The organism is Metabacillus litoralis (assembly GCF_003667825.1).
GTDB classification, from domain to species: Bacteria; Bacillota; Bacilli; order Bacillales; family Bacillaceae; genus Metabacillus; species Metabacillus litoralis_B.
The window spans coordinates 2,337,501-2,568,186 of sequence record NZ_CP033043.1 but is presented as its reverse complement, the minus strand read 5'-3'; the positions used below and the strand labels follow the sequence as shown (position 1 = coordinate 2,568,186).

Here is a 230,686-nt window from a genome sequence, read left to right as displayed (position 1 = left end):
GAATGAGAATGGTAAAGTTAAGTTGACTGTTCTTTATCAAGCAATAGAAAATATTGTAAAAACCACACCAATTGTTCAGGGAGATTAAAGAATGCCAGAAGAATTAGTGACAATGAATCAACAAGTAGAAAATCCAAACGAAGCAATTGCTCTATTTGGTAACCATGATCTTCATTTAAAACGAATTGAAGAGGGTTTAAATGTTTCGATTGTAACAAGAGGAGAAGGAGTACATGTTTCAGGAAGTGCCGAGAATGTTAAACTTGTCGATGAACTTCTTAAATCACTTCTTCTCATTATTAGAAAAGGTATTAACATTAGTGAAAGAGACATTATTTATGCCATTAATATGGCGAAAGAACAAAAGCTAGATCAGCTGGAAAACCTTTATATGCAGGAAATTGCAAAAACGGCTAAAGGAAAGTCTATACGCGTAAAAACCTTAGGTCAGCGCCAATATATTTCTGCTATTCAAAAAAAGGATTTAGTGTTTGGAATTGGCCCTGCAGGAACGGGAAAAACGTATTTGGCTGTAGTAATGGCCGTAAATGCATTAAAACTTGGATCGGTTAAACGCATTATTTTAACACGACCAGCTGTGGAAGCCGGAGAAAGCTTAGGATTCCTACCGGGTGACTTAAAGGAAAAAGTTGATCCCTATTTAAGACCATTATATGATGCTCTTCATGATGTTTTGGGAATGGAGCACACCCAAAGGCTGATTGAACGTGGGACAATTGAAATTGCCCCCTTGGCATATATGAGGGGAAGAACATTGGATGATGCATTCGTTATTTTAGACGAAGCGCAGAACACTACGCCGGAGCAAATGAAAATGTTCCTAACAAGACTGGGATTTGGCTCCAAAATGGTCATAACTGGTGATATTACACAGGTTGACCTTCCAAAAGGAGTTAAATCAGGCTTGGCTACCGCGAAAGATATCCTCACAAATGTTAGCGGATTATCTTTTGTGATTCTTGAGCAATCAGACGTTGTTCGACATCCACTTGTAGCTAAAATTATTTCGGCATATGATGAAAATTCAAAATAAGAAAAATGACCCGAGCACCCTTAATCGGGTCATTTTTCTTTGAAAAAAAGTATGTAGAATGGTGCATTCAGTCTAATTGAGTGAGTTATGAATAAACAGTCATTCTTTAGGCACTTTCAACAAAATCCTTTTTAAGGTATTGTTTATGAAAGTGCTTGCACTTTTGTTCTTTTTTTGTCATATTTTGTCTTAACAGTTGAACATTTTTCGATAAAAATGAATAATGGTAGTATAGAATTGTTTATAGGGGCTTTTCTTTGGAAGGTTGTTAGAGGGTGGTGCCAATCATGAAGAAAAAAAATGCCAATTCAAAGGAAAATAAAAGAACGAACAAAGTAATAGATAAGTTAAATAGCTACAAGTTTTTACATATTTTTTTATACAGCATTTTAGCCGTAATCTTATTTGTAGCTTTGTACAGTAATGTAAAGCCTGAAACGCTGGATATTGAGCTTTTTACTGTTTCTGACCAGACAATTTATGCTCCTACAACGGTGGAAGATAAAGTTGAGACTGAAAGAAAGCAACAGGAAGCATATGACTCAGTAGAGGATCAGTATGTTTTAAAAAAGGAAATCTCAGAAAAGCAAGTAGACCTTGTTTCGTCTATCTTTGACACTGTAATAGAGGTTAGAAAAGAAGAAGAAAAAGAAAAAGAAAAAGGCAATGAAGAGGGTGCTTCAACTACCACGTCAAATGAGAAAGTTGAGAAGATCAGAGGGAAATTAACGGATTCAATCAACAAAAAAATACCTGCTGATACATTTGTATCATTAGTTGAAACATCTGAAGACGAACTTGAGTTAGCGAAAGATGCTGTTGTAACAGCTGTGAATAATATAATGAGCAAAGAAATACCTATTGTTCAATTAACAGAAGCAAAAAAGCAGGTTGAGGATGAGCTCCAATATACATCGTTACGACCAGAAGTTTCTGAATCAGCTACAACTCTTGCTAGATTTGCGATCACGCCAAACTATGTGTTTGATCTTGAAGCAACAGAAGAGCAAAGACAGCTAGCTGTAGATAGTGTAAAAGAAGCACAAATAAAACAAGGGCAAATTTTAGTTGAGGAAGATGAACTCATTAACCGTGAAGTTTATCGAAAACTTGGCCTTGTTGGGTTATTAGATGACCATCAATCTTTTAAACCATTTTTGGGGCTCGGTTTATTTATCCTCCTTATCTTGGCAGCAGTTGTTTATTTTTTCGAGAAGAAAGACAGTCCAATTTCAAGAAAAAATAATTCTTTGTTATTATATTGTTTAATCTTTGCAATTACGATTTTATTAATGAAAATTGTCAGCTTATTTCAAAAGATCGATTATACACACATTGGTTATATCGTTCCGGTTGCAATGGGAGTTATGCTGGTTAAATTATTATTAAATGAACGATTAGCTATTTTAACTAGTATGATCTTTGCTGTTTGTGGAAGTGTTATATTTAATGAAGGAATAACAGGCAATTTTAACTTTTCTATCGGAATTTATTATCTTTTTGGCTGTCTTGCAGGGGTGTTGTTTTTAGGTGAACATAACCTGCGTTCCAAAATCTTGCAGGCAGGTTTATTTGTTGCTGGAGTCAATGTGCTAGCACTTACAGCCATTATGCTTATTAGAAATGGTGGATATTCTAATATGGAAATATCCTCGTATTTTGTGATGGCATGTGCGTCAGGTCTTGTGTCTTCGGTATTGACAATAGGTTTTATGCCATTTTTTGAAACAGGTTTTGGCATACTATCAACGATGAAACTAATTGAGTTAGCCAATCCTAATCACCCATTACTAAGGAAAATTTTAACGGAGACCCCTGGGACATACCATCATAGTGTTATGGTTGCTAATTTATCAGAATCCGCCTGTGAAGCTATTGGTGCTAATGGACTTCTTGCAAGGGTGGCTGCTTATTATCATGATATTGGAAAAACAAAACGTCCACAGTACTTCATTGAAAATCAAATGAATATTGAAAATCCACATAATAAGCTTTCTGCACAACTTAGTAAAAATATCATTATTTCCCATGTTACAGATGGCGTGGAAATGTTAAGAAAGCATAAAATGCCAAAAGAATTTGTTGACATAGCTGAACAGCACCATGGGACAACACTTTTAAAATATTTTTATCATCAGGCTAAGCAAACGAATGATTCCATCTATGAGGAGGAGTTCCGTTACCCGGGTCCAAAGCCACAAACAAAAGAAATTGCGATTATCTCAATTGCAGATAGTGTAGAAGCTGCAGTACGCTCAATGTCAAACCCTACTCCTGAAAAGATTGAAAAACTGGTCAGGTCAATCATTTCTGATCGATTACAAGATAATCAGTTAGATGAATGTGATATAACATTAAAGGAATTGGATATTATCGCCAAGTCTTTTTGTGAATCATTAAAAGGAATTTTCCATTCTAGAATTGAGTACCCTGAACTAACAAAAAAACAGAAGGTGAAGAAAGAATGAGATTATCTATCGATAGTCATGATGAAACAAATGAATTAACTGAAAAGGAAATACATACAGTTGAAGAACTTTTGCAGTTTGCTGCTGAACAAGAAGGGATAACAGAAGGTGCTGAGATCTCAGTCACATTCGTTACAAATGAACGTATACAAGAAGTAAACCGGGATTATCGAGACAAAGATCAACCAACTGATGTTATTTCATTTGCTTTAGAAGAGATGGGAGAAGGCGAGGTTGAAATTGTTGGTATAGATCAACCTCGAATGCTTGGAGATATCATTATATCGATTCCTCGGACCAAAGAACAGGCTCAGGATTATGGTCATTCATTTATGAGGGAGCTGGGGTTTTTAGCTGTACATGGTTTTCTCCATCTTTTAGGTTATGATCATATGACAGAAGCTGATGAAAAAGAGATGTTTACTAAACAAAAGGAAATTTTAAATCAATATGGACTTAAAAGATCCGAAACTATCTGAATGGAAGCGTTTTTTTAGAAGCTTTATATTTGCTTGGTCCGGTATTATTCAAACCTTTAAAACGGAGAGGAATTTTCAGATCCATGTTTCTATTTCCTTCATCATGCTAATAGTGGGAATGCTTCTAGGGTTTACAACATTTGAATGGGTTCTTCTCCTGTTTTTACTCGGTGGTATGCTTTCGTTAGAATTGATCAATACCGCTTTAGAGCATGTTGTTGATTTAATTACACCAGATTACCACCCGCTTGCAAAAGCAGCAAAAGACGCTGCGGCTGGAGCGGTTTTGGTATATGCGTTTCTTTCGGTTATAATTGGTGTAATTATTATATGGAGTCATCTTAAATTATTTGTATAGCTATGAGCTGTCAAAGCAAATGGTGAGGCTCCGGAATAATGCAGATAGCTTATCATTGTTAAATTAGGACTTCTTTTACTGAAAAAAGGTTTGTTAACTTTAAAGACAAACCTTTTAATGTATTAAATATACTGTCCGAAGATTCTTACAATTAAATGACAAAGTTTGAATTAGGCGTGAAATCTATCCGAAAATTAGGTAAAATAAAAGAGAGAATTAGTCATTCTCTTAGAGAAAGGAAGAAAGATTTAGTGAACATTGAACAACTCATCGAAGAAGCGAAAGCAGCAAGGGAAATGGCTTATACTCCCTACTCTAAGTTTAAAGTAGGTGCAGCTTTATTAACGAAGGATGGAAAAGTTTATAAAGGCTGCAATATTGAAAATGCTGCTTACAGCATGTGTAATTGTGCTGAGAGAACAGCAATATTCAAAGCATATTCAGAAGGTGACAAAGAATATACAACCATAGCCGTTGTAGCAGATACAGTCAGACCTGTTCCACCTTGTGGTGCTTGTCGTCAAGTAATTGCAGAGCTTTGTCCAAAAGACATGAAAATTGTTTTAACAAACCTCCAAGGTGATGTTTCAGAACTTACAGTTAGCGAATTACTACCAGGAGCTTTTTCAGCGGAGGATTTACATGAATCATAATCAATCTTTCAAATCAGGATTTGTATCAATTATAGGAAGACCAAACGTAGGAAAATCTACTTTTATTAATAGGGTGATCGGTCAAAAAATTGCAATTATGAGCGATAAGCCACAAACAACTCGTAACAAGATTCAAGGGGTTTATACAACAAATCAATCTCAAACAGTTTTTATTGACACCCCAGGAATTCATAAGCCAAAACATAAGCTTGGCGATTTTATGATGAAAGTAGCACAAAACACGTTAAAAGAGGTTGATTTAATTTTATTCATGATTAATGCAGAAGAAGGGTATGGTCGTGGTGATGAATTCATCATTGAGAAGTTAAAACAAACGAACACACCTGTTTTTCTAATTATTAACAAAATAGATCAAATACACCCTGATCAACTGCTGCCTCTCATTGAACAATATAAAGAGTTATATCCTTTTAAAGAAATTGTTCCCATTTCAGCACTGCAGGGAAACAATGTTGACACGTTACTACAACAAATCGAAGCTGTCCTACCGGAAGGGCCTCAGTACTACCCGGAAGATCAAGTGACAGATCACCCGGAACGATTTATTATAACAGAGCTAATTCGAGAAAAGGTTTTACATTTAACAAGAGAAGAAATTCCACATTCCATTGCAGTGGTAATGGATACGCTTGAGCGCCGTGAAAACAATGCTGCAATATATGTTGGCGCAACGATAATTGTCGAGCGTGATTCGCAAAAAGGTATTGTAATCGGTAAGCGTGGGAGTATGCTAAAAGAAGTTGGGCAAAGAGCCCGAGTCGATATTGAAGCATTGTTAGGATCTAAAGTGTTTTTAGAGCTTTGGGTAAAAGTGCAAAAAGATTGGCGAAATAAAGCTTCACAGCTTCGTGATTATGGATTTAGAGAAGATGAATACTAAAGCGTTTAGGATGAAACAATAAACAAAATAATCCTATTCATGAAAAGCATTAGTAAAAATTGTTTAACATGAAATGAAGAAAATAAGGTCAAGATAACTGTAAAGAAATTGGATTTATTGCTTGCTAGTCTTAACAACTGAAAGGTGGGGTTTATATGTTGGATTTTACCTGGAAGGTTTTTTCGCAAACAGGTAGTATTGATACGTATCTTCTTTTTAAAGAGTTAGAAAAGGAGAATGATGAAGGACCCGATTCTCAAGATGATGAACTAGCTGAACTAGATTTTCCAATTTCCTGATCTTGCCTGAACCTTTGAAAGGTGAGGGGAAATTTGCTTCAAAAATGTGAAGGAATTGTTATACGATCTACCGATTACGGTGAAACAAACAAAATAATAACATTATATACGAGAGAACTTGGGAAAGTTGGGGTTATGGCTAGGGGCGCTAAGAAACCTAATAGTCGCCTTACGTCAATCACCCAACTTTTTACGTATGGGACGTTCCTATTTCAAAAATCTAGTGGTTTAGGTGGTCTACAGCAGGGAGAAACAATTTTGTCATTTAGAAGTATTCGAGAAGATATTTTTTTAACAGCATATGCTTCATACCTAGCTGAGTTACTAGACAAAAGTACTGATAACCTAGACAGAAACCCTTTTTTATTTGAATTATTAAAACAAACCCTTCAATATCTAGATGAAGATGTAGATCCGGATATTCTGATTCATATTTTTGAAATGAAAATGTTACCAGTATTAGGGCTGCAGCCTCAGCTTAATGCTTGTTCCATTTGTGGTCAAAAAGATGGAACATTTCATTTTTCGATACGAGAGGGAGGCTTTTTATGTCATCGATGTTTTGAAAATGATCCTTATCGATTACAGATATCTCCGATGACAGTAAAGCTCCTTCGTCTTTTTTATTATTTTGATTTAAACCGATTAGGAAATATTTCTGTCAAACAGGAGACGAAGAATGAATTAAAAATGGTCATCAACTCCTATTATCAGGAATATACAGGTCTAACAATTAAATCAAAGCGTTTTTTAGATCAAATGGATTCTTTAAAGGGAAAGTTATAGAAGGACATTGTTGACATTAGAACAATTTTCAATTAAGATGCAAATATAATTTAACAATTGTTGCGTTGAAGGAAAGAAGTAATTACGATTACTCAATGATAGCGACCTTAGGATGGTGAAAGCTAAGGATTGACCCGTAATGAAAGGCGTTCTGGAGCATATTCATTTAAAGTGGCTTATACATATATAAGCAATTAGGGTGGAACCGCGGGCTAGCTCCCGTCCCTATGTCATTAGTCTGACATAGGGACGGGAGCTTTTTTCATTTAAAAGACTGTTATCAAGGCAGTGTCCTTCGAGTCAGTTTTAAATAAGACCACAAAAGTCATGCTGTTTAAACCCAAAAGCAAAAACTTGTTTTATAAATTAATGGAGGTGTATAAAGATGAATATTCAAAATATGATTCTAACGTTGCAAAAGCATTGGTCTGATCAAGGCTGTGTGCTTATGCAAGCATACGATACTGAGAAAGGTGCAGGAACTATGAGTCCTTATACGTTCTTAAGAAGTATAGGACCAGAGCCATGGAAGGTGGCTTATGTTGAACCATCTAGAAGACCTGCTGATGGACGTTATGGGGAAAACCCTAACAGACTTTATCAACACCATCAATTTCAAGTGATAATGAAGCCTTCACCAGACAATATTCAAGAGCTTTACCTTGATTCATTACGTGCTTTAGGAATTAATCCATTAGAGCATGATATTCGCTTTGTTGAGGATAACTGGGAAAACCCTTCGTTAGGCTGTGCTGGTTTAGGTTGGGAAGTATGGTTAGATGGAATGGAAATCACTCAATTTACTTATTTCCAACAAGTTGGTGGGTTAGAGTGTAAGCCGGTTTCAGCTGAAATCACGTATGGTATTGAAAGGCTGGCATCTTATATTCAAGATAAAGAAAATGTATTTGACTTAGAGTGGACTGATGGATACACGGTGCGTGATATCTTTTTAATGCCTGAGTATGAGCATTCAAAATATACCTTTGAAACGTCTGATACGGATATGCTTTTTCATTTGTTCTCAACCTATGAAAAAGAAGCTATGAGACAGATGGATGAAGGTCTTGTCCATCCTGCATATGATTATGTTTTAAAATGCTCTCATACATTTAATCTTTTAGATGCAAAAGGGGCGATCTCTGTTACTGAGCGAACAGGCTATATTGGTCGTGTAAGAAACTTAGCTAGAAAAGTCGCAAAAACATTTTATGAAGAACGAGAAAAATTAGGCTTCCCTATGTTACAGCAGGAAGGAGGAGCAAATCATGAGTAAGAAAGATTTATTAGTAGAGATTGGTTTAGAAGAAGTGCCTGCACATTATGTGACAGATGCAATGAATCAATTTGCAGACAAATTAACAAAATGGCTTGATGAAAAACAGTTATCACATGGTGAAGTGAGAACTTATTCCTCTCCCCGCCGTATAGCCGTATTAGTAAAAGATGTGCTAGAAAAACAGCCTGATATTGAAGAAGAAGCAAAAGGGCCTGCTAAAAAGATTGCTCTTGATGAGAATGGCAATTGGTCAAAAGCTGCAATAGGCTTTACAAAAGGACAAGGCGCTTCTGTTGAAGATATCTACTTTAAGGAAATTAATGGCGTTGAGTATGTCCACGTTCAAAAATTCACAAAAGGGATAGAAGCAAAAACATTATTAACAGAGGCTAAACAATTAATAACGGGATTAACATTCCCAAAAAACATGCGTTGGGGAAGCCAAGAATTACGATATATCCGACCAATTAAGTGGCTTGTAGCCTTATTTGGACAAGAAGTCATTCCTTTTGAAATTGCTGGGGTAAAAACAGATTCATATACATATGGTCATCGTTTTCTAGGAGAGAAAGTTGAAATTGCGATGCCTTCATTGTATGAAACGGTATTACTAGAACAATTCGTTATTGCAAATCCTGTAAAAAGAAAAGAAGCAATAAGTCAGCAGTTGTCAGATCTAGAACAGGAACATAGCTGGGTCATCCCGGTTGACGAGGATCTCTTAGAGGAAGTAAACAATCTTGTTGAATATCCAACTGCTTTGTTTGGGAAGTTTGAACAAGAATATTTATCGTTACCAGATGAAGTGTTGGTTACAACGATGAAGGAACATCAGCGTTATTTCCCAGTAAGAAGCCAAGCTGGAGAATTACAGCCATATTTTATTACGGTAAGAAACGGTGATCAAAACCATCTTGAAAATGTTGCAAGAGGTAATGAAAAAGTGTTACGTGCACGCCTTTCTGATGCAAATTTCTTCTATAAAGAAGATCAGAAGCTCAATATTGAGGATGCCGTAAAAAAACTTGATAAAATTGTTTTCCATGAAGAGTTAGGAACTTTAGGAGAAAAGGTGAAACGAGTTGTTAGCCTTTCTGGCAAATTAGCAGACCTACTTCAAGTACCTTCAAATGAAAAGCAAGACGTGGAAAGAGCTGCGTCTATTTGTAAGTTTGACTTGGTTACACATATGGTATATGAATTTCCTGAGCTTCAAGGGAAAATTGGTGAAAAGTATGCGAGACTAAGCGGTGAAACAGAAGAAGTTTCTCGAGCTATTAATGAGCACTATATGCCAAGACATGCAGAGGATGCAGCACCTACTTCAAATGTTGGGGCAATTGTTGCATTAGCTGACAAGTTAGACACAATTGTTGGGTTTTTCTCCATTGGGAAAATTCCAACTGGGTCACAGGATCCGTATGCTTTAAGAAGGCAGGCAAGCGGAATTATTCAAATTCTTTTATCGAAGCAATGGACAATTGCTTTGCCAGAGTTATTTGAGCTTGCACTACCTTTTTATGGTGATAAAGGTTCTACTGAAGCGAAAGAAGAATTAAAGTCATTCTTTAGACTAAGATTAAAATATCGTTTAGCCGAAGAAAACATTCGTTATGACTTAAACGATGCGGTTTTAGAATCATCTATACTTGAGGTGAATTCACTTGTTGCACGTGCTAAAGTTCTTCAAGAGGCTTCGGTTGAACCTGAATTTAAGGAAACTGTTGAGGCACTGGCTCGTGTGATGAATATTGCTAAAAAAGGAAATAACTTAGATATTAATGAAGATTTATTTGAAAGTGAGCATGAAAGATCACTTTATAAGGCATATCTTCAAGCAGTTAATCAGTTAAACAATTTTAAATCTGTAGAAAAGATCCGAGAAAATTATGTTATTTTAGCAGAATTGAAACCGGTAATTATTGATTATTTTGATCATACAATGGTTATGTCAGATGATGAAAATGTAAAGGCGAATCGTCTGGCCCAAATGGTCAAACTATCTCAATTAATAGAATCCTTTGCAAAAATGAATGTCATTTTAGTAAAGTAATGATTAAATAGGAAGGGACTGACTTAATCTTTGTCAGCCCTTTTTCTTTAGCTACAAGGTATTAAAGCTGAACAATATGCTTTTCATAATAGGTAGATAGTATATAATCGACATATGGATAAAAACCATTTGATGCCTTATCTAAGTATTAATGTGTTATACACAAGAGATTTAATGTTATTATATTAATTAAGGATCTTTTATAGATTGTTATTAAGAGGCTCTTTGATCCGCTGTTTAAGGTTGATTTAGCGGAAAATGAGCAACCTTGCAAAGTGTTTGGAAAAGCCATAATGAAATAATACATATCTAATAGTAAGGCGGTGAGTCTTATAGAACTAAATAAAAGGCAAGAACAAATTGTCGAAATCGTTAAAGCTAATGGTCCAATTACAGGCGAACAAATTGCTGATCAATTAAATTTAACGAGAGCTACCCTTCGTCCGGATTTAGCTATTTTGACAATGGCTGGATATCTAGAGGCACGACCACGTGTAGGATATTATTTCACAGGTAAAACAAATACCCATTTGATTATGGAAGAGCTAAAGAGTCTTCAAGTTAAAGACTATCAATCCATTCCAATTGTTGTAAATGTTAATGTTTCTGTTTATGATGCCATATGTATGATGTTCCTAGAAGATGTTGGAACACTATTTGTAGTTGATGAACAATCGCACTTAATAGGAGTTCTTTCTCGTAAGGATTTACTTCGAACAAGTATTGGAAAGCAGGAACTTACGACGATCCCGGTAAATATTATCATGACACGAATGCCAAATATAACTGTTTGTAGACCTGAAGATTATATTATAGACGTAGCTCAAGTTCTCATAGAAAAACAAATCGATGGTTTACCGGTTGTAAAAGATACAGATCAGGGTCTTGAAGTTATTGGGAGAATTACGAAAACAAATATGACGAAAATACTTGTTAGCTTTCTTAATGAATAATATGGCTAACTGTTGAAATGGGGAATAGAATATGAGTTATCAATTGATTTATGTAGTTTCGGACTCTGTAGGTGAAACTGCTGAACTAGTAGTTAAGGCAGCGGCAAGTCAATTTAATGGAGCATCAGCTAATACGAAAATCAAAAGAATTCCCTACGTTGAGGATAGAGGAACAATTATTGAGGTTCTTTCGTTGGCAAAGCAGGAAAAAGCTATTGTGTGCTTCACATTAGTTGTACCAGAATTAAGAGAATTTCTAATTGAAGAAGCAACTAGACAAGGTGTTGTTTATTATGACATCATTGGTCCTCTTATTGATAAGATGGAAACTTCATATGGGATAACTGCAAAATATGAGCCAGGAAGAGTACGAAAGTTAGACGATGATTATTTTAAAAAGGTTGAAGCTATTGAATTTGCTGTTAAATACGATGATGGCCGTGACCCAAGAGGAATATTAAAGGCTGATATTGTTTTAATAGGCGTGTCCAGAACTTCTAAAACTCCACTTTCTCAGTATTTAGCTCATAAGCGGTTCAAAGTGGCAAATGTACCGATTGTTCCAGAGGTTGAGCCACCTGAAGAGCTTTATAAGGTCTCAGCACAAAAGTGTATCGGATTACGTATCATGCCGGAGAAATTAAACAATATCCGTAAAGAAAGGCTAAAATCATTAGGTTTAAATGATGAGGCCTTTTATGCGAATATTGATCGCATTAAAGAGGAATTGAATTATTTTGATAAAGTGGTTGAAAAAATAGGCTGTAAGGTTGTGGATGTTTCAAATAAGGCGGTTGAGGAAACGGCAAATATTATTGCTAACTTTATGAATAACCAAAATTAAAGACTGGTAAAGGGAATAAATTCCAAGGGGTGGCTGTAATAGTCATCCTTTTCCTTCGTGTTCTTTGTTTCATTTGTCAAATGGTGATATTTTACGATTGATTACGACAAAAAAACAATAGAAATTTATGAACCTTTGTATTATAATAAAAAATTGTGATAAAAAATACTTTTTTTAGGTTTAGAACTTGACATATGGGAATAAACTATTAATTGTAAACTGTCAAGATATTATATAAAAAAATTTTCGACAAAAGGAATTTTAGAACGTTCTCTCGAATAGTAACGATCAAAGGTGTGAAATAAGAAGGAATTTTCGGAGTGATGTAGAATAGAGAAATATGACGAAAAAAATAAAAAAATTTATGTAGATGCTGATGCTTGTCCAGTTAAAACGGAGATTATGGATCTTGCGGGAAAGTATAACATTCATGTCATATTTGTTGCTTCTTATAACCATACAACAGGTAGAACTTATGGAGGAGAATGGGTTTTTGTTGACACGGGTAAAGAAGAAGCTGATTTATACATAGTAAACCACGTCAATAAAAACGACATTGTTATTTCGCAAGACATTGGTTTAGCGGGCTTATTAATAAGAAAAGATGTTATTTTCATTACCCCAAGGGGAAAACAATATACAGAAGCTAATCTTGATACAGCTCTTCAATTTCGCTACTTGTCTGCCATGGAAAGAAAAGGAGGCAAATATACGAAAGGACCAAAAAAGTTTACAGATGATGATACTTTAAATTTTATCACAAATTTAGAAAAAATTTTGTCGAAACATGCAGGAGAACTTGAATAAATATCGAATATCTGTAATACGGAGTTGTTAGCATGGGAAATCGAATTCCCGAGGAATTACTCGAAAAAATACAAAGAACTTCTGACATTGTTGATGTAATAAGTGAATATGTTCAATTGAAGAAACAAGGACGGAATTATTTTGGGTTATGTCCATTTCATGGTGAAAAGTCACCTTCGTTCTCTGTTTCAGCTGATAAGCAAATATTCCATTGCTTTGGATGTGGTGCTGGAGGGAATGTCTTTTCTTTTCTTATGCAACATGAAGGATATACTTTCATAGAAGCAGCACAGCACTTAGCAGACAAGGCTGGAATCGATTTGCCTTCCATTTCGCCAGTTGATCAAAATCAAGGGAAAGTTGCTTCGAAAAGTACTGATAAAATGGTTGAAGCACATGAGCTGTTAAAGAAATTTTACCACCATTTGTTAGTAAACACAAAAGAAGGTCAACCTGCATTAGATTACTTATTGAACAGAGGATTTACAAAAGAAACAATCGATGCGTTTGAAATAGGCTATTCTTTAGATTCTTGGGACTTTATTTCTAAGTTTTTGGAAAAAAGAGGGTTTGATCTTTCATTAATGGAGGAAGCAGGATTACTTGTTAAAAAAAACAACTCTGACAATGAATTTTTTGACCGTTTTAGGAATCGAATCATGTTCCCAATTATGGATCATCATGGTAATACAATTGCTTTTTCAGGAAGAGTGCTTGGTGACGAAAAACCTAAATACTTAAATAGCCCAGAGACGAAAATATTTAATAAAAGCAAGCTGCTTTATAATTTTCACCGTGCAAGATTACATATTCGAAAAAATCAACAAGTTGTCCTATTCGAAGGATTTGCGGATGTTATTTCTTCAACACGTGCTGGAGTAGAACAGGCCATTGCGACAATGGGAACCTCTTTAACAGAAGAACAGGCAAAGATCATACGAAGAAATGTGTCTGAAGTCATAATATGTTATGATTCTGATTCTGCCGGAATTGAAGCAACCATGAGGGCCTCTAAGATATTAAAGGCAGCAGGATGTAAAATAAAAGTTGCGATGGTCCCAGATGGTATGGACCCTGATGACTACATCAAAAAGTTCGGAGAAGAGAAATTCAAACATGATGTAATAGGGGCAAGCGTACCGATCATGACATTTAAGATGACTTATTATCGAAGAGGAAAAAATCTTCATAATGAGGGGGAAAGACTTCAATATATAGATTCTGTTCTTTCCGAACTATCTAGAATTGAGAATGCTGTTGAAAAAGAAATTTACTTAAAACAATTATCCTCGGAATTTGACCTGTCAATGGATGTATTGAAGGAGCAAATTTTTCAGAAGGAAAAACAAATAAGTAAACAGCAACCTCCGCAGCAACAAAATAAAATGTCTCAGCAGCAGCCAAAAAGAGTCCCTATTCAATCAAAACGGTTATTACCAGCATTTCATACGGCTGAAAGAATGTTGATAGCACATATGCTAAGAAGTAAAGATATTGCTGAAAAGGTTCTTGATCGGCTTGGTCTTCAATTTAATATTGAAGAGCATAGGGCTATTGTCACTTATTTATATGGTTTTTATGAGGAAGGAAATGAAGAAAATGTAAGTTCTTTTCTTTCTAGATTACCAAACCCTGAATTACAACATACCGTATCCAACATTGCGATGATTACCTTAAACTCTGAAGTAAGTGAACAGGAGTTATCTGATTATATAAAACAGGTGTTGAATCATCAAAAAATGTTAATGATAAAAGAAAAAGAAACTGAAAAAAATGAAGCTGAACGAAATAAGCAATTTAAAGAAGCGGCTCAGATTGCAATGGAAATTATTCAATTAAAACAAGCTCTAAAATCATAATAAGTAAGCAATTGATGATGCGGTTAATGATAGACCAAGTCATCTTAAATAAAGGAATACTACCTAAAAAACAGTAATCCAAATGCTTATCTTAAGATGGTAAGTCTGGAAGGAGGGGATCCTATGGCTGATAAACAAACCCATGAAACAGAAGTAACCTTTGAACAGGTGAAAGATCAGTTAACTGAAATTGGGAAAAAACGTGGAGTTTTGACATATGAAGAAATTGCGGAACGTATGTCTAACTTCGAAATCGAATCAGACCAAATGGATGAGTATTATGAATTTCTTGGTGAACAAGGTGTTGAACTAATTGGTGAAGCGGGTGAAGATGTTGAAGATGCTGATCCAAATATCCAAGATCTTGCTAAGGAAGAAGAATTTGATCTAAATGACTTAAGTGTTCCACCTGGAGTTAAAATAAATGACCCTGTAAGAATGTATTTGAAAGAAATCGGCCGTGTTGATTTATTATCAGCTAATGAAGAAATTAATTTAGCTAAGCGTATTGAGGAAGGCGATGAAGAAGCAAAGCGTAGACTTGCTGAGGCTAACCTTCGTTTAGTTGTAAGTATTGCTAAGCGCTATGTTGGTCGTGGGATGTTATTCTTAGATCTAATCCAAGAAGGTAATATGGGGTTAATGAAGGCTGTCGAAAAATTCGACTATGAAAAAGGTTATAAATTTAGTACGTATGCTACTTGGTGGATTCGCCAAGCAATTACACGTGCAATTGCAGACCAAGCCCGTACAATCCGTATTCCAGTTCACATGGTTGAAACAATTAATAAATTAATTCGTGTTCAACGTCAATTATTACAGGATTTAGGAAGAGAACCGACTCCGGAAGAAATTGGAGAAGATATGGAACTAACTCCTGATAAGGTAAGAGAGATTCTAAAGATTGCTCAAGAGCCTGTGTCGTTAGAAACTCCAATTGGTGAAGAAGATGATTCACATTTAGGAGATTTCATCGAGGATCAGGATGCTACCTCACCTTCTGAACATGCTGCTTATGAATTATTAAAAGAGCAACTTGAAGATGTGCTAGATACCTTAACAGACCGTGAAGAAAACGTATTGCGCCTGCGCTTTGGACTTGATGATGGAAGAACACGTACTCTTGAAGAAGTAGGAAAAGTATTTGGTGTAACACGCGAGCGTATTCGACAAATAGAAGCAAAAGCGCTTCGTAAGTTACGTCATCCTAGCCGCAGTAAACGTCTAAAGGATTTCTTAGAATAGGATAAGGGCGGACAGAATTGTCCGTCTTTTTTCTTGTGCAAAAGGATCCCTTTAAAATTTTCATTTACAAGCCCTGTTTTCCTTTTTAAAATAAAGGAAACAACTTATTAAGGATGACTACATGAATAGAGAAAAGAAAGATATTATTATTAGCGAGATTAAATATTGGAAAGAAAATAAGTTGCTTCCTGACACTTACTGTAATTTTTTACTTGCCCTTTATACAGAAGGCACCCATGATGAAAAGGGACAACGAGTAGATAAAACAAAGAGACCTAATGTGGCGATTATTGGAATTGGTATTCTTAGTTTTCTTCTTCTTTGTTCTCTTCTTGTCACCTATTTTACTGAATTGTCTTTTGTTTTGCAAACAGTTACAACAGGAATATTTGTTTTAGCTTCGGGACTTGTTACCGCTTACGTAATTAGAAAAAAAGCTGCATTTCAAATTCCGTTAGTAATCACTTTTGTGCAACTATTAGTTAGTTCCATAACAATTGTAGATTTTGTTGTGAAAGGGACTGACCTTTGGGTTGTTTTGACAGTTGTTTGTAATTGTTTGCTCTGGGTTATAACTGGGAAGTTATTTCGTATCTATTATTTGCTTGTAAGTGGTATAATAGCCCTCTTTATCGTTATCTTAAGTATTATATTTTGAGTGTATTTACTGGATATAATGTCAACAAAGAATTACGCTTACATTTAACTATTGTCTGTTTTTTGTCTAAAGTGTGAAAAACATGGAGATGTTAAAAGATAGGTCTTTTCCTATTTCAAAAATTACAGTAAAATAGAGGTTGTTTATAAAAATTGTACTTATGTTGATTATCCAGCAGTACCGGGCAGTAGAACCCTATGAGAAATGTAGCTATATTGTTCATTTTGACTATATGTTGATTATCGAAAGTATTCTAAGGGGCAGCGACCACCCATGGATAAGAAATCAGCCATCAAAATAACAAAGCTAAAAATGAAAGTAGATAAAAGAATTATCGGAGGGGACTGCTCGTAAGACAGACGATAATTCTACTCATCATTAGAGGCAATGATATGTTGCCAATGATGAAAAGGCTCACTATTTACATAAGGGAGGTTACATGATGAATCGCAATCCACTTATTCCATTTTTATTAATTGCTGTGCTAGGAATCGGCCTTATGTTCCTTTTATCTTTTAAAGGTATTGGCGATCATGAAGAACTAGCTAGTGGCGGAGAAGAAGAACCAAAAACGGAAGATGTTGCAAACGCTACACCGGAAGAAATTTACCAACAAAACTGTATTTCATGTCATGGACAAAACTATGAGGGTGGAGCTGGTCCTGCACTTGTAGGCGTTGGTGAGAAAATAAGTGTAGATGATATTAAAACAACACTTAAAGAAGGTAGAGGAATTATGCCTGCTGGTCTTGTTCCAGATGAAAAGCTGGACGAAATGGCTGAATGGGTATCTCAAATTAAATAACCTACAAATAAAGAAGTCCTTTGCATCTGTGAAGGACTTTTTTTATACTTTTAAATAGGAGCTTTTGGACAAGATAATGATGTCCAAGAAAATGTAGAATAACGAATTGTGGTGACTAACTTTATGAATGAATTAAAACTATCAAAAAGACTTGAAACTGTTGCATCTTATGTCCCAAAAGATGCGATCTTTGCTGATATAGGCTCGGATCATGCTTATTTACCTTGCTACTCTATCTTACAAGGGAAGGCTAAGGCTGCGATTGCCGGGGAAATTACAGATGGTCCTTATTTATCTGCTAAAAATCAAGTAATGAGATGTGATCTGACTAATGTAATATCTGTAAGACAAGGTGATGGACTTTCAGTAATAGAGGACGGTGAGTCTGTTGACTGTATTACGATTGCAGGTATGGGTGGTGCACTAATTAAAAAGATTTTAGAAGAAGGAAAAGCAAAATTAACAGGTGTTACTCGTTTAATCCTTCAGCCTAACATTCATGCTATTTATATACGTGAGTGGTTAGTAGAAAACGGATGGGAGCTTATTGAAGAAGAAATTTTAGAGGAAGATGAAAAGCTTTATGAAGTACTAGTAGCGGAAAAAGGTGAAGCAAAGCGTCCATATAAACATTATTCTTATGAAGCTGGATTGTTATTAGGACCAATTTTAGCTAAGGAGAAATCAGAAACATTTCAAAAAAAATGGTCTGGGGAATATCAACATTGGAAATCCATCATTGCGAAACTTGAAGAAGCTGGACATACATACGAAAAGAATGAGAAATATCAAGAAATAATAAAGCAAATGAAGCTGGTAGAGGAGGTTCTTAGCTAATGACTAAAATACCAAATGGCTATGAAGTCATTCAATTGTTTGAGTCATTCTCACCAAAAGCATATGCTGTTGAAGGAGATAAAATTGGGCTTCAAATTGGTAGTTTAAACAAAAAAGTTAAAAATGTGATGATTACATTAGATGTAGTTGAATCTGTTATTGATGAAGCGATCGTTCAAAATGTTGATCTAATAATTGCTCATCATCCTCCGATATTTAGACCAATTAAAACTCTATCAACTGAAACCACTTATGGAAAAATGCTTGAAAAGTGTATCAAACACAACATTGCGATTTATGCAGCGCATACTAATTTGGATGTAGCAATTGGAGGGGTTAATGATTTATTAGCGGAAGCATTGCAATTAACCAATTTAGAGGTGCTTGTTCCCACGTATGAGGATCAATTAAAGAAGCTGGTGGTGTTTGTACCTGATACTCATGAAAAAGTGGTGAGAGATGCGTTAGGAAGTGCAGGAGCTGGTCATATCGGTGCCTATAGTCACTGTTCTTTTTCAGCTAAAGGAGAGGGAAGCTTCTTGCCTCTAGATCAGTCAAATCCTTTCATAGGTGAAAAGGGAAAACTTGAGTATGTAGACGAACACAGAATTGAAACAATTTTCCCGCAATCAATTCAAAAAAAGGTCATTCAAGCTATGTTGAAATCACATCCTTATGAGGAGGTAGCTTATGATATATATCCAGTAGAACAAAAGGGTGAAGTTCTGGGCCTAGGGCGAATTGGGAAATTAAACAAAGAACTAACTCTTCAGGAGTTTGCTGAACATGTTAAAACCTCTTTGCATGTTGAATGTGTAAAAATGGTTGGAAAACCAGATGCGAAAATTAAAAAGGTAGCCGTTTTGGGTGGCGATGGCAATAAATATATCCAACAGGCAAAATTTAAAGGTGCAGATGTTTATGTTACTGGAGATCTTTACTTCCATGTTGCACATGATGCTATGATGATGGATTTAAATGTTATAGATCCTGGTCATCATGTGGAAAAAGTGATGATTAATGGAGTTTCTAAAAAATTAGGAGAATTATGCTTGAACGAAAAGTTTGATGTGAAGGTCTTTGGATCACAGGTCGATACAAATCCATTTAAATTTGTATAGAATAAGAAAAATCCCATTCATTTTTGAATGGGATTTTGTTTCTTAAATTAAGAATTTTTCACCTTTACTTTTGGAAGGATCTTAGATAATGGAACTTTATGATCCAAACTCCATGTTGATTCGTCCTCTGGATTATATTGTTCTAGAAACTGAATAACCTTCTTCGTAATAGGTGTTGGAGTGGATGCTCCTGCAGTTATTGCAACAGTTTTCACATCTTTTAACCACTCTAGTTTAAGCTCACTTATATCTGAGATTCGATATGCTCTTGTGCCGGCAATTTGCTCAGATACTTGTGCTAATCGATTTGAATTATTACTTTTCGGGTCACCTACAACAATTGTTAAATCTGCTTCTTTTGCTTGTTCAGCAACAGCTTCTTGACGGACTTGAGTAGCTAAGCAAATTTCGCGATGAATTTCAACATGCGGAAATTTTTCTTTTACTTTTTCCATAATGTCGGCAACATCCCATTGACTCATTGTTGTTTGATTCGTAACAACTAATTTTTCATTTTCAAGTGAGAGTTGTTCCACATCTTCAACTGATTCGACAAGATGCACAATTTCAGGTGCCACCCCAACAGCACCTTCTGGCTCAGGGTGCCCTTTTTTGCCGATATAAATTACGTTGTACCCTTCTGCTTCTTTTTCACGAATAAGGTCATGTGTTCTAGAAACATCCGGACATGTGGCATCAATTGTAACAAGTCCTTTTTCCTTAGCAAGCTTTCTTACTTCAGGTGATACTCCATGGGCAGTAAATACAACCGTTCCTTTATCAACCTTTTCTAAGATTTCTAAGCGGTTTTCCCCATCTAAAGTAATAATGCCATCCTCTTCAAAGGCATCTGTTACATGTTTATTATGGACAATCATCCCTAAAATGTAGATAGGTCTAGGTAAAGATTTATCTAATGCTGCGTTTTTTGCAATAACCATTGCATCAACAACACCATAACAATAACCGCGTGGAGCGATTTTAATTATATCCATTATATTGCCTCCTTAAGAGATCAAATAGAGAGCTGACAAATGATCGACCCTTTGTCCCTGCTTCTACTGAAAAAAAAGCCGCTAAACGGCTCTTATTTCTCACAATCTCTTAATATTATAACGAAATTCAGGAAAGAATACAAAGAGGAATATTAGATATACATTTTTGGCTGAGAGCTTCTTGGCGTTGGTTTACGCTTTTTGGTTTCAGTAGATTGCATAACTTCTTCAGATTTACTTGGAGACTCTTTTTTAGTTGTTTTTTTACCAACGTTTTGCTTTGTTGACTGATTAGACTGTTCTGTAACAGTGGCTGCTTGCGTTGTTTCATTTGTGGAATCGTTTGACCCATTATCATTACTGCTGTTTAGCTCACGATAAATCTTTACCATGGCCGGAAGATTCTTTACTAATGGACCGTATTGTTGGACCATTGGTGTTACTTGCTGTGCCATTCCTAACACACGTTGCACATTTCCAAGCATTCCTGAAATGTTTGAAGGATTCATCAGTCCTTGAAGAGACCCGGTGGCTCTGGTTGCGTTTGAAGCGGCATTTGCACCACCAATAAAGCTTTGGGGGTTTATCCCTCCTCCAGCTGCACCTTGTGAGCCTGGCAATATTTTCGAAAGTATACCTTTTAATCCACCGCCACCACCAGCACCTCTAGCAGCCATTTGCAATCCTAATTGTCCTCTGCCCATGAATGAGCCTGGATTTGCTTGTCGTCCCATCGGAATTTGCCCTTGTTGCGGGAAGTAACCTCTGGAATTCATAGGAGGCATCGGTCTTTGCTGAAACATAAAAATTCCTCCTTTCAAAGTTCGTTACCCTGTTTTAGACTATGCATTTAAAGGTCAATTGGTTTCTGTTACATAAAAAAATGAAAAAATGTTTTACATGAGTTATTTTCATAATTATGACTCTTAAATCAAAAAACGAACATTTTTCTTCACCTTGAACATGTTAATAATCAATACACGGATAAAAACATTAATAAATGTGAAATTCATACGTTTTTTGGTAACAAATGATACATTATAAAATTGATTCACATAATTTGAGTTTTTTATTCAATAAGGTATAATCTAATGATGGACTGATAAAGTGTCGATTTATGTATAAAATAAGAACTTTATCAAAAAGGAGAGATACGGATGGAACAAACAAAATTTGAGCGTTTTTCATTAAAGCCTTTTATTATAGAAGCGATCACAAAAGAATTAAAATTCTTTGAGCCAACTGAGATACAGGAGCGATTAATTCCCTCTATTTTAAGAGGTGAAAGTGCAATTGGACAATCACAAACAGGTACAGGTAAAACGCATGCCTACTTATTACCTTTAATCAATCAAGTTGAACCAGATCGACCAGAGGTACAAGTTGTGATAACAGCTCCGACGCGAGAACTAGCTTCACAAATTTACAATGAAGTTGGAAAACTTATTTCTTTTTCACCAGATGATATATCTGCCAAGCTTTTTATTGGTGGTACAGATAAACAAAGAACGATTGAAAAACTAAAAAGCCAACCACAAATTGTTGTAGGTACACCAGGTCGTATAAATGATCTTGTAAAAGAAAATGCACTAATCATTAATCGGGTTCGCTCATTTGTCGTTGATGAAGCAGATATGATCCTGGATATGGGGTTTATAAAAGATGTGGATATGATAGCAGGGCAAATGCCTGATAAATTACAAATCTTAGTTTTTTCCGCGACAATCCCAGAAAAGCTGAAACCATTTTTGAAAAAGTATTTGGCAAATCCTAAATTTACACATGTAGCTCCTAAACAAGCGACTGCAGCAAAGATCGAACATATTCTTGTTCCAGTTAGGCATCGCGATAAGATAAAGCTTGTTCATGACATGCTTAAGGATTTTAATCCTTTTTTAGCCATTGTTTTTACAAACACAAAAAGAAATGCGGATGAGTTGGCAGATGCACTCATTGAAAAAGGTTTAAAGGTCGGAAGAATTCATGGTGATTTATCTCCGCGAGACCGGAAGAAAATGATGAAGCAGATTAATGATCTTGAATTTCAATATGTTGTTGCAACTGACTTAGCAGCACGTGGAATTGATATTAAAGGAATAAGTCATGTTTTAAACTATGAAATTCCTACTAATGATTTAGAATTCTATATTCATCGTGTTGGAAGAACAGCTCGTGCAGGTAGTTCGGGAGTTGCTGTCACTTTATACGAGACTTCTGATGAAGATGCCTTAAATAAGCTTGAGAAGCAAGGAATTGAATTTATTAATAAAGATTTTGTTGGTGGAGAATGGCGCGAAATTGATGACAGAAAACGCCGTCAAAATCGAAAAAGAGTAACAGACGAGGTAGATGCTTTAGCCAAAAGCATTGTTCAAAAACCTAAAAAGGTAAAACCAGGCTATAAAAAGAAGATGGGCCGAGAAATGGAACAAATTAAAAAGAGAAAAAGAAGGTTAAACAAAAAACAAAAATAGGGAGAGAGAGTAAATGCTGAAAATTGGTTCACATGTGTCAATGAGCGGGAAAAAAATGCTTCTTACATCTAGTGAAGAAGCTGTATCATACGGTGCCAATACATTTATGGTATACACTGGTGCCCCTCAGAATACAAGACGTAAAAAAATAGAAGATTTGAATATAGAAGCCGGTAAAGAACATATGAAGGAGCATGGAATCGATGAAATTATTGTACATGCCCCTTACATTATTAATATTGGTAACTCAACAAATCCGGCAACCTTTCAATTAGGTGTTGATTTCTTACGCTCTGAAATTGAAAGAACTCAAGCAATTGGCGCAAAGCAAATTGTTCTTCACCCTGGTGCACATGTAGGTGCTGGAGCAGATGAAGGGATCAGAAAAATTATCGAAGGCTTGAATGAAGTTCTTGAACAAAACCAAGAAGTTCAAATTGCACTTGAAACAATGGCAGGTAAAGGTTCTGAATGTGGACGTTCATTTGATGAGTTAGCGAAAATTATTGATGGTGTTACACATAATCAACATTTATCTGTTTGCTTTGACACATGTCATACGCATGACGCTGGTTACGATATTGTTCATGATTTCGATGGTGTGTTAAAAGAGTTTGACTCCATTATTGGACTTGATCGGATCAAGGTTCTTCATATTAATGATAGTAAAAATCCAATGGGAGCTAGGAAGGACCGTCACGAAAACATTGGGTTTGGACATATTGGCTTTGAAGCACTTAGTCATATTGTTCATCATCCATCTTTAATGGATGTTCCAAAAATATTAGAAACTCCTTTCGTTGGGGAAGATAAAAAGTACAAGAAGCCTCCTTATCAATTTGAAATCAATATGTTAAAAGAAAAAACATTTGATGAGGGACTACTAGATAAAATAGCAAATCAGTAACAATTAGGGAGGGAGCTGCAATCAGCTGCTCTCTTTTTTATGGTAAATAAAAAGGAACAGTAACAAATATGTACTGTTCCTTGAAATAACTTGATTGCTTTCTATGTTTCTAAGTATATGGTCAATTAGTGAATTTCTGAAATAGTTGATTAACCTGCTGTGCTGTTTGTGGAGAGGTAATGGATGCAATTTGCGATAACAGCTTTTTTCTTTCATTCACATTAAAGATGTTGATATTTTTTCCATTCATTGCTTTTACGACTTCGGCTGCTTGGGCTCGACCTATTGAAATATTAAATTGTTTGGCATATTGCATAAGTTCCTCAACAGAAATGTTGTTTAACTTTTGATTAATAATTTTTTGAAATAAGATCATTTTCAAACCTCCTCTCAAACAATGTATGGAGATTTGATCTAAAATGTGCTGTTTTTTTACAAGTGATTATCCTTTACTTTTAAGTAAGATTCCTGTACAATTTTTATGTTATAAATAAGAATACCTTTTATATGTATTTTTATTAAATCGGAACGATTCTTAAATCGTAAAGGATGAAGAAAGATGAATCAACCTATAGTAGAAATAAAACATGTAGATTATACGTATGAACGACAAAAAGTTCTTGAAAATATAAATTTAACGATTGAACAAGGAAGCTTTCTTGGTCTTGTTGGTCCAAATGGATCTGGTAAAACAACATTATTAAAATGTCTATTGGGCTTATTGAAACCCCAACAAGGTGAGATTAAGCTCTTTGGTCAAACTATCCAAAAGTTTAAAAATTGGCATGAAATCGGGTTTGTTTCGCAAAAAGCAAATAGCTTTAACACAGGATTTCCTGCTTCAGTTTTTGAGGTCGTTTCTAGTGGATTAACTTCAAGACTCGGATTGTTTAAATTTATGAATCAACAAGATCGAAAGCGTGTGTGTGAAGCGATTGATGCTGTTGGATTAAGTGAATTTACAAAAAGGAACATCGGAGAGCTGTCAGGAGGGCAACAACAAAGAGCTTTTATTGCAAGAGCAATTGTTAGTGATCCTAAATTATTAATTTTAGATGAGCCAACTGTAGGGGTTGATGCGAAGACAGTTCAAAATTTCTATGATATGCTTCTTACCTTAAATAAGGATTTAGGCATTACCCTAATATTAGTAACTCATGATATTGGAACAATATCAGATAAAGTGTCCCATGTTGCTTGTATTAATAAGCATCTGCATTTTCATGGAAACTCAAAGGAATTTGAATTATTAAAGGACGATGAGATGTCTGACTTTTATGGACACTCTCTACATGTGTTATCACATGATCACTCCCATTAATGGAGGATATACAAGATGTTAAGTAGTCTTTTTGAATATGAATTTTTACAAAATGCATTTATATCAGGAATGCTTATTGGCTTAATTGCGCCTTTATTAGGTGTTTTCGTTGTTGTAAGAAGAATGTCTCTTATAGCGGATGCATTAAGTCATGTTACTTTGGCAGGAATTGCAGCAAGCTTACTGCTTGAAAAGAAAGTTTCAGCTTTTGCCGGTCTGAATCCTATTTATCTTGGCATGAGCTTTTCTGTTATAGGCTCACTTTTTATTGAGAAGCTAAGAACAGTCTATAAACATTATCAAGAGTTGGCTATTCCAATTATATTATCAGCAGGTGTTGGAATCAGTGTGATCTTTATTTCATTAGCAGATGGCTTTAATACGGATTTATTTAGTTATTTATTTGGAAGCATAAGTGCTGTTAGTAGAACCGATATGCTTGTTATCCTAGGAATTACTATTTTAGTCATTAGCATTGTTTTTATACTCTATAAAGAGCTTTTTTTATTATCGTTTGACGAGGAGCATGCTAATGCATCTGGTATTCAAGCAAAGTCCATTCATTTTATTTTTATTTTCATGCTTGCTCTTGTAATTGGTGGGTCCATGAGGATTGTAGGGATCTTATTAGTATCCTCACTTATGACACTTCCGGTTGCAGCAAGTATTCGAATTGCAAAAGGATTTAAGCAAACAATCTTCTTTTCTGTACTATTTGGCGAATTATCTGTTATTATTGGATTATTCCTAGCCTATTATTTAGACTTAGCACCAGGTGGGACTATTGTTATTTTGTCAGTGCTTATTTTAATATTGACAATCTTATGGACTAAATTGACAAAGGGGAAAGTAGTTTCATGAACGTTCAAGAAGCTCTCGACTTATTGAAAGACAAAGGATACAAATATACAAGTAAGCGTGAGGAAATGCTTCAACTTTTTGCAGATTATGATAAGTATTTAACGGCAAAAGATGTTTTGGAATCTTTGAAAGACAATTATCCTGGATTAAGCTTCGATACAATCTATAGAAATTTATCTTTATTTGCTGAACTTGGTATTTTTGAAATGACTGAATTGTCCGGGGAAAAACATTTCCGTTTTACATGTGATAGTAAACATCATCACCATCATTTTATTTGCTTAAAGTGTGGAAAAACAAAGGAACTGCCAGGTTGTCCGATGGGAAATTTGGACGATTTAAATGATTATGAAATAAGTGGACATAAATTTGAAGTGTATGGTAAATGTCCTCAATGTCATTAAAAAAGCTCTGACATGTGTCAGAGCTTTTGTCTTTGTTTAGGAAATGAAAAGCAGCTTTAATTGTGGATAACGCTTCGACATCCAGCTCCAGCAGTCTGACTTTTTGGCTAAAAAGTCAGATACCTAGCCCCTCGAGGTCATAAGCCAATTTAGAATAAAGGGCCAAAAAACGACTTCTATTCTAAATCGTCTTATGCTGGTCGGGGCTGAACGAGTCTCTTGCGCTTTTGTCTTTATAAAACCTTTACATCATACCATTGATTTACCCAATTCTTTGCTTCAAGCCAATCATTCACCCGAATGACTCCACTAGGAATCGGCTCTTGATTGTAAGGCGTATTAAACAAAATAACAGGAATTTGATGTTCCTCACTAATCATACAGGCATTATCATGCTTGTCCTCAAAAAAGATGGAGATCTTATTATTCTTTACAGCTTCAAGCTTATCATGACTTCCTACCAGTTCAATATGGTGGTAAGAAATGTCTTGATCTTTAAACCAGTTGTGCGTGATATCCAACAAATGCTTTCTCCTTGCACTGATAAATAATAATTGATGCTGATGCTTCCATTCATTTAAGACATTTTTAGCATGAAGGGCTAGTGGAGCTTCTTTGTAAATGATGGGTTCAAATTTATCCATCCAAACCCAAAATTCTTCCTCCGTAATATTGAGGACTTTTGTTAAGTCATATTGATTTAAATCTTCGTACGTTAAAGATTTATTAAATGATTTATTTAAATACGGGACAAATGTTCTTGGATCTGTAACTGTTCCATCAATGTCTATTCCTAGTCGTAACATCATGTTCTCTCCTTCGTTGATTCCTACTAATAAGTGTAACATAATGAATTTTTAAACGAACAGAAAAGTTTTACAGTTATAGTTTTTCACTCTTTGCTCATAATATTAATGCTCCTTTAATTCAGAAAGGATGGGATCTAAATGGCAGACGAAAATAAGTTCAATGAACGAGATCGTTTTGACAATCCTGATTATAAGGGGATTACGCCGCTAGATCGAGAACTTGAGAATTATGAAACCGAATCAGCTGCTGAGATTGCAGCCCCAATCAATATGGGTCGTACAAACGCTACTGTTAACACAGAAGCAGACCGAGGGGAAGCTGTAGGAGAAGGAAGAGGAATGGGCTTTCTTGCCCTTGCCCTATCCATTATCTCATTGTTCATTTTACCTGTCATATTAGGAGCAGCAGGTATTATTGTCGGCTTTATTGCACGTAGACGAGGTGCTACTGGAACCGGTGCATGGGCAATTGGTATCGGTGCCTTATCGATTATTTTAGGCATCTTTGTTATGCCGTTCTTCTAGGAAAAGAAAACTAACTGAAAGAGGGATTGACCTATAGGTCAATCCCTCGTTATGTAAATCGGATCAGGAGGGATTTAATTTGGGAGAGAAAGAAGCAATTCATACGGTTAAGGCATCTATTCATAATGGAGTAAAATCAACTGAGTTAGAAAGTGATGCGTATAATGCCAATATGGCTATTCAAGAGCGTTTTTATGGTGATAAACCGTTTGAAGACGATATCGATACTTCTTTATCAAACAATGCCAATATTGGAGCGGTTATTCTTCCTGAGGATGAGTAATAAAAAAGGAATCGGTGGGTTACCGATTCCTTTAAAATGTTATGCTTTCGATTTCTCAGCCTCTTGTTTTGCATAGTGCTCTTCAGCAATTTTATCAATTTCCTTTTTTAATTCCTCTACCATAGTTTCTTCAGGTACTTTGCGCACAATTTTCCCTTTACGGAAGAGTAGACCTTCACCACGGGCCCCAGCGATCCCAATATCCGCTTCACGAGCTTCTCCGGGTCCGTTAACAGCACATCCTAATACAGCAACTTTGATTGGGGCCTTAATTTTTGCGATATATTCTTCCACTTCATTTGCAATGCTAATGAGGTCAATTTCGATACGACCACATGTTGGACAAGAAATTAAAGTAGCAGCATTCGCTGCTAATCCAAAGGATTTTAACAACTCTCGAGCAACTTTTACTTCTTCTACAGGATCAGCACTTAGCGATACGCGTACTGTGTTCCCAATTCCTTTACTTAAGATGGCACCTAAGCCAGCAGCACTTTTTACCGTCCCGGCAAATAATGTCCCCGATTCTGTAATTCCTAAGTGCAATGGATAATCGAATGCTCTTGCAGCTTTATCGTAAGCCTCAATAGCAAGATTTACATCTGAAGCCTTCATCGATACAATGATGTCATGAAAATCTAAATCCTCTAAAATTTTAATATGATGAAGAGCGCTTTCTACCATACCATCTGCAGTAGGGTATCCATATTTCTCTAAAATACGTTTTTCAAGAGAACCAGCATTTACACCAATTCTTATAGGTATGTTACGTTCTTTTGCAGCTTTTACGACAGCTTCAACTTTTTCTTTTCTACCGATATTTCCTGGGTTAATTCTTATTTTATCCGCTCCGCCTTCAATAGCTTTTAGAGCAAGTTTATAATCAAAATGAATATCAACTACTAGTGGTATATTAATTCTCTTTTTTATTTCAGCAATTGCATTTGCCGCACGCTCATCAGGACATGCAACACGTACAACTTGGCAACCAGCTTCCTCTAGGCGGTTAATCTCAGCAACGGTTGCTTCGACATCATGTGTTTTCGTTGTTGTCATACTTTGAATAACAACCTCATTATTTCCACCGATTGTTAAATTACCAACTTTAACGGGTCTGGTTTTCGTACGATGTATGATTTCACTCACGTGTAAATCGCTCCTTAACAATAAGTTTAAACCTTCGACAATCTTATCCAATATTTATGATACTTGACTACGTTTTATTTTACTAGTAATTATACTTACCAACCCTCATTTTACAGTGATGGGTGAGAAATGACAAGAATGATCTATGGATTATAATTTGGAAAAGTATATTTTTTCCCAATCATAATTTCTTCTGCATCCATTTTAGGATTTAAGGTTTCGAAATCCTCAATTACTTGTTCAATTGATACAGGGAGGGTTCCATGATGCTTTTCAATAATGGATAATACTGTGTCTCCCTGTTTTACTGTCATTTCAAAGCTCGGGATTTTCGTTTGCTGTTTATCTATACTAGTAGAGGCTACTACTTGTGCTGTTGATGTTTTATTTGTAACTGGAAGTGTGCCAATTTGGAAGTCGTAATAGATAATGTACAAAAGAAATAATCCGATTAGAATAGTTGAGAATCGCTTCATGATTGCCTCCCAGGTTTTTTTATATATTCTATATTACACTCTATGTTTTGCACCGAAATATTATGTTAAAAATAATAGAGTTAATAGAATAGACCTGATAACAAAAATCGCGGAATAAAGAAACTAAAAAAACGCGGGGAATCCGCGTTTTTTATGCTTCATTTATTTTTTTCTTAATAGAAGGCACTTCCTTTAAGACTAAATAGATAACAATTAAATGAACAAACCAGTTAATCAAGAATCCACTTGGTACAATAACCTGTAGACTATCCATTATAAAGAAAAAAACGGTTGCAAGTGTTGTTGAGTAGGCGGCCATAACCCAAACCTGCTTGAAGTTAAGTTTCCTTTGTAAGCTGTTTTTAATGGCTAAACCCAGCAATGCTAAAAAAGTTACTTCTATAAACTTAACAAAAGCTCCGAATAAGTACATCACAACAAATAATATAGTTAAAACAATAGGTAGAAGTTGATTAAACTGTGAAGTGATTTCCGTTAAATCTTGCTTTGTTATTGACATGTTCAATAGGCTATATTCGTATGATTGTGCTTGCCCGTTTGCAGAGAACACAAATCGATCGCTCAAAATACCAATAGCATTTTGCTTTGCCTCGATTTCTTCTACACCGAAAGCGCCTGATTCATCTAATATAATGATAAAATCATCTACTTTTATTTCTATGGGCTTTTCAGTGTCAGCTGATAGAAGGCCATCTTCAATAATAAAGTCGGGAAGTTCATTTTGTAATGTTTGATCAAACCCTTTGATACCCTCACTCAATCCAGTGGAAAAGTGATAACCAGTCGGAATTGTACTAAGTAACGATAAGATAAAGACATATAAAATAGTTTTTCCTATTCCCTGAAATCGAAAAGTGGATATGGTTTTGGGTGAGTATATGCTAGTATATAACTGTTTAAAAACGTTCATGTTATGAAACACATCCTTATAATTTATACGTCTTATATTTTATAGATGAAAAAGAAATATGACAAGGAATGAAGTTATAAGTTAAGGTTTATTTTTAAATTTAGAATCTTTTGTAAAGTTTTTATAAATTTTTTGTAAATATTTTAGAAAAACATCTTTACAATAAAATAGAATATCGTTAATAATTGTAAGGGTTGTAGATGTTTGTCGACAAAAGACGAAATGAGGAGTTGGAAATTTTGGAACTGGATATCCAGAAGATGATATTTGAATTCATTGGTGGATTTGGGATATTTCTATTTGGAATTAAATATATGGGAGATGGTCTGCAACGCTCCGCTGGTGACAAATTAAGAGATATTTTGGATAAGTTTACGACAAACCCCTTAATGGGTGTTTTAGCTGGAATTATAGTAACAGTATTAATTCAATCAAGTAGTGGAACAACAGTTATTACTGTTGGTTTAGTTAGTGCTGGGTTTATGTCACTTAGACAAGCTATTGGTGTTATTATGGGGGCTAATATAGGAACCACTGTTACAGCATTTATTATTGGAATTAAGATTTCTGATTATGCCTTACCTATTATTGCTGTAGGAGCAATCCTTTTATTCTTCTTTAAAAATAAAAGAATACATAACATCGGTCAAATTGTGTTCGGCTTTGGAGCACTATTCTTTGGTTTAGAATTAATGGGTGACGGAATGAAGCCGTTGAGATCTTTAGAGGCCTTTCATGATTTAACTGTAAGTATGAGCTCTAATCCTCTGCTAGGTGTGTTAGTAGGTACTATCTTTACAGTTATTGTCCAAAGTTCAAGCGCGACAATTGGAATTTTGCAGGAGCTATTTGGTCAAGGTCTATTAGATATTAAGGCAGCTTTACCGGTTCTTTTTGGTGATAATATTGGTACAACAATTACGGCTGTATTAGCTTCTATTGGAGCTTCTGTTGCTGCAAGAAGAGCTGCTTTAACACATGTTATTTTTAATTTGATTGGGACGACGATTTTTTTAATTTTCTTACCACTATTTACGGTTTTTATGCAATTTTTACAAGCGAAATTAAATCTCAACCCTGAAATGACCATTGCATTTGCACATGGAACATTTAACTTTTCTAACACGATTATTCAATTACCTCTAATTGGTGTCTTAGCCTGGATTGTTACAAAATTAATTCCTGGTGAAGATTCAGTTATAGAATATAAAGCAAAACATCTTGACCCAATTTTTATTGAACAATCATCTTCTATTGCCTTAGGACAAGCTAAAGAAGAAGTACTTCGAATGGGGAAATTTGCAACTGTTGGCTTAGAAGCAGCTAGGGATTATCAAATGTCCTTCTCTCAAAAAAATGCGGATACTGCTTTGCAACTAGAGGATGCTATAAACAATTTAGATCGAAAAATAACTGACTATTTAATTCTGATTTCAAGAAGTGAGATGTCGACAGCTGAATCAGAAGAGCACAGTATGCTAATGGATACAGTCAGAGATATTGAACGTATCGGAGATCACTTTGAAAATGTAGTGGAATTGGTAGGCTATCAAATAACAAATAAAGTGAAACTTACGGATTCAGCAAAGCAGGATCTTCAAGAAATGTTTGACTTAACAATTCAAACATTAATAGATGCAATAGCAGCTTTAGACGATAAAGACACATCTTTAGCATCTAAGGTTCTAAGGTCAGAAGAGCAAATTGATAAAATGGAAAGAACTCTTCGTAAAAAACATATATTACGTATTAATGAAGGAAGCTGTACAGGTTCTGCTGGTATTGTATTTGTTGACATTATTAGCAACTTAGAACGAATTGGTGATCATTCAGTTAACATCGCAGAAGCTGTTTTAGGTTACAGAGATTAATCTATTCACATAAAAATAAAATCTGTACACCACTGCTAAAAGTAGCAGTGGTGTTTTTTATATATTTATTTCCATTAATCTAGCAAAATTGGTGGATCTTTCTTGAAAAATAAGAAGAAGGTCTTATTGACGTGAATTTCAATCTTAACACTAGCTTAATATTTCGATGGTATAATTAGTCGAAATTACACGAGATATGGGGGGCTCGACTTGGGATTGAAATGGGCGAACTACATAAAAAAGACACCAATATATAAGCTGAAGCTTAACTCGAAAAAGCTTACAAAGAGCAAGAAAACAGAAAAGGATAAGCTACCAGAAGACAATTCAGTTATAAATAAAGTTTTTTCAAAATTCAGCTTAAAAAATCGTTTATTGTTTTTATTTAGTTTCTTATTGATTGTTTCTATTAATATAGTAGGAATTAGTTCTTACCTAAAGGCAAAGGATACAACCATTGAGACGATTGAAAACCGGATAAGTCGTGAATCAGAGGTTATGGCGTATGTTGCTAAAAACTTAAAGTTCTTATATGTAAGTGATAACCTATATTTTATGCAACAATTAGAAATAAGTATACGTGATCAGCAACGACAGTTAGAATCAGACGGAATCCAATCGGATATATTTTATTATTCAGAGGATGAAATTAAACCTTTTAAAATAAGTAATAAAGCGAGCATCTCTTTTACTGAGTCTTTTAAAGAAAAAATAGCAAATGGAAAAAACGCTGTTTTTCATCAAACAATTGATGAAAAAGACTATACAATTTCTGTTATAAAAGTGCCAGAGATTAATGGAAAGACGTTTCTTGTGGTCCCTACTGAATCTTATTTAGGTCCAGTAAACGAGATGGCACAATTTATGATTATTGTAATGGCTGTTAGCATAATTATTTCAACTATCCTTTTAATTATGTTTGTAAGAACTCTAACAAAGCCATTAAATGAGCTTCAAAATGTTATGACAGAGGTGCGTGAGGGAGATCTAAATAAAAAAGCCTTAATTAATACAACCATTCCTGAGCTTCAATCTCTCAAAATGAGTTTTAATATGATGATTGAACAGATGAGAGTCGTGATAAATGAAATTAATGAAACAACAACGGAGCTAGAAAATACCGGGGAAAATCTGAGCCATTCCTCAGAATATGCCCTCTCTTATAGCCGTCAGCTAATTGAAGCCATTAATGTCGTAAAACAAGGTGCAGAACAAACTGCAAGTAGCTCTGAAAGTAGTGTAAATGGCTTTCAATCAATGAAACATAGAATTGAACTTTTAATTTCTGGGATGGACACAGTTTTTCAGAGCTCCGAAGATATGAATTTATCCGCAAAGCGAGGAGAAAAGAACAACACATATTTAATCAACACCATCCATAGCTTTGAACAGGATTTTGAGCACATGACGTCAACGATTCAGCAAGTAAAGAATCATTCCTCTTCAATTACTAATCTTGTAGGTTTAATCAAAGGTGTCGCCGACCAAACAAAATTATTAGCTCTCAATGCTACGATAGAGGCGGCAAGGGCAGGAGAAGCAGGAAAAGGTTTTGCTGTTGTTGCCAATGAGGTACGTAAGCTAGCAGAACAATCCTCATTGGCAACTGTAGACATCTCAAAATCGATTGCTGAAATGGAAGATGTAACGATTCGAGCTACAAAAGAATTCGATGATATGCTTATGAAAATTAAACGAAACTTGGAAACAGCAAATTCTTCAAAAGCATCTTTTGATGAATTAATGGTTGAAATTGAGACGGTGAGTAAGCGACTTCAAGGAATGCAAGGAGAACTTCAAGGCTTAAAATCAGTTCTCCCAGACCTAGAAGAAGGCACGTTAAGCTTTGCGTCAATTTCACAAGAAACCCTTGCAAGTTCAGAACAGATGCTTTCAACTAGTGGTGATCAAATACAGCAGATGGAGAGCACACATGAAATTGGTTTACAATTAAAAGGCTTATCCAATTCGTTGTCCAGTATTTCGAAACAATTTAACGTGAACTAAAAAAGACAGATTGTCTAAACACTCATATTTAGACAATCTGTCTTTTAATTTTAATAGTGCTGTTCTGTCGGAGGTTGTTTATCTAACTTAATCATATATTATTAGAAAGAGTACATGAATACTTTAATAAAAGAAGTCCGTATTAGCCACCATTTACTTTAAGGAGGGTTCTTTTATGCAAATAATCTATTGGTCCGTTATTAGTTTATTGTTTGTCGTTTCCTTTATTGGACTTATCTATCCAATTATCCCTAGTGTTCTTTTTATTGTTGCGGGATTTTTACTATATGGATGGTTCTTTGAATTTACTGAATTAACATGGTTATTTTGGATGATACAGGGATTCTTTATTGCTTTACTATTTGGAGCGGATTATTTAGCAAATCTGTTAGGGGTAAAAAAATTTGGTGGTAGTAAAGCAGCTATTTGGGGAAGTACGATTGGTCTTTTAGTTGGACCTTTTATTGTTCCGTTTATAGGTGTAATAATAGGGCCTTTTATAGGTGCTGTATTTGCAGAGCTATTATTTCATAAAAAGGAATTTAAATTAGCTATAAAGTCAGGTGTAGGATCTTTATTAGGATTTATTTCAGGTGTGTTTGCAAAAGGATTCATTCAATTAATGATGATCGCGTATTTTCTATTTCAGGTTTTAAGATAGACTCTTCTATTGTATATAATTTACTACTTGTGAGAAAACTGTTAAGTGTTTGAATGCTTTTCAATTGAAAGTACAGGGCAATTTTGGTAACCTTAAACTTGAAGAGCTTACACAGGCTTTTAACACGTACATATATTAAGGAGGAACAAAAAATGGCTTACGAATTACCACAATTACCTTATGCGTATGATGCACTAGAACCACATATTGACAAAGAAACAATGAACATTCATCACACAAAACACCACAACACTTACATTACAAATGTAAATGCTGCTTTAGAAGGAAATGCGGATTTAGCAGGAAAAAGTGTTGAAGAATTAGTTTCTAATCTTGACGCTGTACCTGAAGCTATTCGCCCAGCAGTATGTAATAATGGTGGTGGACATGCAAACCACAGTCTATTCTGGACAATCTTATCTCCAAATGGTGGCGGTGAGCCGGCTGGTGAGCTTGGTGAAGCAATTAATGCTAAATTTAGTAGCTACGACAGCTTTAAAGAAGAGTTTGCTAAAGCGGCAACAACTCGTTTCGGTTCAGGTTGGGCTTGGTTAGTTGTAAACAATGGTGAATTAGAAGTAACAAGCACTCCAAACCAAGACTCTCCTTTAATGGAAGGAAAAACACCAATCCTTGGTTTAGATGTTTGGGAGCATGCTTATTACCTAAACTACCAAAACCGCCGTCCAGATTACATCGCTTCTTTCTGGAACGTAGTAAACTGGGATGAAGTTTCTAAGCGTTTCAGCGCTGCGAAATAATAAGAAAAAGAATAAAGATAACGTGAAGGGCTAACATACTTGTTAGTCCTTTTTTGTATGGTTTATACCTCACAACGTACTAATTACAAGATATATACATAACTACAAACCGATAAGACAAACTATGTACTAGAAGTTGAAGGGGAGTAGTTTTTATGTCAAAAATGAAGAAAATTATTGGTGATGTAGATGTAAGTAAAGATTTAATTTTATTATTAGTGATAGGCGGATTATATTCCCTAAGTATTGCACTTTCTAATACGTTTGTGAACGTTTACTTATGGAAACAGTCCGGAAAATTTATTGATTTAGCCATTTACAATTTATCAATTGTAGTGATGCAGCCTTTAACCTTTATCTTTGCAGGAAGGCTTGCTAAAAAGGTAGATCGAGTAATTGTATTAAGGCTAGGTGTTATTTTTTTAGCTGTATTCTTCTTAAGCGTCCTTATGATCGGAGGATCTGCTGCGAAATTTCTTATCCTATTAGGCGGTACATTAGGGATAGGGTATGGTTTCTACTGGCTTGCGTTTAACGTTTTAACATTTGAGATTACTGAACCTGAAACAAGAGATTTCTTTAATGGATTTTTAGGTGTGATGAACTCTACAGCTGGAATGGTTGGTCCTATAGTTGCTGGTTTTGTCATCTCTAGGCTTAAAAACTTTACTGGATATACGACAATCTTTACAATTTCTCTCTTATTATTCTCAGGCGCTGTAGTACTGAGCTTTTTTTTAAAGAGAAGAAAAGCCGAAGGAGATTTTATTTTAAAACGAATTTTTCATGAAAGAAAGAATAATAAAAATTGGCGACATGTTACAAGAGCACATTTTTTTCAAGGCTTAAGGGAAGGAACCTTCGCTTTTGTAATTGGTGTTTTCGTCTTTATTACAACAGGTAGTGAATTAGCGTTAGGGACTTTCGGTTTAGTCAATTCAGGTGTAGCTTTTATTGGTTATTATCTTGCATCAAGAGTGATAAAGAAAAATAAGCGTAAACGTTTCATTTTAATAGGTGGGACTTTACTTTATCTCTCAATTTATTTAATTTTGTTTGATTTGACTTATCAAAAGCTACTTATATATGCTGCCCTCATTGCTATTGGGTATCCGATGTTACTCGTTCCGTATATGTCATTAACATTTGATGTGATTGGAAAGGCGTGGAGCGCTGCAAAAGCGAGAATAGAGTACATTGTGGTAAAAGAGATTTTTCTAAACGCAGGAAGAATTGTGTCAATACTAGGGTTTATCATTGCTATTTCTTTCTTTGATGAAAAACAAAGTATTCCGGTTTTACTTGCCATTATTGGAGCGGGCCATTTCGTTATATACTTTTTTGTAAAAAATGTTCAACTAGAAGAAAGCGAAGAAAGTATAGAGCAAACAAGTCGAAAACCAGTTTTAAAGAACAATCTTGTTGATGGTGATAGTAGTGGGTAAATTTGGCTCGTAATACTATGTATGTAACAATTTCCTTTGTATAAAAATAAAAATTGAATAATGTTCTAATACACCTTATACCCATCTTTACGCAAAATATGACAAACTCCATCACAAATTTACAAAACCTTTACATTAAGTTAAAACGTTATTAATACTAGAGCGTTATTCTATTACTCGTAGGACAAAACAAAAAACACTCTTTAGGGGGAATTTGGCAATGAAAAGCTTTAAAAACCTAGCATTACTTATCGTAATGGGAATCTTAGTTGTATTCGCAGCTGCTTGTGGTGGCGGAGAAACTGCAGAAGAAACTAACACTGGTAACGGAGAAGCTACTGAAGAAGAAGCAACTTTAGAAGGTAGCGTTGTAATTGATGGTTCTGGTACTGTATATCCTTTCATGGCAAGAATGGCTGAAAACTATATGGGTGAAAATGAAGAAGTTTCTGTTGAAGTAAGTCGTGCGGGTACTTCTGCTGGTTTTGAAAAGTTTCTTGTAGCTGAAAACGGAACTGATTTTAATGATGCATCTCGTCATATTAAAGAAGAAGAAACAGCTAAAGCTGAAGAGCTTGGTATTGAAGTTAAAGAATTTCAAGTTGCTCTTGATGGTTTAACATTTGTTATCAATAAAGAAAATGATTGGGCAAAAGAAATGACTCAAGAAGATGTTGTTAAAATCTTCCTTGCTGAAGGTGGAGTAACTAAATGGTCTGATATTAATCCAGAATGGCCAGCTGAAGAAATCAAGCCTATGGGTCCTAACGAAAACCATGGTACTAACGAGTTCATGTTTGAAACGATCATGGAAGAAAAAGATTTCGTTGATAGTGTTAACTTACAACAAGAATATTCTACTCTTGTAGATCTTGTTTCAAAAGATAAAAATGCAATTGCATTCTTTGGATACGGATACTACGAGAGCAATAAAGATAAATTAAACGCAGTTTCTGTTGACTTTGGTAAAGGTCCAATTGCTCCAAGTTTAGATACAATTGGTTTAGATGATGAAGCTGGGTATAAGGCATTTACTCGTCCAGTATTCACATACTTAAATGTTGATATGGCAAAAGAAAAGCCACAAGTTCTTGATTATGCAATCTACACTATGGAAAATGCTCAAGATGTAGCTGCAGAAACTGGATTTGCTCCATTGAAAGATGAAGTAATTCAAGAATCAATTAGCTACTTAGAAGGATTAAAATAATCATCCTCGAAAGTTTTCCTAACTGTATGAAGATGAGAAGTTTAGCTTCTCATCTTCTTATGTATTTTCTTCTATTAAAACTATCTACAATAAAATTTCACCTTACATAATATGTGGAGGATGGAAGGGGTTTTCGATCTTGGATAATAAAGAAAGCATCCGTGACATGATTGAAAAAAAGAGAAGCACGACAAATTTAACTTCAGTCACAGAAAAGTTCATGCCTAAATTTTTATTAGCAATTGCAACAATATCAATACTAACAACTATTGGTATAGTTGTTACTCTACTAACTGAAACAATTAACTTTTTTAGAGATGTTTCATTTTTAGACTTTTATACAGGAACAATTTTAAAACCATTAGGTGATGAGGCAGTATTTGGAGTACTTCCATTATTAATGGGTACACTCTATTCAACAATTATCGCCATGATAGTGGCTATTCCAGTTGGTTTAATGGCAGCTGTATTCTTGAGTGAATATGCTTCAGATAAAGTGCGCAGAATTCTAAAGCCTATATTAGAAATTCTTGCAGGTATTCCTACGATCGTATATGGTTTTTTTGCTTACACCTTTGTAACACCCTTATTAAGGTCTTTTATACCAGCCTTAGAACCAACAAATATTTTAAGCCCTGGTATAGTAATGGGTATTATGATCATTCCAATGGTAGCATCACTTTCTGAAGATGCAATGAGTTCTGTGCCAAACTCAATGAGAGAAGGTGCTCTTGCCCTTGGTTCAACCAAACTTGAGGTAACTTGGAAAGTCGTCATTCCAGCTGCTATATCTGGTATTATTGCCTCGTTTGTATTAGGAATTTCTCGTGCGATTGGTGAAACGATGATCGTCGCAATTGCAAGTGGAAGTAACAAGAACTTTACCTTTGATCTTACACAATCCATGCAGACAATGACTGCTTACATCGTTGAAGTAACTGGTGGGGAAGCTCCTGCAGGTTCAACTATTTATTACAGTTTATACGCTGTTGCTATGACATTATTTGTTTTTACTCTTATAATGAACCTAGTTGCTCAGTATATTTCTCGTAAATATAGGGAGGAATATTAAGATGAAATATGTAGATGTTGAACAGGTACAGAAAAAAATGGGATCGCGATTGTTTGCGAATAACCTTGCGAACGTTGTTTTTCTATTAGCGACTCTATTTGGATTAGTCGTATTATTAACATTAATCTATCGAGTATATTCAGATAGTATTGGATGGATTGACTTTCAATTTATTACGAATAAACTTTCAACAGATGCAGAACGTGCAGGTATTATGGGTGCGATCATGGGTACTTTATGGTTAATGGTCGTTGTTGCACCTGTTACAATGTTTTTAGGAGTAGGTACTGCAATCTACCTAGAGGAATATGCAAAAAACGGGAAATTAAAATCTATTATTCAAACTAATATTTCTAACTTAGCTGGTGTTCCATCCGTCGTATTCGGTATATTAGGTTTGACTGTATTTGTACGTAGCTTTGGATTAGGGAATATTGTTCTTGCTGGTGGTTTGACAATGTCTTTATTAGTACTTCCAATTGTTGTTGTTGCAAGTCAAGAAGCTATTCGGGCTGTTCCACAATACCTTAGAGAAGCTTCTTATGGAATGGGAGCTACTAAATGGCAAACAATAAAAAATATTGTTTTACCGGCAGCCATTCCAGGGGTGTTAACTGGTCTAATACTTTCTCTCTCTAGAGCAATAGGTGAAACAGCACCTCTAGTTGTTATAGGTATTCCGGCATTGTTAATTCCACTTCCAGATGGAATTTTTGATAAATTTACAATTTTACCTATGCAAATATATTATTGGACTGTTGACTCTGCACTTGTTGCTGAGTATGCAAACCTTGCTGCAGCTACAATCGTTATACTCTTAATCGTATTATTCTTAATGAATTCAATTGCAATCATTATTAGAAATAAGTTTCAAAATAGATTTTAATTTCTTGGGGGGTTTTTAAACTATGGCAGTTTTATCTGATAGTGAAAAGAAAAATGTAACGACTATTGAAAGATCAGAGAAGTCAGTGGATAAAAAGAGCGTTGTATATGATACAAAAGATTTAAATTTATGGTACGGTGGAGATCATGCATTAAAGAACATTAACCTTTCTATTCATGAAAATGAAGTAACGGCAATCATTGGACCTTCTGGTTGTGGAAAATCGACATTTATTAAAACATTAAACAGAATGGTTGAATTAATACCTGTTGTTCGTATATCAGGAGATATCAGATATAGAGAAAAAAGTATCCTTGATAAGAGTTATAAGGTTGAAGATTTAAGAACAAGAGTTGGTATGGTTTTCCAAAAGCCTAATCCATTTCCTAAATCAATTTATGATAACATCGCTTACGGACCTAGAATTCATGGTATAAAAGATAAACGTATTTTAGATGAAATTGTTGAGAGAAGTTTACGTGGAGCTGCAATTTGGTCTGAAGTTAAGGATCGATTAAAAGAAAATGCATATGGTCTTTCTGGGGGACAGCAACAGCGTTTATGTATTGCTCGTTGCTTAGCAATTGAGCCTGATGTTATCTTAATGGATGAACCAACTTCAGCGCTTGATCCGATATCAACTCTTAAGGTAGAGGAATTAATTCAAGATTTAAAGAAAGATTATAGCATTATCATTGTAACTCACAACATGCAACAAGCTGCTCGTATTTCAGATAAAACAGCGTTCTTCTTAAACGGAGAAGTTGTAGAATTTGATGCAACGGATAAAATCTTTTCAAATCCTGTTGATAAGAGAACTGAGGATTATATTACAGGTCGATTCGGTTAATAAAAAAGTCGTGCATTTCCAAAAGTGCACGACTTTTTTTCCATAAACTTATCTTAGTTTTATAAAGCATTATTTTGGGGAATATATAACTGTATTTACATAGGAGGTAAACATTATGAGTATCAGAGAAAGATTCGAGATCGATTTAAAAAACTTAAGAGATAAATTAATTGAAATAGGAAGTGTTACTGAAATTGCACTTAACAAGTCAATTGATGCGTTAGAAAAACAAAATATTGATGAAGCTCTTCAAATTATTGAGGATGATTATAGAGTGGACGACCTTGATGAAGAAATTAACGATTTAGCGATCCTTTTAATTGCTAAACAACAGCCTGTTGCAACAGATTTAAGAAGAGTTATTGTTGCAATTAAAATTTCAAGTGATATTGAAAGAATGGCTGATTTTGCAGTAAACATAGCTAAGTCAACAATTAGAATCGGTGATGAACCTCTTGTTAAACCAATTAAACATATTAGAAAGATGCACGAAATTGCTACAAAAATGCTTTCGTTATCGATAAAGGCTTTTAATGAAGAAGACCTTGTTTTAGCAAAAGAAGTGGCTGATATGGACGATCAGGTGGATGAATTATATGGAGAAACAATTCGAGATATATTGGATCTCATGTCATCTAAAAAAGACAGCTATCAGCAACTTACTCAGCTTATGTTCATTTGTCGATATATTGAAAGAACAGCAGATCATGCAACAAATATTTCTGAGAGTATTATGTACTTGATTAAAGGACAGAGATACGATTTGAATTCATAAGTAAAAAAAACAGCTAAGAATAAGAAATCTTAGCTGTTTTACTTTACCTAGTAATCGCTTCTGCAAGTTGCTGGAACGTCATTCCTTTTTGGACTTCAAACGTACCAAGCTGGACTCTTGTATGAAAGTTGTTTTTGATTAAAAATTGATCAAATTCAAAAGATGAGGCGATTATGGCATTTTGTTCAAGAAGATCAGAAACTTCACTAGTTGTCATGCCTTCTTTAATCGTAATATTATACTTTATTACTTCTTCTTTCTTTTCTTCAGCTTCCTTAGGTTGTTCAGTTTCTTTAGCCGTTTCAGTTTGTTGTTGATTTTGAGAGTCCTCTTGTACTACTTCAACTTTTTTAAGTGCTAAAAGCTCTTCATACTCTTCAGATGTGATGGAAACTTGTCCATTACTTTTAAGAAACTGGTTGACTTGTTTTTCTGTTACTTCTTTTTGCTCACTATCAGCAGTTGCAGATTGATGATCTGAAAGAAGATAGGTTCCGCCAAGAACAGAAGTTGCAACAATCATGCCTGCTGCAAAAGCTTGAAAGCCTAATTTACTCATGTTAATGCCCTCTCATTCTGTTCCACAATTGTGCGAATTTCTTCTACAGAAGAAGCTTCTGATAAAGCGATAGCTTCAAGTGACATACCTTGGCGATACTTTGCTAATATACGTTTAGGGTTTGCGCCCTCATCCTCTTGATATTGTTTTGCTTGTTCCTTTAAAGGAACATCATTTTGTAATAATTCTTCTTCTACAATGCGCATTTTCTTTTTCAATTTATAAATCTCTTGCATGGCAGATAATTGTAAATGGTCTAATTCTTGTTCTAGTTCTTTAACATTGTCACGTTGGAAAAAAGATAATCCAATTAAAGCAATGCTTATAATAAATAAAATAATAATCACAATTGTCATCATTTTCACCTTCTTTGATTATTTCCCTTTACCTTTATATCATAATTTGCCATTGTAAAGAAGTGATATTTTGAGGAAAATGTAGTTTTTTGCCGATATTTCTTTAAATAAGCTAAGTTTGAATACTTTTCGCACATGGTATGATAAATAGAGTATGAAATAAGAGAGGAATCTTTATGGAAACATATCATCTTCTTAATCACCAACATATCATTCGAAATCAATCGCCGGTTTGTGTCGATACTATAGAAATTTTTACTTATCCAGACGTTGTACTAGTTTCCTGGAAAATAGTTTCTTCTACTAAGATAGCGGTTTCCTCATTACTTGGAGAAAACTTTAATGATTTATTAGTAAGAGTTATTCTTTGTCGGCAGAATCAATTCAATGAAGAATTTTCATTTAATGTAAGTAAATGTAGTGGTGTTTTAGAAATTCGAAACCTTGAGACAGCTACATACTCTTGTGAGCTCGTCGTAAGCAACTCTAAAAACCAATCTATAGTCATTAAATGCTCTACTAAAAAAGAGTACCATAATCATAAGAGAATAAAGAATCAACTAAACTGGAGAAGGGTAGTTGAAATGGAGGAGAGCGAGACGTGGGTACCAATGTTCTCAGCATATACAGACTATGATGAAGAGTGATCGTACAATTTTAGTGTTAACACCTGAATTTGATGAACATCTAGTTGGGGGACTTGGTAGACATGTAAATGATTTCGTGGAGGAAGGGATTAAACATAATCTTACATTTATTATTTTAACGCCTTCTAAAAGTAATAAAGAAAGTTATATGAAGAAGGAGAATGTCCACATCTTTCACTTGCTGCCATGGAAACAAAACTCGTCAGATTTGTTCGATTTTATACGGAACATTAATTTTCGGTTCAGTCAATTTGTTCTTCAGGAGCTACACATTCCATTTGACCTCATTCACGTACATGATTGGATGTTTACGGCATCAGCTTGTCAAATTAAGGAAGAATTACATAAACCATTAATTACGACGATTCATTCTACAGAACATGAACGAAAACAATTTAAGAATGGAAAAGAGCTTTCCACCATAACAAACTATGAGAAACAGCTTATTGAAGCTTCAGATCAGCTAATCGTTTGTAGTCTTTATATGAGAAAAATTATAGAAAATAGAGCAGTAAAACGAGAAATTCAAATAGAGGTAATACCAAATGGTGTTATCGTCGAAAACTATCAAAAAATGCTAGAGCCTTCACAAGCACTACAAAAGTTTTCTTTTATCAATTCTCCTTTTTTATTATCCATGGGAAGATTAGTTAAAGAAAAGGGATATCACCTTCTCCTTGAGGCCTTCTCGATCTTACATAAAGAGTATTCTGAATTAAACCTTGTTATAGCTGGTGAAGGACCTTATGAAGAACAATTAAAACAAATGACAACAACTCTTCAAATCAAGGCGAACGTTTTTTTTACTGGTTTTGTGAAAGATAAGGAACGTAATACACTACTTAGCAATTGCCAAGCACTTATTGTACCAAGCTTATATGAGCCATTTGGGATCGTTGCTTTAGAAGGAATGGTTTTACATAGACCAATTATCTCATCTCAGGTTGGAGGCTTAGGAGAAGTGTTGTTGCATAACCGTGGCTTGTTAACAGAGCAAATTAACAGCAAAAGTTTAGCTGAAACTCTACATTTTGTTCTGTCACACCCAAAGCAGGCCGATGAGATAGCTCATACTGGATATCTTGCTATTATAAAGGAGTATCAGTGGTCAATTCTTATAAAAAAGTTAATCTCTATCTATAAAAAGCCTGAATTTCTACAATATCTTTAAAATATAATGAAATAGATGTGGAATTTGTCAAATAAAAATGCTATTATATTAAAGTCTGATTTGTTTTATAGTTTTTTATGTTTGGAGGGAAAGAAACATGCGTGTGAATATTACATTAGCTTGCACTGATTGTGGCGAACGTAACTATATTTCTAAAAAGAATAAACGTAATAATCCAGATCGTCTTGAACTTAAGAAATATTGTTCAAGAGAGAAAAAAATGACAGTACACCGTGAAACAAAGTAAGCAGTAGGATTTTATATCCTACTGTTTTTTTTTATAAGTTATTACAGTATAAATTAGTAGCACAGGAGACTACACGACGTAGTAGCTAATTTTATTTATTAACTATAAGTTCAACTAACGCTTCGGTCTTCACTTTTTATTTTCACCAGTCAGCGAGTTTTCAAATATGCTACTATAAACAAAAGGAGGGATATTCTTGAAGAAAAAGGAAATGAGAAGCATTATGCTAAAACAACTTACCGAAATCAGTGATGAAGAATATCAACAGCTTTCAAAAGAAATACATAAGCATTTATTTTCTTTCTCAACATGGAATAAGGCAAATACAGTAGCTGTTACAGTTTCTCGAGGCAGAGAAGTTGATACTTTTCCGATCATAAAACAAGCGTGGACTGATAAGAAAACAGTTGTTGTTCCAAAATGCGAACCAGCTACCAATACGATGGAATTTAGAAGCATTACCTCTTTTGATCAGCTTGAGAATGTCTTTTACGGTTTAAAAGAACCGATCTTATCAGAAACATCTGCTGTAAAAAAATCTCTAATTGATCTTATCCTTGTCCCAGGTATTTGTTTTGATAAAAATGGTTATCGAATAGGCTATGGTGGGGGATATTATGATCGATATCTTATGGATTATAAAAATGATACTGTTTCATTAGCTTTTTCAAGTCAACTTATTAACGGAGTACCTATAGAAGCTCATGATGTTCCTGTATCCACCCTTATTACTGAGCATGGAGTAATGAAATAAAATGTTACTTGGATTACTTTTAGTCATGTTCCTTTCCTATAGGGCGTGGAAAATGAGGTCGTTGTCGATAAGTGGAATGATAGGTGCTTTTGTGGTAGGTTCAGCTATTTTTTTAGGTTTTTCCTGGAAAGGCTTATTTTTATTGGGATGCTTCTTTGTAAGTTCGAGCCTTCTAAGTAAGGTTAAAGCAAAACAAAAGTCATTTTTACAGGAAATCCTTCCTAAAGGTGATCAACGAGATATGATGCAGGTAGCGGCAAATGGAGGAATACCAGCGCTTATTGCAGTTGTTTATTATTTCCAAGGGTCAAACGATACACTCTACCTCTTGTTGTTTTCAATTTCTTTAGCTGCAGCAAATTCAGATACATGGGCTTCCGAAATAGGCACATTGAGTAAAGGACGTCCTAGAATGTTGCTTACACTAAAGGAAGTGGACAGAGGTACCTCTGGTGCTGTTTCTTTGCTTGGTTCTTTTGCTGGTTTGGTTGGAGCGTTCTTTATCGGTATTATGTCAGGTTTCGTATTTTCACTGTCTATACTAGATGTCTTATTCATTGCTCTTTTTGGTTTCCTTGGAAATATTTTTGATACTGTTCTAGGGCAAACTGTTCAAATAAAATACAAATGTAAAACTTGTCAAAAGGTTACTGAAAAAAGAATTCATTGTTCGAAAATTGGATGGAAATCAAATCGGTTTGCTTTTATGAATAATGATGCAGTTAATTTTATAGCAATTGTATTGACGACATTCCTAGCGTTTCTATCCTTTATATAAAAACTTATGAAAAAGCAAATATCATTCAAACACTCAGTTAGTGTAGTAAAGGAAACAATGTTACCTTTTTTTAAAAAGGATAAAATCACCCGTTCCTACTAATGATAAAATGTAGGAGGGATGATCATGAGACGATTAATTATGCTTGCGGCAGGTTCATTTGCTGTTTATCGTTATCGATATCGCATTGTAAATTTTGTATTAGGTCAACCGCAATTGCGTAGATATTTTATTAATTTATCGATGAGAATACCATTTATTAGAGATCGTTTTGTTAATCGTGCTTTCCATTGATTTGAACAATTTTAGAAATCAAAACATAATGAAAATTCATCATTAAAGCTGACTTTCTACTGTCAGCTTTTTTTTATCTGTAAAAGCAGAATCTTTCTTTTCTTGTTTATGTGAGTTAATTTCATAATTATGACTCTTAAATCAAAAAACGAACATTTTTCGTCATCCTGAACATGTTAATATACAATAATGGGATCAAAACTTGATTATATGTGAAATTCATACGTTTTTTGGTAACAAATGATACATTATGAAATTGATTCATGTATTGATATAATAAAGAAAAATAAAGCGGAGCGGATAAAAATGGTCTTAGAACAGGATTATGTCTACTGGTCGTTTATTGAACAACTAGTTATTGAACAGAAGTATACAATCTTAGCTATTTCCCAAGATGGAAATGAGGTTATGCTCGAACCTTTTAGGAAGAAACAGTTTTCAATTATTAGGGTAAAGAGAACTGATGTTGATTGGGGAAACACACTTGCTATTGATATTGAACAAGCCGGTCGGAAATTTGAACAGCTGTTAAAAACCGGGGTTAGAGGTCCTTTGACGGTTTTAAATATCTATTTTTCTAGCTTGCCGCCTGTAGATGACTATCCTGAAGTGTTTTTAAAGGGCTATAGTGGTGGAAGAAAGGGCAGCATTGATATTACCTCAATGATTCTTGTGAAAGATGAACTGAAACAAGGATTAGATAAGCTGTCAGACACTCTACATCTTCCTTTAGACACAATTAAAGATTTAAATTCTTCCGATGTGTCTGAATCTCAGCTTCATGAAGTTAGGACACGAGTTATTTCTCATCAAAATAAACTAAGAGAGGAAGAAAAAAGGCTCTTTCAAAATGGCAAGCCTTTCTTTACTAATATATTCCTAGGCATTCAAATCCTTATGTTCCTTGTTCTTGAACTTTTTGGGGGAAGTACTGATACAAATACACTTATTCAGTTCGGCGCTAAATTTAATCCACTTATTTATGATGGAGAATGGTGGAGATTTATAACACCTATTTTTCTACATATTGGGTTTCTTCATCTCCTTATGAATAGCTTTGCTCTCTTTTATATTGGGCCAGCGGTTGAAAGGGCTTATGGAAGAGGAAAATTTTTATTTATTTATCTTTTAGCAGGGGTTTTTGGATCAATTGTCAGTTTTGCCTTTAGTCCATTTCTGTCTGCTGGAGCTTCGGGAGCTATTTTTGGCTGCTTTGGTGCTTTACTATTTATTGGTGTCTATAATTTAAAAGTGTTTTTCCGAACAATGGGCTCAAATATTTTAGTGGTTGTTGGTATTAACCTGGCGATGGGATTTGTAATCCCTAATATTGACAATGCAGGGCATATAGGAGGGTTAATAGGTGGATTTCTCGCTGCAAGCATCGTTCAGCTACCCAACCAAAAAAAATGGTTTCTTAGAGTTGGCGGACTTATCATAACAGTCGCATTGTTAATAGGATTAATCCTATACGGGATGGACCAATCAAAAGCACAATATAGTGAGTATAGAGCGATGAAGGGGCAGGAGCTTATTCAAAATGAAGAGTTTGAAGAAGCATACACATATTTACATGAAGCCATTTCTAGTGATCAGTCTTCAAATGATATCTTGTTTTTATTATCTGTAGCTGCCATTCAATTGAAAAAATACGATGAAGCGACGGAACACCTGCAACAAGTCATCTCAAATGATGACAGCTACCACCAGGCACATTTTAATTTAGCTGTATTATACGCTAATCAAAATAAATTGGAATTAGCGCAAGAACAAGTATCAAAAGCTCTAGAATTTGATCCGGACAATGAAAACTACAAAGCTTTTCAGGATGAACTTACTCCTTAACTTTTAATGTTTTGTATAAATTTAAAAGGAGTACCATCTTCTGCTTGAATTAGTACTAATACATGTGAATAATCTTTTGCAAATAGAAGGAGAGGCATTGTACTACCAATTGGTTCAATGGCTTTCCCTTCTTTTGTTTTTAAACCTAAGAAATAATTCTTATATAGCCCCTCCCAAAGACTCCCGATGACTTCTTGTGTTTTTGCCTTAGAAAGTCCTAAAAGGGGCTCATTATTATATCTAGCAAGCTCAATTAATGGAATAGCCTCGTACTCATTTTTATTTATCTGATAATGATTGATTAAATGATTCCAGCTATATTCAAGGTGTTGTGCTTTTACTTTGTCTAAAATATCTTTCCACTCATGTTCTTCCTCTGTTTGTGCTTCTTTAAATGAAAAAGCATTTGTAAATTCTGAATCAATGACATATAAATGATCACTTGTCATCTGCTGTGTACTTCGGATTTGATCATCTTCCAAATGGATCTCACCATAATGAAGACTAATGGCTTCATAATGGCTACTGTCTTCACCATTTACCTTTTTAAACTGTGCCAGCTTTTGGCTTTGGTCTTCCCACTCTGATAATGTGTCAATTAATTTACCATCAGAGAAAAGAAGAGATAAATCTTGTCTAAGAAAAATTACCTTGTTCGTAAACGAGGTAGCATCCCATTCAATCACATATTCATCATCATCCTTATTTTCAACAAATTCAAGTGAAGTTGAAGCTGTTGTAAAAGCTACAGAATCGGTAATGGGAAAAAAGATAATGCTTTCACGAACACTTTGACCATGCGAAAAATAAAGAATACCAGACGTTATAAGGGCAAGAATGATGACAATCATCCATTTTACTTTCATTTTATCAACTCCGAGAAGGACAGGTTGCTAAATTGTATGAGTCATTTTCGAATTTTATGAGTACAAGCTAAAAATAACAAATTAATAGAATATAGGTATGTTTTACCAATAATTCGTCAAAGATTGTAACAAATCGTGATACGGAATGGAGAAATCTTATGGCGTATGAGGTAGAAAAAAAGATTGTAACAAAAGATTTTCAGGAAAATACATCGTACTTAAATGAACGGCTGGGTGTAAAAAAAAGCTTTGATGTTATTCAGCTCGATGTTGAGTATGCTGGACGTAAAATGGCGTTATTTATGGTGGATGGATTTGTAAAAGATGATATTCTACATTATTTAATGAAATATTTATCTGAGCTTACACCAGAGCAGCTCGAGGAAAATACACTTGAAAAGCTACTCAAAACGTATATCCCGTACGTAGAAATTGAAAAAACAGATGATTTAAATACAGTTGTTCAAACTGTTTTGGCAGGGCCAACAGCTCTTGTTATAGAGGGTATTGATCAAGTCATTTTAATTGATGCCCGTACATACCCTGTTCGTGGGCCTCAGGAACCAGATATGGAAAAAGTTGTTAGGGGCTCAAGGGATGGGTATGTCGAAACAATCGTATTTAATACGGCGTTAACAAGACGAAGAATTAGAGATCGATCTCTCAGAATGGAGTATCTACAAGTAGGTAGACGTTCCAAAACAGATGTGGTTGTGTGCTATTTAGAGGATATAGCAGACTTGAAACATGTAGAGGATTTAAAAAAGTCACTAAAGGCTATTGATACAGACGGTCTTCCAATGGGTGAAAAAACAGTAGAGGAATTTATATCAGGTCGACATCTTAACCCATACCCGGTGGTAAGATACACCGAACGTCCTGACACAGCAGCAGCTCATTTATATGAGGGACATGTAATTGTTTTTGTTGATGGGTCTCCTAGCGCACTTATCACGCCAACGACATTTTGGCATCATTTGCAGCATGCTGAGGAATATCGAAATAAGCCGATAGTAGGAGCTTATTTACGAATGGTTCGATTTATTGCAGTTTGGGCTTCAATCTTTCTTTTACCGCTTTGGTATTTATTCGCTAATAATCCTGATTTGTTGCCACCTGGTATGAAGTTTGTTGGTATTGAAGACCCAGGTCAAGTACCTTTGCTTCTACAGTTCCTTCTAATTGAACTCGGTATTGATATATTAAGGATGGCCGCCATACATACTCCTTCATCGTTGGCAACCGCCCTTGGGCTTGTTGCCGCATTAATGGTCGGCCAGGTAGCGGTGGAAGTTGGCCTTTTGACAAACGAAGTGATTTTATACTTAGCTATAGCGGCAATTGGAACCTTTGCAACACCTAGTTACGAATTAAGCCTAGCTAATCGAATTTACCGTATCGTGCTACTTCTATTCACCGCATGGCTAGGAGTAATAGGTTTTGTAGCTGGAATTACTGGCTGGATTATAATGCTTGCGCGTATGAAGTCCTTTAATGTTCCATACCTATATCCGTTTATCCCATTTAATGGTCGCGCCCTAAGGGATGTTTTATTCCGTTCACCAATGCCGTTAAAAAATCGGCGACCAACATTTTTACATCCACAAGATCCTGATCGTTAAAAAAGGGCTGACAATTTGTCAGCCCTTTTGGGATTTAAGCAACCTTTTCATATGGAAGAGGATTGCTTTTATATTTCTTCATTTGAGTTAAGAACCAAATAAGTACGGCTAAAAAGATGATGGAGCCGATGATCATAGAAGTTTGATAGGATAATTGGAATCCTTCTGGTGCATAGAAAATATAAGATCCAGTTACAGCTGTCATGAACAATGCTGGAAGACTACAAATCCAGTGAAATTTGTTGTTCTGTAGTAAATACATTGCAGCTGTCCATAGCATCACTGTTGCTACTACTTGGTTTGTCCAACCAACGTAACGCCATAAGAATGAATAATCCATTTGTGTTAAAAGATAAGTTGGAACGATAACTGGAATTGTCATTAATACAGTTTTCATTTTAGAATCAAAATTTCCAAATTTGCTTAATAATTCTACTAGCATCATTCTTGAAGATCTTAATGCTGTATCTCCTGTTGTGATAGGAAGAATAATGACACCTAAAATGGCAAGAATTCCACCAAATTGACCTAATGTTGTTTTACTAATTTCGTTTACAACACCTGCTGTACCTCCTTCAGCAAGAGCTCCTTGAAGTCCATCTGGACCACCAAAGAATGTCATACCAGCTGCTGCCCAAATTAAAGCAATAATACCTTCAGCAACCATTGCACCAAAAAATACTTTGCGTCCATCGCTTTCTTTCTTTAATGTTCTAGCTAAAATTGGACTTTGTGTACTGTGGAAACCAGAGATCGCTCCACATGAGATCGTAACCATTAGCAATGGCCAAATAGGTAATTCACCAGGATGTAAATTTTCTACTGTTAGATTTGGAATGGAATGATCCATAAAGAATAAAGCAAATCCAATAGAAACAGCCATGATGATTAAGATTAGTCCGAAAATTGGGTAAATTTTTCCGATTAGTTTGTTAATAGGTAAAACAGCTGCTAGTACGAAATAAACGAAAATAAGTAATAAAGAAGCTGAATAGCTTAAAGGTGTTAACTGCTCAACTAATTGAGCTGGTCCTGCTGTAAAAGCTGCTGCAACTAAAATCATTAACACTAGTGATACTAAGTTTATAATTGTTTTTACTGATTTTCCTAAATAACGTCCAACAAGGGTTGGATATTGTTCACCGCCATGTTTAATGGAAAGCATCCCAGAAAAATAATCATGAACAGCGCCGGCGAATAAACATCCAACAACAATCCAGATAAATGCAACTGGTCCATAAAGAGCTCCCATAATCGCCCCGAATATAGGACCTAAGCCTGCGATATTTAGTAGCTGAATAAGTGAAGCCTTCCACCAGCTCATAGGCATATAGTCTAGCCCATCTGTTTTTGCATAAGCAGGAGTTACACGTTGGTCATCAATACCAAATACGCGCTCAACTACCTTCGAATACACGAAATATCCTACGATTAAAATAAGTACACATAGAATAAAAGTTACCATTACTTGTTCCCCCTAATAAACTTCCAATTAATAAGTAACCCTATTTTAAACTTGTCTTTTAGAAATGACAATATATTTTTTAGAAAAAATAAATAATTCTGATAAATAAAACAAAATATAGTATTGAATCCAATCAACATAAGGGAAAATTAATGGTTTCTGATCATTTTTAATATATTGAAATATAATGTAGGGAATGCTAGAAAAATAATCTTGTTAAATACCCTTACAAATTTTTAACGTTTTCTTGACGCTTTTTTCAATTCCTTTATACTTGAAAGTAGTGCTCAGTTATAATGAAGTAGGTGATACCTTGAAAACAATATATGACGTTCAGCAGCTTTTAAAAAAATTCGGAACGATCATTTACATAGGCGATCGAGTTTCTGACTTAGAATTAATGGAAGAAGAAATGAAACAGCTGTATCAATCAAATTTAGTAGAGCCAAAGGATTACCAAATGGCAATTCTCCTCTTAAGACAAGAAATGCAAAAACTTAAAAAGCAAGGATAATATAAGTTTAGTGTTTGGTATAAGTAAAAAGTAACAGGGTTGAAAACGTTTACTAATGAACACATATATAATAGTAGAAAAAGGTGATTTTAAATGAATGAGAAAATATTAGTGGGTGTAGATTTAGGTGGTACAACAATAAAAATGGCATTTATTAATTACTACGGAGAGATTGTAGAGAAATGGGAAATTCCTACTGATAAATCAGGGAAGGCGATTACAACTGATATCGCTAAAGCAATTGATACAAAGCTAGAAGAACTAGAAATGGATAAATCAAGACTTGGTGGCGTAGGGATGGGAGCGCCTGGTCCAGTTAATTTAGAAAGCGGACTTATTTATGAAACACCAAACCTAGGCTGGGTAAACTACCCACTAAGAGATCATTTAGAGCTAGAAACCGGTTTACCTGCTGTTATTGATAATGATGCAAACATTGCAGCACTAGGAGAAATGTGGAAAGGTGCTGGAGACGGAGCTAAGGACTTAATTTGTGTAACATTAGGTACTGGTGTTGGTGGCGGTCTTATTTCTAATGGAGAGGTAATTCATGGTGTAAATGGAGCAGGTGGAGAAATTGGACATGTTACGGTTGTCCCTGAAGGTGGAGCTCAATGTGGGTGTGGTAAAACAGGGTGTATTGAAACAATAGCATCAGCTACTGGAATCGTAAGAATAGCAAAGGAAAAGCTTCAATCATCTAATCAGGATAGCATTCTTAAAACGATCTCTGATTTAACATCAAAAGATGTATTTGATGCAGCTGAAAAAGGTGATTCTTTAGCTTTAGAAGTAATTGATTATGTTACATTTCAACTAGGACTTGTACTTGCAAATTTATCCAATGGATTAAATCCTGAAAAGATTGTAATCGGCGGTGGAGTATCTAAAGCTGGAGACCTTCTTATCTCTAGAGTTGAGCAATATTTTAAACGCTTTGCCTTTCCACGAGTTGCTAAAGCAGCGTCCATCTCGGTTGCGACATTAGGGAATGATGCAGGTGTAATCGGTGGAGCATGGTTAGTTAAGACAAAGTTACTAAATAATTAAATTCAACACGTAAAAAGACCTACGAATTACTACTAATAGGTGATAGTAAAAAGGAGCCTCCATGAGAGAGCTCCTTTTATGTTTTAAATGGTGAAATTGCTGAGTTTAATGGATCTTTTGTATCTAATCAAAAGTAGACCTAGATCCCTTGGTTTATTTTCAGAATTATTTTACTTTTAAAGAAAACGAAACTTTTTATGTTTTAGGACGTCTAATACTAGGGTATAGAGAATAAGCTTAACATTATTATTCTAGCAGGCTATTGTAATGGGCGTATGAAAAAACATTGATTTTTTGTAAAGAAAGTATTAAGATATGTTTTAGTTGTTTAATACTTACCTAATAAATGGAAAAAATTAGAGATAAAAGGAAGCGTAATTGTCCCAAGGGATGAGGAGGTAGTTAGATGCGCAAAAAGACATTTTCAAAAATCTCATTTTTACTATTAGCAACGTTATTTCTATGGATAAAAACATACATTGTCTATAAAACTAGCTTTGATATTAAAATTGAAAACTTCACACAAGAGTTTATATTATTCATTAATCCATTGAGCTTTCTATTACTAATATTTGGTTTTGGTCTTTTCATGAAGGAGAAGAACAGAAACCGCTATATATTTGGTGCTAGTATCTTTGTAACAGCCTTGCTCTTGGCAAACATGGTATTTTACCGATTTTTCAATGATTTTCTAACAATACCAGTATTGTTTCAGACAAGCAATATGGGAGATTTAGGAAGTAGTATTACGAATCTTTTCTTACCTAGTGATTTATTAATGTTTGTTGATTTAGCTATTTTATACTGGTTGTTAAAAAAGCCAACTTTCAGATCCGCTTCATTACTGACTAGAAAAGAAAAGTCAGCTTATTTTCTACTAGTAGCCGCTGTATTCTTTTTTAATTTAGGCTTAGCTGAAACAGAAAGACCACAATTATTAACACGTTCATTTGATAGAGAAATGCTGGTGAAAAACATCAGTGTATACAACTTTCATATTTATGATGCGGTATTACAATCAAAAACATCTGCCCAACGTGCTTTAGCTGACAGTGATAGCTTGACTGAGATAGAAAACTATGTAAATGCTAACCGTAAAGCTTCAAATGAAGACTTACAAGGAATAGCACAGGGTCGTAATGTGATTTTACTTTCACTTGAATCATTACAGAGCTTCGTACTAAATGAAGAATTAAATGGACAAGAAATTACTCCATTTTTAAATGATCTTATCGGTGAGAGTTACTACTTTGAAAACTTTTATCATCAAACAGGTCAGGGAAAAACATCTGACTCTGAATTTATTGTAGATAACTCATTATATCCATTAGGTCGTGGTGCCGTATTCTTTACAAACAGCAATAATGAATACAATGCAACACCAGAAATTTTAAAAGAGTCTGGATACTATTCAACAGTGTTTCATGCGAATAATAAGAGTTTCTGGAATCGTGACTTGATGTATCAAGCATTTGGCTATGACCGCTTCTTTGATGTTAATGATTACAATGTAACGGAAGAAAATTCAATTGGTTGGGGCTTAAAGGATATCGACTTTTTCCAACAGTCAGTTCAACATATCGATAATCTTCCACAGCCATTCTATACAAGATTAATTACATTAACAAACCACTTTCCATTTGAACTTGGGGAAGAGGATCGTATGATTGACGAGTTTGATTCTAATAGTAAAACGTTAAATCAATATATTCCTACTGTTCGTTACATGGATGAGGCAGTAAAAGTATTCTTTGAGGACTTAAAGAAAACAGATGTTTATCAAAACTCAATCATCATCCTTTATGGTGATCACTATGGAATTTCAGAAAACCATAACGTAGCAATGGAGAAGTTTATTGGCAGAGAGATTACGCCGTTTGAAACAGTGCAATTACAACGTGTTCCTTTCATTGTTCACATACCGGGTGTAACGGATAAAGATCCTAAGAAAATCACGAAGGTAGCAGGACAAATTGATATCCGCCCAACAATCATGAGCTTATTAGGTATTGATACTAGTGAGCAAATTCAGTTTGGTACAGATGCGTTATCAGATGATAAATTATCGTTCACAGTTTTAAGAGATGGAAGCTTTATCACTGAAAACAATGTTTATACACGTGGTATTTGCTATGATAAAGAAACAGGCCAGCCTACAGATCAGGCTGTATGTGATCCGTATATGGAAAAAGCAAAGCAGGAACTGAATTACTCTGATGAAATCATTTACGGTGACTTATTACGTTTTTATGGTGAAAACGGAGAAGAAACAGAAGTAAAAGCAGAAACAGAGGTAGAAAAAAATTAATAACAGGGCTGACTCAAACTAAGGTGTAAGTCTTAGAGGGTCAGCCCTTTTTGTTATTGAAAAACAGTAATGAACTTAACAACAATTGAACTAACCTAACATAAGCTATAACTAAATAGGCAAATTGGAGGTTCAATGATGATTATCCGCTTAAATAAAAGCATTTCACTTACTGATCTTTCAACTCATTTGCAACTCGACAGTCAGCTTTTATATGAGAGCAATGATGTTGAGCTGAGAGGTGAAATAGAAGCAAATACTCAGTTAAATATTCCTGTTAACTGCCTATCTATTGTTGAAAATAGTGATATTGTGGAGTTAGTTGGTGACGATAAAATAAAACCCGAACCAATGATGAAGAAACCTTATGATTCAAATGAGTTAGAAAAGGAAATAGAGAAATTGATTTTTATGTATCCTTTTATAAAAAAGGACATAGTTGGCTATAGTGTGTTAGGAAAACCTATTTATCAATTAACAATCGGGAATGGCCCTAAAAAGATTCATATGAACGGTTCTTTTCATGCTAATGAATGGATAACCACGAGTGTGATGATGTATTGGTTACATGAATATGTTGATGCCTTAGGGAATGGTTCAATACGAATAAATGGGCACGATGTCCAATCTATATATAAAGAAACAACTCTTTCATTCGTCCCGATGGTCAATCCTGATGGAGTAGATCTTGTTTTAAATGGATTGCCACATGATAACACTTATGAAGCAGGTCTTTTGCAAATGAATGATTTAAGCATCGATTTTTCACAGTGGAAGGCAAATATTAGAGGTATTGATTTGAATAATCAATATCCTGTTAACTGGGATATTGAAAAAGCCCGTAAAATTCCAAAAACACCAGCACCACGCGATTACCCTGGAGATGCTCCTTTAACTGAACCTGAAGCCATTGCTTTATCAAATCTTGTTAAAAAACAACATTTTGATCGTGTATTAGCATTTCATACACAAGGAGAAGAGATTTACTGGGGATATCTAAGGAAAGAACCTGAAGAAGCAGAGGCGATTGTAAGAGAATTTGAACGTCTTAGTGGCTATAAAGCAGTAAGAGACATAGACAGTCATGCGGGGTTCAGAGATTGGTTCGTTCATGACTATAGAAAACCAGGCTATACAATTGAGCTAGGAAATGGTGTGAACCCCTTACCGTTTGACCAATTTGATGATATTTATAAAAAGAGTAAGGGTATTTTCTACGCAGCATTATATATGTAGTAAGTTTTTTAAACGAGTGATTGAACACCATTTAGTCACTCGTTTTTTTACATAGTGTTAAAGTTAAGAAATTCAAAAAAAGTTCATCAGCTTTGATTTTTTTTTACACCTCAGTATGTTATTTTTTAATGAGGAATAATCTAATAATAAAATGAAACATTTTAACAAGATAATACGTATGAAGTAATAGAGAAAAATTTAGGAGAGACAGGTGACAGAAAAGTTGATGAGATTAACTAAATTATGTTTATGTTTCTTGTTAATCGTGCTTTTTGGATCGGGCTGTAATCCATCTCATCAACAAGAGAATGATAAAGAGTTACTATCTCTGAGGGAAGAAGAAACCCCTGTTAAGGGCTCAGGGAATCAACCTCAGGGAAAACAACTCACTTTACCATTAGAAGCAGAGGAGGCGAAATTCCACTCAGTTGCTGACTGGAAGGATGACAAGACCATTTTTTATATCCTCAATGATGCAGATGGATCTAAAGTATATACGTATAATATATACTCTGGAGACTCAACATTGTTTTTCACATCAGAAGCACCAATTGTTCAATTGGAAGCAAATGAAGATAAAAGTCTTTTTTTAATTCATACTAGTCCTTCAAGTTATGAAGCAGAATTATTAATTGTGGACGACGAGGCAAAGATACAATATCAGACGACAATTGAATCGTATGAGCTTCAGTACACTTGGAATCAGCAAAACCAAAATCAGCTGTTTGTATCTAGTTTTAATGAAGATTGGACCTATAATACGTACATAATTGATACAAAAGAGCAAACACTTGTTGAAAATCCAGTTGATATCCCGTTCATTCAATGGATAAATGATCATGAAGTGAGCTATTTAAAGTGGGATCAAGAAGCTCCGGCTTTAACTGCTCCATTATATATTTATAACCTTGATAGCAAAGAGGAAACTTCTGTCTCTGATGGGGTTGTTGCTAATACCAATTACACAAGCATCATGTCTACGATTGAAATAGTGGATGAGGATGGTACAGCAAAGGTGCGTTTTTATGATTCAATAAGTCAACAACAACTGTCGGAGATGCCGACACGTCTAGTTGCCCTTTATTCTGATTGGTCCATTCCATATCATGATATGGATCATAATAACCATTTTTACATGCTTGAAGTGAATAAAGAAAAAACAGGGTTTTCTCTCATTTCTTTTTCATTGGACTCTGGTGAAAAACAAACAGTTATAGAAAAAATGGAAAATCTCCCAATAAAATTATCGCCAAATGGGGACTATGCACTATATGGTGCTAGATATGAGCATCTAATTAATTTGGACTCACAAAAGATGGTAGAGCTAGTTTCTCTAAAGTAGGAAGGATGACAAATATGGCAATAGTAGATGTAACAGTAATTCCAATTGGAACAAATACACCAAGTGTTAGCGAATATGTAGCAGATATTCAACAAATCCTTAAAAAGTACGAATCTGAGGAGAAAATTAAGTATCAGCTAACTCCGATGAATACCATTATTGAAGGGGAGTTACATACATTGCTTCAAGTGATTGAAGACATTCATGAAGCCCCTTTTAATAAAGGCATCCAAAGGGTAGCAACCAATATTCGAATTGATGATCGACGAGATAAAAAGTCTACAATGGAAAGTAAACTAGAAAGTGTACAGAAGCATTTTTGAAAATAATCAGTAAAAAACCCCTTAGCAAAGTGCCAAGGGGTTTGTTCTGTTTTTATTATTAGTGTGCAGTTGGGTAACCGTGGTGAATAAAGGTCATTACGGCAAACCATCCAAATACAGCTAAAGTACCAAACGCAAATGCTGCACCAAGAAGGTTTTTATCTTTCAGTGAACGAATAAGTCCGAAAATCCCTAGAATGGTTACAAGTGCAAAAATAATCACTAAGCCCATTAATAAAGCCCCCTTACTCTATGTAGATCATTTTTTCGTTGAATCTTTGTTTTTAAAAACAAAATACAATAACAAGTCCTTCTAATATTTTAATCGGTTTCATGACGTTTGTCGAGTTTATTTTCGATTCTATTTATTCTATAGGATACTATTATATTTACCATCTTGTTCTATAATTAACCATCATGTGGTTATCATCATACTGATCTATAGTGTAAAATGAACGTAAGTACATAATTTGGAGGATGAGAAAATGAAATGGAGACAACTTCCTTTAGGACCACTGCAAACGAATTGCTATCTTTTTTTCAATGAAAAGAAGGAATGTTTAATTATTGATCCGGGTGGTGACGGGAAAAAGCTGATTAGCTTACTTGAGCAGCAGCATATAAAACCGCTAGCCATCTTACTCACACACGCTCACTTTGATCATATTGGGGCAGTAGACGATGTGAGAAAGAAATGGAACATTCCTGTTTATGTACATAAAAATGAGAAAGATTGGTTGGCAGATTCGTCTCTAAATGGTTCTCAATTTTTTATGGCTGGTGCTGTTAGTGTGGCAGAGCCTGATAAATTAATTAAAGGTGAAGGAAAACTAGAGATAGGTGAATTTTCTTTACAAGTATATGAAACACCTGGTCATTCACCAGGAAGCGTTTCTTTCTATGCAGAAGAAGCAGGGGTTGTTTTTTCTGGAGACGCATTATTTGCAGGTAGCATTGGCAGAACTGACCTGCCAGGTGGCAATCATGAGCAACTAATAAAAAGCATACATAACAAGCTATTGAACCTACCAGAAGAAACAATTGTTTTGTCAGGACATGGTCCGGAAACCAGTATTGAACAAGAGATGGAAAGCAATCCTTTTTTAAATGGCTTTTAATAGGAAAAACAGGCAGCTATACAAAATAGCTGCCTGTTTTTTCATTTACATTGGTGTTTTCATTAATGTCCCATGTTATGTCCTGGAATCATCATAAATGTTGTCCAGTACGTAAATCCGACAAAGAAAATAGTTAGGTAAGCACCAAAAATATAAATGTACATGCGTTCGGATAATTTTAAATAAGATAAGAAAACAAAAAATCCAGTTTGTCCGAAAAAGAGTAAGGAAGTCGTCTTCATATCTCCAAGATAGAACATTACTGCGAAGATTCCCGTCCAGAAACCTAATACTCGGAACATACGATCCATATGTATCCCTCCTTTGTTGACTTTGCCATTAGCTGAATGGTAGATAAACCTGATGTTAGAAGTACATAAAAATAACATCAATATGATAGCTTTTGACAAATTATAATCTGACATACAAGTCCATCACTTTAATTATTATAATGTACCATTAATATACTTGTAAATAGCGTTTACAATCATGCTGCAACAATCTAAAAAAGAAAATATTGTTGTAATAAAAAATTCAAAATATTATTAAACAAATAACTATACATTCGTTGTACAAATAATGTACAATTAAACCAACAAGTTATCAGGGGCCAATGATAGATCTAAACACTTATTACCTGAGGAGGAAGTATCGTGAATAATCTAACGTTCTACAGTTACCCAAGTTGTACATCATGTAGAAAAACAAAGCATTGGCTAAAAGCGCACAATGTAACCTTTCACGAAAGGCATCTTTTTCGTGACACACCATCTATAGATGAACTTAAACAAATCTTATCTTTAACAACAGAAGGCATAGATGAAATTCTTGCAACAAGAAGCCAAACCTATAAAGACTTAAACATTGACGTAAATGAACTCTCTCTTTCTGAGGTACTTACGCTTATGCACCAAGAGCCAAAACTCCTACGCCGTCCAATCATCACAGACGGAAACAAACTTATCGTAGGCTACAACCCACAGGAACTAAGCAAAGTAGCAAGAAAACAAGAACTAAAAAAATCAGTATCATAAAAGAAAAAGACGTCTGCCACATGGCAAACGTCTTTTTCAGATAGCTGGGCTAGCTGGATTCGAACCAACGCATGTCGCAGTCAAAGTGCGATGCCTTACCGCTTGGCTATAGCCCACTGAAGAGGCTTCATGTGCAGCTTCTTCGAATCTGCTCCATGAATGCGCGCCGCAAGAGGATATTCTGGGATATTTCTGAAGGAAATATCACGGAATATCGTCGACGACTAAGTAAAACCTGTGATGAAGTAAGTGCTAAGCAAAAAGTAGACGGTTTAAGTATTACACTAAGCCCCATCACAAAGCACTACCCCAGCAAGAGGATATTTTGTGTTATTTCTGCAAGGAAATAACGCGAAATATCGTCGACAACTAAGTATCACTTGGGATTAAGTATGAGCTGAGCAAGTAGCCCAGTAAAGCTTTACTCTAAACCAACTTACAACCTCTATTATGTTCGATTTTCCATTTTATATAACAAAAAATCACAATAAATTTAATTTCTTTCTATAAAAACTTAAAAATGACCTAAAAAACCTCCCTTAAAATTCACTTTTATCAATGTGCAAAAAATCCTCTCATTCTGTACAATGGTTGTACAAAGTAGAAAGGAGAAGCACAAGTGAAACCAATTGAACAAATAAGTGAACGCATTATTGAAGAAGCCTGTGCATTAAGAGCCTCAGACATTCACATTATTCCTAGAGAACAAGACACGCTCATTCAATTTCGAGTTGATGATGATTTAATTGAAAAGCATACTATGAAAAAAGAAATCTGTGGTCGTATTATCTCTCATCTAAAATTCTTAGCCTCCATGGACATTGGTGAAAGACGAAGACCACAAAATGGGTCACTGTCACTTTATACTACTAATCTGAACGTTCATCTTAGATTATCCACCTTACCTACCATTCACGAAGAAAGTCTTGTGATTAGAATTCTGCCACAAGAGAAAATTCCACCAATTACACATTTATCGTTATTCCCTGCCACAACTAACAAGCTGCTCTCTATTTTGAATCACTCACATGGTTTGATGATTTTTACAGGCCCTACTGGTTCGGGTAAGACAACGACACTTTATTCTCTCATTCATTATGCAAAGCGTCATTTTAACAGAAATATTATTACCTTAGAGGACCCGGTTGAAACGAAAAGTGAGGAAGTATTGCAAGTTCAAGTTAATGAAAAAGCGGGGATTACCTATGCTGCTGGTTTAAAGGCAATTCTGCGTCATGATCCCGATATTATTATGGTTGGAGAAATTCGTGATCGAGAAACAGCTCAAATTGCCATTCGCGCCAGTCTAACTGGTCACCTTGTTTTGTCAACCATGCACACAAGAGATGCAAAGGGGGCGATTTATCGATTAATGGAATTTGATGTGAGTTTATCAGAAATTGAACAAACCCTCATTGCTGTCTCAGCTCAGAGACTAGTTCAACTAAAATGTCCATTCTGTGAAGACCAATGCTCTCCTTTTTGTAAGAAACTAAGACAAAAAAGAAGGTTAAGTATTTATGAGCTTTTATATGGGAAAAACTTAACAGCTGTCGTAAAGGAGGCGAAAGGGGAATTAGCTTCCTATCAATACCCAACATTAAAAGATGTTATTAAAAAAGGAATAGCACTAGGATATCTGTATCCAAATTCTTATGACCGTTGGGTGTTTCGTTATGAAGATTAAAAAAAAGTGGAACTTGAAAGACCAACTATCTTTACTAAAAAGATTAAGTAGTTTGTTAGATAAAGGGTACACATTAAATGAAGCTTTACAGTTTCTTCATGTTAATGAGCAAGGCTATAAAAAAGCTGATTTACAGCAATGTATATCATATTTATCTTCAGGTAATTCATTTCGAACAGCTCTTTCAAGCTTACATTTTCATCGGGATGTGTTAAGCTATCTCTATTTTGCTGAACAACATGGGGACCTAGAATTTTCACTAAAAGAATGTAGTGGAATTCTGGATAAAAAACTTACACAGTTTGATAAGCTTACAAAACTACTGCGATATCCTATCTTTTTATTATCAACGGTGGCCATTATTTTACTAATGATCCAATTTGTTATTACCCCACAATTTGAGCAGCTATATGCTTCTATGAATATTGAAACCTCCTTTTTTTCATTATTTTTACTAATTGTTTTTAATGGAATAAAGCTTTTAGGAATTTTATTAATAGTGGCAGTATCCGCAATTGTTTATTACTTCTTTTCCATATTTAAAAAACAGCCCGCAGATGCTCAAATGAACACAATCATAAAAATTCCTATTTTAAAAAGAATATTTGTTATTTCACACAGTTATTTCTTTGCCCTGCAACTGAGTAATTTATTAAAAGGGGGGATGTCTACTTTTGAGAGTTTAAAGGTGTTTGAAAGTCAGAATTTATTGCCATTTTTTAAGGTAGAGGCAGGCTACCTTATTCAACAATTACGAGCTGGTGAACAGCTTCACCACATTATTGGTGAACGATGTTTTTATGAAAAGGAGCTGTCTCTTGTTATTTTGCATGGACAAGCAAATGGGCAGCTGTCAAGGGAACTTTACACGTATAGCCAGCTTATTATCGATAAGCTTGAGCAAAAAATGGTGAAAATAATGGAAGTCGTTCAACCTGCTATTTATGGATTCGTAGGTATAATCGTATTATTTGTCTACTTATCTATGCTTTTACCGATGTACAAGATGATGGAAAGCTTATAGGAGGTAATCGATGAAGAAAGAAAAAGGTTTTACGTTAATAGAAATGCTAATTGTATTACTGGTTATAACGGTATTACTGCTTATTACAATTCCAAATGTAACAAAGCATAATAGCAGTATTCAAGAAAAAGGCTGTGATGGGCTTATTAATATGGTACAGGCTCAAGTAACATCTTATCAAATTGATCATAAAAAAATTCCTACAGTAGGAGAACTACAAACCGGTGGCTATCTACGAAGTAAACCTGTATGTCCAAATGGTAATACGGTTGCAATTGCTGCAGATGGAGTTGTTTCTGATGGAGGAGCACCAGCAGTCGATTAATAAAAATGGTTTTACTTTATTAGAAACAGTTCTTGTGTTAGCTATTGTAAGCAGTATGAGCTTGCTTTTTATTGCGAATATTGTTCCTATTTATAATCAAAAAGTTTTAGATACTTTTCTAGATACATTTGAAAAAGATGTCATGTATGCACAGCAATACGCACTGGTAAATGAAGAAAAGGCTTATATAGTATTTGTGCCGAGTCAGAACAAATACACAATTGAAGGGACAATGCTGGGATCAAAACTTATTGAAAGAAAGTATGACAGTCGAATCAAAATTGAGGCTGAAGTATTTTCGAACCGCATCACTTATAATCCTAATGGTTCGATTCGAGCAAGCGGGACTATGCACATTAGCTATTACAATCAGTCATATAAGGTGGTTTTTTATCTTGGAAAGGGTCGTTTTGCTCTTCAAGAACGTTAAAGGCTATTCATTAGCAGAAACAATCACAGCATTTAGTATGTGGATATTAATTGTTTCCATCCTCATCCCTCAGCTTGTTCTTTTAACTCAAGAACGAGTTACAACAAAACAATCTTCCGATGCGTTAAAATTATTACACAAGAAGGTTCAACATGTTGCTTTTTCTGGTGTTGACAAAGAAAACGAAGATATTGAAAAAGACTCAGTAGTTTATCACTTAACATGGAGGGAGGAAGGTGGGGATCAAAAGGCATGTATGGAATGGTCAAGTTTGTTTAAAAAAACAAAATCGGTTTGCCTTCTTGTATCTTAACGAACGGGGGTATACGTTTTTGAATATGCTTCTAACCTTTTTCATTTACTCCTTCATTATTTCAACTCTCACCATTATTTTTCACTTTCTAATTTCTCATTCCCAACATCCAGAAGACTTAAGGCCATTTGAATGGGAACTTTTTATCATACAACTTCATAGGGAATTTAAAGAATCCAGTAATATAACCATTCAGGATACAGAATTAACGTTTACAAATCATAGTGGACAACATGTTAGTATTAATCACTATAAAAACCTAATTCGTAGACAAATATCCGACAGAGGCCACGAAATCCTCCTTTTAAAAGTAAAAACAATGACCTTTCACCAAGTTGACAGAGGAATTCAACTTTCTGTCATAAGTGAAGCTGGTAAGGTTTATACCTATACCTTTAGATCTTATAAGGAATTAGTCAAAGTATGAAGGACGAAAAAGGCTTCATTATGCCAAGTATGATGGTGATCGTGTTTTTCTGTTTGCTAATAACAGCACATATCTCAATGTCCTTAGTAAATGAAAAAAAATTCTATGAGGAAACAAAACAATATTATACTCTTGATTCAATCATGCAAGTTGCAGTTGAAAAATCACTAAAGGAAGTAAAAAGAGGAACTGCTTTACTTAATGAACAGATTTCAGTGAATACGTTTAATGGGCAATTCACTTACCTGGTTCAAGAAGTCTCACCACTGATTTTTAATGTTTCGATCACGTGCCAAACAAATGAAGGAAAAGAATATACAGCTTCTTATCAATATGATTCTGCAAAAAATGAAATGAATGTATGGTCTGAATATTAAAAATTATGGTATTGTAGAAAGAAAACGTGGAGGAACTGGTTTTGGAAGCAATCTATTTAACTGGATTTATGGGAGCAGGAAAAACAACAGTTGGTCAACAACTTGCACAAAACATGAAACTTCCTGTTATTGATACAGATCAAGAAATTGTAAAAAAATTAAATAAGAGCATTAAAGAAATATTTGAAGAATATGGTGAAGCCTTTTTTCGAGACCAAGAAACAAAAATCTTAAAAGAACTTCCAACAAATGACGTTATTATTACAACAGGCGGTGGAATTGTTATTAAGGAAGAAAATAGAGCTTGGATGAAAGAACATGGCAGTATCGTGATGCTTCATGCAGATATTGATACAATCTACGAACGTGTTCATTCAGATAAAAGTCGGCCTTTAGCAAGTAAAAAATCAAAACAAGAGCTTAATGATTTATATCAATCACGAGTAAATTTTTATGATGATTGTTCAGTGTTAATTGAAACCGCACAAAAAAATATTGAAGATATTGTGAATGAAATAAGTATACGATTAAATGCTAAGAACTTTGGAAATAAATAGAGGTAGATACCATTATTAATTGAGGTGTTTTACCTTGTCTACAAATGACTATGTTAAGTATGTTACACAGCAAATAGTGAAATTTATGGACACGCCTAAAGAAACAAGAAAGCAGCAACGGCAGGAACGTAAAGATCTTGATGCATCTTCTTCATATTACAGTAATCGTTGGTTAGGTGTTTTACCTTTTGCAGTTAGATTGTTAATGAATAAGAAAAAAGATCAATAAAAGATGGGAAAACAGTACAGTCATTAACTGTGCTGTTTTTTTATATAACAATAAAAATGCTCTGTCATAAAGCGAATTTATATGACAGAGCTAATCTGGTCGACATTATTTTACAAATATCGGGGAGGCACCACCTATGCCTCCGGTACAACCTGAATTTTTTTGATTTCACCAGTTTTTGAATCATATGTTATGGTTGTATAGACAGCAAAGTCGTCCATACCTTCACGTAATGTTAAGCGGTATTGCTTAACTGTAAAATCCTTTTTCTTTTTGTCCCAAATTTTTTGAGAAAACAATACTTGTGATAATGGGTAACGTTTTTTTGTTTCTTTTACTGCAACATCTTCCCATGTTTTCTGAGAAACAGCATGAACTTCAGGTGAAAATGAAACCTGTGTTGCTGTTAATCCGTACAGTATTGTAAGAAAAAATATCCATTTCTTCACCTATGAACACCATCCTTGCTACATATTTTTACCAATACATTGAAAATCATACATAGTTTGTAAGGTGTAATCATATGGAGGGAGTAGGAGTTGAGAAGAAAACAATAAAGGTGGTAACAGTGATGGCAGGTTTCATAGTGGTGTTGATTTTTATTACGCTTCTTTTCATTGGTCTAGCAGCCGGTATCAGAACAAAGTCGAGGAAAAATAGAAAGAATAGAAATGAGAATTCGTCCTTTATCCCACCATTTTTTATTGGTGATTCCCATGACAAACAGAATCATCATGATTCAAATGATTCCTCTGGCGGATTTGGAGATTTTGGAGGTGGCGATGGTGGTGGAGGAGATTGAAAAGGATTATTTTCATTCTTTCTATTATCTTCCTCATTGGGTGCACTACAGAACCGACTCAATCCGAAATGTCAATCAGTCCAACAGAACTGACAAGCAGAGAGAAATCAATATTGGAAGGAGTAATTGGGCAGGAAATACTTAGTTATGATGTAAGCTCGCTTCCTAATGACCATCAACTTCGTTTAACTGTTGAACATTATCACAACGGTGAAAAGCAAAATCATGTAGCGAATATGTCCAGTTCCATTACAGCAAAAGACAAACCCCATACGCTCTTCTTTTCAAGAGAGAAGACAGATGAAGGCTATACGATCCATGCATTAGTATTGTCGGAAAATGGTGTGAGTGCAATGGAAGCTTATAAAGAGTACAACACAAAAAATTCATCCTCATTGTTTAAGAAATTAGAGGAAGAAATAACCTTCAACACGAACGAAGAAATCATTGTAGGTGTTACAATTGAAGATAGTGGAAATGAAATCATAACTGGATCCCTTCAAGAAGATGATCCACGTTTTAAAGAGGTGATCGCTAAGTATCAGGATGTTTTCGTTTATAAAGTTTCTGTAAGTAAAGATCAAAAGGTCATTGATTGATGGCCTTTTTTTTCCTATTATAACTATCTAATTGTACGAGACATTCTATCAAATAGTTATATGCTATTTTAATTCAATTGGAATCCCGAATAAAATTTAGCATATATAAGCCATAGCATGTTTAAATGTACTTTTTCTGAAAAATAAATAAGTAAATAAAAGGCCGGAAAATGGCCTTTTATTCATGAGAAGCTACCTGTTGGTGAAGGAACTCTTGGACCTCATTAAAAGATAAGCCAAGCTGCTTTGCTTCTTTCATTAATTCTATCCATTCTACATCTAATTGCTCGTTATTTAGCTTTTCCTTCACAACATTCATTCAGCTGTCCTCCTGGATAAGGTTTTCCTTTTTCATCTTTGTTTCTTTCCATTTTCGAAATTTCAAATAATCCCTAAACTCTTTAAAATCTTTTTTACTCATGCCTTCCTCAATCGCCTTATTCAATAATTTACTCCATTCCTTATCAAGAACAATCTCTCTTGACAGCTCCTCGGAAGGCGAAGAACCTAGTAGCACTTCAACCTCTATCTCGAGAGTTGAAGCAATCTTTTTTAAAAATTGAAGTGAGGGATTTTTCTGCACATCGCGTTCAATATAGCTTAGGTAAGACTTGGACACCCCTGCTAACTCAGCTAATTCAGTTATTGAATATCCCTTTTCCTGCCTCAACTCCCTTAAACGTTTTCCAACCATATGGTTCTCCTTATCATAAAAAGAAAATTGTTAACAAGTTCATTATAAGGAACAATTTGTTCTTAATAAAATAACAAAAACATATGAATGGAAGAGATTTCATGAGAAAATAAGACTATGCTGTTCGTTTTAACGAAAAAACAACAAAATTTAAGAGTTTTTTTAAATCAATTAAATCGGATATAGTTATATATATAATGAACAAGAACATATAGGCAAATGTTTATGGAACGTTTCTAAGAAAGGTAATAAAGAATTTGAAAATTCGCTAAAAAGGATTGACTTGTTCTCTATAGTGAACTATCCTATGAATAGGTTCAAATAAAATAAACGGGGGGAAAGTTAAATGTCAGGCCTTCAAGACCTTGATGATAAACAATTACTTGAACAAAAATCAAAAGAAATTAACATAAGAGAGTTGTTACTAGTAATTAAAAGATATTTATGGATCATTCTATTGGTAACTGTAATCTCAACCTCCGCGGGAACATATTATTCTATTTCTTCATACACTCCTATGTATCAATCGGCTTCAAGAATGATATTAAATGCCGATAGTGGCCTAATGTCAACACTTAAAGTGATCATTCAAGACACAACTGTATTGGAAAAAGTAGTTGAAAAACTAGATCTTCCCTACCCTCCAGAAGTACTTAGCAGTAAGATTATGGTTGCCAGTATCGGTGACTCAAAGGTTGTCACTGTTACGGTAACAGATTCAGATCCAAAGCAGGCTGCAATTTTAGCAAATTCTATAGCGGAAACTTATAAAGAAGAAATTCCGGGAATTATTGGGTTTAATGATGTTAAACTTCTATCACAAGCAAAGGAAGTACCGTTTCCGATTAATGAAGATAAAAATAAACCAATAATATACGGTTTTGCTGGTGGAATAGTAGTCAGTATTGGTCTAGCCTTTTTACTTAACACTTTAAATAATAGCATAAGAAAAGAGCACGAAGTTGAAGAATTATTAGGTTTACCAGTTCTAGGAACTGTGCCAAAAATGAAGAAAGCAAATATGCAAGGTAAACAAAAACGTTCAGTGAGATTTGATTACGGGAGTGAGACAATTGGTTCTTAGTTTAATTAACAAAAATAAAGCAATGAAAGAAATCACAAGACGTCATTTTGTTTCCCATACATACCCCAACTCTGAAATTGCTGAACGTTTCCGTACTATAAGAACCAATATTCAATTTAGTTCGATTGATAAAAAGCATCAATTGTTAATGATAACTTCCCCCTCTAATGGAGAAGGGAAAACAACAGCAGCTGTGAATTTAGCCATTTCGATTTCACAGCAAGGTGAAAAAGTATTGTTAATAGATGCTAATTTAAGAAGACCAAAACTTCAACAAGCATTTAATATAAAAGAAACAAAAGGACTTACAGATGTTCTAATCGAAGGTATTCCTTTAGAAGAAGCAGTCTTTCAAACGCAGATTGGACAATTAGATGTGCTTTCAAGTGGAACCATTCCCCCAAATCCTGCAGAAATTATTGGATCAGGAGCTATGAGTCGTTTTCTAATAGAAGCAAGAAAAGAGTATAATGTTGTGATATTTGATTGTCCCCCAGTTCTTGAAACGACAGAAACCAAATTATTAGCAGGGCAATGTGATGGTGTAGTGTTAACACTAAATAGTGGAAGAACAGATCAGGAAAAAGCTTTAGAAGCCAATAGATTATTAAAACTTGTACGAGCGAATGTTTTAGGTGTTATATTGAATGCTGGGGAATAAGCTTTATTTGCTCGATTGTTCTTTATTGAGAATATTTTGTGAGTAATAATGAAAAGGTGATGTCTCCTTGCCTTTATCAATGGAGGCACTCGACCATGCTGTGGGTCTAAAAAACCTTAGATGCGAGTCGTCAAGAGTGTGGTGTGAGGGAGGGTTAAATGCCCACATATATTAAAATGATTACCTATATTTCTCGAGTTAGAGGTTTATAGGTAATCATTTTAGTTAAAGGAGCTGAAACCATGAAGGAGTTTGATCGCTTTCCAAAGGTCATGAAAAAGCTCTTGCGTTACATAAAACAGGATGCATCAATAGAACAGCTTGAGCAGTTTAAGAAAGAATTAGATTATGCCATACAAAGAAGAACAATAGTAATAAAGAAATCATCACAAAATTAAATAGAAAGGAGTGAGAGACAATGACTTATCATAGCCGAATTTGGTTGCTTATTATATTAGACTCTATCATTGTTCTATCTACAATTTATTTTAGCAAAGCTTTGATAAATCCAAGTATGGAAATAGTATCATTTCAAGTTTTTATCAGTTCTATTTCTTTATTATTTTGTCACCACTTATTTTCATTTATTTATAAGCTTTATAAAAAAGCTTGGGAATATGCAAGTATAGGAGAACTTATAAGTATTTTTAAGGTAATTAGTTTTACGATAATCGTAACAGCTATTGTACAACAAATGGTACAAAATGATATCTATTTTAGAATTCTAGCGATTACTTGGATGATTCACTTATTGCTTATCGGAGGATCTAGGTTTGTTTGGAGAGTTTATCGAGATACATACTTACGACATTCTTTCAATAAGAAAAGAACATTAATAATAGGAGCAGGAGCAGCTGGAACGATGGTTGCTAGACAATTGCTTCATAATCACGATGGTGAGCTTCAGCCGATTGCATTTATTGATGATAATGTAAAAAAACAGAAATTAGATATATTAGGGATTCCAGTTGTTGGTGGTGTGAAAGAAATTGAACGCATTACCAAAGAACTAAATATATCAAACATAGTCATTGCCATTCCTTCTCTTAATAAAAAACAGCTTAACCATATCTTTAAAGAGTGTGCAAAAACCACTGCTAAGACTCAGATGATTCCAATGCTTGAAGATTTGTTAACTGGAAAAGTTTCTGTTAATCAATTTAGAGATGTACAAGTTGAAGATCTGCTAGGTCGTGAGGCGATTGAGTTAGACATAACTAGTATTAGTGATTCTGTCACTAATAAGGTAGTTCTTGTTACAGGAGCAGGAGGATCAATTGGCTCTGAAATTTGCCGACAAATTTCTTCTTTTAATCCTAAAACAATCATTTTATTAGGACATGGAGAGAACAGTATTTACACGATTGAATTGGAATTAAAAGAGCGATGTAAAGATACTGAGATCAATATCATTACTGAAATTGCAGATCTACAAGATAATGACAAATTAATGAGAGTTATGAAACAGTATCAGCCTAACGTTGTTTATCATGCGGCTGCTCATAAGCATGTTCCTTTAATGGAAAGAAGCCCAGAGGAAGCTGTAAAAAACAATATAATAGGAACCAAGAACATTGCAGAAGCATCTAGTCTTCATGGTGTGGACACCTTTGTAATGATTTCAACTGATAAAGCTGTAAATCCTACGAGTGTTATGGGGTCTACAAAACGACTTGCAGAAATGATTATTCAACATTTTGATCAAATAAGCAAAACTAGATTTGTTGCTGTACGTTTTGGAAATGTTTTAGGAAGTAGAGGAAGTGTTATTCCGTTATTTAAAAAACAAATTCAAAAGGGTGGACCAGTAACCGTGACTCATCCGGAAATGGTTCGTTATTTTATGACTATACCTGAAGCTTCTAGGCTAGTCATTCAAGCTGGAGCTTTAGCAAAGGGTGGAGAAATCTTTGTTTTAGATATGGGGGAACCAGTGAAAATTGTTGATCTTGCCAAAAATTTGATTAAACTGTCAGGAAATAATCTTGACGAGATTGGCATTGAATTTACTGGAATGAGACCTGGTGAGAAATTATTTGAAGAACTATTAAGTAGTGATGAGGTTCATGAAGAACAAATTTACCCCAAAATTTACATTGGGAAAACATCGGAATTATATATAGAAGAAATAGAATATATGATAAAGAATTTTAGATCATTAGACCGTGAGCACCTGAGAGATTCTCTTCTGGAATTGGCAAATGCTCGAACACGGATTGCTTATAAAAAGAAACTAATCTCAGTTTAATAGGAGTGTGTCCATTGAAAGTAAGAAAAGCTATCATACCAGCAGCAGGATTAGGAACGAGATTTTTACCAGCAACAAAAGCAATGCCGAAGGAAATGTTACCAATTGTAGATAAGCCAACAATTCAATATATTATTGAGGAAGCTGTAGAGTCAGGGATTGAAGATATTATTATTGTTACAGGAAAAGGCAAGCGAGCAATAGAGGATCATTTTGATCATTCCTTCGAACTTGAACAAAACCTACTTGATAAAGGAAAGTTTGATTTGTTAGATGAAGTACAAAAGGCATCAAAGCTTGTTGATATCCACTATATCCGTCAAAAAGAACCAAGAGGATTAGGCCACGCAATATGGTGTGCGCGTAAATTTATTGGTAACGAGCCATTTGCTGTATTATTAGGTGACGATATTGTTTCAGCTGAGAAGCCATGCTTAAAGCAAATGATAGATCAATACGAACGATACAACGCTTCAATATTAGGTGTTCAAACTGTAGCTAATAGCGAAGTATCTCGTTATGGGATTGTTGATGCTAATCCAATTGGGGAGCGATTCTTTAGTGTTAATAACCTTGTTGAGAAGCCAAAACAAGAGGAAGCACCTTCTAATCTAGCAATAATGGGGCGGTATATATTAAATCCGAGGATTTTTGAAATCTTAGAAAAACAACAGCCAGGTGCTGGTGGGGAAATACAATTAACGGACGCAATTGCTAGGCTAAATCAGCATGAAGCAGTATATGCCTATGATTTTGAAGGAACTCGATATGATGTTGGAGAAAAAATGGGGTTTATTACAACGACAATAGAATTTGCTCTTAATAGGAAAGACTTAAGAGAAGAATTATTGCACTATCTTTCCTCAAGGATAGAAAAAGAACTAGTTTAATAGCTAGAAATTCTAAACTTTGAAAGGATTTATTGTATGACAGTTTTATGGGTTAACCTTGTTCTTGTGTTTCTATTAGCATTTCTTTCCCGGTTTTTTTCAACTAATGTCGTGTTAAATGGCTCAGGTTCATTGGTTAAAATGCAACCGAATAAATTGATGGCCCTACTTTCTATAATACCTTTTATCTTAGTTTCTGGACTGCGTAATAATATAGGGGATACCCCTTTATATATGCGCACTTATATTCTCAATGATTTTTCATGGGAATATGTTAAAACACAAGATGATATAGGATTTGCTATCCTACAAATGATTTTAAAAAGCTATACAAATGATCCACAGTTATTAATCTTCATCACAGCTTTTGTAACAAATCTACTGATCATTCTTGTTTTTTACAAATACTCAAGGGTAGTTGAATTGAGTATCTTTGTTTATATTACTGGTGGCTTGTTCTTAGTCACTATGAATGGAATTAGACAATGTCTAGCGGCTGCAATTATCTTCTCAGCAACAAAATTCTTAATCGAAGGTAATAAAGTTAAATATTTTTTAGTGGTAATATTTGCTTCTTTCTTTCATCAAAGTGCCCTCATATTGATTCCAGTTTATTTCTTAGTTAGGTTTAAACCATGGACAAAAGCAACTTTAGTTCTCTTATTTTTCTCAATCCTAATCGTTTTAGGTTTTAACCAGTTTTCAACGGTATTATTTTCTGCAATAGAAGATAGTCAGTATGGTGGGTATAGTAATTTCGATGAAGGTGGAGCAAACATTATTAGAGTTTTCGTATCTGCCGCGCCTTTAGCTATTGCTTTTTTTGGAAGAGAAAAGTTAAGAGAAATATTTCCTCAAAGTGATGTTTTTGTAAATATGGCTCTAATTGGTCTATGCTTTATGATTATTTCAACAGCAAATTGGATTTTTGCCAGGTTTAATATTTATTTTGAACTTTACCAATTAGTTTTAGTGTCTTGGATCTTACATGTATTTAAAGAAAGAGACAGGAAACTTGTTTACTATTCATTACTAATTTGTTACTTGCTCTATTATTTTTATGAGACTGTTATTAATCTTAATCTTAAATACTCAAGTCAATATTTTGGCTAAAGATATCTCAAGCGTAATGAATAAAATTAATTAAATAAAGTATAGCCAAGATGTGAGTCCTTGCTTTGTAGTAAGGACTTTTTGTTAAAAACAAATAATTATTAGTATGAAAGGAAAGGATAATGGTTATTTCAGAACGATTGAACGAGCATAGATTGAAAGAAATATTAATGAAAATGTATGTTAAGGGTATGGAAACAGAAAATATGCATGTGAATGAACTTATCGAAGAAATAATAGAGCAAATTTTAGATGATTCCATAAGTTTGAGGAGTGAAGAATGAAGCGGATTTTTGATTTTACGATTTCATTTATTATATTTGTATGTCTATGTCCAGTTTTCTTTATAATTGCTTTGTTAATCAAAGTTAGACTTGGCTCACCTATTATTTTTAAACAGAAAAGACCAGGGTTAAATGGAAAAATCTTTTGGCTATATAAATTTAGAACAATGACAGACGAACGAGATAATGCCGGTGAAATTCTTCCAGATGTTATGAGACTTACACGATTCGGTAAATTCCTACGCAAATATAGTTTAGATGAATATCCTCAATTATGGAACGTCATTAAAGGAGATTTAAGTTTGGTAGGTCCAAGGCCTTTACTTGTTGAATATTTGCCCCTTTATACAAAGGAACAAGCACTAAGACATAAGGTTAGGCCAGGAATTACGGGCTGGGCACAAGTGAATGGGAGAAATAATCTATCCTGGGAGGAAAAATTCAAGCTAGATGTTTGGTACGTTAGAAATCAATCATTCTTCTTAGATATAAAAATCCTATTTTTAACGGTGTATAAAGTAATCATTTCAGACGGAATTAATCAACCAGGGAATGCAACAGTAGAAAACTTTAAGGGATCAAAGTCAGTTGGAGGAGGTCATTAATGAAAATAATGATTATTGGTCATGGCGGACATAGTAAAGTGGTTACTGATATCGTCCATGCTACAAAGGGACTTCATATCATTGGTTACCTTGATAACAAATATGAAAAAGTTCAAGTCATGAATCATGTCATTTATGCTCCTTTACATGCTGTTCATGATCTGAAGAAGAAAATCGGAGAAATCCAGTTTGTTATAGCTATTGGAGATAACAAAATTAGAAAAATGATAGTAGAAAAGCTAAAGATAACTGAAAAAGAGTTTATTACAGTCATACATCCAACTTCAGTTGTAAGTCCAAGTGCAAAGGTCGGCAGCGGTACAGTTGTAATGCCTAATACAATTATCAATGCAGATACAATTATAGGAGATCATTGTATCTTAAATTCAGGATCAATTGTGGAACATGATGGTACTATAGAAGATTTTGTTCACATATGTCCTAACAGTACAATTGCTGGAACGGTTACGATTGGTGAAGGGTGTATGGTAGGAAGTGGAGCAACCATTATTCCAAATAAGAAGATAGGTGAATGGACAACGATTGGTGCAGGAGCTACTGTTACGAAAGATCTCCCTTCCAACTGTCTAGCAGTTGGAACTCCTGCCAAAGCAAAAATGAAAGATAAAATAATTGTGGGGTGAATTTTTTGAATGGCGAAACCTATAAAAAAAGGATTTATTTATCTTCCCCACATATGAGTGGGCAAGAACTAAAATACATTGAGGAAGCATTTAAAACCAATTGGATTGCTCCAATCGGGCCAAATGTAGATGCATTTGAAAAGGAAATAGCTCAGTATGTAGGAGCCAATGAAGCATTAGCCGTAAGTTCGGGAACGGCAGCTATTCATTTGGCTCTTTCTTTATTAGGAGTAACACGAGATGACAAAGTATTTTGCTCTAGTCTTACTTTTATAGCAAGTGCAAATCCAATAATTTATCAAGGTGCTGAACCTATATTTATTGATTCTGAACCTGAAACTTGGAATATGTCTCCCAATGCTTTACAAAGAGCTTTTCAAGATGCGGTTAAAGAGGGGATTCTTCCAAAAGCTGTTATTGTGGTAAATCTTTATGGACAGAGTGCTAAAATGGATGAAATTATAGGGATCTGTAATCAATACGATGTTCCAATAATAGAAGACGCGGCAGAGTCATTAGGAGCTTCGTATAAGGGGAGAGCGAGTGGAACTTTCGGAAAGTTTGGCATCTACTCCTTTAATGGAAATAAGATTATAACAACATCTAGTGGAGGCATGTTGATATCCGACGACTGTGATGCACTAAAGAAAGCAAGATTTCTTGCAACACAGGCAAGAGATGATGCCCCTCATTATCAGCATAGTCAAATTGGATTCAATTATCGTTTAAGTAATATTTTAGCTGGTGTGGGAAGAGCCCAACTTGAGGTATTAGAGGATCGAATCGAATCTAGAAGGGCCATTTTCGAACGTTATTTAGAGGAGCTTTCAACTCTTCCCGGTTTTTCATTTATGCCTGAACTAGAGGATACTTTTTCTAATCGTTGGCTAACTGCATTAACAATTAATGAGGAGGAAGCTGGAGTATCTGTATTAGATATTTTAACAGCTTTAAGTGAGGAGCAGATTGAAGCAAGGCCTGTTTGGAAGCCGCTTCACCTTCAGCCTGTTTTTTATGGCAAGAAGTATTATCCTCATCATGAACTAGAAAGTATATCAGACAAACTTTTTCAAAACGGGTTATGTTTGCCCTCAGGGTCAAATATGACTGATGAAGATTTCGAGAGAATTATTAATTGTATAAAACAAACAGTTATTAAAAGTAAACAAAAAGTAGAGATAAATAGTATTTAGTTTCTATTTGAAAATGAACGGAGAATGAAACTTGTTAGGAGATTTGATCTGTAATAGACGTAAACAGAAGGGGTTAACGTTATCAGAAGTGGCTAAACGGGCAAAAGTGTCTAAATCATACTTAAGTAATATTGAACGGAATTTAAATCTCAATCCTTCCTTACAAGTTGTGGGAAGAATAGCGACAGTTTTGGATGTAGATATAAACGTGCTCTTAAACCCAGGGAAAAAGATAAGACTGCAACAACAAGATATAGATCCTGTTTTGATTGAATTAGCTACAACGCTCAAAGAATCAGGAATAGATAAGGAAGAAATCAAAGAATATAAAACACTTATAGAATTTATTCAATGGAGGAAACAAAAAAAGTAGAAAGGTCAGAGGGAGACAAATGAACTCTACAAAGGATATTCCCAAAACTATTCATTACTGTTGGTTTGGTGGGAAAGAAAAGCCTGAAATTGTTAAAAGATGTATTGCGAGCTGGCAGAAGCATTTATCAGATTATGAGATTGTGGAATGGAACGAAACGAATTTTGATATAAGCATAAATTCATATGTAAAAGAAGCATACGCTTCAGGAAAATTCGCATTTGTCAGCGATTATGTAAGAGTGCATGCATTATATCACTACGGAGGTATATATTTAGATACAGATGTAGAAGTGTATAAGTCATTTAATGATTTATTACACCATCCTTCCTTCTGGGGGTTTGAGCAAGAAAACTATGTTGCAACAAGTACAATTGGAGCACAAAAAGGAAATATATTAATTGAGCAATTTCTTGATTCGTATAAGGATAAGAAGTTTCTTAATGAAGACGGTACAGTAAACAGTTTAACAAATGTAGTCTTTATTACGAGGTTGCTTGAGAGCTTGGGACTTAAAACTAATGGTAAGCATCAGGAGATTGAAGGGATGGGTGTTTTTTACCCTCAAACCTATTTTTCTCCGTATGATTATATTAATTGTCAAAGCTTTTTAACAGAACATACATATGCCATGCATCATTTTTATAAGAGTTGGTTGCCGCTCAGGGTGAGAATAAAGGGGAAAATAAAAACATACCTTTCAAGATTAATAGGCGGTCACAATATTGCAAAATTACGAAAAATTGTGAGTGAAAAGTAATAAGGGGCATGGTGAATGTGATAATAAAGATAGTTAAGACTCTAGTTGCTGAGAGTAAAAAACGTGGTATTATGATTACGTTTTTTATGAATATCTCCCATTTGTTTGGAATTTTTAGAGGAATGCTATTCAAGCTCCTCTATTTTAAAAACATAAAATCAACTATATTTTCTTTACAGTCTAATAGTAAAATAGAAATTTTCAATAAAAATGCTAGAATTCAAGTTGGCAAGTTTGTCTTCATCCGTAAAAACGCAAGCCTCAGAATAGATTATAATGGAGTACTTACGTTAGATAACAATGTTTTTATTAATGATAATTGCACGATTAATTGTGTTAATCGAATTTCGATAGGACAAAATACAAAAATTGCTCCAAATGTTTGTATTAATGATCATGATCATAATTATAAAAAAAATACTTCTGACCATTTAATAAGAGGTGAAGTGACGATTGGTGAGAATGTTTGGATAGGTTCGAATGTAGTAATTTTAAGGGATACACATATTGGAGATAATGTAGTCATCGCAGCTGGTAGTGTGGTGAAAGGAAATGTTCCATCAAACACAATCTATTTGAATAAAAGAGAAATAGATACACGACCTATTCAGCATGATTATAATAGGCTAGTAAAAGTCCAAGGATAATACTTCAATTAGGTGAGGGAAAGAATGAAAAAAAATGTATTAATTGCCGTATATAATTTGGAGATAGGTGGAATTGAAAGAAGCTTAATCAATATGTTAGAAAGCTTTGACTACTATAACTATAATGTTGATCTTTTAATTTATCACCATGTTGGAGAGTTTATGAGCCTTATACCGAGTTCTGTAAATGTGTTGCCTGAAATAGGAAAATACAGTGTGTTTCGGAAACCTGTTGCTCTCTGTATTAAGGAAAAACAGTATTCATTAGCTTTTACTCGAGTGTTAGCAAAATATATGGCAGAGATTAAATCTAAGTCTAGGAATCTAGTGGAAGGATCAGGTTATATTCAAATGCAGCTAGCACAAAAATATTCCTCAATTCTTTTACCTAGGCTGGAAAAAAATTATGATGTAGCGATAAGCTATGCATGGCCACATGATATTGTCGCATATAAGGTGAGAGCTAAAAAGAAAATCGCATGGATACATACAGACTATAGTAAGTTAGAAATTGATAATGAGTTAGATTTAAAGGTATGGAATCAATTTGATTATATTGCTTCAGTATCAGATGCATGCAAAGATTCCTTCCTAGAAACCTATCCAACTTTAAAAAAGAAGTTGATGGTTGTAGAAAATATAACTTCACCTAACTTCATTAAGAAAATGGCAGCGGAAACACCAAGGGTTATTGAAAATGAAGCAAATACCTTTAAAATCGTCTCTGTTGGTAGACTATCTTATGTTAAAGGATTTGATATGGCAATAGAAGCGCTTGGACGCTTACATGAAAAAGGACTCACGAATATAAAGTGGTACATTATTGGTTATGGCGGATATGAGAAAGAACTGAAAAATTTAATCATTAGACATAATTTAAAAGACAGTTTTATTCTATTAGGAAAAAAAACAAACCCTTATCCATATATAAAGGAATGTGACCTTTACGTACAACCATCCAGATATGAAGGAAAGGCTGTAACTGTTTCGGAGGCTAAGATTTTAGGAAAACCAATACTGATTACAAATTATCCAACAGCTTCTAGCCAATTAGAGAATGGCATTGAAGGAGTTATTTGTGATCTTAGTGTTCAAGGTTTATCAAAAGGAATAGAGGATTTGTATCAAAATCATAATTTGAAAGAAACATTGGTAAACAATATTAAAAGGATAGATTATAGCAATAACTTTGAGCTAGAAAAGATATATAAGATTATTAGCTAATTTCTTAAAAACGAAAAAAATGTCGAATATTTATTCTTTAATAAGAATTTATTTTGAGTTATTGTATTATATATAGAACAGATTTCTCGCAGGTATATTTTTTTGAGTATTAAGTTCTTTATAATGAACAAAAAGTGAAATATTTGCAAAAAAGTTGGTGTTTTTACATTTGCCCAATGTAAATAAACATTATTGAGGTGTGACTAATGTGAAAGATACAATACGAAAGCTAAGATTTCTTTTTAATAAGAAAGAAAAGAAAAAGTTTTTATTACTCTTTATGATGATGATCATCGCTGCAATATTTGAAACAGCAGGTATTGGACTAATCATACCCTTTGTTGGAATTGTGACAAATCCTGATTTGGTTCAAGAACAATCATTCTTATCTTCTACATATGATCTTTTAAACTTTCAAACAATGAATGCCTTTATTTTATTCGCTGTTGGTGTTTTATTATCATTCTATGTTTTGAAAAATATTTATTTATTACTCTTTTACTATGTACAGTATAGAGTGATCTTTAATCAAAGAGTAAAACTGTCTCGAACAATGTTTAAGGAGTATTTGACGAAACCATATACATTTCACTTGCAGAGGAACTCCGCTGAGTTGCTTAGGAATATAAATGGCGAAGTGTCAAAGGTTTTCGGAGGAATTGTATTAGCAGGTTTTCAATTATTAACTGAAACATTAGTTATTATATCGATCCTAATTTTACTAGTATATACAGCACCTTTAGCAACCCTTATAGCTGGTTTATTGTTACTTGGAAGTGTCATGATATTTTTCAAAACCTTCCGCAAGAAAATTTCCTTTTTAGGAAAAGAGGAGCAAAGAGTAAATCGTGAGGTAATCAAATCTGTAAATCAAGGCTTAGGGGCAAGTAAAGAGGTAAAGGTATCAGGAAAGGAAAACTACTTTGTTCAAGCATATGATAAACATAGTCAAATTCTAGCCAGAAATACTGTTTATAAAAATATTTTAGATCAGGTACCAAGGTTTTTTATCGAGACATTGTTAGTAGCGGTAGTCTTGATTACAATGGTTACACTTGTTTTCCAAGGGTCTGATACTAGTAAGTTAGTTTCAACGATGTCATTATTTGCAATGGCGGCTTTTCGACTGATGCCATCTATTAATAGAATTGTTTCTTTGCTAACGTCTATTCGATTTAATCAGCCGGCTTTGTCAGTCGTCTATCATGACTTAGTTCAAGATACTGCTAATATAACATTTTCACATATAGACTCACAAAATAGGGTGAAATCAGAAATTCAAGGGAAAACATTTCGTCATTCGATTAACTTAGAAAACGTGTATTTTAGATACCCAAATCAAAAGGAATATTCAATAGAGGATGTATCTTTATCAATTCCTATCGGGAGTTCAGTTGCTTTTGTTGGATCATCAGGAGCGGGAAAAACAACGATTGTAGATATTATACTCGGACTTTTAGAACCAGATAAAGGGAAAGTTTCTGTTGATGGGAAAGAGCTAAAGGAACTCTTACCAATTTGGAAAAGTAAAATTGGATATATCCCGCAATCTATTTATTTATCAGATGAAACGATTAAGAAAAACATTGCATTTGGAATTGATGACAGTGACATTGACGAAACTGCAGTTCAAAAGGCAATAGAAGATGCGCAGCTAAAAGAGTTTACTGAAACACTTCCAGAAGGCTTAGATACCATTGTTGGAGAACGAGGTGTTAGGCTTTCAGGAGGTCAACGACAGCGTATTGGTATTGCCAGAGCACTGTATCATAATCCAGAAATTATCTTCTTGGATGAAGCGACTTCAGCATTAGATAATGAGACAGAAATGGAAATCATGAAGGCTATTGATGGGCTTAAGGGTGAAAAAACTCTAATAATAATTGCTCACCGATTAAGTACCATTCAAAATTGTGATATTGTCTATAAAATCGACCGAGGAAGCTTACTTTCAACACAACATAAATTAAAACAAACAATGTGAAAGATATAACATACTAAATGGGAGGAGGAGAGGATACTGCCAACTATTAGTGTAATAATTCCAGTTTATAATGTTGAAAAATACCTAAACCGCTGTGTTGATAGTGTTTTGAACCAAAGGTTCCAGGATTTTGAAATAATTCTAATTAATGATGGTTCTACTGATAAATCGGGAATTATTTGTGATGAGTATGCTCGACAAGATCATCGAATAAAAGTAATTCACAAAAAAAATGCAAGAGTTGCAGCAGCTAGAAATGATGGTATTAAAATGGCCAGAGGAACCTATGTAAGTTTCATCGACTCAGATGATTGGATTGAACCCGAGATGTTTCAAGTGATGGTAAGTAAAGCAGAAGAATTTAAATTGGATTTTATAATGTGCGATTATAAAAAAAAATCGGATTATTTCGAAGACAAGCGAACACAACCTATACGGGGTGGGTATTACTCACGGGAAGATATAAAGAACGAACTTTTCCAATGTTTAATTATGTTTGAACATATAGAATTTCCACCTACTATTTCAAATTGGGTTTGTTTATTTAATTTACATTTCCTCTTGGAAAACAATTTGCTCTACGATGAGGATATTCACTATTGTGAGGATTCATTATTCGGATCGAAAGTAATGTACCATGCAAAAGACTTTTATTATTTGAAAAATCAGCATTACTATAATTATTTTTACAATCCTAACTCGACTACTAACACTTATAATGAAAATAAATGGAATTCTTACCTGAAAATTAATCAGAGGTTAACGGAGTATTTTGGAGATGCAAGTGAATTTGACTTTTCAAGGTAAATAAAAGTTAACTTGTTGTATTTTACATTAAATACCATAGGGCAGAACTCACCGGAAAATTTAGAAGACAGAATAATAAGTATTAAAAATATAATGAACCACCCAAAAGTTATTGAACTATTTATAGGATTTAATATGCCTAAAGTATCTTGGAAGACTAAAGTTGCAATTCTGCTTATTAAATTTAAAATGGCTAGACTTTACAATTATATGATTATTCCAAAATCTAAAATGTGATATATTAAAGTTTTTTGGATAAGAATTGGAAAAAGATAAACTATTCGATTAGAGAGGTTATAAATTGAAAAAGAAAGTACTATTCGTAAATGGTCATTTAAATGTAGGTGGGGTTGAGAACTCTCTTCTTAATGTCTTAAAAAACATAGATTTTGACACTTATGATGTGGATCTAATCCTCTTTGAAGATCTTGGTGACTATGCTAGTGAGGTGCCAAAAGAAGTTAATATTAAATATTATGACTTATCAAAAGCATTTGGTCCAATTAAGAAGTGTTTTCTGGATAATATTAAAGAACGAAATTGGTTCGCTATATGCCTCAGAGTGATTTTTTTACTAGAAAAAAATTTAGGACCATGGGTATTGTCGATAGCAAAACCACTTTTTAAATTACAAAAAACTTACGATTGTGCTATTGCATATCGAGTAGGCATATGTACTGACTTTGTCGGATACTTAGTTGACAGCACTAAGAAGATAACCTGGTGGCATCATGGAACATACGATATACCTCAAAATCAACAAAAGCGATGGATCAAAGTTTTAAGTAGATTTGATAGGCTAATAGCTGTATCTGATAGCAGTAAAAAGATGCTTAATGATAATATCCCTGGAATTAATAAAAAACTGCTTACCATCCCTAATATAATAAATGTGGAGGAAATACAGAAAAAAGCAAATGAACCAATTAATGATATTAATTTTACTGAGGACGTTACTTTACTAAGTGTAGGAAGGTTATCACCAGAAAAGGGTATGATAAATTGTGTTCATTCCTGTAAAAAATTAGTAGAAAAAGGGTTTGATGTGAAATGGTATCTCATAGGTGAAGGTATAGAACGAGATAGAATTACCAGGTGTATTAAAGAATATAACTTAGAAAATAATATTTTTCTTTTAGGCTCAATTTCAAATCCTTATCCTTATATTAAAAATGCGAACATATACGTCCATCCATCACTTGTAGAATCTTTATCTATAACAGTATTAGAGGCATTAGCATTAAACACACCTGTAATAGTTGCGGAATCTATGGGTCCAAAGGAATTTATACGTCACAAAGAAAATGGTCTGCTTGTCGATTCAACGCCAGAAGGACTAGCTGATGGGATTGTTTACTTATTAGAGGACAATCATATTTATAAGCAATTAAATGAAGATAAAAGTGAACTTTTAAGAAATTACAGTCCTGCTGTGATAATGAAAAAAATATTTAGACTGATTGAGGTTGGTTAGAAAATGAAAATTGTAAAAAGATCTCTATCAAAAGCTATTTATAAAACTAATAAATATATTAGTGAAGTTATCTTTCCATTTACTAAAACTGGGAATAATCTTAAAGCTTTACAAGATATACATATGAGTGAACGTTGTTTTATTATCGGTAATGGTCCTAGTCTAACAACCGAAGATCTCAAGAGACTAAAAAATGAAGTAACTTTTGCCTTCAATAGAATTTATTATATATTTGATCAAACAGACTGGCGACCTACATATTACTGCTCTGAAGATGATAAAACGATTTTAAATAGTAGAGATGAGATTGATAGCCTTAAAATAGAAAATAAATTTTTCCCTTTAAACTTTCCAAGAGATTATAAGATACAATTCAGAAATGCAAAGTACTATATATTCAAATTTAGTGATAAAAATGTTGAGCCCAAATTCTCTAATGACATTGTTAAAGGAATTTACTGGGGAAACACGGTAACATACACCGCTATTCAAATGGCTGTATATATGGGCATAAAAGAAATTTACTTATTAGGTGTTGATCATAATTTTAGTAAAATGATTAATGATAAAGGTGAAATAATTATTGATAAGACAGCAAAAGACTATTTTACAAAAGAATACAATACAGACAAAGAAGATCTATATATCCCTAATGTTGAAGTATCAACAAGATCATTCAAAGCTGCAAAAAAATACGCAGATAAAAACGATATAAAGATTTACAACGCAACACGCGGTGGTAAATTAGAAGTTTTTGAAAGAGTAGATTTTGATAAAATATTTTTTGAGAATGAGAGGGTAACAATATGAGAATAGTTGGAGTGATACCAGCAAGAGGTGGTTCTGCAAGATTTTATAATAAACCATTAGCCAATATACTTGGAAAACCAATGGTATGGTGGGTTTACACACATTCAAAGCAAGTAGATTGTTTCGATGAGGTATATATCGCAACGGATAGTGAAGAAATTAAATCAGTATGTGAAAGCTTTGGGGCAAAAGTCATAATGACATCCAGTGAGCATGATACAGCAACTGAAAGACTTTTTGAAGTATCACAATCCATAGATGCTGACCTATATGTCATGGTAAATGGTGATGAGCCAGTTATAGAAGCAAAAGATATCGTAAAATGTATTCCTGCCAATTTAAATAAAGAAGGTTTTTATGTGTCAAATCTCATGACGAATTTTTCTGATCCTGTTGAAGTAGTTGATACCTCTAACCTAAAAATAGTTACAAACAAAGATGGAATTTGTTTATTCATATCACGAAGTCCAATACCTTTCCCTAAGGGTGGGATGAACTATACCTACCAGAAATTTGTTGGTGTAGGAGCATTTACGAAAAAAGCTCTACAATACTACCATGAAACACCGAGGGGACCTATTGAGAAAATTGAGGAAAACGATTCTTTTAGATTTATTGAAAACAGAAAGGACATCTATTACATAAATGCCCTTTGTGAAACGATATCTGTTGATACACCTAAAGATATTGAAAAGGTTGAAGAATATATGATGAAAAATAGGAAAATAGCAGTAATTCAATAATAGGTGAAAATTCTAAATATCTGAAGGGAGAATGAAAAATGAAGGCAATTAATGTTGGTAATATTAAAGTAGATCATAACATGTTAACTCTGATAGCAGGACCATGTGTAATTGAGTCAGAAGAACAAGTCATGAATTTGGCTAAAAGGATGAAAGACATTACAGGGAAGCTAGGGGTTCCTTTTATTTTTAAATCATCGTTCGATAAAGCGAACAGAACGTCTGTTAATTCGTTCAGAGGACCTGGATTACAGGAAGGATTACGTATTTTGAAAAAAGTTAAGGATGAGTTAGATGTACCAGTAGTAACCGATATTCACGAAGCCTATCAAGCAGAAATCGTTGCAGAGGTTGTGGATATGCTACAAATCCCTGCATTTTTATGTAGACAAACAGATCTATTAATCGCAGCTGCACAAACTGGATTACCAGTTAACATAAAGAAAGCACAGTTTTTATCTGCAATGGATATGAAAAATGTTGTCACAAAGGTTTTGGAATCAGGCAATGAAAAAATTCTATTAACAGAAAGAGGAAACACATTTGGTTACAACAATTTAGTCGTTGATATGACAAATCTAATTGAAATGAAAAAGTACGGGTATCCAGTAGTTTTTGATGCGACTCACAGTGTTCAAAAACCAGGAGGGAATCTTACGTCTACTGGTGGTAATAGAGAATACGTAGAACCATTAGCTAAAGCAGCTTTAGCTGTAGGTGCAGATGTACTATTTATGGAAGTACATGAAGATCCAGACAATGCAATGTCAGATGGTCCGAATATGGTAAGACTTGATGATGTTGAGGTAATGTTACAAAAATTAATAAAAGTATATAAGGCGGTGCGCGATGTTGAACAACATAGCTACTCTATCTGAAGTGAAAATTGGAAACAAAATAGATATTCTTTCAGAAGCTAGATATGTTTTTGAGACTGAAGTAAATGCGATCAATCTAGTAAAGGATGCACTAGATGGAAGGTTTGTCCAAATAGTTGAATTGATTTCTAACTGTAAAGGGAAAGTAGTTGTTACAGGGATGGGAAAGCCAGGACATGTTTCAAGAAAGATAGCAGCAACATTATCTAGTCTTGGGACGTCGTCATTCTTCCTTCACCCTGCAGAGGCCCAGCACGGAGATTTAGGGATGATCTCGTCAAATGATATTGTAATAGCAATTAGCTATAGCGGAGAAAGTGAAGAAATAACTAGAATTCTACCAAACATAAAACTTATAGGAGCAACCATCATTGGGATCTCTGGTAATCAATATTCAACACTTGTAAGATACAGTGATTATTCTTTCGTATTTCCGAGGTTTATGGAAGCTTGTTCTATGAACCTTGCACCAACATCTAGTACAACAGTTGAAATGGTCTTGGGAGATGCGTTAGCCGTTTGTTTAGCCAAAATTTATGGTTTTCAAAAAAATAACTATGCCTTGTATCATCCAGCAGGTTCCCTTGGGAAGAAACTACTAATAAAAGTAAGTGATATCGCACATACAGGTGAAAGAAATGCAGTTGTTATGGTTGGTACTAAGCTAAAAGATGCAATCATTGAGATGAGTACCAAAGCAATAGGGATTTTAAACGTAGTTAATGAAGAAAATGAATTAATGGGTGTATTTACAGACGGTGATTTAAAAAGAACGCTTACTAGAGAAGTAAATGTCTATGAATTATCAATAGATGATGTTCTTATAAAAACACCAATCTCCATTAATTTTGATATGCTCGCAGTGGATGCACTAAAGTTAATGAAAGAAAACAACATTTCTGCATTGCCGATCGTAAAAAATGGTAATAAATTAGGCGGTACTATAAGAGTGAACGATATTATTGGAGTGGGTATATTCTTATGATAAAAGAAAAGGATTTATCAAAAATAAAAATGCTTGTAATGGATGTAGATGGTACGCTGACGGATGGGAAAATTTATGTTGGTGACAATGGTGAGGTATTTAAGGCATTTAATGTTAAGGACGGCTATCGTTTAATTACCATCAATAAACACAATATTATTCCAGTTATTATTACAGGAAAGACCTCTGGGATTTTATTGAAACGAGCTGCTGAACTAAAGATTGAAGAGGTGTATCAGGGAATTGACGATAAGTTAAATATATTGGATAAGGTAACTAAAAGATACAACTTATCATACGAAAATGTTGCTTATATAGGTGATGATATTAATGATATTGATTGTATTAGAGCTTGTTCATTTACAGCTAGCCCAGTAGATGCAGTAGATGAAGTTATTGGAATGGTAGATTATGTATGTAAGGTTAAAGGTGGAGACGGAGCTGTACGAGAGTTCATTGACTTAATCTTAGATGCAAAAACAAGTCAAACAAAAATACAAAAACCTTATTATTTGGAGAATAAAGGTGTATAAGTTAAAGAAAAGATTAATTAAAATCTATAATATTTTTAATTTTATAATATCAAAGGTTGTTAACTTTTGTTCAAAAATGAGTATTCCATTAACCAAGAATAACTTTAAAATTTTCCTTTTTAAAAACAGATATAAGGGTAAACGCTGCTTTATTATAGGAAATGGCCCGAGTCTAATTCCAGAGGACTTAGAGAGATTAACAGGTGAATATACTTTTGCATCAAACAAAATATACAAGATATTCAATAAAACTACATGGAGACCAACATTTTATATGGTGGTAGATCCTATAGTATTGAAAGAGAATGTAGAGGATATAAATCTTGTTGAGTCTGATAATAAGTTCACTCTTAAAATTTATAAACACCTATTTAAATCAGATATATATTTTAATAATAATCTCATAAAGGATAAAAGGGGTACTTTCTCAAAAAATATCATGGAATCTTTATACTCCTCAGGGACTGTATCGTATCATATGTTGCAAATAGCTTTTTATATGGGATTTTCAGAAGTTTACTTAATAGGACATGATTACAATTTTAAAGGTGCAGTATCTAAGACGAGAGATTTATCATTTCTTAGTAATGTAGAGAGTTCACCTATCTATTTTACCGAAAACTACATAAGAAAAGATGAAAAGAGAGCAGGGCAGGCACCAGATGAAATGTATAAAGGAATGGAGAAATCTAAACTTGTATTTGAAGAAGCAGGTAGAAAAGTTTTTAATGCGAGCCGAGTATCTTATCTAGATGTTTTTAAGATGAAGGATTTCGATGAACTATTAGGAGTGCAATATGACAAATCTAATAAAAAGATTAATTAATAATACAATTTCATTTTGGGCATGGACTTTCAGGAAAAGGGTAAGACCATTGTTGATTAACTTCAGGATGAGATTTTTGTCAACAAGAGCAAAGCAATATCAGGGGAAACATAATGGAGAAAGTTGCTTCATTATAGGAAATGGTCCAAGTTTGACGCCAGAAGATTTAAATAAAATTAAGAATCAGGTGTCTTTTTCTTCTAATAGAATTAATTTAATTTTAGATAAGACAGCATGGAGACCTTACTATTACACTTTTACAGATTCATTAATAGCTAGCAAATTCTTTGATCAAGTATATCAAATGTCAAAGAAGAAAATGTTTGTTGCTGCTTCTAATACAAGCTATGGATCATTAAAAAAGCATTTTGGAAAGGACTGTGTATTTTTAAGATCCTATTATGAAAAAGATGAAAAAGGTATGCCCAACTTTAGTCATGATGTATCAAAAAAATTGATCCAACACGGAACTGTTACTTTTGCAAATATTCAACTTGCATCTTATATGGGATTTAAAAATATTTATCTGCTTGGAGTTGATCACAATTTTGGAATCAGCAAGCAGAAAGACGGAAAAATTGAGTTGAACGAATATCTATTAGGAAATGATCACTTTGATGAAAAATATTACAATACTGTTGAACATAAGAAAAATACACCAGTAAATATTTATGAAATGACTGAAGCATACTTATCTGCTAAAAAGTATTGCGATGAAATTGGAGTGAAAATCTATAATGCTACCAGAGGTGGGAAGCTAGAGGTGTTTCCTAGAGTAAACTTTGATGAGTTATTTAATGAAAATGGAGAATTTGTTGGAGTTCAAGTAGATTTTGAGAAAGAAAATAACCTGCATAAGGCATTATAGGACTCGTATCAACCAAAATGTCTAGGAAATATTAATTTAAGCTGCACCTAAAAGGTACTGTTGTCAAAATAATTAGATTCTATATATTAATAAGGAGGATATAAAGTGCCTAAGCCATTTATTCAAATTGGTAGTAGAAAAATAGGAGAAGAATTCAAGCCCTTTGTAATTGCAGAAATTGGAATTAATCACGAAGGTAGTTTAGAAGTTGCTAAACAAATGGTAGATGCTGCCCATAGTGCTGGAGCAGAGGTAATAAAGCATCAAACTCATATTGTTGAAGATGAGATGAGTAAAGAAGCTAAAAATGTTATACCAGGAAATACGGATGTATCTATTTATGAGGTAATGGAGAGATGTGCGCTTAACGAGGAGGATGAGACAGAATTAAAGGAGTATGTTGAGTCGTTAGGTATGCTTTTTCTAAGTACTCCATTTTCTAGAGCAGCTGCTGAAAGACTTGAGAGAATGGGGGTTTTAGCATACAAAATTGGATCAGGTGAATGTAATAATTACCCTCTGATAGAACATATTGCATCATACGGTAAACCTATAATTGTTTCTACAGGTATGAACGATATTGAAAGTATTAAGAAAACAGTTGAAATTCTTGAAGGAAAAGGAGTTCAATATGCACTTTTGCACTGTACAAACCTATATCCAACCCCACCACATCTAGTAAGACTTGGAGGTATGGGAGAACTTCAAAAGGTTTTTCCTAATGCAATTATTGGATTATCTGACCACACAGCAAACAATAATGCTGCTTTAGCAGCGACAGCTCTTGGAGCATCAATATTAGAGAGACATTTTACTGATTCCAAGGATAGGCCAGGGCCAGATATCTTATGTTCAATGGATTCAAAAGACCTAGAAGAATTAATAACTGCTAGCTCAGAAATAGCTAAAATGAGAGGTGGAAAGAAGGAGGCGGCAGTAGAAGAAAAGGTCACATCTGATTTTGCATTTGCAACAATAGTAACAATAAAAGAGCTAAAACAAGGCGATATCCTTACAGAGGATAATATATGGGTTAAAAGGCCTGGTTTAGGTGAAATAAAAGCGGAAAGCTATAAATCGCTATTAGGTAAACAAGTTAATAAGGATATGCAAGTTGATCATCACCTTTCTTGGGCAGATATTGTATAACTAGTCAAATTAATGATGTTAAATTCAGAAAAATTAGAATAGGAGTTTTTGGATGAAAAAAATTCTTTTTTTAACAGGTACTAGGGCTGATTACGGAAAGATAAAGTCCTTAATGAGAAAAGTAGATAATAGTTCGAATCTAGAACTTTATATTTTTGTTACTGGTATGCATATGCTTTCAAAATATGGTTCTACATGGAGGGAATTGGATAAGGACGGCTTTCGAAACAAGTATCATTTTGTTAACCAACAACAAAACTCTAAAATGGATATGACTTTAAGTAACACAATTTTAGGACTAAGCAATTATGTACATGAATTACAGCCCGATTTGATTGTTGTACACGGTGATAGACTTGAGGCCCTAGCTGGAGCAATTGTTGGTGCATTTAATAATATAAAAGTTGCTCATATAGAGGGAGGAGAGGTCTCAGGTACAATAGATGAATCAATTAGACATTCCATTACAAAGCTGTCACATATTCACTTTGTAAGCAATATAGAAGCCAAGAAGAGAATAATTCAGTTGGGAGAACCAGAGGAAAGTATCTTTGTTATTGGTTCACCAGATATAGATGTTATGCTTTCAAATGATTTACCATCAATTGAAAGAGTAAAAGAACATTATAATATTAATTATGATCAATTTTCTGTTTTAATGTATCATCCTGTGACCACTCAGATAGAGAAACTACATATGAATGTACAACAACTAGTAGATGCTCTACTAGAGAGCAACAGAAACTATATAGTTATTTATCCAAATAATGATGAAGGCAGCGATATAATCTTAAGTGAATATAGAAGACTAGAAAATAATACTAGATTCAAACTGTATCCTTCTATGCGTTTTGAGTATTTCTTAACTTTATTAAAACATTGTGATTTTTTAATCGGAAATTCAAGTGCTGGCATACGAGAAGCAGGTGTTTATGGAGTCCCTTCTATTGATATTGGAACTAGACAATTAGGTAGGTATGACTCTATTAAAAATAAAACCATATTACATGTAGAAGACGATAAAGATAGTATTTTACAGGCTACCTATAGTCAGGATGGGATCAGAGTATTTAGCCAAGAATTTGGAGATGGTATAAGTGATGAAAAATTTTTAGCTATACTTGAGGATGGAGATATTTGGAGTTTCGATGTTCAAAAGAGATTTATAGATTATAACTTTACTGGTGAAAAAGCTCATGTATAAAAATATGTCATTTTTGGCTGTTATTCCTGCAAGAGGTGGAAGCAAAGGAATTCCGGGTAAAAATATTATAAATGTGAATGGAAAACCATTAATTCAGTATACAGTTGATGCAGCAAAAAAATCAAAGTATATCGATAGAATAGTCGTATCTACAGATGATTCAAAAATAGCTGATGTATCAATTCAATGTGGAGCAGAAGTTCCATTTCTTAGGCCGGAAAATTTAGCTAACGATACTGCCAAAACGATAGATGTCTTAATTCATACTCTAGAGGAGCTTAATAAATTAGGAAGTCATTTTGACTATATTGTCCTCTTACAACCTACACAACCGTTAAGAACGAATGAGCAGATAGATCTTGCAATTGAAAATATAGTGCTGCAGAATGCGGAGAGTTTAGTAAGTATAACTGAAGTATCAGAGCATCCCGTATTATTTAGAACATTGGATCCCAACGGTGTGGTGCATAATTTGTTAAACACTAATAGTACGATTAGGAGACAAGATTTCCCAAAAATTTATAGGGTAAATGGTTCAATTTATATAAATAAAATAAACGAAAATTTTAATTCAAATACGAGCTTAAATGATAATAAATTGGCATTTTTAATGGGAAGGGAATTTGATATCGATATAGATGAACCTTTTGATTTAGAAGTGTTAAAACTTATTCTAGACCAAAAAAAGCAAATGCCTTCTTTGAGTTAAAGACTTTTAAATACCTTAGTTACTATCAATAAAAAATTAGGGAGAGCTAATATGACAACCACTAAAAAAAAGGGTTTTATAACAATAGCTACTGGCAAAGAGAAATACTTTCTTCTTGCCAGGAATTTATTGTATTCTTATCGCAAATTCACAAAAAATCCTCTTCCCTTTGCATTGATTACCGACAGGGAGAATGAATACACTACTGAATTTGATGATGTAATTATTATAAATGATTCATCTTTCAATTTTATGGATAAGCTTAAGCTCTACAAATATACTCCTTATGATGAAACTATATTTATTGATGCTGATAGCCTAGCTTATGGTGATCTAAATACATATTGGGAATACTTTTGTGATGCAGGAGATTTCTCTTGCTTCGGACATTTCTATGAAGATATCAACACTAATAGAGGTTGGTTTTTTAATGATGGACTTGGAGAATACAAAGATAAAATTTCCTTCATTCCTTCTTTTAATGGCGGTATTTATTTTTTTAGAAAAACACCTACTTGTCAATCTATATTTGAATTGGCAAATTATTTTGCAGACAGTTACAGTAAATATTCGTTTGCGATGTTTGATAAACCAGCAGATGAACCTGTACTAGCTTTGAGTATGGCATTGCACAATTGTAAACCGGTAGATAATTATCCTCAATCAAAGGTTTTTTTACCGGCAATTAAAAAACTCTCTGCTGACATTTTTAATCAGGAAGTAACCTATAGATCTCACAAAGAGAATAAGAAAGGGACTGCAATATTGATTCACTGGGCTAATTTTAATACAACGAAAGCTTTATATAAGTTTGAAGTCGAGAAACTATTAATAATGTATAAAGGAGATAAATTAACAGCAATTGAGAATATCTTATACACCATAAAGTTAAGATATTTTTATTACAAAATATTGGATTGCTGTAAATCTTCTAATATTGGATTAAGAAAGTTTTTTTATTATACAAAAAAAACGATATCTCGAAATTGATAAATTCAATATTAACCTTAAGTTTTATTTTAAAAAAGATGATGATGGAGAATTATTATGTTATTTAACTCATTTGAATTTATCTTTGCATTTTTACCAATAGTGTTTATCATCTATTTCCTTCTAAATAAAAGTAGACTAATTCTTGCTTCTAAGGCATGGCTAGTAGCTAGTTCATTATTCTTTTATAGTTGGTGGAATGTAGCGTACTTACCTTTAATTCTAATATCAATGTTTATTAACTATGCTATTGGAACTAAATTAGGTAGAGAAAATTTAAGAATTAATAGAAAAATAGTTTTAACATTAGGAATTCTATTCAATGTTATATTACTTGGTATTTATAAGTACTCTGATTTTTTTATTTCTAATGTTAATGGTTTATTTTCTACAAATATGCCACTGTTGAAGCTTGCTCTGCCTTTAGCCATTAGTTTCTTCACATTTCAACAAATAGCTTATCTGGTAGATGCATATAGAAATGAAACAAAGGAATATGATTTTTTAAATTATGCATTATTCGTAACATTCTTTCCGCAATTAATTGCAGGCCCAATTGTTCATCATAAAGAAATGATGCCTCAATTTGAAAAATTGAAAAATAAAGTTATTGATTATCAGAATATCGCTTTAGGTATATTTGTTTTTTCTATAGGATTATTTAAGAAAGTAGTAATAGCTGATTCTTTTGCAGTTTGGGCAACTAAGGGTTTTGATGAAACTGAAACACTTACATTTGTGGAAGGTTGGATTACCTCTTTATCTTATACTATACAATTATACTTTGATTTCAGTGGATATACAGACATGGCTATTGGAGCTGCACTTCTTTTTAACATTAAACTGCCTATAAATTTTAATTCTCCATATAAGGCTTTGGATATACAAGACTTTTGGAGAAGATGGCATATTACACTTAGCCGTTTTTTAACCCAATACATTTATATACCTCTTGGTGGAAATAGAAAAGGAAAAAATAGAACCTATATTAATATATTAATTATTTTTTTAATTAGTGGCTTCTGGCATGGTGCTGGTTGGACATTTGTTTTTTGGGGCCTTTTACATGGAATAGCAACTGTCATAAATCGATTTTGGAAAGCACAAGGAATTAAGTTGAATAAAATTGTAGCCTGGTTTATTACATTTAATTTTGTAAATATAGCATGGGTATTTTTTAGAGCCACAACTTGGGGGGATGCAATTAAAGTTCTAAAAGGAATGTTTGGGTTTAACGGAATTGTGTTACCGAGCTTTGAGATTCTTTCCTTTGTTGAAAGCTATGGATTTACATTAGGCTCTTATTTTATCGATTTAAGCGAATTATTAAGAATTGCTCCATATTTGCTTATTGCATTAATCATTATTATTTTTTGTAAAAATTCAAATACAATGACAAATACTTTTAGGCCTAATATATTAACTTCAGTATTTATAACTGTTGCTATTGTATACTGCATTTTAAATTTTAACAAAATAAGTGAGTTTTTATATTTTAACTTTTAAAAAGGGAGTCTATTAAAATTGAATAAAAGATGGATTAGAATGACAGCTGCGTTGATACTTATATTCTCTGTCATCTTGGTATCGATTAACTTTGTAGTTGACCCGTTACAATTTTATCGAGTGAAAGAAAGAGATGCAGTTTACTGGGGAGAACAAAGGTGGCAATTAGCAGGTCTCGCAAAAAATTATGACTATAACACAGTAATATTAGGAACCTCAATGACAGAAAACTTTATTCCAAGTGAAGTTGATCGACAATTCCAAGGAGCAAAAACGTTAAAGTTATCAATGTCAGGTTCTTCAACTCATGAACAAAGTCTGATAGCAAATTTGGCATTTAGTAACAAAGAAATAAAAAATGTTATTTGGGGAATTGATTATACATCTCTAAGTAAAGATGAAAAATTAACTGAGGAATTTCCTATATTTCTTTATGATAACAATATTTTTAATGATTTGAATTATTTGTTTAATATTACCACCATAAAATATAGCCTAGCTTCAGCATTCTATAAATTTGCACCTGAACGTGCTGAATTATCTTTATACTTTCTCAATTTAAAGGATCAGCCTAATCAAGACTTAAATCGTTTAAGTTACTGGGGAGATCTTTTTCAATATGGAGAAGAAATAGTAAGAGCTGATTATTTTCAAGAGATAAAAGAGATAAAAGAAACTAAAAATGACTTACAAAAACAATTTAATTTTAGTAAGTTTAAGGAAAATATTGACAATAATATTCTACCCTATGTTATAAGTAACCCTGAGACAAATTTTTATTTCTATTATCCTCCATATTCAATCCTAATGAATAAACGTTTTTACTATGTCGATAATCAAATAATGGAGGATATTATTAAAAGTAGGGAGTATTTCTTCACTCAATTACAGACTTACCCAAACGTAAAGATTTACGATTTTACAACAGAAAAGGATATTACACATAACCTGAGCCTATACAAAGATACAATGCACCACCACCCAGACGTGAATAAATTTATTCTAGAGTCTTTCGGGAGAAATAAATATTTAGTAACTGAAGAAAATTTAAAAGTCTACCTTAAGGAGTTTAAAACCCAGATAGAGGGTTACTCAGTTGCACATATAGACTAATTAAATAGTATAAATATATTCTTGACATTAAGGTGGGTCCAATATATCATGTTCATTATAGAGAACATTAAGTTAAAATGTTTATTTTTTTATGTTTGATTGTTCTTATTAAAGAACCACCTAGACGAGTTTGAAGCCGTTATACATGTTTTGTATAGGGAGAGTTTAATAATGAAAATCCTAATATTAGCAAACTTCGGTATGGGACTATACAACTTTAGAAAAGAGTTATTAGCGGAGCTAATTAAACAAGGTAACGAAGTTTACATTTCCTTGCCTCATGATGAATATGTAATAAAACTTAAAAGTTTAGGCTGTCAATATTTAGAGACTGAACTCGAGAGGAGAGGAACTAATCCTCTTAAAGACACAAAGCTATTCCTTCATTATATTAAGCTTATTAAGGAAATAAAACCGAACCTTGTCCTAACCTATACGATTAAGCCAAATGTCTACGGTGGTCTTGCATGTAGAGTGACCAATACCCCGTATATTACCAATATAACAGGGTTAGGTACTGCACTTGAGAGTAAGAGTAAGATCCTAAAGTTTACGATGTCCCTCTATAAAATAGGTCTTAAAGATTCCTCTTGCTTATTTTTTCAAAATGATAACAATTTAAAGTTCTTTATAAAGAATAAGATCGTAAAAAACAAAACTAGGCTAGTTCCTGGTTCTGGTGTAAACATACACCTCCATTCACTTGAAAAATATCCTGAGGAAGATCACACCATTAGGTTCCTTTTTATCGGAAGGATGATGAAAGCAAAAGGCATCGATGAACTCCTCCAAGCAGCTAGCATCATTAAAAGGAAATTTCCCAATACACAATTCGACTTAGTTGGTGGTTGTGAAGAAGATTACCAACACCAATTAAAAGATCTCCAAAGTTTGAATGTAATTACCTACCATGGCCAACAACAAGAAGTCCATTCTTTTATTAAGAAATCACATGCTACCATCCTACCTTCCTATCATGAAGGAACAGCGAATGTACTCCTTGAATCAGCATCAGCTGGTCGTCCCGTTCTCGCCACGAGAGTTCCGGGTTGTAAAGAAACCTTTGATGAGGAAATCACAGGTTTAGGGTTTGAAGTAAAAAATGTAAATAGCTTAGTTGATACCATCGAAAAGTTTATAAGCATGCCTTATGAACAAAAGCAAGCAATGGGAATTGCTGGGCGGACAAAAATGGAACGGGAATATGACCGAAGGATTGTGATAAATGCTTATTTAGATGAAATTAATGAGGTTGCAAGTAAAATTTGGAAAAAGAATACTACTAAATAGTAAAGTTACTTTTAAATACCATTGGAGGTTATAAGTATGGGATATCAAAATATTAGCTTTCCAGAGAAAACAAAGTTTTTAGTAACAGGGTCAGCTGGATTTATTGGGTCTAATTTAGTTGAAGCCATTATCAACTTAGGCTACCAAGTTAGAGGACTTGATAACCTCTCTACTGGTAAAAAAGAAAATGTAGATTTATTTCTTCATCATCCTAACTATGAATTTGTTGAAGGAGATATTCGTGACCTTGATACATGCATGAAGGCATGTGATGGTGTAGATTTTGTGCTTCATCAAGCTGCATGGGGAAGTGTTCCAAGAAGCATTGAATTACCACTATTATATGAAGAAATAAATCTAAAAGGTACTTTGAATATGCTGGAGGCGGCTAGACAAAATGGTGTGAAAAAGTTTGTCTATGCATCAAGTTCCTCTGTATACGGAGATGAACCCACTTTGCCTAAACAGGAGGGAAGAGAGGGAAAAGTATTGTCGCCATATGCGCTTACTAAAAAATCAGATGAGGAATATGCCCGTCTGTACACAAGTCTTTATGACCTTGATACCTATGGCTTAAGATATTTTAATGTATTCGGAAAGAGACAAGACCCTGATGGAGCATATGCAGCGGTTATTCCAAAGTTTATTAAGCAGCTGCTGAATGATAAGCAACCAGTCATTAACGGAGATGGAAAACAAAGTAGGGATTTTACCTATATTGAAAATGTTATTGAAGCTAATTTAAAGGCTTGTAAGGCAAATAGTGAGGCAGCTGGAAAGGTTTTTAATATTGCTTATGGAGGTAGAGAGTTTTTAATTGATATCTACTACCATTTAACACAAGCATTAGGAAAAGATATACAACCTATATTTGGTCCCGAAAGAAGGGGAGATATTAAGCATAGTAATGCTGATATATCCAAAGCTAAAGAGCTATTAGGCTATGATCCAGAATGGAGTTTTGAAAAAGGAATTGAAGCTGCGATAGATTGGTATAAAGCGGATTTAAAAGCTTTAAAAGTCGTTTAAGATTTTGATAGTTGACCGGGAGGATTGTAAATGACAAAACCTATTAGAATTCTACATGTAGTAGTCAATATGAACAGAGGTGGGGCAGAGACACTCATCATGAATTTATATAGAAATATCGACCGGTCAAAAGTGCAATTTGATTTTTTAACTTGTAAAGAAGGGGTTTTTGATTCAGAAATTAAACAACTCGGTGGAATTGTTCATAGAATCCCATATGTTAGTGAAGCAGGTCATTTTGGTTATATTAAGGCCTTGAACAATTTCTTCTCAAAATATAGTAATTATAAGATCGTACATACACATTTAAATAAAATGAGTGGATTAGTGGTACGGTCAGCCAAAAAATTTGGAGTGAAATACTGTATAACCCATAGTCATAACACAGGTGGAGAAGGAAGTTTTCTGGCTCAGTCGTATAAATGGTATTCCGGTTTATATATTCGGTCGAACTCAGACTTTAATTTTGCTTGTTCAGAAGCTGCTGCTAAATGGCTATTTAGAAGTAAATCAAATGATGTAAAGCTACTTAACAATGGAATAGAAGTGGAGACTTTTCATTATTCTCCAGATGTAAGAAAGATGAAAAGGAATGAGCTAGGAATTCATGATTCACAATTAGTCATTGGTCATATAGGACGATTTACGAAGCAGAAAAATCATCAGTTTTTAATTGAGGTTTTTGCTGATGTTTTAAAAAGAAGACCTAATGCTATCTTGTTGTTATGTGGTGACGGTTTCCTAAGAGATGAAATTGAAAATAAAGCAAAAATATTAAATATACATGAAAATATTAAATTTTTAGGTGTTAGAAGTGATATAAACCAATTACTTCAAGCATTTGATGTATTTTTATTTCCTTCTTTGCACGAAGGTTTACCTGTGACACTTATTGAGGCACAGGCAGCAGGTGTACCTTGTGTAATTTCAAATAAAATTACAGCTGAAGTGGACCTAGGATTAGGATTAATTAAATATTTAAACATTGAAAATATTGATTTGTGGGTCTCTGAGCTGAGGGATCTAAATCCTAAACAAAGAGAGCTAAATAAAATTAAAATAAACCAGATTAGAGAACGGGGCTATGATATTAAAAGCACAACAAGCTGGCTGCAAGACTTTTATCTGTCAAAAACGAGGTGATTTTCTTGCCAATTTTAACAGTTTTTACACCTACATTTAATCGTGGATATATTCTTCATCAGTGTTATGAAAGCCTTAAAAGGCAAACAAATAAGGAGTTTATATGGTTAATTATTGATGATGGATCGTCTGATAACACTGAAGAACTAGTTAACAGTTGGATCAAGGATAATGATATTTCAATCAGTTATTTTAAGCAGGAAAACCAAGGGATGCATGGTGCTCATAATACTGCGTATAGCTTAATAGATACAGAATTAAATGTTTGTATTGATAGCGATGATTATATGCCAGATGATGCTATTGAAAAGATTATCTCATTTTGGAGAAAACATGGTAGTAATGAAGTAGGAGGTATGATAGGGCTCGATTGCAAAAGTAATGGTGACATTATCGGGACAAAATTACCAGCAGAGCTGAAGAAATCAACCTTATTTAACCTATATCAAAAAAAAGGGGTTAAAGGTGATAAAAAGATTGTATATCGAACAGAGCTATCAAAGAAGTTTCCTTATCCAGTGTTTCCTAATGAAAAATTAGTCCCCTTGTCATATAAATATTTTATGCTAGATCTTGAATGTGAATTGCTACTGCTAAATGAACCACTATGTGTAGTTGAGTATCTACCTGATGGATCATCTATGAATATCTTCCGACAATATAGAAATAGTGCAAACGGTTTTAGATTTTATCGTATGGAAATGATGAAGTTGCCTAATACTTCTTTAACTTTTAAGTTTAAGCAGGCAGTGCATTATGTGTCTTGTAGTTTATTTACAGAGAGTAGGAGTCTAACAATGCAATCTCCTCAAAAATTGTTAACTATTTTTGCACTGCCATTAGGGGTAATATTAAATAAATATATTAATTTTAAAATACAAAGAAGTGATTAAGGTTTATTAAATAAATATGAAACGAATAGGTATTGACACTTAATTTAAGCAGTGTTACTTTTGTGTTATGACGTTCTTTTTAAAGAACGAATATGTTTTGATTTACGAGATTATTAGTTGATTTTTCTATAGTAAACACCTTTTTTGTCATTAGTAGTTCTTAAATAAGAATAAGCTGGAGGGCTTTATGAGTGCAATAGCTGGTATTTATCAAATGAATAAAGAACCAATAAACACAGATCACTACAAAAGGATAATGGATTCGTTATTACATTTTCCAGCTGATGACACTCAGGTGTGGATAAAAGATGAAGTATTTCTTGGTTGCCATGCACAGTGGATTACTCCAGAATCAGTAGATGAAATGCTACCATTTTATGATGTAGAACAGGGAATGGTCATAACCTCAGATGCGATTATCGATAATAGGGTAGAACTTTTTGAGAAACTTCAAATAAGTGAAAATAAAAGAAAAACGATCCCAGATAGTTATTTAATTCTCCAAGCATATAAAAAATGGGGAGACGATTGTCCTGAATATTTAGTTGGTGACTTTGCTTTTGTGATTTGGGATGAAAAAAGGCAAAAGTTATTCGGTGCTAGAGACTTCTCTGGAGGCAGGACACTCTACTACAATAGCGACCTCACACAGTTTACCTTTTGCACAACTATTAAACCTTTATTAAGTCTTCCATATATTAGTAGTGTATTGAACCAAGAATGGATAGCTGAATTCCTAGTCATTGCTGGAATGGTAGATGTGGCTGATACATCCATTACTCCCTATAAGGAAATCAAACAATTACCTCCTGCGCATAGTATAACAGTACAAAATGGGAAAGTTTCATTAAAGCAATATAAGTATTTAAAATGGGAAAGTTCTCTTCAGAACCTTTCTAATAATGAATATATCGAAGCTTTTCAAGAAGTGTTTCAACAGGCTGTTTCTTCTCGAATAAGAACTTATAAGACAGTTGGAGCACAGTTAAGTGGTGGGCTTGATTCAGGTTCTATCGTTAGCTTCGCTGCAAGAGAATTAAAAAAACAAAATAAACAATTACATACTTTTAGTTACATACCGCCTAGTGATTTTACTGATTATACTCCTAAACACTTAGTAGCAAATGAAAAACCATATATTAAATCGACTGTAAATTATATAGGGGGATTAAAAGATCACTATTTTGACTTTGAGGGAAGGGATTCATATTCAGAAATTGATAGTGTGATGAGTCATATGGAAACACCCTATAAGTTTTATGTTAATTCTTTTTGGTTAAAAGGAATGTTTGAACAAGCTAACAAAATGGATATTGGAATACTACTTAATGGTGGTCGAGGCAATCTTTCAATCTCTTGGGGAGATGCCTTTCCATTCTATGCTCAGCTACTAAAACGATTTAAGTGGGTTCGACTTTTATCGGAGGTAAAGTCATTTAGTAATAATGTTGGCTCTGGACGGAAAACCATATTGTCGTCAGTTCTAAATCAAGCTTTTCCAATATTACAAAGAAATTCTAATTTATCAACTACTCATACGCCACTTATTAATCAGGAATTTGCAAATCGGACTCGTGTATATGATAAGCTGAGGAACCTATATGAAATTGACAAAACAGGGCAATCTTTAATAAAAGACTCAGTTGCTCTTCGTAAACAACATTTTGAACAGTTATTCCAGTGGAATGCTAGTAATTCACTTGCAGCAAAATTGTCTTTACATTACTCAGTTTGGAAACGAGATCCGACCAATGATTTAAGAGTAATAAGGTTTTGTATGTCAATACCACACGAGCAATATGTTCAAAATGGGCTGAATCGTGCCTTGATTAGAAGAGCAACTGAAAACTATTTACCTGATAATGTTCGTCTAAATATGAGAGTTAGAGGGGTTCAAGGTGTGGATTGGGTGCACCGTATTATCCCGAGATGGAATGATTTTACATATGAGGTTTCAACCATGTGTAACGATAAGGCATTTATGGAGATTGTTAATGAAGAGAAATTACTAGATGCTCAAGAATGCTTACATGAGCCTGTCAAACCTCAACATGCGTATTCAAGGCATCTAAAGATATTAATGGATAGCCTTGTCCTTTACCGTTTCATTAATAATGAAGGGAGGTGAATAATTTGACGAAAAAAGCATGGGCACAGCCTAAGTTCGAGTTTCTTAACATAAATATGACTGAAGCTGCTACTTACGATGAGCCAGAACACGATGAAGCTTATAATGGTGACCAAACAAGAAGAAAGCCTGATGGCAAATTAGTACCACATCATGAAAGCTAAGGTTGAAATTAACATGGTTAAAGGCTCTTATACACCTGTGTAAGGGCTTCTCCCTTATATAATTGAATTTTATTTGGAGTGAGAATTTTGGAAACTACTAAATATAACATGTATAAAGCATTTGGTCTAACTATTAAGAGTGAGATTATTTTGCAAGAGCTAATACAACGGAGATATTCTGAAGCTGCTGATATTGAAATTAAGATAAACACAAGCCTTAAAAATTGTTTTAAAAGTAGACCCTTTGAGTTTTTGGTAGAAAATCAAACTGTTACATTTATGGTACCTGAGATTGCGATTTTCCAAGTTAAAGATGGTAAGGAGATAACAGTTTCTCCTTTTGAAGGAGCTAACCAGGATATTATTCGATTATATTTATTAGGCTCTAGCTTCGGGGCTTTGCTGCTTCAGAGAGGTATTTATCCTTTACATGGTAGTGCTATTGTAATAGATGGTAAAGCTTTTGCCATTATAGGTGACTCAGGAGCCGGAAAATCCACACTTGCTTCAGCTTTTATGGAAAGGGGATATCAATTGTTAAGTGATGATGTTATAGCAGTCAAGTTTTCAAAGGAAAATCTTCCAATCGTAATCCCTTCTTATCCACAGCAAAAGCTTTGGCAGCAAAGCCTCGACGCTTTTGGTATTAGTAACGAAAAACTGAGACCGATTTATGGAAGGGAAAGTAAATTTTGTAAGCCGGTAATAAAAAATTTCCATACAACACAGCTTCCTCTAGGTGGAATTTTTGAACTAGTTAAAACGAATGGTGATTCAATTTCTATCCATCCTATACATGGACTTGATTTACTGCAGAAACTCTTTACACATACATATCGCCAATTTCTTATTCCTAAACTAAATTTAACTAAATGGCATTTTATTAAATCCACTTTATTAGCAGAGCGTCTTCCTTTTTATCAAATTAAAAGGCCAGAAACAGGATTCTCTGCTTTCCAGATTGTTGAGAAGATACTAACAGAAATTAATAGTTCAGGAAACAATACTAATACTCAAAATGAAATAATAGTAAATAGGTGAAATATATGATAGGAAAATTTAAGGTTCTTATGAGTTTGGACTTAACGACAATAGGTTTATTAATAGAAGCCTTCCTTTATCTAGGGTGGGCTCGGTTTCAACTAATGTATCTCCCATTTTCAAAATTAGCGCTCTCTCTCGGTGTATATATGAAGGAAACAAAAGTAGAGGATACAGAAAGTCATAATAGTAAATTGAAACATATTCGACATTCAATTCAAGTTATGAGTAAGTATACCTTTTGGGAAAGTAAATGCTTAGTTAGGGCTATTGCAGCACTAAAGATGCTAGAAAGACGTAACATAGATAGTACCCTTTATTTAGGAACAGGTACAGATGAGAATGGTAAAATGATTGCTCATGCTTGGTTAAGGAGTGGTTCAATGTATGTGACCGGTTATGAGGAGATGTATAGATTCACGGTCACTGGTAAATTTGCGAAAATGACAAATCTTGTGGGTGGAAAATAAGATGAAACTATCACCATTATTAGTTTTCTTAAGAAAACTTCATAACTATTCAGGGAAAATACTATATATCAATCTATTTGGAAGTATGTTAATGGGGCTTTTAGAAAGTGCTGGAATCTTATTGCTTATACCATTATTAAGTGCAATTGGGATTGTCGAGATAAGTATAAATGATATACCAGGTATTCAAGTATTTAATTTTCTAGAAAATATCCCGACAGAACAAGCCTTACTTATCATTTTATTTTTCTATGTAATCTTGGTATCAAGTCAGGCCCTCCTTTCTAGAAATATAGGATTAAGAGAAATAAGAATTCATACTGGTTTTATAAATCATATTCGATTAGATCTTTATTGCTCTTTGTTGAAGGCGGATTGGGAATTTTTCACCAAAAGAAGAAAGTCAGATTTAGTCAATTCTCTTACTTCTGAACTTGGAAGAGTAACGAACAGCACATTTTTATTATTACAATTTTTAGCCTCCCTTGTTTTCACAGTAATTCAAATTGTAATTGCATTGTTTGTCTCTGTTAAGATGACACTTTTTGTTTTATGTTGTGGATTGATTATAACCTTCTTATCTAAAAGTTTTTTTAGAAGGTCCAGGGAATTAGGGAAGGTAATGAATGAATTATCTCAAAGATATTTAGCAGGAATTTCAGATCATTTTAATGGTGTTAAAGATATTAAAAGTAACTTATTAGAGGCTTCACAATATAGATGGTTATCCACTTGGTCTGATCTTGTTGCAAATGAAAGATATGAAAGCGCAAAAGTTCGCAGTAATTCAAAACTGACTTATAAGCTATTTTCCACTATGATGATTGCTTTATTTATTTATATATCTTTTAATTTTTTTCAGAGTGATGGAGCATTAATGTTATTGATTATTATGATTTTTACTCGTTTATGGCCTCGTTTCACAGGTATACAATCAAATTTAGAAAACATATCATCTGCCATGCCTGCTGTTGAGAAAATTATGGAGCTTCAAGAATCTAGCAATAAATCTCAGGACTTAGGTGGTCTTGTAAGCATCAAGGAGAAAAGAATTGATAAAATTAATATTAATGATTCATTGGAGTGTTCAAACGTTTTTTTTCGCTATAACGATGAATCTACTAAGTATATACTCGAGGAAATTAATTTGAAAATCAGAGTAAACCAAATGACAGCTATTGTTGGCAAATCAGGTGCAGGGAAAAGTACACTTATTGATATATTAATGGGTTTTCTAAAACCTGAATCTGGCACCATATTAATTGATAATAAAAAACTCTCAAATAGTGACTTGTTATCACTGAGAAACTCGATAAGTTACGTGCCTCAAGATCCTTTTCTATTCCATGGAACTATACGTGATAATTTATTAATGATAAAACCAGATTCTAGCGAAGAAGAATTATGGGAAGCAATGGATTTTTCTTCAGCTGCTGAATTTGTGAGGAACTTACCTAACGGACTCGATACATTAATTGGGGACCGAGGAATTAAGTTATCTGGTGGAGAAAGACAACGAATTGTTTTAGCACGTGCAATCTTAAAGAAACCTTCTATATTAATACTAGATGAAGCAACAAGTGCTTTAGATTCAGTAAATGAAATGAAAATCAAACATGCAATCGAACAGTTAAAAGGTAGTATGACGGTTATTGTTATTGCCCATAGACTATCAACCATTAGAAATGCAGACCAAATTCTTGTAATAGAGAATGGTAAGATTGTTCAATCTGGGGGATATGATGATCTCGCTAATGATGAAAAGGGATTATTCAGTGAGTTATTAGGAAATCAACTAAAAATTGCAAATTAAATTAACATGTTATAACTACTGAATGTATTACTTTTATAACTATTTCATGTACTTTTAATTTCGACAAAAAATGAGAGCCATGTTGAACAGATAGACAAAATAGTCAAATTATTTTAAAAAGAACAAAAATTACAACATCTAAAAGGGAGGAAGTTATTTATGATTAAAACTCAGAAAATTTTAATAAGTCATATTGCTCAACAGAGAGAAGGAAATATTGAAAGTGATATGGATGGAGAAAAGGTAATGTTAAATTTAGAAAATGGTAAATATTATAATCTAGGTGGGACTGGTGGAGTTATATGGGATTTAATGAAAGAACCAATTTCCATTTCAAAAATAATAGATAGATTACTTCTAGAATATGATGTTGAACGGTCAGAATGTGAGGAGCAGGTAATGGAATTTATCAATCTATTAAATGATGATGGTTTGTTAATATTAGAGTCATAATTTTAGGATATAAAACACTTATGAAATGAGAAATAATAGGGGGATTTGCTAAAAGAAGGAGGGGAAATAATATGAATGACAATCAAAAATTGGATTTAGCAAATGTCCCACAAGAATTAAAAGTTATTCTTAAGTTGCTGAGAACAAGTAATGTTAATGATGAGCTGTATTCTGATATAGATTGGGATCTTTTTATTCAACAAGTTATTCACCACAGAGTATTTCCTCTAGTATATCCACTCTTTAAAAAATACGATGGAGGAGTAATTCCAAAACAAATCATTGAGCAACTATCATATCTATACAAACAAAACACATTTAAAATGCTGTTTTTAACAGCAGAAATGGAGAACATAAGCCGTTTTTTTACCGAGGCTAAAATGCCACTTATCTTCCTTAAAGGTCCAATAATTGCTCATGAGTTATATGGTGATGTTTCATTTAGAACATCGAGTGACCTTGATTTCATAATACCAATTGAGCATCTTACTAGAGCAGAAGAAATCCTAGTTAATATTGGCTATGTAAAAGATGATTACTTTAAGTCAGTTTTAAATGACTGGAAATGGAGACATCATCATGTTACTTTTTTTCATCCACAGAAAAAGTTAAAGATAGAAATTCATTGGAGGTTACATCCAGGTCCTGGGGTAGAACCAAAGTTTCAAGAATTGTGGAGTAGGAGAGTAAAGAGTAAGTTAACAAGCTATCCAGTTTATATGCTGGGAAAAGAAGACTTATTTGTATTTCTAGTTGTACATGGGGCAAGACATGGCTGGTCACGAATTCGTTGGTTATTTGACATTCATAGATTGGCGGAACAATCGGTTGATTGGATTGAGGTGAACAAGTTACTCCGTAAATATCAATCTTATAATGCTGGTGCACAGGCTCTTATATTATCAAGTAAGCTTTTCAATACAAAAATCAAAGAACCAATGAAAGCATTAATAAAAAACAAACGTGCCAAAGCACTTGCACAAGATGCGATATTTTACTTGGAGAGGATGGTTAATCTTCATACAGATCCAGTTCCTAAAGAAGTGTTTAGCTATCACTCTCATCACTTATTTTCTCTCATGACGAAAAGACAAAAGCTCATGTATATTTTAAGTATTGTTCATCCTTTTGCAGAAGATGCAGAAGTATTTCCTTTACCAAAACTATTTCACTTTTTATATTTTCCTCTAAGGCCTTTTATTGTGTTTTGGAGGAAAAAAAGAAAGCATGTAATATCCTAGGAAGTATGGAACTGAACTTATTTGACAGTCGATGTTGAATGAGACATTGTTCGTTCTACTCTTCTTGGGAGTTTAGGCAACTACAAGTATATAGGAAGAAAACTTGGTTACATAAAAATCAAGTGATATCAGTATAAAATCACTCACAAACCATGATAGCTTACCTATATTTTATCTCGATATAAAAATTGGAGAGGTAGCAATGATTAAGTTTAAAAAACTCTTCATCCTTATTTTAACTTTTCTAATCATCATGGTCATCTATACAATATGGGATAACAATAGAGTGGCTATTTTAGAAGAAGATATCCTAGTTGAAGACTTACCAAATGAACTTGAAGGTTTCAAGATCTTACAAATCTCAGATTTACATGAAAAAGAATTTGGTCAAAATCAAGAAAACTTAATTAAAAAGATAAACTCAATTAATTACGATATTTTGGCATTAACAGGTGATTATCTTAAAGATCAGGAAAGTACCAACTACTCAGCTACATATAAAATTTTAGATGGCATTTATAATAAAGAACATGTCTTATTTGTTCCAGGTAACACAGACCCATATGTCAATGTAAATGGATCTATGTCAAAAAATCCTTTTATATTAGGACTTGAGCAAAGAGGAGTAAAGCTATTAAATTCAATTTACATGATTAATAAAGATGGAGCTTCTGTTGAATTTGTAAACTTTGAGTTTTCAATTTTAACCCCAACCTCTAAGTCAGAAATTCCTAATTATGGTGAGCCTACAACAAGTGTTAAAGATATTAAGCATTTATTAACTGAAATGGATTCACTAAAAAATGAAAATAACTCAAACGTGCTAATTGCATTAAGTCACTATCCAGTAGTAGATGCTAGAATTGATCAAATAATGGAAAATCCAGCACAAATTTTTAGAAATTACGATCTTATCATGGCAGGTCATTATCATGGAGGTCAAATACGACTCCCGTTTGTAGGAGCCTTATTTGTTCCGGAAGCATGGTATGAAAGAAATGGTTTATTTCCCCCACAGAACCGAGTGAAAGGGTTATGGGAATATAGAGATACAAAACAATATGTAAGTGCAGGGTTAGGAAGTAGTAATACGATTCCGTTATTAAGCTTTCGATTTTTGAATACACCAGAAATAAATGTTTTGACACTAAAAAGAGAATGAGTCAAAAAGGCAAGGATTACCAAAAAAAATAAGGATGAAAGAAGGGCACATTTCTTAGTTGTGTGTTACGGTAGTCCGAAATAGAAGTCATTTAAAAAATAGAGGAGATAAGTTTGTGAAACGTATTTGCTACTTTTTAGCATTGCTCAATTTAGTAGACGGATTACTCACGTATATTGGACTCAAACTAAATCTTATTGAAGAGGCTAATGCTTTAATGAGAATACTTTATGAAGCAGAACCGATTTATTTTCTGATTGTTAAGTCGCTTTTATCAATAATGTTGTGTACACTTTGCTATTATCAGAAAATACCTAACCATAAAGTAATGAAGTCAATCTCTATTGTAGGAGTTACTCTATATACCTTCGTGATGTTTATACATGTTTATTGGATAATTAATTCCATTTATTAAGTGTAAATATGTGTTTTCTAATAAGAATTGTATGAGTTGGAATTGAGGATTTATATTTATTGTTCTGTTGAGTTGTTCTTTATTGAGAACTAAAATTAATTTAAATAGGAGACCTCGATATGTATAAAAAACATTGTAATCGATGTTATCGCTCGTCTTACAGCAGTTGTAAAATAGGGGAATGGTTGTGTCCAACTTGTAATTCTGACTTAACCAAAATGAAAGCAATTATTGCAAGTAATAAACCAGAATTATCCTTTTTTAATAACAATCAAATGCACTATGATTTTAAAGAAATGTCAAGGTCCAAGGTTTCTTATAAAATTTAGAAAATCGAATTATTTTAGGATATTATATGTAGGTCAGACAAAATTACATAAAAAGGAAAGGTCAACATGACTATCATGTTTAATCCTTTCCTTTAAATTTTACTTTTTATTGATATAGACGAAAGTATTCCTTTCCCTCTTTGTTTAAATAATCTCAAATAACTCATTTTATTACCCTTCAGTTCTCCTTCCAATCCAAATTTAGAAGGAAAAAGCCACTCAAGCAACGCAATGAGTCGATGTGAAAAGGTATCATAACTTCTAAACTGATAGTCTATAAAATCTAAATATATCTTCTTTTTATCTATTTTCCCTTCCCGAATCCATTCGTATTGCCATAATGATCCATATTGTTTTGTAATTGGCAGCTTCAATATATTATTTAGAAAGGGGAACTGCTGATATACGATTGATAGTGTTCGTATAACTCGTTTGAGTGTTTTATGTTTTTTGGCTATTTTAAAAAGTGATTCGTAATTTAAATCATTACCATGAATTTTAATCATTTGAATGATGTCTAGAAAATGCTTTAGTGAGTCTAAGTTATGACGCCAAGCATGTAAAATGATGAAGTAAAATGCATGAATTGTAGATAGTTCTAATACAAATTGATAATTTTCTATTGGTATAGACTGGTTCCATAACTCATCAATAGATAGGGCCGAGGTGTTTTCTCTTACTATATTCCAATGAATTTCTATTAACAGTGGAATAGTTGATCCTGGAAGTGTTTTACTGAATGTACGATGGAAATGCTCTTCATCATTATTTTCCTCAACAATGAATCCCAGTTTTTTTATACACGCTATCGTTTCATCAATTTGATCTTCCTTAATAAGGATATCAATATCTGATGATGATCTTGCAGCAAAGTCATTAAAGTATTTTTCAGAGAAGAAAGGACCTTTAAGTGGGATCACAAAAATATTGTTTTCTTCAAATGCGGACAGTATCATTTGGGTTTGGTTCTTAATGAGTAAATTTTGGATGAACTGTTGATTGTACTTTTTAAGCAGCATGTCTTTGAGATTTATTGGTATCGTATCTATTATATTATTATGTTTTAACATTGAAAGAAATGTGGGTTCTAGATTGAAATGGATTATATCTGCTTTTAGTTCTTTATATTCCTTATTACTATAATTGAGTGGGAGAGAAGATTCATAATAAAGATCTTCAATAAATTTTTTAATCACATTTATGCACCTCCTTCTGTCATATAGATATAGCGCTGTTCTCTTTATATATTTCCTGTGCTAAAGATTGAGTCTCTGTTAGTCTTCTGTATAAGCCAGGTTGCAGCATTAACTCTTCATGTGTACCAAGTTGAACGATTTCACCGTTATCAAGAACAACAATTACATCAGCATGTTGTATTGTTGATAAACGATGGGCAATGACTAAAGTCGTTTTTTTCTTCATCAATCTTTCCAATGCTTCTTTCACCTTAAACTCTGACTCGCTATCCAAAGCAGATGTAGCTTCATCAAGTAATAGAATTGGAGCATCCTTTAATATTGCCCTGGCAATAGAAATTCTTTGTTTTTGTCCTCCGGAAAGTCTTACTCCACGTTCACCAATTTCAGTGTTGTATTGTTCGGGTAGTGACATAATGAAGTCATGGATATTAGCAGCTATCGCAGCATTGATCATTTCTAATTCGCTAATGTTTGGTCGAGCGAGTAATAGGTTATCTTTAATAGTGCCGCTAAATAAAAAAGTATCTTGTGCGACATGAGCAAAAGTACTTCTGAGGTGAGAGGAAGATAGTTGATCTATGGGAGTGTTATCCATTAAAATTTGCCCGGATTGTGGCTGATAAAATCCTTGAAGTAAGTGAAATAATGTTGTTTTTCCTGCACCACTAGGACCTACAAATGCAATAACCTTTCCAGTTTGGATCGTTAAGTTTAGTGAATTAAAAATCTGCATTTCTTGTTCATATGAGAAAGAAATATGACTAAACTGTATAGTTTTAGGTATTTTAACTGAATCAACATAGGTAGGGAGCTCTTTATTTATTGGTTGAATATCGAGTACATTTGAGATCCGTTCAACAGCAGATGCTGAGCTTTGAAAGCTTCCCCATAAGCCTGCAAGCCCTGTAAGAGGACTAATTAGATGTTGCATTAGGGTTACGAAAGTTAGAAGAGAACCAACTGTGATTTGTCCATTAGATACAAAAAAAGCTCCTAAACAAAGGCTTATAATGTAAGTAATAGACGAAATCAGACCACCAACAACATAAAAGGTCCCACGTAGTTTAGCGTTTTTCATCTCTAAGTCAAACAAAGAGTGGTTTTGATCATAAAATTTCCTTAAAAACAATCGTTCAATAAGAAATGAGCGGATAATTGGTATTCCTTGAAATGTTTCATTGAGCTGACTATTTATATCACCTATTTTATTGTAAATTGTTCGACTATTATTTCTAATAAGAATACCAAAAATCCCACCAGCGACTATTGCGATGGGGATGATAAAAAGGCTAAGCACTGATAATTGCCAATTAATTTGGAGCATATAAATAAACACAGCTATTGATATTAGTGGAAGTTGAATAAGGTATATAAGGTTACTACCAATTACACCATCAATACAATTAATGTCATTTGTAAAATGAGTCATTAGTTCACCAGTACGGATTTTTGACAGTTTACTAGTGGGTAACAACATAATTTGTTTTAGGACATATTCCTTTAGATCTCTTTTTATTTTACTTGTTACATAGGATTCTAAATAGGTATTAAAAAAGGTAACTATTTGGCTGCTAACAATTAGGATTGATACAACAAGCAGTAAGGATTTAATTTTATCGAATTCCCCAGATACTGCTGCATCTGTAATTGTTCCAAAGAACCAAGCAAAACCGATAGTTAAAAAAATATCTGCGAATAAAATAACGATAAGTCCAGTATACGATTTCCAGCTAGAAAGGATATATGGACCTAATAACTGAAAGGTTCTCTTGATTCCTTTTAAATTTATTTCCTTTAAGATAGATGATAGTTTATCAGTTATCATGTAGAGACTCCCGAACGATTTTTGTATTGATATTCTACTGACAGATAGTATCTTAGTAGCCTTGAAACAATTGGAAAAGATAATATGAACTTGCTCCAGGCAATGGAGGGGAACTTATTTGTGTATTTCTTACTTTTTGTAGTTTGGATTGTGATGAGCTTACCTATTATTTGATTTTGATTAATAGGCTCATCTGTACATAGATTTGTATCACCTTTTAAAACAAATTGTTTCTGATTATTATCTTGTTTTAGAACAGAAAGTAATCGATGGGCTATTAATTGACCAGAGTTTGTATGATAAAGTAAAATGTCTCCTTTTTTAACGTTCATTTCATCAAAATGAACAAATCGACATATGTTTCCTTTTTTTATGTAAGGGTACATGCTAGTACCATACGAGGGTAGATCTATCCAACCGTATTTTTTTATAGTTATTAGTAATAACTCGACAGTATCTTGATTAAACTGCATGTTGGACCAATCCATATTCTATTAACTCTTGTAGAAATTCTTGTATACTAGAAGAAAGGGAGTTATTATCTAAAATATATTTTTCCTCAATCAATTGCGTCATCCTTTCAACAGTTTGAGGTGAGTCAAGTAAAGACCAGCAATATCCACCCAAATCATTTAATTTTGTTACTGTAAATTGGTCTGTATTTAATATAATCCACTGATCATCAAGCTGAACAGCTTCATAATCACTTTTTTTGATATACTGTGTCATTATGAGATCATCTCCCAAAAGGTATTGTTTTTTTGAAAATGGAGGTCATAGATTGGTACTTGGTGTACTAGGTAATGGAGCAAATGAAAGATTTTAGTAGTCTCCTTGGGAGAATCATCCCAATAAAAGACTTTGTCCATTAAATGTAGCATGCTGTTTGATTTTTGTATTTGTTCTCTTTTATTCTTTAGAGATTGATGTAGTAGTTGAATACTCCCTAACTCAAATGATGTATTTATGCATTTACTATTTAATTCACTTCTAAAAGGGGAATCGAAGACAGTTACACTGTCAGGGGAAATTTTAATAATAGATGCCTCATCAGATAATAATTCCCTTGGTGAAGAAAGTCTTGCAGCTGTAGATTTCCCCGCACCAGAATGTCCGGAAAAAATATGTGCATTGTCGTTATCAATAACACAAGAAGAATGAAGTAGGATTCCCCAATTATGATAGACGATAAAAGAGCTATACAAATTCATTAAAGCATGTTTTAAAGCAAGTTCATCATGTACCCAGATCATTGCGTTTCTGTATAAATTATCTATGCGGATAATGTAGTCAGAACGCTTAAAAGAAATGTATTCTTTGGTTTTGGTAATGGATACTTCATACCCATTGAATGGAATCCCGTATCCATCATCTATATGGACTGAGAGATTTGGTTTAATATCTTCATTAATTTCATCCATAAAATTTTCCTTAACTAAGTTTACTATTTTAGTTGAATAACTAGAAACTACCAGTTTGTGTTCTGCTATTTTTATATGTGAGTAATACATTTTAACTTTTCCTCATTTCCCAAATAGGAGGTCAAAGAAGAAGACCTCCTGAAAAGATTGATATTACTTACGTCTATTCTCAGCACCTTTACCAGGTGCTCCAGCCCCTCCTGGAGTAGGATTTGGATTATTTCCTGGCCAGTTTACTCCATCATTTCCTGTTCCGGGATGGTTCGTATTACCTTTTCCAGGATTCCAACTCTGAGCAGTCTCAAACCGAATCGCCTGATGGTCCAAAACCAACGGACGATTATCACTTGTTTTTAGGGTCATTTATTTCTCACCTCCTGTTTATTCTTTATAAAGAACAAACAGAGTGATGAAATCTGCTTGTTATAGTTCGTTATACACTTTGTTGTTCTCAATAACATTATATATATCTAATTACTAAAAGAAAAGTCCTAATTTTCGACAAGTATATTCTGTAGAAAGGATGGAATTATAGAAAAGAAGGATATATTTTTCGTTCACTATAACAAACAACATAAAAACAAAAAAGCACAATCAGCAGCCTAAGCCACCAACCATGCCCTCATTTATCAGGATCATTCTGAAGTCTCCACTTGTTAAACTCCAAAAATTCCTTAAACTGTTCTTTAGACACACCGGATTTCATCGCATCTTGAACAAGTTTTGTCCATTCTAAGTCAAGTTCTTCGGGATCCGTTTCATTTTGTTCATTTAGGAGGGTATTTACCGATACACCGAGTACAGATGACACCTTTTCCAGAAACTGAACAGAAGGATTTGACTGGAGATTGCGCTCAATCGAACTTAAATATGATTTTGCAACTCCTGCTCGTTCTGCTAGTTCGGATAATGATAGGTTTTTTTGGGTTCTATATTTTTTAATTCGTGGGCCAATCACGTCAAGTCACCTTCCTTTAATAATGCTATTATAACATATAAAGAAGGGATTTGTTTGATATGGAGAACGGTTTTCTAAAAAAATTTTATGTAAGAATGAGTTAAACAGCAGGACTTCCCATCTTAATAAAGAATTCTTTAATTTCTTCTACACTAATACCAATTTCCAATGCTTCTAAAATTAATTCAACCCATTCGTGGTCAAGCTGTCTGTCTTTAATAAGATTGTGTATCGTTTCATTATTCAACTATCTCATCCTCCTAAAATACTCCTGTATTCCAGGCAGCCCAGCCATCTTAGTTTTTAATACTGAAGATCTGTGACTTTGCGTCCCTATTTTTCAATAGGTTTGCCTTTGAACTGATTATATTGTCACTGAATGACTAACCTAACGTTGCAAAAGTCCTTGAAAAATGTCTGTCTTATTAACTATTCTTATTATAAAAGGGAATTTTTAGAAAGTGTGCAGAATGGTGTCGATAAGGAAAAATTTCTTTAATTGATGGTTTTTTTAATTTTACTGTAATATTAAACGGGTAATTAGTCCTGATTTGTTGTCTGTTTAGGGGGGGTTATAATATGTTAAGGGGTTTTTGTTTACATATTATTAATATAAGAAGTCGTGTCTAAAATTGAATTTTTGTCGAACAAAATTTACTTTTTTACAAAAAATGACAATCGGTACCGATTGTCATTTCGTAATACTATTTAAATATCCCCTGCGGAGTCAAATAAAAAACCCCTCCATTTTGGACCGAAATATTGATCTGCGGTTCATAAAGCTCCCTCAACGCTTCCTTTTCCACCTCATAACAATCGGGCTTCTCATCCATATCTTCATAAAAATGATCCAAAAGCTTCAAATCCTCATTCCATCTTTCGCGTGCTTTATCCGCCCAGGAATGATCTTGTTCATGAATAGATTGCATAATAAACTGCTCAATCCGTTTAAGTCCACTTTGGGGTTTGATTAACGGTGTCATGGTAAAACAAAGGTCTGGGATCTTCGGTGTTAGCTCCAATTTCTCAAGTTTTTCTTGAAAGTTTTCTACTAAAGTCCCACTTACCAAATGTAATCCAATCGAATAGAGCTGATCTTTTTTCATGTCACACTGATAGGAAACTATAATGTTAACACCAATCCAAGGGTGTAGTGGGATGTTTCCACCTGGTTCTTTGACCTGCTCAAAAAGTCGGATATAGCTACCTAAATTTGTTGTCGAACGAAAAATTTGGTGAAGGCGGGGGGCACCGAAGTGCATGACCTCGCCTTTAAGATCACTTGGAGCACGATTTTGGTCTGTGATCAGTGTGAGCTTCATCGGGTTTGGAACACCGTTAGTTTTTTCAAGGTAATGCCAGTAGAAAGGGCGGTTCATTAATTCCTTGTCCATTTCAATGGTTAGCTGAACGGTCATGTAGCCTTGGCCTTTTTCAATGATGTCACAGGAATTGGCTGTGAAGAAGCTTTCTAAATAGCTGTGAATTTGCTCTTGTTGCATGCTTTTCGCCACCTTTCAGAAAAATTTATTTGTCACCACTAGCCGCTTTTCGTTGTTCTTGTGAGTGTTGGGCATAATCAAGAATGGATGTTAAATTTTCCATCTTAATCTTCATTTCCCGATCACTTTTTGAATTGATCATAATGTCTTGAATATGCTCGTCAAAGTTTTTGATTTCTAGTCGAGTTAAAATTTCATCAAGATCTCCGATGACTTTTTCAAATAAGTTAATTTTGTCATATAAAAGAGTCAGGATATGTTCTTCAACAGTGTTTCTTGTTGCCATATTGTAGATGTTTACGTCATGTTCTTGTCCTAAGCGGTGGATACGTCCGATCCGTTGTTCCAGCCTCATTGGATTCCATGGTAAATCATAGTTAATAATATTATGACAGAATTGTAGGTTAATCCCTTCACCACCGGCTTCGGTTGCGATTAGTACTTGAACACGGTTTTTGAATAGTTCTTTCATCCAGTCTTTTTTGCCTCGCTTAAAACCTCCGCGGAAGGGAACAGAGCTGATACCGTTTTGTTGTAGAAACCATTGTAAATAAAACTGAGTAGCACGGTATTCAGTAAAGATAATAACTTTATCGTCAATTTCTTTGATTAACTCTACAACTTTCAGAGCTTTTGAGTTTTGTGTTACACCGTCTATCGCCATCATAATATCTTTAATAACCTCATTTGGTAGAGCAGCTTCCTCTTCTTCCGGCAAATCCAACATTTTTTTCAAAGTCATATAAACGGCTTCACGACTGCTGCACGCTTCACGTTGGAGTGTCATGATCGAAAATGCATTTGCTGCATATTGTGAAGACGATTTTATAGCTGTTATCGTGTCATAAAGGTTTTGCTCGGTTTCGGAAAACTCAATCGGAACTGTTTCAACATTCCGTTTTGGCCAGTCAATGCCGGTGTCTCCACGACGGTTTCGAATCATTACTTTGTTAATTAATTCACGTAAATGTTCATGATCCTCCAGAGAACGCTCCTTAGCGGAGAACACCTCTGTAAAGTATGCTTCGTTACCAAGGTGACCTGGTTTTAACAGTGAAACAAGATTGAAAATCTCTTCAACCCTGTTTTGAACGGGAGTAGCGGTTAAAAGTAAGCAATACTTTTTCTTTAGATTCTGAACAAATTCATAGTTTTTCGTTTTATTATTTTTTAGCTTGTGAGCTTCATCAATAATGACTAAGTCGTAGTTTTGTTCATAAACAATGTCTCGATGGGGACTACGTTTTGCTGTGTCAATTGATGAAACAACAACATCACATGCTTCCCAAACATAGCTTTTCTTTTGCTCGACTGCCGGAATAAAAAACTTTTCATTTAATTCCCGGGCCCATTGTGAAACAAGGGAGGCAGGGACTAAAATTAGCACTTTTTTAACTAGTCCACGAATCATATATTCTTTTAAAATTAATCCTGCTTCAATTGTTTTTCCTAAACCAACTTCATCAGCTAGAATAGCTTTTCCGTTCATTTTTTCAACGACTCTTTGAGCCACCTCTAGTTGGTGGGGAAGAGGAGTGAAGTGTGGTAGGTGATTAGGTGCTTGCAGCCCTTCAAAGGTTGGTACAGCTGTATTTTTTTGAACCTCATAAGCAAGCTTATACAGCTCCCAGTTCGACCAAGGTCCGTCGCTATCTAGTTTTTCAAAAAAGCCTTTCTGCCAGGTTGTATCGAAGTTCGTCTTTATATTCATCGTAAAGACAGTCCTTTCGTGTTGTGTGCTTATTGTAATGTTCACTATTTCATTAACATAAAGGGATATATGCAAGATTATGACTTTGATATAATGAAAACACGAACATTGTGATGGAAAATAATTTTAATGTTAAGCTAAAAAGTGATTGTCGAAACTCTTCCCTCATGGTAGGATGTTAGTAAGAAAGTTCATCATTTTCATATCTTTCAGTTAGATTAACGCTTTCATTCTTTATTGAAATGTGAAATGTTAAATGTCATGAATACAGGTTTTAGTAGTATAACCAACTTTACAACAAAATATGAGCGGATGAGAATAAGGGGAGAGACTATAACTTAGTATAGCGCCGAAGGAGCAAACAAACTGTGAATCTCTCAGGCAAAAGAACTCTTATTTGACGCAACTCTGGAGAGTGTTTGTCATGTAGACAAACTACCAAAGGGGAAAGCCATATGTAGGTGCGAGTTTGTACTGCTTTACATAAGGTAAACTTTCAGGTTAAAAGGACAGAGACTTCTATTTTTATAAATGGGAGTACTATGTCCTTTTTTTGATGCCAAATTTTAAGGATTTGAAGGGAGCAATCCATATGACAGAGCTATATCGTACACCTTTATATGATGTGTATAAAAATTACGGTGCAAAAACGATTGATTTTGGGGGCTGGGACTTGCCAGTTCAATTTTCTTCTATTAAAGAAGAACATGAAGCTGTTCGTACAAAAGCAGGGCTTTTCGATGTGTCTCACATGGGTGAGGTGGAAGTTCGTGGTGAAGATAGCTTAGCTTTTCTACAAAAAATCGCTACAAATGATGTGTCTTTGCTCAAAAATGGTGGTGCACAATACACGGCGATGTGCTATGAAGATGGCGGAACAGTCGATGATCTTCTTATTTATAAAAAAGCTGATCATGACTATCTGCTAGTTATCAACGCCTCAAACATTGAAAAAGATGTGGATTGGCTAACTACGAATCTCTTCGGTGATGTTTCAATTAAAAATGTTTCCGATGATTTAGCCCTTTTAGCTCTTCAAGGACCATTTGCTGAAAAAGTCCTTCAAACTCTTACAGATACAGATTTAACAGATATTAAGTTTTTTAAATTTAAAGATGATGTAAATGTTGCTGGTGTAAAAGCATTAGTTTCTAGAACAGGCTATACAGGTGAAAATGGCTTCGAACTTTACTGTGCGGCAAATGATGCTATAACGCTTTGGGAGAATATTTTAGAAGCTGGAAAAGAAGACGGTGTGTTACCTTGTGGCCTTGGTGCCCGTGATACCCTTCGTTTTGAAGCAACTCTTCCTTTATACGGTCAGGAGCTTTCAAAAGATATCACACCAATTGAAGCAGGCATTGGGTTTGCGGTTAAAACGAATAAAGAAGCTGATTTTAACGGAAAAGCTGTTTTAAAAGATCAAAAAGAAAACGGAGCAGCTCGTAAGCTTGTTGGAATTGAATTAATTGAAAAAGGAATTCCACGTCATGGCTATGAGGTGTTTGTGAATGGCGAAGAGGTTGGTGTGGTAACAACAGGAACTCAATCACCAACATTAGGTAAAAACATTGGATTGGCTCTATTAAAAACAGAATTTACTGAACTAGGAACAGAAGTTGAAGTTCAGGTTCGTAAAAAGCGATTAAAAGCCGTTGTCGTTGCGACACCTTTTTATAAACGTCCTAAAAACTAATAAGTAATGACCTAAAAAAGAGAGGGGTTCACACGTAATGAATCATCGTTATTTACCAATGACGGAACAAGATAAGCAGGAAATGCTTGGAGCAATTGGTGTTACTTCTGTTGAAGAGCTTTTTCAAGATATTCCTGAGAGTGTACGTTTTCAAGGAGAATACAATATTAAAAAAGCAAAATCTGAAACAGAGCTTCTAAAAGAACTTACAAAGCTTGCAGCAAAAAATAAGGATCTGCGCAGTCATGCATCATTTTTAGGTGCAGGTGTTTATGATCATTACATGCCAATTATCGTTGATCATGTGATTTCTCGTTCAGAATTTTATACTGCTTACACACCTTATCAACCGGAAATTTCACAAGGGGAGCTACAAGCTATTTTCGAATTTCAAACGATGATTTGTGAGCTAACAGGAATGGATGTTGCCAATTCTTCTATGTATGATGGAGGAACTTCATTAGCTGAGGCAGCAATGCTTGCAGCAGGTCAAACAAAGAAAAAGAAAGTACTAGTTTCAAAAGCAGTTAACCCTGAATCACGTGATGTTATCAAAACGTATGCTGCAGGACAGTATATTGAAATTGTTGAAGTACCCGTGAAAAACGGTGTAACAGACTTAGAAGCATTACAACAAGAGATGAATGACGATGTAGCAGCTGTTATTGTTCAGTATCCAAACTTTTTCGGTCATATTGAGTCATTAAAAGACATAGAGCCAATTGCACATACAGGAAAAAGCATGTTTATCGTTTCTTCCAACCCACTTGCATTAGGAGCATTAACACCTCCAGGAGCATTTGGTGCGGATATTGTTGCCGGTGATGCACAGCCGTTCGGTATACCAACTGCATTTGGTGGCCCACACTGTGGTTATTTTGCGGTAACAAATAAGCTGTTAAGAAAAGTACCAGGTCGTCTTGTTGGTCAAACAACGGATGAAAACGGAAAACGTGGATTTGTGTTAACGCTTCAGGCACGTGAACAACATATTCGTCGTGATAAAGCAACTTCTAATATTTGCTCAAACCAAGCTTTAAATGCACTTGCAGCTTCAGTAGCCATGACAGCTCTAGGTAAGCAAGGTGTGAAAGAAATGGCCATTCAAAATATCCAAAAAGCCAATTATGCGAAAAGAGCATGTATCCAAGCTGGTATTGAGGTTCCTTTCGATCAACCAATTTTTAATGAATTTGTTGTGAAATTATCAAAACCTGTATCAGAAGTAAACAAACAGCTTTTAGAAAAAGACATTATTGGTGGCTTTGATTTAGGTAAGGTTGATTCTGAGCTTGAAAATCATATGCTTATTGCAGTAACTGAGCTGCGCACAAAAGAAGAAATCGACACACTTGTGAAGGAATTGGGGGATGCTTAATGAGTAATCAAGATCAAGCATTAATTTTTGAACTAAGCAGAGAAGGTCGTGTTGGATATAGCTTACCAGAGCTTGAAGTTGACGAAGTGTCGTTAGACGAACTCATTCCTTCTGATTATATTCGCACAGAACAAGCTGAGTTACCGGAAGTCTCTGAGCTTGATATTATGAGACATTATACAGCGTTATCGAAACGTAATCATGGTGTAGATTCAGGATTTTACCCACTAGGATCTTGTACAATGAAGTACAATCCAAAAATTAATGAAAATGTAGCACGTATTGCCGGACTGGCTCATATCCACCCATTACAAGAAGAATCAACGGTTCAGGGGGCAATGGAATTATTATTTGACCTTCAAGAGCATTTAAAAGAAATTACAGGAATGGATGAAGTAACACTTCAGCCTGCAGCTGGAGCTCACGGTGAGTGGACGGGGTTAATGATGATTCGTGCGTATCATGAAGCGAACAATGATACAAAAAGAACGAAGGTTATCGTTCCTGACTCAGCTCATGGTACAAATCCGGCATCTGCAACAGTTGCAGGATTTGAAACAATCACAGTTAAATCTGATGAAAATGGCCTTGTTGATTTAGAGGATTTACGACGTGTTGTTGATGATCAAACGGCGGCATTGATGTTAACAAACCCTAATACACTGGGACTTTTTGAAGCGCATATTTTAGAAATGGCGCAAATTGTCCATGATGCAGGCGGAAAGCTTTATTATGACGGGGCAAATCTGAACGCGGTATTAAGTAAAGCTCGTCCAGGTGATATGGGCTTTGATGTTGTTCACTTAAATCTTCATAAAACATTTACAGGTCCACATGGTGGTGGGGGTCCAGGATCTGGTCCTGTTGGGGTAAAAGCGGATTTAATTCCTTATCTTCCAAAACCAGTTTTAGTAAAAACAGAAGATGGCTACCATTTTAATTACAATCGTCCACAATCAATCGGACGAGTAAAACCATTCTACGGAAACTTTGGCATTAATGTTCGTGCGTACACCTACATTCGAACAATGGGTCCTGATGGCTTAAAAGCTGTTACAGAATATGCGGTGTTAAATGCAAACTATATGATGCGTCGCTTGGCGCCATATTATGATCTACCATTTAACCAGCACTGTAAGCATGAATTTGTTCTTTCTGGAAAACGTCAGAAGAAGCTTGGTGTTCGTACTCTTGATATTGCGAAGCGATTATTAGATTTCGGTTACCACCCACCAACAATCTACTTCCCGTTAAACGTGGAAGAGTGTATCATGATTGAGCCAACTGAAACTGAATCAAAAGAAACACTTGATTCCTTTATTGATGCGATGATTCAAATTGCAAAAGAAGCAGAAGAAACACCTGAAATTGTTCAGGAAGCACCACATACAACGGTTGTTAAACGTTTAGACGAAACAACAGCTGCGAGAAAACCGATTTTAAAATATCAACGTGCATAATAAAAAACTGACTTGCCTAAGATGGTAAGTCAGTTTTTGTTTAGAGTTTATGCTTGAAATCGAGCAATGATTTTACAGAAAATATTTATTGCTGCTCCGTAAATGACAATAATTATGGATGTACTAATACCATGCCCTACTGCTTCTATATCACTAAGATCTCTTAAATAGTAAATAGGCATAACAAACGCAACCAGTAAAGTAAGACTTTGTGTCATACTTCCAATAGACATAGTTTTTTCTTTTCGTGATTTTAATTTAGAGTAGAAAAGAAAACTTGCAATAACACTAGCTAAAGCAATCAAAAAAGCAAACATAATAACCTCCAACAAAATTTCTAGATAGCCTTATTATCGGTTGAATCATAAATTTGTTGATCATTTTCTTGAAGAATTATAATAGTATTTAGATTTTGTTTGCAAATTCTGATAGCTTTTTTGAAAGTTGCTCAATCTCTTTTATTAAAGAAGAAACTTCCTGCATTGATGTTGCTTGATCATTTCCAATGGAGGCAATTGTTTGTATGGACTCCCCCATCTTAGTTGTAACACCCTGAATTTGCGCAGTTATTTGATTTACTTTTTGAGTGGAGGAGACTGTTTCTTTTGAGAACTTTCTAATTTCGTTAGCAACAACTTCAAAACCTTTGCCTTTTTCCCCAGCGCGTGCTGCTTCTATTGCTGCATTCAAACCAAGCAAGTTTGTTTGATCAGCTACCTTTTTAATCATAGATAATACAACATCTGTTTCTTTTACATCACTTGATGCTTGTTGTGATTGTAAAAGAAGTTCCTGAGATAAAGACGCTAAAGAGTTTGATCCATCCACAACTGTATTTACACTTTCCTTGGCTTGTGATAAAGAGTCGGCTATTTGCTTGATAATGGCTCTTAACTCGCTTTCTCTGCGTAATTGAATAGCGATTCCGCCGATTACTTGATTAGTTTGATCATGTAAAGGTAGAGCTGTCCCTGTAAATTCAAATCCATAAAATTCAGCAGGTACCTCTGCCTGTAGTTTTTTATTTTGACGAATGGCAATTGAAAGAGGCTCGTCAGGATTGATTTTTTGACCAACCTTTATTTGGAGGTTGATATTTTCACCTGGGAAATAAGCAACAAATTCATGCAAATTACAAATAGCAATTGATAGGTCAGCTGGAACTGCTGCTTTTAAAATTGGTACTAAACGAATGACCGTTTCTAAGGAATCAATTTTATTAAACATAAATTTTTTCTCCCATTTCTTTTTGTGAGTATATCTTTCATGGTGGCTTTAGGGGGGATTACCCCAATGCTACAGTGAAAATTCATATGAATCTTGTATAAAAAGGGTAAATAACTAAATAAATTTACCAAAAAACTTGAAAAAAGACAAACTAAATTTCCATTTTTCGACTTTTTATTTAAATTTTCATCGTGCATCTTCCACGATTTTTTATGTTACCGTGTACATATTCATAAAGATTCATCATTTCATGTTGAAATCAACCAAAACACAAAACATTATGACTAGTTTTTGGAACCTTTGTCGAGAGGGAGGAATTTACTAGGGCTTTAGTAGAACTAGTTAGATAAGAAAAAATAGACAAAGGTTGGTGTTTAGGTTGGCAGCAAAGTATATTACTATATCGAAGGCGGCTTCGCTTGTAGGGGAAAAGGTGTTTATTTTAAAGCAATGGGAAGAAGAGTATTCAGCTTTTATTACAATCAAGAGAGATGAAAAAAACGCTAGGCTGTTTACAGCAGAAAATATTGAATTCTTCCAAAAGGTAAAGGCGTTTAAGGAAAGCAATATGGATACACAAACCATTAAACAGCTTTTGCAAAATCAAAAAACGACTGTTCCATCTTCAGCGCAAGAAGCAAGTGACGTTACTGAATTACAAGAAACATTATTGAAAATTACGTCATTTATTGAATCACAAGAAATCCAAAGCATGCTAAAGCTTGACGAACGTCTTGATAAGCTAGAAAAAAATGTGGTTTCATCTGTTAGCGAGAAAATTACGGAAACAGCAAAACTACAAACAGAAGTGGCTAGATTTGAGTTTTCTGATGTTCAGGATATGATTACAAGTTTAGCGGTCACTGCTGAAGCGGAAAGATCGTCATATAAGGAAGAAATACAAGTTGAACGGGAGCTCGCTCAAAAGAAAACAGATGAACGTGAAGAACGCTTCTTAACGTTTGTGAGGGAACATCAACACAGATCAGAACGAATGAAACAGGAGCAAAAATCAGGATTAGGCTTTTTAAAACAAATTTTAAGCTTTGCAAGATAATAGGAAAAGGCCGCGAAATTCTGCGGCCTTTTTGATATGTATCATTTACGATTCATCTGGTACAACTTTTTTCGTGATTTTAACACTCTTTAATTTATTATCCTCAACGTTCATGACTTCAAAATGAAGGTGATGGTACTCATAAGTTTCTCCTTCTTCTGGAAAGCGCCCCATTTCTTTTAGTAAAAATCCTGTAAGAATATCTTCTTGCTCAGGAATTTTCGTTTTAAACACTTCATTTAAACGTCGCAATGCAAGCTTTCCATTACAAATAATATGATAGTCTGTTAATTCTTCGATTAGTATTTCTTCATCATGATCGGTTTCATCTTTTATTTCCTGTCCGATCATTGCTTCAATAATATCCTCGTGACTCAAAATACCTTTTGTACCGCCATATTCATCGAGAACAATCGCTAAGTGTCTGCGTTTTTTTAACATTAATTTAAAGACCTTTTCAATTGAGTGAAATTCAAATACAAAAAGTGGATCATCATCAATAAAATCTTCTAATTTTTTTTGTGGCTCTAATGACCATGATAAAAGAGATTTTGAATGTAGCACACCAACGATATGGTCCATGCTTTCTTTATAAACAGGAAAGCGGGTATGACTTCCCTCTAAGACGATTTCACGTGCTTCTTCATAAGTTGATCCTGATGAGATTCCCTGTATTTCTGTTCGAGGAACTTTTAGTGCATCTCGAACATCCAGGTCATAAAAGTCAATCGCTCCTTTAATTCGCTGTTCTTCATCGGTTTGTAGAATTCCTTCTGAAGTAGCGATATTAACCATCGTAATAAGCTCTTCTCTTGAAATTGAAGCAGTTTTTTCTTCATCGTTTGAAAGTTTGTTAATGACGATTCTGGTAAACCTTGATAAAAGAAAAATCAAAGGCTTAAACAAAAACAGGATAATTCTTATCACTGGAAAAACAGTATAAGCAATCTTATCTGCAAATGTAGCAGCAATTGATTTAGGTAATACCTCTGCAAAGATGATTAAAACAACCGTTAAAACTGTTGTTGCAATTCCGACACTAATGCCATATTCAAGTGCAATAATGGTCACAAGAGTTGGAAGCATAATGTTTGCAATGTTATTACCGATTAAGATGCCTGTGATTAATTCATCAGGCTTTGAAATGAGATCAAGAAGTTTTTGCGATTTCTTATCATTATTTTCTGCTCTGCTCTTTAATTTCATTTTATTAACAGCTGTTAAAGCAGTTTCACTTCCTGATAAGAAAAAAGACATAAATAGAAAAAACGCTATAGCTATAAGCAAAATGTTATTCCTCCAACAAATTGAAACTGAAAATTTTTTACCTTTTATTATCTTATCGATTTTAGCGGAAAAAGTCGATTAATCTGTAAGGAATTATATGAAAAAATTATTCTTCTTCTATTATATAAAGTTCTTCGAATTGTCCATCTTCATTCACACTATAGCGAACCTTTAACTGAGCGGTAGGAAATGAAATGTTTCTTTCGTAGTATTCTTTCCCATCCTCAGTTATGGCATGTGATTCAAATCCTTCGTACGTAGCTGATTTACTCGCGTACGTTAAATACTCTGATAGCGTTAAGTTTCCATATTGATCTTCAAAAAAGCCTTCCCAACGTGTTTTCCATTCATCTAAGTTATGCTGAATACTTTGCGCTGTTAAGTTAGGCGCAATTCTGATAATTGTCTGATATGAGCCCTCCTGTATAAGGGAGGCTATTTGAAAGCCTGGATCGTTTAGATGGTACGCACTATAATTATTTTTACTGTCAAGGAATGCGCTGACCTTTTCTTTCGTCCATTCAGTTGAAAACCAATAATAAGGATAGCTATACATGATCGTATCATTTCTGATCGGCAAGAATATCTGGCCTGTTTCATTAACATCAAAGTATGTTTCGGTTTGTTGAAATCCAAAAGCTCCGTCTTGAGGTTGATTAAACTCCGATAAATAAAAGAACACATCGTTTCCTTCGTTATTAACCATCATTGTTACAGCTGGCTGTGGAATGACACTCTCCCAATTTAACAGCGAGATAGACTCTTGTTGCGAATTTCGGTAATAGATGGTGTCATTAATAATTGATTTATGTAATGTATAAATAAAGTCTACCTTTTTAATTTCATGCTCTCCACCATTAGTTGTAGTTACTATACCGACTGTACCTGTTCCCGATATTTTTTCCGGTTCATTTTCTAATGAAGGAAGCGATAATTTTATTTTGATTTTTTCATCATTACGCCATTCATATGTTGGAAACGTGTCATCTAGAATGTATCCATTTGCGGATTTATAAGAAAGTCCTTCAAATGTTTGCTTTTCTGAGAAATCTAAAAACATTAGGTATTCACCTTTTGCCAAATTTGCTCCTAGGAAGGGTAAGGAGAATAGAACAAAATAGCAAGCAAGTAGGAATGGTAGCTTAATTTTATCGTTAAATTCCTTTTTTGCTTCGTCTTCGTCCTTTTCGTATAAACGTCCCATAACAGTAAGGATGGCCGCTGAACCTATAAAAGGATAAACGATGAGTACGGTGATATAGATTACAGACTCCGGTAGAGTTTGTAATGATAATGTTAGCAAAAACGTACTAAACATTAGTAAAAGAGCAAATCTAATTAAAAACCAAAAATGTTGCTGTACTAAATTTTTTGATTCTCCAAGTGCCTCTGTGATATCACAATCCTCTAAAACAACAACATATGGAGTAAGGATATACGGAATAGTCAATAAAAATAAAACAATCACAAAGGGACCGATAAATGAACCTAGCATTATTACTACTAGCATTATAATTGCGAACAGGATATGCAGTAGAAAAAAACGCTTGAAATAATATCGACCTTCATGAAAGATTATGGCTTTTTCTTCAGTAAGTGCTGATTTTAAACTACCTAAATAAGCACCCATCAAAAAGCTCCTGATGACAAAAAATGCAGCCGTGATAATAAGGGATAAGACCACGTTATAATCGAGTGTGGGATGAATAAATCCTGCTGGCACTTTTAAATCACTAATTTCTGGTATCCAGATTGGATATGTTCCAGTAGGTTGAAAGGGTTGGATAGGGTTCCCTATCGTAAATTCTATTGAATCAAAAATAGTAAACCCCCACAATGCTCCTGTCGTTACAAAGAGAGTTAATAATACATCTAAAAAAATTGGGATAAGAACAATCTTTGGTTGCCGAAACAGAAAGAATATACTATCTATAAACTTCAAATCATCACTCCTCAATAGGAAATAAATAAAAAAGAAGCAGACTGACACTCACATCCCAAACGTAGTCTAGGTATGCGTGTTGTTAGTCGCTTCTTGTAGGTTCTATCTATTATTTCTTTTTAACTTTACCTGTCCAGTTTTTATAACCACCTTTTAAGCAGTTTAAGTCATTATAGCCTTTACGTTTCAGCATTTGTGCGGCACGACCACTACGAACTGTGTTTTGGCAATATAAGTAGACTGGCTTATCTGGACGAATTTCCTTTAAACGTTGACGTAACTGAGAAAGCGGGATGTTTCTAGCTCCAAGAATATGTCCACCTTCAAACTCATTTGGTTCACGAACATCAATTAATTGTGCTTTACGATAGCCTGCACGGAAATCTTCTTCAGGTAATTGCTTCATTATTTTACGTTGGTAGAAAAAGTTAAAAGCAGTGTACGCAATTAAAGCGGCTGCTAAAATGATAAATAAAATAGTTATTGTCAATGCTCTCGACCCCTTTAATATCTTTGTTTGTAGCTCATAAGAACTCTTATAAGACTTCTATTATTATATAAGAGCTTGTCTGAAATGTCATCAGGTTACATGCAATATTATTTTCTTCTTATAAAAGTTCTGCTAGACTAAATAAGTAAAATTAATGAACAAAGAGGGTTACAACATGATAAAAGAAGTTTGGAGATACATTGATTCTGGTAATTGTTCACCAGCATATAATATGGCTTTGGACGAAGCGCTTTTAGAATGGCATAGTGAAGGAAAGATTCCTCCAACAATACGATTTTATGGTTGGAATCCGGCAACTCTTTCAATTGGATATTTTCAAAAGGTAGAAAAAGAAATTGATTTAGAAGCTGTAAAAAAATATGGTTTAGGGTTTGTAAGAAGACCAACCGGTGGAAGAGGAGTGCTTCACGACCAAGAACTTACATATAGTGTCATTGTTTCAGAGGAGCATCCTGAAATGCCTAAAACTGTAACAGAGGCTTACAGAGTAATATCTGAAGGAATACTAGAGGGCTTTAAAAACCTCGGTCTTGATGCATATTTTGCTATACCGCGGACAGATGAAGAAAAGGCTGGCTTGAAATCACCTCGTTCGGCTGTTTGCTTCGATGCCCCATCATGGTATGAGCTTGTTGTTGAGGGGCGTAAAGTCGCGGGAAGTGCACAGACACGGCAAAAGGGTGTAATTCTTCAGCATGGATCGATACTACTAGATCTTGATGAAGATATGTTATTTAACTTATTCAAGTATCCTAATGATCGTGTAAAAGAGAGAATGCAGCGTGCTTTTAAAAATAAAGCCGTGGCGACAAATGAACTAAGAGCTGAGCCAGTAACAATTGATGAGGCAAAAAAGGCATTTAAAGAAGGCTTCGAAAAAGGCCTTAAAATAGAGCTTGAGTCTTATACATTAACAAGTGAAGAAGAAGCTTATGTAAATGAAATTGCTAAGAATAAGTATGAAAGTGACGAGTGGAATTTTAAAAGGTAAATGATGAAGAGGCGTGATCTCAAATGATTGCGTCCTTTATTATTTTAGAAGAAGTCAGACTTGTAGAACTTTGACGAAAAGTAATTTTACAAACTTGAAAGTAATGAAAGCTTGATGCAGCAACATTTCCCGACACAAAACATCATGCAAGTGACAAAATTCTTCAAAAATCCCCTTTTTTGCTCATAAATCATTATAAACCTTTCATTTGCTTTCTTTTTTAATAAGTTATCAATTTGACAAAATGAAAAATAGTTGACCTAAAAACTATATGTAGTATTGTTTGTGAGAAACTAGACACTATATATTGAATAATACATTTGGATATGATAAATTAAATCAGAAGATTTACTAGAAAGATAGAGGAGTTGGTACAATGACAGTTGTTACTGAGCAGAAGATGAGCTTAGATGTGGAGAAGCTTAATAAAGATATTAGTGCATTCCCACAAGTTCATCCTATTACAAAAGATATGAAGTTAACTCATAAGGGTGTTTCAAGACTAGTTATGCTAGATCGTTACACATTTAAAGATACGGAAAAAATCACGTTATCTGAAGGGGACTTCGTCGTCTTGACAATTAAAGAAGACCCTAAATTTCCAGCGAGAGGACTTGGGTATATCAAGTCAATCGATTGGGAAGCAAAAACGGCAAGTGTTCTAGTCGATGAGGAGTATAGACACTCACTAGACAAACCTGAGGAAGTGGAAACAGGAATCGTAAAACGCTCGTTAGACGTCATTGAAAAACCACTTGAAATCTTTTACGAACAAATTGCAAAAAGAAATGCAACGGGATTAGCATCGGTTGAAACAACAGAAGAAAAACGTCAAGAATGGTTTGAAAAGTTCTATCAAGAGCTTGTGAATCTAAACTTTATTCCAGCCGGCCGTGTTCTTTATGGAGCTGGTGCAGGAACAGAAGTAACTTATTTTAACTGCTACGTAATGCCATTTGTAAAAGATTCACGTGAAGGAATCTCAGAGCACCGTAAGCAGGTAATGGAAATCATGAGCCGAGGTGGCGGTGTTGGAACGAACGGTTCAACATTACGACCACGAAACACACTTGCAAAAGGTGTTAACGGAAAATCATCTGGTTCGGTTTCATGGTTAGATGATATTGCGAAGTTGACTCATCTTGTTGAGCAGGGTGGATCAAGACGAGGTAGAGTACAATAACGCGTGCCTCGTCTATAAAAAACCTCGTGAATTGCTGGAAACTCTTTATGGTTTAAGTTATTAATTACTTCTAGATCTTCATAATTGAAAGATAATTAACTAGAGGTGAATTAAAAATGATAAAACCATATGATGCATCTGAATTACAAGAATGTAAAATATGTCATTTTCAAATATCTCATAACAAACAAGGGAAGTTCACGTCACATCTAAAGAAACATGGTCTTACATTAAATGAATACCTTTTAAAACACTATTACCAAGACAATGACTTGAAATGTGCATATGAGTTATGTCGAAGGCTTGTAACATTAAGAAGAGGGAAGCCTAACAAGTTTTGTAGTATTTCATGTGGTGCTAAAGGAAAACCATTAGTTTGCCAAACATGCGGTAAGAAGTTTGAGGCTAAACATAGAGGTACCAAAACCTGTAGTCAAATATGTGCACGAAAGTTAAAATCACAAAAGCTTGCTAATTGGCATCATTCAATGAGCAATGAACAAAAGCAGGAACATTTTAGGACTATAATTAATAAAACAGCAAAAACTAGAAAGTTAAATAAAACTCCTTCTTGGAATAGTGGTAAAACTGGGATTTATAGTAAAGAGACCATAGATAAGATTCGTGCATCTATATTGAAACAAATGGAAAATCAAGTCTTTAAAAAAACAACAATTGAAAGGTTAATGGAGGAGTATTTAAAGAGACTCAATATAAAATACAAATACTCTTTTGTTTTGAAAGGCAGACAATTTGATTTTCTTTTAATAGAGCATAAATTAATTATAGAATGTGATGGTGACTACTGGCATGCAAATCCAAAATTTTATCCTGAACCTATGCAGTGGCAAATACAGAGGATAAAAATAGATATTGAAAAAAATGAGATTGCCTTAAAAAACGGATTTCAAATAGTCCGTTTTTGGGAAGATGACATATTAAATAATTTTGATAATGTAAAATGCATCATACATGACTTACTGGCTACAACGTAACTGGAAACGGTAAGCGTGAATGCTTAAAAACAGTAAGTGGATAAAGACAATCAGCAGCCAAGCTCCTATTATGGAGAAGGTTCAACGACCATCGAAAACACGTCATACATGGCGGAAGTGAGTAGAGTAGGGATTAAGTGATCCCGAAGTGCGAGGGCACTCAGATAGAGTGTAAGATATGGTCTGAACTCTAAGGTGACTTAGAGAGTTGATCTAACGAATCAACGTAACATTTTTATAAGGCGCAAATGATCATGCTGGCAGACTGGCATCCTGACATCATAGAATTCATTATCTCAAAAATGCAAAACCCAAGAATTTTACGTTACCTAATTGAAAACACAAACGATGAAGCGATTAAAAAATACGCTCAAGATAAATTAAAATTCACACCACTAACACAACAAGAAATTGATATGTATCAAGGAATTGTGAACTACAAGCAAATTCCGGGCACAGGTGGATTTAGTGAAAAGATTATTAAAGACGCAGAGTTAAAACTACGTACTGGCGGTACTTACAGTGTTCATAATTCAGAGTTTTTAACAGGAGCAAATATTTCTGTTACTTTAACAAAAGATTTTATGGAAGCCGTTGAGAATGATGCCGAATATGAGCTTCGATTCCCAGATGTAGAGAGCTACACTCAGCAAGAAATGAACGAATACAATGAAAACTGGCATAAAGTTGGGGATGTACGTGAATGGGCGGGTCAAGGCTACAAAGTTCGTACGTACCGCAAAATTAAAGCAAAAGAGCTTTGGAACTTAATTAATATTTGTGCAACGTATTCAGCAGAGCCAGGTATTTTCTTTATAGATAATGCAAACGACATGACAAATGCTAAAGCATATGGTCAACAAGTTGTTGCGACAAATCCGTGTGGCGAGCAACCCCTCGCGCCATATTCCGTTTGTAACTTAGCAGCAGTGAACCTTGCGGAAATGGCAAACAAAGAAACAAAAACTGTTGACTTCGATAAGCTTAGAAAAACAGTTGAAGTAGGAGTAAGAATGCAAGATAACGTAATCGATGCAACTCCATACTTCTTACCAGAAAACAAACATCAAGCTCTAGGTGAGCGTCGTGTCGGTCTTGGTGTAATGGGTCTTCATGACTTACTAATCTATTGTGAAACAGAGTACGGTTCTGAAGAAGGTAATCAGTTAGTAGATAAAGTATTTGAAACGATTGCTACTACTGCATACCGTGCATCTATTGAACTTGCTAAAGAAAAGGGAAGCTTCCCGTTCTTAACTAATGAACAAGAAGCAGAAACAAATCGTTTAAGAGAAGCATTCACACAAACAGGCTTTATGAGCAAAATGCCTGAAGATATTCGTGAAGGTGTAAAAGAATACGGAATTCGTAATTCACATCTATTGACTGTTGCTCCTACTGGATCCACAGGAACAATGGTTGGCGTCGCAACAGGCCTTGAGCCTTACTTCTCATTCTCTTACTTCCGTAGCGGGCGTTTAGGGAAGTTCATTGAAGTAAAAGCGGATATCGTTCAAGAATATTTAGATCAACATCCAGAAACAGATGCGAATAACCTACCATCATGGTTCGTATCAGCAATGGAATTAGCACCGGAAGCACATGCTGACGTACAATGTGTTATCCAGCGTTGGATTGATAGTTCGATCAGTAAAACTGTAAATGCTCCTAAAGGTTACACAGTTGAGCAAGTTGAAAAAGTGTATGAGCGTTTATATAAAGGTGGAGCAAAAGGCGGTACTGTTTATGTAGATGGTAGCCGTGACACACAAGTTTTAACATTAAAAGCAGAAGAAAATACGTTTGATGATAGTGACGAAGAAGTTGTTCCGAAAGAAAAAGGGAAAGTAGTACTTGTAGATACTATAAATGACCTTCGTTCAACAGACGTTACAATTGGTAATGAAGTAGGGAACACTTGCCCGGTTTGTCGTGAAGGTACAGTTGAAGATTTAGGCGGCTGTAACACATGTACGAGCTGTGGAGCACAATTGAAGTGCGGGTTATAATATGAACTTTTAAAAAGGATCTGACCATGTCAGGTCCTTTTTATATGAGGAGGAGTGAAATTCATCATGTCGAAAAATGGTGAATTTTATCTAATCGAAGATACGATCCCAATAATCGTAGATAAATCTCAGGAATCGTAGATAAAATGGACAAAATCGAAGATAAACTCCTCAAAATCGAAGATAAAAGAACCTCGCAACAGATTTTAATGTCACTTCATTTTAAATACACTACCTGAAAATGCTATAGAAATGAGCAATCAAGTTATTTTCTCATGGAGAATTTGTTCTTTATTAGGATCACTCATGAAATTGGGAGTGCTTTCCTAATATTCCTTGTCATTACCTTTAAACTCATGTAAAATTGTAATGATTTCGTTAAAAAAGATCGGCAATTCTGGAGGGGACTACATGCCAACACCTAGTATGGAAGATTATATCGAACAAATATATTTACTTATTGAAGATAAAGGATATGCACGTGTTTCTGATATTGCAGAAGCATTGGCTGTTCATCCCTCCTCCGTCACAAAAATGGTTCAGAAATTAGATAAAGATGAGTATTTAATTTATGAGAAATATCGCGGGCTCGTGTTAACGAATAAAGGGAAGAAAACAGGAAAACGACTAGTTTATCGCCATGAGCTGCTAGAGCAGTTTTTAACTATTATCGGCGTTGATCAAGATAAGATATATAATGATGTTGAAGGTATTGAGCATCATCTAAGTTGGAATGCAATCGATCGAATTGGAGATCTTGTTCAATATTTTGAAGAAAAAGAAGAGAGAATTCAATCACTACGGAATATCCAAAAAAATAATGAAGAGTAAGAAAAGCGGTGAATGATAGTTAAATCTCATTCACCGCTTTTTTGTTTGTCCAAAAAGATACTTGGTATAAAAAGTAACCAACTCCTTGTCTGTGTAAAGAAACATTGTAATGATAAGAAAGGTAAAATCACTATTAATGTATTGGGATATTATTTTGATTATTATCCTGAGAAAGAATTAGAAGCTTTTTTGAAAAAAAGGTGGCGCGAGGGTGTGATCCTTTTTCTGCAATGTTCCTTAATGTATTTAACTCTTTAACGCAAGCTAGCAGTAAAGGTTTAAAGTGGTGATATCGAAATATGTCGAAAGAAAGTCCTTTCAATATGACAAAAAACGACAATATTAGAATATTTTTTATGTAATAATATTCACTACTTTCATTATATTTTAATAATTTAAAATTTTAACAAGATAATTGGTAGGTGATCAAATGAGTAAAGAACCTATACTTCAAATAAGAGATTTAAAGGTATCCTTTCGTTCTGAAAAAAAGCTGGTCCCAGCAGTTGATGGAATAAGTTTCGAGTTAAATAAAGGCGAAATCTTAGGGATTGTTGGAGAGTCGGGAAGTGGAAAGAGTGTTACATCATTGTCAACAATGGGATTAATACCTAGCCCTCCTGGTGTGGTTGAGCATGGTGAAATATTATTTGAAGGTAAGGACCTAACAAAATTTAGTGAAAAAGAAATGCGAGGTATCCGAGGGAATCAGATATCGATGATCTTCCAGGAGCCTATGACTTCATTAAACCCATTGTTTACAATAGGCAATCAATTAATTGAAGCTTTAAAGTTACATACAAATCTAGCGAAAAAAGAGGCAAGACTGCGTGCAATTGAATTGCTTAAGTTAGTTGGAATACCAAGAGCAGATGAAATCGTTAATGATTATCCACATCAACTCTCCGGGGGGATGAGGCAAAGGGTAATGATTGCGATGGCGATGGCCTGTAATCCGCAAGTCTTAATCGCGGACGAACCTACAACTGCTCTAGATGTTACGATACAAGCCCAAATTCTATCTCTTATGAAAGATTTAAATGAAAGAATGAATACATCAATCATTTTTATTACTCATGACTTAGGAGTAGTGGCAGAAGTATGTGATAGGGTAATTGTTATGTATTCCGGTCAAATTGTCGAACAAGGTGACGTAAAAACAATCTTGAAAAATCCTAAACATCCATATACAAAGGGATTAATTAAATCGGTTCCTGATATTCGAGGGAAAAAAGATCGGTTATACAGTATACCTGGTAACGTTCCACGACCTGGAAGTATTATAAACGGATGTCGTTTTGCAGCAAGATGTGAGGAAATGTTTGGTCAATGCCAAGAAGAAACACCTCAACTATATAAAATGGAAAAAGAAGATCATAATGTTCGATGCTTTTTGCATAGTGGAAAGGAGGAAGTAGAGAAAAATGACAGAGTTACTTCTTCAAGTTAACGGGTTAAAAAAGTATTTCCCTATAAATGGTGGATTACTTGGCAAAAAGCAAGGTGAAGTGAAAGCGGTTGATGATTTATCTTTCTTCGTTAAAAAGGGCGAAACATTAGGAATCGTAGGTGAAAGTGGTTGTGGGAAATCTACAACAGGCCGATTGCTTATGAGATTAATAGAAGCTAGTGACGGAAGCATCATTTTTGAAGATAAAGATCTTAGGAACCTGTCTAAAACAGAATTAAGAAAAACACGAAGAGACATACAAATGGTTTTCCAGGATCCTTATGCTTCTTTAAATCCGAGACATTCTATTGAAAAAATTTTAGAAGAGCCCCTTATTGTACATGGTATTGGTTCAAAAGAAGAGAGAAAGAAACGAGTTCAAGAGATGTTAGAAATCGTTGGCTTGAGCAGCTACCATGCAAGAAGGTATCCACATCAATTTAGTGGTGGACAACGTCAAAGGATTGGTATTGCGAAAGCGCTTATGACAAAGCCTAAATTAATTATCGCCGATGAGCCGGTGTCAGCATTGGACGTATCCATACAAGCCCAGGTACTAAACTTAATGAAAGATATACAAAATGAGTTTCAACTTACCTATATCTTTATTGCTCATGACCTTGGTGTTGTTCGTCATATTAGTGACCGAGTGGGTGTTATGTATTTAGGTAGATTAATAGAGTTATCTGATAGTGAGGAACTTTATACGAACCCGATGCATCCTTATACACAGGCACTACTATCTGCTGTACCTATCGCAGATCCAGAAAATAATCGTGAGAGAATTACGATTACTGGTGAAATACCAAGTCCATCGAATCCTCCTGCAGGATGCGCCTTTCATACAAGATGCTCAGAATGTATGGACATTTGTAAAACAACTCGACCAGAATATAAAAATATAAATGGTCATTTTGTTGCATGTCATTTATACAATGACTAACATGCAGCATTTATGATAAATAAAAAAATGGGGGTAAGAAAGCGAATGAAAAACAAATCACTCAAGCTGCTACTTATTTCACTATTAGCGATTAGTATGCTTCTAGTTGGATGTAGTGGTAACTCAAACGAAAAAGCTGGTGGCGAAGGACAGTCTTCTAGCGAAGGAGAGAAAAAGGATACTTTAGTTTTTGGACGTGGGGGAGATTCGACATCTCTTGATCCAATTACAACAACTGAAGGTGAAACATTTAAAGTAACTGAAAACATTTTTGAAACCTTAGTTGAATATGGAGAGCAAGATACAACACTTCACCCAGGACTTGCAGAGTCATGGGAAGTTTCAAAAGATGCTCTTACATACACATTAAAGCTACGTCAAGGTGTTAAATTCCATGACGGTACAGATTTTAATGCAGAAGCAGTTGTTTTTAACTTTGAACGTTGGATGAATGGAAATGCAGATGATTTTCCTTACTACACAATGTTTGGGGGATTTAAAGGTGAAGAAGGGCATGTTATTGAGTCTGTTACAGCTGTAGATGAAAATACAGTTCAATTTGTTCTAAACCGCCCACAAGCTCCATTCTTAAAGAACCTAGCAATGTCTCCATTTGGAATCGCTAGTCCGACTGCAGTTGAAGAATCTGGTGACAAATTTAGAGAAAATCCAGTTGGTACTGGTCCATTTAAATTTGTGGAGTGGAAACAAAACGATCGTATTGTACTTGAAAAGAATGAGGATTACTGGTTAGAAGGTTTTCCTAAGTTAAAGCAAGTTATTTTCCGTGTTATTCCTGAAAACTCATCAAGACTCAATGCTTTAACAAATGGTGAAATTGATCTTATGGATGGGTTAAATAATTCAGATGAAGCAACAATTACAGGTAATGATCAGCTTCAATTAATTGAGCGTCCATCGATGAATACTGGATACTTAGGATTTACAGTAAATCGTCCTCCATTTGATAATAAACTTGTACGTCAAGCATTAAACCATGCAGTTGATAAAGAAGCAATTATCGAAGCATTTTATGGTGGTAAAGCAGAAGTTGCAAAGAACCCAATGCCGCCTTCTGTTGAAGGATACAATGATGAGATTGAAGCATATCCTTATGATTTAGAAAAAGCAAAGGAATTATTAGCTGAAGCAGGCTATGCTGATGGATTTGAAATGGATCTTTGGGCTATGCCAGTTGCACGTCCTTATATGCCTGAAGGCATGAAGGTAGCAGAGGTTATCCAAGCGTCATTTGCTGAGATTGGCGTTAAAGCAGAAATTCAATCAGTTGACTGGGCAACTTACTTAGATAAAGCTGCTAAAGGTGAGTTTGACGCTTACATGTTAGGTTGGACTGGTGATAATGGAGATCCTGATAACTTCTTATACACACTTTTAGACAAAGATAGTATTGGAAGTAACAACTATTCTTATTACAGTAATGATGAGCTTCATGATGTATTAATTAAAGCTCAAACTGAAACAGAGCAAAACACAAGAAATGATTTATACAAACAAGCTCAAGAAATCATTCATGATGATGCACCATGGGTTCCATTGGTTCACTCAACACCGTTATTAGCAGGAACTAGTGATTTAGTAAATTATTTACCACATCCAACTGGTTCTGAGGCATTAACGAAAGTTGAATTTAAATAATCATGTAAAAAGGGGAGCTCTGTCTCCCCTTTTGTTAAGCAAAATATTGATAGTTTCTACAAAAAGAGGTGAGCAATATGTTTTCTTATACAGTCCGTCGTGTTTTTTCACTTATACCCGTATTGTTTGGAATGACATTAGTTGTGTTTGCAATAATACGTGCTATACCAGGTGATCCAGCGCAGGTTATTCTTGGACAAAAGGCTACGAAAGAGGCCATTGCTACATTAACGACAGAACTAGGATTAGATAAACCATGGTATATCCAATATGTGGATTATATAAAAGCACTTTTGACAGGAGATCTTGGAACCTCCCTTAGAACTAGGGGTCCAATTAATGAGGAAATTTGGCCGTACTTAGCTGCAACGATTGAACTAACGATCGTGGCGATGATAATCGCTATATTTATAGGGGTAAATGCAGGTATTATTAGTGCATGGTTCTCAAATTCATGGTTTGATTATTTAGCTATGATCTTGGCGTTAGTTGGTGTATCAATGCCAATTTTCTGGCTTGGCTTAATGGAGCAATGGGCGTTTTCGATAGAGTTAGGATGGTTGCCTTCAACAGGAAGAGAAGATGTTAGGAACCCGATAACCGCCATAACGAATATTTATATGATCGATACCTTGCTTCAGGGCAGGACAGATCAATTTGTTCAGGTACTACAGCACCTTATCCTTCCAAGTTTGGCATTAGCTACAATACCGATGGCGATTATCGCAAGAATGACTCGTTCTACAATGTTGGAAGTAATGAAATCTGATTATATTCGTACAGCTAGAGCGAAAGGTCTAAAAATGTTCTGGGTTGTTTATAAACATGCTTTAAAAAATGCTATTATTCCAGTTCTAACTGTAATTGGTTTGCAAACAGGTCTGTTATTAGGTGGAGCCATTTTAACAGAAACGATTTTCGGTTGGCCGGGAATTGGTCGTTATTTATATGATGCAATCGGTTATCGAGATTATCCAGTTATACAATCAGGAATCTTAGTCATTGCAGCCATTTTTATTTTAATCAATTTAATCGTCGATTTATTATATGCTGTCGTTGATCCACGTATAAAATATCATCAATAATTAGAATGGGGGGATAATTGTGGCAGAGTTAGCAAAAAACACTCCAAATCCTTTGAATACCGCTGTTGAGGAACAAGTAACACCACCTTGGAAAGAGGCTTGGAAATCCTTCTGTAAAAATAAATTAGCGCTTGTTGGTCTTGGGATTGTTATCTTTTTTATCATTCTGGCCATATTGGCGCCTGTTATTGCTCCTTATGGCTTTAAGGAACAGGAATTATCAAAACGACTGTTAGCACCATCAAGTGAGCATTGGTTTGGAACAGATGATTTCGGGCGTGATATTCTCTCAAGAATTCTCTATGGTGCTCGAATTTCGCTGTGGGTTGGTTTCTTTTCTGTATTAGGTTCTGCGATTTTTGGTACACTTTTAGGGATTATTGCAGGCTATTATGGACGTTGGGTCGATTCAATTATTTCAAGAATCTTTGATATTATGCTTGCCTTTCCAAGTATTTTATTAGCGATAGCTGTAGTAGCGATCCTTGGACCATCTTTACAAAATGCTTTAATTGCAATTGCTATTATAAATATTCCTAACTTTGGTCGTCTGGTTAGATCAAAGGTTTTGAGTGTGAAACAAGAAGAGTATATTATGGCAGCAAGGGCAGTAGGGATGAAGGATAGCAGAATCCTATTTAGACATATCCTGCCGAATAGTATGACGCCCATCATTGTACAAGCAACACTAGCTATCGCAACAGCTATCATTGAAGCTGCAGCTCTAGGTTTCCTAGGGTTAGGAGCACAAGCACCAAATCCGGAGTGGGGAAAAATGCTGTCAGATTCTAAGCAGTACCTTGTACAAGCGCCATGGACACTTTTCTTTCCTGGATTAGCGATTATGTTAACTGTACTAGGATTTAATTTAATGGGTGATGGTTTACGAGATGTTCTTGATCCAAAAATGAAACAATAAAGTCTTTAGGAAAAACCCTTTTATTGATAAGGGTTTTTTTCTTTGAGTTTATGTTTTATAGCTAGTAAGTTTGAAAGGTCATCTCAAAATATAAGTACATGGTGTAAATGATTCCCCTAAATGATGATTGATGGTCTATTTTCATTTCCCTGCTCTTACACTATTAGAGGGAAGGGGAGAGGCCGATGCAAATTGATGGTGTTTTCTCAGGTGGGGGTATTAAAGGGTTTGCGCTCATTGGTGCCTATCAGGCGATTGAAAAAAGGGGATATCAATTTAAAAGGCTAGCTGGTACAAGTGCAGGTTCTATTATTTCTGCATTCATTATTGCAGGTTATACAAGTGATGAAATTTTGAAGATAATGGATGAAGTAGATTTGAAAATGTTTTTGGATGAACGTAAATCTCTTCTGCCTTTACCATTTACGAAATGGCTCTCATTATATTGGAATCTTGGGTTATATAAAGGGAATAAATTAGAGGAATGGCTATGTCAGAGGCTAAAAGAAAGAGGTATTTCCACGTTTGCTGATATAGCACCGGGGAGTTTAAGAGTTATTGCTTCTGATTTAACCAATGGAAGGTTGATTGTTATACCTGATGATCTCCATCAGTACGGTATTAACTCACAATCCTTTTCTGTGGCAAAGGCAGTGCGCATGAGTTGTAGCTTACCTTATTTTTTTGAACCTGTTAAGTTGAATACTTCTAAGGGGGCTACTATATTTGTAGATGGGGGAGTTCTTAGCAATTTCCCGATTTGGCTATTTTATCAGCAGGATAAGCCTTTTAAAACAAGGCCGGTTCTTGGCGTAAAGCTTAGTTATAGTGAAAAAGAACGACCTAAAAAGAAGATTAATAATGCAATTGATTTATTTGGAGCATTATTTGAAACAATGAAGGAAGCACATGATGGGCGGCATATTTCAAGACGACATGAAAAAGATATGGTGTTTATCCCTGTTGAGGATATTGTAACAACCGAATTTGAATTAAATGAACAAAAAAAACTAGCCCTTATAGAGCTAGGTAGAAACAGAACGAATGAATTTCTAAAGAAGTGGTCTTTTTAGAAAAACGCTCTGTTTTTCTTTTTGCCTTTTTTTCCTTCTATGACAGTTAAATGAGAAGGAGTTTGTTTTTTCTTTTTGATTGCAGAGGATTTTCTTGCCTTTTTAGCTTGTGAAATGTTTTTGACATTAGAAGACTTCGTGCTACGGTCGTCAAAACGTCTTTTAGATTGCTTTGCAGCTTTCATATAAGAGGAATGTTCTTTGCCCATTCTTCTTTTTGAAAATAATCGATAAACAAGATAGATTAAACCAGCAATAGCAGCATAGATGGCGATTTGTTTTAAAAGCCATAGAGGATCAGATACTAACGTTGTAATAAAACCAATAACCCCTAAAGAGATAACAATCATGACAATCCAATTCACACGACGATTCATTTGACCACCTCCAAGAAAAGATACCAATCAAAGTAGATTATAATTAGACAATTTGTTCTGTAGATGTTTCTGTCTCTTTTTCCATCCGAATTAATTCATTAAAGCTTGCAATCGCCACTTCAACTTGATCGTTTGTAGGCTCCTTTGTTGTTAACAGTTGTAACCAGAGTCCTGGATATCCTAAATAGCGTAACACTGGTAGTTCACGAACTTTATTCGTTAGCTGTAACACTTCGAAGGAAATACCTAATACAACAGGTATCAAGGCTAGTCTGTTCACGATTCGCAGCCATAGAGGATCAGTCGGGACAAGAGTGTAAACAAACACACCCACAATCACGGTGAATAAAATAAAGCTACTACCACATCTGTAGTGCAACCTGGATTGACTTTGGACATTTTCAACTGTTAATTCCAAGTCGTTTTCATAAGTATTAATTACTTTATGCTCTGCACCGTGGTATTGAAACACCCTCCTAATTAAAGGTGTAAAAGATATAGCATATATATATGCTAATAGTAACACAAGTTTGAAAGCGCCTTCTAAGAGAATTTGCCCGAAGTCTGATGATATAAGGGGGCGGAAAAATTCGGCTAAAAAAACGGGTAGAAGAGTAAAAATCACTTTTCCAAAGAAAAATGAAAGGACCCCGACTGCTGCAATTCCCAGCCACATCGTAAGCTTTGAATCATTCTGTTTCTCAGCTAACATTTTTTCGTCATTTTCAGGATCTACTTCAAAACGTTCAGTAGCAAAATTTAGATGCTTTGAACCATTTGCACTTGCTTCGATAATGGCAACAATACCTCTTAAAAAGGGTATTTTTTTTAGTTTTGATAAAACAGGTTGATTTTTTCTAGGTAAATGAAAATAATCAATTGAGTTATCGTTTCGTCGAATGGCTGTTACATAATGATGCTTACCACCAAACATAACACCCTCGACAACAGCTTGCCCACCATATGCAGGCTTGTTTTGATTTGACATATGACACCAACCTATCTATTCCTAATTCTAAATTAAAGTAAACAACGTCTAATACAATGTTTAGCTATTATCTCTATAATACAGAATTTGAAAGGAAACCTCTAGAGCGATGTTTAGAAATGAACAATATGATTGCGTATTTCTTCTTCTGTTCATGGTTGGATTTTTTGTCAAAATAAAACCTTAGCCCCCATGTCATCTTCGTTAGTGTAACCAATAGCCTGGAAAACATTCCTTTATTTACATTATACCCATGCATTTTCCTGCTAGACATGGAATTTCCATTTTATTTGAAAATTATCTCGACTTGGTGCACGTAAACTTCCTTAGGTCATCTGTGCTTTTTTGTGCACCAACACCTCTAATATAGTCTTTTAAAATTTCTTCAACAAAAAACTGTATTTCTAAAAACATGGACAATCAAAAAATTGGACATAGTAATAATGGAGGTGTTGGAAAATGGCGGATAAAAAGAAACAAAATGATGATGAACAAAAGCTAGAGGATAACCCTAAATTAGAACAAAACAAAAAAGAAGAACCAATGTCAACGGTCGGAAAAACGATAACTACAGGTTTTGTTGGAGGAGTATTTTGGAGCTTGTTAGCATACTTTTCTTATATTTTAAATTTTACGGAAATTAGTCCTAACTTAATTCTGCAACCATTTGCATTAGGTGATTGGAAGGATAGAACATTAGGGCATCTAATAAGCATCGTTATACTGGGACTGGTGTCTATCGGTGTAGCATTAGCTTATTTTGCTATACTGAAACGATTTAAATCCTTGTGGATTGGTGTTGCATTTGGTGGGGCCTTGTGGGCATTAGTTTTCTTTGTTTTAAATCCAATCTTTCCAAATTTGGATACGGTTTTTGAACTGCCTCGTGGAACTGTTGTTACTACATTATGTCTTTATATTCTATACGGTGCATTTGTTGGATACTCAATTTCATTTGATTACAATGAATTTCAAGCTAATCCTAAAAGCTGAACGAAACAATAGTAGAGATGTGTTCAGATATGATAGAATGTTCATGTGATGAACATTCTTTTTTTATTCTATTATGTATAAGCTTATGTTGAAGCTTATTTGTTAATTGTAGCAGTGGGAAGTTGTTCCTATGCGATATTAACAGATTGTTTAACTTAAGGATTAACTGTGAGGTGTAAGAGAGTCATGAAGGTTTTAGTTATTAATGGGCCGAACCTAAATAGGCTTGGATTAAGAGAACCTGAAATATACGGTTCAAAAACATTAACAGATCTTGAGAAAGACCTTTTAACAATTGGTGAAAAAGTAAATTGTGAAGTTACATGCTTTCAATCAAATCATGAAGGAGATTTAATTGATGCAATTCATGAAGCAAATGAGCAATATCATGGTATTGTTATAAACCCTGGTGCTTTTACACATTATAGTTATGCAATACGAGATGCGATTGCGAGCATCTCTCTACCAGTCATTGAAGTACATATCTCAAATATCCATGCTAGAGAGGAATTCAGACATACATCTGTAACAGCACCGGTCACAGTTGGGCAAATTATTGGACTTGGCTTTAAAGGATATGAGCTGGCGATTTTAGCATTAAAAGAACGAATTGGAGGGTAAAATATGAAACTTGAAAAAATTCGTCAACGTTTTAAAGAATTATCAATTGATGGTCTTTTAATAACGAGCAGTTATAATAGAAGATATATGACTGGCTTTACAGGTACCGCTGGTGTGGTTGTCATTTCTGAAGACAAAGCAGTTTTTATAACAGACTTCCGTTATACAGAGCAAGCAGCAAAGGAAATCGAAGGCTTTGAAATTGTTCAGCATACTGGCCCAATTATTGAGGAGGTAGCTGATCAGGTTGAAAAGCTAGGTATAAAACGACTTGGTTTTGAACAGGATTCTTTAACTTATCAATTATTTTCTTCATACAAAGAAGCAATAAAGAGCAGTGAATTTATTCCAGTTTCAGGTGCTGTGGAAAAGTTACGCTTGATTAAGTCACCAGCAGAGATTAAGATATTAAAGGAAGCTGCTGAAATAGCGGATGCGGCTTATAAACACATTTTAACTTACATAAAACCAGGGTTAAAAGAAATTGATGTGGCAAATGAGCTTGAATTTTTCATGAGAAAAAACGGAGCTGTTTCATCATCTTTTGACATCATTGTAGCCTCAGGATATCGCTCGGCCTTACCTCATGGTGTAGCGAGTGAAAAGGAAATTGAAAAAGGTGATTTTGTAACACTTGACTTTGGTGCATACTACAAAGGATACTGTTCAGATATTACTAGAACGTTCGCAGTAGGTGAACCAAGTGACGAGTTAAAGAAAATCTATTCGATTGTTCTGGAGGCTCAATTACGGGGCATGAACGGCATTAAGCCAGGTTTAACTGGTAAACAAGCAGATGCTTTAACACGTGACTACATAAAAGAGCAAGGATATGGGGAGTACTTTGGTCATTCTACCGGACATGGTCTTGGTATGGAGGTTCATGAAGGTCCAGCCCTTTCCTTTAAATCGGATACAGTTCTTGAGCAAGGAATGGTTGTCACGGTTGAACCGGGAATCTATGTAGCCGGCCTTGGTGGAGTAAGAATTGAAGATGATACAGTAATCACGGAAAAAGGAAATGAGTCTTTAACTCATTCACCGAAAGATCTTATTATTTTATAATAGGAAACATCTTTTTATATAAAAGAATGATGTAAATATTCGTTTACCATTCCTTATTTATATATCACTAGGAGGATTTTTTTAATGATTTCAGTAAATGATTTTCGCACAGGTTTAACAATTGAGGTAGACAACGGCATTTGGCGTGTAATGGATTTCCAGCACGTTAAACCTGGAAAAGGAGCAGCGTTTGTTCGCTCAAAATTACGTAACTTACGTACAGGTGCTGTTCAAGAAAAAACATTCCGTGCGGGTGAAAAAGTAGCAAAAGCGCAAATTGAAACACGCAGAATGCAATATTTATATGCAAATGGCGACCAACATGCTTTTATGGATACAGAAACATATGACCAAATTGAATTAAACTCTACTCAAATTGAGTATGAATTAAAATTTTTAAAAGAAAATATGGAAGTTCAAATTGTAATGTTTGGTACAGAAACTCTAGGGGTGGAATTACCAAATTCAGTTGAATTAGAAGTAACAGAAACAGAACCTGGTATTAAAGGAGACACTGCTTCTGGTGGAACTAAACCAGCTACTCTAGAAACTGGTTTAACAGTTCAAGTTCCGTTCTTTATCAACCAAGGTGATCGTTTAATCATTAACACAACTGAAGCTTCTTATGTTTCGCGTGCATAATTTAAGTTAATAGTAGGGAAAAGAGGTGCAGAGTATGCATCTCTTTTTTTGTGAAACAAAGAAAATCGGGTGGTGCACTGGCACCGCCCGATTTTTTTCTGTCTAATTTTTCTCTTTGCAGCATATGTTGTACAAACTGTGTTTTAGGAGGACAACATGAAACGATTATTCTCTCACATTGATTCTACTGTTATGACAATGGCTGGACTGAGGTTTTTATCTGCTTCAATTGAACTTACAGCTGCGATATTAATGCTTCTCTTTAATGATGTAAAGAAGGCTGTTACGATCAATTCTTTGTTAGCAATTGTAGGTCCAGTCATTTTTATTGTAACAATGACGATTGGAATCTTTCACATTGCTGATCAATTATCTTATGCCAAATTATTATTTATTGGTCTTGGGGTGTTCTTTATCTTATTTGGAATCTATAAGTGAACGTGTCTACTTCCTACAAAACATTATGTAAATAAGTAATGATTATGGTCAAGCCTGCATACATTAGAGTAACGAATAGGTTAATAGGAGGAAGCGGTATGAAGGAAATGATAGAAATGCTTCCGGAATCGATTAGTAAAGAACTTGTGAAGCTTCACCCTGCAAGTCTGTCTCGAATAGAAGAAATCCGAATACGTGTTATGAAAAGAGTTGAAGTGATTATTGCTGGAAAGCCTGTCTTTCTTTCTTATAACACAACCTATGAGGATTCAATCAATCTATTAAATGAGCTTAGTCATTACTCCATTTACACATTAGAGGATGAATTAAAAAAGGGTTATATTACCGTCCGAGGGGGACATCGTGTTGGTTTATCAGGACGAGTCATTACAGAAAATGGACGAGTCAAAGCCATTCGTGATGTAACTTCGTTTAATATCCGAATCGCAAAAGAAAAGATAGGTATCGCTGAGAAATATCTTCCCTATCTTTATCAACAAAAATGGTTGAACACATTAATTATTGGCCCTCCTCAAACAGGAAAAACGACTCTATTAAGAGATTTTGCTCGCTTAATTAGTAGTGGATATCAACAAATTGAATCCAAAAAAGTAGGAATTGTTGATGAAAGATCGGAAATTGCCGGGTGTGTAAAGGGTGTTCCACAGCATCAATTAGGTGAACGTGTGGATGTTCTTGATGCTTGTCCAAAGGCTGAAGGAATGATGATGATGATCAGGTCGATGAGTCCTGATGTGTTAGTTGTTGATGAAATTGGTACGTTAGAGGATGCAGAAGCTGTAATGGAGGCTGTTCATGCGGGAGTTCAATTATTTGTAACGGTACATGGATACCGTGCAAGTGAGTTGTTGAATCGGCCAAGCTTAAAAGCGTTATTTGAAGCCAACGTCTTTGATCGTTATGTAGAGTTAACTAGAAGGGATGGCCCAGGAACGGTTCAACAAATAGTAAACAATCATGGTCAACACTTACTAAAAAAGGAAGTGTTACATAAATGATCAAATGGGTAGGTGCGATCCTCATTGTCATTGCAACAACCTGGGTGGGTTTTGAAGCGGCAAAGCACTTGAGTCAAAGGACGCGGCAACTAAGGCAGCTTAAGGTTGCATTACAATCACTGGAGGCAGAAATTATGTACGGCCATACCTCTCTTATTGTTGCGTCCCAAAATATCTCAAAGCAGCTGCCTAAGCCGTTATCATGGTTTTTTGAACAGTTTGCTAAAAAGCTGGTTAAGGGTCATACAAGTGTCAAAGGGGCTTGGGAGGAGAGTCTTCAAGAAATTTGGCGTTTTACAGCGTTTAAGCAAGGAGAGTACGAAGTCCTAAAGCAATTTGGGGAAACTTTAGGACAGCATGATCGTGTTTCACAGCAGAAGCATATAAAGTTAGCGCTCTCTCATTTAGAAAGGGAAGAAGCAGATGCAATTGACCGTCAAAATCGCTATGAAAAAATGGTGAAAAGCTTGGGTGTATTATCAGGGTTATTATTAGTCATTTTATTGATGTAGAAGTGGAAGGGAGTCGTCTTTAGGTGGGTGTAGATATTAACACGATCTTTCAAATTGCCGGGATAGGAATCGTCGTTGCATTTCTCCACACAATTTTAGATCAAATGGGAAAAAAAGAATACGCACAATGGGTTACACTCATTGGCTTTATTTATATCTTATTCATGGTTGCATCTATAGTAGATGATCTATTCAAGAAGATAAAATCTGTCTTTCTTTTCCAAGGGTAAGGGGGGCGGCCACTATCGAAATTATTCAAATCGTAGGACTAGGGCTAATTGCAACCTTTCTTGCACTGATCGTAAAAGAACAAAAGCCGACCTTCGCTTTTATGCTTGTTGTGTTTGTCGGCTGTGTTATTTTTCTGTTTTTGATAGATCAGGTGTATGAAATCGTTCGGATGGTAGAACGAATTGCATTTAACGCAAATGTGAATCTCATTTATGTGGAAACTATTTTAAAAATCATTGGAATTGCTTATATCGCAGAATTTGGTGCACAGATTACGAAAGATGCTGGACAAGGTGCCATCGCTTCTAAGATTGAATTGGGAGGGAAGATTCTCATATTAACAATGGCGATTCCAATTTTAACGGTCATTATTGAAACAGTCCTTGGGATGATACCTGGAACTTAATTTTACCTGTTACAGGGCTAAAGCGCCCGAATCACTCATCTCTGACCTCTCAGGCAGTAGGAAACAATCAAGAATCAACTAGTAAATCACAACAATTAATACTCTATTTGACATGTTTTAGTGGAGGTGTATGAATGAGAGCATTTCTTAATATCTTACTCTTTCTTTCTATTTTTCTTGCGATCCCAATAAGTGTACAAGCCTCCACGACAGCACCTCAGGAAACCGAAGATCCGGGAATGGAATTGAACACAGAAACATTTGTAAATGAACAGGTTGAGAAACTTGATGTCACCGACATTAAATCCTATTGGGATGCGGTGATGACGGAATACGGGGGGTTTCTACCAGAAAGTCAGAAAGGGAGCTTACTTCAATTTTTAAGTGGGGAAAAAGAGCTTTCCTTTCAAGAATGGATGAAGGCATTTCTCAAGTTTTTGTTTCATGAATTAATTGCTAATGGAAAGCTGCTAGGCACATTAATATTATTAACCATTTTTAGTATGCTGCTTCAATTACTACAAAATGCTTTTAATCAAAGTACAGTAAGTAAAGTGGCATACGCATTGGTATACATGGTGTTAATTATTATTGCACTGAACAGTTTTCATGTTGCGATTGAATATACAACCAATGCGATCGAGTCAATGACAAATTTTATTTTAGCTCTTATACCGTTGTTATTAGCCTTAATGGCTTCATCAGGGGGAATCATTTCAGCGGCATTTTTCCATCCAGTAATTATTTTTTTAATGAACACTAGCGGATTATTAATCCAAAATGTAGTCTTACCGCTTCTGTTCTTATCGGCTTTATTAAGTATTGTTAGTACGTTAACAGATCAATATAAAGTAACTCAGCTAGCGGGACTGCTAAGAAATATAAGCATCGGTTTACTTGCTTCATTTCTAACCATTTTTCTTGGGGTGATATCCGTCCAAGGGGCATCTGCAGCTGTGTCAGATGGAATCACCATTCGTACAGCAAAGTTTATTACTGGAAACTTTATACCAGTACTAGGTCGGATGTTTACTGATGCAACTGATACAGTAATCAGTGCTTCAGTTTTATTAAAGAATACAGTGGGTGTAATCGGGGTAGCGATTCTCTTAGTTATTGCCGCATTTCCAGCGATTAAAGTATTATCTCTAGCCTTTATTTATAAATTTGCTGCATCTATCCTTCAGCCGCTTGGCGGAGGCCCGGTTATTACCTGTTTAGATATTATTAGTAAAAGTGTTATTTATATCTTTGCAGCATTGGCAATCGTTTCTCTTATGTTTTTCTTGAGCTTAACGGTGATCATTGCAGCAGGAAATCTGACGATGATGATGCGATAAAGGAGGAATCTAGGATGTCATTTTTAACAGAATGGATTACCAATATTATCGTGTTTATTTTACTGGCTGTTGTCATTGACTTGCTTCTACCAAATTCATCTATGCAGAAATATGCAAAGATGGTCATCAGTTTATTGCTAATCATTGTCATTATTAACCCAATCTTTAAAATATTTTCTGCTGATATGAATGAGGTTTTGAGTGAATTTAGATTGCAAGCTTCTTCAGAAGGTGAAAATGGAAAAAATTTAATAGAATTTCAGAAAAAAGAAATACAAGCCTCACAACGTGCATATATTTTAAAACAAATGGCTGTCCAAATGAAAACGATGGCAGAAGAGGAGCTGGTGCAAAGTTATGATGTCATGATTGATACGATCCACCTTTCCGAAAACAAACAAGTAGAAGAAATCAATTCTCAAAAAGACTTGCAACATATTCAGGTCATATTAAAACCAAATGTAGCAAAAGAAGCGGCAGAGGATGGGGCGGTTGAAGTTGTTCAGCCTGTATCCATAGATACTACAAGTGAATTAGTAAAAGAAGAACTAGTTGATGAAAATCAACTATCAAAAATGGTAGCATCATTGGCTGAAATTTGGGAAGTTGAAGAAGAAAAAATCTCAATTGACTTGGAAAGGGGGGAGGAGTCATTAAATGAGTAATAAAGAAAGCTTCATTGATAAGCTAAAGTCAATGCTTGGTCAATCAGATTCTAAAAAACCATCAAAATATCATTATTTTATTCTCGTATTCGTGCTAGGCGTAGCATTCATGCTGTTTAGTAATCTTTTTACAGGTAGTGAGGATTCAGTACAAAATGCACTACCGGTCACATCTAGTACTGAGGAAGCTGAAAGTACAGAAGTGTTTAAGCAGGCAAAGGGTGATACGACTGGCTCCATCTCTGATTATGAGGCTGAATACGAAAACCAATTAAAAGAAGTGCTTGAAACAGTCTCAGGTGTAGGAAATGTACATGTTGTTGTAAATGTTGATTCAACAGCAAAGAAAATAATTGAAAAAAACAGCGTTTCCCAAAGCCAAACAACAACAGAAACGGATCGTGAAGGTGGGAAACGAGAAGTGGAAGATCAATCAATAGATGAACAAGTTGTCATCATCCAGGATGGTGAAAAAGAGACTCCAATTATTGTTCAAACACAAAAGCCGGAAATTCGTGGGGTTCTAATTGTTGCCGAGGGTGCTGACAACATTCATATAAAAAAAACAATAGTAGAGTCAGTTACACGGGTGTTAGGAGTACCTAGTCATCGAGTAGCTGTAGCATCGAAAAAAATGAAGGAGGATGAATAGATGATGTTGAAAAAACAAACGGTTTGGTTATTAACAATGTTAAGTTTAGTGGTGGTATTATCAGTTTATTATGTAACATCTCCTGAAGGTGGAACAAGTAATATCGTAATGACAGGAGAAGATCAAGAAGTTAGTGAAAATGCAACAGCTGAAGAAGCTGCCGAAGAGCAACCTGCAGAAGAAGGAACTGAAGGTGAAAATACTGAGGGTGAAGCAACTGAAGGCGAAGGCACAGAAGCAGGAGAAGAAGCTGATGTTCAAACAGAAGAGTTAGAAGATGGAACAGTAATCTCTAGTGTTTCTAGTGATGAGTTATTCACAGAATTACGTTTGCAATTAGATGATCAACGTAATGAAATGAAAGAGCAATTGCAAGCTATTGTAGCTAGCAATGACGCGTCAGCGGAAGAAAAAAGTGATGCTTATGACGAGATGGAAGCTTTAAATGATGCAGCGCGTAAAGAAATGCTTTTAGAAACTTTAATCAAATCAAAAGGCTTTGACGATGCGCTAGTACGTGCTGAAGGAAATGATGTGAAAATTACGATTAAAGCAGAAGAGCATAGTAAAACAGCTGCAAATGAAATCATGCTACTAGTAAGAGATGAAATGGAAAACATGGAAGATGTTATTGTTACCTTCCAACCAGTAAGAGATAAATAATTTTTAAAAATAACCAAAAAGGTTAGCCCTAAAATGATAGGGCTAACCTTTTTACCATCTTATTCTGTTTTTAGAAACGATTAAATATAGCACAATACTAAAATAAATCTACTTATTACCGGTAGAAACGAAAAGAAATGGGTAGAATTATTGTTGAATTTCTTCTCACATGTACTGTAAGATGGTATTATGGGACTAAGTTTTAGTACTAGATTATAAATTAGCAGATCATGTACTACGCATGATCAATGAATTAAAGGGGTGCCTAAGCATGCTAAAAATACAAGAAATAAGAGAAATGATTAAATTAATTGATCAATCTTCTATTAATGAATTTACATTTGAACAAGATGGTTCCAAAATAAAAATGAAAAAGCAATCACAGGAAGTTGAAACAGTTGTAAGAAATGTAGTAGCCGCTCCACCAGTGGAAGCAGTGTCTACACAACCACAACCTGTCCCAACTCAACAGCCTGTTCAAGAGGCTTCTGCACCAAAAACAGAAGAGACTAAAGCTGACACATCAAACTTACATAAGATCACTTCTCCAATGGTAGGAACATTCTATGCAGCTTCTTCTCCTGAAGCAGGAAATTATGTATCAGTTGGTTCAAAGGTGACGAATGACACTGTTGTATGTATTGTAGAAGCGATGAAACTCTTTAATGAAATCGAAGCTGAAGTAAAGGGTGAGATCGTCGAAATACTAGCAGAGAATGGACAACTAGTTGAATATGGTCAACCTTTATTCTTAGTTAAGCCTGAATAAGGAGCATATAATATGATTAAGAAAATACTAATTGCAAATCGAGGAGAAATAGCTGTTCGAATTATTCGTGCATGCAAAGAGCTTGAGATTGAAACCGTAGCTGTATTTTCCGAAGCAGACCGTGAAGCTTTGCATGTACAGCTTGCTGATGAAGCATATTGTATCGGACCAACTGCTTCAAAGGACAGCTACTTAAACTTTACAAATATTATTAGTGTAGCAAAGCTTACTGAAAGTGATGCTATTCATCCTGGATATGGATTCTTAGCTGAAAATGCTGATTTTGCAGAGCTCTGTAAAGAAGTAAACATCACTTTTATCGGACCAAGTGCAGAAGCAATCTCGAAAATGGGAACAAAAGATGTTGCGCGTGAGACAATGCGTGAGGCTGGAGTTCCGATTGTTCCAGGTTCAAGAGGTATTATTGAAAGCATTGATGATGCCAAAAAACTAGCAAATGAAATGGGATATCCTGTTATAATTAAAGCGACAGCTGGCGGTGGCGGAAAAGGGATTCGTGTTGCAAAAGATGAGCAAGCTTTAGTAAAAGGAATCGAAATTACCCAACAAGAAGCTGCTACAGCATTCGGGAATCCAGGTGTATATATCGAAAAGTACATTGAAGATTTCCGCCATGTTGAAATCCAGGTGTTAGCAGATAGCCATGGCAATACAATCCACTTAGGAGAGCGTGATTGCTCAATCCAAAGAAGACTTCAGAAATTAATTGAAGAAACACCATCTCCTGCGCTAACTGAAGAAATTCGAGCAGAAATGGGTGATGCAGCCGTAAAAGCGGCAGAAGCTGTTGCTTATACTGGTGCAGGAACAGTCGAGTTTATTTTTGATCATGTGAACAAGAAGTTTTACTTTATGGAAATGAATACGCGTATTCAGGTGGAGCACCCAGTAACAGAAATGGTAACAGGAATTGACTTAATAAAAGAACAAATTAAAGTTGCTTCTGGTGAAAAATTATCAGTTACACAAGATGAAGTTACGTTTAATGGGTGGTCAATTGAATGTCGTATTAACGCAGAAAATCCTGAAAAGAACTTCATGCCGTCACCTGGTAAGATTCAGATGTACTTGCCGCCGGGTGGTTTGGGTGTTAGAGTGGACTCAGCGGTGTACCCTGGTTACTCTATTCCACCGTATTATGATTCAATGATTGCGAAACTTATTACTTACGGTGCAACTAGAGAAGAAGCAATTTCTCGAATGAAGCGTGCTTTGAGTGAATTTGTAATTGAGGGAATATCGACAACCATTCCATTCCATTTGAGACTGCTTGAGCATGAAAAGTTTGTAAGTGGAGATTTTAATACGAAATTCTTAGAATTGCATAAGGTTATGGAGTCATAAAATTACACGGAGGTGCTGATTCTTGAAAGATACTAATAATGTTTTAGAGATGAATCCTGAAAACAACGGTTTAGGTAAGGTCGAGATTGCTCCTGAGGTAATTGAAGTCATTGCAGGTATTGCGGCTTCAGAAATTGAAGGAGTAGCATCAATGCGTGGTAATTTTGCTGCAGGTGTTGTTGAGAGACTTGGAAAGAAAAATCACGGAAAAGGTGTAAAAGTTGATTTAACTGAAGAAGGAATTATTATCGAAGTTTACTGTGTCATGATCTTCGGAGTTTCTATTCCAACTGTTGCTCAAAAAATTCAAGACAATATCCGCCAAGCGTTGTTAAATATGACAGCTTTAGAGGTGAATGAAGTCAATATTCACGTTGTTGGTGTCCAATTTGAGACAAAAACAAATGAGGTAGAAGTAGATCAAGAAATGTAACATTTCATACTTCTATTAAAGATATATGTGTCTGTGAGCCAAAGGATCTTCCTTTGGTTTCTTTTTTTGTATGATAAGATGGTAGGGTTGACTGGATGTTTGTATAGACAAATAACTGGTTTGAGTCAGGTATTTCTTACATGAAACCGTATCAGGTGATTATAGAATCTTTATGACTGGTTATATTGATAATAGAGCAATATTCAATCAACCTGAATGCTTTTACCTAATTGAATAGATTATAGTTTTAAACAGTAATGGAAAAGGAAACATCAAATTTAAAACAACGAATGTTTTTTATAAAAAAAGCCTTTTCATTCGGGTATTCCTAAAAAACAGGTGATTTCTGAATGAATATGTTTGTGAGATATGTTATGATCACATTATGACATTCGACATTTTTTAACATTAAAGGAGCAAGTAAAGGATGAAACGAAGAACAGCAAGAGAAAAGGCCCTTCAAGCGCTTTTTCAAGTGAATGTAAGTAATACAGATCCCAATGAAGCAATAGAACATGCTTTAGATGAAGAACGTTCTAATGAATTTATGAATCAACTTGTTTTCGGAACAATTGAGCATGAAAAAGAGCTTGATGAGCTAATAAGTCCGCATCTAGTAAACTGGACAATTGATCGCTTGGCAAACATAGATAAAACCATTCTTCGTATGGCTGCCTATGAGCTAAAATATGAACAAGATGTTCCTGCTAATGTGACAATTGATGAAGCAGTGGAACTTGCAAAAGCGTTTGGGGATGATCATTCTAGCAAGTTTGTTAATGGTGTTCTTTCTAAAATTAAACAAAATTTACAGATATAATTAGGGATAATTGAGGAGGAATAAGGAATGGCTGCAACAATAATTGATGGTAAAGAGTTATCTAAAACAAAAAGAAGTGAGTTGGCTGTTGAGGTAGAACAAATTAAAGCAAAAGGTGTGCTACCGAAACTTGTTGTTATTTTAGTAGGGGACAATCCAGCATCACTCTCTTATATTAGAGGAAAGCAAAAGGCAGCTGAGGAAATTGGTGTAGGGTTTAAATTGGAACATTTCCCTGAAAGTCTTTCGGAAAAAGAGCTGCTAGATGTGATCGAAAGCTATAACAATAATGATGAATATCATGGTATTTTAGTTCAGCTTCCGCTTCCGGTACATATCAATGAAACAGCTGTTGTAGAGAAAATTTCACCTCAGAAAGATGTTGATGGCTTCCACCCAATTAATATCGGTCGCATGATGACAGGGCAAGAAACATTTTTACCATGTACACCTGCTGGTATTGTAGAAATGATAAAATCGGTTGGCGTAGAAATGGCTGGTAAAAACGTGGTTGTTGTTGGAAGAAGTAATATTGTCGGAAAACCTGTGGGACAACTTTTATTAAATGAACATGCAACAGTAACTTATTGTCATTCAAAAACAAAAGATTTGACATCCTATACAAAGGAAGCAGATATTTTGGTGGCCGCTGTTGGACGAGCTAATTTTATAAAAGGCGACCAAATTAAACCCGGTGCGGTTGTCATTGATGTTGGTGTTAATCGCCTTGAAACTGGAAAATTAGTAGGGGACGTTGTTTTCGAAGAAGCAAAAGAAGTTGCAAGTTATCTAACTCCGGTTCCAGGTGGAGTAGGCCCAATGACGATTACTATGCTTGCGCATAACACTGTTCAATCTGCCAAGCAAGTTCTGGAAACGAAATAAGAAACTTATAATAAGAAATTCAAAAAAAGGGCAGAATGGAACTTCATATTCTGTCCTTCCTTCAATTTTTTTGTTAAGGGAAGGAGGCATGTTAATGAATGAACCAAAATATGTAACTGTTACAGCACTAACAAAATATATAAAACGCAAATTTGATGTTGACCCACACTTGTCAGACATTTGGATAAAGGGGGAAATCTCAAACTTTAATTTACATAGTCGTGGTCATATGTATTTTACTCTAAAAGATGAAAAAGCACGAATTCAAGCAGTTATGTTTGCTGGGGCAAACAAATCATTAAAATTCCGACCAGAGAATGGTATGAAGGTATTAATGCGTGGTGAAATTTCTGTTTATGAACAAAGTGGCGGCTACCAGGTTTATGTTAAAGAAATGCAGCCAGACGGAATTGGTAGTCTATATCTAGCTTACGAGGAGTTAAAAAAGAAGCTTCAAAATGAAGGTCTTTTTAATGAAATACATAAAAAACCAATACCGAAATACCCGAATGAAGTTGGAGTCATAACTTCACCAACTGGAGCGGCCATACGTGATATATTAACAACAATAAACAGACGTTATCCTCTAGCAAAAGTCATTCTCATTCCTGCCCTTGTTCAAGGTGTTCAAGCTGGGGCGTCGGTTGCAAAAGCCATTAAAACAGCTAATAAATTAGGAACATTGGACGTTTTAATTGTTGGTCGAGGTGGCGGATCTATAGAGGAGCTTTGGGCTTTTAATGAAGAAATTGTGGCAAGGGAGATTTTTGCTTCAACTGTGCCAATTATCTCTGCAGTAGGCCATGAAACAGATTTTACAATTGCTGACTTTGTTGCAGATTTACGAGCACCAACCCCTACAGGTGCAGCAGAGCAAGCTGTTCCACATGCCAGTGATTTGATTGATCGTGTGTTAGACCGGAAAAATAGGGTGAAACGAGCTTTACAAGAGAAGGTAAATTCTCAGAAAGAAAAGCTGAATCATTATCAAAATTCGTATGCATTTCGTTATCCAAAGCAGCTTTATCTACAAAAAGAACAGCAACTTGACACAATAATGGACCGATTATCAAAAGAAGGCCAAAGAACGATAAATCGCAAAAGAGATAACTATATGTATTTGCAGAACCGTTTGGCCCAAGTACATCCAAAAGATCAAATAAAAAGATCCAATCTAGAGCATGAAGCCTTACTTAAAAAGCTTAACAGGGAAATGAGTACATTAATAACGCATAAACAGTCGCAATTTCAAGCAACACTTGCTAAACTAAATGCATTAAGTCCATTAAAGATTATGGATCGTGGATATAGTCTTGTTTATCAAGATGACAAGCTGATTAAAAGCGTAAATGGTATAAAAACAGGGCACAAACTGAAAGTACAATTAAAAGATGGTCAGATTGATTGTCAAGTTCAGGGGATAGAGGAGCGAACAATACATGAGTGATGAAAAGCAAACAAAAAATGAAGAAGTTTCATTTGAAACTGCGATGCAACAGCTAGAAGAGATTGTTGGCAAGCTTGAAGAGGGTGATGTTCCTTTAGAAAAAGCAATTGAATATTTTCAAAAAGGAATGGAACTTTCAAAGTTATGTCATGATAAGCTTCAGCATGTTGAAAAACAAATGGATTTTATTTTACGTGAAGATGGTGAGCTAAAGCCATTTGAGCTTCAGGAGGAAGAAAAATCGTGACCAACATGTTAAACGATTTTTTAAGTACTAGAAAACAAAAGATTGAAGAGGCACTTCCTTTTTATATAAAAGAACTTCAAACGCCAAAAATCTTACAGGAGTCAATGAATTATTCGCTAGAGGCTGGTGGGAAGCGCTTACGACCGATTTTAGTTTTAGCTGTGCTACATACATATAATAAACCTGAAGAACTTGGCTTGGCGACTGCCTGTGCCATCGAAATGATTCATACCTATTCATTAATTCATGATGATTTACCTTGTATGGATGATGACGATCTAAGACGAGGAAAACCAACAAATCATAAAGTATTTGGCGAAGCGATAGCTGTGCTAGCTGGTGATGGGTTATTAACTCAAAGCTTTGCCCTAATTGCAAATGATCCAACTTGTTCAGCTGAACAGAAGCTGAGACTAATATCTGAACTAGTTAAGGCATCTGGTGCAGAAGGAATGGTTGGTGGACAAGTTGCTGACATGGAAGGCGAAGCAAAAAAGTTAAGCATAGAAGAGCTTCAGTCTATTCATGAAAACAAAACAGCAAAGTTACTCGCTTTTAGTATTATTGCAGGAGCTATATTAGCTGAAGCGCCTGAAGAGGATATTAACAAGCTACGAGAGTTTTCCTATCATGTTGGAATTGCGTTTCAAATCCGAGATGATATTTTAGATCTAGAAGGAAATCAAGAAAAACTTGGAAAGCCTGTAGGTTCGGATACAATTAATGAAAAAACAACATACCCCTCAATCTTAACTATGCAAGGAGCAAAAACAAAGCTTGAGGATCATATTATGAAAGCAAAACAATTAATAAAAAGCTTATCTGTTCCATCTGAACTATTAGAACAAATGTGTGATTTAATTGCCAAAAGAGATCATTGATTAAAAAACCGTTTCCGTTTGGTAACGGTTTTTTTAGATCTCTCTATTCCTCATATAAATTAAACGTTTTCAAGCTTAATAAAAGTCAATTATATACATAAATCATTGTAATTATAGCATTTTTATGGTAAGTTTTTTTTGCTTGCAAAACGTTACGATCATCAAACATAGAGTATTGTTGAATTCTTAAAAACGTTTTCAAATATAAGGTTTTTACGTTAAAATAGATAGACAAGAATATAATAGAAGTAACGAAATCGACTAGAGAATCAAACTGAATTGAAAGTGAGTGATCCATTTGGATCTTCTATCCATTAAAGACCCTAGCTTTTTAAAAACATTATCTAACAATGAACTCGAAAAACTTAGTGCAGAAATACGTCAATTTCTTATAGAAAAATTATCTGAAACAGGCGGGCATATTGGGCCTAATTTGGGTGTTGTTGAATTAACAATTGCCCTTCATAAAGTGTTTGATAGTCCTCAGGATAAATTTATTTGGGATGTTGGCCATCAATCTTATGTTCATAAAATCTTAACTGGCCGAGCTGGTGATTTTGATACGTTACGTCAATATAAAGGACTTTCAGGATTTCCAAAACGTGACGAAAGTGAACATGATGTATGGGAAACCGGTCATAGCTCAACATCACTTTCCGCTGCAATGGGAATGGTGATTGCAAGAGACATTAAAAAATCTAAAGAACATATTATCCCGATTATTGGAGACGGTGCCTTAACAGGTGGGATGGCCTTAGAAGCACTAAATCATATTGGACATGAGCAAAAAGACATGATTGTTGTTTTAAATGATAACGAAATGTCGATTGCTCCAAATGTTGGGGCACTTCATAATGTCCTTGGAAGACTCCGTACAGCTGGCAAATACCATTGGGTTAAAGATGAGCTGGAATATTTATTGAAGAAAATTCCAGCAGTAGGTGGGAAGCTTGCCGCTACAGCTGAACGAGTGAAAGACAGCTTAAAGTATATGCTAGTTTCAGGCGTCTTTTTTGAAGAACTAGGCTTTACTTATTTAGGTCCTGTTGATGGACATAACTATGATGATTTGTTTGAAAATCTTCAATATGCTAAAAAGACTTCAGGACCTGTCTTACTTCATGTAATTACCAAGAAGGGTAAGGGATATCAACCTGCAGAATCTGATAAAGTTGGAACCTGGCACGGAACAGGTCCATATAAGATTGAAACGGGTGACTTCGTAAAACCAAAAGTAATTGGTCCTGCCTGGAGTAAACTAGTAAGTGATACAGTTCAAAAACTTGCTCGTGAAGATGAGCGAATTGTAGCTATTACACCAGCAATGCCAGTTGGTTCTAAATTAGAAGCCTTTGCTCAGGAATTTCCTGATCGCATGTTTGATGTTGGAATTGCTGAACAGCATGCAGCTACAGTAGCAGCAGGTCTGGCAACACAAAATATGAAGCCGTTTTTAGCGATATACTCGACTTTCTTACAAAGAGCCTATGACCAGGTCGTTCATGATATTTGTCGTCAAAACTTAAATGTTTTCATCGGAATTGACCGAGCTGGTTTAGTTGGTGCTGATGGTGAAACACATCAAGGTGTATTTGACATTGCCTTTTTACGACATGTTCCAAACATTGTCGTTATGATGGCTAAAGATGAAAATGAGGGTCAGCATTTAGTTAATACGGCAATTAAATATAATGATGGTCCGATTGCGCTACGCTATGCTCGAGGAAATGGTTTAGGTGTAGCTATGGACGAACAGCTTAAAGTGATTCCGATTGGAACATGGGAAGTGTTAAAGCAAGGTACGGATGCTGTTATTTTAACATTTGGAACGACAATTGAAATGGCAATGGAAGCAGCTACTATCCTAGAGAAACAAGGAAAATCAATTCGAGTTGTAAATGCACGTTTCATAAAACCTTTAGATGATAAGATGTTACATGAAATCTTTGCTGAGGGAATGCCGATTCTGACAATTGAAGAAGCCATTCTTCAAGGTGGTTTTGGAAGCTCTGTACTTGAATTTGCTCAGGAACATCAATATATACAAACTGTTATTTCAAGAATCGGTATTCCAGATCGATTTATTGAACACGGAAGTGTTTCGAAGCTACTTGAGGAAATCGAAATGACAACTGAACATGTTGTTCATAAGTTAGAAACTATGATTCCTAAACAAGAACAAAAGGTACTTCGCTCATGAGTAGTAAAAAAGAAAGATTAGATATTCTGCTTGTAGAAAATGGTTTGTTTGATACAAGAGAAAAAGCGAAGCGTGCAGTTATGGCAGGTCTTATTTATGGGAACGAAGAGCGATTAGAAAAACCCGGTGAAAAGGTCTCAAGAGATGTTGTATTAACAATTAAAGGTCAAACACTTCCTTATGTAAGTCGTGGTGGCTTAAAACTGGAAAAAGCAATAAATGAGTTTGATATTAATGTTAGTGACAAAATAATGATTGATATCGGCTCGTCGACAGGTGGATTTACGGATTGTGCCCTCCAAAACGGTGCAAAGTTATCTTATGCACTTGATGTAGGGTATAATCAATTAGCATGGAAGCTTCGACAAGATGAACGTGTAGTTGTAATGGAGCGAACAAATTTCCGCTACGTAACTCCAGCTGATTTTGAAAAAGGAATGCCAGAATTTGCATCTATAGATGTTTCATTTATTTCTTTAAGACTAATTTTTCCTGTCCTTAAAACAATTTTACGTGCAGAAAGCGATGTAGTTGCTCTTGTAAAACCTCAGTTTGAGGCTGGAAAAGAATTTGTTGGGAAAAAGGGCATTGTACGTGATCCTGAGGTACATGAGCATGTTTTAAAAGAAATGATGGAATTCGTTCTAAAGGAAGGGTATGATATTCAGAACCTTTCATTTTCTCCGATAACGGGAGGAGATGGCAATATTGAGTTCCTTTTACACATAAGATGGGAAGGTTCTCAGGAAAAAGGAACAAATCATTTTCAAAAATCAGCAAAACAAGTAGTAGAGGAAGCGCATGCCACACTAAAAGAAAAAAGGCAAAGTGATAAACAGGAGTAATAGCCCACAGCTATTTTCCTGTTTTTTTAATTGGCCCTAAAAATAGTCTGTATATTCATGCAATTCCTAATAATCAACAAAGAAATCCAAAATCCAATTTTGCATTATTTTATGCAGTTTTTCTAAAGGGTTTTTATTAAATCTGTACATTTATAAGGATTTAATATAAGATGAGAAGTATAAACATACAAAAGAGAAGAATTGCATCAATGCAAAAGGGGTGCCTTAGATGAATAAAGGACAAAGACATATCAAAATACGTGAAATAATTACAAATAATGATATTGAAACACAAGATGAATTAGTTGATTTATTAAAAGGGATGGGCTTTAATGTAACACAGGCAACGGTATCAAGGGACATAAAAGAGCTGCATCTAGTTAAAGTACCAATGCTTGATGGACGATATAAATACAGTCTGCCTGCTGACCAAAGGTTTAATCCATTACAAAAACTAAAGCGTGCCTTAATGGATGCATTTGTTAAGGTGGATTCTGCAGGGCATATGCTTGTGATGAAAACATTACCAGGAAATGCTAATGCAATCGGTGCTTTAATTGATAACCTGGATTGGGATGAAGTTTTAGGAACAATTTGTGGTGACGATACAATTCTACTCATTTGCAGAACACCAAATGACACGGATACAATCACACAACGTTTTTTAGACATGCTATAATTCCTTAGGAAATAAATTGATAGAAATTATTATAAGAGGTGTGATTCTGTTTGTTAGCGGAATTATCAATAAAAAACTTTGCGATTATTGAATCTTTAACAGTTTCATTTGAGAGAGGACTAACTGTATTAACTGGTGAAACCGGGGCTGGAAAGTCAATCATCATTGATGCCATTCATTTATTAGCAGGAGCAAGAGGATCTTCGGAATTTGTTCGGTATGGAGAAAAACGGGCAGAATTAGAGGCGCTATTTTTATTAGATGATACGAATCATCCTGTTTATCTCAAATGTGAAGAGTTTGGAATTGATGTTAGTGATGGAATGATTATTCTTAGAAGAGATATGTCTTCAACAGGTAAAAGTATTTGCCGGATAAACGGGAAGTTAGTAACAATTGCTGTTTTAAGAGAAGTTGGTCAGCTTTTGGTTGATATTCATGGGCAGCATGATAATCAAGAGCTTATGAACGAGGAAAATCATCTATCATTGCTGGATCAATATGGTGGGCAAGAAGTAAAGGATGCATTAGAAGCCTATTTAGATGTATACCGACATTATGATGGCTTAAAAAAGAAAATTACCCAGCTTTCCGAAAATGAACAGGAAATGGCTCACCGGCTTGATTTGCTTCAATTTCAATTAGATGAAATAGAAAAGGCAGAGCTACAGCCAAAAGAGGACGAGCTATTACAAGAAGAGAAAAATCAAATATCGAACTATGAAAAGATATATGATGCACTGCAAAACGGTTATAACTCACTTCATGGCGAACAAAAAGGGTTAGATTGGATAGGTCTTGCCATGAGTCAGCTTGAAAATGTGGGCCAAATTAATGCTACTTTAAAGGAACTTTCAGAGACGGTTTCAAACGCTTTTTATATGTTGGAAGACATTTCGTATCAGCTACGAAATGAATTGGAATCTCTAGAATTTGATCCTGGACGACTGAATTACGTTGAGGGTCGATTGAATGAAATTAACACTTTAAAGAGAAAATATGGTCAATCAGTTGAAGAGATTTTGACTTATTCAGCTAAGATTGAAGAGGAAATCGATACGATACAAAATAAAGATAGCCATATAACTAAATTACAAAAAGAGCTTCAATCTATTACAGAAGATTTATCCATTGAGGCGAAAAACCTTTCAATGATTAGGCAGAAGCATGCTAAGATGCTAATTGAGGAAATTCATCAAGAGCTTAAAGAGTTATATATGGAGAAAACAAGCTTTGATGTTAACATGAAAGAAAAAAGAAACAATGTTAACGAGATAAAATATACTTCAACAGGTGCAGAAGAAATTGAATTTTATATTTCTACTAACCCTGGTGAACCATTAAAACCATTAAATAAAACTGCATCAGGTGGAGAACTCTCACGGATCATGCTTGCAATGAAAAGTATCTTTTCACAGCACCAAGGAATCACATCAATTATTTTTGATGAAGTTGATACCGGTGTTAGTGGGCGTGTTGCTCAAGCTATTGCTGAAAAAATTTATCGAGTTTCTAACGGTTCTCAAGTTCTATGTATTACACATCTTCCACAGGTCGCTGCAATGGCTGATACACACTTATATATTGCAAAAGAAACAAAATCGGGTCGAACCAAAACAAGTGTTAAGCCATTGGTAGAAGACGAGAAAGTTAAAGAAATCGGACGAATGATTGCTGGGGTAGAAGTAACGGAGCTTTCAAAGGAACATGCAAGAGAACTTCTGTTACTTGCTTCTTCATCAAAACGTTAAGTTAAAGCTGCCACTATATAAGTTGGCAGCTTTTTCGGTTTTTATTTATGGTAATTTCATCCTTGTTTCACTTTCAAAATGATGTTAATTCTGACAACAAATCCTTTAAATTTCTATCCATTACAGTTATAAATCAGGCCTTAAAAGGCTACATTAAAACTGTAGCCATATAAGAAGATATGGTGTGGGTTAGGAGCGAGGAGAGTGAAGGTTTTTGCAGACAGATAAAATCAGAAAAATAATTGGTGTACTTCTCCTTGTTTTATTAATGAGTTTAGGTTTTGTGAAAGAAGTTCAAGAATACGTTAAAATACCTAAAAATTTGACGGTATTTGAGTCACAAAATGTGAGCGTGAATCGTTCGATACCTGTAAATGCTTCTCAAGATGCAGAGACAGCGTTTACTGTTCAGAAAAATACGGATGGTAAAACACTTGATGTTCATGGGAAAAAAGCAGGAGAAGGTGAAGTGGTATTTGATCTTGCTGGCTTTCCGGTGAAAAAAACAGGTGTAAAGGTGTTACCTGATTTCAAGGTCATTCCTGGAGGTCAGTCAATTGGTGTAAAACTAAATACTCTTGGCGTATTGGTGGTTGGACACCATCAAATTAATACTGCAGAAGGTAAGAAGTCTCCAGGTGAAATTGCTGGAGTGGAAGTAGGCGACATTATTACAAAGATAAACGGGAAAAAAATTGAGCAAATGAGTGATGTTACTCCATTTATTCAAGATGCAGGTAATACAGGTAAGCCACTTGATTTAGTGTTATCGAGAGAAGATCAAGAAATTAAAACGAAACTGTATCCACTAAAAGATGAAAATGATCGTTCATATCGAATTGGCTTGTATATTCGCGATTCGGCAGCAGGCATTGGTACCATGACGTTTTACGATCCAAAATCTAAAAAATATGGAGCATTGGGTCACGTCATTTCGGATATGGATACGAAAAAGCCAATCGTTGTTGAAAATGGTCAAATTGTTCGATCAACTGTTACTTCAATTGAAAAAGGTAGTAACGGAAACCCAGGTGAAAAACTAGCAAGGTTTTCAGGAGATCGCAAAATTATCGGTAACATTACACGTAATAGTCCTTTTGGTATCTTTGGTGAGCTTAATCAAGATATTACAAATGGAATAATGGATAAGGCGATGCCAATTGCTTTATCAAATGAAGTCAAAGAAGGTCCAGCAAAAATCCTAACAGTTGTTGATAATGACAAGGTTGAGGAATTTGATGTTGAAGTCGTTAGCTCTGTTCCTCAAAAGTTCCCGGCAACTAAAGGAATGGTTATTAAAATCACAGATGAAAAATTACTGGATAAAACCGGTGGTATTGTTCAAGGGATGAGCGGGAGTCCAATCATCCAAAATGGAAAAGTCATAGGTGCGGTTACTCACGTTTTTGTAAATGATCCAACCTCGGGCTACGGTGTTCATATTGAATGGATGCTAAATGAAGCAGGTATTGATATTTATGGAAATCAAGAAAAAGATAAAGCAAGCTAATAAGGAACTGTCAAGAAAATTTTCTTTTCTTGGCAGTTTTTTATCTTTTTCCTTTTCAATGTCCGTGGAATTATGTAAAATAAAGGTGAAAAGATTTTTCGACAAAACGAACATGGATTTGATTTGTCAAATGGTGTATAAAGTCGAAAAATAGAGTAAAATGAAGAAAAACTTTGTTATCCTCCATTTTTTAAAGTTTTTTCAAAAAAATAAAGGTATTTTTACTGGATTGTCGAATTGATTTATGTAATCATATGTATAGATATAAGATATAATGGCAAATCAAGACTGAGGAGGAAGTATTTGTGGGTAAAATTAAAGTTTGTATAGTTGACGATAATCGGGAACTTGTTGGTTTATTAGAAGAATATTTATCAAGCCAAGATGATATTGAGGTTCTTGGTGTTGCATATAATGGTCAAGAATGTTTAAATATGTTAAAAGATAAGGAGCCGGATGTTTTAGTATTGGATATTATTATGCCTCACTTAGATGGTCTTGGTGTTCTAGAAAAACTAAGACAAATGGATCGTCCGCAACCAAACGTAATCATGCTTACAGCATTTGGACAAGAAGATGTAACGAAGAAAGCGGTTGACCTTGGAGCTGCTTACTTTATTTTAAAGCCGTTTGATATGGAAGGTTTAGCAAGTCACATCCGTCAAGTAAGCGGAAATGCTGCGCCAATCATTAAACGAGCTAATTCTTCAATTAGACCTGCTGTTGAGCCACAATCCAAAGGCAAAAATTTAGATGCGAGCATTACAAGCATCATCCATGAAATTGGAGTTCCTGCACATATAAAAGGCTATTTATACTTACGTGAAGCAATCTCTATGGTTTATAACGATATCGAATTATTAGGATCAATTACAAAAGTGTTATATCCTGATATTGCAAAAAAATATAACACAACTGCATCACGTGTTGAACGTGCTATTCGTCACGCGATTGAAGTGGCATGGAGCCGTGGAAACATTGAATCCATCTCATCTCTATTTGGCTACACAGTAAGCATGACAAAAGCAAAGCCAACAAACTCAGAATTTATTGCAATGGTAGCTGATAAGCTTCGTTTGGAACATAAAGCGAGCTAATAAAGATAATGAAAAACCTCCTTAAACCAAAGTGTTAAGGAGGTTTTTGTGTCTAGCATTGAAAAATCACTTATATTTTTTCACATTTTGTTCTAATGACTCTAAGTGCTTTTGGGAAACTATTAGTTGTTCTTGAAATGTGTCTAAAATGTCTTTGGGAAATTCTCGAATAGATAAGAACTTTTTATACATTTTTATAGCGTTTCTTTCTCGGCCAATCTGTATTTGAAACACTTGATAGAGACTTCCTGTATCCTTTTTTATATAATGTCTTGCTCTATCTTTAGGAAGCATAATATTATATTTTTTAAATAACGGTAGCAACATGCTCATCTGGTGTTGATCTTCGATTTTTATTTGAACAAAAGGGCGGATACTACCGTATTTTTCAATAGAATAATCAAAGTTTGCTTGCTTTAAATATTTATCCTCAAGAGCATATGAAAGTGCCTCGGCCAGAGATATGTTTGAGTCTTCTAAAGCTTCCTGAGCTCCGTATTTTACAGATTCATTACCGATAGTATGGGCAGGAGAAAAAACCATTATAAAAAGAAATAAAACGGTGCAAATCATACGCGGCTTCATGTTGTGAATCTCCTTTAGCATCGCTTTTTTTTACTATTCACTAAAGATTAAAATCTTATGTAACGGGGCAGGGAAATGGTCTATCCCCAAGTTAGTATATGGCCAGAATGTGATAATCCTCCGCCAAATCCATAAAGTAATAAGGTGTCACCTGGTTTCACTTTTCCTTCCTTTATACCTAAATCAAGAGCTAATGGAATTGAGGCAGCAGATGTATTCCCATAATGAACTAAGCTATATAAGGTTTGGTTAATGCTGAATCCGCTTTTTTCACATATTGATTCAATCATGCGCAAATTAGCGCTATGTGGGATAAACCAATCAATATCTTCCTTAGTTAAGTTTGAGTCAGCTAACAACGTATTAATACCGGTTGGGACAGTTGTGACCGCCCATCGATAGACCTCTCTGCCATTTTGTACAAGTTGTTTTTTATCTTGAAGATCTTGCTCGAACATCGTAGTTGAGAGGTGTGTACCATACAAATGGATACCTTTTTCCCCTTCAGAATTCACGCATGATGCCAGAAAATGACCTTTGCTATCAGCTTCTACTAAAACAGCACCTGCACCATCACCAAATAAAATGCATGATGTTCGGTCTGTGAAGTCTGTTATCTTTGATAACGTCTCCCCGCCTATTACAAGTATTTTCTTATGAAGACCACTTGATAGTAAGCTGTTAGCAATATGCAGTGCGTATGTAAAACCAGCGCATGCTGCATTCAGGTCGATAGCCCCTGCCTGTCTAATACCTAATCTACCTTGGACATATGAAGCGACACTTGGTGTTAAAAAGTCTGGTGAAAGTGTACTAACAATGATAAAATCAACATCACTAATTTCTTTATTATATCGAATGACTAAATCTTCAACAGCTTTTACGCATAGGTCACTTGTGAATTCATTTTCCGCAGCAAGGCGTCTTTCTTTAATTCCTGTTCGTTTTGAAATCCATTCATCGTTTGTATCAATAATCTGAACAAAATCATTATTTGTCATGATTTTGGTGGGGACATAGGTGCCAATTGCTGTGATTCTGGCCTTTGATTGCATTCATATCACCTCATCAAATTTTATAAGTTTATCATAACACCTATTATTATTACTTGGTACTAAAAAATGAAAGAATAAAGGAAAGTAGGTAAAAAGGTAGAATAAAGAAGTTGATAAATTTAACTGTTCAAGATGATACAATGAGCGTGGGTAAAAAAGAAACCCTTAAATACTTATCGTCTGAGATAGGTTTTAAGGGCACAGTAGAAGAGAGATTAATTCTGATCTTCTTCTTTATTAATTTCTGCCAGTTTAGCAAGTAAAATATGCTGTGGCATATGCATTACCTGTTCTAATGGAACATTAAGCGAAGCTGCTAATTTTTGTGCAGTGTCTGCAGAGATTTGTAATGGTCTCATAAGAATCATCCCTCCTATTTATATTTAACTATTATTTTACATGAAAAGAAGGTGTAAACAAGATGACATTGATTTTTGGTCACAGAGGAGCAGCTGGAACGTACCCGGAAAATACGATGCTATCATTTCAAGAAGCACACCACGTTGGGGCAAACGGAATTGAGTTGGATGTTCAAATGACAAAAGATGGAGAATTAGTCGTCATCCATGATGAAAAAGTAGATCGGACTACAGATGGCTTGGGGTATGTAAAGGACCTAACCTTAAAGCAAATTTCTCACCTTGATGCTTGCTATCTATTTAAACAATATAGTAAAAAAACACCTATTCCAACCCTTGAAGAGGTATTAAATTGGGCTTCTCAGCTTCAAGATTCTTTTGTTGTTAATATTGAACTTAAAAATGGAATCATTCAGTATCCATTTATAGAACAGAAAACAATCGAATTAATACATAAATATAAAATGCAGAAGAATGTGATCATCTCTTCTTTTAATCATTATAGTTTAGTTACTTGTAAGCAGATTGATGCTGAAATTGAAACGGCTATTCTGTATATGGAAGGATTATATAAACCGTGGAATTATGCCAAAACGATTGGTGCTACTGGTTTGCACCCGCATTATTATGCAGTTAACTCTTTTATCATTAATGAGGCGAAACAAAATTCTCTTGATGTTAGACCATTTACAGTTAATGATGAAGAAGTTATGAAAAACTTAGTCAATGATGGATGTGCAGCATTTATAACTGATTTTCCTGAGAAAGCAGTAAATTTAAACAAAGAGGAGTGAGCTATTATACGAGCTCACTCTTTTTATTTATTCCCTTCAAACCATGCCTATTTACTTTTACTGAACCGTTTTTGTACTTTATTTCGTTTACGATCTCGATAAAAAATAAACCCTGCTACAAAGGCTAGTCCACCTAAAAATAGAATTAAGCCGATGATAAATTGTAGAGCTAAGAAAGGAATAGGAGGTTGAAGGATACCAAATGTCATATCTCTCATAAGCTTAATACCATAGGCAGCTAACACGCCTGGGATGACCATAATGATTAATGCAATTATCCTCGACATTATTCTTCGTCCTTTCGTATTCTCAGAATAATTGTCTGTTTCGAAGCTCGGTTTGTCAAGTGGTATTCTTTTAGGATAAAATAGAACTGTGCAAAAAATTGCAAATTCTGAACAAAGGTTATGGATGGACTTTAATGTGAAATGAAGGGGATAGATTGTATGCAACAAGTTGTGATCATAGGTGCGGGTAAAGGTGGTAAAGCACTAATAAAAAGAATGATTGAAACAAAGATGATGGATGTAATGATGGTTATTGATAAGAATGAGCATGCTCCTGGGGTGAAATATGCTAAAGCTCAAGGAATTAAAACAGCTACTAATTGGAGAGAGGTTACCAATCAAAAGGTAAATATTATTATAGATGCAACTGGATCTGATGAACTAATGCACGAGCTTCAACAGGAGAAACATCCTGATACAACCATTATACCGGGATCTGTTGCACTACTCATTTCTGAATTAGTGGAAGAAAAAGAGGTATTGATTGCTAGATTAAAGGAAGAAACATATAAGCAGCAAACTATTTTTAATTCCACAAATGACGGAATGATCGTTATTGATATTAACGAACGAATCATACTTTTTAATAAAACTGCAGAAAAAATCACCGGATTTCCTCGAAAAAAGGCAATTGGTTTAAAAATAAAGGAAGTTATTCCATCGACAAAACTCGGAAGAACCTTAAAAACCCGAGAAGTTGAGACAAATCAAGAACAGGTTCTTGAAAATGGATTGAAAATTATTACGACAAGAATTCCTTTAATCGATGAATCAGGAAATTTGTTAGGAGCCTTGTCGTTATTTAAAGATATCACCGAAGTGGTGAACTTAGCAGAAGAAGTAACAAATTTAAAAGATATACAAATGATGCTAGAGGCAATCATTCAATCTTCTGAAGAGGCAATTTCAGTTGTTGATGAGGAAGGTCGTGGAATCCTAATTAATCGGGCTTACACAAAACTAACCGGGTTAACAGAAGAGCAAGTAATAGGTAAGCCTGCTACAGCTGACATATCTGAGGGAGAAAGCATGCATATGAAGGTATTGCAAACAAGGCGCGCTGTTCGGGGTGTAAGAATGAAAGTCGGTCCAGCGAAAAAAGATGTTATTGTAAATGTTGCTCCTGTTATTGTAAGCGGAAAGCTCAAAGGTAGTGTTGGCGTGATCCATGATGTGTCTGAAATTCAAACACTTACAACTGAATTAAACAGAGCAAGACAGATCATTCGGACACTGGAAGCTAAATACTCTTTTGAAGATATTATTGGAGTTAGTGAAGAGATGAAAATGGCAATTGAGCAGGCGAAGCTTGGAGCAAAAACCCCTGCCACTGTTCTGTTAAGAGGGGAATCAGGTACAGGAAAAGAGCTGTTTGCCCACGCGATACATAATGCTAGTGATCGAAAATTTAATAAATTCATTCGGGTAAATTGTGCGGCTATTGCTGAAAATCTCCTTGAAAGTGAATTGTTCGGCTATGAAGAAGGGGCGTTTTCCGGTGCAAAGCGTGGTGGGAAAAGAGGTTTTTTTGAGGAAGCAAATAATGGAAGTATTTTCTTGGATGAAATTGGTGAACTTTCCGCAAATATGCAAGCGAAATTACTTCGTGTCCTGCAGGAAAATGAAATTGTAAGAGTTGGAGGAACAAAGCCCACTTCAGTTAATGTTCGTTGTATTGCAGCGACGAATGTTAATATCGAGAAAGCAATGGCCGAGGGGCTTTTTCGTGAAGATTTGTATTATAGATTAAATCGTTATCCTATTTCAATTCCACCTTTAAGAGATCGAAAAGAAGATATTCCTGCCCTTTGTGAGAGGTTAATTCGTAAGTTAAACCAAGACTACGGAAGGAATATTGAAAGTCTCACGTCCCAAGCAATTAAGAAGCTGATGGAGTATAACTGGCCGGGAAATGTAAGGGAGCTTGAAAATGTTCTAGGCAGGGCGATTATTTTTATGGAGCATCATGTGACAGCGATTGATGGGCAACATATACCATTGCTTCAGCAACCAGCCAAAGAGGACAAAATACAAGAAGATATCACAATTGTTCATAATAATAGTGAAACACTTGCGGAAGCTGTAGAAAGAGTGGAAGCGGAAGTGATTAAGAAGTCTTTAGAACAACATGATTATAACCGAACCCAAACAGCAAAGGCTTTAGGAATTTCACTTCGAAGTTTGTATTATAAGATGGAAAAATATAACCTTGCAAATAATAGCATGCAACATGATTCATAGTTTGCAAAATGATGCATAATCGTTATATGATAAGGGAGGATAAATTTCATGTATTTAAAAATTTGTCGCCCTTATTATACATATGTAAAAAAAGTTAAATGCTGATAAATGAATAATGGACAAGTTCAATATGAAAAATATAAATATTTTTGGCACACTTCTTGCTTAAAAGATAGTAGAAGCTGATGAAAAACATCTTGGAAGGAAATGAGTAGCAAATGAATTTGGAAAGCCTTCTAAATGAAGCAGTGAACAAAAAAGGGCAAACTGTTGCAGTTGCTCAAGCTGAGGATGAGGAAGTAATAGAAGCTGTAGTGCAGGCTACTCATCGAGGTCTCGCACAATTTCTATTATTCGGTAATCGAGATGAAATTGACTATTTACTGAATCAAAAGAATGCAGAAAAAGAACATGTGCACATTTTTCATGCTAGAACAAAGGAACAAGCAGCAGAACTAGCTGTTAGAGCGGTTCACCAAAATGAAGCAACCGTATTAATGAAAGGGAATATCTCAAGCTCTACCCTTTTAAAGGCTGTCTTAAATAAAGAGTATGGATTAAGAACGGGAAGGATTTTATCCCATGTAGCTTTGTTTGATATTCCGGGTTATAAAAACCCAATCATTGTGACTGATGCAGCGATGAATATTGCTCCTGATTTACATCAGAAAGAGCAAATTATTGTTAATTCTGTCCAGGTTGCTCAATCCATTGGTATAAAACTACCTAAAGTAGCAGCAATTGCTGCTATTGAGGGGGTAAATCCTTCTATGCAAGCAACGTTAGATGCAGCTTCACTAACGATGATGAATAAAAGAGGGCAAATAAAAGACTGTATCATTGATGGACCGTTAGCGCTTGATAATGCAATCTCTCTATCGGCGGCAGAACATAAAGGAATTACAAGTGAGGTGGCTGGTCAGGCTGATATCTTATTTGTCCCGACAATTGAAGTAGGAAATGTTCTTTATAAATCCTTAATTTATTTTGCGAAGGCCAAGGTTGGGGCAGTGATTGCAGGAGCAAAAGCACCAATTGTTTTAACGAGTCGATCGGATTCTTCAGAAAGCAAACTCTATTCATTGGCGTTAGCTTTATGTTCAACCGGAAAGTAATCATTAGGAGGAAACAACATGGAAATCTTTAAATATATGGAGCAGTACGATTATGAGCAATTGGTATTTTGTCAGGATAAACAATCAGGACTAAAGGCGATTATTGCCATTCATGACACAACGTTAGGACCTGCGTTAGGTGGAACACGTATGTGGACATATAATTCTGAAGAAGAAGCGATAGAAGATGCTCTTCGCTTAGCAAGAGGAATGACTTATAAAAATGCTGCTGCCGGATTAAATCTTGGTGGAGGAAAGACAGTAATAATTGGAGATCCTCGAAAAGATAAAAATGAAGAAATGTTTCGAGCATTTGGTCGCTACATTCAAGGGTTGAACGGTCGCTACATTACAGCGGAGGATGTTGGTACAACAGTTGCTGATATGGACTTAATTCATGAAGAAACGAATTATGTGACTGGAATTTCACCGGCTTTTGGATCATCGGGCAATCCATCACCTGTTACAGCTTATGGAGTTTATCGTGGCATGAAAGCTGCAGCAAAAGAGGCATTTGGTTCTGACTCGCTTGAAGGAAAGGTCGTTGCTGTTCAAGGAGTAGGAAATGTTGCGTATAATCTTTGCAAGCATTTGCATGAAGAGGGTGCAAAACTAATTGTTACAGATATTAACAAAGATGCCGTACGTCGTGCAGTTGAAGATTTTAATGCTAGAGCAGTAGAGCCGAATGAAATATACGGAGTAGAGTGTGATATCTATGCTCCTTGTGCTCTGGGGGCAACAATTAATGATGTAACAATTCCGCAGTTAAAAGCTAAGGTTATTGCTGGAGCGGCAAATAATCAGTTAAAAGATACGCAACATGGTGACATAATTCATGAAATGGGTATTGTTTATGCACCAGACTATGTAATTAACGCAGGTGGCGTAATTAATGTAGCTGATGAACTGTATGGATACAACAGTGAAAGAGCATTGAAAAAAGTTGAAACAATTTATAATAATATTTCACGAGTTATTGAAATTGCAAAACGCGACGGAATTCCTACTTATCTTGCAGCAGACCGACTAGCAGAGGAAAGAATTGAACGAATGAGAAACTCTCGTAGTCAATTTTTACAAAATGGACATCATATTTTAAGTCGTAGATGAACTAAGTAAAAGGAGTTAGGAGTGTACTTCTAACTCCCGTACATAATCATATTTTTGGAAAAGATGTCTGAGATACAGCGGAGGTTTAGACGTTGGAATTAAAAGAATATCGAATCCTTGTCATTAATCCGGGATCCACTTCAACAAAAATTGGTGTTTTTGATAATGAAAGATCAATCTTTGAAAAAACATTAAGACATGATTCTGAAAAACTGAATACCTATCCTCACATTATCGATCAGTATGAGTTTCGAAAACAAACGATTTTAGAAACGCTAGATCAAGAAGGGATCAACATATCAAAATTAGGTGCCGTTTGTGGTCGTGGAGGTTTACTTCGTCCAATTGAAGGTGGTACTTATACAGTTAATGATCAAATGATTGAAGATTTGCGGAATGGATTTGCTGGTCAGCATGCGTCTAATTTAGGCGGTATTATTGCATTTGAAATTGCCAATGCCTTAAATATCCCTGCGTTTATTGTTGACCCTGTTGTTGTAGATGAAATGGAAGAGATTGCAAAAATCTCAGGTGTTCCTTCTATTCAACGAAGAAGTATCTTTCATGCCTTAAATCAAAAAGCTGTTGCAAGGAGAGTAGCATCGGATTTAAATAAACGATATGAAGAACTGAATTTAATCGTTACCCATATGGGTGGTGGAATCACAGTTGGTGTTCATCGTAACGGACATGTAATCGATGTGAACAATGGGCTGCATGGTGACGGGCCTTTTAGTCCGGAGCGTGCTGGGACCGTTCCAGCAGGAGACCTTGTAAGCATGTGTTATTCAGGTGAATACTTTCGTGAAGAAATGATGAAAAAACTAGTAGGTCAAGGTGGCCTAGTTGGATACCTTGGAACGAATGATGCGATTAAAGTTGAAAAAATGGTGGAGGCAGGAGATCAAAAAGCTGCCCTGATCTATTCAGCTATGGCCTATCAAATTGCGAAAGAAATAGGTTCGGCAAGTGCTGTGTTAAAAGGGAAAGTTGATGCGATTGTGTTAACAGGCGGACTTGCATATGGCAAAAAGTTTGTAAAAGAGATTTCTTCCTACATTGATTGGATTGCAGATGTTTTAGTTTTTCCAGGTGAAAATGAACTTCAGGCATTAGCAGAAGGTGCTTTACGGGTTCTAAGAAATGAAGAAGAGGCAAAACATTATCCTAACGAAAAGATGGTTTCAAAGGTTTTTTAGTACTTGTCTAGGATTAGCAAGTGTTTGAAGTTAGTGAAAGAGAGGGTGTTTTAATGGCAACGGAATATGATTTGGTTATTCTCGGCGGAGGTACAGGTGGCTATGTAGCGGCTATTCGTGCTTCTCAGCTTGGTCTTAAAACAGCAGTTGTTGAAAAAAGCAAGCTAGGAGGAACCTGTCTTCATAAAGGGTGTATCCCTAGCAAAGCTTTATTGAGAAGTGCTGAGGTATATGCAATGACTAAAAAAGCTGAAGAATACGGTGTTGAAACTTCCGGCGTGAATTTGAACTTCTTAAGAGTTCAAGATCGTAAGCAATCGATAGTAAATCAATTATATACCGGTGTTCAGCAGTTAATGAAAAAAGGAAAGATCGATGTTTATGAAGGAATCGGTCGTATTCTAGGTCCTTCCATTTTTTCACCGATGCCGGGTACCATCTCTGTTGAAATGAACAATGGAGAAGAAAATGAAATGTTAATACCAAAAAATGTAATTGTTGCGACTGGCTCCAGACCACGTAGTCTACAAGGCTTAGAAATTGATGGAAACGTTGTGCTAAGTTCTGATGAAGCACTTGAATTAACAGAACTACCAAAATCAATCCTGATCGTCGGTGGTGGGGTAATTGGAATTGAGTGGGCATCCATGTTATCAGATTTTGGTGTTGAGGTAACGGTACTGGAATATTCAGATCGAATTCTCCCAACAGAAGATAAAGAGATAGCGAAAGAAATGAATAAGCTAATGACAGCTAAAGGCATTACAATTGTCACTAGTGCCAAGGTTTTACCTGAAACAGTAAGTAAAGACAACAATGGTATATCTGTAAAAGCTGATCAAAACGGGGAAATGAAAGAATTTACAGCCGAAAAAATGCTAGTATCAGTTGGACGATTACCAAATGTTGAAGGAATTGGACTAGAAAATACAGATATTCAGCTTGAAAAGGGTTATATCCATACCAATGATTTTTACCAAACGAAAGAGTCTCATATTTATGCGATTGGTGATGTGATCGGGGGGTTACAGCTTGCTCATGTTGCCTCACATGAGGGGATCATTGCCGTTGAACATATAGCAGGAAAAGAACCGATGCCAATGGATGAAACCCTTATTCCAAAATGTATCTACAGTTCTCCTGAAATTGCTAGTGTTGGCTATACAGAGGACGAGGCAAAAGAGAAAGGTTTTAAAGTAAAGGTAGGGAAATTTCCTTTTAAAGCGATAGGAAAAGCTCTTGTTTACGGAGAAACAGATGGATTTGTTAAGCTGGTCGCTGATTCAGAGTCAGATGATTTATTGGGTGTTCATATGATTGGACCTCATGTCACAGACATGATTTCCGAAGCAGGCCTTGCAAAAGTGTTGGATGCAACCCCATGGGAAATTTCACACACGATTCATCCACATCCAACGTTATCTGAAGCAATCGGTGAAGCAGCTCTAGCGGTTTATGGAAAAGCAATCCATTTATAAATTACATTTATTTTGCCTGAAATAAAGAGTCTGGTAGAACAAAAGGTCTTAATCTATTACAGGAATGACTCTACCAGTGCTCATCCTTTTAAATAGGAGGAATTGATATGACAGAAAACCGTCATCTCTCATTAAACCTTACGGATGAAGATGTGTTAAATATGTATGAAACGATGTTATTAGCAAGGAAAATTGATGAACGAATGTGGCTATTAAACCGTTCAGGTAAAATACCATTTGTCATTTCCTGCCAAGGACAGGAAGCGGCCCAGGTTGGTGCTGCTTATGCGTTAGATCGTAACAAAGACTATGTACTTCCTTACTACCGTGATATGGGTGTTGTTTTAGCGTTTGGTATGACAACAAAAGAACTTATGCTTTCTGCATTTGCTAAAGCTGAGGATCCTAATTCAGGTGGTCGACAAATGCCCGGACATTTTGGTCAAAAGAAAAATCGGATTGTAACAGGATCTTCACCAGTTACGACACAAGTGCCACATGCAGTAGGGGTTGCTTTAGCTGGTAGAATGCAAAAGAAAGATCTTGTAACATTTGTTACGTTTGGGGAAGGCTCTTCGAATCAGGGAGATTTTCATGAAGGAGCCAATTTTGCTGCTGTTCATAAGCTTCCTGTTATATTCATGTGTGAAAATAACAAATATGCTATTTCAGTTCCCTATGAGAAGCAAGTTGCCTGTGAGAAAATTTCAGATCGTGCCATAGGGTATGGCATGCCTGGTGAAACCGTTGATGGAAATGATCCACTTGAAGTATATCGAGCTGTAAAAGAAGCTGCAGACCGCGGGCGTCGCGGAGAAGGTCCTACCTTAATCGAAACAATCTCCTACCGCTTAACACCACACTCTAGTGATGATGATGATCGTAGCTATCGTGAGCAGGAAGAAGTGGCTGAAGCAAAGAAAAATGATCCTATCTTAAAATTTGCTCAATACTTAAAAGAATTAACTATTTTAACCGATGAGAAAGAAAAACAAATCGTCGAAAACATTATGAATCTTGTGAACGAAGCAACTGAATACGCTGAAGCGGCTCCATATGCGGATCCAGAACATGCGTTAAAGTATGTATACGCAGAGTAAGGGGGAAGAAAAATGGCGATTATTTCTTATATAGATGCCATTACAATGGCGATGCGTGAAGAAATGGAGCGCGATGAAAAAGTTTTTGTGTTAGGAGAGGATGTTGGTTTAAAAGGTGGAGTTTTTAAAGCAACAGCTGGATTATACGAAAAGTTTGGTGAAGAAAGAGTCATTGACACTCCTCTGGCCGAGTCGGCAATTGCCGGTGTAGGAATAGGGGCAGCAATGTATGGAATGAGACCGATTGCTGAAATGCAGTTTGCAGATTTTATTATGCCTGCAGTGAATCAAATTATTTCAGAAGCAGCAAAAATTCGTTATCGCTCTAATAATGATTGGACTTGTCCTATAACGATAAGAGCACCCTTTGGTGGTGGAGTGCATGGTGCATTGTATCACTCGCAATCAGTGGAGGCGGTTTTTGCTAACCAACCAGGCTTGAAAATTGTCATCCCGTCTACTCCTTATGATGCAAAAGGGTTATTAAAGGCTGCCATTCGTGATGAAGATCCAGTGTTATTTTTCGAACATAAACGTGCCTATCGTTTAATCAAAGGTGAAGTTCCTGCAGATGACTATGTGTTGCCAATTGGAAAAGCTGATGTAAAGCGTGAAGGAGAAGACGTAACGGTTATCACTTATGGCCTATGTGTTCATTTCGCTTTGCAAGCTGCTGAACGTTTAGCTAATGATGGTATTTCTGTACACGTTCTTGATTTAAGAACCATTTATCCTTTGGACAAAGAAGCAATTATTGAAGCTGCTTCAAAAACAGGAAAAGTGCTTCTTGTAACAGAGGATAATAAAGAAGGAAGTATTATTGGTGAAGTGTCAGCCATTATTGCAGAAAATTGCTTATTTGACTTAGATGCACCAATTAAACGTTTAGCTGGACCAGATGTTCCAGCAATGCCTTATGCCCCAACGATGGAAAAATTCTTTATGATTAATCCTGATAAAGTAGAGGCAGCGATACGTGAGCTTGCTGAATTTTAATAATAAAGCCTTTTTAATGAGGAGGATTATAAGTGGCAATTGAACAAATTAAAATGCCTCAACTAGGTGAAAGCGTCACAGAGGGTACCATTAGCAAGTGGCTTGTGGCTGTTGGAGATACAGTTAATAAATATGATCCCCTTGCTGAAGTAATGACAGATAAAGTAAATGCAGAAGTACCGTCTTCTTTTACTGGTGTAATACGTGAGCTTATTGCAGAAGAGGGAGACACTTTAGCGGTTGGTGAAGTGATTTGCACAATAGAGGTAAGTGGTATTGAACATAAAGGTGAAAGTAAAGACGCTACTCAAAGTAATGAGGAATCTGTTTCAGAACATAATGTTAGCATGAATGATCAATCGAATAAAAAACGCTACTCACCTGCAGTTCTGAGAATTGCCCAAGAACATGATATAAACTTAGAGCTAGTAAATGGAACGGGTGCAGGTGGAAGAATTACGAGAAAAGATCTATTAAAGCTAATAGAAAGTGGGTCAATTCCTTCTGATCATCAAGAAGAGAAAAAGCCGGTTGAGGAAGTACCTGTAAATGATATTTCACAACCACTACCTAAGCAAACTCAGCCTCTACCTCAGAGTGCTCCGGGAGATATTGAAATCCCGGTATCAGGAGTTAGAAAAGCAATTGCTGCAAACATGGTTCGGAGCAAACATGAAGCTCCTCATGCATGGATGATGATGGAAGTTGATGTCACAAATTTAGTCCAATACCGTCATTCTGTAAAAGATGAATTTAAGAAAAATGAAGGCTTTAACTTAACTTTCTTTGCCTTTTTTGTAAAAGCAGTAGCTCAAGCACTAAAAGAATTTCCTCAAATTAATTCAATGTGGGCGGGAGATAAAATTATCCAGAAAAAGGAGATTAATATCTCTATAGCTGTTGCAACAGAGGATTCTCTTTACGTACCGGTCATTAAAAATGCAGATGAGAAAACGATCAAAGGAATTGCAAGAGAGATTACAGATCTTGCTTATAAAGTTCGGAGCGGGAAATTAGCCTCAGCTGATATGCAGGGAGGAACATTTACGGTAAATAACACTGGTTCTTTCGGATCCGTACAGTCAATGGGGATTATAAATTATCCACAAGCTGCAATTGTTCAGGTTGAATCTATTGTTAAGAGGCCTGTCATCATTGATGGCATGATAGCTGTCAGGGATATGGTTAATTTATGTATGTCTTTAGATCACAGAGTGCTTGATGGATTAATTTGTGGTCGATTCTTATCACGTGTTAAAGAAATTCTGGAAACAACGTCAAAAGATACAACATCTATTTATTAATTTCTTCAAAAGGAAGCAAACAGTTATGGCCTACAGGTTCGGTTTTGAAGTACAAAATCCGAATTAACATTGCTTTTCAAAATAGTAATTCGCACTAGGATTAAAAGCAATTTGGCAAATAAATCAGCAAACAAAAAATGCTTGGAGATGTATTATGCTCCAAGCATTTTTTTTACCAAGATAACACCCGATTAAGCGATTTCCAAATCTTCAAGAATCGCAAGGAAATAAGCTACTAAAATAAGTGGAGAAATTCCTCTTAATGAGGAGGTAGCACAAAAAATAGATTAAATAGACGGAAACAATCCGCCTATTTAATCGAAAAAGATGAAAATGAACCATTTTACTTTGTGTAAGCGGAAAAATTCCGCTTATATCCCTAAAATCGAGTTCCATTCTTCGTCTAACCGGAAAAATCCCGCTTATTTAATTGGTGTGCTAATTTAGTTTTATATTCGGAGACTGAACCTGTTCGGTTATGGCTGTTTCCTTTTTATTTTAACATTCTTTTTAAACAAAATAACATATTGCATAGAATGCTTAATATAAATGTTTTTTAAAAAACAAATCTTTTTCTAAATCAAACTGAAATAACAAGGAGCAAAGGTTTGTAGAACATCATTGCTGTTGGAAAAAAATTATAATAAAATAAAAATGTAAGCGCATTCTTTGTGTTTGGTGAAAATTGAGTGTGCTTCACGGCACCTAAGAATGCATAACATATGATAAGTCAAACATGTTAGTCGATAAGGGGGTGGGCTTCCTTATAGGAAGCACATAATGGGAGACGGACAAACACGTGAAGAAAACAAATGGGAAGTGTGGAAACAAGAAGCGGAGAAAGCGTTAAGGGGTAAAACGCTTGAAACTCTTCAAAAAGTTACATACGAGGGAATTAGAATAAAACCAATATATGATGAAACAGATTTAAAAGAAACTATATTAACACATAGCTTAAAAAACAAACTTGATCCATCCTGGAAAATAAGTCAGCCAATAAATGGTGAGTACGCAGAAGATATACAAGAAAAAATTAAGAATTCAAAAGTAAGAGGTCAAAATTCTTTCTTTCTAAATTCTTTCCAAAATCTAATGAAAAAAGAAGAGGTACAAACTGCCTTTAAACACTTGGATTGGCAGAATGATTCTATTTTTTGGGATGTAGGAAGTCATCTTGGATTAATTCCGCTTTTTTTACATATGAGAACAGAGCTAAATCAACTAAAAGATTTACAAGGTACGATTGGCTTTGATCCATATGAAAACATATTAAGAAACGGGGAGGATTCTTTATCACTTTCAACTAAGCTAGATTTTCTGGCAGATACAATCAAATGGATGAGTGAGTATGACTGTAAGACACGCTGCATACTCATGAAAGGGAATATATACAATGATGCCGGTGCAAATGCTAAACAAGAACTTGTTTACACCTTCTCACATGCTCTTGAAGTTATAAATGAATTACTAAATCGACAAGTACCATTGCAACAAATCGTAAATAGAATCACATTTTCATTTGGAATAGGCTCGAATTTTTTTATGGAAATAGCAAAGTTTCGAGCTGCTCATCATATATGGACATCACTCATGAATGCTTTAGGAGAGGCAAATACATCACCTGGCCTTTATTTACATGCAGTCACCTCAACCTACAATAAAACAATATTTGATGTTCATGTAAATTTATTACGTACGACGACAGAAAGCTTTTCGGCAATAAGTGGAGGAGTAGATGAGTTAACCATACTTCCTTTTGATTCTGTCCTAGATCAGCAAACAGAGCTTGGTGAAAGAATTGCCCGTAACACTCACTTTATTTTGCAGGAAGAAAGTTTACTTTCAAAAACGAACGATCCTGCAGCTGGATCTTACTATATAGAATCGTTAACAAATGAATTGTCAGCAAGGGTATGGGAGGAACTAAAAGAAATTGAGGATAAAGGTGGATTTCTCAAACAGTTAATATTGGGGAATGTACAAACAGAAATAAATAAGATTGCTGAACAAAGAGTCCATGACATGAATTATCGGAAAAACTTAGTAATTGGAACTAACACCTTTGCGAATCCTTCTGATCAAGTTTCAGACAATACACTTCACAACCAAAAAATCTACGAGAACAAAGAAAATACATTGCAACCTGTTTTCTCATTTCATGAGGCAATGCAATTTGTCTGTAAAGAAGGAACAACACCACGCTTAAAAAGCGACTCTCTAGAAAGTTCTTTGAGAGTAGAACCTCTAAAAACTACTAGATTAGTAGAGCATTTTGAAAAGCTTCGAATTAGGGCTCTTCAGGCAAAAAGAAAAGGGCAGGACATAAAAGTCGGTGTTGTAACGTTTGGTAAATTAAAAGATTACAAGCCAAGACTTGATTACATTTCGGGTATCCTTTTCTCTGGTGGAATAGATGTAGAGATTGTCTCAAAGGAAGAAACAACTAGAAATGAGAAAACACGCTGCCTTATCCTCTGTGGAAGCGACAATTGTTATCAAAGTATTGATTTAACGTTTATCGAGCGTTTAAAAGCTGATAATCAAAAACTTCATCTGTTTATAACAGGTAGTGGACAAGAAGAGATCGTAAATAAAGTACAGTTAGATGGCATGATTACTTCAAATATGAATGTTTATGAATTTTTAAAAAACATTCAGAACATATTGGGGGTTAGTGGAAATTGAAAAGAGTATCCATTTCTAATGCGCCGTTAGTAAAAGCAAACATTCAAAAAGACACTAATTCTTCACCTTTTATGACAAATGAACAAATTGAAGTAAAAAATATTTATAGTAAAGATGATTTAGAAAATTGTAGACATCTAGGAACTTTTCCAGGGGTAGAGCCATTTGTACGTGGTCCATATGCTACGATGTATGTGAATCGCCCTTGGACGATTCGTCAATATGCAGGCTTCTCAACAGCAGAGGAAAGTAACGCCTTTTACCGAAGGAATTTACAGATGGGACAAAAGGGACTATCCGTTGCGTTTGATTTAGCGACTCACCGGGGGTATGATTCTGATCATCCTAGAGTGGTAGGAGATGTAGGAAAAGCGGGTGTCGCAATTGATTCCATTTTAGATATGAAAATTCTGTTTGATCAGATTCCATTGGATGAGATGTCAGTATCTATGACGATGAACGGTGCGGTATTACCGATTATGGCCTTTTATATTGTAACGGCTGAAGAGCAAGGGGTTGCAAAGGAAAAGTTATCAGGAACAATACAAAATGATATATTAAAAGAATATATGGTTCGGAACACATATATCTATCCTCCTGAAATGTCGATGAGAATTATAGGTGATATTTTTGAATATACAGCAAAAAATATGCCGAAGTTCAATAGCATAAGTATTTCTGGATATCATATGCAGGAGGCAGGGGCGCCTGCTGATCTTGAGCTAGCTTACACGTTAGCCGATGGACTTGAATATATAAGAACAGGGTTGAAAGCAGGGCTATCAATCGATCAGTTTGCACCTAGATTATCTTTTTTCTGGGCAATCGGGATGAATTACTTTATGGAAGTGGCAAAAATGAGAGCCGCACGTTATTTATGGACATCGATTGTTAAGGATTTTAGCCCACAAAATCATAAGTCACTAGCTTTGCGAACACATTCACAAACGTCAGGATGGAGTTTAACAGAACAAGATCCATTTAATAATGTTGTACGGACTTGCCTAGAAGCTCATGCAGCTGCAATGGGGCATACACAGTCTCTTCATACAAATGCATTAGACGAGGCAATTGCTTTACCAACAGATTTTTCTGCTAGAATTGCTCGTAACACACAGCTTTATCTTCAAAGTGAAACTGGTATTTGTGATGTGATAGATCCATGGGGCGGCTCCTATTATGTTGAATCTCTTACTTCATCATTAATTGAGCGTGCCAAAAAGCATATTGATGAAATAGAACAGCTTGGCGGCATGACAAAAGCAATAGAAACTGGTTTACCGAAAATGAAGATAGAGGAAGCGGCTGCTAGAAGACAAGCAAAAATAGATTCTGGAAAAGAAGTGATTATAGGAGTTAATAAATTCAGGTTAGATCATGAAGACCCGATTGACATATTATCAATTAATAATACGGAAGTAAGAAAGAAACAAATTGAAAGAATCCAACAACTTAAAGAAAATCGAAATGAAGACGAAGTCAACCATACTCTTCATCTATTAACGAAAGCTGCTGCTAGTGGTGAAGGGAATTTATTAGAATTGGCAGTTGAAGCTGCAAGAAAACGAGCGACTTTAGGTGAAATATCGTTTGCAATTGAAAAGGTATCAAAACGCCATCAAGCCATGATTCGGTCAATAAGTGGAGTATATAGCTCTGAATACTCAAATGATGAAGAAATAAAAAGAGTGAGAGAAAGAACTGATCAATTTTATGAGCTAGAAGGAAGACGTCCAAGAATCTTAATAGCTAAGATGGGGCAAGACGGTCATGATCGCGGGGCAAAGGTAATCGCCACAGCTTTTGCTGATCTGGGCTTTGATGTTGATATTGGTCCGCTTTTTCAAACACCAGAAGAAACAGCCAAGCAAGCAGTTGAAAATGATGTGCATGTTGTTGGTATGAGCTCTCTTGCGGCAGGACATAAAACGCTTCTTCCGCAATTAATATCCGAATTGAAAAAGCTTGGTCGAGAGGATATTGTGGTCATCATTGGCGGTGTTATCCCATTTCAAGATTATGAGGACTTAAAAGAAAAAGGCGCAGCTGAGATCTTCGGTCCAGGTACCGTTATTCCAGTTGCGGCGGAAAAAGTACTTAATAAAGTTTTCGATGTATTAGGCTATGAGGAATGGCAAGAATGAGTAAGTTTGTGAAAAAAAATCGTGATATTCCTGTTGAGCATTATATTAATGGAATTAAAAAAGCTGATCGTGTTATTTTGGCACAGGCTATTACTTTAGTTGAGAGTAATGCAAAGCACCATTTTGAAAAGTCTCAACAAATTATCGAAGCGTTACTTCAAAAGAAAAGTAAATCAATAAGAATTGGAATTACTGGCGTTCCTGGGGCAGGGAAAAGTACATTTATTGATTCATTTGGTACTTTCCTTTGTGAGCAAGGAAACCGAGTGGCAGTTTTAGCGGTTGATCCTAGTAGTCAAGTTTCTAAAGGTAGTATTATGGGAGATAAGACACGGATGGAACGTCTATCCAAGCATCCCAATGCTTATATTCGTCCTTCCCCTTCTGGTGGAAATCTTGGAGGAGTGAATAGAAAAACGAGAGAGACGATGATTTTATGTGAAGCAGCTGGGTATAATATTATTCTTGTTGAAACAATGGGTGTCGGACAAGGAGAATTTGTCGTTCGTGATATGGTAGATTTTTTTCTTCTCCTTGTTTTAACTGGTGCAGGTGATGAGCTGCAAACGATGAAAAAAGGCATAATGGAGTTGCCAGATTTAGTCGTTGTTAATAAAGCAGATGGAGATAATAAAGAAAAGGCTACTCATGCTAAGCGCGAATATAATACCATTCTTCATTACTTAAAATCCTATACAGAAGGCTGGATCACAAAGGCTGTTACAGCCTCAGCAAAAGAGGAAGAAGGTATTAGTGAAGTTTGGGATATTATTTATGCCTTTCAAGAATATACAAAGAAAAATCATTTATTCTACGAAAGAAGGGCTGAACAACAGCGAAATTGGCTTCACGATTTACTTAAACAAGAATTATATCGTTATTTTTATAATCACCCTGAAATTAAGGAACAGCTTATAAAAACAGAACGTACCGTTATAAGTGGAGAAAAAAGTGTTGCTTCTAGTGCACTTGATTTACTGAATTTATTCATGGAAAAGAAAATTTAAGCGATACATTTGCTCAATTTATTAAAACATTGGTAAAATACATCTATAGAGAGTAAAGGAGAGATTTTCTTTGAGCATGGATTTTAATTTATTTATGAATGATATTGTACAGCAAGCACGTAAAGAAATTGTTGCTGCAGGCTATACGGAGCTAAAAACACCTGAAGAAGTGGAAGATGTTCTTACTAAGCAAGGTACAACACTTGTTATGGTAAACAGTGTTTGTGGATGTGCAGGAGGAATTGCAAGACCTGCTGCTGCTCATGCTATTCACTATGATAAGCGTCCTGATCAATTGGTAACTGTTTTTGCTGGACAAGATAAGGAAGCGACAGCTCGTGCACGTGAAATGTTTACAGGCTATCCACCATCTTCACCTTCGTTTGCATTATTAAAAGATGGTAAACTATTAACAATGGTTGAGCGTCATGAAATTGAAGGACATGATCCAATGAGTGTTGTTGGCAAACTTCAAGCTGCTTTTGATGAATATTGTGAGGAAGTATAAAATGAAATAAAAGAAACTACACCAGGCTGTATGTTAATTAGCAGCGAGAGGTGTAGTTTTTTTATTGTAATATTATTGCTTTTTACTTATTAATCTTTTTTTATATTTTTTCAGAAAAGTATTAATAGATAGAAAAATTTAATAATTACATTTTTATAAATTATGATTGCATAAATATAAACCTGTGTTAAAATACAAAATATCGAATAAATATTACATGATATTTAGAAAAAACTAATAGATGCTTATTATAGGAGGAAACTATCATGAAAAAATTATCACTATTTATTATAAGTATTTTAATGGTTGGCTTATTAGCAGCATGCGGTACAGCAACTGAAGAAGGTAATGAAACAACAGGATCTGAAGGAGAAAGCAAAAAAGTCTTAAAGATGGCAACTTCAGCTGATTACCCGCCATTTGAATATATTGATACAGCAAAAGGCAGCGATATTATTGGATTTGATATTGATTTGGTTAATGCTTTAGCAGAAAAAACGGGTTATGAAGTGGAAGTCCAAGATATGGATTTTAACAGTTTAATTCCAGCTCTACAAGCAAAACAAGTTGATTTAGTATTAGCAGGAATGACACCAACACCTGAACGTGCGGAAAACGTTGATTTTACAGATATTTATTATACAGCTAATCATATGATTGTCTCATTAAAGGATAATGAAGTGAAAAGTGTTGAAGAACTAGAAGGAAAAACAATTGGTGTACAACTAGGTTCAATTCAAGAAGAAAAAGCAGCAGAAATTGCTGAGCAAGTTTCACTTAAGGTTGAAAACCGCAATAAAATTTCTGAGTTAATTCAGGAGTTAAAATCAGGTCGTATTGATGCAGCGATCATTGAAGATACAGTTGCAGCTGGATATTTTGAAAAAGATGATCAGTTAGCTGGATTTACACTTGAATCAAGTGAGGAAGCAGGTTCTGCAATTGCCTTCCAAAAAGGTAGTGAATATACAGAAGAGTTTAATAAAGCACTAAATGAGATGAAAGAAAATGGTGAGCTTGATGAATTAATCATCAAGTGGTTCGGTGGCAAAGAATAAGGTAAAAACCTTATTAGAAGAGGCTAACTCAGAAGGATTTTCCTTTGGTTTGAGTCAGCCTCTTTTCATTCGTGGATTATTGCTAACAGAAAGGAGTTGAATGGATATGGACTTAAACTTTGCTTCTATTGTCCCATCTATACCTTTTATATTAGAAGGAATAGTAGTAACATTAAAAATTGTTGTTTTATCTTTATTGCTTGGATTTGCTTGGGGGATTGTTCTTGCCCTACTTAAAATAAGCCGAATTAAACCATTGATGTGGATTGCTGATGCATATACATCAATATTTAGAGGAACACCACTAGTCTTGCAATTGCTTATCATCTATTTTGGATTACCGCAATTACTTGGTTTTCCAATTGATCCGTATCCGGCAGCAGTTGCTGCCTTCACATTAAATTCAGGTGCATATATTTCTGAAATTATTCGCGCGGGAATTAACGCAATTGATAAAGGTCAACAAGAGGCTTCAATGGCTTTAGGTATTCCTTATCCTAAAATGATGAAGGATATTATTTTACCTCAAGCATTCAAAAATATTTTACCTGCATTAATGAACGAATTTATTACGTTAACGAAAGAGTCGGCAATTGTAACAGTAATAGGAGTTCAAGATATTATGAGACGAGCTTATCAGGTAGGTGCGGATTCATATAATTACTTTGCACCGTTACTTTTTGCCGGAGTCATTTATTATATTTTAGTTATGTTCTTAACTCTTCTTGGTAAAGGACTAGAAGGGAGAATGAAACGAAGTGATTAAAGTTGAAAATCTTCATAAATCTTATGGTAAGTTAGAAGTGTTAAAGGGGATATCTACTACGATTACTTCAGGTGAAGTAATCGCCATTATCGGTCCTTCCGGGTCAGGAAAATCTACGTTTTTACGCTGTTTAAATTTACTTGAAAAGCCAACCGATGGAAAGGTATGGATAAATGATAGTGAATTAACACACCCGAAAACAGACATTGCCAAGGTGAGACAAAATGTTGGGATGGTGTTTCAGCATTTTCATTTATTTCCTCATAAGACAGTACTTGATAATTTAACGTATGCACCAATTACTGTTAAAGGTCTTTCGAAAAATGAGGCAGAAGAGCAAGCGAAAACCTTGTTAAACAAAGTAGGTCTTCTTGAGAAAGCAAATGAATATCCAAATCGTTTATCAGGTGGACAAAAGCAAAGGGTTGCTATTGCCAGGGCACTAGCGATGAATCCAGATGTTATGTTGTTTGATGAACCTACCTCTGCTTTAGATCCTGAAATGGTCAAGGAAGTATTAGAGGTTATGAAGGATTTGGCTCAAACTGGTATGACTATGGCGATCGTGACACATGAAATGGGGTTCGCTAAGGAAGTTGCAGATCGTGTGCTTTTCTTAGATGGAGGCTTGCTTGTGGAAGATGCACCGCCAAGCGAGTTCTTTACGGCTCCTAAAACAAAGCGTGCTCAGGATTTTCTTGAAAAGATGCTTTAATAGATATAATCAAAAAGATGATCTTAAATTGATCATCTTTTTTCGTTTTTTAAACTAAATAGTGTAAACTATTGTACATAATGGAGATATAAGGAGATTATCTATGTTTAAGATAGGCTACCGTACGGCAAAAACGGCACTTGGAACCACACTTGCTATTATGCTTGCACAATTTTTAGGATTAGACAATTATACCTCTGCGGGAATTATCACAATACTATGTATACAGGTAACGAAGAAGAAATCTTTAAAAAGTTCTTGGGCGCGCTTTCTGGCTTGTTTGATTGCAATGATCTTTTCTTTTGTATTTTTTGAAGGTATTGCCTACCATCCGTTAGTAATCGGACTTCTTTTATTATTTTTTATTCCAACAACTGTTATTGTAAAGGCGACAGAAGGTATCGTGACAAGCACTGTTGTTATATTCCACTTATTCAGTGAAGAACAAATAACACTTGATATTATCGGAAATGAATTATCAATCGTTGTAATAGGAATCGGTATGGCTCTTATTATGAATTTATATATGCCTAGTGTGGAGAAAAAATTAAAAAATTTACAGATTGAAATTGAGGAAAATTTGGCTGTTATATTTCAAGAAATTGAACGTTATTTAACAGAAAAAGATCAAAAATGGGATGGAAAGGAAATTACGAAGACAGCAAAGCTCATAGACGAGGCAAAAACAATCGCATTTCGAGATGTTGAAAATCATTTTTTACGTCATGAGAATTCGTATTATCATTATTTTAAAATGAGAGAAAAACAATTTGAGATTATTGAGCGAGTTATTCCGATAGTCACCTCAATACATATTGCTATGGAACAAAGTAAAATGATTGCCGACTTTTTACATGAGTTAAGTTTGAATATCCATCCAGGAAATACAGCAAATAAATTTCTTAGCCAACTACAAGAGATGAAAAGGTCTTTTGAGGAAATGGATTTGCCAAAAACAAGGGAAGAGTTTGAAGCAAGAGCAGCTTTGCTGCATTTTGTAAGAGAGATGGAACAGTATTTGGTGATAAAAAGTCAATTTAAAGGGATGGAGCCCAACCAGAGATTGCATGGAATGAAAGCAACCTGAACATATTAAAAAGAAAAAGGACGGTGATTTTTAATGAAAGCATTGTTTCTTTTTCTTTTTATTATTCATTCACCATTCTGGCCTTTAGGAGATAATCCAATACCTGGTGATCCTTTTATCATTATTAATAAACAAACAAATGAACTGGCTTTTATTAATGATAATGAAATAAAGGAAATTCATCATGTGGCAACAGGTAAAACGAAGGAACTTACACCTGAGGGAAAGTTTACAATAACAGTTAAGGCAGTTGACCCTTATTATCGGAAAAAAGATATACCAGGAGGTGACCCTAAAAACCCTCTTGGGACAAGATGGATTGGTTTTGATGCAGAAGACACGGATGGACGAACCTTTGGGATTCATGGAACAAATAACAAAGATTCTATTGGACACTATGTAACGCAAGGTTGTGTAAGGATGCAAAACGAAGAGGTTGAAACGTTTTATAAAAAAGTTCCTTTAGGCACGAAGGTGCTTATTACTAATACAGAAGAATCTTTTGAGAATTTGGCGATAAAGCATGGTGCAATAACAAAAGAGTCTGGAAGATAGGTTTTACCACCTTTCTTTCAGACTCTTTTGCTGTATTCCAACAAGATTTTGACCTTAGAACATGAATCTTCGGGTCAACTCATGAATATCTTTTAAATTATTGAAACGAGGTAATGTATAAAATAACAAATACATTACCTCATAGGAATCATATAGTTTCTAGTATTAAAACCAAGCTGATACACCAGCAAGTAGAGTTGTGATAAGCATAACGCCAATCATTAAATAAACGACAACTTTTTGTGTTTTACGTGACATATTTCTTCACTCCTTGTACGTATTATTCTATCGTGAAAGTTTCATTTGGACAACAGTTAAAATGTGAAAGAATTTCGTCAAAAAAAGAGGAATTTCTTTAGTGGAAAGAGAAGAAATATTATATCTTGATAGCGTTTTCATCATCATAAGGTGGGGAGAGATGAGTGTTGATAAACAAAGTTGATCATATTGGAATTGCCGTACATTCAATAGAAAGTGCATTAACATTTTATAGAGACGTTTTGCAGCTTCGATTATTAGGGGTTGAAGAGGTTTCGACACAACAAGTGAAAGTGGCATTTTTAAAAGCTGGAGAAACAAAAATTGAATTGTTAGAACCAATGTCTGATGAAAGTGCTATTAGCAAATTTCTCTCAAAAAAGGGGGAAGGAATTCACCATATAGCTTTAGGGGTAGATGACATAAGTGCCCGTTTAAAAGAGCTAAAGGAAAAAGGAATTCCTCTTATTGATGAAAATGTAAGAAGCGGTGCAGCTAATTCAAATATTGCGTTTATTCACCCAACGGCAGGGAATCGTGTGTTAGTTGAGTTATGTGAAAAAAAGCGGGGTGAACGTAATGAATCATGATATTTATGAAAAAATTAACGAATTATACGATCGAAGACGAGCGGTAGAGTTAGGTGGCGGTGATGAAAAAGTAGCAAAACAACACGAAAAAGGAAAATTAACCGCCCGAGAAAGAATCGATTTGTTACTTGATCCTAATTCTTTTGTTGAAATTAATCCTTTTATTCAACATCGATGTAATGATTTTGGCTTATCTGATAAAGCTGGTCCTGGTGATGGTGTTGTAACGGGTTATGGGAAAGTAAATGGAAAACCAATATATCTGTTTTCCCAAGACTTTACTGTTTTTGGCGGAGCTCTAGGTGAAATGCATGCGATGAAGATTGCAGCTGTTATGGATTTAGCTGCAAAAAATGGTACTCCTTTTGTTGGACTAAATGACTCTGGCGGTGCTAGAATTCAAGAGGGTGTGGTATCATTAGATGGCTATGGCCAAATCTTTTACCGAAACACAATTTATTCCGGTGTTATTCCTCAAATTTCTGTGATATTGGGTCCGTGTGCAGGAGGGGCTGTTTATTCACCGGCTATAACGGATTTTGTTTTTATGGTCGAAAAAACTAGCCAAATGTTTATTACAGGACCGAAAGTAATTGAAACCGTAACAGGTGAGAAAATAAGTTCAGAGGATTTAGGTGGTGCAAAAGTACATAATACCATTAGCGGAAATGCTCATTTTTCAGGTTCTACTGAAGAGGATGTACTTTTACAAGTACGGAATTTATTGAGTTATTTACCGCAAAATAATGAAGAAAAGCCACCTGTCAGGTCTGTACAAAATTCAGATGATTATCGACCTGATTTAACAGATAGTATACCTTTTGATGCCGTAAGACCATATGATGTGAGAACAGTCATTAAACAGGTTGTTGATGAACAATCATTTTTAGAAGTTCAGAAGGATTTTGCCAAAAACATTGTGATCGGATTAGCTAGGATTAAGGGTGAAGTTGTTGGTTTGGTTTGTAATCAACCGAAGTATATGGCTGGCGGTTTAGATATTGATTCTTCTGATAAAGCAGCTAGATTTATACGTTTTTGTGATTCTTTTCAAATACCACTTATCACGTTTGAGGATGTGACTGGCTTTTTCCCAGGGATTAAACAAGAACACGGAGGAATTATTCGTCATGGTGCCAAAATTCTATTTGCTTATTCCGAGGCAACTGTTCCTAAAATAACAGTTATCTTAAGAAAAGCATACGGTGGTGCTTATGTAGCACTAAATAGTAAATCTATTGGTGCTGATCTTGTATTTGCATGGCCGAATGCGGAAATTGCTGTTATGGGCCCACAAGGAGCTGCGAATATCATCTTTGCTAAAGAAATTCAAGAAAGCCCTAACCCGGAGCAAACAAGGGCTGAGAAAATTGAGGAATACCGAAAAAAGTTCGCCAACCCATATGTTGCCGCAAGCCAAGGCATGGTGGATGATGTGATTGACCCTAGAGATACAAGGATTAAACTTATTCAGGCATTGGAAATGCTAAGAACAAAAAAGGAAAATAGACCAGCAAAAAAACATGGGAATATTCCCCTTTAATGCGTAGGAGGAAATGAATTTATGATTAATAAGCAACGTTTATTAGACGAGTTCCTTGAATTGGTTCAAGTTGACTCAGAAACAAAATATGAAGCAGAAATAGCAAAGGTACTAAAAAAGAAGTTTTCCGATCTAGGTTTACAAGTTGTTGAAGATGATACAACAGGTATAACAGGTCATGGGGCTGGAAACCTTATTTGTACATTGGAAGCTACTAAAGAAAATGTTGAACCAATTTACTTTACATCCCACATGGATACAGTAGTACCTGGTAAGGGGATTAAGCCGAGCATTAAAGATGGGTATGTGGTTACAGATGGAACAACTATACTCGGTGCAGACGATAAGGCTGGTTTAGCAGCTATGCTTGAAGCAATTAAAACATTAAAAGAAGAAAATATCCAACATGGAAAAATAGAATTTGTCATAACAGCTGGAGAGGAATCTGGATTAGTCGGAGCAAAAGCACTGGACGCAAATCTAATGACAGCAAAGTTTGGTTATGCACTTGATAGTGATGGTAAGGTTGGGACAATTATCGTCGCAGCTCCAACACAAGCGAAAGTTAAGGCAACAGTTTATGGGAAAACAGCACATGCTGGTGTAGCTCCTGAAAAAGGTGTTTCAGCGATTACCATTGCTGCAAAGGCTATTGCAAAAATGCCTTTAGGAAGAATTGATCATGAAACAACTGCCAATATAGGGCGTTTCGAAGGAGGTACGCAAACAAATATTGTTTGTGATTTAGTACATATCCTAGCAGAAGCCCGTTCTTTAGTTCCGGAAAAAATGGAAGAACAAGTAAAGAAAATGAAAGAAGCTTTTGAAACTGTTGCCGCAGAGATGGGTGGAAGTGCAGAAGTTGATATTGAGGTTATGTATCCAGGGTTTAAATTTGGTGACGGAGATCATGTTGTAGAAGTTGCAAAACGTGCTGCTGCAAGAATTGGTCGTAACAGCGAATTGCAAACTAGTGGTGGTGGTAGTGATGCAAACGTAATCGCTGGTAATGGAATTCCTACAGTTAACTTAGCAGTAGGATATGAAGAAATTCATACAACAAATGAAAAAATGCCAATTGAGGAACTAGAAAAAACAGCCGAACTGGTTTTAGCTGTTATTCAAGAAGTGGCTCAGTAATGCTTAGCGCTTGGAGTATTCCAAGCGTTTTTTGGTGTTTCATACCCAAAAAGTGAATCTCTCTCCAAATAGCTTGATTATTACCATCAATAGATTTCTGAAAAATAAAGAAAATAAGAAGGTAGTTGATCAAAAATTTAAGGAGGGGTTTGCGTTGATAAAGAAAAAGCTTGGGTTAATTACTACGAGTGCTTTAGTTGTTGGGTTAGTAGCATGTAACAATAACGAAGGTGCTTTTGAAACCAATAACAGAACAAATACAATGGACGTTGCAGAAAATGTAAACTATAACGGCCGAACAAGCTATGGACCTTTTACGAGGGATATAAATACACTTGACAGAGCGGAGAATAATCGTTTTAGAACAACAAATCGTGATAATAATATTAAAGATAATGATTATGAACTTGTTACTGATCGTTTCATGGGAATGGGAAATGATGATCAGAATGGGATGACAATATCAAGTTCGAAAACAGATCTTTCAAGTGAGAAATACCCGCATACAAAGGCAATTGCTGTTCAAGAAGCAAAATATAAATTTATTAGAGCAAATTCCAAAGAAGATGCAGAAAAACAAGCTCGTCAGTTTATTGAACAACAAAAGCAGCAAGCACAGCAAAAAGCGAATCAGTTAACGCAGCGTTATACTGGGCAAGCAAACCAGCAACAAGCTCAGCAGCAGGCAGCAAATCAGCAACAAGCACAAACGAAGCAACAAGCAAATGCTCAACAAAATAATCAAGCAACAAACCAACAGCAAGCAAAAGCGCCAGCACAGCAACAGGCACCAGCACAGCAAGAGCAAGCAAAAGCACCGGCACAACAACAGCAGGCACCAGCTCAGCAAGAACAAGCAAAAGCACCTGCTGAAAAGCAACAACCTGCACAAGGTGTAAACCAAGCTGTTCAGCAGGTTATTGACTTAACGAATGCAGAAAGACGTAAAAATGGATTACCTGATTTAAAGGCAGACACACAATTGAATGGCGTAGCTCAGAAGAAGTCAGAAGATATGAGACAAAATAATTACTTCTCACATACTAGCCCAACATATGGTTCTCCATTTGATATGATGAGGGATTTCGGAGTAACATATAAAACGGCTGGTGAAAATATCGCGCAAGGTCAACGAACACCACAAGAAGTAGTTCAAGCTTGGATGAATAGTGAAGGACACAGAAAAAATATTTTAAGTAAGGATTTTACACATATAGGGATTGGATATGATTCAAACGGACATCATTGGACACAGATGTTTGTAGGGAGATAAAATGCCACTATTTAACCAAAGAGGTGAGTCTGTTTTTATACTGACTCACCTCTTGGTTATTCTAGTGTAAACTCTTTAGTGATTTTATAAGTTGCGCCTTCCTCAGGAGTCATCCATGCTGTTAAAAGGTATTCTCCTTTTTGAAGGTCTAATTCAGTCAAGTTGATTTTATATTTAAATTCTGCTCCAGGTGCAATGCTCTCCTCTCCCAAGGCTGAAAGAAAGGAGGCAGTACTTGAATATAGGAACAATTCCTGACCTTCCTTCGTTGATACAGAAAAGTCAACTCTTTGTGAGCTTGTAAATTTCAAAGTGATTGCTTTCTCCGTTTGATTTTTTACTTTATATTCATATTGAAGTGGACTAAGTTCAGTTATGCTAGGTGCCATCTCACCGGCAACAATACCCTGATCACTTTCGGGATTATTGCCTCCTCCTTGTTGGTTATTACTTGTATGACCATCACCACACCCAACTACTATTAACATGGTTATTAATAAACTAATGATCGCTCTCAATATCTACACCTACCTTATATCGCTTATAGTATTTGTCGTTTTTCTAATAGAATAGTTACAAAAACTTAAGTCTTATTTTATTTTTCTCAAGTGTTTGTTTCAGATGTCTGTTTATAAGAAAATATAACTGAATTTTAAAAAAATATTGTATAACAATGGGAATTCTGTATAATGAGAAATATAAGTCATGTTAACTTTCCTTACACATAAGGTTAATTTTTATGACATAAATAGTAAAAGTTCATTGATTTTATGTTTAGTGTAAGTAAATGTGTCGAAGGGATTTGAAGTAAAGGAGGTAAGTTGTAAGCAAGACCAGAAAAGTTTTATATTTCCCCCTAAAAATATAGATCCTTTTTTCTCTGGTCTTGCTTAATTCTTATCTCAAACATATGCTTCAAAATTTTTTAATAAAGTAATTATTTGAAGATTATTACAAAAGCATTTAGCCATTTAGGAGGAAAATAATAATGAAACTTACTTCTCGTGAGCAGGAAAAGCTCATGATTGTTGTTGCGGCAGATTTAGCTAGAAGAAGACAAAATAGAGGCCTAAAACTGAACTATCCTGAAGCTATTGCGATCTTAACCTACGAGGTGTTAGAAGGTGCGAGAGATGGAAAGTCTGTTTCAGAACTTATGCAATATGGAAAACACATATTATCCAGAGAAGATGTTATGGAAGGAGTACCAGAAATGATTCATGACATCCAAGTAGAGGCAACATTTCCTGATGGAACAAAATTAGTAACGGTCCATGAACCGATTTCATGATACGAAAAGAGGATGAAGAATGGTACCAGGACAATTAAGGTTAAAAAAAGAGCCGATTATTTGTAATGAAAACAAAAAGTCAACCAAACTTGAAGTTGTTAATAATGGAGATCGACCTGTACAAATTGGATCTCATTTTCATTTTTACGAGGTTAATAGTTCGCTTGAATTCAATCGAGAAAAAGCTTTTGGGAGAAGATTAAATATTCCTGCGGGTACAGCCGTACGATTTGAACCAGGAGATCAAAAAGTAATAGAGCTTATCTCATTTTCAGGTGAAAGAAGAATATACGGTCTTAACAATTTAACAAATGATGCACTGGATAAAGGAGTGTAACGATGAGCTTTCGAATGTCACGACATCAATATGCAGATATGTTTGGTCCAACAGTTGGCGATCAGGTAAGGCTTGGAGATACTGAATTATTTATTGAAGTTGAAAAAGATTACACCACATATGGTGATGAAGTTAAATTTGGTGGAGGAAAAGTGATTAGGGATGGCATGGGGCAGCATCCTCTGGCAACAAGGAAAGATGCTGTAGACCTTGTTGTGACTAATGCGTTAATTCTTGATTATACAGGCATTTATAAAGCTGATATTGGTATAAAAGAAGGAATCATTACTTGTATAGGAAAAGCGGGTAATCCTTTGATTATGGATTCTGTGGACATTGTGATCGGGGCTTCAACTGAGGTTATTGCAGCAGAAGGAATGATTGTTACGGCAGGAGGAATAGATGCGCATATTCATTTTATTTGCCCACAGCAAGTTCGTACTGCGATAGAATCGGGTGTTACAACGATGATAGGAGGAGGTACAGGTCCCGCTACAGGAACAAATGCAACAACTTGTACACCTGGAGCTTGGAATATCCATCAAATGCTCAAGGCAGCCGAAGAATTTCCTGTTAATTTAGGGTTTCTTGGCAAAGGGAACGCTTCTAATGAAGAAGCACTACAAGAGCAAATTGAAGCAGGAGCAATTGGATTAAAGCTTCATGAAGATTGGGGAACAACAACATCGAACATTGATAAAGCACTATCAGTAGCCGATCAATACGATGTTCAGATCGCAATCCACAGTGATACGTTAAACGAAGGTGGGTTTGTGGAGGATACTTTAAATGCTATTGATGGGCGTGTGATTCATACATACCATACAGAAGGTGCAGGTGGAGGTCACGCCCCTGATATTATTAAAGCTGCATCTTACCCGAATATACTTCCTTCATCAACAAACCCAACGAGACCATATACGGTTAATACAATTGCAGAGCACTTAGATATGCTGATGGTATGTCATCATTTAGATCCATCTGTACCAGAAGATCTGGCCTTTGCAGATTCTCGTATTCGAAAGGAAACAATCGCAGCAGAAGATATTCTTCATGATTTAGGTGTGTTTAGTATGATCAGCTCCGATTCACAGGCAATGGGAAGAGTCGGTGAAGTTATTTCAAGAACGTGGCAAACAGCTGATAAGATGAAACGTCAACGTGGTGAGTTAAACCCTGGAGAAGAAAACGATAATGCTAGAGCCAAAAGATATGTTGCTAAATACACGATAAACCCTGCAATAACCCACGGTATCTCAGATTATGTGGGGTCCATTGAAGTAGGCAAGCTAGCTGATTTTGTTTTGTGGGACCCAGCCTTCTTCGGTGCTAAGCCAGAGTTAGTAGTAAAAGGAGGAATGATTGCGTGGAGTGTAATGGGAGACCCGAATGCGTCAATTCCAACTCCACAGCCAGCCTTGTATCGTCCAATGTTTGCAAGCTTTGGAAAGGCGAAATATTCTACTAGCATGACATTTTTGTCGAAGGCAGCTTATGAGCAGGGAGTAAATAAAGAACTAGGTTTACAAAAGAAAATAGGAATTGTAAAGAATATCCGTCAATTAAAGAAAAGTGATATGAAATTAAATGGGGAAACACCACGAATAGAGGTTGATCCACAAACCTATGAAGTTACGGTTGATGGTCAATTGATTACGTGTGAACCAGATAACATAGTACCTTTGGCTCAACGATATTTTTTATTTTGAGGTGAGAAGATGATCATTGAAAAAATAGTAGGAAATGTAAAGGATTTAGAAAAAGCTCCACATCATGTTGAACGTGTTTACTTAAGAAGTGATGATTTAGTTAAGAAAATTCAACGCGTCAAAACAGATCATGGAAAAGAGCTTGGGATCCGTCTAAAAGACGTGAAAGAATTAATGGATGGAGATATTCTTTTTCAGGATGAAAAGAATTCGATTGTTATTAGTGTGATAGAGGATGATGTTATTGTCATTAAACCAACTAGCATCCTTCAAATGGGAGAGATCGCCCATCAATTAGGAAACCGACATTTACCAGCTCAATTTGAAGGTAATGAGATGATCGTGCAGTATGACTATTTAGTAGAGCGTTTGCTAGAGGAGTTGGAGGTTCCATATGCTAGGGAAAATCGGAAAATGAATCAAGCCTTTAAACATATCGGACATTCACATGACTAAACACTTGTTTCAATTGCTGCAAATTTGTGATTCAAATTTTCCATCAGGAGCATTTTCTCATTCTTTTGGATTAGAAACGTATATTCAAGAAGATAAAGTGGTAGATAAAAAAACATTTTTATTAGCGCTTAAACAGTTTCTGCAAACCCAATTTGTTTTTACAGATGGTTTAGCATGTCGGTTAGCCTTTGAATATTTACAAGAGAAACGATTAAATTCGATTTGGCAACTAGATCATGAACTTTTTGCTCTTGCCATGGCTAAAGAAACACGTGAGGGAAATCGTCGAATTGGTCGGCAAATGGTGAAAGTCATGAATGAGCTGTTTCCAAACCAACAGTTAGAAACTTATCAACTAAAAATTAAAGATAAGAAAGCTCATGGTCACAGTTCAATCGTTTTTGCAGTTGTGTGTCAAGGTTTAGATATAGAGTTGGAGACAACCTTATCTACTTATCTTTTTGCCACAACTTCCTCCCTCGTTCAAAACGCAGTGAGAGGAATTCCGATTGGACAAACTGATGGGCAAAAAATTTTAGTTGAAATACAACCGTTCTTGAATCAGATGGTCAAACAAATAATGAATCTTAATGAAGAACACTTTGGTGCGGGGGCACCGGGTTTGGAAATTGCTCAAATGGTACATGAGCAGCTTTCAGTACGATTGTTTATGTCATAATTTAACAAGATATGAAAGGATGAATAAGATGAGTGAACCAATTAAAATCGGTATCGGAGGACCTGTAGGTGCAGGCAAAACATTATTAGTAGACAAATTAACAAGGGTGTTAATGGATGAGCTTGAAGTTGCGGTCATTACAAATGATATATATACAAAAGAAGATGCTCAGTTTTTAATAAAAAACGGTGCATTACCAGAAGATCGAATTATTGGTGTTGAAACAGGTGGATGCCCTCATACTGCCATTCGTGAAGATGCCTCAATGAATTTTGCGGCAATAGATGAATTAAATGAGCGTCACCCGAATCTTGACCTTATTTTTGTGGAAAGCGGTGGAGATAATCTAGCTGCAACCTTTAGTCCTGAGCTAGTAGATTTTTCTATTTATATTATTGATGTTGCACAAGGGGAAAAAATCCCCCGTAAAGGTGGTCAGGGGATGATCAAGTCTGACTTATTTATTATCAATAAAATTGATTTAGCACCTTATGTTGGGGCTGATCTTGAGATTATGAGAAAAGACACACTATCATCAAGAGGAGATCGTCCATATATTTTTACAAATCTTAAAGATGGAACAGGTGTTAATGAGGTAGTGGATTGGATTCGTAAGGAAGCATTTTTGGTTGGTCTTGAAGCATGACGTATACAGGGTACCTTCAGCTTGAGGTAGAGAAAAAACAAAATAAATCTGTGATTAGTAATAGTTTTTTCGATGGCGTGTTAAAAATAACACGTCCGACCTATCTTCCTGAAGGTCTGCCTCTTTTAACACTTATCCATGTGGGTGGTGGCTATGTTGACGGTGACTCCTATAAAACCGAGGTTGTAGTAGGTGATGGGGCAAAGCTAGCTTTAACTACGCAAGCTTCCACAAAGGTTTATAAGTCACCTCGATTAGGTGTAACTCAAGACATGGATTATTTTTTAAAAAATAATAGTGAGCTATATGTGAAACAAGATTCATTAATTCCCTATAAAGATGCTAATTTTTCACAACAAACGAATGTGTATATGGAATCATCTTCAACCTTTTATTATACAGATGTGATCACACCCGGATGGTCTGAAAATGGGAAGCTTTTTCAGTATAAAAAGGTGGCTTCAAAAATGAAAATCTTTATTGATGGCAAGCTTCAGGTATTTGACCATCAATTGTTAGTTCCGGATCAAAATCTTCATCAATTCATGCAACTCGAAGGATATACCCATTTAGGAACCTTGTTTATGATTCATCCTCATGTAAATGAAACGTTAATAGAGAAAATTAGAGAGGCTTTATCTTCTTCTATAGATGCTAGAATTGGGATAAGCTTATTGAATATTCCAGGCTTGGCATTAAGAGTACTAGCTAACAGTACACCTGCAATAGAAATGATCTTTAGTTTGTGTGAAACTTTAATCCGAAAAGAATTGGATGAAAAAGAAATGATAGAGTGGAGAAAATGGTAATAGATTAGAGAGAACGCTTATATGCTTACGCTTCTTCTATACCTTTTTAAACAAGATCATCTTCCAAAAGCCTGATATTCATAGTATGATAGTCTTAGTTAGAAAGAAACCTCAGGGGATTTATGGAGGAGATTATAAGATGGATATTTCGAAAGTTGTTGTTTTTCGAACAAGAGATGAAGAATACGGAATGCCAATTGAACACGTGATTTCTATAGAAAAGCTAGAGGATATCAACGTTATTCCAAATATGCCTTATTATATGAAGGGTGTTGTAAAGGTTAGAGGAGAGTTGATTCCTGTACTAGATACACATCAAATTTTTCATCGTCAACATATGACAATGGATGAAGATGTGAAATTAATTGTTATTCAATCAGACGATATTTCTGCAGCTCTAATTGTTAAAGAGGCAAAGGAAATCTTAGATGTTCTAGAAGATCAGTTAAAATCCATTAGCATCGGAGCTTTTCAAGCTACAAAATACTTTGAAGCAGTGGCAAGTTTAGAAGATCGTTTGATTACGATTATTAACCCGACTCTTCTTTTAGCAAGTCTAGAAAACTTTACTGTTGTAAAAGAAGGAATGCTGAGTCACCAATCTTAATAATTGGTGGCTTTTTTATTTGCGTAATATAAGGAAAAGAGAAAAAGTAAACTCCACATGAGCATGCTTATACATTAACATGGTAAACTAATGATAATGATTTTATATGTGTGGTGGAAAGATGGCGGAGCAACCTGTAAATCAAAGAAGAATTATTTTACATGTTGATATGAATAGCTTTTATGCTTCAGTGGAAATGGCATTTGATCCTTCTCTTAAAGGAAAGCCTTTAGCAATAGCAGGGAATGTTGAGGAACGAAAAGGAATTATTGTTACATGCAGCTATGAAGCACGTTCGAAGGGTGTAAAAGCAACTATGCCTCTTTGGCAAGCTCGTAAGCTTTGTCCTGAATTAATTGTAAGAAAACCAAACTTTGATCGATATCGAACAGCATCTCGTGCAATGTTTGAATTATTAAGGGAATATACAGAATTAGTAGAGCCTGTTTCAATTGATGAAGGTTATATGGACTTAAGTGAATTTCCTGGATCAAAACCACTAGAGATTGCAAGTTCTATTCAAAATAGGCTTTTGGAGGAACTGTTGCTGCCTTGTAGTATTGGAATTGCTCCCAATAAGTTTCTAGCTAAAATGGCATCAAATATGAAAAAGCCACTTGGAATTACGATTTTAAGGAAAAGAGATTTATCGAATAAATTGTGGCCTCTGGCAGCAAACGAAATGCATGGTATCGGTGAGAAAACAGCTGAAAAGCTAAAAACAATAGGGATTCATACTATTTATGATTTAGCACATGCTGATATAGGGGAAGTAAAAAGCTTACTGGGTATTAACGGTGAACGTCTCATACAAAGAGCGAACGGAAACGATTTAAGAGAAGTTAACCCTAATTCAATCTATGATTTTAAGAGCATTGGTAATTCTACTACGTTGTCTAAGGATACGACGAATGAAACTCAAATTAATGAAGTGTTAAGAAAGTTAGCTCATTCCGTATCTCTTCGAATGAAAAGGAAAGAAGTTTTAGCTAACAAAATTTTTGTCACAATTCGTTATAGTAACTTAAAAACTATTACAAGAAGTAAAACAATGAAAAACCCTGTTGGAGAAGAGGATGATATTTATCATGAAGTAAAAGATCTCTTTTTCAATCACTGGAATGAAGAGCCTATTCGATTACTTGGCATAACTGGACAGGATTTAGTTGAAAGGGAAGATGCAGTAAAGCAATTGGATTTGTTCTCATTTGAAAATGATGCAAAAGACGAACCGATACTTTCCGTTATTGATCAGATCAATCAAAAATACGGAAGTCAGCTTATTAAACGTGGAGTAAAAGGAAAACAAGAGGAACCTGGAACACCGGGGATAAGCTTTAATAAAGATTTTTGAGTTAGTAAACGATTACATAAGATAAGTCACTTGAAATGTAGCTGAAAAATGTGGTATTTTCAAAGTTGAAGTTAAATGAAATAATTCGAATAATGTGTCAATTTATCATTTATTGGCGGAAAACTAAACTTTTTTAGGTTATGATAGTAATTGGATGATTGTTTAGTTTTACATACTATAAGGATTAGAAGGGACGTAAGCGAATGTCGAAACAACAAATTGGTGTTATTGGTTTGGCTGTAATGGGTAAAAACTTAGCTTTAAATATTGAAAGTCGTGGATTTTCAGTATCTGTTTTCAACCGTTCAGCAGAAAAAACTGAGGAATTTTTAACAGAAGCAAAAGGGAAAAACGTGGTGGGTACATACAGTATTGAAGAATTTGTTCAATCATTAGAAACTCCACGAAAAATTCTTTTAATGGTTAAAGCTGGTGTACCAACAGATGCAACAATCGAACAGCTTCTACCACATCTTGATAAAGGTGATATTTTAATTGACGGTGGTAACACACTATATACAGATACACAACGTCGTAACAAAGAACTAGCTGAGAGTGGAATCCATTTCATAGGTACAGGCGTTTCAGGTGGAGAAGAAGGCGCGTTAAAAGGACCTTCTATTATGCCAGGTGGACAGAAAGAAGCGTTTGATTTAGTTCAACCAATTCTTGAAGCTATTTCTGCAAAAGTAAATGGCGATCCTTGCTGTACGTATATTGGTCCAGATGGAGCTGGACACTATGTGAAAATGGTTCATAACGGAATTGAGTATGGAGATATGCAGTTAATTTCTGAAGCATATTTCTTATTGAAAAATGTATTAGGTTTAACGGCAGACGAGCTTCATGAAGTATTTGCTGAGTGGAACAAAGGTGAGCTTGACAGTTACTTAATTGAAATTACAGCAGATATTTTCACAAAGAAAGATGATGAAACTGGAAAACCTCTAGTGGACGTTATTCTTGATACAGCAGGTCAAAAAGGGACAGGTAAATGGACGAGTAAGAGTGCTCTTGACCTAGGTGTACCTCTTCCAATTATTACTGAATCAGTATTTGCTCGTTTCATTTCAGCTATGAAAGAAGAGCGTCAAAAAGCTAGCAAAATTCTTTCAGGTCCAGCTGCTAAAAAATATGAGGGTAACAAAGAAGAGCTTATTGAAGCGGTTCGTAGAGCTTTATATATGAGTAAGATTGTTTCTTATGCTCAAGGTTTTGCTCAAATGAGAGCAGCTTCTGAAGAGTATAACTGGGATTTAAAATATGGTGATATTGCGATGATCTTCCGTGGTGGATGTATTATCCGTGCAGCTTTCCTACAAAAAATTAAAGATGCATATGATAAAGAACCACAATTAGCAAACCTATTACTAGATGATTATTTCAAAGAAATTGTTGAAGGGTATCAAGGTGCACTTCGTCAAATCTTAACTGTAGCAATCGAAAATGGAGTTCCAGTACCATGCTTCTCATCTGCACTTGCATACTATGATAGCTATCGTACTGAAACGCTTCCTGCGAACCTTTTACAAGCACAACGTGACTACTTTGGTGCTCACACTTATCAACGTGTTGATAAAGAAGGGATTTTCCATACTGAGTGGATGGAAAAATAATATTTGTAAACAAGAAGACAGAGTCCGCTCTGTCTTTTTTTTTGTTACCTAAAATCCTATAAATCAAATAATGTAAGCCTTTACATTGTGTGATTACCATGGTATATTCAGGTAGCGAGTTATCTTTTTAGAAGATAAATGCATTTTAATTACATAGGAGTTGATGGTATAAGTGGAAAAATATTTAGAATTTTATCCAAAACGCGTACCGAAAGAATTAACACTCCCAGAAACAACCCTCATTGAAAACTTAGAAATATCTTCAAGACGTTATCCTGATAAAACTGCCCTTAATTATTATGGAAAAAAGATTTCGTATCGAGAACTATATTCAGAGGTTCTTAGTTTAGCTGGATATCTTCAAGCAAACAATGTGAAAAAAGGAGATCGTGTTCTCCTTTATATGCAAAACTCTCCACAGTGGATCATTTCATTTTATGCAGTTGCTCGAGCAGGAGCAGTCGTAATTCCAATAAACCCCATGAATACAAGTGAAGAATTAGCCTTTTATGTAAAGGATTGTGAAATAAAAACAGCTATTGTTTCGCAGGAGCTTTTTGAAAATGTCCGAGCATTAATGAACAAAAGCACAATCGAGCATGTTGTTGTAGGAACATACTCTGATTATATTGATTCAGAACCTAATTTGAATCTTCCACAAGAGGTTTGTGCTCTTCGTCAGGAACTTCCACCAGAATATACTCCATGGCACGAGGCTCTCTCAGCTAGATATTCACCTAAAGAAGTGGATGTAAGTGCTGATGACTTAGTTGTTATGCCTTATACGTCTGGAACAACTGGTACTCCAAAGGGATGTATGCATACCCATAAAACGGTCCAAGCAAATATTATTACGGTTGGTGTATGGCAAAGTGTAACAAGCGAATCGGTGCATTTATTAACACTTCCGTTATTTCATGTAACGGGTATGCTTCATAGTTGTCATGGTCCGTTATCAGGTGGTTGTGAAATCGTCATTATGACAAGATGGGACAGAGAACTTGCAAGGATACTAATCGAACGGTACGGTGTTACACATTGGACGAATATAAGTACGATGTTAATAGACTTTTTGGCAAACCCTAATCTTATCAAAGATTCTCTTAAAACGTTGGAGGTGATTGGTGGAGGTGGTGCTCCGTTACCTGAGGCTGTTGGAGAGAAATTATATAATTTAGCCGGTATTAGATATGCAGAAGGTTATGGACTTTCTGAAACAATTGCTCACACTCACTTTAACCCACCAGATCGGCCTAAGTTGCAATGTCTCGGGATTCCATCTCCAAATACTCAATCCAAAATCATAGATCCACTCACTTTACAAGAACTAGGGCCAAATCAAGAAGGAGAGATTGTTGTCCGGGGCCCTCAGGTGTTTAAAGGGTATTATAACCGACCAGAAGAGAATGTTAATGCGTTTATAACCATTGAAGGTAAAACGTTCTTTAGAACGGGCGATATCGCAAAATATGACGATGAAGGCTATTATTTTATCGTAGATCGTATTAAGAGAATGATTAATGCATCAGGATTTAAAGTGTGGCCAACTGAAGTTGAATCAAAACTTTATAGACACCCTGCTGTCCAACAGGCTTGTGTTGTTGGTGTACCTGATGAAAGAAAGGGTGAGCAGGTTAAGGCATTCATTGTTTTAAATGAAGAAAATAAGGGCAAAGTTACGGAACAAGACATCATTGATTGGTCTAAAACACAATTAGCTGCTTATAAGTATCCTAGAGTGATAGAATTCAGAGACAAACTCCCGACAACGAGCAGTGGAAAGTTATTATGGAGAAAACTGCAGGAAGAAGAAAGAAACAAGTTAGTCGCGGGGGGAGAAAAATGATGATGAAAGTTGAGACGGTAACAGGTCCTATTGCCTTAGATCAGTTAGGGAAAACATTAAGTCATGAACACTTTGTATTTGGATATCCTGGTTACAATGGCGATAGTACTTTAGGTAGATTTGATTATAACCATGCTTTAACAATCGGTATACAAGTAGCGGAAAAGATCATGAAACATGGTGTCAAAACGGTTCTTGATCCAACACCAAATGAGTGTGGTAGAAATGTTCGTTTATTAAGAGATATATCCATTCAAACAGGCCTTCAAATTGTATGTGGAACAGGCTTTTATTATGAAGGAGAAGGGGCGACTCCATATTTTAAAGCTCGTGCAGCGTTAGGTCCTGCAGAAGAGGAAATATATGAAATGTTTATAACAGAGCTTCAAAATGGCATAGAGGATACTGGAATTAAGCCAGGGTTTATTAAACTTGCATCAAGTAAAAATGTAATAACAGACTACGAAAAAATGTTTTTTAGGGCAGCAGCTAGAGCACACAAAGAAACAGGTACCATTATTTTAACTCATACTCAGGAAGGGACTATGGGTCCTGAACAAGCTGATCTTTTAATAGAGCTCGGTGTTGATCCAGATTGTGTAGTTATTGGGCATATGTGTGGAAATACAGACGTCGAGTATCATAGGAGAACTCTAGAAAAGGGTGTGCGTATTGGTTTTGACCGAATTGGACTTCAGGGGCTTGCAGGATGTCCTACAGATCAAGAACGATTGGCTGTTCTTGTTGAGTTATTAAAGGAGGGCTTTGAAAACAGAATCTTCTTAGCGCATGACTCCGTTAACATTTGGTTAGGAAGAGAGCTGGTGGTCCCGGAAGCAGCTATACCTTCAATCGCAAATTGGCATCCTACGCATATTTTTGAGAATATTGTTCCACAGCTAAGATCTTTGGGGATTACTGAACAGCAGTTGGAGATTCTGTTTACTGAAAACATCAAATCGTTATTTTCGATCTCATCAAAATTTGCAAACAAATGATTAAACGATAAAAGGAGCTGCTACTTATCGTAGCAGCTCAAGTTAAGGAGATTTAAGGTTTGCTTCTTACACAATCTATTTTATTCAAACAAGTTTTAATTTGTATGAGGCAAATAGACGAGCTCATTCGCACATTTTTGTTGTATGAGAGCGATATAAATACGCATCTAAAATACTCTGTACATAGAAAAGCCGATTAGATTTATCCTAACAGGTTCTGTTTTGAAGTACAAAATACAAATTAACATTGCTTTTCGAATTCGCAAAACTATAATTGAAAAGCATTTTGACAAGTAAATCAGCAAAGAAAAATGCTTGGAAACATTAATGCTCCAAGCATTTTTTATACCAAGATAAGTACCCGTTTAAGCAAATTTTCAACTCTTCAAGAATCGCATGGAAATAAGCTACTAATAAGCGGAGAAATTCCCCTTATTGAGGAAATAACATGAAAAATAGATTAAATAGACGGAAAGATTCCGCCTATTTAATCGAAAAAGACGGAAATGGACCATTTTGCATTGCTTAACCGGAAAAACTCCGCTTATTTATAAACTATTGGTTACTCAATTAAGAATAATCTGCTTTATTTATCCGCCTCTCAGACAATTAGCCACCCCCCTGGTAGTTAAAATCATTTTTAGCACACTATTTGGAATAGCAATGAGCTTGCGAATTTTTATGCTGACAAATACTTATGTCACCATATTAAAAGTGGTTCGGAATTCTGGGCCTAGTTACCTTCCATTTAATTAAACCCCATAAATATCAATAAAAATAAGCAGTCTTATTCAGTAGCGAATAGGACTGCTTATTAGTTTGCTAATTTAGTTTTTGTATTCGGAAACCGAACCCGTTGGATTTATCCTAATCGGCTTTTACTATTTCTTTATTGAATTAAAATTTTGGGATCGATTCCAGGTCATCACATCCTGTTTTAGTTAACAGGCCACCACTGATTTCCATCTTCCTTCAAAAGCTCATCTGCTTCTTTAGGTCCCATTGATCCAGAAGGATAACTTGCAAGAGCTGCTTTACCTTTTGTCCATGCTTCTGAAATTGGATCTACAAAGCTCCATGATAAAGCTACTTCGTCCCAATGAGTGAAGTTAGTGGCGTCTCCACGCATGCAGTCATAAATTAATTTTTCATATGCTTCCGGTGTATTAATTCCATCAAGGAAATTATTAGATAAATCAAGCTTAACTGGTTTTGAGATGCCAGATTCATCTTCATCCTTTTTCGCATTTAACTGAAGAGTAATTCCTTCTTCAGGTTGAATGTGAATGATTAACAAGTTAGGTGGAACAGTTTCACCTTTTTTGTAATATAAATTCATTGGAATATCTTTAAATTGAACAACAATTTTTGTTGATTTTGCAGCCATTCGTTTTCCAGTTCTAATATAGAAAGGAACACCGGCCCATCTAAAGTTATCAATTAATAATTTTCCGGCAACATAAGTTTCAGTTTGAGAATCATCATCTACATTATTTTCATCGCGATAGGCAACTAGCTGTTTATCTTCTAGTTGACCTGCACCATATTGACCTCTAACAAAGTATTGACTAACTTCATCTTCGGCAACGGCTCTAAGTGCTCTCAGAACTTTTACTTTTTCACTTCTAATTTCATCAGTAGTCAGTTTAATAGGCGGCTCCATCGCTAATAAAGCAACCATTTGAAGCATATGGTTTTGAACCATATCACGGAGTGCACCTGAATTCTCATAATAACGTCCTCGGTCTTCCACACCTAAAATCTCACTAGATGTTACTTGGATATTAGATATGTAACGATTATTCCATAAAGGCTCAAATAGGGCGTTAGCAAAGCGAATTACTTCAATGTTTTGAACCATTTCTTTCCCTAAGTAATGGTCAATACGATAAATCTGATCTTCATTAAATGCTTCACGAATTTCTTGGTTCAGTTTTCGAGCAGAAGGAAGATCGTGTCCAAATGGTTTTTCGATTACTAATCTGCTCCAGCCATTCGTATCTGTTAATCCTTCTTTTTTAAGATTTTGTGCAATTGTACCAAAGAACTCAGGTGCCATTGCTAGATAGAAAATGCGATTGCCTTCTGTTTGATAAGTTCCATCAAGCTCACTTAGCAGACCATTTAATTCTAAGTAGGATGATGGATTCGTTACATCAAATGGGTGATAATAAAAATGAGATGTGAATTCTTCTAGATCCTTGGATTCTTTCATTGAAGTTTGAATAGAATCTGAAACATTACTACGGAATTCATCAGTTGTCCAAGGTCTTCTTGCTACCCCAACAACGGCAAAGTTTTTTCCGATTTTCTCATTTTGAACAAGGCGGTAGATAGATGGGAATAACTTTCGTTTTGCTAAATCACCTGTTGCTCCGAAAATGACAATAATTGATTTTGGATGTTCTTGTGTAATCACGTTCGTACCTCACTTTGTTAAATACATTTATTTATTTCATCAGCATATACATTCAAAAAAAGAAGACTAGATCGAATTTTTTGAACACTGAATGTAAAATACTCCTATACGAATACTTAATTTTAAAGGTTATCTTGCAGTAAATCAAACATAATAGCTCTAAAAAGACTTTCATCATAAACTATTATAAACGATTTGCAGAAAAATATCGTCTGATATGCATCTATTTTGTAGAAATCTTTGTATAATTCAGTCTATTTTAGACAATAATTGATGGATTGGTCAAGAGGTTGATTGAATTTTTATTCATGAAGGTATGAAAAAACAAGAATAAATGTAAATATTTAATGCGAAAGAGTGCCAATCCTTTAACAATTATCATGTCAAAAACCTATATTGTCATAATCATTCTCTTTCATGTATGCTTGATAATGTAAAGGAGGAGGCATTATATTGAATATTATGTTTCTCGGTACAGGAGCCGGAATTCCTGCTAAAGCTCGGAATGTTTCGAGTGTAGCCCTCCAGTTATTAGAGGAGAGAAATGCAGTATGGTTATTTGATTGTGGTGAAGCGACGCAGCATCAAATCTTACATACTTCTATTAAGCCTAGAAAGATTGAGAAAATCTTTATTACACATATGCACGGTGATCATATTTACGGCTTACCAGGGTTAATTAGTTCAAGGTCATTTCAAGGTGGAGAAACCCCTTTAACGATATACGGACCTAAAGGAATAGAAGAGTTTGTAAAAATATCACTTTCTGTTAGCCACACACATTTAACTTATGAAATAGAATTTGTAGAAATTGAAAATGGTATTATTTTTGAGGATGAATCTTTTCAGGTTATTGCTGAAAAATTGGAGCATGGAATTGACTCATATGGATACCGAGTAATTGAAAAAGATTTACCGGGTCCCTTACTTGTTGAAAAACTCAAAAATCTCGGAATACCTCCTGGACCGATTTATCAAAAAGTTAAAAAGGGTGGAGACATTCAGTTACCAAATGGCTCAGTTATTAATGGAGACGATTTTATTGGGCCGAAACAAAAGGGAAGAGTTGTGACAATATTAGGGGACACCCGATACACCGAGAAAAGTATAAAACTTGCGGAAGAATCTGATGTGCTTATTCATGAAGCAACATTTTCTAAGGAAGATCAACAGCTTGCATATGATTATTTCCATTCAACGACAATGGATGCAGCTAAAGTTGCATCAAAATCTAATGCGAAAAAGTTAATTCTTACACACATTAGCTCTCGTTACCAAACAACAGAGCAGCATGATTTACTACTTCAGGAGGCAAAGGATACCTTTCCTTTAACGTTAATAGCATCAGATTTTATGCAAATTGAAATACCGAAGAATAGTTAAAACAAGAAAGAGAGATGGATTTTAAGCCATCTCTCCTTTTTATCTTACCAACCTCTGTCATACTGTTTTGGGGGATCAAGCGTTTCTTTAAGCTGAGCTGCTGCTGTTCTTGGAAAATAAGGGTCTCGTAGCAACTCTCTTGCAATAAAGATAAGATCTGCTCGATTATTTTGTAATATTTCTTCTGCTTGTAATCCGGTCGTAATAAGTCCGACCGCTCCCGTCGCTATCTTTGCCTCTTCTTTAATTTTTTCAGCAAAACGGACTTGGTAGCCTGGAAACACGTTGATTTTGGCAGTTACAACTGCTCCTGAACTTACATCGATTAAGTCAACACCTTGTTCCTTCATTTTCTTTGCAAATTCAACGTAATCTGAAACATCTAATCCTTCCTCGTGATAATCAGAAGCAGAAATCCGGACAAAAAGTGGGCCACTCCAAACTTCTTTTACAGAATCGATTACTTCGCTTAATAAACGATAGCGATTTTCTGGTGATCCTCCGTATTCGTCCTCACGTTTGTTAGATAATGGAGACAAAAATTCATTGATTAAATATCCGTGTGCTCCATGAATTTCAATAATGTCAAAACCAGCTTCTTTTGCTCTTCTCGCTCCATCTTTAAATGCTTGAACGGTGGATGCAATATCTTCTTTTGTCATAGCTGTGGGTGTTTTGGAATGATCATCAAACGGGATAGCGGATGGAGCAAATATCTCGCCATCAACCGTAGCTTTACGACCGGCATGGGCAAGCTGTATCGCAGTTTTTGAGCCATATTCTTTTATACCTGATACTAGTTTTTTTAGTTGAGGAAGATGATCATCACTCCAAATTCCTAGGTCTTGAGAAGAAATTCGACCTTGTGGAGTAACAGCTGTTGCTTCAATCATAATTAACCCCACTTGACCTACTGCACGACTAATATAATGGGTCATATGAAAGTCTTCAACAAATCCTTGTTGACCTGTTGAGGAATACATACACATTGGTGACATAACAATACGGTTCTTTATCGTTACATCTTTTATTTGATAAGGTTGAAAAAGCTTCGTTCTCATTGTTTCTCCTCCATTATGTAGATTATGTTTACGCAAAAATTATAACAATCTAATAAAAAATAGGCATGTTTTCTGCTTGTTAGTTTTTATGTAGTTAAAGGTGAAAAAAGCCACTTCATTTTGTTAGTGGCTAGTTGGAAAATGCTTATACTGATCTATTTTCAAGCTTCTGTAGCAAATTCTTTATTTTAAAATGATGATAAATAGTAAGTGTAATGACAATAAAACTGAATAAACTTGATAGTATTGTACTTTTAAGTAATAAACTCATAACATTGCGGTTAAACACTTTCCCACCTCCATTCATTAGTATTTAATTTCAACATTTTTTGATGCAAGTAAAATATTCTAGAAGGATTTAGTGCTAAAATAAAACATGTATAAAAGTATCCTTTATGGAAGGTGTAAATATGAAGAAGTGTCCCTTATGTCATAATGATAATCAATGTACAGTTTCTAAAGAACCAGAAACATGTTGGTGCATGACTGAATCATTTCCAAAAGAACTACTAACATCTGCTTCAAAAGATTCGTGTATTTGTAAAAAATGTGTGAATGATTATAAAGAAAAAATGACAGGGGAAAATTATATTCTTGGGGTGAAAAGGTGAGGGTTACCGAAAGAGATGGCATTGTTGTGATTAAAGATATTAAACTAGAAGGATTTATTGATAAAGACCAAATTTGTTCAAAATGTGGGTCCCATATTGTTTATTACGATGATTTTGACACATACTTTTGCGCTTTATGTAATGAGTGGAAAGAAGAAAAATGTGATGACCCCACTTGTTTGTTTTGTCCTGTAAGACCTGAAAAACCTTTACCCTTATAGAGCTTTTCTAAAGAGGTAAAGGTTTTATTGGAGGATAATTACTTATTCCCTTCAGAAGAATTGGGGTGTCCGGTTACTGCAAAAGATGGAGGAACTTTTAACCAGCCTCTTTCAAGCATTGTTGTCTTAACAATAAGTAAAGAATTCACTTTTTCATTATAGAACTTCAAAAACATAGCTCCCACATCATTACGGATAGCTTGTGTTAATGTTCCATTACATAAATTAATTGCTGCCAGCTCTTTTGCAATTAATCCATTTGCTATTTCTTCATCAGACATCTTTGTTCCATAAGGAATGTCCAATGTGTCAGAGTTTGGCTTTGGGGGAGTTGCGTTTGGGATGGGGACGCCTTCTTTTATCATAAGCTGTTTAACATCGTTTGATTGTTCGGCACAGTTTTTAATGCTGTCTTTTAACATCTTCTGGATATCCTGATCATCTGATGTATTTTTTCCGATGTAGCAAAAAGCATTTGCTTCATCAAGTAAAATGGAGTAAGTCCACAAAGTCATTGCTTCACCAATATGCAGTGGTCGTTGAGTTGTATTATTTAGATTTGTTTTAATAAATTCAATTGTACCTTCAAGGAAATTAGACATCTGTATCACCTCTTAAACTTAGTTTTCAATTATTTTGTGCAAAAATTTATGAATTCACTCAGATTGAATAGGTAAGTGGGTATTAGATCTTAGTTTATTTTCTATTACGGTAATGATCGCCACTAAACTATCATGTTTTGACTTATAAGGTTTGCTCTAGAGGTTTTTTATTTGAAAAGGAAGAAAAAAACAGGGATTTCACATCAAATGAAATCCCTGCTATCTTTACTTTTTATTAGTGACCAACTCTTCAGAAAACATTGCTTTTAATTCCTCTGAACGTTCTGTTGCCCGTTTGATACATGATATGACCGCTTCCTGAACGTGTTTTTCCTTTAAGATGGATATTCCTGCCTCTGTTGTGCCATTCGGACTTGTTACTTCCTTCCTTAGCTGAGATGGATGTTTGTCTGAAACAGCAATCATTTCCGATGCCCCTAGTAAGGTTTGAACAATTAAATCTCTGGCAACAAAAGGGTCTAACCCTACTTCAACAGCAGCCTTCTCCATTGATTCTACTAAATAATAAATATAGGCAGGACCACTTCCAGATAACCCAGTAACAGCATCCAATTGATTCTCCTCAACAATCTTACAAATCCCGATTGCTTCAAAAAGAGATTTACATTTTTTCATTTGCTTCATTGTTACAGAATCACTTCCTGCAATAGCAGTGGCTGATTTTCCAATAGCAGCAGATGTATTTGGCATTGCCCTAACGATAGAAACTTTCTTTCCAAGAATAGCCGTAATTGTTTGTATAGAAATCCCGGCTAAAACAGACACAATAAGATGATCTTTGATTAAAGTTTGTACACCGTCAAGAGCTGCTTTTACATCTTTAGGTTTCATTGCTAGTACGATAATGGAAGCATCTTTTACTAATTGTTCTTTATCATGAGTCGTTTTTATGCCGTACTTTGCTGATAATTCATCTAGTCGATCTGAATTAGAGCGATTCGACACAATGATTTGCTCCGCTTGAAACACATTTCCTTTTATAAGTCCTGCAACCATGGCTTCAGCCATTGAGCCAGCTCCTATAAATCCGATTCTTTCCATAATTTCTCTCCTTTTTATTGTGTGATCTTATTAAGTTCGATTCCTGCTAGACCGCTAGTTTAACCGAGCCCTGCATTCCATAAATAAAAAAGCCATTCTGTCCTATAATAAGGACGGAATGACTCCGCGGTACCACCTTTTTTGGAATGCCTATGCATTCCCAGCTTATAATCTTTATCGCAGACATACGGTTAGGTTTACCTAACAGCTCATAGGGTAGGTTCAATAAAAGGTTAGCAATGGAGCCTTTCAGCCATGGACTCCACTCTCTTTTTGCGCCATTTTATCTACTATTCCTAATCAACGCTATGTATATTAAAAACACTACAACTATGCAAAGATATAAATTTTTATTCATTATGCAGCGTTAGATAAGCTGTTGTCAAGTTTTCTTTATATCATTAGAGATTTGAATTATTGGAATATAATGACAAGGTGGTAGTTGCAAGGTACAATTGTGGTAGATAATTTGTTTAGATTAAAGAAAGCCTAGTGAAGATACATAATTTGATTATCATGATTTCCTGCTTCTTTATTAACTTAACTTATATAAAAATAATAATGGGGATGAGTAAATGAACCAGACAACACAGGCAAAGCAAATTTTGAAAATCATTTTACCCACACCGTTTCCGGTGGGTGATGTGAATGTTTACTTAATCAAGGGAGAGCGTGTAACACTTGTGGATGCTGGACCTAAAACAGAAGAAGCGTGGCTTTCCTTTCAACATCAATTAAAGGAATATGGTTATACACCAGATGACATTGAACAAATCATCATTACACATCATCATCCAGATCATGTTGGTATGCTTGATTATTTTGACCACAACATTCCTGTCTTTGGCCACCCCTTTAACAAGCCGTGGTTAAAAAAAGATGAAGGGTTTCTGCAAGCTCAAGCACGGTATTTTGAACAACTTTTTCTCACCTTTGGATTAGATGAAAATTTCTTACCTTCTATACAAAAATTGAACGACACCTTAGAATATTCGTGTAATCGAACGTTACATCATGAGCTGGTAGAAGGAATGGAGATTGCTGGACTCCCTGGATGGATAGTTATGGAAACCCCGGGTCATGCCCAGAGTCACATCGTCTTATATGAAGAAAAGACAGGTATACTAGTTGGGGGAGATTTACTGTTAAAGGACATCTCTCCAAATCCTTTACTAGAGCCCCCAATGATTGACGGAGCTATCGACAGACCAAAGCCTCAGCTGCAGCTAAACAACTCAATTTCTAAATTGCTTGATTTGTCGCTATCTATTGTTTATCCAGGACATGGGGAAAATATTGAGAATGCTCATGAGCTTATTGCCTATCGTTTGAAAAAACAAGCTGAGAGGGCGGAGCTTGTTAAAGGGTTCTTGCAGAAAAAGTCTCTAACCGCATTTGAAGTGTGCAAAGCACTTTTTCCTACTATATATCACAAGCAGCTTATGCTGACTATGTCAGAGACTGTTGGACAGCTTGACTACCTTGAGGACAACGGTCAAATTAAAATTGATGAAACAAACACTCCAGCTCTTTATTATGCTGTAGAGAAAAAGAGGTGATCAGATGAATTCTCGTATACAGGGGTGCTATGTGGCTATTACCGGTGCTTCTAGTGGAATTGGTGAAAAAATTGCGATCGAATGTGCGAAAAATGGTGCTCATCTTGTTTTGCTTGCTAGAAGAGAAGAAGTTTTAGCAAAGCTTTCTGAGCGTATTAAGCATAATTACGGTGTTTCATGTCACTATTATTCACTAGATGTTCAGGACCTTCAATCAATTCAAACTGTTTTTTCAATGATCGAACGCGATGTGGGTTCGATTGATATTCTTGTTAATAATGCCGGATTCGGTATTTTTAATGAAGTGCTTCATTCCTCATTAGATGAAATGAAAAGTATGTTTGAGGTCAATGTCTTTGGTCTAGTTGCCAGCACAAAGATGGTTTTGCCAGCGATGATGAAGAGAAGACAGGGACATATTATCAATATTGCTTCACAGGCGGGGAAAATTGCAACACCAAAATCAAGTTTATACTCAGCTAGTAAACATGCCGTTTTAGGTTTTACTAACAGTTTAAGAATGGAAGTTAAGCAGCATGGGATTTTTGTTACCTCTGTAAATCCTGGACCGATTAAAACAAATTTTTTCACAATTGCTGATAAACAAGGGGACTATGTGAAAAATGTTGAACGTTGGATGCTCGATCCAAACAAGGTTGCTCGAATCATTGTGGCTTCTATGCTGACTCCAAGACGCGAAATTAATTTACCGGCTTGGATGAATGCGGGAAGCACCCTTTACCAGGTAATGCCGAGACTTTTTGAAAAACTAGCAGGCAAAGCATTTTTTAAGAAATAAGATTTTAGACATAGTGTTAACAGCATTATGTCTTTTTTATTTATTGCCTAAACTTCACTTTCGTTTTACATTTAATACAAAAATATCTTATAGGAGTCTTTTTATGATAGAGTTACAGTATTTTAAGCATGATCATATCCAAAAATTAATTAGTTGGATTTCTACACCTGAGTTTTTGCTTCAATGGGCTGGGCCTGCTTTTACTTTTCCGTTAACCAAAGAACAAATTGAACGATATATAGAAAAGGCAAATACTGATGTGTCTGATGCTTATGTTTATAGTGTTGTTCTTCAAAAAACTGGACACGTTATTGGGCATATATCTCTAGCGAATATTGATCGTGAGCATAAATCAGCAAGAGTTGGAAAAGTGTTGGTTGGGGATCAAGGTGTTCGAGGTAAGGGAATTGGGTATCTAATGATGACTGAAATAGTGAAAATTGCATTTGAACAGCTAAACTTGCACCGTGTTAGTTTAGGTGTTTTTGATTTTAACACTTCAGCAATTGCATGTTATCAAAAGGTTGGCTTTAAAAAGGAGGGGTTGCTTAGAGATTGCCGAAAAATGGGTGATCACTACTGGAGCTTATGGGAGATGAGTATACTTGCCCCAGAATGGGATGAGGCACAGAAGATGCTAGCTACTGTTGAAGCTAACGGTTCTTTACGGTCACACATCCAGGCTCTAGAAGAGCAGCTGTTAACTCCTACTGTTCGAACATCTCCTACTGAATTAAACAAGCTGCTTGCAGATGATTTTTTTGAATTTGGAAGTTCAGGGAACGTTTGGACAAAATCGGATTGTCTTGATGATGGGGGCTTGACGGTCCGAGATATGGAACTGTATGATTTTACTTTGCATCCCTTGTCAACGGATGTTGTTTTGACTACTTATAAAATAAATGATGCAACAAGAAAACAAACGACTTTACGGAGTTCGATTTGGAAATATAAAAAAGGTCATTGGCAAATGTATTTTCATCAGGGAACACCAACCGATTCAAAAATAATATTTTAATAAGTAAAGGTGGAAAATGCTTGGCTCAACAACAAAAGAAATTTATCTATACATTTACTAGTCATGAAGATGAGCTTTCATTGTGCCAACTGGAGATGCGCTCACTTTTTGGGTTTGATACAGATTCTAGTATAATTGAAACTACTGTAAAGATTGATCCAAGCCGAAGTCCGTTTATTAACGAAAGAATTGATGTTATGTATAGAGCGGATTCTTTTATGGGCATTGTTCAGCAAATAAAGGGATTGAATATAGAGGGTGCCACGTTTAAAGTGCTCTTCATTGAACATACTGATTTGGCCGGTTATGAAAAAGTAAGTTTTGATGAAAGACGTAAAATGGAACGTGAGATTGGGCTACAAATAGTTGGTAGAGTTGATTTGGTTAATCCTGAGTTATTGTTTGTAATTATGAAGCTTCATAATAGCTGGGTGTTTGGTCAATACAACAAAAGTGAATCCATTTGGTTTTATCATCAAAATAAACCTAAACAGTATTCAACGGCTTTAAGCACAAGAGTTGCGAGAGCTGTTGTCAATATTGCTGTTCCTAAGGTAGACAATATCAAAGCAATTGATCCTTGCTGTGGATCGGGAACAGTTTTAGTAGAAGCGTTATCAATGGGGATTAACATTGTTGGGAGTGACAATAACCCACTTGTCTGTCCACTTGCCCGAGAAAATATTGCTTATTTTGGCTTAGAGGGGGAAGTTAGTTTAAGGGACATTCTTGATGTGACCGGCTGTTATGATGTAGCTATTATTGATATGCCTTATAATCTTTGCTCAGTTCTAGACCCAGATAAGCAGCTTGACATGCTCCGAAGTGCCCGTAGCTTCGCTAGCAGAGTTGTTGTAGTGACAATTGAAACGATTGATTATTTAATAGAAAAAGCAGGGTTTAAAATTGTTGATCGTGGTGTTGCGAAAAAGGGAAGTTTTACGAGACAAATTCTTGTCTGTGAATAGTAGCCTTGTGATGTCTTCTTGACTCACAAGGCTCTTTTATTCTTGATTTGTTACATAGCTATAGACAGCATCCTCTATAACCTCATACCATTCTGTATCATCGTTTTTATCCGCGGCTATCTTTTCGAGTAAATAAGCCGAATCCTCACTTGATAATGGATCTTCATCAAGATTTCTTCCGTACTGTAAAAAACTTTTTCGAAGCATTTTGAAAAGTATCTTTTCTTCCATATTTCACCTCGTTAAAGGTAGTATACATCTTTTGAAGTATTTGTTCATCATGCTTCATGGTGAAAACTACCATTGAAATCGAACGTATATTCGCTTAATATATAGAATATACTTTATACGAACATATATTCTATTGGAGGAAACGGCTATGATTGAAAACTACGATCAGCTGCCAAAACAAAAGATTCTTTGTATTGATATGAAAAGCTTTTATGCAAGTTGTGCCGCCGTGTTGCTTGGGTTGGACCCATTAACATGTTATTTGGCTGTTGTAGGTGATACGGAGCGGCAAGGGAGTATCGTCTTAGCTGCATCTCCTCGACTTAAAAAGGAGTTTGGAATTAAAACGGGGTCCAGGTTATTTGAAGTGCCAAAAGATCCCCGTATTACGATTGTGAACCCAAAGATGGCGACATATGTCCGCATTTCAACGGAGTTGACAAGGCTTTTTCATCGATATGTACCGAAAGATGCAATCCATACCTATAGTGTTGATGAAAGTTTTATCAAAGTGGATGGGGTAGAGCATATTTGGGGAGATGCTTTAACAATTGCTCATAAAATTCGTGATGACATGGAACGGGAATTTTCCCTTCCAAGTGCCATTGGAATTGGACCAAATATGCTTTTAGCGAAAGTGTGCTTAGATACTGAAGCGAAAAAGACAGGTGTTGCCGAATGGACATATGACGATGTGAAGGAAAAGTTATGGAAAATCGAACCGCTAAGTGACATGTGGGGGATTGGATCAAAAGTGCAAAAAACCTTAAATCGAATGGGGATTTTTAATATCGGACAGCTTGCTAACTATCCTCTTGAGCTTTTGGAAAAGAAATTTGGTGTGATGGGAAATCAACTCTATTATCATGCATGGGGTGTTGATTTATCAGAAGTTGGTGCTCCAATTATGCAAGGGCAAATCAGTTTTGGAAAAAGCCAAATGTTGCTCCGTGATTACCCTGACCCGGAAGAAGTCAAACATGTGATGTTAGAGATAAGTGAGGAAGTTGCCCGTAGAGCACGCCAGCATCAAAAGGTTGGTCGTACAATTAGCCTTGGAATTGGGTATAGCCGTGATGAATTTGGTGGCGGGTTTTATCGCTCTAAAACAATTGAGGAACCAACAAATATTACAATGGATATTTATGAAACATGTCTTCAGCTTTTTGAAAATTTTTATGAAAATAAAACCGTACGGAAAATTTCAATCGCCCTCTCGAATATTGAAGATGACTGTGAAATGCAGCTGGATTTATTTCGACCAAATCGTACAAAACAACGCACTTTAGGATATGTGATGGACTCGATCCGTCATAAATATGGCTCTGATGCCATTTTACGGGCTGTGTCCTATACACCTGCTGGCACAGCCAAGCAACGTGCCACGCTTGTTGGTGGGCATAAAGCATAAAAGCCTATTTCAATTTGGAAAAGCTACGATCCTTCTGTTTAGGAATAAAGTATAAGGACTTTATTTGCTTTTTTAGGAGGATATCATGTGGAAACAAATCGGTCATGTTTAACATATGTAGCTCTAGGAGATTCCTTGACAGTTGGAGTAGGCGCATCATTTCTAGCACCTGGATTTGTTGGACGTTATGTGAGATTAACTGAGGAAAAGCTAAATACCCACGTATGTGCTGGTATTTACGCAAAATCTGGTATAGAAACAGGCGGTGTTTTACAAATTGTAGAAAGTCCTGTGCTGCATCAGAAAATTAAACATGCCAACATTATTACCATCTCAGCTGGAGGAAACGATTTAATTCAAGCTAGCAAAGAATTCGTGGAATCCCGTGATACAACAGACCTAACTCAATCTGTAAAAGAGTGCCATAACAATATGGTGAAAATAATGGAAACCATTCATGAATTGAAAAAAGAATGTGGTGTTCCTTTTATCATTTATTTGCTTAATCTTTATAATCCATTGCCGGAAATTGCACTTGCAGATACATGGGTTCGTTTTTTTAATCGTCAATTAAACAGCTTTGATAATGGAAAAACAATTCGAGTTGCAGATATTTACTCGGTATTTAAAGGTCGACAAGAAGATCTTTTATCTAAGGACCATATCCATCCAAATAATCTCGGATATCAAGAGATTGCTCATACATTAACTCAACTAGGCTATCCGAAAGCTTTTCACTAGTAAATCGTTTTGAAGGTGGTGACGAGACATGATACGGGATAGAGGAAATATAAAATGGACATCTATGATGCTCCCTGAACATGTTAAGCTTTTACGAGACTGGTCCGAAGAAGATACCTATCAGAAGAAACCCGAACTTGATGAACAGCAACTTGAACAATTTAATGAAACCATTTGTCAGGCAATGGAGGAGCATACAGAACTTGTGTTTACCTATTATAAAGATCATTTTTTTCATACGTGCTCAGGTTATGTACATTATATTGATCCCATTCGGCATACTTTGCGAATTATAAATGAGGAAACTGGTGATCGTCAGCAGCTGTCGATTCAAACAATTGTAGATTTAAAACAAAAGTAAGAGGATGAGTAGGTATAGTACTCATCCTTTGTTTTTTTACAAAAATGATCCTCTAGGAGTAAATTTATGCAAGAATATACAGCCTGTGATAAAATGTGCTTATATAAAAAGGATTTTAAAAAGGAGATTTATCATGCAGGTGACTTTTACAGATGAAGCAATACAACAACTAGAACCAAAATTAGCTGAAAATAATGAACGGTTTTTAAAAATAAAATACGACACTGAAGGTTGTGGCTGCGTCATGAGCGGTGTAACAGCATTGTGGCTTGTTGAAGAACAAGATCAGGATGATGTGAATATAGAGACAAATTACGTACCTTTAGTAGTAGAAAGAACGAAAATGGTCTTTTTAGATGATCAACTAACGATTTCTTATAACGAGTCAGCTAGAAGCTTCATGATAAAAAGTCCCTCACAAATATTAAATCCGCGTATGAGTTTAGTTGTAAAGTGAGGAGTATAGATGAAGGATCGATTAAATTCCATAAAAAATGTAGCTTTAAATAAAACATGGGTATCCTTTTTAAATGAAAACCATCCATATAGTCTTCTTCACTGGTCAATTGGTGGATCACATGAAGACACGAAGGACGTTTGGCTTTTGCAAGACGAGATGTCTTTTGAGGCACAGGAATTTCCTACGATAGACGAAGCGCTTCGATGGATTGAAGAAAACATGGAGAATATTTCAGATGTCTTAGGTTAATTAGGTAAGAATAATGGAAGCCAATCCTTTTGGATTGGCTTTTAAGATATGAGGATGGAATCTTAAATGGGAAATTAGTTGTTGACTTCTTGTAAAGGGGGTGATAGAATTTGAACTCTGCTTGGAGATAACCTGTTTAGTTTTAGGTTTTGACAAGTTGAAAGTAAGATGATATATTTAGTATCTTGATTTTCAATAAGGGACATTGCTTTATTGAAAGAAATAAAGTTATTGACTTCTGTGAAGTTCGGTGATAAGATAATTAAGTTAAGTCGCTTGAATGAAAGAAATATAATTTTCGTGGAAGTTGACACTGAAGAATATATGTGATACAATGATTTTTGTCGCTAACGATTGAGTAAGCGAAGTAGTTCTTTGAAAACTAAACAAAACAGAAACGTCAACGTTTTAAAGATTTAATTATGAGCTTTATCAACTCTTTATTGGAGAGTTTGATCCTGGCTCAGGACGAACGCTGGCGGCGTGCCTAATACATGCAAGTCGAGCGAATCAATGGGAGCTTGCTCCCTGAGATTAGCGGCGGACGGGTGAGTAACACGTGGGTAACCTGCCTGTAAGATTGGGATAACTCCGGGAAACCGGAGCTAATACCGGATAACATTTTGAACCGCATGGTTTGAAATTGAAAGACGGCTTTTAGCTGTCACTTACAGATGGACCCGCGGCGCATTAGCTAGTTGGTGAGGTAACGGCTCACCAAGGCAACGATGCGTAGCCGACCTGAGAGGGTGATCGGCCACACTGGGACTGAGACACGGCCCAGACTCCTACGGGAGGCAGCAGTAGGGAATCTTCCGCAATGGACGAAAGTCTGACGGAGCAACGCCGCGTGAACGATGAAGGCCTTCGGGTCGTAAAGTTCTGTTGTTAGGGAAGAACAAGTACCAGAGTAACTGCTGGTACCTTGACGGTACCTAACCAGAAAGCCACGGCTAACTACGTGCCAGCAGCCGCGGTAATACGTAGGTGGCAAGCGTTGTCCGGAATTATTGGGCGTAAAGCGCTCGCAGGCGGTTTCTTAAGTCTGATGTGAAAGCCCACGGCTCAACCGTGGAGGGTCATTGGAAACTGGGGAACTTGAGTGCAGAAGAGGAGAGTGGAATTCCACGTGTAGCGGTGAAATGCGTAGAGATGTGGAGGAACACCAGTGGCGAAGGCGACTCTCTGGTCTGTAACTGACGCTGAGGAGCGAAAGCGTGGGGAGCGAACAGGATTAGATACCCTGGTAGTCCACGCCGTAAACGATGAGTGCTAAGTGTTAGAGGGTTTCCGCCCTTTAGTGCTGCAGCAAACGCATTAAGCACTCCGCCTGGGGAGTACGGTCGCAAGACTGAAACTCAAAGGAATTGACGGGGGCCCGCACAAGCGGTGGAGCATGTGGTTTAATTCGAAGCAACGCGAAGAACCTTACCAGGTCTTGACATCCTTCGCTACTTCTAGAGATAGAAGGTTCCCCTTCGGGGACGAAGTGACAGGTGGTGCATGGTTGTCGTCAGCTCGTGTCGTGAGATGTTGGGTTAAGTCCCGCAACGAGCGCAACCCTTGATCTTAGTTGCCAGCATTCAGTTGGGCACTCTAAGGTGACTGCCGGTGACAAACCGGAGGAAGGTGGGGATGACGTCAAATCATCATGCCCCTTATGACCTGGGCTACACACGTGCTACAATGGATGGTACAAAGGGCTGCAAGACCGCGAGGTCAAGCCAATCCCATAAAACCATTCTCAGTTCGGATTGCAGGCTGCAACTCGCCTGCATGAAGCCGGAATCGCTAGTAATCGCGGATCAGCATGCCGCGGTGAATACGTTCCCGGGCCTTGTACACACCGCCCGTCACACCACGAGAGTTTGTAACACCCGAAGTCGGTGGGGTAACCGTAAGGAGCCAGCCGCCTAAGGTGGGACAGATGATTGGGGTGAAGTCGTAACAAGGTAGCCGTATCGGAAGGTGCGGCTGGATCACCTCCTTTCTAAGGAAAAATGAAGGACAAGCTCCTTCATAAAAAGACGTTTCTGATTTTGTTTAGTTTTGAGAGAATTATCTCTCAATATATGTTCCTTGAAAACTAGATAACGAAAACAATTCAAGTAATTCACTGAGTTTAAACGCTTAGTTTAGTGATTCTCTTAATAGTTAATAAACAGACATTAAGTAAGTATTGATGTCTTGAGGCGGAAGAGGAGCGAAGAGTACGAGGCGACGAAATGTTTGAGGAGCGGAATGGACGTAATTGGTCCATGAGCACCGCAGAACATGAAGTCAACGAAGTAATCTGAAGCTCATCTTTTGCCGGAGGTTAAGTTGTTAAGGGCGCACGGTGGATGCCTTGGCACTAGGAGCCGATGAAGGACGGTACTAACACCGATATGCTTCGGGGAGCTGTAAGTAAGCTTTGATCCGGAGATTTCCGAATGGGGAAACCCACTGCTCGTAATGGGGTAGTATCTTCACCTGAATTCATAGGGTGATGATGGCAGACCCGGGGAACTGAAACATCTAAGTACCCGGAGGAAGAGAAAGCAAACGCGATTTCCCAAGTAGCGGCGAGCGAAACGGAAGAAGCCCAAACCAAGAGGCTTGCCTCATGGGGTTGTAGGACACTCATGTACGGAGTTACAAAGGAACGGAGTAAATGAAGAGGTCTGGAAAGGCCCGTCAAAGAAGGTAACAACCCTGTAGTTGAAACTTCGTTCCCTCCAGAGTGGATCCTGAGTACGGCGGGACACGTGAAATCCCGTCGGAAGCAGGGAGGACCATCTCCCAAGGCTAAATACTCCCTAGTGACCGATAGTGAACCAGTACCGTGAGGGAAAGGTGAAAAGCACCCCGGAAGGGGAGTGAAAGAGATCCTGAAACCGTGTGCCTACAAGTAGTCAAAGCCCTGTTGATATTTCCTTGCGGAAAATCACGGGTAATGGCGTGCCTTTTGTAGAATGAACCGGCGAGTTACGATCCCGTGCAAGGTTAAGTTGATAAGACGGAGCCGCAGCGAAAGCGAGTCTGAATAGGGCGAATAAGTACGTGGTCGTAGACCCGAAACCAGGTGATCTACCCATGTCCAGGGTGAAGTTCAGGTAACACTGAATGGAGGCCCGAACCCACGCACGTTGAAAAGTGCGGGGATGAGGTGTGGGTAGCGGAGAAATTCCAATCGAACTTGGAGATAGCTGGTTCTCTCCGAAATAGCTTTAGGGCTAGCCTTGAAATGAGAGTCTTGGAGGTAGAGCACTGATTGGACTAGGGGCCCCCATCGGGTTACCGAATTCAGTCAAACTCCGAATGCCAAAGACTTATGTTCAGGAGTCAGACTGCGAGTGATAAGATCCGTAGTCAAGAGGGAAACAGCCCAGACCACCAGCTAAGGTCCCAAAGTATACGTTAAGTGGAAAAGGATGTGGAGTTGCTTAGACAACCAGGATGTTGGCTTAGAAGCAGCCACCATTTAAAGAGTGCGTAATAGCTCACTGGTCGAGTGACTCTGCGCCGAAAATGTACCGGGGCTAAACGTATCACCGAAGCTGTGGACTGTTCTTACGAACAGTGGTAGGAGAGCGTTCTAAGGGCTGTGAAGCCAGACCGTAAGGACTGGTGGAGCGCTTAGAAGTGAGAATGCCGGTATGAGTAGCGAAAGAGGGGTGAGAATCCCCTCCACCGAATGCCTAAGGTTTCCTGAGGAAGGCTCGTCCGCTCAGGGTAAGTCGGGACCTAAGCCGAGGCCGAAAGGCGTAGGCGATGGACAACAGGTTGAAATTCCTGTACCACCTCCTCACCGTTTGAGCAATGGGGGGACGCAGAAGGATAGGGTAAGCGCGCTGTTGGATATGCGCGTCCAAGCAGTTAGGCTGACAATGAGGCAAATCCCGTTGTCGTGAAGGCTGAGCTGTGATGGCGAGGGAATTATAGTACCGAAGTTCCTGATTCCGCACTGCCAAGAAAAGCCTCTAGCGAGGTGAGAGGTGCCCGTACCGCAAACCGACACAGGTAGGCGAGGAGAGAATCCTAAGGTGAGCGAGAGAACTCTCGTTAAGGAACTCGGCAAAATGACCCCGTAACTTCGGGAGAAGGGGTGCTTTTTAGGGTGAATAGCCCGGAAAAGCCGCAGTGAATAGGCCCAGGCGACTGTTTAGCAAAAACACAGGTCTCTGCGAAGCCGCAAGGCGAAGTATAGGGGCTGACGCCTGCCCGGTGCTGGAAGGTTAAGGGGAGAGGTTAGCGCAAGCGAAGCTTTGAACCGAAGCCCCAGTAAACGGCGGCCGTAACTATAACGGTCCTAAGGTAGCGAAATTCCTTGTCGGGTAAGTTCCGACCCGCACGAAAGGCGTAACGATCTGGGCACTGTCTCAACGAGAGACTCGGTGAAATTATAGTACCTGTGAAGATGCAGGTTACCCGCGACAGGACGGAAAGACCCCGTGGAGCTTTACTGTAGCCTGATATTGAATTTTGGTACAGCTTGTACAGGATAGGTAGGAGCCTGAGAAGCCGGAGCACTAGCTTCGGTGGAGGCGTCGGTGGGATACTACCCTGGCTGTATTGAAATTCTAACCCACAGCCCTGATCGGGCTGGGAGACAGTGTCAGGTGGGCAGTTTGACTGGGGCGGTCGCCTCCTAAAATGTAACGGAGGCGCCCAAAGGTTCCCTCAGAATGGTTGGAAATCATTCGTAGAGTGTAAAGGCACAAGGGAGCTTGACTGCGAGACCTACAAGTCGAGCAGGGACGAAAGTCGGGCTTAGTGATCCGGTGGTTCCGCATGGAAGGGCCATCGCTCAACGGATAAAAGCTACCCCGGGGATAACAGGCTTATCTCCCCCAAGAGTCCACATCGACGGGGAGGTTTGGCACCTCGATGTCGGCTCATCGCATCCTGGGGCTGTAGTCGGTCCCAAGGGTTGGGCTGTTCGCCCATTAAAGCGGTACGCGAGCTGGGTTCAGAACGTCGTGAGACAGTTCGGTCCCTATCCGTCGTGGGCGTAGGAAATTTGAGAGGAGCTGTCCTTAGTACGAGAGGACCGGGATGGACGCACCGCTGGTGTACCAGTTGTCTTGCCAAAGGCATAGCTGGGTAGCTATGTGCGGAAGGGATAAGTGCTGAAAGCATCTAAGCATGAAGCCCCCCTCAAGATGAGATTTCCCATAGCATTAGCTAGTAAGATCCCTGAAAGATGATCAGGTTGATAGGTCAGAGGTGGAAGCGCGGTGACGTGTGGAGCTGACTGATACTAATCGATCGAGGACTTAACCTAATTAAAAGCGTAAGCTTAGTGAATGAATTGTGAATCGTTATCTAGTTTTGAAGGAATATGCCTTCAAAATCTAAAATTATAATATATTAATAGAAATATTGCGCCCGTAG

Annotated in this window: 237 protein-coding genes, 2 tRNA genes, 2 rRNA genes, 2 pseudogenes, 2 riboswitches and 2 other annotated features (2 of these 247 only partly in view); of the genes and pseudogenes, 197 read left to right on the top strand and 46 right to left on the bottom strand. The window is 35.5% G+C overall.

All coding sequences use genetic code 11. The features are described 5' to 3' along the window. The 20 genes from yqfD to D9842_RS12735 all read left to right on the top strand — a co-directional run. On the top strand, positions 1-88 hold the 3' portion of the coding sequence (yqfD, locus tag D9842_RS12830; RefSeq protein ID WP_121662881.1) for a sporulation protein YqfD. Its footprint begins 1,100 nt before the window's first position; only the last 88 of its 1,188 coding nucleotides appear in the window; its start codon lies beyond the left edge, outside the window; the stop codon is at positions 86-88. Between the two features lie 3 nt (positions 89-91). Further along, positions 92-1,054 (top strand): PhoH family protein, encoded by a 963-nt coding sequence (locus D9842_RS12825; protein WP_121662880.1) that lies wholly within the window; start codon positions 92-94, stop codon positions 1,052-1,054. Positions 1,055-1,341: 287 nt separating this feature from the next. Further along, the gene (locus D9842_RS12820; protein ID WP_121662879.1) at positions 1,342-3,522 is read left to right on the top strand and encodes an HD family phosphohydrolase; all 2,181 of its coding nucleotides are present in this window, start codon (positions 1,342-1,344) and stop codon (positions 3,520-3,522) included. Next, a complete protein-coding gene (ybeY, locus tag D9842_RS12815) occupies positions 3,519-4,001 on the top strand; it encodes an rRNA maturation RNase YbeY (RefSeq protein ID WP_121662878.1) in 483 nt (160 codons plus the stop codon). The genes D9842_RS12820 and ybeY overlap by 4 nt, the downstream gene beginning before the upstream one ends. Next, positions 3,973-4,359, top strand: coding sequence for a diacylglycerol kinase (locus tag D9842_RS12810; protein ID WP_121662877.1), 387 nt, complete (start codon positions 3,973-3,975; stop codon positions 4,357-4,359). The genes ybeY and D9842_RS12810 overlap by 29 nt, the downstream gene beginning before the upstream one ends. Positions 4,360-4,514: 155 nt before the next feature. Further along, positions 4,515-5,012, top strand: a complete 498-nt coding sequence (locus tag D9842_RS12805) for a cytidine deaminase (RefSeq protein WP_121662876.1) — start codon at positions 4,515-4,517, stop codon at positions 5,010-5,012. Then, complete coding sequence (gene era / locus D9842_RS12800) at positions 5,002-5,913, top strand: GTPase Era (RefSeq protein WP_121662875.1); 912 nt, start codon at positions 5,002-5,004, stop codon at positions 5,911-5,913. Before D9842_RS12805 ends, era begins: the two co-directional genes overlap by 11 nt. Before the next feature lie 155 nt (positions 5,914-6,068). After that, positions 6,069-6,212, top strand: coding sequence for a YqzL family protein (locus tag D9842_RS12795; RefSeq protein WP_098797488.1), 144 nt, complete (start codon positions 6,069-6,071; stop codon positions 6,210-6,212). A gap of 33 nt (positions 6,213-6,245) precedes the next feature. Next, positions 6,246-6,998, top strand: a complete 753-nt coding sequence (gene recO / locus D9842_RS12790) for a DNA repair protein RecO (protein WP_121662874.1) — start codon at positions 6,246-6,248, stop codon at positions 6,996-6,998. Positions 6,999-7,054: 56 nt separating this feature from the next. Continuing rightward, positions 7,055-7,228: a binding site (T-box leader), on the top strand. A 155-nt stretch (positions 7,229-7,383) separates the two neighbouring features. After that, complete coding sequence (glyQ, locus tag D9842_RS12785) at positions 7,384-8,274, top strand: glycine--tRNA ligase subunit alpha (protein ID WP_121662873.1); 891 nt, start codon at positions 7,384-7,386, stop codon at positions 8,272-8,274. Beyond that, positions 8,267-10,330 carry a glycine--tRNA ligase subunit beta gene (gene glyS / locus D9842_RS12780; RefSeq protein ID WP_121662872.1) on the top strand — a complete coding sequence of 688 codons (2,064 nt, stop codon included), beginning with the start codon at positions 8,267-8,269 and terminating at the stop codon, positions 10,328-10,330. Before glyQ ends, glyS begins: the two co-directional genes overlap by 8 nt. A gap of 323 nt (positions 10,331-10,653) precedes the next feature. Next, positions 10,654-11,283: a transcriptional regulator CcpN gene (locus D9842_RS12775; protein WP_121662871.1), complete on the top strand. Its 630-nt coding sequence runs from the start codon at positions 10,654-10,656 to the stop codon at positions 11,281-11,283. A gap of 31 nt (positions 11,284-11,314) precedes the next feature. Beyond that, positions 11,315-12,127, top strand: coding sequence for a pyruvate, water dikinase regulatory protein (locus D9842_RS12770; protein WP_121662870.1), 813 nt, complete (start codon positions 11,315-11,317; stop codon positions 12,125-12,127). 330 nt (positions 12,128-12,457) lie between these two features. Next, entirely contained in the window at positions 12,458-12,934 is a 477-nt protein-coding gene (locus tag D9842_RS12765; protein WP_257536069.1) for a YaiI/YqxD family protein, read from the top strand. A 32-nt stretch (positions 12,935-12,966) separates the two neighbouring features. Then, on the top strand, positions 12,967-14,793 hold the full coding sequence (dnaG, locus tag D9842_RS12760) for a DNA primase (protein ID WP_121662868.1): 1,827 nt from the start codon (positions 12,967-12,969) through the stop codon (positions 14,791-14,793). Positions 14,794-14,916: 123 nt separating this feature from the next. After that, complete coding sequence (gene rpoD, locus D9842_RS12755) at positions 14,917-16,038, top strand: RNA polymerase sigma factor RpoD (protein WP_121662867.1); 1,122 nt, start codon at positions 14,917-14,919, stop codon at positions 16,036-16,038. A gap of 121 nt (positions 16,039-16,159) precedes the next feature. Continuing rightward, positions 16,160-16,696, top strand: a complete 537-nt coding sequence (locus D9842_RS12750; RefSeq protein ID WP_121662866.1) for a hypothetical protein — start codon at positions 16,160-16,162, stop codon at positions 16,694-16,696. Positions 16,697-17,138: 442 nt separating this feature from the next. After that, a complete protein-coding gene (gene cccA / locus D9842_RS12745) occupies positions 17,139-17,501 on the top strand; it encodes a cytochrome c550 (RefSeq protein WP_121662865.1) in 363 nt (120 codons plus the stop codon). Between the two features lie 123 nt (positions 17,502-17,624). Next, a complete protein-coding gene (locus D9842_RS12740) occupies positions 17,625-18,338 on the top strand; it encodes a tRNA (adenine(22)-N(1))-methyltransferase (protein ID WP_121662864.1) in 714 nt (237 codons plus the stop codon). After that, positions 18,338-19,459: a Nif3-like dinuclear metal center hexameric protein gene (locus D9842_RS12735; protein WP_121662863.1), complete on the top strand. Its 1,122-nt coding sequence runs from the start codon at positions 18,338-18,340 to the stop codon at positions 19,457-19,459. The genes D9842_RS12740 and D9842_RS12735 overlap by 1 nt, the downstream gene beginning before the upstream one ends. Positions 19,460-19,506: 47 nt before the next feature. Here the strand turns inward: D9842_RS12735 and D9842_RS12730 are convergent, their stop codons facing one another. Both D9842_RS12730 and D9842_RS12725 read right to left on the bottom strand, forming a co-directional pair. Next, positions 19,507-20,454 (bottom strand): 4-hydroxy-3-methylbut-2-enyl diphosphate reductase, encoded by a 948-nt coding sequence (locus D9842_RS12730; RefSeq protein ID WP_121662862.1) that lies wholly within the window; start codon positions 20,452-20,454, stop codon positions 19,507-19,509. A 152-nt stretch (positions 20,455-20,606) separates the two neighbouring features. Beyond that, a complete protein-coding gene (locus D9842_RS12725) occupies positions 20,607-21,257 on the bottom strand; it encodes a YqfQ family protein (RefSeq protein WP_121662861.1) in 651 nt (216 codons plus the stop codon). 354 nt (positions 21,258-21,611) lie between these two features. Here D9842_RS12725 and D9842_RS12720 point away from each other — a divergent pair, with 354 nt between their 5' ends. Both D9842_RS12720 and D9842_RS12715 read left to right on the top strand, forming a co-directional pair. Continuing rightward, the gene (locus D9842_RS12720) at positions 21,612-22,928 is read left to right on the top strand and encodes a DEAD/DEAH box helicase (RefSeq protein WP_121662860.1); all 1,317 of its coding nucleotides are present in this window, start codon (positions 21,612-21,614) and stop codon (positions 22,926-22,928) included. 13 nt (positions 22,929-22,941) lie between these two features. Further along, positions 22,942-23,835, top strand: a complete 894-nt coding sequence (locus tag D9842_RS12715; RefSeq protein ID WP_121662859.1) for a deoxyribonuclease IV — start codon at positions 22,942-22,944, stop codon at positions 23,833-23,835. Positions 23,836-23,956: 121 nt separating this feature from the next. Here D9842_RS12715 and D9842_RS12710 read toward each other — a convergent pair whose 3' ends face one another. Further along, a complete protein-coding gene (locus tag D9842_RS12710; RefSeq protein WP_098797472.1) occupies positions 23,957-24,211 on the bottom strand; it encodes a DUF2624 domain-containing protein in 255 nt (84 codons plus the stop codon). Between the two features lie 183 nt (positions 24,212-24,394). Between D9842_RS12710 and D9842_RS12705 the strand changes: the two genes are divergently transcribed. The 3 genes from D9842_RS12705 to D9842_RS12695 are packed head-to-tail and all read left to right on the top strand — an operon-like array spanning position 24,395 to position 26,421. Beyond that, positions 24,395-25,156: a metal ABC transporter ATP-binding protein gene (locus tag D9842_RS12705; RefSeq protein ID WP_121662858.1), complete on the top strand. Its 762-nt coding sequence runs from the start codon at positions 24,395-24,397 to the stop codon at positions 25,154-25,156. A 15-nt stretch (positions 25,157-25,171) separates the two neighbouring features. Further along, on the top strand, positions 25,172-26,017 hold the full coding sequence (locus D9842_RS12700; RefSeq protein ID WP_121662857.1) for a metal ABC transporter permease: 846 nt from the start codon (positions 25,172-25,174) through the stop codon (positions 26,015-26,017). Next, complete coding sequence (locus D9842_RS12695) at positions 26,014-26,421, top strand: zinc uptake transcriptional repressor Zur (RefSeq protein WP_121662856.1); 408 nt, start codon at positions 26,014-26,016, stop codon at positions 26,419-26,421. The genes D9842_RS12700 and D9842_RS12695 overlap by 4 nt, the downstream gene beginning before the upstream one ends. Positions 26,422-26,654: 233 nt before the next feature. Here D9842_RS12695 and D9842_RS12690 read toward each other — a convergent pair whose 3' ends face one another. Beyond that, positions 26,655-27,230: a hypothetical protein gene (locus D9842_RS12690; protein WP_121662855.1), complete on the bottom strand. Its 576-nt coding sequence runs from the start codon at positions 27,228-27,230 to the stop codon at positions 26,655-26,657. A 138-nt stretch (positions 27,231-27,368) separates the two neighbouring features. Between D9842_RS12690 and D9842_RS12685 the strand changes: the two genes are divergently transcribed. Both D9842_RS12685 and D9842_RS12680 read left to right on the top strand, forming a co-directional pair. Next, positions 27,369-27,755 carry a DUF4190 domain-containing protein gene (locus D9842_RS12685; RefSeq protein WP_121662854.1) on the top strand — a complete coding sequence of 129 codons (387 nt, stop codon included), beginning with the start codon at positions 27,369-27,371 and terminating at the stop codon, positions 27,753-27,755. Between the two features lie 79 nt (positions 27,756-27,834). Continuing rightward, complete coding sequence (locus D9842_RS12680; protein WP_121662853.1) at positions 27,835-28,038, top strand: hypothetical protein; 204 nt, start codon at positions 27,835-27,837, stop codon at positions 28,036-28,038. Between the two features lie 39 nt (positions 28,039-28,077). On the opposite strand, the gene ispG is transcribed toward D9842_RS12680, so the two are convergent. The 3 genes from ispG to D9842_RS12665 all read right to left on the bottom strand — a co-directional run bounded on the left by ispG (position 28,078) and on the right by D9842_RS12665 (position 30,591). Next, positions 28,078-29,175 carry a flavodoxin-dependent (E)-4-hydroxy-3-methylbut-2-enyl-diphosphate synthase gene (gene ispG, locus D9842_RS12675; protein WP_180320439.1) on the bottom strand — a complete coding sequence of 366 codons (1,098 nt, stop codon included), beginning with the start codon at positions 29,173-29,175 and terminating at the stop codon, positions 28,078-28,080. 152 nt (positions 29,176-29,327) lie between these two features. Further along, positions 29,328-29,660 carry a LysM peptidoglycan-binding domain-containing protein gene (locus tag D9842_RS12670; protein ID WP_121662851.1) on the bottom strand — a complete coding sequence of 111 codons (333 nt, stop codon included), beginning with the start codon at positions 29,658-29,660 and terminating at the stop codon, positions 29,328-29,330. Positions 29,661-29,811: 151 nt separating this feature from the next. After that, the gene (locus D9842_RS12665; RefSeq protein ID WP_121662850.1) at positions 29,812-30,591 is read right to left on the bottom strand and encodes a DUF1189 domain-containing protein; all 780 of its coding nucleotides are present in this window, start codon (positions 30,589-30,591) and stop codon (positions 29,812-29,814) included. Between the two features lie 239 nt (positions 30,592-30,830). Here D9842_RS12665 and D9842_RS12660 point away from each other — a divergent pair, with 239 nt between their 5' ends. From D9842_RS12660 to phoU, 10 genes are all read left to right on the top strand, one after another. Next, positions 30,831-32,462, top strand: a complete 1,632-nt coding sequence (locus D9842_RS12660) for a Na/Pi cotransporter family protein (RefSeq protein ID WP_180320427.1) — start codon at positions 30,831-30,833, stop codon at positions 32,460-32,462. A gap of 210 nt (positions 32,463-32,672) precedes the next feature. After that, complete coding sequence (locus D9842_RS12655; RefSeq protein WP_257536039.1) at positions 32,673-34,469, top strand: methyl-accepting chemotaxis protein; 1,797 nt, start codon at positions 32,673-32,675, stop codon at positions 34,467-34,469. A gap of 175 nt (positions 34,470-34,644) precedes the next feature. Further along, positions 34,645-35,130 carry a DUF456 domain-containing protein gene (locus tag D9842_RS12650; protein WP_121662849.1) on the top strand — a complete coding sequence of 162 codons (486 nt, stop codon included), beginning with the start codon at positions 34,645-34,647 and terminating at the stop codon, positions 35,128-35,130. Positions 35,131-35,282: 152 nt separating this feature from the next. Next, the gene (gene sodA / locus D9842_RS12645; protein WP_121662848.1) at positions 35,283-35,891 is read left to right on the top strand and encodes a superoxide dismutase SodA; all 609 of its coding nucleotides are present in this window, start codon (positions 35,283-35,285) and stop codon (positions 35,889-35,891) included. A gap of 155 nt (positions 35,892-36,046) precedes the next feature. Continuing rightward, positions 36,047-37,336 carry an MFS transporter gene (locus D9842_RS12640; RefSeq protein WP_121662847.1) on the top strand — a complete coding sequence of 430 codons (1,290 nt, stop codon included), beginning with the start codon at positions 36,047-36,049 and terminating at the stop codon, positions 37,334-37,336. Positions 37,337-37,556: 220 nt separating this feature from the next. Next, entirely contained in the window at positions 37,557-38,546 is a 990-nt protein-coding gene (locus tag D9842_RS12635) for a PstS family phosphate ABC transporter substrate-binding protein (protein ID WP_121662846.1), read from the top strand. 166 nt (positions 38,547-38,712) lie between these two features. Continuing rightward, the gene (gene pstC / locus D9842_RS12630) at positions 38,713-39,618 is read left to right on the top strand and encodes a phosphate ABC transporter permease subunit PstC (protein WP_121665055.1); all 906 of its coding nucleotides are present in this window, start codon (positions 38,713-38,715) and stop codon (positions 39,616-39,618) included. Position 39,619: 1 nt separating this feature from the next. Then, positions 39,620-40,504 (top strand): phosphate ABC transporter permease PstA, encoded by an 885-nt coding sequence (pstA, locus tag D9842_RS12625; protein WP_098799553.1) that lies wholly within the window; start codon positions 39,620-39,622, stop codon positions 40,502-40,504. Positions 40,505-40,526: 22 nt separating this feature from the next. Continuing rightward, complete coding sequence (gene pstB / locus D9842_RS12620; RefSeq protein WP_121662845.1) at positions 40,527-41,354, top strand: phosphate ABC transporter ATP-binding protein PstB; 828 nt, start codon at positions 40,527-40,529, stop codon at positions 41,352-41,354. Between the two features lie 115 nt (positions 41,355-41,469). Next, positions 41,470-42,129, top strand: coding sequence for a phosphate signaling complex protein PhoU (gene phoU / locus D9842_RS12615; RefSeq protein ID WP_121662844.1), 660 nt, complete (start codon positions 41,470-41,472; stop codon positions 42,127-42,129). Between the two features lie 43 nt (positions 42,130-42,172). On the opposite strand, the gene D9842_RS12610 is transcribed toward phoU, so the two are convergent. Continuing rightward, positions 42,173-42,688 (bottom strand): endolytic transglycosylase MltG, encoded by a 516-nt coding sequence (locus D9842_RS12610; protein ID WP_121662843.1) that lies wholly within the window; start codon positions 42,686-42,688, stop codon positions 42,173-42,175. Next, positions 42,685-43,044, bottom strand: a complete 360-nt coding sequence (locus D9842_RS12605; protein WP_121662842.1) for a hypothetical protein — start codon at positions 43,042-43,044, stop codon at positions 42,685-42,687. The genes D9842_RS12610 and D9842_RS12605 overlap by 4 nt, the downstream gene beginning before the upstream one ends. Positions 43,045-43,220: 176 nt before the next feature. Between D9842_RS12605 and D9842_RS12600 the strand changes: the two genes are divergently transcribed. From D9842_RS12600 to D9842_RS12575, 7 genes are all read left to right on the top strand, one after another. Next, a complete protein-coding gene (locus D9842_RS12600; protein WP_121662841.1) occupies positions 43,221-43,691 on the top strand; it encodes a hypothetical protein in 471 nt (156 codons plus the stop codon). Further along, positions 43,678-44,862, top strand: coding sequence for a glycosyltransferase family 4 protein (locus tag D9842_RS12595; protein WP_121662840.1), 1,185 nt, complete (start codon positions 43,678-43,680; stop codon positions 44,860-44,862). Before D9842_RS12600 ends, D9842_RS12595 begins: the two co-directional genes overlap by 14 nt. Positions 44,863-44,959: 97 nt before the next feature. After that, positions 44,960-45,109, top strand: a complete 150-nt coding sequence (rpmG, locus tag D9842_RS12590; protein ID WP_026558749.1) for a 50S ribosomal protein L33 — start codon at positions 44,960-44,962, stop codon at positions 45,107-45,109. 196 nt (positions 45,110-45,305) lie between these two features. Then, positions 45,306-45,863: a 5-formyltetrahydrofolate cyclo-ligase gene (locus D9842_RS12585; RefSeq protein WP_373995107.1), complete on the top strand. Its 558-nt coding sequence runs from the start codon at positions 45,306-45,308 to the stop codon at positions 45,861-45,863. Position 45,864: 1 nt separating this feature from the next. Continuing rightward, a complete protein-coding gene (locus D9842_RS12580) occupies positions 45,865-46,641 on the top strand; it encodes a DUF92 domain-containing protein (RefSeq protein WP_121662839.1) in 777 nt (258 codons plus the stop codon). Positions 46,642-46,767: 126 nt separating this feature from the next. Further along, positions 46,768-46,935, top strand: a complete 168-nt coding sequence (locus D9842_RS25920; protein ID WP_162987420.1) for a hypothetical protein — start codon at positions 46,768-46,770, stop codon at positions 46,933-46,935. A 306-nt stretch (positions 46,936-47,241) separates the two neighbouring features. Next, positions 47,242-48,780 carry a rhomboid family protein gene (locus tag D9842_RS12575; protein WP_162987419.1) on the top strand — a complete coding sequence of 513 codons (1,539 nt, stop codon included), beginning with the start codon at positions 47,242-47,244 and terminating at the stop codon, positions 48,778-48,780. Here D9842_RS12575 and D9842_RS12570 read toward each other — a convergent pair. Continuing rightward, a complete protein-coding gene (locus tag D9842_RS12570) occupies positions 48,777-49,646 on the bottom strand; it encodes a hypothetical protein (RefSeq protein WP_121662837.1) in 870 nt (289 codons plus the stop codon). The two genes, D9842_RS12575 and D9842_RS12570, sit on opposite strands and share 4 nt — an antisense overlap. A 158-nt stretch (positions 49,647-49,804) precedes the next feature. Here D9842_RS12570 and D9842_RS12565 point away from each other — a divergent pair, with 158 nt between their 5' ends. Continuing rightward, the gene (locus tag D9842_RS12565; RefSeq protein WP_121662836.1) at positions 49,805-51,268 is read left to right on the top strand and encodes a spore germination protein; all 1,464 of its coding nucleotides are present in this window, start codon (positions 49,805-49,807) and stop codon (positions 51,266-51,268) included. A gap of 34 nt (positions 51,269-51,302) precedes the next feature. Here the strand turns inward: D9842_RS12565 and D9842_RS12560 are convergent, their stop codons facing one another. Then, entirely contained in the window at positions 51,303-52,733 is a 1,431-nt protein-coding gene (locus D9842_RS12560; protein WP_121662835.1) for a carbon starvation CstA family protein, read from the bottom strand. A gap of 313 nt (positions 52,734-53,046) precedes the next feature. Between D9842_RS12560 and D9842_RS12555 the strand changes: the two genes are divergently transcribed. The 6 genes from D9842_RS12555 to D9842_RS12530 all read left to right on the top strand — a co-directional run bounded on the left by D9842_RS12555 (position 53,047) and on the right by D9842_RS12530 (position 59,506). After that, a complete protein-coding gene (locus D9842_RS12555) occupies positions 53,047-53,247 on the top strand; it encodes a YqgQ family protein (protein WP_121662834.1) in 201 nt (66 codons plus the stop codon). Positions 53,248-53,340: 93 nt separating this feature from the next. Next, complete coding sequence (locus D9842_RS12550) at positions 53,341-54,297, top strand: ROK family glucokinase (protein ID WP_121662833.1); 957 nt, start codon at positions 53,341-53,343, stop codon at positions 54,295-54,297. Positions 54,298-54,703: 406 nt separating this feature from the next. After that, positions 54,704-56,605 (top strand): LTA synthase family protein, encoded by a 1,902-nt coding sequence (locus D9842_RS12545; protein WP_121662832.1) that lies wholly within the window; start codon positions 54,704-54,706, stop codon positions 56,603-56,605. A 138-nt stretch (positions 56,606-56,743) separates the two neighbouring features. Beyond that, complete coding sequence (locus tag D9842_RS12540; RefSeq protein ID WP_162987418.1) at positions 56,744-57,841, top strand: M14 family metallopeptidase; 1,098 nt, start codon at positions 56,744-56,746, stop codon at positions 57,839-57,841. A gap of 211 nt (positions 57,842-58,052) precedes the next feature. Beyond that, positions 58,053-59,183: a YqgU-like beta propeller domain-containing protein gene (locus D9842_RS12535; protein ID WP_121662830.1), complete on the top strand. Its 1,131-nt coding sequence runs from the start codon at positions 58,053-58,055 to the stop codon at positions 59,181-59,183. Positions 59,184-59,197: 14 nt separating this feature from the next. After that, positions 59,198-59,506, top strand: coding sequence for an MTH1187 family thiamine-binding protein (locus D9842_RS12530; RefSeq protein ID WP_121662829.1), 309 nt, complete (start codon positions 59,198-59,200; stop codon positions 59,504-59,506). Positions 59,507-59,564: 58 nt separating this feature from the next. Here D9842_RS12530 and D9842_RS12525 read toward each other — a convergent pair whose 3' ends face one another. Next, positions 59,565-59,738, bottom strand: coding sequence for a DUF2759 domain-containing protein (locus tag D9842_RS12525; protein WP_098799532.1), 174 nt, complete (start codon positions 59,736-59,738; stop codon positions 59,565-59,567). Positions 59,739-59,991: 253 nt separating this feature from the next. On the opposite strand from D9842_RS12525, the gene D9842_RS12520 reads away from it, so the two are divergent. After that, positions 59,992-60,624 carry an MBL fold metallo-hydrolase gene (locus tag D9842_RS12520; RefSeq protein WP_121662828.1) on the top strand — a complete coding sequence of 211 codons (633 nt, stop codon included), beginning with the start codon at positions 59,992-59,994 and terminating at the stop codon, positions 60,622-60,624. Positions 60,625-60,686: 62 nt separating this feature from the next. Here the strand turns inward: D9842_RS12520 and D9842_RS12515 are convergent, their stop codons facing one another. Then, positions 60,687-60,935, bottom strand: a complete 249-nt coding sequence (locus D9842_RS12515) for a DUF2626 domain-containing protein (protein WP_098799530.1) — start codon at positions 60,933-60,935, stop codon at positions 60,687-60,689. Between the two features lie 342 nt (positions 60,936-61,277). Between D9842_RS12515 and D9842_RS12510 the strand changes: the two genes are divergently transcribed. After that, the gene (locus tag D9842_RS12510) at positions 61,278-61,658 is read left to right on the top strand and encodes a Spx/MgsR family RNA polymerase-binding regulatory protein (RefSeq protein WP_121662827.1); all 381 of its coding nucleotides are present in this window, start codon (positions 61,278-61,280) and stop codon (positions 61,656-61,658) included. Positions 61,659-61,702: 44 nt separating this feature from the next. On the opposite strand, the gene D9842_RS12505 is transcribed toward D9842_RS12510, so the two are convergent. After that, positions 61,703-61,774, bottom strand: a tRNA-Gln gene (locus tag D9842_RS12505). A gap of 503 nt (positions 61,775-62,277) precedes the next feature. Here D9842_RS12505 and comGA point away from each other — a divergent pair. Genes comGA through D9842_RS12460 form a run of 9 tightly spaced genes read left to right on the top strand, consistent with a single transcriptional unit; the run spans position 62,278 to position 67,027 of the window. Then, positions 62,278-63,345 (top strand): competence type IV pilus ATPase ComGA, encoded by a 1,068-nt coding sequence (comGA, locus tag D9842_RS12500; protein WP_121662826.1) that lies wholly within the window; start codon positions 62,278-62,280, stop codon positions 63,343-63,345. Then, on the top strand, positions 63,335-64,369 hold the full coding sequence (gene comGB, locus D9842_RS12495; protein ID WP_162987417.1) for a competence type IV pilus assembly protein ComGB: 1,035 nt from the start codon (positions 63,335-63,337) through the stop codon (positions 64,367-64,369). Before comGA ends, comGB begins: the two co-directional genes overlap by 11 nt. Positions 64,370-64,379: 10 nt before the next feature. Continuing rightward, positions 64,380-64,694: a competence type IV pilus major pilin ComGC gene (gene comGC / locus D9842_RS12490; RefSeq protein ID WP_121662824.1), complete on the top strand. Its 315-nt coding sequence runs from the start codon at positions 64,380-64,382 to the stop codon at positions 64,692-64,694. Then, on the top strand, positions 64,669-65,124 hold the full coding sequence (gene comGD / locus D9842_RS12485; protein ID WP_162987416.1) for a competence type IV pilus minor pilin ComGD: 456 nt from the start codon (positions 64,669-64,671) through the stop codon (positions 65,122-65,124). The genes comGC and comGD overlap by 26 nt, the downstream gene beginning before the upstream one ends. Continuing rightward, complete coding sequence (gene comGE / locus D9842_RS12480) at positions 65,090-65,437, top strand: competence type IV pilus minor pilin ComGE (protein ID WP_121662822.1); 348 nt, start codon at positions 65,090-65,092, stop codon at positions 65,435-65,437. The genes comGD and comGE overlap by 35 nt, the downstream gene beginning before the upstream one ends. Continuing rightward, positions 65,361-65,864: a competence type IV pilus minor pilin ComGF gene (comGF, locus tag D9842_RS12475; protein WP_257536038.1), complete on the top strand. Its 504-nt coding sequence runs from the start codon at positions 65,361-65,363 to the stop codon at positions 65,862-65,864. The genes comGE and comGF overlap by 77 nt, the downstream gene beginning before the upstream one ends. After that, entirely contained in the window at positions 65,861-66,241 is a 381-nt protein-coding gene (gene comGG / locus D9842_RS12470; RefSeq protein WP_121662820.1) for a competence type IV pilus minor pilin ComGG, read from the top strand. Before comGF ends, comGG begins: the two co-directional genes overlap by 4 nt. Before the next feature lie 41 nt (positions 66,242-66,282). Then, the gene (locus D9842_RS12465) at positions 66,283-66,798 is read left to right on the top strand and encodes a shikimate kinase (RefSeq protein WP_121662819.1); all 516 of its coding nucleotides are present in this window, start codon (positions 66,283-66,285) and stop codon (positions 66,796-66,798) included. 34 nt (positions 66,799-66,832) lie between these two features. Then, on the top strand, positions 66,833-67,027 hold the full coding sequence (locus tag D9842_RS12460; RefSeq protein ID WP_121662818.1) for a YqzE family protein: 195 nt from the start codon (positions 66,833-66,835) through the stop codon (positions 67,025-67,027). A 134-nt stretch (positions 67,028-67,161) separates the two neighbouring features. Here the strand turns inward: D9842_RS12460 and D9842_RS12455 are convergent, their stop codons facing one another. Then, positions 67,162-67,476, bottom strand: a complete 315-nt coding sequence (locus D9842_RS12455; RefSeq protein WP_121662817.1) for a DUF3889 domain-containing protein — start codon at positions 67,474-67,476, stop codon at positions 67,162-67,164. 74 nt (positions 67,477-67,550) lie between these two features. On the opposite strand from D9842_RS12455, the gene D9842_RS12450 reads away from it, so the two are divergent. Both D9842_RS12450 and D9842_RS12445 read left to right on the top strand, forming a co-directional pair. Further along, a complete protein-coding gene (locus tag D9842_RS12450; RefSeq protein ID WP_121662816.1) occupies positions 67,551-67,829 on the top strand; it encodes a hypothetical protein in 279 nt (92 codons plus the stop codon). Then, entirely contained in the window at positions 67,826-68,428 is a 603-nt protein-coding gene (locus D9842_RS12445) for a hypothetical protein (protein WP_121662815.1), read from the top strand. Before D9842_RS12450 ends, D9842_RS12445 begins: the two co-directional genes overlap by 4 nt. Positions 68,429-68,606: 178 nt before the next feature. On the opposite strand, the gene D9842_RS12440 is transcribed toward D9842_RS12445, so the two are convergent. Continuing rightward, entirely contained in the window at positions 68,607-68,747 is a 141-nt protein-coding gene (locus D9842_RS12440; protein WP_121662814.1) for an anti-repressor SinI family protein, read from the bottom strand. After that, positions 68,748-69,122 carry an XRE family transcriptional regulator gene (locus tag D9842_RS12435; protein WP_121662813.1) on the bottom strand — a complete coding sequence of 125 codons (375 nt, stop codon included), beginning with the start codon at positions 69,120-69,122 and terminating at the stop codon, positions 68,748-68,750. Between the two features lie 346 nt (positions 69,123-69,468). On the opposite strand from D9842_RS12435, the gene D9842_RS12430 reads away from it, so the two are divergent. The 43 genes from D9842_RS12430 to D9842_RS12230 all read left to right on the top strand — a co-directional run bounded on the left by D9842_RS12430 (position 69,469) and on the right by D9842_RS12230 (position 110,669). Beyond that, the gene (locus D9842_RS12430) at positions 69,469-70,206 is read left to right on the top strand and encodes a YveK family protein (RefSeq protein WP_121662812.1); all 738 of its coding nucleotides are present in this window, start codon (positions 69,469-69,471) and stop codon (positions 70,204-70,206) included. Continuing rightward, entirely contained in the window at positions 70,196-70,867 is a 672-nt protein-coding gene (locus D9842_RS12425) for a CpsD/CapB family tyrosine-protein kinase (RefSeq protein WP_232273271.1), read from the top strand. The genes D9842_RS12430 and D9842_RS12425 overlap by 11 nt, the downstream gene beginning before the upstream one ends. A 242-nt stretch (positions 70,868-71,109) precedes the next feature. Further along, a complete protein-coding gene (locus D9842_RS25915; RefSeq protein WP_162987415.1) occupies positions 71,110-71,265 on the top strand; it encodes a hypothetical protein in 156 nt (51 codons plus the stop codon). Positions 71,266-71,285: 20 nt separating this feature from the next. After that, a complete protein-coding gene (locus D9842_RS12420; RefSeq protein WP_121662811.1) occupies positions 71,286-73,115 on the top strand; it encodes a polysaccharide biosynthesis protein in 1,830 nt (609 codons plus the stop codon). Between the two features lie 14 nt (positions 73,116-73,129). After that, positions 73,130-74,005: a UTP--glucose-1-phosphate uridylyltransferase GalU gene (galU, locus tag D9842_RS12415; RefSeq protein WP_121662810.1), complete on the top strand. Its 876-nt coding sequence runs from the start codon at positions 73,130-73,132 to the stop codon at positions 74,003-74,005. A 36-nt stretch (positions 74,006-74,041) separates the two neighbouring features. Beyond that, a complete protein-coding gene (locus D9842_RS12410; RefSeq protein ID WP_121662809.1) occupies positions 74,042-75,118 on the top strand; it encodes an EpsG family protein in 1,077 nt (358 codons plus the stop codon). A 122-nt stretch (positions 75,119-75,240) separates the two neighbouring features. After that, a complete protein-coding gene (locus tag D9842_RS25910) occupies positions 75,241-75,402 on the top strand; it encodes a YwzD family small protein (RefSeq protein ID WP_162987414.1) in 162 nt (53 codons plus the stop codon). Next, positions 75,399-76,007, top strand: a complete 609-nt coding sequence (locus D9842_RS12405; RefSeq protein ID WP_121662808.1) for a sugar transferase — start codon at positions 75,399-75,401, stop codon at positions 76,005-76,007. Before D9842_RS25910 ends, D9842_RS12405 begins: the two co-directional genes overlap by 4 nt. Next, complete coding sequence (locus D9842_RS12400; protein WP_121662807.1) at positions 76,007-76,651, top strand: acetyltransferase; 645 nt, start codon at positions 76,007-76,009, stop codon at positions 76,649-76,651. The genes D9842_RS12405 and D9842_RS12400 overlap by 1 nt, the downstream gene beginning before the upstream one ends. A gap of 53 nt (positions 76,652-76,704) precedes the next feature. Continuing rightward, on the top strand, positions 76,705-77,844 hold the full coding sequence (locus D9842_RS12395; protein WP_121665052.1) for a DegT/DnrJ/EryC1/StrS family aminotransferase: 1,140 nt from the start codon (positions 76,705-76,707) through the stop codon (positions 77,842-77,844). A 31-nt stretch (positions 77,845-77,875) separates the two neighbouring features. Beyond that, the gene (locus D9842_RS12390) at positions 77,876-78,217 is read left to right on the top strand and encodes a helix-turn-helix domain-containing protein (protein WP_121662806.1); all 342 of its coding nucleotides are present in this window, start codon (positions 77,876-77,878) and stop codon (positions 78,215-78,217) included. A gap of 19 nt (positions 78,218-78,236) precedes the next feature. Continuing rightward, a complete protein-coding gene (locus D9842_RS12385; RefSeq protein ID WP_121662805.1) occupies positions 78,237-78,977 on the top strand; it encodes a glycosyltransferase family 32 protein in 741 nt (246 codons plus the stop codon). Positions 78,978-78,985: 8 nt separating this feature from the next. Next, on the top strand, positions 78,986-79,624 hold the full coding sequence (locus tag D9842_RS12380; protein WP_121662804.1) for an acyltransferase: 639 nt from the start codon (positions 78,986-78,988) through the stop codon (positions 79,622-79,624). 24 nt (positions 79,625-79,648) lie between these two features. Further along, positions 79,649-80,848 carry a glycosyltransferase gene (locus D9842_RS12375; RefSeq protein WP_121662803.1) on the top strand — a complete coding sequence of 400 codons (1,200 nt, stop codon included), beginning with the start codon at positions 79,649-79,651 and terminating at the stop codon, positions 80,846-80,848. Positions 80,849-81,056: 208 nt separating this feature from the next. Next, on the top strand, positions 81,057-82,832 hold the full coding sequence (locus tag D9842_RS12370; RefSeq protein ID WP_121662802.1) for an ABC transporter ATP-binding protein: 1,776 nt from the start codon (positions 81,057-81,059) through the stop codon (positions 82,830-82,832). A 33-nt stretch (positions 82,833-82,865) separates the two neighbouring features. Beyond that, positions 82,866-83,639, top strand: a complete 774-nt coding sequence (locus tag D9842_RS12365) for a glycosyltransferase family 2 protein (protein ID WP_121662801.1) — start codon at positions 82,866-82,868, stop codon at positions 83,637-83,639. Between the two features lie 301 nt (positions 83,640-83,940). Continuing rightward, complete coding sequence (locus tag D9842_RS12355) at positions 83,941-85,113, top strand: glycosyltransferase (RefSeq protein WP_121662799.1); 1,173 nt, start codon at positions 83,941-83,943, stop codon at positions 85,111-85,113. Between the two features lie 3 nt (positions 85,114-85,116). Continuing rightward, positions 85,117-85,923, top strand: a complete 807-nt coding sequence (locus D9842_RS12350) for a 6-hydroxymethylpterin diphosphokinase MptE-like protein (RefSeq protein WP_121662798.1) — start codon at positions 85,117-85,119, stop codon at positions 85,921-85,923. Beyond that, positions 85,920-86,666, top strand: a complete 747-nt coding sequence (locus tag D9842_RS12345; protein WP_121662797.1) for a 3-deoxy-manno-octulosonate cytidylyltransferase — start codon at positions 85,920-85,922, stop codon at positions 86,664-86,666. The genes D9842_RS12350 and D9842_RS12345 overlap by 4 nt, the downstream gene beginning before the upstream one ends. A 38-nt stretch (positions 86,667-86,704) precedes the next feature. Beyond that, positions 86,705-87,544 (top strand): 3-deoxy-8-phosphooctulonate synthase, encoded by an 840-nt coding sequence (gene kdsA, locus D9842_RS12340; RefSeq protein WP_121662796.1) that lies wholly within the window; start codon positions 86,705-86,707, stop codon positions 87,542-87,544. Next, positions 87,516-88,529 carry a KpsF/GutQ family sugar-phosphate isomerase gene (locus D9842_RS12335; protein WP_121662795.1) on the top strand — a complete coding sequence of 338 codons (1,014 nt, stop codon included), beginning with the start codon at positions 87,516-87,518 and terminating at the stop codon, positions 88,527-88,529. The genes kdsA and D9842_RS12335 overlap by 29 nt, the downstream gene beginning before the upstream one ends. Beyond that, the gene (locus D9842_RS12330) at positions 88,526-89,062 is read left to right on the top strand and encodes a KdsC family phosphatase (protein ID WP_121662794.1); all 537 of its coding nucleotides are present in this window, start codon (positions 88,526-88,528) and stop codon (positions 89,060-89,062) included. Before D9842_RS12335 ends, D9842_RS12330 begins: the two co-directional genes overlap by 4 nt. Further along, positions 89,055-89,888: a 6-hydroxymethylpterin diphosphokinase MptE-like protein gene (locus D9842_RS12325; protein ID WP_162987413.1), complete on the top strand. Its 834-nt coding sequence runs from the start codon at positions 89,055-89,057 to the stop codon at positions 89,886-89,888. The genes D9842_RS12330 and D9842_RS12325 overlap by 8 nt, the downstream gene beginning before the upstream one ends. Further along, entirely contained in the window at positions 89,860-90,756 is an 897-nt protein-coding gene (locus tag D9842_RS12320) for a 6-hydroxymethylpterin diphosphokinase MptE-like protein (RefSeq protein WP_121662792.1), read from the top strand. Before D9842_RS12325 ends, D9842_RS12320 begins: the two co-directional genes overlap by 29 nt. A gap of 105 nt (positions 90,757-90,861) precedes the next feature. After that, the gene (locus D9842_RS12315; RefSeq protein ID WP_121662791.1) at positions 90,862-91,905 is read left to right on the top strand and encodes an N-acetylneuraminate synthase family protein; all 1,044 of its coding nucleotides are present in this window, start codon (positions 90,862-90,864) and stop codon (positions 91,903-91,905) included. A 52-nt stretch (positions 91,906-91,957) separates the two neighbouring features. Next, entirely contained in the window at positions 91,958-93,109 is a 1,152-nt protein-coding gene (neuC, locus tag D9842_RS12310) for a UDP-N-acetylglucosamine 2-epimerase (RefSeq protein WP_121662790.1), read from the top strand. Continuing rightward, positions 93,102-93,818 (top strand): acylneuraminate cytidylyltransferase family protein, encoded by a 717-nt coding sequence (locus tag D9842_RS12305; protein WP_121662789.1) that lies wholly within the window; start codon positions 93,102-93,104, stop codon positions 93,816-93,818. The genes neuC and D9842_RS12305 overlap by 8 nt, the downstream gene beginning before the upstream one ends. Before the next feature lie 51 nt (positions 93,819-93,869). Continuing rightward, entirely contained in the window at positions 93,870-94,808 is a 939-nt protein-coding gene (locus D9842_RS12300; RefSeq protein ID WP_121662788.1) for a glycosyltransferase family protein, read from the top strand. A gap of 57 nt (positions 94,809-94,865) precedes the next feature. Continuing rightward, entirely contained in the window at positions 94,866-96,314 is a 1,449-nt protein-coding gene (locus D9842_RS12295) for an MBOAT family O-acyltransferase (protein ID WP_121662787.1), read from the top strand. Positions 96,315-96,332: 18 nt separating this feature from the next. After that, positions 96,333-97,427: a hypothetical protein gene (locus D9842_RS12290; protein ID WP_121662786.1), complete on the top strand. Its 1,095-nt coding sequence runs from the start codon at positions 96,333-96,335 to the stop codon at positions 97,425-97,427. Positions 97,428-97,598: 171 nt separating this feature from the next. Next, positions 97,599-98,717 (top strand): glycosyltransferase family 4 protein, encoded by a 1,119-nt coding sequence (locus D9842_RS12285; RefSeq protein WP_306821522.1) that lies wholly within the window; start codon positions 97,599-97,601, stop codon positions 98,715-98,717. 36 nt (positions 98,718-98,753) lie between these two features. After that, on the top strand, positions 98,754-99,746 hold the full coding sequence (locus tag D9842_RS12280) for an SDR family oxidoreductase (RefSeq protein WP_121662785.1): 993 nt from the start codon (positions 98,754-98,756) through the stop codon (positions 99,744-99,746). 30 nt (positions 99,747-99,776) lie between these two features. Beyond that, positions 99,777-100,889: a glycosyltransferase family 1 protein gene (locus D9842_RS12275; RefSeq protein WP_121662784.1), complete on the top strand. Its 1,113-nt coding sequence runs from the start codon at positions 99,777-99,779 to the stop codon at positions 100,887-100,889. A 5-nt stretch (positions 100,890-100,894) separates the two neighbouring features. After that, positions 100,895-101,782, top strand: a complete 888-nt coding sequence (locus D9842_RS12270) for a glycosyltransferase family 2 protein (RefSeq protein ID WP_121662783.1) — start codon at positions 100,895-100,897, stop codon at positions 101,780-101,782. A gap of 187 nt (positions 101,783-101,969) precedes the next feature. Further along, positions 101,970-103,910, top strand: coding sequence for an asparagine synthase-related protein (locus tag D9842_RS12265; protein ID WP_121662782.1), 1,941 nt, complete (start codon positions 101,970-101,972; stop codon positions 103,908-103,910). A 5-nt stretch (positions 103,911-103,915) separates the two neighbouring features. Continuing rightward, a complete protein-coding gene (locus D9842_RS25905; RefSeq protein WP_162987247.1) occupies positions 103,916-104,074 on the top strand; it encodes a hypothetical protein in 159 nt (52 codons plus the stop codon). Between the two features lie 78 nt (positions 104,075-104,152). Beyond that, positions 104,153-105,115, top strand: a complete 963-nt coding sequence (locus D9842_RS12260) for an HPr kinase/phosphorylase (protein WP_257536037.1) — start codon at positions 104,153-104,155, stop codon at positions 105,113-105,115. Between the two features lie 5 nt (positions 105,116-105,120). Continuing rightward, positions 105,121-105,585, top strand: a complete 465-nt coding sequence (locus D9842_RS12255; RefSeq protein WP_121662780.1) for a lasso peptide biosynthesis B2 protein — start codon at positions 105,121-105,123, stop codon at positions 105,583-105,585. A 1-nt stretch (position 105,586) separates the two neighbouring features. Beyond that, entirely contained in the window at positions 105,587-107,398 is a 1,812-nt protein-coding gene (locus D9842_RS12250; protein ID WP_121662779.1) for an ABC transporter ATP-binding protein, read from the top strand. 159 nt (positions 107,399-107,557) lie between these two features. After that, positions 107,558-107,851, top strand: a complete 294-nt coding sequence (locus tag D9842_RS12245) for a lasso peptide biosynthesis PqqD family chaperone (protein ID WP_121662778.1) — start codon at positions 107,558-107,560, stop codon at positions 107,849-107,851. Between the two features lie 71 nt (positions 107,852-107,922). Then, positions 107,923-109,092 carry a nucleotidyltransferase domain-containing protein gene (locus D9842_RS12240; RefSeq protein ID WP_121662777.1) on the top strand — a complete coding sequence of 390 codons (1,170 nt, stop codon included), beginning with the start codon at positions 107,923-107,925 and terminating at the stop codon, positions 109,090-109,092. 202 nt (positions 109,093-109,294) lie between these two features. Then, positions 109,295-110,254 (top strand): metallophosphoesterase, encoded by a 960-nt coding sequence (locus tag D9842_RS12235; RefSeq protein ID WP_121662776.1) that lies wholly within the window; start codon positions 109,295-109,297, stop codon positions 110,252-110,254. A 115-nt stretch (positions 110,255-110,369) separates the two neighbouring features. Next, the gene (locus tag D9842_RS12230; RefSeq protein WP_121662775.1) at positions 110,370-110,669 is read left to right on the top strand and encodes a DUF5658 family protein; all 300 of its coding nucleotides are present in this window, start codon (positions 110,370-110,372) and stop codon (positions 110,667-110,669) included. A 421-nt stretch (positions 110,670-111,090) separates the two neighbouring features. Here D9842_RS12230 and D9842_RS12225 read toward each other — a convergent pair whose 3' ends face one another. The 10 genes from D9842_RS12225 to D9842_RS12180 form a co-directional block, all read right to left on the bottom strand. Next, positions 111,091-112,194 carry a nucleotidyltransferase domain-containing protein gene (locus D9842_RS12225; protein ID WP_121662774.1) on the bottom strand — a complete coding sequence of 368 codons (1,104 nt, stop codon included), beginning with the start codon at positions 112,192-112,194 and terminating at the stop codon, positions 111,091-111,093. Between the two features lie 19 nt (positions 112,195-112,213). After that, positions 112,214-114,022, bottom strand: coding sequence for an ABC transporter ATP-binding protein (locus D9842_RS12220; protein ID WP_121662773.1), 1,809 nt, complete (start codon positions 114,020-114,022; stop codon positions 112,214-112,216). Continuing rightward, entirely contained in the window at positions 114,019-114,510 is a 492-nt protein-coding gene (locus D9842_RS12215) for a signal peptidase I (RefSeq protein ID WP_121662772.1), read from the bottom strand. Before D9842_RS12215 ends, D9842_RS12220 begins: the two co-directional genes overlap by 4 nt. Further along, entirely contained in the window at positions 114,485-114,751 is a 267-nt protein-coding gene (locus D9842_RS12210) for a PqqD family protein (RefSeq protein WP_121662771.1), read from the bottom strand. The genes D9842_RS12215 and D9842_RS12210 overlap by 26 nt, the downstream gene beginning before the upstream one ends. After that, entirely contained in the window at positions 114,751-115,443 is a 693-nt protein-coding gene (locus D9842_RS12205; RefSeq protein WP_257536036.1) for a hypothetical protein, read from the bottom strand. The genes D9842_RS12210 and D9842_RS12205 overlap by 1 nt, the downstream gene beginning before the upstream one ends. A 153-nt stretch (positions 115,444-115,596) precedes the next feature. Further along, a complete protein-coding gene (locus D9842_RS12200; protein ID WP_121662769.1) occupies positions 115,597-115,806 on the bottom strand; it encodes a hypothetical protein in 210 nt (69 codons plus the stop codon). Positions 115,807-116,065: 259 nt separating this feature from the next. Then, positions 116,066-116,401 (bottom strand): helix-turn-helix domain-containing protein, encoded by a 336-nt coding sequence (locus D9842_RS12195; protein ID WP_121662768.1) that lies wholly within the window; start codon positions 116,399-116,401, stop codon positions 116,066-116,068. Positions 116,402-116,501: 100 nt separating this feature from the next. After that, entirely contained in the window at positions 116,502-116,648 is a 147-nt protein-coding gene (locus D9842_RS12190; protein ID WP_232273288.1) for an anti-repressor SinI family protein, read from the bottom strand. 31 nt (positions 116,649-116,679) lie between these two features. Continuing rightward, positions 116,680-116,765, bottom strand: a riboswitch (cyclic di-GMP riboswitch). A 340-nt stretch (positions 116,766-117,105) separates the two neighbouring features. Next, positions 117,106-117,903, bottom strand: coding sequence for a YqhG family protein (locus D9842_RS12185; RefSeq protein WP_121662767.1), 798 nt, complete (start codon positions 117,901-117,903; stop codon positions 117,106-117,108). Positions 117,904-117,928: 25 nt separating this feature from the next. Further along, positions 117,929-119,614, bottom strand: a complete 1,686-nt coding sequence (locus tag D9842_RS12180; RefSeq protein WP_121662766.1) for a DEAD/DEAH box helicase — start codon at positions 119,612-119,614, stop codon at positions 117,929-117,931. 312 nt (positions 119,615-119,926) lie between these two features. Then, positions 119,927-120,017: riboswitch (glycine riboswitch) on the top strand. A 189-nt stretch (positions 120,018-120,206) separates the two neighbouring features. Between D9842_RS12180 and gcvT the strand changes: the two genes are divergently transcribed. The 3 genes from gcvT to gcvPB are packed head-to-tail and all read left to right on the top strand — an operon-like array spanning position 120,207 to position 124,148. After that, positions 120,207-121,310 carry a glycine cleavage system aminomethyltransferase GcvT gene (gcvT, locus tag D9842_RS12175; RefSeq protein WP_121662765.1) on the top strand — a complete coding sequence of 368 codons (1,104 nt, stop codon included), beginning with the start codon at positions 120,207-120,209 and terminating at the stop codon, positions 121,308-121,310. 37 nt (positions 121,311-121,347) lie between these two features. Then, on the top strand, positions 121,348-122,688 hold the full coding sequence (gene gcvPA, locus D9842_RS12170; RefSeq protein ID WP_121662764.1) for an aminomethyl-transferring glycine dehydrogenase subunit GcvPA: 1,341 nt from the start codon (positions 121,348-121,350) through the stop codon (positions 122,686-122,688). After that, on the top strand, positions 122,688-124,148 hold the full coding sequence (gene gcvPB, locus D9842_RS12165) for an aminomethyl-transferring glycine dehydrogenase subunit GcvPB (protein WP_121662763.1): 1,461 nt from the start codon (positions 122,688-122,690) through the stop codon (positions 124,146-124,148). The genes gcvPA and gcvPB overlap by 1 nt, the downstream gene beginning before the upstream one ends. A 47-nt stretch (positions 124,149-124,195) precedes the next feature. Here gcvPB and D9842_RS12160 read toward each other — a convergent pair whose 3' ends face one another. Together D9842_RS12160 and D9842_RS12155 are read right to left on the bottom strand one after the other, a co-directional pair. After that, positions 124,196-124,465: a hypothetical protein gene (locus D9842_RS12160; protein WP_121662762.1), complete on the bottom strand. Its 270-nt coding sequence runs from the start codon at positions 124,463-124,465 to the stop codon at positions 124,196-124,198. Between the two features lie 88 nt (positions 124,466-124,553). Next, complete coding sequence (locus D9842_RS12155) at positions 124,554-125,375, bottom strand: methyl-accepting chemotaxis protein (protein WP_121662761.1); 822 nt, start codon at positions 125,373-125,375, stop codon at positions 124,554-124,556. A 379-nt stretch (positions 125,376-125,754) separates the two neighbouring features. Here D9842_RS12155 and D9842_RS12150 point away from each other — a divergent pair, with 379 nt between their 5' ends. Further along, positions 125,755-126,432 (top strand): MerR family transcriptional regulator, encoded by a 678-nt coding sequence (locus D9842_RS12150; protein ID WP_162987412.1) that lies wholly within the window; start codon positions 125,755-125,757, stop codon positions 126,430-126,432. A gap of 45 nt (positions 126,433-126,477) precedes the next feature. Here D9842_RS12150 and D9842_RS12145 read toward each other — a convergent pair whose 3' ends face one another. The 3 genes from D9842_RS12145 to D9842_RS12135 all read right to left on the bottom strand — a co-directional run bounded on the left by D9842_RS12145 (position 126,478) and on the right by D9842_RS12135 (position 130,145). Further along, a complete protein-coding gene (locus tag D9842_RS12145) occupies positions 126,478-127,719 on the bottom strand; it encodes a CNNM domain-containing protein (RefSeq protein WP_121662759.1) in 1,242 nt (413 codons plus the stop codon). Positions 127,720-127,825: 106 nt separating this feature from the next. After that, positions 127,826-129,661: a hypothetical protein gene (locus tag D9842_RS12140; RefSeq protein ID WP_121662758.1), complete on the bottom strand. Its 1,836-nt coding sequence runs from the start codon at positions 129,659-129,661 to the stop codon at positions 127,826-127,828. A gap of 109 nt (positions 129,662-129,770) precedes the next feature. Beyond that, positions 129,771-130,145 carry a rhodanese-like domain-containing protein gene (locus D9842_RS12135; RefSeq protein WP_257536066.1) on the bottom strand — a complete coding sequence of 125 codons (375 nt, stop codon included), beginning with the start codon at positions 130,143-130,145 and terminating at the stop codon, positions 129,771-129,773. 181 nt (positions 130,146-130,326) lie between these two features. Between D9842_RS12135 and D9842_RS12130 the strand changes: the two genes are divergently transcribed. The 11 genes and pseudogenes from D9842_RS12130 to D9842_RS12080 all read left to right on the top strand — a co-directional run bounded on the left by D9842_RS12130 (position 130,327) and on the right by D9842_RS12080 (position 143,310). Next, positions 130,327-131,163, top strand: a complete 837-nt coding sequence (locus tag D9842_RS12130; protein WP_121662757.1) for a lipoate--protein ligase family protein — start codon at positions 130,327-130,329, stop codon at positions 131,161-131,163. A 376-nt stretch (positions 131,164-131,539) separates the two neighbouring features. After that, positions 131,540-132,334: pseudogene (locus tag D9842_RS12125) on the top strand (ribonucleotide reductase N-terminal alpha domain-containing protein); the annotation flags it as partial. A gap of 128 nt (positions 132,335-132,462) precedes the next feature. Further along, positions 132,463-133,341, top strand: a complete 879-nt coding sequence (locus tag D9842_RS12120) for an endonuclease domain-containing protein (protein ID WP_121662755.1) — start codon at positions 132,463-132,465, stop codon at positions 133,339-133,341. 242 nt (positions 133,342-133,583) lie between these two features. Next, positions 133,584-135,350, top strand: a pseudogene (locus D9842_RS12115) (vitamin B12-dependent ribonucleotide reductase); the annotation flags it as partial. Between the two features lie 411 nt (positions 135,351-135,761). Continuing rightward, complete coding sequence (gene mntR / locus D9842_RS12110) at positions 135,762-136,181, top strand: transcriptional regulator MntR (protein ID WP_098796009.1); 420 nt, start codon at positions 135,762-135,764, stop codon at positions 136,179-136,181. A gap of 430 nt (positions 136,182-136,611) precedes the next feature. Beyond that, positions 136,612-137,631: an ABC transporter ATP-binding protein gene (locus tag D9842_RS12105; protein ID WP_121662753.1), complete on the top strand. Its 1,020-nt coding sequence runs from the start codon at positions 136,612-136,614 to the stop codon at positions 137,629-137,631. Beyond that, positions 137,606-138,574, top strand: a complete 969-nt coding sequence (locus D9842_RS12100; protein WP_121662752.1) for an ABC transporter ATP-binding protein — start codon at positions 137,606-137,608, stop codon at positions 138,572-138,574. Before D9842_RS12105 ends, D9842_RS12100 begins: the two co-directional genes overlap by 26 nt. Positions 138,575-138,619: 45 nt before the next feature. After that, positions 138,620-140,233: an ABC transporter substrate-binding protein gene (locus D9842_RS12095; protein WP_121662751.1), complete on the top strand. Its 1,614-nt coding sequence runs from the start codon at positions 138,620-138,622 to the stop codon at positions 140,231-140,233. 77 nt (positions 140,234-140,310) lie between these two features. After that, positions 140,311-141,318, top strand: a complete 1,008-nt coding sequence (locus D9842_RS12090; protein ID WP_121662750.1) for an ABC transporter permease — start codon at positions 140,311-140,313, stop codon at positions 141,316-141,318. 19 nt (positions 141,319-141,337) lie between these two features. Continuing rightward, positions 141,338-142,237 (top strand): nickel transporter permease, encoded by a 900-nt coding sequence (nikC, locus tag D9842_RS12085; protein ID WP_121662749.1) that lies wholly within the window; start codon positions 141,338-141,340, stop codon positions 142,235-142,237. A gap of 185 nt (positions 142,238-142,422) precedes the next feature. Beyond that, the gene (locus D9842_RS12080) at positions 142,423-143,310 is read left to right on the top strand and encodes a patatin-like phospholipase family protein (protein WP_121662748.1); all 888 of its coding nucleotides are present in this window, start codon (positions 142,423-142,425) and stop codon (positions 143,308-143,310) included. Here D9842_RS12080 and D9842_RS12075 read toward each other — a convergent pair. After that, positions 143,307-143,687, bottom strand: coding sequence for an SA1362 family protein (locus D9842_RS12075; protein ID WP_121662747.1), 381 nt, complete (start codon positions 143,685-143,687; stop codon positions 143,307-143,309). The two genes, D9842_RS12080 and D9842_RS12075, sit on opposite strands and share 4 nt — an antisense overlap. A gap of 43 nt (positions 143,688-143,730) precedes the next feature. Further along, entirely contained in the window at positions 143,731-144,675 is a 945-nt protein-coding gene (locus D9842_RS12070; RefSeq protein WP_121662746.1) for a DUF1385 domain-containing protein, read from the bottom strand. A gap of 459 nt (positions 144,676-145,134) precedes the next feature. On the opposite strand from D9842_RS12070, the gene D9842_RS12065 reads away from it, so the two are divergent. The 27 genes from D9842_RS12065 (at position 145,135) to spo0A (ending at position 168,851) form a co-directional block, all read left to right on the top strand. Next, on the top strand, positions 145,135-145,668 hold the full coding sequence (locus D9842_RS12065; RefSeq protein ID WP_121662745.1) for a YqhR family membrane protein: 534 nt from the start codon (positions 145,135-145,137) through the stop codon (positions 145,666-145,668). Positions 145,669-145,854: 186 nt separating this feature from the next. Next, complete coding sequence (aroQ, locus tag D9842_RS12060; protein WP_121662744.1) at positions 145,855-146,289, top strand: type II 3-dehydroquinate dehydratase; 435 nt, start codon at positions 145,855-145,857, stop codon at positions 146,287-146,289. Positions 146,290-146,292: 3 nt separating this feature from the next. Next, positions 146,293-147,354, top strand: a complete 1,062-nt coding sequence (locus D9842_RS12055) for a M24 family metallopeptidase (protein ID WP_121662743.1) — start codon at positions 146,293-146,295, stop codon at positions 147,352-147,354. Positions 147,355-147,438: 84 nt separating this feature from the next. Then, positions 147,439-147,996 (top strand): elongation factor P, encoded by a 558-nt coding sequence (gene efp / locus D9842_RS12050; RefSeq protein WP_121662742.1) that lies wholly within the window; start codon positions 147,439-147,441, stop codon positions 147,994-147,996. Between the two features lie 156 nt (positions 147,997-148,152). Next, on the top strand, positions 148,153-148,434 hold the full coding sequence (locus D9842_RS12045; protein ID WP_121662741.1) for a YqhV family protein: 282 nt from the start codon (positions 148,153-148,155) through the stop codon (positions 148,432-148,434). A 98-nt stretch (positions 148,435-148,532) separates the two neighbouring features. Beyond that, complete coding sequence (spoIIIAA, locus tag D9842_RS12040; protein ID WP_121662740.1) at positions 148,533-149,453, top strand: stage III sporulation protein AA; 921 nt, start codon at positions 148,533-148,535, stop codon at positions 149,451-149,453. Next, positions 149,450-149,965: a stage III sporulation protein SpoIIIAB gene (gene spoIIIAB, locus D9842_RS12035; protein ID WP_098796024.1), complete on the top strand. Its 516-nt coding sequence runs from the start codon at positions 149,450-149,452 to the stop codon at positions 149,963-149,965. Before spoIIIAA ends, spoIIIAB begins: the two co-directional genes overlap by 4 nt. Before the next feature lie 23 nt (positions 149,966-149,988). Next, positions 149,989-150,195, top strand: coding sequence for a stage III sporulation protein AC (gene spoIIIAC, locus D9842_RS12030; protein WP_026558844.1), 207 nt, complete (start codon positions 149,989-149,991; stop codon positions 150,193-150,195). Between the two features lie 14 nt (positions 150,196-150,209). Further along, the gene (spoIIIAD, locus tag D9842_RS12025; RefSeq protein WP_176551010.1) at positions 150,210-150,602 is read left to right on the top strand and encodes a stage III sporulation protein AD; all 393 of its coding nucleotides are present in this window, start codon (positions 150,210-150,212) and stop codon (positions 150,600-150,602) included. Between the two features lie 134 nt (positions 150,603-150,736). Beyond that, the gene (gene spoIIIAE / locus D9842_RS12020) at positions 150,737-151,942 is read left to right on the top strand and encodes a stage III sporulation protein AE (RefSeq protein ID WP_121662739.1); all 1,206 of its coding nucleotides are present in this window, start codon (positions 150,737-150,739) and stop codon (positions 151,940-151,942) included. Positions 151,943-151,956: 14 nt separating this feature from the next. Continuing rightward, positions 151,957-152,607: a stage III sporulation protein AF gene (gene spoIIIAF / locus D9842_RS12015; RefSeq protein ID WP_121662738.1), complete on the top strand. Its 651-nt coding sequence runs from the start codon at positions 151,957-151,959 to the stop codon at positions 152,605-152,607. Next, entirely contained in the window at positions 152,600-153,259 is a 660-nt protein-coding gene (gene spoIIIAG / locus D9842_RS12010; protein ID WP_121662737.1) for a stage III sporulation protein AG, read from the top strand. The genes spoIIIAF and spoIIIAG overlap by 8 nt, the downstream gene beginning before the upstream one ends. After that, positions 153,260-153,922 carry a SpoIIIAH-like family protein gene (locus D9842_RS12005; protein WP_269671072.1) on the top strand — a complete coding sequence of 221 codons (663 nt, stop codon included), beginning with the start codon at positions 153,260-153,262 and terminating at the stop codon, positions 153,920-153,922. It abuts the gene before it with no gap. A 271-nt stretch (positions 153,923-154,193) separates the two neighbouring features. Further along, entirely contained in the window at positions 154,194-154,691 is a 498-nt protein-coding gene (gene accB, locus D9842_RS12000; protein ID WP_121662736.1) for an acetyl-CoA carboxylase biotin carboxyl carrier protein, read from the top strand. 12 nt (positions 154,692-154,703) lie between these two features. Further along, on the top strand, positions 154,704-156,056 hold the full coding sequence (accC, locus tag D9842_RS11995) for an acetyl-CoA carboxylase biotin carboxylase subunit (RefSeq protein ID WP_121662735.1): 1,353 nt from the start codon (positions 154,704-154,706) through the stop codon (positions 156,054-156,056). A gap of 22 nt (positions 156,057-156,078) precedes the next feature. After that, positions 156,079-156,489, top strand: coding sequence for an Asp23/Gls24 family envelope stress response protein (locus tag D9842_RS11990; RefSeq protein WP_162987411.1), 411 nt, complete (start codon positions 156,079-156,081; stop codon positions 156,487-156,489). A gap of 427 nt (positions 156,490-156,916) precedes the next feature. Then, the gene (gene nusB / locus D9842_RS11985; RefSeq protein WP_121662734.1) at positions 156,917-157,309 is read left to right on the top strand and encodes a transcription antitermination factor NusB; all 393 of its coding nucleotides are present in this window, start codon (positions 156,917-156,919) and stop codon (positions 157,307-157,309) included. 27 nt (positions 157,310-157,336) lie between these two features. Beyond that, positions 157,337-158,194, top strand: coding sequence for a bifunctional methylenetetrahydrofolate dehydrogenase/methenyltetrahydrofolate cyclohydrolase FolD (gene folD, locus D9842_RS11980; RefSeq protein ID WP_121662733.1), 858 nt, complete (start codon positions 157,337-157,339; stop codon positions 158,192-158,194). A 94-nt stretch (positions 158,195-158,288) separates the two neighbouring features. Then, positions 158,289-159,641, top strand: a complete 1,353-nt coding sequence (gene xseA / locus D9842_RS11975) for an exodeoxyribonuclease VII large subunit (RefSeq protein ID WP_121662732.1) — start codon at positions 158,289-158,291, stop codon at positions 159,639-159,641. Beyond that, positions 159,634-159,888 (top strand): exodeoxyribonuclease VII small subunit, encoded by a 255-nt coding sequence (locus D9842_RS11970; protein ID WP_098796035.1) that lies wholly within the window; start codon positions 159,634-159,636, stop codon positions 159,886-159,888. Before xseA ends, D9842_RS11970 begins: the two co-directional genes overlap by 8 nt. Further along, positions 159,885-160,769, top strand: coding sequence for a polyprenyl synthetase family protein (locus tag D9842_RS11965; protein ID WP_257536035.1), 885 nt, complete (start codon positions 159,885-159,887; stop codon positions 160,767-160,769). Before D9842_RS11970 ends, D9842_RS11965 begins: the two co-directional genes overlap by 4 nt. 298 nt (positions 160,770-161,067) lie before the next feature. Further along, on the top strand, positions 161,068-162,969 hold the full coding sequence (gene dxs / locus D9842_RS11955) for a 1-deoxy-D-xylulose-5-phosphate synthase (protein WP_121662730.1): 1,902 nt from the start codon (positions 161,068-161,070) through the stop codon (positions 162,967-162,969). Beyond that, positions 162,966-163,814: a TlyA family RNA methyltransferase gene (locus D9842_RS11950; RefSeq protein WP_121662729.1), complete on the top strand. Its 849-nt coding sequence runs from the start codon at positions 162,966-162,968 to the stop codon at positions 163,812-163,814. Before dxs ends, D9842_RS11950 begins: the two co-directional genes overlap by 4 nt. Positions 163,815-164,043: 229 nt before the next feature. Next, positions 164,044-164,493 (top strand): transcriptional regulator AhrC/ArgR, encoded by a 450-nt coding sequence (gene ahrC / locus D9842_RS11945; protein WP_121662728.1) that lies wholly within the window; start codon positions 164,044-164,046, stop codon positions 164,491-164,493. A 50-nt stretch (positions 164,494-164,543) separates the two neighbouring features. Continuing rightward, entirely contained in the window at positions 164,544-166,244 is a 1,701-nt protein-coding gene (recN, locus tag D9842_RS11940) for a DNA repair protein RecN (RefSeq protein WP_121662727.1), read from the top strand. A gap of 214 nt (positions 166,245-166,458) precedes the next feature. Beyond that, positions 166,459-167,754: a SpoIVB peptidase gene (gene spoIVB / locus D9842_RS11935; RefSeq protein ID WP_121662726.1), complete on the top strand. Its 1,296-nt coding sequence runs from the start codon at positions 166,459-166,461 to the stop codon at positions 167,752-167,754. Positions 167,755-168,059: 305 nt separating this feature from the next. Further along, positions 168,060-168,851: a sporulation transcription factor Spo0A gene (spo0A, locus tag D9842_RS11925; RefSeq protein ID WP_121662724.1), complete on the top strand. Its 792-nt coding sequence runs from the start codon at positions 168,060-168,062 to the stop codon at positions 168,849-168,851. 66 nt (positions 168,852-168,917) lie between these two features. On the opposite strand, the gene D9842_RS11920 is transcribed toward spo0A, so the two are convergent. From D9842_RS11920 to D9842_RS11910, 3 genes are all read right to left on the bottom strand, one after another. Continuing rightward, complete coding sequence (locus tag D9842_RS11920; protein WP_162987410.1) at positions 168,918-169,424, bottom strand: ferritin family protein; 507 nt, start codon at positions 169,422-169,424, stop codon at positions 168,918-168,920. Between the two features lie 92 nt (positions 169,425-169,516). After that, the gene (locus tag D9842_RS11915) at positions 169,517-170,491 is read right to left on the bottom strand and encodes a ketoacyl-ACP synthase III (RefSeq protein WP_121662722.1); all 975 of its coding nucleotides are present in this window, start codon (positions 170,489-170,491) and stop codon (positions 169,517-169,519) included. A gap of 215 nt (positions 170,492-170,706) precedes the next feature. After that, on the bottom strand, positions 170,707-170,850 hold the full coding sequence (locus D9842_RS11910) for a YycC family protein (protein WP_121662721.1): 144 nt from the start codon (positions 170,848-170,850) through the stop codon (positions 170,707-170,709). Positions 170,851-170,912: 62 nt separating this feature from the next. Here D9842_RS11910 and D9842_RS11905 point away from each other — a divergent pair, with 62 nt between their 5' ends. Continuing rightward, complete coding sequence (locus D9842_RS11905; protein ID WP_121662720.1) at positions 170,913-171,644, top strand: glycerophosphodiester phosphodiesterase; 732 nt, start codon at positions 170,913-170,915, stop codon at positions 171,642-171,644. A 47-nt stretch (positions 171,645-171,691) separates the two neighbouring features. On the opposite strand, the gene D9842_RS11900 is transcribed toward D9842_RS11905, so the two are convergent. Continuing rightward, a complete protein-coding gene (locus D9842_RS11900; protein WP_121662719.1) occupies positions 171,692-171,931 on the bottom strand; it encodes a DUF2627 domain-containing protein in 240 nt (79 codons plus the stop codon). 159 nt (positions 171,932-172,090) lie between these two features. Here D9842_RS11900 and D9842_RS11895 point away from each other — a divergent pair, with 159 nt between their 5' ends. From D9842_RS11895 to D9842_RS11815, 17 genes are all read left to right on the top strand, one after another. Beyond that, on the top strand, positions 172,091-174,172 hold the full coding sequence (locus D9842_RS11895) for a sigma-54 interaction domain-containing protein (protein ID WP_121662718.1): 2,082 nt from the start codon (positions 172,091-172,093) through the stop codon (positions 174,170-174,172). A gap of 218 nt (positions 174,173-174,390) precedes the next feature. Beyond that, the gene (gene yqiS, locus D9842_RS11890) at positions 174,391-175,287 is read left to right on the top strand and encodes a phosphate butyryltransferase (RefSeq protein WP_121662717.1); all 897 of its coding nucleotides are present in this window, start codon (positions 174,391-174,393) and stop codon (positions 175,285-175,287) included. Positions 175,288-175,305: 18 nt separating this feature from the next. Continuing rightward, positions 175,306-176,400 (top strand): branched-chain amino acid dehydrogenase, encoded by a 1,095-nt coding sequence (bcd, locus tag D9842_RS11885; RefSeq protein WP_121662716.1) that lies wholly within the window; start codon positions 175,306-175,308, stop codon positions 176,398-176,400. Positions 176,401-176,492: 92 nt separating this feature from the next. Then, positions 176,493-177,599, top strand: coding sequence for a butyrate kinase (gene buk / locus D9842_RS11880; RefSeq protein WP_121662715.1), 1,107 nt, complete (start codon positions 176,493-176,495; stop codon positions 177,597-177,599). Positions 177,600-177,652: 53 nt separating this feature from the next. Further along, positions 177,653-179,077 (top strand): dihydrolipoyl dehydrogenase, encoded by a 1,425-nt coding sequence (lpdA, locus tag D9842_RS11875; protein WP_121665045.1) that lies wholly within the window; start codon positions 177,653-177,655, stop codon positions 179,075-179,077. 107 nt (positions 179,078-179,184) lie between these two features. Further along, entirely contained in the window at positions 179,185-180,177 is a 993-nt protein-coding gene (locus tag D9842_RS11870) for a thiamine pyrophosphate-dependent dehydrogenase E1 component subunit alpha (protein ID WP_121662714.1), read from the top strand. Between the two features lie 12 nt (positions 180,178-180,189). After that, the gene (locus tag D9842_RS11865; RefSeq protein ID WP_121662713.1) at positions 180,190-181,173 is read left to right on the top strand and encodes an alpha-ketoacid dehydrogenase subunit beta; all 984 of its coding nucleotides are present in this window, start codon (positions 180,190-180,192) and stop codon (positions 181,171-181,173) included. Between the two features lie 32 nt (positions 181,174-181,205). Beyond that, complete coding sequence (locus D9842_RS11860) at positions 181,206-182,477, top strand: dihydrolipoamide acetyltransferase family protein (protein ID WP_121662712.1); 1,272 nt, start codon at positions 181,206-181,208, stop codon at positions 182,475-182,477. A 780-nt stretch (positions 182,478-183,257) separates the two neighbouring features. Continuing rightward, a complete protein-coding gene (locus tag D9842_RS11855) occupies positions 183,258-185,162 on the top strand; it encodes a methylmalonyl-CoA mutase family protein (RefSeq protein ID WP_121662711.1) in 1,905 nt (634 codons plus the stop codon). A gap of 11 nt (positions 185,163-185,173) precedes the next feature. Further along, a complete protein-coding gene (gene scpA, locus D9842_RS11850) occupies positions 185,174-187,306 on the top strand; it encodes a methylmalonyl-CoA mutase (RefSeq protein ID WP_257536065.1) in 2,133 nt (710 codons plus the stop codon). Continuing rightward, a complete protein-coding gene (gene meaB, locus D9842_RS11845) occupies positions 187,303-188,313 on the top strand; it encodes a methylmalonyl Co-A mutase-associated GTPase MeaB (protein ID WP_232273294.1) in 1,011 nt (336 codons plus the stop codon). Before scpA ends, meaB begins: the two co-directional genes overlap by 4 nt. Before the next feature lie 70 nt (positions 188,314-188,383). Continuing rightward, positions 188,384-188,821, top strand: coding sequence for a BrxA/BrxB family bacilliredoxin (locus D9842_RS11840; RefSeq protein WP_121662708.1), 438 nt, complete (start codon positions 188,384-188,386; stop codon positions 188,819-188,821). Between the two features lie 266 nt (positions 188,822-189,087). Beyond that, a complete protein-coding gene (locus D9842_RS11835) occupies positions 189,088-189,879 on the top strand; it encodes a transporter substrate-binding domain-containing protein (protein WP_121662707.1) in 792 nt (263 codons plus the stop codon). 106 nt (positions 189,880-189,985) lie between these two features. Continuing rightward, positions 189,986-190,645: an amino acid ABC transporter permease gene (locus D9842_RS11830; protein ID WP_121665044.1), complete on the top strand. Its 660-nt coding sequence runs from the start codon at positions 189,986-189,988 to the stop codon at positions 190,643-190,645. Further along, positions 190,638-191,360 (top strand): amino acid ABC transporter ATP-binding protein, encoded by a 723-nt coding sequence (locus D9842_RS11825; RefSeq protein WP_121662706.1) that lies wholly within the window; start codon positions 190,638-190,640, stop codon positions 191,358-191,360. Before D9842_RS11830 ends, D9842_RS11825 begins: the two co-directional genes overlap by 8 nt. 103 nt (positions 191,361-191,463) lie before the next feature. Beyond that, positions 191,464-192,447 carry an aromatic acid exporter family protein gene (locus D9842_RS11820; protein ID WP_121662705.1) on the top strand — a complete coding sequence of 328 codons (984 nt, stop codon included), beginning with the start codon at positions 191,464-191,466 and terminating at the stop codon, positions 192,445-192,447. A 33-nt stretch (positions 192,448-192,480) separates the two neighbouring features. Further along, positions 192,481-193,002 carry a L,D-transpeptidase gene (locus tag D9842_RS11815; protein ID WP_121662704.1) on the top strand — a complete coding sequence of 174 codons (522 nt, stop codon included), beginning with the start codon at positions 192,481-192,483 and terminating at the stop codon, positions 193,000-193,002. A 165-nt stretch (positions 193,003-193,167) separates the two neighbouring features. Here D9842_RS11815 and prli42 read toward each other — a convergent pair whose 3' ends face one another. After that, a complete protein-coding gene (gene prli42, locus D9842_RS25900) occupies positions 193,168-193,260 on the bottom strand; it encodes a stressosome-associated protein Prli42 (protein WP_162987409.1) in 93 nt (30 codons plus the stop codon). A 167-nt stretch (positions 193,261-193,427) separates the two neighbouring features. On the opposite strand from prli42, the gene mce reads away from it, so the two are divergent. The 4 genes from mce (at position 193,428) to D9842_RS11795 (ending at position 197,806) form a co-directional block, all read left to right on the top strand. Beyond that, a complete protein-coding gene (gene mce / locus D9842_RS11810) occupies positions 193,428-193,850 on the top strand; it encodes a methylmalonyl-CoA epimerase (RefSeq protein ID WP_285842974.1) in 423 nt (140 codons plus the stop codon). Then, on the top strand, positions 193,840-195,393 hold the full coding sequence (locus D9842_RS11805; RefSeq protein ID WP_121662702.1) for an acyl-CoA carboxylase subunit beta: 1,554 nt from the start codon (positions 193,840-193,842) through the stop codon (positions 195,391-195,393). Before mce ends, D9842_RS11805 begins: the two co-directional genes overlap by 11 nt. Positions 195,394-195,414: 21 nt before the next feature. Further along, a complete protein-coding gene (locus tag D9842_RS11800) occupies positions 195,415-196,533 on the top strand; it encodes a M20/M25/M40 family metallo-hydrolase (protein ID WP_121662701.1) in 1,119 nt (372 codons plus the stop codon). Positions 196,534-196,957: 424 nt separating this feature from the next. After that, a complete protein-coding gene (locus D9842_RS11795; RefSeq protein WP_445159127.1) occupies positions 196,958-197,806 on the top strand; it encodes a CAP domain-containing protein in 849 nt (282 codons plus the stop codon). Between the two features lie 56 nt (positions 197,807-197,862). On the opposite strand, the gene D9842_RS11790 is transcribed toward D9842_RS11795, so the two are convergent. Next, complete coding sequence (locus D9842_RS11790) at positions 197,863-198,324, bottom strand: BsuPI-related putative proteinase inhibitor (RefSeq protein ID WP_121662700.1); 462 nt, start codon at positions 198,322-198,324, stop codon at positions 197,863-197,865. Between the two features lie 470 nt (positions 198,325-198,794). Between D9842_RS11790 and D9842_RS11785 the strand changes: the two genes are divergently transcribed. The 12 genes from D9842_RS11785 (at position 198,795) to D9842_RS11730 (ending at position 210,154) form a co-directional block, all read left to right on the top strand. Continuing rightward, positions 198,795-199,097 carry an urease subunit gamma gene (locus tag D9842_RS11785; RefSeq protein ID WP_121662699.1) on the top strand — a complete coding sequence of 101 codons (303 nt, stop codon included), beginning with the start codon at positions 198,795-198,797 and terminating at the stop codon, positions 199,095-199,097. Between the two features lie 19 nt (positions 199,098-199,116). Further along, positions 199,117-199,434 carry an urease subunit beta gene (locus D9842_RS11780; protein WP_121662698.1) on the top strand — a complete coding sequence of 106 codons (318 nt, stop codon included), beginning with the start codon at positions 199,117-199,119 and terminating at the stop codon, positions 199,432-199,434. A gap of 2 nt (positions 199,435-199,436) precedes the next feature. Beyond that, positions 199,437-201,143, top strand: a complete 1,707-nt coding sequence (gene ureC / locus D9842_RS11775) for an urease subunit alpha (RefSeq protein WP_121662697.1) — start codon at positions 199,437-199,439, stop codon at positions 201,141-201,143. Between the two features lie 9 nt (positions 201,144-201,152). After that, positions 201,153-201,599, top strand: coding sequence for an urease accessory protein UreE (ureE, locus tag D9842_RS11770; protein ID WP_121662696.1), 447 nt, complete (start codon positions 201,153-201,155; stop codon positions 201,597-201,599). Next, positions 201,592-202,278: an urease accessory protein UreF gene (locus D9842_RS11765; protein ID WP_121662695.1), complete on the top strand. Its 687-nt coding sequence runs from the start codon at positions 201,592-201,594 to the stop codon at positions 202,276-202,278. The genes ureE and D9842_RS11765 overlap by 8 nt, the downstream gene beginning before the upstream one ends. A 28-nt stretch (positions 202,279-202,306) precedes the next feature. Continuing rightward, complete coding sequence (gene ureG / locus D9842_RS11760; RefSeq protein WP_121662694.1) at positions 202,307-202,924, top strand: urease accessory protein UreG; 618 nt, start codon at positions 202,307-202,309, stop codon at positions 202,922-202,924. Continuing rightward, complete coding sequence (locus D9842_RS11755) at positions 202,921-203,733, top strand: urease accessory protein UreD (protein WP_121662693.1); 813 nt, start codon at positions 202,921-202,923, stop codon at positions 203,731-203,733. The genes ureG and D9842_RS11755 overlap by 4 nt, the downstream gene beginning before the upstream one ends. 139 nt (positions 203,734-203,872) lie before the next feature. Then, on the top strand, positions 203,873-204,340 hold the full coding sequence (locus tag D9842_RS11750; RefSeq protein WP_257536034.1) for a chemotaxis protein CheW: 468 nt from the start codon (positions 203,873-203,875) through the stop codon (positions 204,338-204,340). A 121-nt stretch (positions 204,341-204,461) separates the two neighbouring features. After that, on the top strand, positions 204,462-205,694 hold the full coding sequence (locus D9842_RS11745; RefSeq protein WP_121662692.1) for a DNA polymerase IV: 1,233 nt from the start codon (positions 204,462-204,464) through the stop codon (positions 205,692-205,694). Between the two features lie 203 nt (positions 205,695-205,897). Further along, positions 205,898-207,310: an NADP-dependent phosphogluconate dehydrogenase gene (gene gndA, locus D9842_RS11740; RefSeq protein WP_098797166.1), complete on the top strand. Its 1,413-nt coding sequence runs from the start codon at positions 205,898-205,900 to the stop codon at positions 207,308-207,310. A gap of 172 nt (positions 207,311-207,482) precedes the next feature. Continuing rightward, positions 207,483-209,156, top strand: coding sequence for a long-chain fatty acid--CoA ligase (locus D9842_RS11735; RefSeq protein ID WP_121662691.1), 1,674 nt, complete (start codon positions 207,483-207,485; stop codon positions 209,154-209,156). Further along, positions 209,153-210,154, top strand: coding sequence for a phosphotriesterase family protein (locus tag D9842_RS11730; RefSeq protein WP_121662690.1), 1,002 nt, complete (start codon positions 209,153-209,155; stop codon positions 210,152-210,154). The genes D9842_RS11735 and D9842_RS11730 overlap by 4 nt, the downstream gene beginning before the upstream one ends. 937 nt (positions 210,155-211,091) lie before the next feature. Here D9842_RS11730 and zwf read toward each other — a convergent pair. Continuing rightward, on the bottom strand, positions 211,092-212,573 hold the full coding sequence (gene zwf / locus D9842_RS11725) for a glucose-6-phosphate dehydrogenase (RefSeq protein ID WP_373995106.1): 1,482 nt from the start codon (positions 212,571-212,573) through the stop codon (positions 211,092-211,094). Positions 212,574-213,026: 453 nt separating this feature from the next. Here zwf and rnz point away from each other — a divergent pair, with 453 nt between their 5' ends. Further along, positions 213,027-213,956, top strand: a complete 930-nt coding sequence (gene rnz, locus D9842_RS11720) for a ribonuclease Z (protein ID WP_121662689.1) — start codon at positions 213,027-213,029, stop codon at positions 213,954-213,956. Positions 213,957-214,000: 44 nt separating this feature from the next. Here the strand turns inward: rnz and namA are convergent, their stop codons facing one another. Continuing rightward, positions 214,001-215,017: an NADPH dehydrogenase NamA gene (gene namA, locus D9842_RS11715; RefSeq protein WP_121662688.1), complete on the bottom strand. Its 1,017-nt coding sequence runs from the start codon at positions 215,015-215,017 to the stop codon at positions 214,001-214,003. Between the two features lie 145 nt (positions 215,018-215,162). After that, positions 215,163-215,306, bottom strand: coding sequence for a hypothetical protein (locus tag D9842_RS25895; RefSeq protein WP_162987408.1), 144 nt, complete (start codon positions 215,304-215,306; stop codon positions 215,163-215,165). A gap of 106 nt (positions 215,307-215,412) precedes the next feature. Between D9842_RS25895 and D9842_RS11710 the strand changes: the two genes are divergently transcribed. Further along, entirely contained in the window at positions 215,413-215,628 is a 216-nt protein-coding gene (locus D9842_RS11710; protein WP_121662687.1) for a cysteine-rich CWC family protein, read from the top strand. Between the two features lie 259 nt (positions 215,629-215,887). Here the strand turns inward: D9842_RS11710 and D9842_RS11700 are convergent, their stop codons facing one another. After that, the gene (locus D9842_RS11700; RefSeq protein ID WP_121662685.1) at positions 215,888-216,451 is read right to left on the bottom strand and encodes a DUF3231 family protein; all 564 of its coding nucleotides are present in this window, start codon (positions 216,449-216,451) and stop codon (positions 215,888-215,890) included. A gap of 225 nt (positions 216,452-216,676) precedes the next feature. Then, on the bottom strand, positions 216,677-217,513 hold the full coding sequence (gene proC / locus D9842_RS11695) for a pyrroline-5-carboxylate reductase (RefSeq protein ID WP_121662684.1): 837 nt from the start codon (positions 217,511-217,513) through the stop codon (positions 216,677-216,679). A gap of 106 nt (positions 217,514-217,619) precedes the next feature. Continuing rightward, positions 217,620-217,826 (bottom strand) — a binding site (T-box leader). 262 nt (positions 217,827-218,088) lie between these two features. Here proC and D9842_RS11690 point away from each other — a divergent pair. The 4 genes from D9842_RS11690 (at position 218,089) to D9842_RS11675 (ending at position 221,857) form a co-directional block, all read left to right on the top strand. Further along, positions 218,089-219,072: an MBL fold metallo-hydrolase gene (locus D9842_RS11690; RefSeq protein ID WP_121662683.1), complete on the top strand. Its 984-nt coding sequence runs from the start codon at positions 218,089-218,091 to the stop codon at positions 219,070-219,072. Positions 219,073-219,076: 4 nt separating this feature from the next. Further along, complete coding sequence (locus tag D9842_RS11685) at positions 219,077-219,871, top strand: SDR family NAD(P)-dependent oxidoreductase (RefSeq protein WP_121662682.1); 795 nt, start codon at positions 219,077-219,079, stop codon at positions 219,869-219,871. A 103-nt stretch (positions 219,872-219,974) separates the two neighbouring features. Continuing rightward, entirely contained in the window at positions 219,975-220,889 is a 915-nt protein-coding gene (locus D9842_RS26550; RefSeq protein WP_121662681.1) for a GNAT family N-acetyltransferase, read from the top strand. Positions 220,890-220,909: 20 nt separating this feature from the next. Next, positions 220,910-221,857 (top strand): TRM11 family SAM-dependent methyltransferase, encoded by a 948-nt coding sequence (locus tag D9842_RS11675; protein WP_232273299.1) that lies wholly within the window; start codon positions 220,910-220,912, stop codon positions 221,855-221,857. A 36-nt stretch (positions 221,858-221,893) separates the two neighbouring features. Here the strand turns inward: D9842_RS11675 and D9842_RS11670 are convergent, their stop codons facing one another. After that, the gene (locus tag D9842_RS11670) at positions 221,894-222,088 is read right to left on the bottom strand and encodes a YqzH family protein (RefSeq protein ID WP_121662680.1); all 195 of its coding nucleotides are present in this window, start codon (positions 222,086-222,088) and stop codon (positions 221,894-221,896) included. Positions 222,089-222,236: 148 nt separating this feature from the next. Between D9842_RS11670 and D9842_RS11665 the strand changes: the two genes are divergently transcribed. The 8 genes from D9842_RS11665 to D9842_RS11630 all read left to right on the top strand — a co-directional run. After that, complete coding sequence (locus D9842_RS11665) at positions 222,237-223,499, top strand: Y-family DNA polymerase (RefSeq protein ID WP_180320426.1); 1,263 nt, start codon at positions 222,237-222,239, stop codon at positions 223,497-223,499. A gap of 87 nt (positions 223,500-223,586) precedes the next feature. Then, positions 223,587-224,240, top strand: coding sequence for a GDSL-type esterase/lipase family protein (locus tag D9842_RS11660; RefSeq protein WP_162987407.1), 654 nt, complete (start codon positions 223,587-223,589; stop codon positions 224,238-224,240). 28 nt (positions 224,241-224,268) lie between these two features. Then, the gene (locus D9842_RS11655; protein WP_121662678.1) at positions 224,269-224,601 is read left to right on the top strand and encodes a YolD-like family protein; all 333 of its coding nucleotides are present in this window, start codon (positions 224,269-224,271) and stop codon (positions 224,599-224,601) included. Positions 224,602-224,734: 133 nt separating this feature from the next. Further along, entirely contained in the window at positions 224,735-225,058 is a 324-nt protein-coding gene (locus D9842_RS11650) for an iron-sulfur cluster biosynthesis family protein (RefSeq protein ID WP_121662677.1), read from the top strand. A gap of 9 nt (positions 225,059-225,067) precedes the next feature. Continuing rightward, entirely contained in the window at positions 225,068-225,310 is a 243-nt protein-coding gene (locus D9842_RS11645; RefSeq protein WP_121662676.1) for a DUF2552 family protein, read from the top strand. A 440-nt stretch (positions 225,311-225,750) separates the two neighbouring features. Continuing rightward, positions 225,751-227,300, top strand: a 16S ribosomal RNA gene (locus tag D9842_RS11640). 325 nt (positions 227,301-227,625) lie between these two features. Then, a 23S ribosomal RNA gene (locus D9842_RS11635) occupies positions 227,626-230,576 on the top strand. The 16S and 23S rRNA genes sit together here with 1 tRNA gene alongside, the layout of an rRNA operon. Positions 230,577-230,676: 100 nt before the next feature. Beyond that, positions 230,677-230,686 (top strand) — tRNA-Arg (locus D9842_RS11630) (it continues 67 nt past the right edge of the window).

Bases quoted from the DNA above. Each gene is read 5' to 3' on its own strand.
- D9842_RS11915 (WP_121662722.1), bottom strand. From the start codon at position 170,491: ATGCAATCAAAGGCCAGAATCACAGCAATTGGCACCTATGTCCCCACC.
- aroQ (WP_121662744.1), top strand. From the start codon at position 145,855: ATGAAGGTTTTAGTTATTAATGGGCCGAACCTAAATAGGCTTGGATTA.
- D9842_RS12610 (WP_121662843.1), bottom strand. From the start codon at position 42,688: ATGAGTAAATTAGGCTTTCAAGCTTTTGCAGCAGGCATGATTGTTGCA.
- D9842_RS11780 (WP_121662698.1), top strand. From the start codon at position 199,117: ATGGTACCAGGACAATTAAGGTTAAAAAAAGAGCCGATTATTTGTAAT.
- D9842_RS12070 (WP_121662746.1), bottom strand. From the start codon at position 144,675: ATGTCAAATCAAAACAAGCCTGCATATGGTGGGCAAGCTGTTGTCGAG.
- comGG (WP_121662820.1), top strand. From the start codon at position 65,861: ATGAAGGACGAAAAAGGCTTCATTATGCCAAGTATGATGGTGATCGTG.
- pstC (WP_121665055.1), top strand. From the start codon at position 38,713: ATGATTGAAAAAAAGAGAAGCACGACAAATTTAACTTCAGTCACAGAA.
- D9842_RS12410 (WP_121662809.1), top strand. From the start codon at position 74,042: ATGACAGTTTTATGGGTTAACCTTGTTCTTGTGTTTCTATTAGCATTT.
- D9842_RS12080 (WP_121662748.1), top strand. From the start codon at position 142,423: ATGCAAATTGATGGTGTTTTCTCAGGTGGGGGTATTAAAGGGTTTGCG.
- D9842_RS12795 (WP_098797488.1), top strand. From the start codon at position 6,069: ATGTTGGATTTTACCTGGAAGGTTTTTTCGCAAACAGGTAGTATTGAT.
- D9842_RS12810 (WP_121662877.1), top strand. From the start codon at position 3,973: ATGGACTTAAAAGATCCGAAACTATCTGAATGGAAGCGTTTTTTTAGA.
- spoIIIAG (WP_121662737.1), top strand. From the start codon at position 152,600: ATGAGTAATAAAGAAAGCTTCATTGATAAGCTAAAGTCAATGCTTGGT.
- D9842_RS12180 (WP_121662766.1), bottom strand. From the start codon at position 119,614: ATGAATATAAAGACGAACTTCGATACAACCTGGCAGAAAGGCTTTTTT.
- comGC (WP_121662824.1), top strand. From the start codon at position 64,380: ATGAAGAAAGAAAAAGGTTTTACGTTAATAGAAATGCTAATTGTATTA.
- D9842_RS11795 (WP_445159127.1), top strand. From the start codon at position 196,958: ATGGGAATGGGAAATGATGATCAGAATGGGATGACAATATCAAGTTCG.
- D9842_RS12255 (WP_121662780.1), top strand. From the start codon at position 105,121: ATGATAGGAAAATTTAAGGTTCTTATGAGTTTGGACTTAACGACAATA.
- D9842_RS12280 (WP_121662785.1), top strand. From the start codon at position 98,754: ATGGGATATCAAAATATTAGCTTTCCAGAGAAAACAAAGTTTTTAGTA.
- D9842_RS12105 (WP_121662753.1), top strand. From the start codon at position 136,612: ATGAGTAAAGAACCTATACTTCAAATAAGAGATTTAAAGGTATCCTTT.
- D9842_RS11830 (WP_121665044.1), top strand. From the start codon at position 189,986: ATGGACTTAAACTTTGCTTCTATTGTCCCATCTATACCTTTTATATTA.
- D9842_RS11755 (WP_121662693.1), top strand. From the start codon at position 202,921: ATGACGTATACAGGGTACCTTCAGCTTGAGGTAGAGAAAAAACAAAAT.
- D9842_RS12350 (WP_121662798.1), top strand. From the start codon at position 85,117: ATGAAAATTGTAAAAAGATCTCTATCAAAAGCTATTTATAAAACTAAT.
- sodA (WP_121662848.1), top strand. From the start codon at position 35,283: ATGGCTTACGAATTACCACAATTACCTTATGCGTATGATGCACTAGAA.
- D9842_RS25915 (WP_162987415.1), top strand. From the start codon at position 71,110: ATGAAGGAGTTTGATCGCTTTCCAAAGGTCATGAAAAAGCTCTTGCGT.
- D9842_RS25910 (WP_162987414.1), top strand. From the start codon at position 75,241: ATGGTTATTTCAGAACGATTGAACGAGCATAGATTGAAAGAAATATTA.
- gndA (WP_098797166.1), top strand. From the start codon at position 205,898: ATGTCGAAACAACAAATTGGTGTTATTGGTTTGGCTGTAATGGGTAAA.
- D9842_RS12695 (WP_121662856.1), top strand. From the start codon at position 26,014: ATGAACGTTCAAGAAGCTCTCGACTTATTGAAAGACAAAGGATACAAA.
- D9842_RS12095 (WP_121662751.1), top strand. From the start codon at position 138,620: ATGAAAAACAAATCACTCAAGCTGCTACTTATTTCACTATTAGCGATT.
- D9842_RS12100 (WP_121662752.1), top strand. From the start codon at position 137,606: ATGACAGAGTTACTTCTTCAAGTTAACGGGTTAAAAAAGTATTTCCCT.
- D9842_RS12665 (WP_121662850.1), bottom strand. From the start codon at position 30,591: ATGAACGTTTTTAAACAGTTATATACTAGCATATACTCACCCAAAACC.
- D9842_RS12560 (WP_121662835.1), bottom strand. From the start codon at position 52,733: ATGGTAACTTTTATTCTATGTGTACTTATTTTAATCGTAGGATATTTC.
- D9842_RS12215 (WP_121662772.1), bottom strand. From the start codon at position 114,510: ATGGATTGGTCCAACATGCAGTTTAATCAAGATACTGTCGAGTTATTA.
- D9842_RS12065 (WP_121662745.1), top strand. From the start codon at position 145,135: ATGGCGGATAAAAAGAAACAAAATGATGATGAACAAAAGCTAGAGGAT.
- D9842_RS12405 (WP_121662808.1), top strand. From the start codon at position 75,399: ATGAAGCGGATTTTTGATTTTACGATTTCATTTATTATATTTGTATGT.
- D9842_RS12120 (WP_121662755.1), top strand. From the start codon at position 132,463: ATGATAAAACCATATGATGCATCTGAATTACAAGAATGTAAAATATGT.
- spoIIIAB (WP_098796024.1), top strand. From the start codon at position 149,450: ATGATCAAATGGGTAGGTGCGATCCTCATTGTCATTGCAACAACCTGG.
- D9842_RS11765 (WP_121662695.1), top strand. From the start codon at position 201,592: ATGACTAAACACTTGTTTCAATTGCTGCAAATTTGTGATTCAAATTTT.
- D9842_RS12305 (WP_121662789.1), top strand. From the start codon at position 93,102: ATGTATAAAAATATGTCATTTTTGGCTGTTATTCCTGCAAGAGGTGGA.
- D9842_RS12045 (WP_121662741.1), top strand. From the start codon at position 148,153: ATGAAACGATTATTCTCTCACATTGATTCTACTGTTATGACAATGGCT.
- D9842_RS11800 (WP_121662701.1), top strand. From the start codon at position 195,415: ATGATTAATAAGCAACGTTTATTAGACGAGTTCCTTGAATTGGTTCAA.
- gcvT (WP_121662765.1), top strand. From the start codon at position 120,207: ATGACAGAGCTATATCGTACACCTTTATATGATGTGTATAAAAATTAC.
- D9842_RS12220 (WP_121662773.1), bottom strand. From the start codon at position 114,022: ATGATAACTGATAAACTATCATCTATCTTAAAGGAAATAAATTTAAAA.
- D9842_RS12205 (WP_257536036.1), bottom strand. From the start codon at position 115,443: ATGGATGAAATTAATGAAGATATTAAACCAAATCTCTCAGTCCATATA.
- glyS (WP_121662872.1), top strand. From the start codon at position 8,267: ATGAGTAAGAAAGATTTATTAGTAGAGATTGGTTTAGAAGAAGTGCCT.
- D9842_RS11910 (WP_121662721.1), bottom strand. From the start codon at position 170,850: ATGAGACCATTACAAATCTCTGCAGACACTGCACAAAAATTAGCAGCT.
- D9842_RS12705 (WP_121662858.1), top strand. From the start codon at position 24,395: ATGAATCAACCTATAGTAGAAATAAAACATGTAGATTATACGTATGAA.
- D9842_RS12525 (WP_098799532.1), bottom strand. From the start codon at position 59,738: ATGGGCTTAGTGATTATTTTTGCACTTGTAACCATTCTAGGGATTTTC.
- D9842_RS11665 (WP_180320426.1), top strand. From the start codon at position 222,237: ATGATTGAAAACTACGATCAGCTGCCAAAACAAAAGATTCTTTGTATT.
- D9842_RS12735 (WP_121662863.1), top strand. From the start codon at position 18,338: ATGACTAAAATACCAAATGGCTATGAAGTCATTCAATTGTTTGAGTCA.
- D9842_RS11670 (WP_121662680.1), bottom strand. From the start codon at position 222,088: ATGGAAGAAAAGATACTTTTCAAAATGCTTCGAAAAAGTTTTTTACAG.
- meaB (WP_232273294.1), top strand. From the start codon at position 187,303: ATGAGTAAGTTTGTGAAAAAAAATCGTGATATTCCTGTTGAGCATTAT.
- folD (WP_121662733.1), top strand. From the start codon at position 157,337: ATGGCTGCAACAATAATTGATGGTAAAGAGTTATCTAAAACAAAAAGA.
- D9842_RS11920 (WP_162987410.1), bottom strand. From the start codon at position 169,424: ATGATTTGCACCGTTTTATTTCTTTTTATAATGGTTTTTTCTCCTGCC.
- D9842_RS11815 (WP_121662704.1), top strand. From the start codon at position 192,481: ATGAAAGCATTGTTTCTTTTTCTTTTTATTATTCATTCACCATTCTGG.
- D9842_RS11645 (WP_121662676.1), top strand. From the start codon at position 225,068: ATGAAGGATCGATTAAATTCCATAAAAAATGTAGCTTTAAATAAAACA.
- rpmG (WP_026558749.1), top strand. From the start codon at position 44,960: ATGCGTGTGAATATTACATTAGCTTGCACTGATTGTGGCGAACGTAAC.
- spoIIIAF (WP_121662738.1), top strand. From the start codon at position 151,957: ATGTCATTTTTAACAGAATGGATTACCAATATTATCGTGTTTATTTTA.
- D9842_RS11655 (WP_121662678.1), top strand. From the start codon at position 224,269: ATGATACGGGATAGAGGAAATATAAAATGGACATCTATGATGCTCCCT.
- D9842_RS12770 (WP_121662870.1), top strand. From the start codon at position 11,315: ATGAGTTATCAATTGATTTATGTAGTTTCGGACTCTGTAGGTGAAACT.
- D9842_RS11685 (WP_121662682.1), top strand. From the start codon at position 219,077: ATGAATTCTCGTATACAGGGGTGCTATGTGGCTATTACCGGTGCTTCT.
- D9842_RS12530 (WP_121662829.1), top strand. From the start codon at position 59,198: ATGGCAATAGTAGATGTAACAGTAATTCCAATTGGAACAAATACACCA.
- D9842_RS12005 (WP_269671072.1), top strand. From the start codon at position 153,260: ATGATGTTGAAAAAACAAACGGTTTGGTTATTAACAATGTTAAGTTTA.
- D9842_RS12185 (WP_121662767.1), bottom strand. From the start codon at position 117,903: ATGCAACAAGAGCAAATTCACAGCTATTTAGAAAGCTTCTTCACAGCC.
- D9842_RS12275 (WP_121662784.1), top strand. From the start codon at position 99,777: ATGACAAAACCTATTAGAATTCTACATGTAGTAGTCAATATGAACAGA.
- D9842_RS11895 (WP_121662718.1), top strand. From the start codon at position 172,091: ATGCAACAAGTTGTGATCATAGGTGCGGGTAAAGGTGGTAAAGCACTA.
- accB (WP_121662736.1), top strand. From the start codon at position 154,194: ATGCTAAAAATACAAGAAATAAGAGAAATGATTAAATTAATTGATCAA.
- D9842_RS12710 (WP_098797472.1), bottom strand. From the start codon at position 24,211: ATGATCTTATTTCAAAAAATTATTAATCAAAAGTTAAACAACATTTCT.
- D9842_RS12805 (WP_121662876.1), top strand. From the start codon at position 4,515: ATGACAAAGTTTGAATTAGGCGTGAAATCTATCCGAAAATTAGGTAAA.
- D9842_RS12720 (WP_121662860.1), top strand. From the start codon at position 21,612: ATGGAACAAACAAAATTTGAGCGTTTTTCATTAAAGCCTTTTATTATA.
- ureC (WP_121662697.1), top strand. From the start codon at position 199,437: ATGAGCTTTCGAATGTCACGACATCAATATGCAGATATGTTTGGTCCA.
- D9842_RS11700 (WP_121662685.1), bottom strand. From the start codon at position 216,451: ATGTCTAATTTCCTTGAAGGTACAATTGAATTTATTAAAACAAATCTA.
- proC (WP_121662684.1), bottom strand. From the start codon at position 217,513: ATGGAAAGAATCGGATTTATAGGAGCTGGCTCAATGGCTGAAGCCATG.
- pstB (WP_121662845.1), top strand. From the start codon at position 40,527: ATGGCAGTTTTATCTGATAGTGAAAAGAAAAATGTAACGACTATTGAA.
- D9842_RS12685 (WP_121662854.1), top strand. From the start codon at position 27,369: ATGGCAGACGAAAATAAGTTCAATGAACGAGATCGTTTTGACAATCCT.
- ybeY (WP_121662878.1), top strand. From the start codon at position 3,519: ATGAGATTATCTATCGATAGTCATGATGAAACAAATGAATTAACTGAA.
- D9842_RS12600 (WP_121662841.1), top strand. From the start codon at position 43,221: ATGGAAACATATCATCTTCTTAATCACCAACATATCATTCGAAATCAA.
- D9842_RS11820 (WP_121662705.1), top strand. From the start codon at position 191,464: ATGTTTAAGATAGGCTACCGTACGGCAAAAACGGCACTTGGAACCACA.
- bcd (WP_121662716.1), top strand. From the start codon at position 175,306: ATGGAAATCTTTAAATATATGGAGCAGTACGATTATGAGCAATTGGTA.
- D9842_RS11950 (WP_121662729.1), top strand. From the start codon at position 162,966: ATGAGTAGTAAAAAAGAAAGATTAGATATTCTGCTTGTAGAAAATGGT.
- D9842_RS12550 (WP_121662833.1), top strand. From the start codon at position 53,341: ATGAATGAGAAAATATTAGTGGGTGTAGATTTAGGTGGTACAACAATA.
- D9842_RS11805 (WP_121662702.1), top strand. From the start codon at position 193,840: ATGAATCATGATATTTATGAAAAAATTAACGAATTATACGATCGAAGA.
- D9842_RS12430 (WP_121662812.1), top strand. From the start codon at position 69,469: ATGTCAGGCCTTCAAGACCTTGATGATAAACAATTACTTGAACAAAAA.
- D9842_RS12540 (WP_162987418.1), top strand. From the start codon at position 56,744: ATGATTATCCGCTTAAATAAAAGCATTTCACTTACTGATCTTTCAACT.
- D9842_RS12400 (WP_121662807.1), top strand. From the start codon at position 76,007: ATGAAAATAATGATTATTGGTCATGGCGGACATAGTAAAGTGGTTACT.
- dnaG (WP_121662868.1), top strand. From the start codon at position 12,967: ATGGGAAATCGAATTCCCGAGGAATTACTCGAAAAAATACAAAGAACT.
- D9842_RS12335 (WP_121662795.1), top strand. From the start codon at position 87,516: ATGTTGAACAACATAGCTACTCTATCTGAAGTGAAAATTGGAAACAAA.
- D9842_RS25920 (WP_162987420.1), top strand. From the start codon at position 46,768: ATGAGACGATTAATTATGCTTGCGGCAGGTTCATTTGCTGTTTATCGT.
- era (WP_121662875.1), top strand. From the start codon at position 5,002: ATGAATCATAATCAATCTTTCAAATCAGGATTTGTATCAATTATAGGA.
- D9842_RS12345 (WP_121662797.1), top strand. From the start codon at position 85,920: ATGAGAATAGTTGGAGTGATACCAGCAAGAGGTGGTTCTGCAAGATTT.
- spoIIIAA (WP_121662740.1), top strand. From the start codon at position 148,533: ATGAAGGAAATGATAGAAATGCTTCCGGAATCGATTAGTAAAGAACTT.
- D9842_RS12295 (WP_121662787.1), top strand. From the start codon at position 94,866: ATGTTATTTAACTCATTTGAATTTATCTTTGCATTTTTACCAATAGTG.
- D9842_RS11650 (WP_121662677.1), top strand. From the start codon at position 224,735: ATGCAGGTGACTTTTACAGATGAAGCAATACAACAACTAGAACCAAAA.
- lpdA (WP_121665045.1), top strand. From the start codon at position 177,653: ATGGCAACGGAATATGATTTGGTTATTCTCGGCGGAGGTACAGGTGGC.
- D9842_RS12520 (WP_121662828.1), top strand. From the start codon at position 59,992: ATGAAATGGAGACAACTTCCTTTAGGACCACTGCAAACGAATTGCTAT.
- D9842_RS11855 (WP_121662711.1), top strand. From the start codon at position 183,258: ATGGGAGACGGACAAACACGTGAAGAAAACAAATGGGAAGTGTGGAAA.
- gcvPB (WP_121662763.1), top strand. From the start codon at position 122,688: ATGAGTAATCAAGATCAAGCATTAATTTTTGAACTAAGCAGAGAAGGT.
- comGB (WP_162987417.1), top strand. From the start codon at position 63,335: ATGAAGATTAAAAAAAAGTGGAACTTGAAAGACCAACTATCTTTACTA.
- D9842_RS12580 (WP_121662839.1), top strand. From the start codon at position 45,865: ATGTTACTTGGATTACTTTTAGTCATGTTCCTTTCCTATAGGGCGTGG.
- gcvPA (WP_121662764.1), top strand. From the start codon at position 121,348: ATGAATCATCGTTATTTACCAATGACGGAACAAGATAAGCAGGAAATG.
- D9842_RS12700 (WP_121662857.1), top strand. From the start codon at position 25,172: ATGTTAAGTAGTCTTTTTGAATATGAATTTTTACAAAATGCATTTATA.
- D9842_RS12155 (WP_121662761.1), bottom strand. From the start codon at position 125,375: ATGTTTAATAAAATTGATTCCTTAGAAACGGTCATTCGTTTAGTACCA.
- D9842_RS12235 (WP_121662776.1), top strand. From the start codon at position 109,295: ATGATTAAGTTTAAAAAACTCTTCATCCTTATTTTAACTTTTCTAATC.
- D9842_RS12820 (WP_121662879.1), top strand. From the start codon at position 1,342: ATGAAGAAAAAAAATGCCAATTCAAAGGAAAATAAAAGAACGAACAAA.
- D9842_RS12435 (WP_121662813.1), bottom strand. From the start codon at position 69,122: ATGGTTGGAAAACGTTTAAGGGAGTTGAGGCAGGAAAAGGGATATTCA.
- D9842_RS12670 (WP_121662851.1), bottom strand. From the start codon at position 29,660: ATGAAGCGATTCTCAACTATTCTAATCGGATTATTTCTTTTGTACATT.
- rpoD (WP_121662867.1), top strand. From the start codon at position 14,917: ATGGCTGATAAACAAACCCATGAAACAGAAGTAACCTTTGAACAGGTG.
- namA (WP_121662688.1), bottom strand. From the start codon at position 215,017: ATGAGAACGAAGCTTTTTCAACCTTATCAAATAAAAGATGTAACGATA.
- D9842_RS12640 (WP_121662847.1), top strand. From the start codon at position 36,047: ATGTCAAAAATGAAGAAAATTATTGGTGATGTAGATGTAAGTAAAGAT.
- D9842_RS12650 (WP_121662849.1), top strand. From the start codon at position 34,645: ATGCAAATAATCTATTGGTCCGTTATTAGTTTATTGTTTGTCGTTTCC.
- D9842_RS11785 (WP_121662699.1), top strand. From the start codon at position 198,795: ATGAAACTTACTTCTCGTGAGCAGGAAAAGCTCATGATTGTTGTTGCG.
- ureG (WP_121662694.1), top strand. From the start codon at position 202,307: ATGAGTGAACCAATTAAAATCGGTATCGGAGGACCTGTAGGTGCAGGC.
- efp (WP_121662742.1), top strand. From the start codon at position 147,439: ATGATTTCAGTAAATGATTTTCGCACAGGTTTAACAATTGAGGTAGAC.
- kdsA (WP_121662796.1), top strand. From the start codon at position 86,705: ATGAAGGCAATTAATGTTGGTAATATTAAAGTAGATCATAACATGTTA.
- D9842_RS12160 (WP_121662762.1), bottom strand. From the start codon at position 124,465: ATGTTTGCTTTTTTGATTGCTTTAGCTAGTGTTATTGCAAGTTTTCTT.
- D9842_RS12320 (WP_121662792.1), top strand. From the start codon at position 89,860: ATGACAAATCTAATAAAAAGATTAATTAATAATACAATTTCATTTTGG.
- pstA (WP_098799553.1), top strand. From the start codon at position 39,620: ATGAAATATGTAGATGTTGAACAGGTACAGAAAAAAATGGGATCGCGA.
- D9842_RS11690 (WP_121662683.1), top strand. From the start codon at position 218,089: ATGAACCAGACAACACAGGCAAAGCAAATTTTGAAAATCATTTTACCC.
- mntR (WP_098796009.1), top strand. From the start codon at position 135,762: ATGCCAACACCTAGTATGGAAGATTATATCGAACAAATATATTTACTT.
- D9842_RS12635 (WP_121662846.1), top strand. From the start codon at position 37,557: ATGAAAAGCTTTAAAAACCTAGCATTACTTATCGTAATGGGAATCTTA.
- D9842_RS12245 (WP_121662778.1), top strand. From the start codon at position 107,558: ATGATTAAAACTCAGAAAATTTTAATAAGTCATATTGCTCAACAGAGA.
- D9842_RS12200 (WP_121662769.1), bottom strand. From the start codon at position 115,806: ATGACCCTAAAAACAAGTGATAATCGTCCGTTGGTTTTGGACCATCAG.
- D9842_RS12075 (WP_121662747.1), bottom strand. From the start codon at position 143,687: ATGAATCGTCGTGTGAATTGGATTGTCATGATTGTTATCTCTTTAGGG.
- D9842_RS26550 (WP_121662681.1), top strand. From the start codon at position 219,975: ATGATAGAGTTACAGTATTTTAAGCATGATCATATCCAAAAATTAATT.
- D9842_RS11970 (WP_098796035.1), top strand. From the start codon at position 159,634: ATGAGTGATGAAAAGCAAACAAAAAATGAAGAAGTTTCATTTGAAACT.
- D9842_RS12575 (WP_162987419.1), top strand. From the start codon at position 47,242: ATGGTCTTAGAACAGGATTATGTCTACTGGTCGTTTATTGAACAACTA.
- D9842_RS12300 (WP_121662788.1), top strand. From the start codon at position 93,870: ATGACAACCACTAAAAAAAAGGGTTTTATAACAATAGCTACTGGCAAA.
- yqiS (WP_121662717.1), top strand. From the start codon at position 174,391: ATGAATTTGGAAAGCCTTCTAAATGAAGCAGTGAACAAAAAAGGGCAA.
- D9842_RS12055 (WP_121662743.1), top strand. From the start codon at position 146,293: ATGAAACTTGAAAAAATTCGTCAACGTTTTAAAGAATTATCAATTGAT.
- phoU (WP_121662844.1), top strand. From the start codon at position 41,470: ATGAGTATCAGAGAAAGATTCGAGATCGATTTAAAAAACTTAAGAGAT.
- nusB (WP_121662734.1), top strand. From the start codon at position 156,917: ATGAAACGAAGAACAGCAAGAGAAAAGGCCCTTCAAGCGCTTTTTCAA.
- D9842_RS12090 (WP_121662750.1), top strand. From the start codon at position 140,311: ATGTTTTCTTATACAGTCCGTCGTGTTTTTTCACTTATACCCGTATTG.
- D9842_RS12565 (WP_121662836.1), top strand. From the start codon at position 49,805: ATGGCGTATGAGGTAGAAAAAAAGATTGTAACAAAAGATTTTCAGGAA.
- D9842_RS12130 (WP_121662757.1), top strand. From the start codon at position 130,327: ATGATAAAAGAAGTTTGGAGATACATTGATTCTGGTAATTGTTCACCA.
- D9842_RS11900 (WP_121662719.1), bottom strand. From the start codon at position 171,931: ATGTCGAGGATAATTGCATTAATCATTATGGTCATCCCAGGCGTGTTA.
- neuC (WP_121662790.1), top strand. From the start codon at position 91,958: ATGAAAAAAATTCTTTTTTTAACAGGTACTAGGGCTGATTACGGAAAG.
- D9842_RS12395 (WP_121665052.1), top strand. From the start codon at position 76,705: ATGAGTGGGCAAGAACTAAAATACATTGAGGAAGCATTTAAAACCAAT.
- D9842_RS12825 (WP_121662880.1), top strand. From the start codon at position 92: ATGCCAGAAGAATTAGTGACAATGAATCAACAAGTAGAAAATCCAAAC.
- D9842_RS11745 (WP_121662692.1), top strand. From the start codon at position 204,462: ATGGCGGAGCAACCTGTAAATCAAAGAAGAATTATTTTACATGTTGAT.
- xseA (WP_121662732.1), top strand. From the start codon at position 158,289: ATGAATGAACCAAAATATGTAACTGTTACAGCACTAACAAAATATATA.
- D9842_RS12515 (WP_098799530.1), bottom strand. From the start codon at position 60,935: ATGGATCGTATGTTCCGAGTATTAGGTTTCTGGACGGGAATCTTCGCA.
- D9842_RS12450 (WP_121662816.1), top strand. From the start codon at position 67,551: ATGGAGGGAGTAGGAGTTGAGAAGAAAACAATAAAGGTGGTAACAGTG.
- D9842_RS12240 (WP_121662777.1), top strand. From the start codon at position 107,923: ATGAATGACAATCAAAAATTGGATTTAGCAAATGTCCCACAAGAATTA.
- spoIIIAE (WP_121662739.1), top strand. From the start codon at position 150,737: ATGAGAGCATTTCTTAATATCTTACTCTTTCTTTCTATTTTTCTTGCG.
- D9842_RS12380 (WP_121662804.1), top strand. From the start codon at position 78,986: ATGGTGAATGTGATAATAAAGATAGTTAAGACTCTAGTTGCTGAGAGT.
- D9842_RS12570 (WP_121662837.1), bottom strand. From the start codon at position 49,646: ATGAAAGTAAAATGGATGATTGTCATCATTCTTGCCCTTATAACGTCT.
- D9842_RS12420 (WP_121662811.1), top strand. From the start codon at position 71,286: ATGACTTATCATAGCCGAATTTGGTTGCTTATTATATTAGACTCTATC.
- D9842_RS11730 (WP_121662690.1), top strand. From the start codon at position 209,153: ATGATGATGAAAGTTGAGACGGTAACAGGTCCTATTGCCTTAGATCAG.
- D9842_RS12250 (WP_121662779.1), top strand. From the start codon at position 105,587: ATGAAACTATCACCATTATTAGTTTTCTTAAGAAAACTTCATAACTAT.
- D9842_RS11865 (WP_121662713.1), top strand. From the start codon at position 180,190: ATGGCGATTATTTCTTATATAGATGCCATTACAATGGCGATGCGTGAA.
- D9842_RS12545 (WP_121662832.1), top strand. From the start codon at position 54,704: ATGCGCAAAAAGACATTTTCAAAAATCTCATTTTTACTATTAGCAACG.
- D9842_RS12210 (WP_121662771.1), bottom strand. From the start codon at position 114,751: ATGACACAGTATATCAAAAAAAGTGATTATGAAGCTGTTCAGCTTGAT.
- D9842_RS12730 (WP_121662862.1), bottom strand. From the start codon at position 20,454: ATGGATATAATTAAAATCGCTCCACGCGGTTATTGTTATGGTGTTGTT.
- ahrC (WP_121662728.1), top strand. From the start codon at position 164,044: ATGAATAAAGGACAAAGACATATCAAAATACGTGAAATAATTACAAAT.
- D9842_RS12715 (WP_121662859.1), top strand. From the start codon at position 22,942: ATGCTGAAAATTGGTTCACATGTGTCAATGAGCGGGAAAAAAATGCTT.
- D9842_RS12750 (WP_121662866.1), top strand. From the start codon at position 16,160: ATGAATAGAGAAAAGAAAGATATTATTATTAGCGAGATTAAATATTGG.
- D9842_RS12285 (WP_306821522.1), top strand. From the start codon at position 97,599: ATGAAAATCCTAATATTAGCAAACTTCGGTATGGGACTATACAACTTT.
- cccA (WP_121662865.1), top strand. From the start codon at position 17,139: ATGAATCGCAATCCACTTATTCCATTTTTATTAATTGCTGTGCTAGGA.
- D9842_RS12725 (WP_121662861.1), bottom strand. From the start codon at position 21,257: ATGTTTCAGCAAAGACCGATGCCTCCTATGAATTCCAGAGGTTACTTC.
- D9842_RS11870 (WP_121662714.1), top strand. From the start codon at position 179,185: ATGACAGAAAACCGTCATCTCTCATTAAACCTTACGGATGAAGATGTG.
- accC (WP_121662735.1), top strand. From the start codon at position 154,704: ATGATTAAGAAAATACTAATTGCAAATCGAGGAGAAATAGCTGTTCGA.
- D9842_RS12385 (WP_121662805.1), top strand. From the start codon at position 78,237: ATGAACTCTACAAAGGATATTCCCAAAACTATTCATTACTGTTGGTTT.
- D9842_RS12440 (WP_121662814.1), bottom strand. From the start codon at position 68,747: ATGAATGTTGTGAAGGAAAAGCTAAATAACGAGCAATTAGATGTAGAA.
- D9842_RS11905 (WP_121662720.1), top strand. From the start codon at position 170,913: ATGACATTGATTTTTGGTCACAGAGGAGCAGCTGGAACGTACCCGGAA.
- D9842_RS12330 (WP_121662794.1), top strand. From the start codon at position 88,526: ATGATAAAAGAAAAGGATTTATCAAAAATAAAAATGCTTGTAATGGAT.
- glyQ (WP_121662873.1), top strand. From the start codon at position 7,384: ATGAATATTCAAAATATGATTCTAACGTTGCAAAAGCATTGGTCTGAT.
- D9842_RS12740 (WP_121662864.1), top strand. From the start codon at position 17,625: ATGAATGAATTAAAACTATCAAAAAGACTTGAAACTGTTGCATCTTAT.
- ureE (WP_121662696.1), top strand. From the start codon at position 201,153: ATGATCATTGAAAAAATAGTAGGAAATGTAAAGGATTTAGAAAAAGCT.
- D9842_RS12265 (WP_121662782.1), top strand. From the start codon at position 101,970: ATGAGTGCAATAGCTGGTATTTATCAAATGAATAAAGAACCAATAAAC.
- D9842_RS11750 (WP_257536034.1), top strand. From the start codon at position 203,873: ATGGATATTTCGAAAGTTGTTGTTTTTCGAACAAGAGATGAAGAATAC.
- D9842_RS12605 (WP_121662842.1), bottom strand. From the start codon at position 43,044: ATGACAATTGTGATTATTATTTTATTTATTATAAGCATTGCTTTAATT.
- D9842_RS12690 (WP_121662855.1), bottom strand. From the start codon at position 27,230: ATGATGTTACGACTAGGAATAGACATTGATGGAACAGTTACAGATCCA.
- comGD (WP_162987416.1), top strand. From the start codon at position 64,669: ATGGAGGAGCACCAGCAGTCGATTAATAAAAATGGTTTTACTTTATTA.
- prli42 (WP_162987409.1), bottom strand. From the start codon at position 193,260: ATGTCACGTAAAACACAAAAAGTTGTCGTTTATTTAATGATTGGCGTT.
- D9842_RS11710 (WP_121662687.1), top strand. From the start codon at position 215,413: ATGGAAGGTGTAAATATGAAGAAGTGTCCCTTATGTCATAATGATAAT.
- D9842_RS12375 (WP_121662803.1), top strand. From the start codon at position 79,649: ATGAAAAAAAATGTATTAATTGCCGTATATAATTTGGAGATAGGTGGA.
- D9842_RS11835 (WP_121662707.1), top strand. From the start codon at position 189,088: ATGAAAAAATTATCACTATTTATTATAAGTATTTTAATGGTTGGCTTA.
- D9842_RS12595 (WP_121662840.1), top strand. From the start codon at position 43,678: ATGATGAAGAGTGATCGTACAATTTTAGTGTTAACACCTGAATTTGAT.